This window comes from Mycobacterium sp. 5-140-3-2 (genome assembly GCF_035666375.1).
In the GTDB taxonomy this organism is placed as follows: Bacteria; Actinomycetota; Actinomycetes; order Mycobacteriales; family Mycobacteriaceae; genus Mycobacterium; species Mycobacterium intracellulare.
This window is the reverse complement of sequence record NZ_CP142025.1, coordinates 3,610,036-3,831,243: the sequence shown is the minus strand read 5'-3', so window position 1 is coordinate 3,831,243 and position 221,208 is coordinate 3,610,036. Positions and strand designations below refer to the sequence as shown.

Annotated in this window: 240 protein-coding genes, 4 tRNA genes and 2 pseudogenes (2 of these 246 cut by a window edge); 144 read left to right on the top strand and 102 right to left on the bottom strand. The window is 69.4% G+C overall.

All coding sequences use genetic code 11. The features are described 5' to 3' along the window. Positions 1-645 carry the 3' portion of a phage shock protein PspA gene (gene pspA, locus P6281_RS17660; RefSeq protein ID WP_008258608.1) on the top strand. Its footprint begins 183 nt before the window's first position, so only the last 645 of its 828 coding nucleotides appear in the window; its start codon lies off the left edge, out of view; it ends in the stop codon at positions 643-645. 9 nt (positions 646-654) lie between these two features. After that, on the top strand, positions 655-1,464 hold the full coding sequence (gene pspM / locus P6281_RS17655) for a phage shock envelope stress response protein PspM (RefSeq protein ID WP_014380614.1): 810 nt from the start codon (positions 655-657) through the stop codon (positions 1,462-1,464). Positions 1,465-1,496: 32 nt separating this feature from the next. Here pspM and P6281_RS17650 read toward each other — a convergent pair whose 3' ends face one another. Together P6281_RS17650 and P6281_RS17645 are read right to left on the bottom strand one after the other, a co-directional pair. Continuing rightward, the gene (locus tag P6281_RS17650; RefSeq protein WP_008258606.1) at positions 1,497-1,898 is read right to left on the bottom strand and encodes a DUF5313 domain-containing protein; all 402 of its coding nucleotides are present in this window, start codon (positions 1,896-1,898) and stop codon (positions 1,497-1,499) included. Between the two features lie 10 nt (positions 1,899-1,908). Further along, a complete protein-coding gene (locus tag P6281_RS17645) occupies positions 1,909-2,340 on the bottom strand; it encodes a limonene-1,2-epoxide hydrolase family protein (RefSeq protein WP_202377498.1) in 432 nt (143 codons plus the stop codon). Between the two features lie 52 nt (positions 2,341-2,392). On the opposite strand from P6281_RS17645, the gene P6281_RS17640 reads away from it, so the two are divergent. The 3 genes from P6281_RS17640 to P6281_RS17630 are packed head-to-tail and all read left to right on the top strand — an operon-like array spanning position 2,393 to position 4,119. Then, positions 2,393-3,559, top strand: coding sequence for a glycosyltransferase (locus P6281_RS17640; RefSeq protein ID WP_324738458.1), 1,167 nt, complete (start codon positions 2,393-2,395; stop codon positions 3,557-3,559). 40 nt (positions 3,560-3,599) lie between these two features. Further along, positions 3,600-3,872, top strand: coding sequence for a hypothetical protein (locus P6281_RS17635; RefSeq protein WP_026071291.1), 273 nt, complete (start codon positions 3,600-3,602; stop codon positions 3,870-3,872). A gap of 52 nt (positions 3,873-3,924) precedes the next feature. Then, entirely contained in the window at positions 3,925-4,119 is a 195-nt protein-coding gene (locus tag P6281_RS17630) for a DUF3046 domain-containing protein (protein ID WP_407558019.1), read from the top strand. A gap of 10 nt (positions 4,120-4,129) precedes the next feature. On the opposite strand, the gene P6281_RS17625 is transcribed toward P6281_RS17630, so the two are convergent. Further along, positions 4,130-4,768 carry a flavodoxin family protein gene (locus tag P6281_RS17625; protein WP_201408064.1) on the bottom strand — a complete coding sequence of 213 codons (639 nt, stop codon included), beginning with the start codon at positions 4,766-4,768 and terminating at the stop codon, positions 4,130-4,132. A 34-nt stretch (positions 4,769-4,802) separates the two neighbouring features. Further along, on the bottom strand, positions 4,803-5,462 hold the full coding sequence (locus P6281_RS17620) for a (2Fe-2S)-binding protein (RefSeq protein ID WP_014385388.1): 660 nt from the start codon (positions 5,460-5,462) through the stop codon (positions 4,803-4,805). Between the two features lie 229 nt (positions 5,463-5,691). On the opposite strand from P6281_RS17620, the gene recA reads away from it, so the two are divergent. From recA to P6281_RS17600, 4 genes are read left to right on the top strand one after another with little or no spacing between them, the layout of a single operon-like run. Further along, positions 5,692-6,744 carry a recombinase RecA gene (recA, locus tag P6281_RS17615; protein WP_008258595.1) on the top strand — a complete coding sequence of 351 codons (1,053 nt, stop codon included), beginning with the start codon at positions 5,692-5,694 and terminating at the stop codon, positions 6,742-6,744. Next, positions 6,710-7,231, top strand: coding sequence for a recombination regulator RecX (recX, locus tag P6281_RS17610; RefSeq protein WP_008258586.1), 522 nt, complete (start codon positions 6,710-6,712; stop codon positions 7,229-7,231). The genes recA and recX overlap by 35 nt, the downstream gene beginning before the upstream one ends. A gap of 51 nt (positions 7,232-7,282) precedes the next feature. Next, positions 7,283-8,821 (top strand): tRNA (N6-isopentenyl adenosine(37)-C2)-methylthiotransferase MiaB, encoded by a 1,539-nt coding sequence (gene miaB, locus P6281_RS17605; protein ID WP_324738457.1) that lies wholly within the window; start codon positions 7,283-7,285, stop codon positions 8,819-8,821. Then, positions 8,809-9,426: an Rv2732c family membrane protein gene (locus tag P6281_RS17600; RefSeq protein WP_050989391.1), complete on the top strand. Its 618-nt coding sequence runs from the start codon at positions 8,809-8,811 to the stop codon at positions 9,424-9,426. Before miaB ends, P6281_RS17600 begins: the two co-directional genes overlap by 13 nt. On the opposite strand, the gene P6281_RS17595 is transcribed toward P6281_RS17600, so the two are convergent. Further along, on the bottom strand, positions 9,423-10,760 hold the full coding sequence (locus P6281_RS17595) for a DUF349 domain-containing protein (protein ID WP_008258580.1): 1,338 nt from the start codon (positions 10,758-10,760) through the stop codon (positions 9,423-9,425). The two genes, P6281_RS17600 and P6281_RS17595, sit on opposite strands and share 4 nt — an antisense overlap. Before the next feature lie 403 nt (positions 10,761-11,163). Here P6281_RS17595 and P6281_RS17590 point away from each other — a divergent pair, with 403 nt between their 5' ends. From P6281_RS17590 to P6281_RS17560, 7 genes are all read left to right on the top strand, one after another. Further along, complete coding sequence (locus P6281_RS17590) at positions 11,164-12,138, top strand: DMT family transporter (RefSeq protein ID WP_014380607.1); 975 nt, start codon at positions 11,164-11,166, stop codon at positions 12,136-12,138. A 41-nt stretch (positions 12,139-12,179) separates the two neighbouring features. Further along, the gene (locus tag P6281_RS17585; protein WP_014382926.1) at positions 12,180-12,872 is read left to right on the top strand and encodes a hypothetical protein; all 693 of its coding nucleotides are present in this window, start codon (positions 12,180-12,182) and stop codon (positions 12,870-12,872) included. An 8-nt stretch (positions 12,873-12,880) separates the two neighbouring features. Further along, positions 12,881-13,798 carry a tRNA (adenosine(37)-N6)-dimethylallyltransferase MiaA gene (miaA, locus tag P6281_RS17580; protein ID WP_008258573.1) on the top strand — a complete coding sequence of 306 codons (918 nt, stop codon included), beginning with the start codon at positions 12,881-12,883 and terminating at the stop codon, positions 13,796-13,798. Positions 13,799-13,802: 4 nt separating this feature from the next. Further along, on the top strand, positions 13,803-14,669 hold the full coding sequence (dapF, locus tag P6281_RS17575) for a diaminopimelate epimerase (protein WP_008258572.1): 867 nt from the start codon (positions 13,803-13,805) through the stop codon (positions 14,667-14,669). 52 nt (positions 14,670-14,721) lie between these two features. Further along, a complete protein-coding gene (gene hflX / locus P6281_RS17570) occupies positions 14,722-16,143 on the top strand; it encodes a GTPase HflX (RefSeq protein WP_014380603.1) in 1,422 nt (473 codons plus the stop codon). Between the two features lie 121 nt (positions 16,144-16,264). Continuing rightward, complete coding sequence (locus P6281_RS17565; protein ID WP_036453333.1) at positions 16,265-17,425, top strand: acyl-CoA dehydrogenase family protein; 1,161 nt, start codon at positions 16,265-16,267, stop codon at positions 17,423-17,425. Positions 17,426-17,794: 369 nt separating this feature from the next. Beyond that, a complete protein-coding gene (locus tag P6281_RS17560; protein WP_095763515.1) occupies positions 17,795-20,011 on the top strand; it encodes an LGFP repeat-containing protein in 2,217 nt (738 codons plus the stop codon). A 15-nt stretch (positions 20,012-20,026) separates the two neighbouring features. Here the strand turns inward: P6281_RS17560 and lexA are convergent, their stop codons facing one another. After that, a complete protein-coding gene (gene lexA / locus P6281_RS17555) occupies positions 20,027-20,737 on the bottom strand; it encodes a transcriptional repressor LexA (protein ID WP_008258568.1) in 711 nt (236 codons plus the stop codon). 292 nt (positions 20,738-21,029) lie between these two features. Here lexA and P6281_RS17550 point away from each other — a divergent pair, with 292 nt between their 5' ends. The 3 genes from P6281_RS17550 (at position 21,030) to P6281_RS17540 (ending at position 22,661) form a co-directional block, all read left to right on the top strand. Next, positions 21,030-21,524 carry a LysM peptidoglycan-binding domain-containing protein gene (locus P6281_RS17550; RefSeq protein ID WP_008258566.1) on the top strand — a complete coding sequence of 165 codons (495 nt, stop codon included), beginning with the start codon at positions 21,030-21,032 and terminating at the stop codon, positions 21,522-21,524. 152 nt (positions 21,525-21,676) lie between these two features. Continuing rightward, positions 21,677-22,141 carry a transcriptional regulator NrdR gene (gene nrdR, locus P6281_RS17545; RefSeq protein ID WP_008258565.1) on the top strand — a complete coding sequence of 155 codons (465 nt, stop codon included), beginning with the start codon at positions 21,677-21,679 and terminating at the stop codon, positions 22,139-22,141. Positions 22,142-22,175: 34 nt separating this feature from the next. Continuing rightward, positions 22,176-22,661 (top strand): peroxynitrite isomerase, encoded by a 486-nt coding sequence (locus P6281_RS17540; RefSeq protein WP_009955003.1) that lies wholly within the window; start codon positions 22,176-22,178, stop codon positions 22,659-22,661. A 24-nt stretch (positions 22,662-22,685) separates the two neighbouring features. Here P6281_RS17540 and P6281_RS17535 read toward each other — a convergent pair whose 3' ends face one another. From P6281_RS17535 to P6281_RS17525, 3 genes are read right to left on the bottom strand one after another with little or no spacing between them, the layout of a single operon-like run. Next, positions 22,686-23,372 carry a PhzF family phenazine biosynthesis protein gene (locus P6281_RS17535; RefSeq protein ID WP_009955002.1) on the bottom strand — a complete coding sequence of 229 codons (687 nt, stop codon included), beginning with the start codon at positions 23,370-23,372 and terminating at the stop codon, positions 22,686-22,688. Between the two features lie 47 nt (positions 23,373-23,419). Then, the gene (locus tag P6281_RS17530) at positions 23,420-24,451 is read right to left on the bottom strand and encodes an alpha/beta fold hydrolase (protein WP_008258562.1); all 1,032 of its coding nucleotides are present in this window, start codon (positions 24,449-24,451) and stop codon (positions 23,420-23,422) included. Between the two features lie 60 nt (positions 24,452-24,511). Continuing rightward, on the bottom strand, positions 24,512-25,483 hold the full coding sequence (locus tag P6281_RS17525) for a proteasome assembly chaperone family protein (RefSeq protein ID WP_008258561.1): 972 nt from the start codon (positions 25,481-25,483) through the stop codon (positions 24,512-24,514). 230 nt (positions 25,484-25,713) lie between these two features. On the opposite strand from P6281_RS17525, the gene P6281_RS17520 reads away from it, so the two are divergent. Further along, positions 25,714-26,550: a trypsin-like serine peptidase gene (locus P6281_RS17520; RefSeq protein ID WP_014382918.1), complete on the top strand. Its 837-nt coding sequence runs from the start codon at positions 25,714-25,716 to the stop codon at positions 26,548-26,550. 85 nt (positions 26,551-26,635) lie between these two features. On the opposite strand, the gene sthA is transcribed toward P6281_RS17520, so the two are convergent. Beyond that, the gene (gene sthA / locus P6281_RS17515; protein ID WP_202284430.1) at positions 26,636-28,051 is read right to left on the bottom strand and encodes a Si-specific NAD(P)(+) transhydrogenase; all 1,416 of its coding nucleotides are present in this window, start codon (positions 28,049-28,051) and stop codon (positions 26,636-26,638) included. 113 nt (positions 28,052-28,164) lie between these two features. Between sthA and P6281_RS17510 the strand changes: the two genes are divergently transcribed. Continuing rightward, positions 28,165-29,226, top strand: coding sequence for a DUF4192 domain-containing protein (locus tag P6281_RS17510; RefSeq protein ID WP_201359078.1), 1,062 nt, complete (start codon positions 28,165-28,167; stop codon positions 29,224-29,226). A gap of 22 nt (positions 29,227-29,248) precedes the next feature. On the opposite strand, the gene P6281_RS17505 is transcribed toward P6281_RS17510, so the two are convergent. The 3 genes from P6281_RS17505 to P6281_RS17495 all read right to left on the bottom strand — a co-directional run bounded on the left by P6281_RS17505 (position 29,249) and on the right by P6281_RS17495 (position 31,639). Next, complete coding sequence (locus tag P6281_RS17505) at positions 29,249-29,938, bottom strand: metal-dependent transcriptional regulator (protein ID WP_008258556.1); 690 nt, start codon at positions 29,936-29,938, stop codon at positions 29,249-29,251. 129 nt (positions 29,939-30,067) lie between these two features. Further along, entirely contained in the window at positions 30,068-31,057 is a 990-nt protein-coding gene (gene sigB / locus P6281_RS17500; RefSeq protein WP_050782802.1) for a sigma-70 family RNA polymerase sigma factor SigB, read from the bottom strand. 135 nt (positions 31,058-31,192) lie between these two features. Beyond that, entirely contained in the window at positions 31,193-31,639 is a 447-nt protein-coding gene (locus tag P6281_RS17495) for a DUF3099 domain-containing protein (protein WP_008258554.1), read from the bottom strand. A 70-nt stretch (positions 31,640-31,709) separates the two neighbouring features. On the opposite strand from P6281_RS17495, the gene P6281_RS17490 reads away from it, so the two are divergent. Next, positions 31,710-31,949 carry a DUF3039 domain-containing protein gene (locus P6281_RS17490; RefSeq protein ID WP_008258553.1) on the top strand — a complete coding sequence of 80 codons (240 nt, stop codon included), beginning with the start codon at positions 31,710-31,712 and terminating at the stop codon, positions 31,947-31,949. Here P6281_RS17490 and P6281_RS17485 read toward each other — a convergent pair whose 3' ends face one another. Both P6281_RS17485 and P6281_RS17480 read right to left on the bottom strand, forming a co-directional pair. Continuing rightward, positions 31,950-32,951 carry a YihY/virulence factor BrkB family protein gene (locus P6281_RS17485; protein ID WP_009955740.1) on the bottom strand — a complete coding sequence of 334 codons (1,002 nt, stop codon included), beginning with the start codon at positions 32,949-32,951 and terminating at the stop codon, positions 31,950-31,952. Between the two features lie 64 nt (positions 32,952-33,015). Beyond that, complete coding sequence (locus P6281_RS17480) at positions 33,016-33,201, bottom strand: DUF7455 domain-containing protein (RefSeq protein WP_008258551.1); 186 nt, start codon at positions 33,199-33,201, stop codon at positions 33,016-33,018. A gap of 123 nt (positions 33,202-33,324) precedes the next feature. Here P6281_RS17480 and P6281_RS17475 point away from each other — a divergent pair, with 123 nt between their 5' ends. Further along, entirely contained in the window at positions 33,325-33,696 is a 372-nt protein-coding gene (locus tag P6281_RS17475) for a DUF952 domain-containing protein (protein ID WP_038536870.1), read from the top strand. On the opposite strand, the gene P6281_RS17470 is transcribed toward P6281_RS17475, so the two are convergent. From P6281_RS17470 to ppgK, 3 genes are all read right to left on the bottom strand, one after another. Then, positions 33,642-34,058, bottom strand: a complete 417-nt coding sequence (locus P6281_RS17470) for a RidA family protein (RefSeq protein ID WP_041785112.1) — start codon at positions 34,056-34,058, stop codon at positions 33,642-33,644. The two genes, P6281_RS17475 and P6281_RS17470, sit on opposite strands and share 55 nt — an antisense overlap. Positions 34,059-34,193: 135 nt before the next feature. Further along, the gene (locus P6281_RS17465; RefSeq protein ID WP_026071295.1) at positions 34,194-35,699 is read right to left on the bottom strand and encodes an RNA polymerase sigma factor; all 1,506 of its coding nucleotides are present in this window, start codon (positions 35,697-35,699) and stop codon (positions 34,194-34,196) included. Positions 35,700-35,876: 177 nt separating this feature from the next. Beyond that, positions 35,877-36,686, bottom strand: a complete 810-nt coding sequence (ppgK, locus tag P6281_RS17460; protein WP_008258547.1) for a polyphosphate--glucose phosphotransferase — start codon at positions 36,684-36,686, stop codon at positions 35,877-35,879. A gap of 102 nt (positions 36,687-36,788) precedes the next feature. On the opposite strand from ppgK, the gene P6281_RS17455 reads away from it, so the two are divergent. After that, a complete protein-coding gene (locus tag P6281_RS17455) occupies positions 36,789-37,667 on the top strand; it encodes an inositol monophosphatase family protein (RefSeq protein ID WP_014385377.1) in 879 nt (292 codons plus the stop codon). A gap of 5 nt (positions 37,668-37,672) precedes the next feature. On the opposite strand, the gene cei is transcribed toward P6281_RS17455, so the two are convergent. After that, positions 37,673-38,323 (bottom strand): envelope integrity protein Cei, encoded by a 651-nt coding sequence (gene cei, locus P6281_RS17450; protein WP_008258545.1) that lies wholly within the window; start codon positions 38,321-38,323, stop codon positions 37,673-37,675. A gap of 205 nt (positions 38,324-38,528) precedes the next feature. Here cei and P6281_RS17445 point away from each other — a divergent pair, with 205 nt between their 5' ends. Then, positions 38,529-38,831, top strand: a complete 303-nt coding sequence (locus P6281_RS17445; RefSeq protein ID WP_008258544.1) for a DUF4193 domain-containing protein — start codon at positions 38,529-38,531, stop codon at positions 38,829-38,831. Between the two features lie 9 nt (positions 38,832-38,840). Here P6281_RS17445 and P6281_RS17440 read toward each other — a convergent pair whose 3' ends face one another. Then, on the bottom strand, positions 38,841-39,326 hold the full coding sequence (locus tag P6281_RS17440; RefSeq protein WP_009955729.1) for a DUF3093 domain-containing protein: 486 nt from the start codon (positions 39,324-39,326) through the stop codon (positions 38,841-38,843). A gap of 25 nt (positions 39,327-39,351) precedes the next feature. Here P6281_RS17440 and dut point away from each other — a divergent pair, with 25 nt between their 5' ends. Continuing rightward, entirely contained in the window at positions 39,352-39,816 is a 465-nt protein-coding gene (dut, locus tag P6281_RS17435; protein WP_014385376.1) for a dUTP diphosphatase, read from the top strand. Positions 39,817-39,859: 43 nt separating this feature from the next. Continuing rightward, a complete protein-coding gene (locus P6281_RS17430) occupies positions 39,860-40,633 on the top strand; it encodes a DUF3710 domain-containing protein (RefSeq protein WP_008258541.1) in 774 nt (257 codons plus the stop codon). 8 nt (positions 40,634-40,641) lie between these two features. Here P6281_RS17430 and P6281_RS17425 read toward each other — a convergent pair whose 3' ends face one another. Further along, positions 40,642-41,343, bottom strand: coding sequence for a hypothetical protein (locus P6281_RS17425; RefSeq protein ID WP_014385375.1), 702 nt, complete (start codon positions 41,341-41,343; stop codon positions 40,642-40,644). Positions 41,344-41,475: 132 nt separating this feature from the next. Between P6281_RS17425 and P6281_RS17420 the strand changes: the two genes are divergently transcribed. Then, the gene (locus P6281_RS17420; protein ID WP_003875251.1) at positions 41,476-41,844 is read left to right on the top strand and encodes an OB-fold nucleic acid binding domain-containing protein; all 369 of its coding nucleotides are present in this window, start codon (positions 41,476-41,478) and stop codon (positions 41,842-41,844) included. Between the two features lie 14 nt (positions 41,845-41,858). Then, a complete protein-coding gene (locus P6281_RS17415; protein ID WP_043955794.1) occupies positions 41,859-42,548 on the top strand; it encodes a DUF3159 domain-containing protein in 690 nt (229 codons plus the stop codon). Here P6281_RS17415 and P6281_RS17410 read toward each other — a convergent pair. Both P6281_RS17410 and P6281_RS17405 read right to left on the bottom strand, forming a co-directional pair. Then, on the bottom strand, positions 42,545-43,201 hold the full coding sequence (locus P6281_RS17410) for a potassium channel family protein (RefSeq protein WP_008258524.1): 657 nt from the start codon (positions 43,199-43,201) through the stop codon (positions 42,545-42,547). The genes P6281_RS17415 and P6281_RS17410 overlap by 4 nt on opposite strands. 34 nt (positions 43,202-43,235) lie before the next feature. Then, the gene (locus P6281_RS17405) at positions 43,236-43,901 is read right to left on the bottom strand and encodes a potassium channel family protein (protein WP_008258523.1); all 666 of its coding nucleotides are present in this window, start codon (positions 43,899-43,901) and stop codon (positions 43,236-43,238) included. 127 nt (positions 43,902-44,028) lie between these two features. On the opposite strand from P6281_RS17405, the gene P6281_RS17400 reads away from it, so the two are divergent. Together P6281_RS17400 and P6281_RS17395 are read left to right on the top strand one after the other, a co-directional pair. Then, a complete protein-coding gene (locus P6281_RS17400; protein WP_009955810.1) occupies positions 44,029-46,023 on the top strand; it encodes an APC family permease in 1,995 nt (664 codons plus the stop codon). Between the two features lie 29 nt (positions 46,024-46,052). Further along, positions 46,053-47,255 carry a class I SAM-dependent RNA methyltransferase gene (locus tag P6281_RS17395; protein WP_008258521.1) on the top strand — a complete coding sequence of 401 codons (1,203 nt, stop codon included), beginning with the start codon at positions 46,053-46,055 and terminating at the stop codon, positions 47,253-47,255. 8 nt (positions 47,256-47,263) lie between these two features. Here P6281_RS17395 and P6281_RS17390 read toward each other — a convergent pair whose 3' ends face one another. Together P6281_RS17390 and P6281_RS17385 are read right to left on the bottom strand one after the other, a co-directional pair. Further along, a complete protein-coding gene (locus P6281_RS17390) occupies positions 47,264-48,553 on the bottom strand; it encodes an SLC13 family permease (RefSeq protein ID WP_014385373.1) in 1,290 nt (429 codons plus the stop codon). Positions 48,554-48,569: 16 nt separating this feature from the next. Continuing rightward, a complete protein-coding gene (locus P6281_RS17385) occupies positions 48,570-49,013 on the bottom strand; it encodes a CBS domain-containing protein (protein WP_008258518.1) in 444 nt (147 codons plus the stop codon). 154 nt (positions 49,014-49,167) lie between these two features. Between P6281_RS17385 and dxs the strand changes: the two genes are divergently transcribed. Continuing rightward, positions 49,168-51,093 carry a 1-deoxy-D-xylulose-5-phosphate synthase gene (gene dxs / locus P6281_RS17380; RefSeq protein WP_008258517.1) on the top strand — a complete coding sequence of 642 codons (1,926 nt, stop codon included), beginning with the start codon at positions 49,168-49,170 and terminating at the stop codon, positions 51,091-51,093. Here the strand turns inward: dxs and P6281_RS17375 are convergent. The 3 genes and pseudogenes from P6281_RS17375 to P6281_RS17365 all read right to left on the bottom strand — a co-directional run bounded on the left by P6281_RS17375 (position 51,090) and on the right by P6281_RS17365 (position 53,950). Beyond that, positions 51,090-52,382, bottom strand: a complete 1,293-nt coding sequence (locus P6281_RS17375) for a ribonuclease D (protein ID WP_008258516.1) — start codon at positions 52,380-52,382, stop codon at positions 51,090-51,092. The two genes, dxs and P6281_RS17375, sit on opposite strands and share 4 nt — an antisense overlap. A 1-nt stretch (position 52,383) precedes the next feature. Then, positions 52,384-53,050: pseudogene (locus P6281_RS17370) on the bottom strand (DUF3000 domain-containing protein). A gap of 78 nt (positions 53,051-53,128) precedes the next feature. Next, positions 53,129-53,950 (bottom strand): enoyl-CoA hydratase/isomerase family protein, encoded by an 822-nt coding sequence (locus P6281_RS17365; RefSeq protein WP_008258514.1) that lies wholly within the window; start codon positions 53,948-53,950, stop codon positions 53,129-53,131. A gap of 85 nt (positions 53,951-54,035) precedes the next feature. Between P6281_RS17365 and hemE the strand changes: the two genes are divergently transcribed. From hemE to P6281_RS17345, 4 genes are read left to right on the top strand one after another with little or no spacing between them, the layout of a single operon-like run. Beyond that, positions 54,036-55,109 (top strand): uroporphyrinogen decarboxylase, encoded by a 1,074-nt coding sequence (hemE, locus tag P6281_RS17360; protein ID WP_008258513.1) that lies wholly within the window; start codon positions 54,036-54,038, stop codon positions 55,107-55,109. After that, a complete protein-coding gene (locus P6281_RS17355; RefSeq protein WP_008258512.1) occupies positions 55,106-56,482 on the top strand; it encodes a protoporphyrinogen oxidase in 1,377 nt (458 codons plus the stop codon). The genes hemE and P6281_RS17355 overlap by 4 nt, the downstream gene beginning before the upstream one ends. Positions 56,483-56,487: 5 nt before the next feature. Then, positions 56,488-57,183 (top strand): hydrogen peroxide-dependent heme synthase, encoded by a 696-nt coding sequence (gene hemQ, locus P6281_RS17350; protein ID WP_008258510.1) that lies wholly within the window; start codon positions 56,488-56,490, stop codon positions 57,181-57,183. Further along, entirely contained in the window at positions 57,180-57,932 is a 753-nt protein-coding gene (locus tag P6281_RS17345; RefSeq protein ID WP_008258508.1) for a class I SAM-dependent methyltransferase, read from the top strand. Before hemQ ends, P6281_RS17345 begins: the two co-directional genes overlap by 4 nt. A gap of 163 nt (positions 57,933-58,095) precedes the next feature. Here the strand turns inward: P6281_RS17345 and msrB are convergent, their stop codons facing one another. Genes msrB through P6281_RS17325 form a run of 4 tightly spaced genes read right to left on the bottom strand, consistent with a single transcriptional unit; the run spans position 58,096 to position 62,186 of the window. After that, positions 58,096-58,521, bottom strand: coding sequence for a peptide-methionine (R)-S-oxide reductase MsrB (gene msrB / locus P6281_RS17340; RefSeq protein WP_008258507.1), 426 nt, complete (start codon positions 58,519-58,521; stop codon positions 58,096-58,098). After that, positions 58,518-59,828 (bottom strand): arabinofuranan 3-O-arabinosyltransferase, encoded by a 1,311-nt coding sequence (aftC, locus tag P6281_RS17335; RefSeq protein WP_008258505.1) that lies wholly within the window; start codon positions 59,826-59,828, stop codon positions 58,518-58,520. The genes msrB and aftC overlap by 4 nt, the downstream gene beginning before the upstream one ends. 28 nt (positions 59,829-59,856) lie before the next feature. After that, the gene (locus P6281_RS17330; protein WP_008258500.1) at positions 59,857-61,416 is read right to left on the bottom strand and encodes an alpha/beta hydrolase; all 1,560 of its coding nucleotides are present in this window, start codon (positions 61,414-61,416) and stop codon (positions 59,857-59,859) included. A 14-nt stretch (positions 61,417-61,430) separates the two neighbouring features. Continuing rightward, the gene (locus tag P6281_RS17325) at positions 61,431-62,186 is read right to left on the bottom strand and encodes a pyrimidine reductase family protein (RefSeq protein WP_008258498.1); all 756 of its coding nucleotides are present in this window, start codon (positions 62,184-62,186) and stop codon (positions 61,431-61,433) included. Between P6281_RS17325 and zapE the strand changes: the two genes are divergently transcribed. Continuing rightward, the gene (zapE, locus tag P6281_RS17320; RefSeq protein WP_324738456.1) at positions 62,185-63,318 is read left to right on the top strand and encodes a cell division protein ZapE; all 1,134 of its coding nucleotides are present in this window, start codon (positions 62,185-62,187) and stop codon (positions 63,316-63,318) included. The two genes, P6281_RS17325 and zapE, sit on opposite strands and share 2 nt — an antisense overlap. Here the strand turns inward: zapE and P6281_RS17315 are convergent. The 3 genes from P6281_RS17315 to P6281_RS17305 all read right to left on the bottom strand — a co-directional run bounded on the left by P6281_RS17315 (position 63,296) and on the right by P6281_RS17305 (position 65,174). After that, positions 63,296-63,805 (bottom strand): GNAT family N-acetyltransferase, encoded by a 510-nt coding sequence (locus P6281_RS17315; RefSeq protein WP_201358603.1) that lies wholly within the window; start codon positions 63,803-63,805, stop codon positions 63,296-63,298. The genes zapE and P6281_RS17315 overlap by 23 nt on opposite strands. Beyond that, positions 63,793-64,311, bottom strand: a complete 519-nt coding sequence (locus tag P6281_RS17310) for a DUF1942 domain-containing protein (protein ID WP_026071301.1) — start codon at positions 64,309-64,311, stop codon at positions 63,793-63,795. Before P6281_RS17310 ends, P6281_RS17315 begins: the two co-directional genes overlap by 13 nt. Positions 64,312-64,403: 92 nt before the next feature. After that, positions 64,404-65,174, bottom strand: coding sequence for a Clp protease N-terminal domain-containing protein (locus tag P6281_RS17305; protein ID WP_201358602.1), 771 nt, complete (start codon positions 65,172-65,174; stop codon positions 64,404-64,406). A gap of 104 nt (positions 65,175-65,278) precedes the next feature. Here P6281_RS17305 and P6281_RS17300 point away from each other — a divergent pair, with 104 nt between their 5' ends. Together P6281_RS17300 and P6281_RS17295 are read left to right on the top strand one after the other, a co-directional pair. After that, positions 65,279-65,614, top strand: coding sequence for a DUF732 domain-containing protein (locus tag P6281_RS17300; protein ID WP_009952067.1), 336 nt, complete (start codon positions 65,279-65,281; stop codon positions 65,612-65,614). Positions 65,615-65,662: 48 nt separating this feature from the next. Next, positions 65,663-66,007 (top strand): DUF732 domain-containing protein, encoded by a 345-nt coding sequence (locus P6281_RS17295; RefSeq protein ID WP_324738455.1) that lies wholly within the window; start codon positions 65,663-65,665, stop codon positions 66,005-66,007. Positions 66,008-66,016: 9 nt separating this feature from the next. Here P6281_RS17295 and P6281_RS17290 read toward each other — a convergent pair whose 3' ends face one another. The 6 genes from P6281_RS17290 to P6281_RS17265 all read right to left on the bottom strand — a co-directional run bounded on the left by P6281_RS17290 (position 66,017) and on the right by P6281_RS17265 (position 71,234). Beyond that, the gene (locus tag P6281_RS17290) at positions 66,017-66,937 is read right to left on the bottom strand and encodes a cation diffusion facilitator family transporter (protein ID WP_009952063.1); all 921 of its coding nucleotides are present in this window, start codon (positions 66,935-66,937) and stop codon (positions 66,017-66,019) included. Between the two features lie 62 nt (positions 66,938-66,999). Next, complete coding sequence (locus P6281_RS17285) at positions 67,000-67,212, bottom strand: hypothetical protein (RefSeq protein WP_009952062.1); 213 nt, start codon at positions 67,210-67,212, stop codon at positions 67,000-67,002. 63 nt (positions 67,213-67,275) lie between these two features. Beyond that, positions 67,276-68,739, bottom strand: a complete 1,464-nt coding sequence (locus P6281_RS17280) for an aldehyde dehydrogenase family protein (RefSeq protein ID WP_324738454.1) — start codon at positions 68,737-68,739, stop codon at positions 67,276-67,278. Positions 68,740-68,761: 22 nt separating this feature from the next. Beyond that, positions 68,762-69,517 (bottom strand): carboxymuconolactone decarboxylase family protein, encoded by a 756-nt coding sequence (locus tag P6281_RS17275; RefSeq protein WP_442757126.1) that lies wholly within the window; start codon positions 69,515-69,517, stop codon positions 68,762-68,764. Between the two features lie 58 nt (positions 69,518-69,575). After that, positions 69,576-70,397 (bottom strand): mycofactocin-coupled SDR family oxidoreductase, encoded by an 822-nt coding sequence (locus tag P6281_RS17270; RefSeq protein WP_324738452.1) that lies wholly within the window; start codon positions 70,395-70,397, stop codon positions 69,576-69,578. A gap of 6 nt (positions 70,398-70,403) precedes the next feature. Next, complete coding sequence (locus P6281_RS17265; RefSeq protein ID WP_008258475.1) at positions 70,404-71,234, bottom strand: mycofactocin-coupled SDR family oxidoreductase; 831 nt, start codon at positions 71,232-71,234, stop codon at positions 70,404-70,406. 115 nt (positions 71,235-71,349) lie between these two features. Between P6281_RS17265 and P6281_RS17260 the strand changes: the two genes are divergently transcribed. After that, positions 71,350-71,916: a TetR/AcrR family transcriptional regulator gene (locus P6281_RS17260; RefSeq protein ID WP_014385361.1), complete on the top strand. Its 567-nt coding sequence runs from the start codon at positions 71,350-71,352 to the stop codon at positions 71,914-71,916. A 16-nt stretch (positions 71,917-71,932) separates the two neighbouring features. Here the strand turns inward: P6281_RS17260 and P6281_RS17255 are convergent, their stop codons facing one another. The 3 genes from P6281_RS17255 to P6281_RS17245 form a co-directional block, all read right to left on the bottom strand. Beyond that, positions 71,933-72,307: a DUF732 domain-containing protein gene (locus P6281_RS17255; protein ID WP_038536832.1), complete on the bottom strand. Its 375-nt coding sequence runs from the start codon at positions 72,305-72,307 to the stop codon at positions 71,933-71,935. 112 nt (positions 72,308-72,419) lie between these two features. Beyond that, a complete protein-coding gene (locus P6281_RS17250) occupies positions 72,420-72,785 on the bottom strand; it encodes a DUF4189 domain-containing protein (protein ID WP_014942546.1) in 366 nt (121 codons plus the stop codon). A gap of 86 nt (positions 72,786-72,871) precedes the next feature. Further along, a complete protein-coding gene (locus P6281_RS17245) occupies positions 72,872-73,090 on the bottom strand; it encodes a hypothetical protein (protein WP_009952053.1) in 219 nt (72 codons plus the stop codon). A gap of 94 nt (positions 73,091-73,184) precedes the next feature. On the opposite strand from P6281_RS17245, the gene P6281_RS17240 reads away from it, so the two are divergent. Then, on the top strand, positions 73,185-74,459 hold the full coding sequence (locus P6281_RS17240) for an amidohydrolase family protein (protein ID WP_014942545.1): 1,275 nt from the start codon (positions 73,185-73,187) through the stop codon (positions 74,457-74,459). Here P6281_RS17240 and P6281_RS17235 read toward each other — a convergent pair. Beyond that, the gene (locus tag P6281_RS17235; protein ID WP_008258464.1) at positions 74,456-75,343 is read right to left on the bottom strand and encodes an IclR family transcriptional regulator; all 888 of its coding nucleotides are present in this window, start codon (positions 75,341-75,343) and stop codon (positions 74,456-74,458) included. The genes P6281_RS17240 and P6281_RS17235 overlap by 4 nt on opposite strands. A 65-nt stretch (positions 75,344-75,408) precedes the next feature. Here P6281_RS17235 and P6281_RS17230 point away from each other — a divergent pair, with 65 nt between their 5' ends. The 5 genes from P6281_RS17230 (at position 75,409) to P6281_RS17210 (ending at position 80,037) form a co-directional block, all read left to right on the top strand. Further along, positions 75,409-76,338 carry an SDR family NAD(P)-dependent oxidoreductase gene (locus P6281_RS17230; RefSeq protein ID WP_008258457.1) on the top strand — a complete coding sequence of 310 codons (930 nt, stop codon included), beginning with the start codon at positions 75,409-75,411 and terminating at the stop codon, positions 76,336-76,338. Beyond that, positions 76,335-77,138 carry an acetoacetate decarboxylase family protein gene (locus P6281_RS17225; RefSeq protein ID WP_014385355.1) on the top strand — a complete coding sequence of 268 codons (804 nt, stop codon included), beginning with the start codon at positions 76,335-76,337 and terminating at the stop codon, positions 77,136-77,138. The genes P6281_RS17230 and P6281_RS17225 overlap by 4 nt, the downstream gene beginning before the upstream one ends. Positions 77,139-77,141: 3 nt before the next feature. Further along, positions 77,142-78,356: an amidohydrolase family protein gene (locus P6281_RS17220; protein ID WP_014942542.1), complete on the top strand. Its 1,215-nt coding sequence runs from the start codon at positions 77,142-77,144 to the stop codon at positions 78,354-78,356. Between the two features lie 13 nt (positions 78,357-78,369). After that, positions 78,370-79,638, top strand: a complete 1,269-nt coding sequence (locus P6281_RS17215) for an amidohydrolase family protein (RefSeq protein WP_008258454.1) — start codon at positions 78,370-78,372, stop codon at positions 79,636-79,638. A 255-nt stretch (positions 79,639-79,893) separates the two neighbouring features. Beyond that, entirely contained in the window at positions 79,894-80,037 is a 144-nt protein-coding gene (locus tag P6281_RS17210; RefSeq protein ID WP_014942541.1) for a hypothetical protein, read from the top strand. A gap of 81 nt (positions 80,038-80,118) precedes the next feature. On the opposite strand, the gene P6281_RS17205 is transcribed toward P6281_RS17210, so the two are convergent. Beyond that, complete coding sequence (locus tag P6281_RS17205) at positions 80,119-80,403, bottom strand: hypothetical protein (protein ID WP_193375509.1); 285 nt, start codon at positions 80,401-80,403, stop codon at positions 80,119-80,121. Positions 80,404-80,627: 224 nt separating this feature from the next. On the opposite strand from P6281_RS17205, the gene P6281_RS17200 reads away from it, so the two are divergent. The 3 genes from P6281_RS17200 (at position 80,628) to P6281_RS17190 (ending at position 83,715) form a co-directional block, all read left to right on the top strand. After that, positions 80,628-82,559 carry a putative alpha/beta hydrolase gene (locus P6281_RS17200; protein ID WP_201408108.1) on the top strand — a complete coding sequence of 644 codons (1,932 nt, stop codon included), beginning with the start codon at positions 80,628-80,630 and terminating at the stop codon, positions 82,557-82,559. Then, positions 82,540-83,112 (top strand): hypothetical protein, encoded by a 573-nt coding sequence (locus tag P6281_RS17195; protein WP_043955130.1) that lies wholly within the window; start codon positions 82,540-82,542, stop codon positions 83,110-83,112. The genes P6281_RS17200 and P6281_RS17195 overlap by 20 nt, the downstream gene beginning before the upstream one ends. 309 nt (positions 83,113-83,421) lie before the next feature. Continuing rightward, on the top strand, positions 83,422-83,715 hold the full coding sequence (locus tag P6281_RS17190) for a hypothetical protein (RefSeq protein ID WP_192579397.1): 294 nt from the start codon (positions 83,422-83,424) through the stop codon (positions 83,713-83,715). A 222-nt stretch (positions 83,716-83,937) separates the two neighbouring features. Here the strand turns inward: P6281_RS17190 and P6281_RS17185 are convergent, their stop codons facing one another. Beyond that, entirely contained in the window at positions 83,938-84,231 is a 294-nt protein-coding gene (locus P6281_RS17185) for a superinfection immunity protein (RefSeq protein ID WP_201408107.1), read from the bottom strand. A gap of 619 nt (positions 84,232-84,850) precedes the next feature. On the opposite strand from P6281_RS17185, the gene P6281_RS17180 reads away from it, so the two are divergent. Next, positions 84,851-85,279 carry a hypothetical protein gene (locus P6281_RS17180; RefSeq protein ID WP_201408106.1) on the top strand — a complete coding sequence of 143 codons (429 nt, stop codon included), beginning with the start codon at positions 84,851-84,853 and terminating at the stop codon, positions 85,277-85,279. Positions 85,280-85,403: 124 nt separating this feature from the next. Here P6281_RS17180 and P6281_RS17175 read toward each other — a convergent pair whose 3' ends face one another. Further along, positions 85,404-85,817: an SHOCT domain-containing protein gene (locus P6281_RS17175; RefSeq protein WP_236591170.1), complete on the bottom strand. Its 414-nt coding sequence runs from the start codon at positions 85,815-85,817 to the stop codon at positions 85,404-85,406. Positions 85,818-86,119: 302 nt separating this feature from the next. On the opposite strand from P6281_RS17175, the gene P6281_RS17170 reads away from it, so the two are divergent. Continuing rightward, complete coding sequence (locus P6281_RS17170; protein ID WP_201408105.1) at positions 86,120-87,034, top strand: hypothetical protein; 915 nt, start codon at positions 86,120-86,122, stop codon at positions 87,032-87,034. 230 nt (positions 87,035-87,264) lie between these two features. Here the strand turns inward: P6281_RS17170 and P6281_RS17165 are convergent, their stop codons facing one another. Next, positions 87,265-87,555, bottom strand: coding sequence for a hypothetical protein (locus P6281_RS17165; protein WP_201408104.1), 291 nt, complete (start codon positions 87,553-87,555; stop codon positions 87,265-87,267). Positions 87,556-87,564: 9 nt separating this feature from the next. On the opposite strand from P6281_RS17165, the gene P6281_RS17160 reads away from it, so the two are divergent. Further along, positions 87,565-87,774, top strand: a complete 210-nt coding sequence (locus tag P6281_RS17160; protein ID WP_201408103.1) for a ribosome modulation factor — start codon at positions 87,565-87,567, stop codon at positions 87,772-87,774. Positions 87,775-87,861: 87 nt separating this feature from the next. Here the strand turns inward: P6281_RS17160 and P6281_RS17155 are convergent, their stop codons facing one another. The 8 genes from P6281_RS17155 to P6281_RS17120 all read right to left on the bottom strand — a co-directional run bounded on the left by P6281_RS17155 (position 87,862) and on the right by P6281_RS17120 (position 91,317). Further along, positions 87,862-88,530, bottom strand: coding sequence for an NYN domain-containing protein (locus P6281_RS17155; RefSeq protein WP_324738451.1), 669 nt, complete (start codon positions 88,528-88,530; stop codon positions 87,862-87,864). A 21-nt stretch (positions 88,531-88,551) separates the two neighbouring features. Continuing rightward, positions 88,552-89,355: a hypothetical protein gene (locus P6281_RS17150; protein ID WP_324738450.1), complete on the bottom strand. Its 804-nt coding sequence runs from the start codon at positions 89,353-89,355 to the stop codon at positions 88,552-88,554. A gap of 354 nt (positions 89,356-89,709) precedes the next feature. Beyond that, entirely contained in the window at positions 89,710-90,123 is a 414-nt protein-coding gene (locus tag P6281_RS17145; protein ID WP_236591168.1) for a tyrosine-type recombinase/integrase, read from the bottom strand. After that, positions 90,123-90,491, bottom strand: a complete 369-nt coding sequence (locus P6281_RS17140) for a hypothetical protein (protein ID WP_236591167.1) — start codon at positions 90,489-90,491, stop codon at positions 90,123-90,125. Before P6281_RS17140 ends, P6281_RS17145 begins: the two co-directional genes overlap by 1 nt. Next, positions 90,488-90,652 carry a hypothetical protein gene (locus P6281_RS17135; RefSeq protein ID WP_201408101.1) on the bottom strand — a complete coding sequence of 55 codons (165 nt, stop codon included), beginning with the start codon at positions 90,650-90,652 and terminating at the stop codon, positions 90,488-90,490. Before P6281_RS17135 ends, P6281_RS17140 begins: the two co-directional genes overlap by 4 nt. 398 nt (positions 90,653-91,050) lie before the next feature. Further along, positions 91,051-91,125 (bottom strand) — tRNA-Val (locus P6281_RS17130). A gap of 17 nt (positions 91,126-91,142) precedes the next feature. Further along, a tRNA-Cys gene (locus P6281_RS17125) sits at positions 91,143-91,216 on the bottom strand. A gap of 28 nt (positions 91,217-91,244) precedes the next feature. Further along, a tRNA-Gly gene (locus P6281_RS17120) sits at positions 91,245-91,317 on the bottom strand. A 182-nt stretch (positions 91,318-91,499) separates the two neighbouring features. Here P6281_RS17120 and P6281_RS17115 point away from each other — a divergent pair. The 3 genes from P6281_RS17115 (at position 91,500) to P6281_RS17105 (ending at position 93,406) form a co-directional block, all read left to right on the top strand. Beyond that, positions 91,500-91,571 (top strand) — tRNA-Val (locus tag P6281_RS17115). A 214-nt stretch (positions 91,572-91,785) separates the two neighbouring features. Beyond that, positions 91,786-92,232, top strand: a complete 447-nt coding sequence (locus P6281_RS17110; RefSeq protein WP_014385339.1) for a hypothetical protein — start codon at positions 91,786-91,788, stop codon at positions 92,230-92,232. Between the two features lie 334 nt (positions 92,233-92,566). Beyond that, positions 92,567-93,406, top strand: a complete 840-nt coding sequence (locus P6281_RS17105) for an enoyl-CoA hydratase/isomerase family protein (protein ID WP_009952039.1) — start codon at positions 92,567-92,569, stop codon at positions 93,404-93,406. On the opposite strand, the gene P6281_RS17100 is transcribed toward P6281_RS17105, so the two are convergent. The 3 genes from P6281_RS17100 to P6281_RS17090 all read right to left on the bottom strand — a co-directional run bounded on the left by P6281_RS17100 (position 93,401) and on the right by P6281_RS17090 (position 96,397). Next, entirely contained in the window at positions 93,401-94,186 is a 786-nt protein-coding gene (locus tag P6281_RS17100; RefSeq protein ID WP_014942530.1) for an MBL fold metallo-hydrolase, read from the bottom strand. The genes P6281_RS17105 and P6281_RS17100 overlap by 6 nt on opposite strands. 8 nt (positions 94,187-94,194) lie before the next feature. After that, positions 94,195-95,742: an AMP-binding protein gene (locus P6281_RS17095; protein ID WP_201408088.1), complete on the bottom strand. Its 1,548-nt coding sequence runs from the start codon at positions 95,740-95,742 to the stop codon at positions 94,195-94,197. Positions 95,743-95,812: 70 nt separating this feature from the next. Beyond that, complete coding sequence (locus P6281_RS17090) at positions 95,813-96,397, bottom strand: hypothetical protein (protein ID WP_009952650.1); 585 nt, start codon at positions 96,395-96,397, stop codon at positions 95,813-95,815. 195 nt (positions 96,398-96,592) lie between these two features. Here P6281_RS17090 and P6281_RS17085 point away from each other — a divergent pair, with 195 nt between their 5' ends. From P6281_RS17085 to P6281_RS17075, 3 genes are all read left to right on the top strand, one after another. Beyond that, the gene (locus P6281_RS17085) at positions 96,593-97,384 is read left to right on the top strand and encodes an SDR family NAD(P)-dependent oxidoreductase (RefSeq protein WP_014380549.1); all 792 of its coding nucleotides are present in this window, start codon (positions 96,593-96,595) and stop codon (positions 97,382-97,384) included. A 35-nt stretch (positions 97,385-97,419) separates the two neighbouring features. Further along, positions 97,420-98,361: a catalase family peroxidase gene (locus tag P6281_RS17080; RefSeq protein ID WP_014385334.1), complete on the top strand. Its 942-nt coding sequence runs from the start codon at positions 97,420-97,422 to the stop codon at positions 98,359-98,361. A gap of 71 nt (positions 98,362-98,432) precedes the next feature. Next, positions 98,433-99,203 carry a sulfite exporter TauE/SafE family protein gene (locus P6281_RS17075; protein WP_014385333.1) on the top strand — a complete coding sequence of 257 codons (771 nt, stop codon included), beginning with the start codon at positions 98,433-98,435 and terminating at the stop codon, positions 99,201-99,203. 26 nt (positions 99,204-99,229) lie between these two features. Here the strand turns inward: P6281_RS17075 and P6281_RS17070 are convergent, their stop codons facing one another. Both P6281_RS17070 and P6281_RS17065 read right to left on the bottom strand, forming a co-directional pair. Then, on the bottom strand, positions 99,230-100,315 hold the full coding sequence (locus P6281_RS17070; protein WP_014385332.1) for a glutamate--cysteine ligase: 1,086 nt from the start codon (positions 100,313-100,315) through the stop codon (positions 99,230-99,232). Between the two features lie 32 nt (positions 100,316-100,347). Beyond that, entirely contained in the window at positions 100,348-100,785 is a 438-nt protein-coding gene (locus P6281_RS17065; protein WP_009952641.1) for an anti-sigma factor antagonist, read from the bottom strand. 153 nt (positions 100,786-100,938) lie between these two features. Here P6281_RS17065 and P6281_RS17060 point away from each other — a divergent pair, with 153 nt between their 5' ends. After that, positions 100,939-101,556 (top strand): TetR/AcrR family transcriptional regulator, encoded by a 618-nt coding sequence (locus tag P6281_RS17060; RefSeq protein WP_041785104.1) that lies wholly within the window; start codon positions 100,939-100,941, stop codon positions 101,554-101,556. Here the strand turns inward: P6281_RS17060 and P6281_RS17055 are convergent, their stop codons facing one another. Continuing rightward, entirely contained in the window at positions 101,557-102,228 is a 672-nt protein-coding gene (locus tag P6281_RS17055) for a DedA family protein (protein WP_014380543.1), read from the bottom strand. A 125-nt stretch (positions 102,229-102,353) separates the two neighbouring features. On the opposite strand from P6281_RS17055, the gene P6281_RS17050 reads away from it, so the two are divergent. After that, positions 102,354-103,169 carry an IclR family transcriptional regulator gene (locus tag P6281_RS17050; RefSeq protein WP_324738449.1) on the top strand — a complete coding sequence of 272 codons (816 nt, stop codon included), beginning with the start codon at positions 102,354-102,356 and terminating at the stop codon, positions 103,167-103,169. Here the strand turns inward: P6281_RS17050 and P6281_RS17045 are convergent, their stop codons facing one another. From P6281_RS17045 to P6281_RS17025, 5 genes are read right to left on the bottom strand one after another with little or no spacing between them, the layout of a single operon-like run. Next, positions 103,170-103,913 carry a class II aldolase/adducin family protein gene (locus P6281_RS17045; protein WP_014385329.1) on the bottom strand — a complete coding sequence of 248 codons (744 nt, stop codon included), beginning with the start codon at positions 103,911-103,913 and terminating at the stop codon, positions 103,170-103,172. Next, the gene (gene hcaB / locus P6281_RS17040; protein ID WP_014385328.1) at positions 103,910-104,728 is read right to left on the bottom strand and encodes a 3-(cis-5,6-dihydroxycyclohexa-1,3-dien-1-yl)propanoate dehydrogenase; all 819 of its coding nucleotides are present in this window, start codon (positions 104,726-104,728) and stop codon (positions 103,910-103,912) included. Before hcaB ends, P6281_RS17045 begins: the two co-directional genes overlap by 4 nt. Further along, positions 104,712-104,957 carry a hypothetical protein gene (locus tag P6281_RS17035; protein WP_008258372.1) on the bottom strand — a complete coding sequence of 82 codons (246 nt, stop codon included), beginning with the start codon at positions 104,955-104,957 and terminating at the stop codon, positions 104,712-104,714. The genes hcaB and P6281_RS17035 overlap by 17 nt, the downstream gene beginning before the upstream one ends. Then, positions 104,954-105,484, bottom strand: coding sequence for a 3-phenylpropionate/cinnamic acid dioxygenase subunit beta (locus P6281_RS17030; protein WP_009952632.1), 531 nt, complete (start codon positions 105,482-105,484; stop codon positions 104,954-104,956). The genes P6281_RS17035 and P6281_RS17030 overlap by 4 nt, the downstream gene beginning before the upstream one ends. Continuing rightward, positions 105,481-106,827: an aromatic-ring-hydroxylating dioxygenase subunit alpha gene (locus P6281_RS17025; RefSeq protein WP_014385327.1), complete on the bottom strand. Its 1,347-nt coding sequence runs from the start codon at positions 106,825-106,827 to the stop codon at positions 105,481-105,483. Before P6281_RS17025 ends, P6281_RS17030 begins: the two co-directional genes overlap by 4 nt. Before the next feature lie 273 nt (positions 106,828-107,100). Here P6281_RS17025 and P6281_RS17020 point away from each other — a divergent pair, with 273 nt between their 5' ends. Genes P6281_RS17020 through P6281_RS17000 form a run of 5 tightly spaced genes read left to right on the top strand, consistent with a single transcriptional unit; the run spans position 107,101 to position 111,192 of the window. Next, a complete protein-coding gene (locus tag P6281_RS17020; RefSeq protein ID WP_041785101.1) occupies positions 107,101-108,072 on the top strand; it encodes a Rieske 2Fe-2S domain-containing protein in 972 nt (323 codons plus the stop codon). Beyond that, positions 108,069-108,554 carry a hemerythrin domain-containing protein gene (locus P6281_RS17015; protein WP_008258355.1) on the top strand — a complete coding sequence of 162 codons (486 nt, stop codon included), beginning with the start codon at positions 108,069-108,071 and terminating at the stop codon, positions 108,552-108,554. Before P6281_RS17020 ends, P6281_RS17015 begins: the two co-directional genes overlap by 4 nt. 28 nt (positions 108,555-108,582) lie before the next feature. Beyond that, positions 108,583-109,356, top strand: a complete 774-nt coding sequence (gene pcaH / locus P6281_RS17010) for a protocatechuate 3,4-dioxygenase subunit beta (protein WP_014385325.1) — start codon at positions 108,583-108,585, stop codon at positions 109,354-109,356. After that, a complete protein-coding gene (gene pcaG / locus P6281_RS17005; RefSeq protein WP_051019744.1) occupies positions 109,349-109,969 on the top strand; it encodes a protocatechuate 3,4-dioxygenase subunit alpha in 621 nt (206 codons plus the stop codon). The genes pcaH and pcaG overlap by 8 nt, the downstream gene beginning before the upstream one ends. Then, positions 109,966-111,192: a lyase family protein gene (locus P6281_RS17000; RefSeq protein ID WP_014385323.1), complete on the top strand. Its 1,227-nt coding sequence runs from the start codon at positions 109,966-109,968 to the stop codon at positions 111,190-111,192. Before pcaG ends, P6281_RS17000 begins: the two co-directional genes overlap by 4 nt. Before the next feature lie 10 nt (positions 111,193-111,202). Here the strand turns inward: P6281_RS17000 and P6281_RS16995 are convergent, their stop codons facing one another. The 3 genes from P6281_RS16995 to P6281_RS16985 all read right to left on the bottom strand — a co-directional run bounded on the left by P6281_RS16995 (position 111,203) and on the right by P6281_RS16985 (position 112,891). Continuing rightward, positions 111,203-111,466: a hypothetical protein gene (locus P6281_RS16995; protein ID WP_009952620.1), complete on the bottom strand. Its 264-nt coding sequence runs from the start codon at positions 111,464-111,466 to the stop codon at positions 111,203-111,205. Positions 111,467-111,647: 181 nt separating this feature from the next. After that, a complete protein-coding gene (locus P6281_RS16990) occupies positions 111,648-111,860 on the bottom strand; it encodes a hypothetical protein (protein WP_026071309.1) in 213 nt (70 codons plus the stop codon). A 191-nt stretch (positions 111,861-112,051) separates the two neighbouring features. Then, positions 112,052-112,891, bottom strand: coding sequence for a class I SAM-dependent methyltransferase (locus P6281_RS16985; protein ID WP_014385322.1), 840 nt, complete (start codon positions 112,889-112,891; stop codon positions 112,052-112,054). 159 nt (positions 112,892-113,050) lie between these two features. Here P6281_RS16985 and fdxA point away from each other — a divergent pair, with 159 nt between their 5' ends. Genes fdxA through P6281_RS16960 form a run of 5 tightly spaced genes read left to right on the top strand, consistent with a single transcriptional unit; the run spans position 113,051 to position 115,956 of the window. Further along, positions 113,051-113,407 carry a ferredoxin gene (gene fdxA, locus P6281_RS16980; RefSeq protein WP_008258347.1) on the top strand — a complete coding sequence of 119 codons (357 nt, stop codon included), beginning with the start codon at positions 113,051-113,053 and terminating at the stop codon, positions 113,405-113,407. Positions 113,408-113,431: 24 nt separating this feature from the next. Continuing rightward, on the top strand, positions 113,432-114,175 hold the full coding sequence (locus P6281_RS16975) for a helix-turn-helix transcriptional regulator (protein ID WP_014385321.1): 744 nt from the start codon (positions 113,432-113,434) through the stop codon (positions 114,173-114,175). Continuing rightward, positions 114,172-114,597: a hypothetical protein gene (locus P6281_RS16970; protein ID WP_014382866.1), complete on the top strand. Its 426-nt coding sequence runs from the start codon at positions 114,172-114,174 to the stop codon at positions 114,595-114,597. Before P6281_RS16975 ends, P6281_RS16970 begins: the two co-directional genes overlap by 4 nt. A gap of 54 nt (positions 114,598-114,651) precedes the next feature. Continuing rightward, entirely contained in the window at positions 114,652-114,996 is a 345-nt protein-coding gene (locus tag P6281_RS16965) for a cupin domain-containing protein (RefSeq protein ID WP_009952612.1), read from the top strand. Between the two features lie 6 nt (positions 114,997-115,002). Continuing rightward, a complete protein-coding gene (locus P6281_RS16960) occupies positions 115,003-115,956 on the top strand; it encodes an NAD(P)H-dependent flavin oxidoreductase (RefSeq protein ID WP_014382865.1) in 954 nt (317 codons plus the stop codon). A 14-nt stretch (positions 115,957-115,970) separates the two neighbouring features. On the opposite strand, the gene P6281_RS16955 is transcribed toward P6281_RS16960, so the two are convergent. Next, positions 115,971-116,675, bottom strand: a complete 705-nt coding sequence (locus P6281_RS16955; RefSeq protein ID WP_014385320.1) for a helix-turn-helix transcriptional regulator — start codon at positions 116,673-116,675, stop codon at positions 115,971-115,973. A 92-nt stretch (positions 116,676-116,767) separates the two neighbouring features. On the opposite strand from P6281_RS16955, the gene P6281_RS16950 reads away from it, so the two are divergent. Continuing rightward, positions 116,768-117,223: a DoxX family membrane protein gene (locus P6281_RS16950; RefSeq protein WP_009953638.1), complete on the top strand. Its 456-nt coding sequence runs from the start codon at positions 116,768-116,770 to the stop codon at positions 117,221-117,223. A 7-nt stretch (positions 117,224-117,230) separates the two neighbouring features. On the opposite strand, the gene P6281_RS16945 is transcribed toward P6281_RS16950, so the two are convergent. After that, complete coding sequence (locus P6281_RS16945) at positions 117,231-117,731, bottom strand: DUF1990 family protein (RefSeq protein WP_009953636.1); 501 nt, start codon at positions 117,729-117,731, stop codon at positions 117,231-117,233. A 58-nt stretch (positions 117,732-117,789) separates the two neighbouring features. Between P6281_RS16945 and P6281_RS16940 the strand changes: the two genes are divergently transcribed. Beyond that, positions 117,790-118,674, top strand: a complete 885-nt coding sequence (locus P6281_RS16940; protein ID WP_324738448.1) for an aldo/keto reductase — start codon at positions 117,790-117,792, stop codon at positions 118,672-118,674. Between the two features lie 11 nt (positions 118,675-118,685). Next, the gene (locus P6281_RS16935; RefSeq protein WP_014385319.1) at positions 118,686-119,339 is read left to right on the top strand and encodes a PaaI family thioesterase; all 654 of its coding nucleotides are present in this window, start codon (positions 118,686-118,688) and stop codon (positions 119,337-119,339) included. A gap of 72 nt (positions 119,340-119,411) precedes the next feature. On the opposite strand, the gene P6281_RS16930 is transcribed toward P6281_RS16935, so the two are convergent. Then, the gene (locus tag P6281_RS16930; protein ID WP_192579495.1) at positions 119,412-121,178 is read right to left on the bottom strand and encodes a cation:proton antiporter; all 1,767 of its coding nucleotides are present in this window, start codon (positions 121,176-121,178) and stop codon (positions 119,412-119,414) included. Positions 121,179-121,276: 98 nt separating this feature from the next. On the opposite strand from P6281_RS16930, the gene thrS reads away from it, so the two are divergent. From thrS to P6281_RS16880, 10 genes are all read left to right on the top strand, one after another. Continuing rightward, positions 121,277-123,352: a threonine--tRNA ligase gene (gene thrS / locus P6281_RS16925; RefSeq protein ID WP_008258335.1), complete on the top strand. Its 2,076-nt coding sequence runs from the start codon at positions 121,277-121,279 to the stop codon at positions 123,350-123,352. Next, positions 123,345-123,920, top strand: coding sequence for an HIT family protein (locus P6281_RS16920; RefSeq protein ID WP_008258334.1), 576 nt, complete (start codon positions 123,345-123,347; stop codon positions 123,918-123,920). The genes thrS and P6281_RS16920 overlap by 8 nt, the downstream gene beginning before the upstream one ends. A gap of 13 nt (positions 123,921-123,933) precedes the next feature. Further along, positions 123,934-124,575: a phosphatidylinositol phosphate synthase gene (gene pgsA / locus P6281_RS16915; protein ID WP_008258333.1), complete on the top strand. Its 642-nt coding sequence runs from the start codon at positions 123,934-123,936 to the stop codon at positions 124,573-124,575. Positions 124,576-124,592: 17 nt separating this feature from the next. After that, the gene (locus P6281_RS16910) at positions 124,593-125,543 is read left to right on the top strand and encodes a phosphatidylinositol mannoside acyltransferase (protein ID WP_008258332.1); all 951 of its coding nucleotides are present in this window, start codon (positions 124,593-124,595) and stop codon (positions 125,541-125,543) included. Beyond that, positions 125,543-126,667 (top strand): glycosyltransferase family 4 protein, encoded by a 1,125-nt coding sequence (locus P6281_RS16905; RefSeq protein WP_008258331.1) that lies wholly within the window; start codon positions 125,543-125,545, stop codon positions 126,665-126,667. Before P6281_RS16910 ends, P6281_RS16905 begins: the two co-directional genes overlap by 1 nt. After that, complete coding sequence (locus P6281_RS16900) at positions 126,667-127,689, top strand: NUDIX hydrolase (protein WP_008258330.1); 1,023 nt, start codon at positions 126,667-126,669, stop codon at positions 127,687-127,689. Before P6281_RS16905 ends, P6281_RS16900 begins: the two co-directional genes overlap by 1 nt. Positions 127,690-127,758: 69 nt before the next feature. Further along, positions 127,759-128,670: a pyridoxal 5'-phosphate synthase lyase subunit PdxS gene (gene pdxS, locus P6281_RS16895; RefSeq protein WP_009955054.1), complete on the top strand. Its 912-nt coding sequence runs from the start codon at positions 127,759-127,761 to the stop codon at positions 128,668-128,670. 14 nt (positions 128,671-128,684) lie between these two features. After that, a complete protein-coding gene (gene tesB, locus P6281_RS16890; protein ID WP_014380522.1) occupies positions 128,685-129,521 on the top strand; it encodes an acyl-CoA thioesterase II in 837 nt (278 codons plus the stop codon). Further along, positions 129,518-130,108, top strand: a complete 591-nt coding sequence (pdxT, locus tag P6281_RS16885) for a pyridoxal 5'-phosphate synthase glutaminase subunit PdxT (RefSeq protein WP_009955058.1) — start codon at positions 129,518-129,520, stop codon at positions 130,106-130,108. The genes tesB and pdxT overlap by 4 nt, the downstream gene beginning before the upstream one ends. Positions 130,109-130,369: 261 nt before the next feature. Continuing rightward, entirely contained in the window at positions 130,370-131,125 is a 756-nt protein-coding gene (locus P6281_RS16880) for a YebC/PmpR family DNA-binding transcriptional regulator (RefSeq protein WP_009955059.1), read from the top strand. Positions 131,126-131,223: 98 nt separating this feature from the next. Here the strand turns inward: P6281_RS16880 and P6281_RS16875 are convergent, their stop codons facing one another. The 5 genes from P6281_RS16875 to P6281_RS16855 are packed head-to-tail and all read right to left on the bottom strand — an operon-like array spanning position 131,224 to position 134,853. Then, the gene (locus P6281_RS16875; RefSeq protein WP_324738447.1) at positions 131,224-132,801 is read right to left on the bottom strand and encodes a polyamine aminopropyltransferase; all 1,578 of its coding nucleotides are present in this window, start codon (positions 132,799-132,801) and stop codon (positions 131,224-131,226) included. Further along, on the bottom strand, positions 132,798-133,253 hold the full coding sequence (locus tag P6281_RS16870; RefSeq protein WP_009955061.1) for a DUF350 domain-containing protein: 456 nt from the start codon (positions 133,251-133,253) through the stop codon (positions 132,798-132,800). The genes P6281_RS16875 and P6281_RS16870 overlap by 4 nt, the downstream gene beginning before the upstream one ends. A gap of 25 nt (positions 133,254-133,278) precedes the next feature. Continuing rightward, on the bottom strand, positions 133,279-133,710 hold the full coding sequence (locus P6281_RS16865) for a DUF4247 domain-containing protein (RefSeq protein WP_009955062.1): 432 nt from the start codon (positions 133,708-133,710) through the stop codon (positions 133,279-133,281). Next, complete coding sequence (locus P6281_RS16860; RefSeq protein WP_095795671.1) at positions 133,707-134,222, bottom strand: DUF2617 family protein; 516 nt, start codon at positions 134,220-134,222, stop codon at positions 133,707-133,709. The genes P6281_RS16865 and P6281_RS16860 overlap by 4 nt, the downstream gene beginning before the upstream one ends. A 19-nt stretch (positions 134,223-134,241) precedes the next feature. Continuing rightward, positions 134,242-134,853 carry a DUF4178 domain-containing protein gene (locus P6281_RS16855; protein ID WP_202376575.1) on the bottom strand — a complete coding sequence of 204 codons (612 nt, stop codon included), beginning with the start codon at positions 134,851-134,853 and terminating at the stop codon, positions 134,242-134,244. Positions 134,854-135,046: 193 nt separating this feature from the next. Here P6281_RS16855 and ruvC point away from each other — a divergent pair, with 193 nt between their 5' ends. The 6 genes from ruvC (at position 135,047) to P6281_RS16825 (ending at position 139,335) form a co-directional block, all read left to right on the top strand. Beyond that, entirely contained in the window at positions 135,047-135,601 is a 555-nt protein-coding gene (ruvC, locus tag P6281_RS16850) for a crossover junction endodeoxyribonuclease RuvC (protein ID WP_225331656.1), read from the top strand. After that, positions 135,598-136,197: a Holliday junction branch migration protein RuvA gene (gene ruvA, locus P6281_RS16845; RefSeq protein WP_036459242.1), complete on the top strand. Its 600-nt coding sequence runs from the start codon at positions 135,598-135,600 to the stop codon at positions 136,195-136,197. The genes ruvC and ruvA overlap by 4 nt, the downstream gene beginning before the upstream one ends. Beyond that, positions 136,194-137,249, top strand: coding sequence for a Holliday junction branch migration DNA helicase RuvB (ruvB, locus tag P6281_RS16840; protein WP_009956162.1), 1,056 nt, complete (start codon positions 136,194-136,196; stop codon positions 137,247-137,249). Before ruvA ends, ruvB begins: the two co-directional genes overlap by 4 nt. A gap of 92 nt (positions 137,250-137,341) precedes the next feature. Continuing rightward, positions 137,342-138,028 (top strand): hypothetical protein, encoded by a 687-nt coding sequence (locus P6281_RS16835; RefSeq protein ID WP_036459436.1) that lies wholly within the window; start codon positions 137,342-137,344, stop codon positions 138,026-138,028. A 98-nt stretch (positions 138,029-138,126) separates the two neighbouring features. After that, positions 138,127-138,513, top strand: a complete 387-nt coding sequence (locus tag P6281_RS16830; protein WP_008258316.1) for a DUF1304 domain-containing protein — start codon at positions 138,127-138,129, stop codon at positions 138,511-138,513. A 129-nt stretch (positions 138,514-138,642) separates the two neighbouring features. Continuing rightward, on the top strand, positions 138,643-139,335 hold the full coding sequence (locus P6281_RS16825; protein WP_008258315.1) for a hypothetical protein: 693 nt from the start codon (positions 138,643-138,645) through the stop codon (positions 139,333-139,335). A 63-nt stretch (positions 139,336-139,398) separates the two neighbouring features. On the opposite strand, the gene car is transcribed toward P6281_RS16825, so the two are convergent. Beyond that, positions 139,399-142,923, bottom strand: a complete 3,525-nt coding sequence (gene car / locus P6281_RS16820; protein WP_324738446.1) for a carboxylic acid reductase — start codon at positions 142,921-142,923, stop codon at positions 139,399-139,401. A gap of 139 nt (positions 142,924-143,062) precedes the next feature. Then, entirely contained in the window at positions 143,063-144,403 is a 1,341-nt protein-coding gene (gene gabT, locus P6281_RS16815) for a 4-aminobutyrate--2-oxoglutarate transaminase (RefSeq protein WP_324738445.1), read from the bottom strand. Positions 144,404-144,614: 211 nt separating this feature from the next. Here gabT and yajC point away from each other — a divergent pair, with 211 nt between their 5' ends. The 6 genes from yajC (at position 144,615) to P6281_RS16785 (ending at position 152,914) form a co-directional block, all read left to right on the top strand. Next, a complete protein-coding gene (gene yajC, locus P6281_RS16810; protein ID WP_008258310.1) occupies positions 144,615-144,941 on the top strand; it encodes a preprotein translocase subunit YajC in 327 nt (108 codons plus the stop codon). A gap of 112 nt (positions 144,942-145,053) precedes the next feature. After that, positions 145,054-146,850: a protein translocase subunit SecD gene (gene secD, locus P6281_RS16805; RefSeq protein ID WP_324738444.1), complete on the top strand. Its 1,797-nt coding sequence runs from the start codon at positions 145,054-145,056 to the stop codon at positions 146,848-146,850. Between the two features lie 4 nt (positions 146,851-146,854). Next, positions 146,855-148,153 carry a protein translocase subunit SecF gene (gene secF / locus P6281_RS16800; protein WP_038538709.1) on the top strand — a complete coding sequence of 433 codons (1,299 nt, stop codon included), beginning with the start codon at positions 146,855-146,857 and terminating at the stop codon, positions 148,151-148,153. A 5-nt stretch (positions 148,154-148,158) separates the two neighbouring features. Next, on the top strand, positions 148,159-149,850 hold the full coding sequence (locus P6281_RS16795) for an ABC transporter substrate-binding protein (RefSeq protein ID WP_038536759.1): 1,692 nt from the start codon (positions 148,159-148,161) through the stop codon (positions 149,848-149,850). A gap of 7 nt (positions 149,851-149,857) precedes the next feature. After that, positions 149,858-150,400, top strand: coding sequence for an adenine phosphoribosyltransferase (locus P6281_RS16790; RefSeq protein ID WP_020188558.1), 543 nt, complete (start codon positions 149,858-149,860; stop codon positions 150,398-150,400). Between the two features lie 201 nt (positions 150,401-150,601). Further along, on the top strand, positions 150,602-152,914 hold the full coding sequence (locus P6281_RS16785; RefSeq protein WP_369751752.1) for a RelA/SpoT family protein: 2,313 nt from the start codon (positions 150,602-150,604) through the stop codon (positions 152,912-152,914). A gap of 13 nt (positions 152,915-152,927) precedes the next feature. Here the strand turns inward: P6281_RS16785 and P6281_RS16780 are convergent, their stop codons facing one another. Then, on the bottom strand, positions 152,928-153,818 hold the full coding sequence (locus tag P6281_RS16780) for a peptidylprolyl isomerase (RefSeq protein ID WP_009954372.1): 891 nt from the start codon (positions 153,816-153,818) through the stop codon (positions 152,928-152,930). A 115-nt stretch (positions 153,819-153,933) separates the two neighbouring features. Here P6281_RS16780 and P6281_RS16775 point away from each other — a divergent pair, with 115 nt between their 5' ends. Genes P6281_RS16775 through P6281_RS16765 form a run of 3 tightly spaced genes read left to right on the top strand, consistent with a single transcriptional unit; the run spans position 153,934 to position 157,419 of the window. Next, entirely contained in the window at positions 153,934-154,590 is a 657-nt protein-coding gene (locus tag P6281_RS16775) for an MBL fold metallo-hydrolase (protein ID WP_009954373.1), read from the top strand. A gap of 3 nt (positions 154,591-154,593) precedes the next feature. After that, positions 154,594-155,856 (top strand): histidine--tRNA ligase, encoded by a 1,263-nt coding sequence (gene hisS / locus P6281_RS16770; RefSeq protein WP_008258300.1) that lies wholly within the window; start codon positions 154,594-154,596, stop codon positions 155,854-155,856. 54 nt (positions 155,857-155,910) lie between these two features. Beyond that, entirely contained in the window at positions 155,911-157,419 is a 1,509-nt protein-coding gene (locus tag P6281_RS16765) for an HNH endonuclease signature motif containing protein (RefSeq protein ID WP_324738443.1), read from the top strand. 28 nt (positions 157,420-157,447) lie between these two features. Here P6281_RS16765 and P6281_RS16760 read toward each other — a convergent pair whose 3' ends face one another. The 3 genes from P6281_RS16760 to P6281_RS16750 form a co-directional block, all read right to left on the bottom strand. Continuing rightward, positions 157,448-157,672, bottom strand: coding sequence for a hypothetical protein (locus P6281_RS16760; protein WP_008258295.1), 225 nt, complete (start codon positions 157,670-157,672; stop codon positions 157,448-157,450). Between the two features lie 23 nt (positions 157,673-157,695). Further along, complete coding sequence (locus P6281_RS16755; RefSeq protein ID WP_008258294.1) at positions 157,696-158,190, bottom strand: SRPBCC family protein; 495 nt, start codon at positions 158,188-158,190, stop codon at positions 157,696-157,698. A gap of 70 nt (positions 158,191-158,260) precedes the next feature. Beyond that, positions 158,261-158,560, bottom strand: a complete 300-nt coding sequence (locus tag P6281_RS16750) for a hypothetical protein (protein ID WP_008258293.1) — start codon at positions 158,558-158,560, stop codon at positions 158,261-158,263. Between the two features lie 141 nt (positions 158,561-158,701). Here P6281_RS16750 and P6281_RS16745 point away from each other — a divergent pair, with 141 nt between their 5' ends. Continuing rightward, positions 158,702-159,727, top strand: a complete 1,026-nt coding sequence (locus P6281_RS16745; protein ID WP_008258292.1) for an Rv2578c family radical SAM protein — start codon at positions 158,702-158,704, stop codon at positions 159,725-159,727. 1 nt (position 159,728) lies between these two features. Here P6281_RS16745 and P6281_RS16740 read toward each other — a convergent pair whose 3' ends face one another. Next, positions 159,729-161,327, bottom strand: coding sequence for a purple acid phosphatase family protein (locus P6281_RS16740; protein ID WP_324738976.1), 1,599 nt, complete (start codon positions 161,325-161,327; stop codon positions 159,729-159,731). 83 nt (positions 161,328-161,410) lie between these two features. Between P6281_RS16740 and P6281_RS16735 the strand changes: the two genes are divergently transcribed. Next, positions 161,411-161,854, top strand: a complete 444-nt coding sequence (locus P6281_RS16735; RefSeq protein ID WP_008258290.1) for a hypothetical protein — start codon at positions 161,411-161,413, stop codon at positions 161,852-161,854. Here P6281_RS16735 and P6281_RS16730 read toward each other — a convergent pair. After that, entirely contained in the window at positions 161,829-162,353 is a 525-nt protein-coding gene (locus P6281_RS16730) for a helix-turn-helix domain-containing protein (protein ID WP_008258289.1), read from the bottom strand. The genes P6281_RS16735 and P6281_RS16730 overlap by 26 nt on opposite strands. 71 nt (positions 162,354-162,424) lie before the next feature. Between P6281_RS16730 and P6281_RS16725 the strand changes: the two genes are divergently transcribed. Both P6281_RS16725 and P6281_RS16720 read left to right on the top strand, forming a co-directional pair. After that, on the top strand, positions 162,425-163,222 hold the full coding sequence (locus P6281_RS16725; protein ID WP_008258286.1) for an aldolase: 798 nt from the start codon (positions 162,425-162,427) through the stop codon (positions 163,220-163,222). Positions 163,223-163,258: 36 nt separating this feature from the next. Next, complete coding sequence (locus P6281_RS16720; protein ID WP_324738442.1) at positions 163,259-164,140, top strand: dihydrodipicolinate synthase family protein; 882 nt, start codon at positions 163,259-163,261, stop codon at positions 164,138-164,140. Positions 164,141-164,193: 53 nt separating this feature from the next. On the opposite strand, the gene ypfJ is transcribed toward P6281_RS16720, so the two are convergent. From ypfJ to P6281_RS16705, 3 genes are read right to left on the bottom strand one after another with little or no spacing between them, the layout of a single operon-like run. Beyond that, entirely contained in the window at positions 164,194-165,072 is an 879-nt protein-coding gene (gene ypfJ, locus P6281_RS16715; protein ID WP_324738441.1) for a KPN_02809 family neutral zinc metallopeptidase, read from the bottom strand. 9 nt (positions 165,073-165,081) lie between these two features. Beyond that, on the bottom strand, positions 165,082-165,579 hold the full coding sequence (locus P6281_RS16710) for an SRPBCC family protein (RefSeq protein WP_008258281.1): 498 nt from the start codon (positions 165,577-165,579) through the stop codon (positions 165,082-165,084). Between the two features lie 9 nt (positions 165,580-165,588). Further along, complete coding sequence (locus P6281_RS16705; RefSeq protein WP_179300178.1) at positions 165,589-166,476, bottom strand: oxidoreductase; 888 nt, start codon at positions 166,474-166,476, stop codon at positions 165,589-165,591. A 62-nt stretch (positions 166,477-166,538) separates the two neighbouring features. Here P6281_RS16705 and aspS point away from each other — a divergent pair, with 62 nt between their 5' ends. The 3 genes and pseudogenes from aspS (at position 166,539) to P6281_RS16690 (ending at position 169,816) form a co-directional block, all read left to right on the top strand. Then, positions 166,539-168,314, top strand: coding sequence for an aspartate--tRNA ligase (gene aspS, locus P6281_RS16700; protein ID WP_014385293.1), 1,776 nt, complete (start codon positions 166,539-166,541; stop codon positions 168,312-168,314). Then, the gene (locus P6281_RS16695) at positions 168,311-168,745 is read left to right on the top strand and encodes a nitroreductase family deazaflavin-dependent oxidoreductase (protein ID WP_014385292.1); all 435 of its coding nucleotides are present in this window, start codon (positions 168,311-168,313) and stop codon (positions 168,743-168,745) included. The genes aspS and P6281_RS16695 overlap by 4 nt, the downstream gene beginning before the upstream one ends. Before the next feature lie 3 nt (positions 168,746-168,748). Further along, positions 168,749-169,816, top strand: a pseudogene (locus P6281_RS16690) (FUSC family protein). Positions 169,817-169,819: 3 nt separating this feature from the next. On the opposite strand, the gene P6281_RS16685 reads toward P6281_RS16690, so the two are convergent. Next, complete coding sequence (locus P6281_RS16685) at positions 169,820-170,209, bottom strand: MmcQ/YjbR family DNA-binding protein (RefSeq protein WP_008258269.1); 390 nt, start codon at positions 170,207-170,209, stop codon at positions 169,820-169,822. Positions 170,210-170,307: 98 nt separating this feature from the next. On the opposite strand from P6281_RS16685, the gene P6281_RS16680 reads away from it, so the two are divergent. Genes P6281_RS16680 through P6281_RS16670 form a run of 3 tightly spaced genes read left to right on the top strand, consistent with a single transcriptional unit; the run spans position 170,308 to position 172,984 of the window. Continuing rightward, positions 170,308-171,249: a transglutaminase family protein gene (locus P6281_RS16680; RefSeq protein WP_014380505.1), complete on the top strand. Its 942-nt coding sequence runs from the start codon at positions 170,308-170,310 to the stop codon at positions 171,247-171,249. Next, positions 171,242-172,297, top strand: coding sequence for a zinc-binding metallopeptidase family protein (locus tag P6281_RS16675; protein ID WP_009955931.1), 1,056 nt, complete (start codon positions 171,242-171,244; stop codon positions 172,295-172,297). The genes P6281_RS16680 and P6281_RS16675 overlap by 8 nt, the downstream gene beginning before the upstream one ends. A gap of 15 nt (positions 172,298-172,312) precedes the next feature. After that, positions 172,313-172,984, top strand: coding sequence for a DUF6629 family protein (locus P6281_RS16670; protein ID WP_008258266.1), 672 nt, complete (start codon positions 172,313-172,315; stop codon positions 172,982-172,984). Here P6281_RS16670 and P6281_RS16665 read toward each other — a convergent pair. Then, the gene (locus P6281_RS16665) at positions 172,981-175,632 is read right to left on the bottom strand and encodes a circularly permuted type 2 ATP-grasp protein (protein ID WP_014385288.1); all 2,652 of its coding nucleotides are present in this window, start codon (positions 175,630-175,632) and stop codon (positions 172,981-172,983) included. The genes P6281_RS16670 and P6281_RS16665 overlap by 4 nt on opposite strands. Positions 175,633-175,698: 66 nt before the next feature. Continuing rightward, entirely contained in the window at positions 175,699-176,658 is a 960-nt protein-coding gene (locus P6281_RS16660; RefSeq protein ID WP_014382845.1) for a membrane protein, read from the bottom strand. Positions 176,659-176,776: 118 nt separating this feature from the next. Between P6281_RS16660 and P6281_RS16655 the strand changes: the two genes are divergently transcribed. Further along, complete coding sequence (locus tag P6281_RS16655; protein ID WP_038536736.1) at positions 176,777-178,141, top strand: replication-associated recombination protein A; 1,365 nt, start codon at positions 176,777-176,779, stop codon at positions 178,139-178,141. Then, on the top strand, positions 178,138-178,473 hold the full coding sequence (locus P6281_RS16650) for a hypothetical protein (RefSeq protein WP_009955916.1): 336 nt from the start codon (positions 178,138-178,140) through the stop codon (positions 178,471-178,473). The genes P6281_RS16655 and P6281_RS16650 overlap by 4 nt, the downstream gene beginning before the upstream one ends. Before the next feature lie 13 nt (positions 178,474-178,486). Here the strand turns inward: P6281_RS16650 and P6281_RS16645 are convergent, their stop codons facing one another. Together P6281_RS16645 and P6281_RS16640 are read right to left on the bottom strand one after the other, a co-directional pair. Then, the gene (locus tag P6281_RS16645) at positions 178,487-179,110 is read right to left on the bottom strand and encodes a hypothetical protein (RefSeq protein WP_008258260.1); all 624 of its coding nucleotides are present in this window, start codon (positions 179,108-179,110) and stop codon (positions 178,487-178,489) included. A 153-nt stretch (positions 179,111-179,263) separates the two neighbouring features. Then, positions 179,264-179,884, bottom strand: coding sequence for a putative quinol monooxygenase (locus P6281_RS16640; RefSeq protein WP_014385287.1), 621 nt, complete (start codon positions 179,882-179,884; stop codon positions 179,264-179,266). A gap of 164 nt (positions 179,885-180,048) precedes the next feature. On the opposite strand from P6281_RS16640, the gene P6281_RS16635 reads away from it, so the two are divergent. The 6 genes from P6281_RS16635 to P6281_RS16610 all read left to right on the top strand — a co-directional run bounded on the left by P6281_RS16635 (position 180,049) and on the right by P6281_RS16610 (position 186,335). Next, the gene (locus P6281_RS16635; protein WP_008258256.1) at positions 180,049-180,438 is read left to right on the top strand and encodes a secondary thiamine-phosphate synthase enzyme YjbQ; all 390 of its coding nucleotides are present in this window, start codon (positions 180,049-180,051) and stop codon (positions 180,436-180,438) included. Between the two features lie 131 nt (positions 180,439-180,569). Further along, a complete protein-coding gene (alaS, locus tag P6281_RS16630; protein ID WP_324738440.1) occupies positions 180,570-183,272 on the top strand; it encodes an alanine--tRNA ligase in 2,703 nt (900 codons plus the stop codon). Beyond that, entirely contained in the window at positions 183,273-183,785 is a 513-nt protein-coding gene (gene ruvX, locus P6281_RS16625; protein ID WP_008258252.1) for a Holliday junction resolvase RuvX, read from the top strand. Next, positions 183,778-185,022 (top strand): endolytic transglycosylase MltG, encoded by a 1,245-nt coding sequence (mltG, locus tag P6281_RS16620; RefSeq protein ID WP_324738439.1) that lies wholly within the window; start codon positions 183,778-183,780, stop codon positions 185,020-185,022. Before ruvX ends, mltG begins: the two co-directional genes overlap by 8 nt. A gap of 79 nt (positions 185,023-185,101) precedes the next feature. After that, complete coding sequence (locus P6281_RS16615) at positions 185,102-185,887, top strand: shikimate dehydrogenase (RefSeq protein WP_029385085.1); 786 nt, start codon at positions 185,102-185,104, stop codon at positions 185,885-185,887. 10 nt (positions 185,888-185,897) lie between these two features. After that, a complete protein-coding gene (locus P6281_RS16610; RefSeq protein ID WP_008258242.1) occupies positions 185,898-186,335 on the top strand; it encodes a prepilin peptidase in 438 nt (145 codons plus the stop codon). Between the two features lie 5 nt (positions 186,336-186,340). Here P6281_RS16610 and P6281_RS16605 read toward each other — a convergent pair whose 3' ends face one another. Then, positions 186,341-187,414 carry an LLM class flavin-dependent oxidoreductase gene (locus tag P6281_RS16605; RefSeq protein WP_324738438.1) on the bottom strand — a complete coding sequence of 358 codons (1,074 nt, stop codon included), beginning with the start codon at positions 187,412-187,414 and terminating at the stop codon, positions 186,341-186,343. A gap of 163 nt (positions 187,415-187,577) precedes the next feature. Between P6281_RS16605 and aroC the strand changes: the two genes are divergently transcribed. The 4 genes from aroC to aroQ are packed head-to-tail and all read left to right on the top strand — an operon-like array spanning position 187,578 to position 190,829. Beyond that, entirely contained in the window at positions 187,578-188,783 is a 1,206-nt protein-coding gene (gene aroC / locus P6281_RS16600; RefSeq protein ID WP_008258240.1) for a chorismate synthase, read from the top strand. Further along, positions 188,783-189,307 carry a shikimate kinase gene (locus P6281_RS16595; protein WP_008258238.1) on the top strand — a complete coding sequence of 175 codons (525 nt, stop codon included), beginning with the start codon at positions 188,783-188,785 and terminating at the stop codon, positions 189,305-189,307. Before aroC ends, P6281_RS16595 begins: the two co-directional genes overlap by 1 nt. Further along, positions 189,304-190,398 (top strand): 3-dehydroquinate synthase, encoded by a 1,095-nt coding sequence (gene aroB / locus P6281_RS16590; protein ID WP_014385285.1) that lies wholly within the window; start codon positions 189,304-189,306, stop codon positions 190,396-190,398. Before P6281_RS16595 ends, aroB begins: the two co-directional genes overlap by 4 nt. Further along, entirely contained in the window at positions 190,395-190,829 is a 435-nt protein-coding gene (gene aroQ, locus P6281_RS16585; RefSeq protein WP_008258236.1) for a type II 3-dehydroquinate dehydratase, read from the top strand. Before aroB ends, aroQ begins: the two co-directional genes overlap by 4 nt. On the opposite strand, the gene P6281_RS16580 is transcribed toward aroQ, so the two are convergent. Then, entirely contained in the window at positions 190,826-191,512 is a 687-nt protein-coding gene (locus P6281_RS16580) for a B-4DMT family transporter (protein ID WP_009955904.1), read from the bottom strand. The two genes, aroQ and P6281_RS16580, sit on opposite strands and share 4 nt — an antisense overlap. A 33-nt stretch (positions 191,513-191,545) precedes the next feature. Here P6281_RS16580 and P6281_RS16575 point away from each other — a divergent pair, with 33 nt between their 5' ends. The 12 genes from P6281_RS16575 (at position 191,546) to P6281_RS16520 (ending at position 204,349) form a co-directional block, all read left to right on the top strand. Beyond that, complete coding sequence (locus tag P6281_RS16575; protein ID WP_008258234.1) at positions 191,546-192,655, top strand: M24 family metallopeptidase; 1,110 nt, start codon at positions 191,546-191,548, stop codon at positions 192,653-192,655. A gap of 36 nt (positions 192,656-192,691) precedes the next feature. Continuing rightward, entirely contained in the window at positions 192,692-192,916 is a 225-nt protein-coding gene (locus tag P6281_RS16570; protein ID WP_324738437.1) for a hypothetical protein, read from the top strand. 126 nt (positions 192,917-193,042) lie between these two features. Further along, the gene (gene efp / locus P6281_RS16565) at positions 193,043-193,606 is read left to right on the top strand and encodes an elongation factor P (RefSeq protein WP_324738436.1); all 564 of its coding nucleotides are present in this window, start codon (positions 193,043-193,045) and stop codon (positions 193,604-193,606) included. Next, positions 193,603-194,112 (top strand): transcription antitermination factor NusB, encoded by a 510-nt coding sequence (nusB, locus tag P6281_RS16560; RefSeq protein WP_008258232.1) that lies wholly within the window; start codon positions 193,603-193,605, stop codon positions 194,110-194,112. Before efp ends, nusB begins: the two co-directional genes overlap by 4 nt. Then, entirely contained in the window at positions 194,109-194,492 is a 384-nt protein-coding gene (locus P6281_RS16555; RefSeq protein ID WP_014385282.1) for a hypothetical protein, read from the top strand. The genes nusB and P6281_RS16555 overlap by 4 nt, the downstream gene beginning before the upstream one ends. Before the next feature lie 95 nt (positions 194,493-194,587). Then, a complete protein-coding gene (locus P6281_RS16550; RefSeq protein WP_008258230.1) occupies positions 194,588-197,449 on the top strand; it encodes an aminotransferase class I/II-fold pyridoxal phosphate-dependent enzyme in 2,862 nt (953 codons plus the stop codon). Between the two features lie 188 nt (positions 197,450-197,637). Then, positions 197,638-198,396 carry a GntR family transcriptional regulator gene (locus P6281_RS16545; protein WP_014385280.1) on the top strand — a complete coding sequence of 253 codons (759 nt, stop codon included), beginning with the start codon at positions 197,638-197,640 and terminating at the stop codon, positions 198,394-198,396. Then, a complete protein-coding gene (locus P6281_RS16540; protein WP_008258228.1) occupies positions 198,393-198,623 on the top strand; it encodes a 4Fe-4S dicluster domain-containing protein in 231 nt (76 codons plus the stop codon). Before P6281_RS16545 ends, P6281_RS16540 begins: the two co-directional genes overlap by 4 nt. 26 nt (positions 198,624-198,649) lie before the next feature. Further along, positions 198,650-200,038 carry an ABC transporter substrate-binding protein gene (locus P6281_RS16535; protein WP_324738435.1) on the top strand — a complete coding sequence of 463 codons (1,389 nt, stop codon included), beginning with the start codon at positions 198,650-198,652 and terminating at the stop codon, positions 200,036-200,038. Next, positions 200,035-200,892 (top strand): ABC transporter permease, encoded by an 858-nt coding sequence (locus P6281_RS16530; RefSeq protein ID WP_020822982.1) that lies wholly within the window; start codon positions 200,035-200,037, stop codon positions 200,890-200,892. Before P6281_RS16535 ends, P6281_RS16530 begins: the two co-directional genes overlap by 4 nt. Beyond that, positions 200,889-201,638, top strand: a complete 750-nt coding sequence (locus P6281_RS16525) for an ABC transporter ATP-binding protein (RefSeq protein ID WP_008258209.1) — start codon at positions 200,889-200,891, stop codon at positions 201,636-201,638. The genes P6281_RS16530 and P6281_RS16525 overlap by 4 nt, the downstream gene beginning before the upstream one ends. Next, entirely contained in the window at positions 201,635-204,349 is a 2,715-nt protein-coding gene (locus P6281_RS16520) for a fumarate reductase/succinate dehydrogenase flavoprotein subunit (protein WP_324738434.1), read from the top strand. The genes P6281_RS16525 and P6281_RS16520 overlap by 4 nt, the downstream gene beginning before the upstream one ends. On the opposite strand, the gene P6281_RS16515 is transcribed toward P6281_RS16520, so the two are convergent. Continuing rightward, on the bottom strand, positions 204,350-204,889 hold the full coding sequence (locus P6281_RS16515; RefSeq protein WP_008258207.1) for a GNAT family N-acetyltransferase: 540 nt from the start codon (positions 204,887-204,889) through the stop codon (positions 204,350-204,352). It lies immediately after the preceding gene. A gap of 13 nt (positions 204,890-204,902) precedes the next feature. Continuing rightward, on the bottom strand, positions 204,903-206,117 hold the full coding sequence (locus P6281_RS16510) for a serine hydrolase domain-containing protein (protein WP_036429020.1): 1,215 nt from the start codon (positions 206,115-206,117) through the stop codon (positions 204,903-204,905). 433 nt (positions 206,118-206,550) lie between these two features. On the opposite strand from P6281_RS16510, the gene pyrR reads away from it, so the two are divergent. From pyrR to pyrF, 7 genes are read left to right on the top strand one after another with little or no spacing between them, the layout of a single operon-like run. After that, the gene (pyrR, locus tag P6281_RS16505; RefSeq protein WP_009951738.1) at positions 206,551-207,123 is read left to right on the top strand and encodes a bifunctional pyr operon transcriptional regulator/uracil phosphoribosyltransferase PyrR; all 573 of its coding nucleotides are present in this window, start codon (positions 206,551-206,553) and stop codon (positions 207,121-207,123) included. Next, complete coding sequence (locus P6281_RS16500) at positions 207,120-208,079, top strand: aspartate carbamoyltransferase catalytic subunit (RefSeq protein ID WP_008258204.1); 960 nt, start codon at positions 207,120-207,122, stop codon at positions 208,077-208,079. Before pyrR ends, P6281_RS16500 begins: the two co-directional genes overlap by 4 nt. Continuing rightward, positions 208,076-209,368 carry a dihydroorotase gene (locus P6281_RS16495; protein ID WP_008258203.1) on the top strand — a complete coding sequence of 431 codons (1,293 nt, stop codon included), beginning with the start codon at positions 208,076-208,078 and terminating at the stop codon, positions 209,366-209,368. The genes P6281_RS16500 and P6281_RS16495 overlap by 4 nt, the downstream gene beginning before the upstream one ends. Then, a complete protein-coding gene (locus P6281_RS16490) occupies positions 209,365-209,880 on the top strand; it encodes a PH-like domain-containing protein (protein ID WP_036429018.1) in 516 nt (171 codons plus the stop codon). The genes P6281_RS16495 and P6281_RS16490 overlap by 4 nt, the downstream gene beginning before the upstream one ends. Continuing rightward, complete coding sequence (gene carA, locus P6281_RS16485; protein ID WP_008258201.1) at positions 209,877-211,013, top strand: glutamine-hydrolyzing carbamoyl-phosphate synthase small subunit; 1,137 nt, start codon at positions 209,877-209,879, stop codon at positions 211,011-211,013. The genes P6281_RS16490 and carA overlap by 4 nt, the downstream gene beginning before the upstream one ends. Then, the gene (gene carB / locus P6281_RS16480) at positions 211,013-214,378 is read left to right on the top strand and encodes a carbamoyl-phosphate synthase large subunit (protein ID WP_009951745.1); all 3,366 of its coding nucleotides are present in this window, start codon (positions 211,013-211,015) and stop codon (positions 214,376-214,378) included. The genes carA and carB overlap by 1 nt, the downstream gene beginning before the upstream one ends. Continuing rightward, positions 214,375-215,199, top strand: a complete 825-nt coding sequence (gene pyrF / locus P6281_RS16475; RefSeq protein ID WP_324738433.1) for an orotidine-5'-phosphate decarboxylase — start codon at positions 214,375-214,377, stop codon at positions 215,197-215,199. The genes carB and pyrF overlap by 4 nt, the downstream gene beginning before the upstream one ends. A gap of 56 nt (positions 215,200-215,255) precedes the next feature. Here pyrF and P6281_RS16470 read toward each other — a convergent pair whose 3' ends face one another. After that, positions 215,256-215,678, bottom strand: a complete 423-nt coding sequence (locus tag P6281_RS16470; RefSeq protein WP_008258197.1) for a TOBE domain-containing protein — start codon at positions 215,676-215,678, stop codon at positions 215,256-215,258. A 634-nt stretch (positions 215,679-216,312) separates the two neighbouring features. Here P6281_RS16470 and mihF point away from each other — a divergent pair. The 5 genes from mihF to metK all read left to right on the top strand — a co-directional run bounded on the left by mihF (position 216,313) and on the right by metK (position 220,377). After that, positions 216,313-216,627, top strand: a complete 315-nt coding sequence (gene mihF, locus P6281_RS16465; protein ID WP_324738432.1) for an integration host factor, actinobacterial type — start codon at positions 216,313-216,315, stop codon at positions 216,625-216,627. Between the two features lie 88 nt (positions 216,628-216,715). Then, positions 216,716-217,387 carry a guanylate kinase gene (gmk, locus tag P6281_RS16460; RefSeq protein ID WP_085976452.1) on the top strand — a complete coding sequence of 224 codons (672 nt, stop codon included), beginning with the start codon at positions 216,716-216,718 and terminating at the stop codon, positions 217,385-217,387. A 73-nt stretch (positions 217,388-217,460) separates the two neighbouring features. Next, positions 217,461-217,787, top strand: a complete 327-nt coding sequence (gene rpoZ, locus P6281_RS16455) for a DNA-directed RNA polymerase subunit omega (protein ID WP_008258195.1) — start codon at positions 217,461-217,463, stop codon at positions 217,785-217,787. 21 nt (positions 217,788-217,808) lie between these two features. Continuing rightward, positions 217,809-219,071: a bifunctional phosphopantothenoylcysteine decarboxylase/phosphopantothenate--cysteine ligase CoaBC gene (coaBC, locus tag P6281_RS16450; protein ID WP_202348877.1), complete on the top strand. Its 1,263-nt coding sequence runs from the start codon at positions 217,809-217,811 to the stop codon at positions 219,069-219,071. A gap of 94 nt (positions 219,072-219,165) precedes the next feature. Beyond that, positions 219,166-220,377 carry a methionine adenosyltransferase gene (gene metK / locus P6281_RS16445; RefSeq protein ID WP_008258192.1) on the top strand — a complete coding sequence of 404 codons (1,212 nt, stop codon included), beginning with the start codon at positions 219,166-219,168 and terminating at the stop codon, positions 220,375-220,377. A gap of 75 nt (positions 220,378-220,452) precedes the next feature. Here the strand turns inward: metK and P6281_RS16440 are convergent, their stop codons facing one another. Continuing rightward, positions 220,453-221,019: a pyridoxamine 5'-phosphate oxidase family protein gene (locus P6281_RS16440; protein WP_008258191.1), complete on the bottom strand. Its 567-nt coding sequence runs from the start codon at positions 221,017-221,019 to the stop codon at positions 220,453-220,455. Between the two features lie 20 nt (positions 221,020-221,039). After that, on the bottom strand, positions 221,040-221,208 hold the end of the coding sequence (locus P6281_RS16435) for a flavin-containing monooxygenase (protein WP_324738975.1). The gene runs 1,319 nt beyond the window's last position; the window shows 169 of its 1,488 coding nt (coding positions 1,320-1,488); its start codon lies off the right edge, out of view; its stop codon occupies positions 221,040-221,042.

Genomic DNA, 221,208 nt, shown 5'->3' with positions numbered 1-221,208 from the left:
CTCAACCGTCAGCTGGCGGACGTGGAAAAACTTCAGGTCAACGTGCGTCAGGCCCTGACGCTGGCCGACCAGGCCACCGCCGCCGGGGACGCCGCCAAGGCCACCGAATACAACAACGCCGCGGAGGCGTTCGCCGCCCAGCTGGTCACCGCCGAGCAAAGCGTCGAAGACCTCAAAACGCTGCACGATCAGGCGCTGAACGCGGCCGGACAGGCCAAGAAGGCGGTCGAACAGAACGCCATGGTGCTGCAGCAGAAGATCGCCGAGCGCACCAAGCTGCTCAGCCAGCTCGAGCAGGCCAAGATGCAGGAACAGGTCAGCGCCTCGCTGCAGTCGATGAGCGATCTGGCCGCCCCGGGCAACGTCCCCAGCCTCGACGAGGTGCGCGACAAGATCGAGCGCCGCTACGCCAACGCGATCGGGGCCGCCGAGCTGGCGCAGGGCTCGGTGCAGGGCCGGATGCTCGAGGTCGAGCAGGCCGGCGTGCAGATGGCCGGCCATTCCCGCCTCGAGCAGATCCGCGCCTCCATGCGCGGCGAGGCGCTGCCGACCGGGGGGACGCCCGCGGCGGGGACCACGCCCGCCACTCCGGCGCCGGCGGAGAGCGCCGGCGGTGCGGTCAGCGAGAAGCCACTTGGCCAGTAGTCCGGTCTCATGGCGGTGAACGCGCCGCGGCCCCGCCTGTGGCGCGCGCTGCTGCACCGCGGATTGGCCACCGCCGCCGACGTTTCCGACCTGGTGGCCCGCAAGATCAGCGCGGCCGCGGATCCGCGCGCACGCCAGCTGCGCCGTCGCCGCCGCGCGCTGCGGTGGGGCCTGATCTTCGCCGCCGGGTGCGCGTTCTGGGCGGTGGTGACGATCTTGCTCGCGGCCTGGGGATGGTTCGCGTTGCTGCTGGAGATCACCGGCGGGGTCGCGGTCGTCATGGCCATTCCGGCCACCTTGCTGCTGCTGCGCTACCGCTGGCTGCGGTCCGAGCCGCTGCCGGTACCGCGGACCACGACCGCGCGCCGGCTGCCGCCGCCGGGTTCGGCGGCGCGCCCCGCCATGTACGCGCTGGGCGCCTCCGAGCGCGGATTCTTCTCGCTGGTGGCCGTGCTGGAGCGGGGCGCGATGTTGCCGACCGCCGAGATCCGCGACCTGACCGCGGCCGCCACCAAGACCTCGGCGGCCATGGCGTCCACGGCCGCGCAGGTGGTGTCGATGGAGCGGGCGGCGCAGGCCAGCGAACAGTCGCGGTCGTATCTGGTGCCCACCATCAACGCGTTCACCGCGCAACTGAGCGCCGGCGTTCGCCAATACAACGAAATGGTCACCGCCGCAGCGCAATTGGTGTCCTCGGCCAACGGTGACGGGCTCACCGAGTCGCAGCGCTACCGCGCGGAGCTGGCCGGGGCGACCGACCGCCTGCTCGGTTGGGCGCAGGCGTTCGACGAACTCGGCGGACTGCGCGGCGCCGGCTAGTCTTCCGGGCTCAGCGGGTCGTCACCGTCGGGCTAGTCTTCCGGGCGCGGGCCGTAGCGCTCGATGTACGACTGGTGCATGCGGGCGTCGCGCTTGCGGGCCAGCTCGTCGACCAACTCGGGATCCAGATCGTGCACGGCCAGCATGTGGCGCCGCCACACCTTGTTCAGCGCGTGCGAAAAGTACACGAACGGAATGAGAATCGGCAGCGTCATGCTCAGATGCACGTCGAGCGTCGTCGGGATCAACCAGAACGGCGCCAGCACCACCACAGCCGGCACCGCCACGCGGCGCATCATCCGTGCGCTCGCGCCCTTGCCAGCCAGGTCGTTGCGCACCCAGTCGCGCATCGAGTCCGGTAGGCGGCCACCGCAGCAATAGCGGACGAACTGCCAGAAATTCGGCCGCGTGCGGGCGGCGTCCCGGTTTATCATCGTGCCCCGCTCAGAACGCCGCTTTCAGCGACGGCACCACCAGCGCCGCCAGGCCGCGCGCGGTGGCCTTGAGCATGTCGAAAAAGTCAAAGTAGTCCCGCCACAGCGTGATTCGCCCGTTGTGCACCTCGAACACACCGCACACCCAGAACTGCAGCCGCAGGGGGCCGAAGATCAGCGCGTCGGTGCGTTCGGTGAGCACCGCGCCGCCGTCGGCCGCGATGCGGTGGATCTTCACCTCGAAGGCCGCGCGGCCGTCCATCTGGCGAAACAGCTTCATGGCCCTGGCGCGGCCATGGATGGTGGGCAGGCCGACGTTTTCGTAGACGAGGTCGTCGGCCAAAGCGGCGTCGGCGGCCTCGTAATCGGCGTCCTGCAGCGCGTTCAGGAATCCCTCGACCGTGCGGGTGTTCGCCACGGTTGTCCCAGTCAGCTCGGTCATCTTGCCAGCGTAGGCGAGCGTGGCGGCCGTGCGCTGTGGCAGGGTGAACCCGATGCGTGTCGCCGTGGTCGCCGGGCCCGATCCCGGGCATTCGTTCCCGGCGATCGCGCTGTGCCGGCGCTTCGCCGAGGCGGGCGACGAGCCCACGCTGTTCACCGGCGCCGAATGGATCGACACCGCCCGCGGCGCCGGCATTGACGCCGTCGCGCTGGACGGGCTGGTGGCCACCGACGACGACGTCGACGCCGGGGCCAGGATCCACCGGCGCGCCGCGCGGATGGCCGTGCTCAATGTGCCCGCGCTGCGCGACCTGGCGCCCGACCTGGTGGTCTCCGACGTCATCACCGCGGGCGGCGGGATGGCCGCCGAGCTGTTGGGGATCCCGTGGATCGAGCTCAATCCGCATCCGCTGTACCTGCCGTCGAAGGGCCTGCCCCCGATCGGCAGCGGGCTGGCGCCGGGGACCGGCATCCGGGGCCGGTTGCGCGACGCCGCGATGCGCGCGCTCACCGCGCGCTCCTGGCGGGCGGGCCTGCGGCAGCGCGCGGCGGTGCGCACCGAGATCGGCTTGCCGGCCGCCGACCCCGGTCCGCTGCGACGGCTGATCGCCACGCTGCCCGCGTGCGAGGTGCCCCGCCCGGACTGGCCGCCGGAGGCGGTGCTGGTGGGCCCGCTGCACTTCGAGCCGACCGACCGGGCGCTGGACATCCCCGCGGGGTCCGGGCCCGTGGTCGTGGTCGCGCCGTCGACCGCGTCGACCGGCACCGAAGGCCTGGCCGAGGTGGGGCTGGCCTGCCTGATACCGGGGGACACCCTGCCGCCGGGGGCGCGGGTGGTGGTCTCGCGGCTGGGCGGGGCGGAGCTGACGGTGCCGCCGTGGGCGGTGGCCGGGCTGGGCAGCCAGGCCGAGTTGCTGACGCACGCCGACGTGGTGATCTGCGGCGGCGGGCACGGCATGGTGGCCAAGACGCTGCTGGCGGGGGTGCCGCTGGTCGCGGTGCCCGGCGGCGGCGACCAGTGGGAGATCGCCAACCGGATCGTCCGCCAGGGCAGCGCGCGGCTGGTTCGTCCGCTGAGCGCCGACGCGCTGGTGGCCGCGGTCAACGACGTGCTGGCAGCGCCGGGCTACCGGGCCGCGGCGCGGCGGGCCGCCGCTAGCACCGCCGACGTCGCCGACCCGGTCGCAGTGTGCCACGACGCGCTGGCGGTGGCCGGATGACCCGCCCCGCACGGCCTTATGCTTCGGCGGGAGGCACGCAATGAGGATGATCACGGCGGTCACGGCCGGCGCCCTGCTGGCGGGGCCGGTGTTCGGGGCGGGCGTCGCGCGCGCCGACAGCCCCGAGGAACAGCAGGCCTGTCAATTGATGGACGATCCCGCCGCCGCCGAGCAGGGACTCGCGCCGGCCGAATACGCCTTCATGCGACTGCGCGCCACGATGTCGGCGCAACACGCCCGCGACACCATGTCCCTCGCGGTCCAGGAGGACTGCCCGAATCACATCATCGACCTGCCGGCCAGCTGGCGATGACCGGCGTCGCGCCCCGGTGTCCGATCCATGCCCGCTGGGTATGTTCACTGGCGTGCGGCTAACGGAGTTTCACGAGCGGGTGGTGCTGCGCTTCGGTTCCACCTACGGGTCATCGGTCTTGGTCGATCACGTGCTGACCGGTTTCGACGGCCGGACGGCCGCCCAGGCCATCGAGGAGGGCATCGAGCCCCGCGACGTCTGGCGGGCGTTGTGCGTCGACTTCGACGTGCCCCACGAGCAGTGGTGACTCGCGCGCGTTATTCGTATGCCGGATAAGGGTTTTGCCGCAGCACCGTGGCCAGGTGCACGGCATTGCGGGCCGCGTTGGCGGTGGCGGACGCGACCGCGTCCGGGACGTCGTCGAGGTCGGTGTAGTCCGTGCCCTGCATCGCCTCGCCGTTCCAGTAGGTGCAGCCCTGCGCGGCGATCGAGAACCCGATGTCGTTGAGCGCCTGAAAGAGGTCGGCCACGATCTTGTGCGCGCCGTCCTCGTTGCCGACGACCGCGGCCAGGGCCACCTTGCCCACCATTGCCGGCCGTCCCGTGTCGTCGGTGTCGGACAGCTCGGCATCCAGGCGCTCCAGGACGCGCTGCGCGACGCTGGACATGTGCCCGACCCAGGTGGGCGTCGACACGATGACGATGTCGGCCGCCTTGATCTTGGTCAGCACCGCCGGCCACTCGTCGCCCGGGCCCATGTCGGCCTCGACACCCGGCAGCAGCGCCAGGTCCACGCATCGCACCTTCTCGCCCTGGACGCCCGCGCCGCGCAGCTGATCGAGCAACTGGTCGGCGAGCAGGTCGCTGCTGGACGGCGCGGGGCTCTTCTTCAACGAGCAGACCAGCGCGAGGGCGCGCAGGGACGGTGCTGAGGTCGGGGCCATGGTGGGCCACATACCCCGGCGCGGCGGCACCAAACGGCGCCCGGCCCTACCGCGGCGTCCGGTGCAGCACGCAGTCGCCGCACAACGAGCCGTCGGGCAGGCGATAGAACAGGCAGCAGCTGCGGCGCCGGAAGCCCAGCCGCGGGCCGGTGATCACGCCGGATCCGGCCAGCACGCCGGTGTCCAGCAGGGACCGGGTGGTCTCGGTGATCGCGCGGCGCAGGTCGGGCCGCGCCGTCAGCAGCGCCCGCGCGGCGCCCACCAGCGCGGAGGCGATGTTGCCCGCGAGCAGCGCCGGCGCCAGCTTGACCCGCAGGCCGGCGGCGAGCGGGCGCATGTGCTCGCTCACCACGGCGCGATACAGCGCGTCCGGTGAATCGGCGGGCATCCCAACGGGTCGGGGCAGTCGTAGCTGCGCGCCGTCGTCGGCGCGTTGCAGGTCGTCGAGCCGGGGGAGGACGCCGTGGCCGATCGCGCACGCGAGCACCGGCGACCACAGCCGGGTGGCGTGGCCGAGGTGAACCAGCGAGGCGCCGATCCGCAGGTCGGTCGTGCGGTAGCGCCGGGCGGTGGCGTCGATCAGGTCGGCGCAGCCGTCGGTGTAGGACTGGGTGACCGGATGCCATCCCGCCGCGTCGCCGCCGACGGTCAGGGCGAAAAAGCCTCCATAGGAAGCCGTTTCGGCCAGCTCGGTGGAGATGTCCATCGCGTCGCGCCCGCCTCTTGAGGAAATCCGCCGCGAAGCCCCGTCGACGCCTTTCGGTGGCCGATGTTGCCACACGCGATGGCGATGAACGGCGTGTCAGACTTGAATCGAACACCTGTTCGGCTAGTGTGGGGAGCGTTCGGCCAGTCAACTTGTCGGTGGGCTTCTCTAGTGTCACCGCCAACCGACCGATACCGGTCAGACGAACACCGACTATAGGAGAGACACCATGGCGCAAGCCCCCGATCGCGAGAAGGCTCTCGAACTGGCGATGGCCCAGATCGAAAAGAGCTACGGCAAAGGCTCGGTAATGCGTCTCGGCGACGAGATGCGCCAGCCGATCTCGGTCATCCCGACCGGATCCATCGCACTGGACGTGGCCCTGGGCATCGGCGGCCTGCCCCGCGGCCGGGTCGTGGAGATCTACGGCCCGGAATCCTCGGGTAAGACCACCGTCGCCCTGCACGCCGTGGCCAACGCCCAGGCCGCCGGCGGCGTCGCGGCCTTCATCGACGCCGAGCACGCCCTGGACCCGGAGTACGCCAAGAAGCTCGGCGTGGACACCGATTCCCTGCTGGTCAGCCAGCCCGACACGGGGGAGCAGGCCCTCGAGATCGCCGACATGCTGATCCGCTCCGGCGCCCTGGACATCCTGGTCATCGACTCGGTGGCGGCGCTGGTGCCGCGCGCGGAGCTCGAAGGCGAGATGGGGGACAGCCACGTCGGCCTGCAGGCCCGGCTGATGAGCCAGGCGCTGCGGAAAATGACTGGCGCGCTGAACAATTCGGGCACCACCGCGATCTTCATCAACCAGCTGCGCGAGAAGATCGGCGTGATGTTCGGCAGCCCCGAGACCACCACGGGCGGAAAGGCGCTGAAGTTCTACGCCTCGGTGCGCATGGACGTTCGCCGGATCGAGACCCTCAAGGACGGCACCAACGCGGTGGGTAACCGCACCCGGGTCAAGATCGTCAAGAACAAGGTGTCGCCGCCGTTCAAGCAGGCCGAGTTCGACATCCTCTACGGCCGGGGCATCAGCCGGGAAGGCTCGCTGATCGACATGGGGGTGGATCAGGGCTTCATCCGCAAGTCCGGTTCCTGGTTCACCTATGAGGGCGAGCAGCTCGGCCAGGGCAAGGAGAACGCCCGCACCTTCTTGATGGAGAACGACGAAGTGGCCAACGAGATCGAGAAGAAGATCAAGGAAAAGCTCGGCATTGGCGCGGTCGTGACCGATGACTTGTCCGATGACAGCGTCCTGCCCGCCCCCGTCGATTTCTGATCCCTCCCGCGAGGAGCAGGCGCGGGCGCTGTGCCTGCGCCTGCTCACCGCGAGAGCGCGCACCCGGGCCGAGCTGCGCGGCCGGCTGGCCAAGCGGGGCTATCCCGACGACGTCAGCGAGCGGGTGCTCGACCGGTTGGCCTCCGTCGGCCTGATCGATGACACCGACTTCGCCCAGCAGTGGGTGCGGTCCCGCCGCGCGCACGCCGGAAAGAGCAAGCGCGCCTTGGCCGCCGAGTTGCACACCAAGGGCGTCGACAACGAGGTGATCACCACCGTGCTGGCCGGCATCGACGCCGGCGCCGAGCGGGACCGGGCCGAACAGCTGGTCCGGTCCAAGCTGCGCCGCGAGACGCTCAGCGACGACGACGCGCGGGTGACGCGGCGGCTGGTGGGGATGCTGGCGCGCCGCGGCTACAGCCAGAACCTGGCGTGCGAGGTGGTGTTCGCCGAGCTGGCCGCCGAGCGGGAGCGCCGCCGCGTCTAGGCGGTGACGTGCGGTTTCACCCGCGCCGACCGCCCGCCGTACCATGGCCCCGTGACTTCGACGGTGCGAGAGGCGGTGGCGCGGGGCGCCGCACCGGCGCGCACCTACCAGGTCCGCACCTACGGCTGCCAGATGAACGTCCACGATTCCGAGCGGCTGGCGGGCCTGCTGGAGGCGGCCGGATACCAGCGGGCGGCCGAGGACGCCGACGCCGACGTGGTGGTGTTCAACACCTGCGCGGTTCGCGAGAACGCCGACAACAAGCTGTACGGCAACCTCAGCCACCTGGCGCCGCGCAAGCGGGGTAATCCCGAGATGCAGATCGCGGTCGGGGGCTGCCTGGCGCAAAAGGACCGGGACGCGTTGCTGCGCAAGGCGCCGTGGGTCGACGTCGTCTTCGGCACCCACAACATCGGGTCGCTGCCCACGCTGCTCGAGCGGGCCCGGCACAACAAGGTCGCCCAGGTCGAGATCGCCGAGGCGCTGCAGGAGTTCCCGTCGTCGCTGCCCAGCGCCCGCGAATCCGCTTACGCCGCTTGGGTTTCCATCTCGGTCGGGTGCAACAACAGCTGCACGTTCTGCATCGTGCCGTCGCTGCGGGGCAAGGAGGTCGACCGCAGCCCCGACGACATCCTGGCCGAGGTCGCCTCGCTGGTGGACGACGGCGTGCTCGAGGTCACGCTGCTGGGCCAGAACGTCAACGCCTACGGGGTGTCCTTCGCCGATCCCGCGCTGCCGCGCGACCGCGGGGCCTTCGCCCGCCTGCTGCGCGCCTGCGGCGAGATCGACGGGCTGGAGCGGGTGCGGTTCACCTCGCCGCACCCGGCCGAATTCACCGACGACGTCATCGAGGCCATGGCGCAGACGCCGAACGTGTGCCCCGCCCTGCACATGCCGCTGCAATCCGGGTCCGACCGGGTGCTGCGCGCGATGCGGCGCTCGTATCGCGCCGAGCGCTACCTCGGCATCATCGACCGCGTCCGGGCGGCGATGCCGCACGCCGCCATCACCACCGATCTGATCGTCGGGTTCCCGGGTGAGACCGAGGACGATTTCGCCGCCACGCTGGACGTCGTGCGCCGGGCCCGGTTCTCGGCCGCCTTCACCTTCCAGTACTCCAAGCGGCCCGGCACCCCCGCCGCCGACCTCGACGGTCAGCTACCGAAAGCCGTTGTGCAGGAACGCTATGAGCGGCTGGTCGCGCTGCAGGAGGAGATCTCGCTGCAGGGCAACCAGGCCCTGGTCGGCCAAACCGTCGAACTGCTCGTCGCCACCGGCGAGGGGCGCAAGGACACCGCCACCGCCCGGATGAGCGGGCGGGCGCGCGACGGCCGGCTGGTTCACTTCGCCGTCGGCGACGCGGCCCGCGGGTCCGCCGACACCCGGCCGCGCCCCGGCGACGTCATCACCACGATGGTCACCGGGGCCGCACCCCACCACCTCATCGCCGACGCGGGCATCCTGACCCACCGCCGCACCCGGGCGGGTGACGCGCACGCCGCAGGGCGGCGCCCGCGCGGCATCGGCCTGGGCATGCCCGCCGTCGGTCCGCCCGTCGGCCCGGCCCAACCCCTGGGATGTGCACGATGAAAAAAGACGACACACAACTTGGCGCCCTGCGCACCGAGATCGAGGCCGCCGAACGCCGGGTGGCGCGCGGGATCGACCCCGGCCCACGGGGCTTCTTCGTGTCGATCCTGGTGTTCGTGCTGCTCGGGTCGTTCATCCTGCCGCACACCGGCGATGTGCGCGGCTGGGACGTGCTGTTCGGGAGCCACGGCGCCGGCGCGGCCGCGGTCGCGCTGCCGTCGCGGGTGTTCGCCTGGCTGGCGCTGGTCTTCGGCGTGGGCTTTTCGATGCTGGCGCTGGTGACCCGGCGCTGGGCGCTGGCCTGGGTTGCGCTCGCCGGCTCGGCGATCGCGGGCGCGGCGGGCATGCTGGCGATCTGGTCGCGTCAGACCGTGGCCGCGGGGCACCCGGGGCCGGGGTGGGGCCTGATCGTCGCCTGGATCACCGTGCTGCTGCTCATCTATCACTGGGCGCGCGTGGTGTGGCAGCGGACCATCGTGCAGCTCGCCGCCGAGGAGCAGCGCCGCCGCGCCGCCTCCCAGCAGCAGTCGACCTCGCTGCTGGACGACCTGGACCGCCCGCGTGACGATCCCGGAAGCGGTACCGGATCGGGCGGCGGCAGCTAGGACTTGCGGCTCAGGGCCTCCACGGCCGCCTGCGCCCACTGCCGCCACTGTTCGGCGTTGGCTTTGGCCTCTTCGGCCTCTTTGGCCCGGCCCGCCGCCGCGGCCTTCTGGGCCTGCTGTTCGTATTGCTCGGCGCGCGCCTGGAATTGCTCGGCCCGGGCCTGCGCCTGGGGATCCGACCAATCCGCCTCGCCGGCGTCGCGCACCTTCTTCTCGACCGCGCGCAGCCGGCGCTCCAGCTCGGCGGTGCGCTCCCGCGGGACCTTGCCGATCGCGTCCCACTTCTCGACGATCGAGCGCAGCGCCGCCCGAGCGGCGTCGTGATTGCTGGTGTCCAGCTTTTCGGCCTCCGCCAGCAGCGCCTCTTTGGCCGTCGCGTTGGCGCGGAACTCCGCGTCCTTTTCCGCGGTCGCCGCGTTGCGGGCGGTGAAGAACACGTCCTGGGCGGCCTTGAAGCGCCGCCACAGCGCGTCGTCGACCTCCCGGGTCGCCCGCCCGGCCGCCTTCCATTCGGTGAGCAACTTGCGAAACTCCGCGCTGGTGGCGGTCCAGTCGGTCGAATCGGAGAGTTCCTCGGCCCGCTCGCACAGCCGTTCCTTGGCCTGGCGGATTCCCGAGCGTTCCCGATCCAACTCGGCGAAATGCGCTCCCCGCCGCCGGTTGAAGGCCTCGCGGGCCGCGGAATAGCGCTTCCACAACGCGTCGTCCACCTTGCGGTCCAGGCCGGTGATGGTCTTCCACTCGTCGAGGATCGCGCGCAGCCGGTCGCCGGCGGCCTTCCATTGCGTCGAGGTGGCGGCCAACTCCTCGGCCTCGGCGGCCAGCGCCTCCTTGCGGGCGGTCTGGGCGGCCCGATGTTCCTCGCGCCGGGAGCGGTCCGCGGCGACGGTCGCCTCGGCGTGTTCGGCGATGCTGGCCAGCCGGGTGGCCAAAGCGTCGATATCGCCCAGCACGGCGGCCGTCGGCAGCGTCTCGGCCAGCTCGGACGCGTGCGCCTTGATCTTGCGCGCGTCCCCGGTGCCCGAGGCCAGCCGCTCCTCCATCAGCGTGACCTCGGTGGCGAGGTCGTCGAATCGCCGGCCGAAGTGGGCGAACGCCGCTTCGCGGTCACCGGCCTGCCAGGAGCCCACGATCCGCTCGCCGGCGGCGCTGATCAGCCACACCGTGCCGTCGTCGTCCACGCGCCCGAACTGGTGCGGATCGCTGGGTGGGGGCGGCACCACGACCGGGTGAGCGGCCGGCCGCGACCCCGAGCCCGCGGGCCGCGGACCGGGACGCGGCCCCGGACGCGGCACCGGCCGGGCCGATTCGTCGCGAGGCTGGTCAGCCGTCATGCGCTCGTCACTACCCTTTCGCAAACCTTCCGCGCGGTTGGCGTACCGCGCGCCTGCCGCGCGTAGCGGCACCGTTCTTGCATCTGCGGACGTCCCACCCGGGTTTTCCCAGCAGGCGCCTAACAGTATTCAAGCAGCTTGCGCGACCACACGCCGCCACCTTGGTATTCGGGGCGGGGAACCGGGGCGGCCGCCTCGGCTCGCGCTACCTGTGATGTTCTCTTAGAGTTATCCAAGCGGTCACATAGATTGCTGAAGTAATAATCGAAGGATCGCCCGCGGCGCGGCCGGACGTGTGAAACGTCATAGATTTGTATCTGAACTGAACGCGAAATGTGCGTGTATTTGCTTGCGCCCCGGGGAAAGCTGGGTCGGACGGTCGTGAGCTCTGGGGGTCGGGGATATGTCGAAAGTTGATGTCGCAGCGTTGATTGCCTTGTGCGCGGCGCTGGCATCGGCGATCGGCGACGTGATCCGTCAGCGCTCCGCGCACGAGATCACCGACAAGCAGGTCGGGCACCTCGAACTGTTCCGCATGTCGCTGCGCGACGCGCGATGGTGGCTCGGCGGCATGGCCGCGGTCACCAATTACAGCCTGCAGGCCGCCGCCCTGGCGTGGGGCTCGGTGGTCATGGTGACCGCCCTGCAGGTGACCGCGCTGCTGTTCGCGCTCCCGATCTACGCGCGGCTCGCCCATCATCGGGTCAAGCCGCGGGAATGGATCTGGGCGCTGGTCCTGGCGGCCGGGCTGGCGGTGGTCATCATCGTCGGCGACCCGGAGTCCGGCCACCAGCGCGCGCCGCTGCAGACCTGGATCATCGTGGCCCTGGTCATGGCGCCGCTGCTGGTGGGCTGCGTGGTGGCCGCACGAATCTGGTCCGGCAGCCCGTTCGCGGCGGTGCTGCTCGCGGTGGTGGCGGGGTCCTCGCTGGCGCTGTTCGCGGTGTTGACCAAGGGCATCGTCGAGATGTCCGAGCACGGCGTCGCGCGCGTGCTGACCTCGCCGGAGTTCGTGCCCTGGCTGCTGGTGGCGCTGGCCGGGATGATCTTCCAGCAATCGGCATTCCGCGCCGGCACGCTGACCGCGTCGCTGCCGACGATGACGGTCGCCAAGCCGGTGGTCGCGGGGCTGCTCGGAGTGCTGGTGCTGGGCGAGACGGTCAACGCCAGCGGGGCCGAGTCGTTCGTGCTGGTCGCCGCGGTGTCGGTGGTGATCGTCGCGACCATCGCGCTGGCGCGCGGCGAGGCCGCCGCCGTCGACCGGACCGAATCCGGTGGGGGCGCACCGCGAAGAAAGCGGGCCCGGGACGCATCCGCCGAAGAGAGCCTCGGTCCCTACGGCGAGTGCCTGGTGGTCGCCGACGGCCCACGCTGCTGACTGGTTCGCTGGTGGCGGCCCGATCACGTTAGTTTGGTGGCGTGCTGAGCGCCATTGCCATCGTCCCGTCGGCGCCGGTGCTTGTTCCCGAACTTGCCGGGGCGGCCGCCGCCGAGGTGGCCGATCTGGTCGCGGCGACGCTCGCGGCGGCCGCGTTGCTGCCCGAACGCTGGGTGATCATCGGGACCGGCCCCGCCGACGAGGAATTCGGTCCCGACGCCGCGGGCACGTTCGCGGGTTTCGGAGTTGACGTGCGTGTCCGGTTGTCACCGCAGGACGGCGACGAGCCCGAGCCACTGGCACTCCCGGTGTGCGCGCTGCTGGGCGGCTGGGTGCGCGGCCGGGCGCAGCCGCAGGCCAGCGCGCGGGTCCGCGTCTACCGCGGCGACCACGGCGCCACCGCGGCGCTTCGCCGCGGCCGCGAACTGCGAACCGAGATCGACCGGCTGCCCGAGCCGATCGGGGTGCTGGTCGTCGCCGACGGCGCCAACACCTTGACCCCGTCCGCCCCCGGCGGACACCACCCGGACAACGCGCCCGCGCAAGAGGCCCTCAACGACGCGCTCGCCGACGGCGACGTGGCGGCGCTGACCCGCCTGCCGCCCCAGATCCTGGGGCGGGTCGCCTTTCAGGTGCTGGCCGGCCTGGCCGAGCCGGGGCCCCGATCCGCCAAGGAGCTGTACCGGGGGGCGCCCTACGGGGTGGGATACTTCGCCGGCGCCTGGCAGCTGTGACGGTGGCCGTGCGACCACTGGCCATCATCGGTCCCACCGGAACGGGCAAGTCGCAGCTGGCCCTCGACATCGCGGAGCGGCTGGGCGCACAGATCGTGAACGCCGACGCGATGCAGCTGTATCGGGGCATGGACATCGGCACCGCCAAGCTGCCCGTCGACGCGCGCCGCGGCATTCCGCATCACCAGCTCGACGTCCTCGACGTCACCGAGACCGCGACCGTCGCCCGCTATCAGCAAGCCGCCGCCGCGGACATCGAGGCGATCGCGGCCGCCGGCGCGGTGCCCATCATCGTGGGCGGCTCCATGCTCTACATCCAGTCACTCCTCGACGACTGGTCGTTTCCCGCCACCGATCCCGCCGTGCGCGCACGCTGGGAGCGGCGGCTGGGCGAGGTCGGGGTGGGGGAGCTGCACGCGGAGCTGGCCCGTCGCGACCCCGCCGCGGCCGCATCGATCCTGCCCACCGACGCGCGCCGCACGGTGCGGGCCCTGGAAGTGGTGGAACTGACCGGCCGGCCGTTCGCCGCCTCCGCGCCCCGGATCGGCGCCCCGCGATGGGACACCGCCATCATCGGATTGGACTGTGACACAACGATTCTCGATGACCGGCTGGCCAAGCGGACCGACGCCATGTTCGACCAGGGCCTGGTCGGGGAGGTCACCGCCCTGCTCGAGCACGGCCTGCGCGACGGGGTCACCGCCTCGCGAGCCCTGGGCTACGCGCAGGTGATCGCGGCGCTCGACGACGGTGGCGGCCCGGATCGACTCCGCGAGGCCAGGGAGCAGACGTTCGTGGGCACCCGCCGCTACGTGCGACGGCAGCGCTCGTGGTTCCGGCGCGACCACCGGGTGCAGTGGCTCAACGCCGACGATCGCGCCGGGCTCGTCGACGGCGCGGTACGCGCGTGGCGGCACGTATCCTGAACTGGTGAAATTCGCAAAGGGCCACGGCACCCAGAACGACTTCGTGGTGCTGCCCGACCCGGCGGCCGAGCTGAGCCTGACCGGGTCCCGGGTGGCCGCCCTCTGCGACCGGCGACGCGGGCTGGGCGCCGACGGGGTGCTGAGGGTCACCACGGCCGGCGCCGCCGCCGCGGCCGGCGTGCTGGACCGGTTGCCCGACGGCGTGGCCGCCGACGACTGGTACATGGACTACCGCAACGCCGACGGGTCCATCGCCCAAATGTGCGGCAACGGCGTGCGGGTCTTCGCCCACTACCTGCGCGCGAGCGGGCTGGAGGACCGCGACGATTTCGTCGTCGGGTCGCTGGCCGGCCCCCGGCCGGTCAGCGTGCATCGCGTCGACGGGACCACCGCCGACATCAGCGTCGACATGGGCAAGGCCAACACGCTCGGCCCGGGCGACGCCGTCCTGGGCGGGCGGCGATTTTCCGGCGTGGCGATCGATGTGGGCAATCCCCACTTGGCCTGCGTCGACCCCGACCTGACCGTCGACGCGCTGGCCGCGCTGGACGTGGCCGCGCCGGTCAGTTTCGACCCCGCCCAATTCCCGGACGGGGTGAACGTCGAGATCCTCACCGCACCGGACGCCGGGGCGGTGCACATGCGCGTCCACGAGCGGGGGGTCGGCGAAACACGCTCGTGTGGCACCGGAACGGTCGCGGCCGCGGTCGCCGCGCTGGCCGGCACCGGGGCGGACACCGGCACGCTGACCGTCCGGGTGCCGGGCGGCGAGGTCGTCGTCACCATCACCGACGCCACCAGCTACCTGCGCGGGCCGTCGGTACTGGTGGCCCACGGAGAAATCAGCGAGGAATGGTGGCGCGCACAGTAGCGTTAATTCAGATGCACGCCACCGACTTTGCGTGCATCATCTCTTATTGCCTATGACACATCCCGAATTTCGCGATCACGCGGTCACGGAGCCCAGCACGGGCGAACTCGCCCTCGAGGATCGGTCGGCGCTGCGCCGCGTCGCCGGCCTGTCCACCGAGCTCGCCGACGTCACCGAGGTCGAATACCGCCAGCTTCGACTGGAGCGGGTCGTCCTGGTGGGCGTGTGGACCGACGGCACCGCCGCCGACAGCCAGGCCAGCATGGCCGAGCTGGCCGCCCTCGCCGAAACGGCCGGCTCCCAGGTGCTCGAAGGGCTCATCCAGCGCCGCGACAAGCCCGACCCGTCGACCTACATCGGCTCGGGTAAGGCCGCCGAACTGCGCGAGGTGGTGCTGGCGACCGGCGCCGACACCGTCATCTGCGACGGTGAACTGTCCCCGGCTCAGCTGACCGCGCTGGAGAAGGCGGTGAAGGTCAAGGTCATCGACCGCACCGCGCTGATCCTGGACATCTTCGCCCAGCACGCCACGAGCCGGGAGGGCAAGGCGCAGGTGTCGCTGGCCCAGATGGAATACATGCTGCCGCGGCTGCGCGGTTGGGGTGAGTCGATGTCGCGGCAGGCCGGTGGCCGCGCCGGCGGCAGCGGGGGAGGCGTGGGCCTGCGCGGTCCCGGTGAGACCAAGATCGAGACCGACCGGCGGCGCATCCGCGAGCGGATGGCGAAGCTGCGCCGCGAGATCAAGGACATGAAGCAGGTCCGCGACACCCAGCGCAGCCGGCGGTTGCACAGCGACGTGCCGTCGATCGCCATCGTCGGCTACACCAACGCCGGCAAGTCCAGCCTGCTCAACGCGCTGACGGGCGCCGGGGTGCTGGTGCAGGACGCGCTGTTCGCCACCCTGGAGCCCACCACGCGGCGCGCCGAGTTCGACGAAGGACGTTCGTTCGTGCTCACCGACACCGTCGGGTTCGTCCGGCACCTGCCCACCCAGCTCGTCGAGGCCTTCCGCTCCACCCTGGAGGAGGTCGTCGACGCCGACCTGCTGGTGCACGTCGTCGACGGCTCCGACGTCAACCCGCTGGCGCAGATCAATGCGGTCCGACAGGTGGTCACCGACGTCATCGCCGACCATGACGGCGCGCCCCCGCCCGAGCTGCTGGTGGTGAACAAGGTCGACGCCGCAAGCGATTTGGCGTTGGCCAAGCTCCGCCACGCGCTGCCGGGCGCGGTGTTCGTCTCCGCGCGCACCGGCGAGGGCATCGACGCCCTGCGCCGCCGCATCGCCGAGCTGGCCGTGCCCGCCGACACGGCCGTGGACGTGGTGATCCCGTATCACCGCGGGGACCTGGTGGCCCGCCTGCACGCCGACGGGCGCGTCCAGCACGAGGAGCACGACGCCGAGGGCACCCGGATCAAGGCCCGGGTCCCGGTCGCCCTGGCCGGCCGGCTGCGCGAGTTCGCCGCCCGCTGAGCCGTCGGGCGTAGCGGCCGATTCCCCAGCGCACCGCCGGCGCCGACCCGCCAGCTGCCGACCAACCGTCCGGTTGGTATATGTTGGGCTGCAGAAATCACCGTCGCCGGAGGTCTATTCCATGAGCAGCGCCATCAAATACCAGCGCACTCTTTTCGAGTCAGAGCACGACCTGTTCCGCGAGTCCTACCGGGCCTTCCTCGAGCGCCACGTCGCGCCGTACCACGACGAGTGGGAGAAGGCGAAGATCGTCGACCGCGGCGTGTGGCTCGAGGCCGGCAAGCAGGGCTTCCTGGGCATGGCGGTGCCCGAGGAGTACGGCGGCGGGGGTAACCCGGATTTCCGGTACAACACGATCATCACCGAGGAGACCACCGCCGGTCGCTACAGCGGCATCGGTTTCGGCCTGCACAACGACATCGTGGCGCCGTACCTGTTGGCGCTGGCGACCGAGGAGCAAAAGCAGCGCTGGTTGCCGAAATTCTGCACCGGAGAACTGATTACGGCGATCGCGATGACCGAGCCGGGCACCGGCAGCGACCTGCAGGGCATCAAGACCCGCGCGGTCAAGCAGGGCGACCACTACGTGCTCAACGGTTCAAAGACGTTCATCACCAACGGGATCAACTCCGACCTGGTCATCGTCGTCGCGCAGACCGATCCGGACAAGGGCGCCCAGGGCTTCTCCCTGCTCGCCGTCGAGCGTGGGATGGAAGGCTTCGAGCGCGGACGGCACCTGGACAAGATCGGGCTCGACGCGCAGGACACGGCCGAGCTGTCGTTCACCGACGTGAAGGTGCCGGCCGAGAACCTGCTGGGCCAAGAGGGCATGGGGTTCATCTACCTCATGCAGAACCTGCCCCAGGAGCGGATCTCGATCGCCATCATGGCCGCCGCGGCGATGGAGCAGGTGCTGGAGCAGACGCTGCAATACACCAAGGAGCGCAAGGCTTTTGGCAAGCCGATCGGCAGCTTCCAGAACAGCCGCTTCGTGCTCGCCGAGCTGGCGACCGAGGCCACCGTGGTGCGCATGATGGTCGACGAATTCGTTCGCCTGCACCTGGACCACAAGCTGACCGCCGAGCAGGCCGCAATGGCCAAGTGGTACTGCACCGAGAAGCAGGTGCACCTGATCGACCGCTGCCTGCAGCTGCACGGCGGCTACGGTTACATGCGCGAATACCCGGTCGCCCGTGCCTATCTGGACGCCCGGGTGCAAACCATCTACGGCGGCACGACCGAAATCATGAAGGAAATCATCGGCCGCAGCCTCGGCGTATAGCTTTTCGTTTAACGGATCGTCGTCCAGTCGGCGAACGCCCCGCGGGCCGCGGTGGCCGCGCTCGATTGATGAAATCCCGGCCGGCTTTGGGCGCGATATGCGCCGACGCATGGATGGTCGCGATTCGGCCGTGGCCCGGCATCATTTCGACATCGGTGTGGTATCCCTTTTTGTAAAATTCGTGATTTGACTTCGCATTTCTTGTTGGCTGGAGCAAAGTTATGCGAGCCCGGCGATAAGGCGGATCGTGAGCGGGTCCATTCCCCGCGGAAGAACGGCCCGTTTCGCCGGTTATGCAGGTAAGGGCATAGCCGCAGATAGAGCCGTATCCGGAGGCTGGAAGGCTTGGTGAAGGTGCATAGAGGTCACATGCGCAAGCTGATCGGAAGCGCGCTGGTCAGCCTGACGACCACAGCACTAGCCGCCGTATTGCTGGCGCCCGTCGCCACCGCGAGCCCGATAGGTGACGCCGAAGCGGCGATGATGGCCGCGTGGGAGAAGGCCGGCGGCGACACGTCCCCGCTCGGCCCCCGCAAGGGTGACGTGTACCCCGCCGGGGAGGGGTTCGCCCTGGACTTCGACGGCGGCAAAATGTTCTTCACCCCGGCCACCGGGGCCAAATTCGCCTACGGGCCCATCCTGGAGAAATACGAGATGCTGGGCGGGCCGGCCGGTAGCGATCTGGGTTTCCCGGCCATCAGCGAAGTGCCGGGCCTGGCGGGCCCCGACAGCCGGGTGATCACCTTCTCGGCCACCGACAAGCCGGTGATTTTCTGGACGCCCGAGCACGGCCCGTACGTGGTGCGCGGCGCCATCAACTCCGCCTGGGACAAGCTGGGCAGCTCGGGCGGGGTGCTCGGTGTTCCGGTCGGCGACGAGACCTACAACGGCGAGGTGTCCTCGCAGAAGTTCAGCGGCGGCCAGGTTTCGTGGAACCGGCAGACCAAGCAGTTCACCACCGAACCGCCGGGGCTGGCCGACCAGTTGAAGGGCCTGCAGGTGGCGATCGATCCCACCGCGGCCATCAACATGGCGTGGCGGGCGGCCGGGGGACCCAACGGACCGCTGGGTGCCAAGCAGGGCGGGCAGACCCCGATCGGCGGTGACGGCATCGTCCAGAACTTCGCCGGCGGCAAGGTGTTCTTCACCCCGGCGACCGGCGCGAACGCGCTCGAGACCGACATCCTGGCCAAATACGAGTCGCTCGGCGGGCCCGTCGGCAGCGGCCTCGGATTCCCGGTCACCAACGAAACCGAGGGCGGCATCGGCCCGTCCAGCCGGATCTGCACCTTCTCGGCCGCCGACAAACCGGTGATCTTCCGTACCGCCGAGCACGGCGCGTTCGTCGTGCGCGGGGCGATGAAGGCCGCCTGGGACAAACTGCGCGGTCCGGCCGGCAAACTGGGGGCGCCCGTCGGCGACCAGGCCGTGGACGGTGACGTGATCTCGCAGCAGTTCACCGGCGGCAAGATTTCGTGGAACCGGGCGAAGAACACGTTCAGCACCGACCCGGCCAACCTGGCGCCGTTGTTGAGCGGCCTTCAGGTCTCGGGCCAGAACCAGCCGAGCAGTTCGGCCATGCCGTCACACGCCAACAAGTTCGGCTGGCATTCGTGGTGGTGGCTGGCCGCCATTCCGGTCCTGGTGCTGCTGGTGGTGGTGGCGTGGGCGCTGTTCGGATGGCGCCGGCGCCGCTCCGGCGCCGACGGTGCCGCCGGGTATGCGCCCGACCAGGGGTATGACGCGCCCTGGGGTCCGGAGGACCCCGACCTCGCGACCGAGCATTTCGCGCCGGGCGGGCCGCGCGAACCCGAGCGGCCGACCGATGCCGCGGCCACCGCGCGGGTCAGCTGGCAGCGTCAGGCGCCGTCGGAGAGCGACTACGGCGTCGAGCAGGAAGACCCCGACGCGATCGACACCGACTCCATTCCCGTCGTCTCGGAGGAGATGCTGGCGGAGGCCGACTATCCCGATGCCGAGGCCGATTACACCGACTACACCGACGCCGTTCCCGAGGTCGCCGAGGCCGAGACCGCCGACGATGCCGCCTACGTCGACGCCGACTACGCCGACGCCGGCTATCCGGAGGACGAGTACGCCGACGACGAGTATCCCGACGTCGCCGTTGCGCACACGCCGCCGGATGCCGACGCCGTCACCGGTGCCCTGGAAACCGCCGCGCCCGAGGATGAGTATCCCGACGTCGCGGTCCCTGAGGCGGAAGTCGAACCCGAGGACGATGTCGCCGCGGAGCCCGACGTGTCCGGGGCCGCCGAGGCCGGGGCGGTCGGCGCAGGGGCGGCCGGGGCCTTCGTCGCCGCGCAGCGATCCGGCGGTCGGCACGCCGCCGCGGACGACGCCGAGGACGGCTCGGAGAACGGGCTGGCGGGCCCGGACGGGCGCCCGACCATCCACCTGCCACTCGACGACCCGTACCAGGCGCCGGACGGCTACCCGATCAAGGCGAGCGCCCGGTACGGCCTGTATTACACGCCCGGCAGCGACCTGTACCAGGACACGCTGCCCGAGATCTGGTTGTCCAGCGAAGAGGTCGCGCTGGCCAACGGCTTCACCCGGGCCGACTAGCGGGGCCGCCGGCCGCTAGACCTTGCGGATCACCGTGACGACCTTGCCCAGCACGGTCGCGTCGTTTCCCGGGATGGGGTCGAACGCCGGGTTGTGCGGCATCAGCCACACCTGACCGCCGGCGCGTTTGAACGTCTTGACGGTGGCCTCGCCGTCCAGCATCGCCGCGACGATGTCGCCGTTGTCGGCGACGTTCTGCTGGCGCACGACGACCCAGTCGCCGTCGCAGATCGCGGCCTCCACCATCGAGTCGCCCACCACTTTGAGCAGGAACAGCGTGCCCTCGCCGACCAGCTCGCGCGGCAGCGGGAACACGTCTTCGACGGCTTCCTCGGCCAGGATGGGTCCACCGGCCGCGATCCGCCCGAGAACCGGGACGAACGTGGGTTCCGGCAACGCATCCGACCCGGCCACCTCGGTGGCGGGCGCGGCCACGTCGTCGTCGGCGCCGCGGACATCGACCGCCCGGGGCCGGTTGGGGTCGCGGCGCAAATACCCCTTGCGTTCCAGCGTGCGCAGCTGGTGCGCCACCGAGGACGTCGACGTCAGCCCGACGGCGTCGCCGATCTCCCGGATGCTCGGGGGATAGCCGCGGCTGGTCACCGAGGCGCGAATGACATTCAAAATGGTGCGCTGCCGCTCGGTCAGCGCGGAGTCCACGGAGTGCAGCCGGCCGTCCGCCGCGGCCGGGCCGGTGTTCGGGGAAGTGTCGTTGCTGTCGCCCATGGCACTGAATGTAGCCGCACCGCCGACAAGAATCAAACATGTGTTCGACTGGCGTGTCGCCCGGGCGTCCCGGGCCGGAAAAGCGCCGCCATCGGCCGAATCACAAATGTGTAACTCTTGCCGAGACCGGGTATTTGTGCCTCGTGACAGTGGTAGAGGCCGACGGAGTTGCCGGTGGTGTGATCTAGCGTTTTGCTCGTGCGACACGCTTCGCTCAAATGTTCGGGTTTCGAACACACAAGCGATTAGAGTCGAACACACGAGCGAGAGCTAGTTGACCGGAGGAACGCAGATGACAGTCATCCACACGCTTGCGCCGCGCACCAGCAGTCTTCGGCGCCCGGTCAACGGACCGGTTCAGGGCGTTCGGTACGGCAGGGACGGCCTGGCCCGCTCGCGGCGCCCCGCGCCGTCGCGGCCCGCGGGCGCCCCGACGCGCTACTACGGCACCGGGGTCGCGATGTCTGTCGCTCCGCACCGCAGGCGCGCCGTCACCTGGGCGACGACGGTTGGTCTGGCACTCGCCGCCGGGGCGATCACGCTGTGGCTGGGCCTCGTCGCGAACGTGGGGCAGGCGCTCAACGGCGACTCGACGAATTCGGCCGCCCCCGTCCCGAACCGGCTCGCCGTCGTGCGGGTCGACGCGGGGGAGTCACTGCAGGATGTCGCTCACCGCGTGGCCCCCGACGCGCCGGCCGCCGCGGTGGCCGATCGCATCCGTGAGCTCAACGACCTGAACTCGCCGACGCTGGTTGCCGGCCAAACGCTGATCGCCCCGATCGGCTGACGGTCGTTGTGTCCCAACGGTTCCGGCCCGTGAGGTGCGCGGCCCGCGTGGCGCCGCCCCAGGGAGGGCGGCTCCGTTAGCCGTGCAGGTCAGCGCACGGGTACGCTCAAAGTTCTGCGGTACCCGGTTGTCGGCACGGTGAAGGAGCGGTCATGCACTGTCCCTTCTGCCGCCATCCGGATTCCCGGGTGATCGACTCGCGCGAAACCGACGAGGGGCAGGCCATCCGGCGTCGCCGATCGTGCCCCGAATGCGGAAAGCGTTTCACCACCGTGGAAACCGCGGTCCTGGCGGTGGTCAAGCGCAGCGGCGTCACCGAGCCCTTCAGCCGGGAAAAGGTCATCAGCGGAGTCCGCCGGGCCTGCCAGGGCCGCCAGGTGGACGACGACGCGCTGAATCTGCTGGCCCAGCAGGTCGAAGACACCGTGCGCGCCGTGGCCTCCCCGGAGGTCCCCAGCCACGAGGTCGGCCTGGCCATCCTCGGGCCGCTGCGCGATCTCGACGAGGTGGCGTACTTGCGGTTCGCGTCCGTGTACCGCTCCTTCGAGTCCGCCGACGACTTCGAGCGCGAGATCCAGGCGCTGCGCGAGCACCGCGGAGTGGCCACGCCGGGCTGACGGATCCCGCCGGGGGGCCCGCTAGGCTCGGTGCATGCCCCCTGAGTTGCATCCCGACCTGGCGGCCCTGGCCCCGCTCCTCGGCACGTGGGTCGGCCAGGGCGCGGGCAAGTACCCGACGATCCCGCCGTTCGACTACCTCGAAGAAGTCACGTTCGCCCATGTGGGCAAACCCTTTTTGGCCTACGCCCAGAAAACCAAGGCGGTGGCCGACGGCAAGCCGCTACACGCCGAGACGGGATACCTTCGCGTGCCGCAGCCGGGCCACGTCGAGCTGGTGCTGGCCCACCCGAGCGGCATCACCGAGATCGAGGTCGGCACCTATTCGGTCACCGGCGACCTCATCGACATGCAGATGTCCACCACGACGGTCGGCCTCACGCCTACGGCCAAAGAGGTGACGGGACTGGGGCGTTGCTTCCGCATCGACGGCGATGAGCTGTCCTACACGGTGCAGATGGGTGCGGTCGGCCAGCCGCTGCAGGACCACCTGGCCGCGGTGTTGCACCGGCAGCGCTGAGCGTGCGACCGCCGGCGGCCCCGGTCAGTCCAGCTGTCGCACACCGTCGTTGACCACCCGCCCGGCCACCGCGACCCAGCCCTCGGCGCTCCAGGTGGTTTCGATGACCGAGCCGTTGCCCTGGGTGATCCGCAGGTTTTGGCTCAGGTAGTCGGTGATGCGCATCGCGGCCGAACCGGTCGCCTCGTCTTCGGCCACACCGAGGTTGGCGGCGAACATGCGCACCCGCAGCGCCCCGGCGGCCCGGTCGGTCCAGGCCCACAGGTAGTGCGCCGTGTCGTCGGGGAAGTCCGTCGGGTCGGCGGCGAGAACATCGTCGGCCGAAGCGAATTCGTGCAACGCGAACTCGGGCGCCCATTCCGCGCGGGCGCTGATGCGGGTGTGGTGTTCGTCGTAGCCCACCTGCACGATTCCCGCCGGTATCTGCAACGTGTTGATCGGCCGACCGTTCTCCCGCAGCCACCACGAGGCGCCGACCGTCGGGTGCCCGGCGAACGGCAGCTCGGTCCGGGGCGTGTAAATGGTGGCGTGCGCGGTCGCGGAGCCCGCGGCCGGACGGTCGACGAAAACCGTTTCGCTGTAGCCCAATTGGGTCGCCACCCGTTGCCGGTCCGCGACCCCGACCTCAGCGGCATCCACCACGCCGAGCGGATTGCCGAAATTGCCGTCCGCGTCGGTGAACACCCGCAACACCGTGACGTCGATACCCATGGCCCGACTGTACGACCCCGAACCGCGCCGCCTCGATCAAGGTGGAATCAGGTGGCGCTGCGTTCGTCGGACCCCATGGCGTTCAGCACGGCGACGCGCGTGGGCGCCGGGCCGCTCACGGCCCGCTCGCCACCACCGGTGCGCAGCAACCCGCGCAGCGCGGCCTGATCGTATTCGGCGGGCGCGGTCGAATCCATGAAGCGCTCGACGACCTCGATGAAGCGGGCGGGGTCGTCGTGAAAGGGAAAGTGGCCGGAGCCCTCGAAGATCTCGAGCCGCGAACCGGGCATCGCGGCATGGGCCATCCACGCGTGCCGGACCGGGACCACCACATCCTTGGTGCCCCAGACGATCTGCACCGGGATGGCTTCGGTCAAATAACATCGGTCGAGCATGGTGACGATCTGCCCGCGCCAGTCCACCACCGCCCGCAGGGTTCGGCTGAATGCCGCCGACGCCGTCGGTTCCGGCAGATCGTCGAGGATCCGCAGGACGTTGGGCAGGTCACGGCCCAGGCCGGTGCTGCCCAGCGCGGCGCCCAGGACCCGGCCCACGACCTGAACCGCCGGCAGCACCAGGGGCAATCGCAGCAGGGCGATGGCTTCGCTGCCCATCGGCAGCGAAGCCCACCGCAGGACGAAGTTGACGTCCTTGGTCACGCCGCCGGCGCCCACCAGGATCAGCCGCTCCACCAAATGCGGGAACTGGTAGGCGAATTGCATGGCCACACCGCCGCCCAAGGAATGACCGACGATGGTGGCCCGTTCGATGTCGAGCACGCTGAGCAGGTCCCGCATCCCGTTGGCGTATGCGGCGATCGAGTAGTCGGCGCGCGGCTTGTCGGATCGGCCGTGACCCAGCAGGTCCGGGGCGATGACCGTGAAGCGCTGGGCGAGCTTGGCCTGCACGGCATTCCACGTGGTGGAGTTGTCGCCGATGCCGTGGATCAGCAGGATCGCCGGCCCGGAGCCCGCGATGCGGTAGGCGCGCCGGTAACCGTGGATGGTGCGGAACTCGAGTGTGGGTGCGGTCACTTCGCGCACCGGGCGGAGCCTGTTCTTGCGCTTCCGCTCGGTCATAGGGCCAACCTTGCTGTCGGGCCGGGCTAAGGGCGGTGTGGCTGGGTGTTCGGCAGAGGGTCAGGCCTGATCGTCGTCGTCGAACTTCTTCTCCGCCTGCTGGGCGAGAAATCGCTCGAACTCCGCGCCCAGCTCGTCGCCGCTCGGCAGATCCTCGTCGCGCGACAGTAACGATCTGTTCTCCTGAGCGTCGATGAAGGCATCGTACTGGCGCTCCAGCGCCGCCACCACCTGAGCGACCTCTGCGCTCGCCTCGACCTGCTCGTCGATCTTGGCCCGGATCACCTCCGCGGCTTCGGTCAACGCGGTCAGCGGCAGCTCCAGCGACGCGGTCTTGGCGACCTGCTCGAGCAACGCCTGAGCTGCGGCCGGGTAATCGGTCTGGGTGAGGTAGTGGGGGACGTGCACGGTGAAGCCGACCACCTCATGGCCGTGCTGGGCCATCCGGTACTCGAGCAGGTTGGACGCGCTGCCCGGGACCTGGATCTCGGCGATCCACGGCTGGAAATTGGCGATCAGCTCCGGGTTGTTGGAGTGCGCGGTCATCGTGGTCGGCCGCGTGTGCGGAACGGCCATCGGGACGGTGCCCAGGCCGATGGTCTGGCGCACGTTGAGCCGCTCGGCCAGCAGGCGGACTGCGGTGATGAAGCGCTCCCACTTGAGATCGGGCTCCATGCCGGCCAGCAACAGGAACGGGGTGCCGACGGTGTCGCGCAACGCGTAGAGGCTCAGCTCCGGGTCGTCATAGTTGGTGAAGTGATCGGTCTTGAAGGTCATCAGCGGCCGCCGTGAGCGGTAGTCCAGCAATTCGTCGATCGCGAAGGACGCGACCAGCTCGGTGTCCAGCACGGCCTTGAGATGCGAGGCCGCCAGCCGGATGGCGTGACCGGCGTCGGAAAAGCCCTCCAGGGCGTGCACCAGTACGGGGCCGCGGCCGTCGGACGTCGACAACTGCGGCGCGGGCAGCTCCAGCTCGTACATGCCGGGCTGGCCCTGCTGGTACTGGTCACCTGGGTCTCGATGGTGATCCATCTTCGATCGCCTCCTCTCGGGGGTCCCTTCAGGGTGCCCTACCAAGTGTCCCCTGAATCAGGCGGCACCCGGATAGAACAGCGAACTCGGTTCCGGCGTTCGCACCGTGGAACGCGATAATTCTCAGGCGTAATCCGGTGAGACCCTATCGGGGGTCCCCTCCGCGGCGTCAGCAAACCCCGTGGCGCACGGCGTCGCGCGGAAGTCGGCTCGCCGCCGCGGCGTCGGGCATGATGAAGGCGATGCGCATACCGATCCTGGTGCTCTGCTCGGTGGTGGGGGTGGCGACGTCGCTGACGTCGTGTCATCGGCCCGTCGAGCAGGTGTCGGGCGCCCCGGTGTCGGCGCCGCGGACCGGCGGCCCCGTGCAGCGGCTCAGCCAGCCCGAGCAGAAGGCGGTCGCGGGTCCGGTGGAGCCGGACCGGCGGATCGGGGCGATCTTCATCGACGGTGGGCCGCTCCACGTTTGCACCGGTTCGGTGGTGCATTCCAAGGGCGGGGACCTGATCATGACCGCGGCGCATTGTCTGGCCGGGGCGTCGCTGATCACCTTCGTTCCCGGTTTCGCCGGCGACGCCGCGCCCGCTCCCACCGACGTGTGGAAGGCCGACGCGGTCTACCTCGATCCGCGCTGGGTCGCCAGCAAGGATCCGCATGCCGACTACGCGATCGCGCGAGTCAGCAACGACACCGGCGCCAGCGTCGAGTCCCGCGCGGGTCTGGCGCTGACGCTGGGCGTGACGCCCCCACCGGGCAGTCGCGTCACCGTGCTGGGTTATCCGGTCGGCGTGGGCGGCGAGCCCATCGGGTGCCAGGGCAGCACCTCGGTCGGCGACAGCGGGTTCCCCGCGCTCGCGTGCGAAGGTCTGGTGGACGGCACCAGCGGCGCTCCGTGGGTCAGCGGCACCACGCTCACCGGGCTGATCGGCGGTCTCGAGCGCGGCGGGTGCGCGCCGGACATCTCGTATTCGGCGCCGTTCGACGCCCAGACCGCGGAGCTGCTGGCCCGCGCCGAAGTCGGTGGGCCGGGCGACCCCGTCCCCGGCGACCTGCAGGACGCCTGTTAGCCGTGGCGATCGCAAGCGCGGCCGTGGCCGCAGCGGGTCGCCACCATATGTCGGAGCCGGGCGCAGCGGGTCGCCACCATCTGGCCTAGCGGCGGAACCGGTTGAGCGCGCGCACCTTGTTCATCACGTCGAGCGCGGCCACCTTGTAGGCCTCGGAAAACGTGGGGTAGTTGAACACGGCGTCCACCAGGTAGTCCACCGTGCCCCCGCACCCCATCACCGCCTGCCCGATGTGCACCATCTCGGTGGCGCTGGTGCCGAAGATGTGCACGCCGAGCAGTTTCAGGTCCTCGGTGGACACCAGCAGCTTGAGCATCCCGTAGGAGTCCCCGGCGATCTGGCCGCGGGCCAGCTCCCGGTACCGGGCCACCCCGACCTCGTAGGGGACCGCGTCCTTGGTCAGCTCCACCTCGGTGGCCCCGACGTAGGAGACCTCGGGGATCGAGTAGATGCCGATCGGCTGCAGCTCGGTGATGCCGTCGCACGCTTCCCCGAACGCGTGGTAGGCGGCCAGCCGTCCCTGCTCCATCGAGGTCGCGGCCAGCGCGGGGAAACCGATTACGTCCCCGACGGCGTAGATGTGCGGCACCTTCGTCTGGAAATAGTCGTCAACGAAGATCCGGCCGCGGTTGTCGGCCTCCAGCTCGGCGTGGTGCAGGTCGAGATGGTCGGTCTGGCCCTGCCGACCGGCCGAGTACATCACCGTCTCGGCGGGGATCTGCTTGCCGCTGGCCAAGGTGGTGACGGTGCCCGCCGAGCCGACGTCGACCGCGGTCACCTCCTCGCCGAACCGGAACGTCACCGCCAGGTCGCGCAGGTGGAACTTCAGGGCCTCGACCACCTCGGGGTCGCAGAAGTCCAGCATGTCACCGCGCTTTTCCACCACGGTGACCTTGGTGCCCAGCGCGGCGAACATCGAGGCGTACTCGATGCCGATGACCCCGGCGCCGACGACCACCATCGAGGCCGGCAGCGTCTTGAGGTCGAGGATGCCGTCGGAGTCGAGCACGCGCTCCTCGTCGAACTCGACGCCGGACGGCCGCGCCGGCCGCGTTCCGGTGGCGATGACGATGTATTTGCCACTGATGGTTACCTTTTCGCGCCGCGACGGGTCTTCGACCTCGATGGTGTGCGGGTCGACGAACCGCCCGTGGCCGATCAGCAGGTCGATGCGGTTGCGCATCAGCTGGTTGCGCACCACGTCGACTTCCTTGCCGATCACGTGCTGGGTGCGGGCCAGCAGATCAGCCGGGGTGATCTTCTCCTTGACCCGATAGCTCGCGCCGTAGAGTTCGCGCTGGCTCATCCCGGTGAGGTAAAGGACCGCCTCGCGCAACGTCTTTGACGGGATGGTGCCGGTCTGGACGCAGACGCCGCCGATCATCTGGCCGCGTTCGACGATGGCGACCGACTTGCCCAGCTTGGCCGAGGCGATGGCGGCCTTCTGCCCGCCGGGCCCCGAACCGATGACCACCATGTCGTACTCTTGCGCCGAGCCCATGGGCTAAACAGTAGAGCAGCACAACTCACAGTGCCGGGTTCATCCACAGCTGGGTTGCCGCGCCGGCGCGCGCGAGCACCGGCCGACGGTGGCGGCCGTCAGCGTTGGTGCTCATGACCACGCATGCACAACCCGACTTCGAGCTTTCCCGCCCCGGCGCGCTCATCGCCGCGCTGCCCGCCGTTCTCGGCTTCATTCCCGAAAATTCATTGGTATTAGTGTCTTTGGAGGATCGGCACCTCGGGTCGGTGATGCGCGTCGACCTCTCCGAGGAGTTGTTCGGACGGGTCGGTCATCTGGCCGAGGTCGCCGCGGCGGCCCGGCCCGAGGCCGTCATCGCGGTGATCGTCGACGCCGACGGCGCGCACTGTCCCAGCTGCAACGACGAGTACCGGCAGTTGTGTGAGGCCCTCGCAGAGTCCTTGTCGCAGCACGACATTGAGCTCTGGGCCACCCACGTGGTCGACCGGGTCGCCCTCGGCGGACGCTGGCATTGTGTCGAGGGCTGCGGGTCGAGCGGCCTCGTCGAGGACCCCTCGGCCTCGCCGCTGGCCGCGGCGGCGGTGCTGGAGGGCAGGCGGCTCTACCCGCGCCGCGCCGACCTGCAGGCGGTCATCGCGCCCGACGACCCGGCCCGCAGCGCCGCATTGGCCGGCGCGGTCGGCCGGCACGCCGCCCGGCGCCGCGCCGCGCATCGCGCGCATCCGGTCCGCTGCACCCGCGGCGACGTGGAGGGCGCGATGGCGGCCGCCGCCCGGGTCGCCTCGGGCGAATCGCTGTCCGACGCCGAACTGGCGGCGCTGGGCTGCGCGCTGAGCGACCCGCAGGTCCGCGACATCCTGTACGCGCTGGCCGTCGGCGAGGGCGCCGACGACGTCGAGTCGCTGTGGGCGGTGCTGGCGCGCACCCTGCCGCCGCCGTGGCGGGTCGAGGCGCTGGTCCTGCTCGCGTTCAGCGCGTACGCGCGCGGCGACGGCCCGCTGGCCGGGGTGTCGCTGCAGGAGGCGCTGCGCTGTGAGCCCGAGCACCGGATGGCGGGCATGCTGGACACCGCGTTGTCCTCGGGCCTGCGGCCCGAGGACATCCGGGATCTCGCGCTCACCGGGTACCGGCTGGCCAAGCAGTTCGGGGTGCGGCTCCCGCCGCGTCGGCCGTTCGGCCGCAGGGCGGGCTAGCCGGGGGGCCAGGGGTGGTGGGTCAGACCTTTTCGACCTTGACCGCGTGGGCCATCTCGTGGGGCAGGGTGACGTTTTCGTGGCCGGGGATGACGATGGTCACGCCGGCGGGGCCGGTCTCGACGGTCACGCGCGCGTTGGGGACCACGCCGGCGTCCTTGAGGCGGGTGATCAGGTCGGTGTCGCCCTGGACGTGTTCGGTCAGCTGCCGGACCACCACCGCCACCGGGGAGCCGGGCGGCAACTCGGTCAGCCGGACGAGGATGGCCTCCTCGGCGCCGGACTCAGGGCCCACGCCCAGGTCCAGAAGCCCGGGGATCGGGTTGCCGAACGGCGAGGTGGTCGGGTGGTTGAGCACCTTGACCAACCGCCGCTCGACCTCCTCGCTCATCACGTGCTCCCAGCGGCACGCCTCGGCGTGCACTTCCTCCCAGGGCACACCGATGACGTCGACCAGCAGTCGCTCGGCGAGGCGGTGCTTGCGCATGACGGCCACGGCCAGCGCCCGGCCCTTGTCGGTGAGCTCGAGGTGGCGGTCACCGGCCACGTGGAGCAGCCCGTCGCGCTCCATCCTGGACACGGTTTGGCTGACAGTCGGCCCGCTCTGATCGAGGCGTTCGGCGATTCGGGCACGTAGCGGCGTTACGCCCTCTTCTTCGAGGTCGTAGATGGTCCGCAGGTACATCTCGGTGGTGTCAACCAGGTCGTTCATTCAGCACCTTCCATCGACGCTGAGTCTACTTGGCCAGCTGCATGAATGGGTGTAACGCCTCCCAGGCAAGCAGTATGCCCGCCGCTGACGCGGCGGGCATACTGTCTGCTACCTAGCTTGAGTGAGTTGTCAGCTCGCGTACGACCGTAGCCTGTCGGCGCGCTCCCCGTTGCGGAGTTTGGACATTACGTCCCGCTCGATTTGGCGAACCCGCTCGCGGGACAGCCCGAACAGCTTGCCGATCTGGTCCAGCGTGCGGGGCTGGCCGTCGTCGAGGCCGAACCGCAACCGGATCACCTGGTGCTCGCGCTCGTCGAGCGTGGCCAGCACGCTGCGGATGTCGGTGTGCAGCAACTCGGCGATCACCGCGTTCTCGGCCGACATCGCCTCGGCGTCCTCGATGAAGTCGCCCAGCGGGGCTTCCTCCTCGGAGCCGACCGGCATGTCCAGGCTCACCGGGTCGCGGCTGTGCTCGAGCAGGTCGTTGATCTTGTCGACCGGGATGCCGGATTCGGCGGCCAGTTCCTCGTCGGTGGCCTCGCGGCCGAGGTTCTGGTGCATCTCACGCTTGATCCGCGCCAGCTTGTTGACCTGCTCCACCAGGTGGACGGGCAGCCGGATGGTGCGGCTCTGGTCGGCCATGCCGCGGGTGATGGCCTGACGAATCCACCACGTGGCGTAGGTCGAGAACTTGAATCCCTTTGTGTAGTCGAACTTTTCCATCGCGCGGATCAGCCCGAGGTTGCCCTCCTGGATCAGGTCCAGCAGCGGCATGCCACGACCCGTGTACCGCTTGGCCAGCGACACCACCAGGCGCAGGTTCGCCTCCAGCAGGTGACGGCGCGCGGCCTTACCATCGCGCACCACGGCCTCTAGATCGCGTTTACGGTTCTCCCCGAGGCGCTTACGCGTTTCGAGCAGGTGCTCGGCGTAGAGCCCGGCTTCGATCCGCTTCGCGAGTTCAACTTCCCCCGCCGCATTGAGCAACGCCGTCTTGCCGATTCCGTTCAGATATACGCGCACTAGATCCGCCGCGGGGCTTTGAGCATCCAGATCGCCGTCAAATCTGCTCGTGCTGGCGTTCGCCATAGCGACCTCCCGTTCGGCTTGTACTGTCATCGAGTTCAACGACCGATTAGGGTTCAGAGTTCCCAGCGGTTCCCCATCTCACACGTCTTGACGTGCACAAATGTCCCGAAGACCTGAGAATGTCCTGAGAAGTGCGCCGCGACGGCACCGAAGACGGAACGAGCGCTAGCCGTCGTCGATTCCGCCCCGCGGGTCGGGAGGCCACCCCGGCTGCGGGTGTCGCGGAGCCTCGAGCGCCGGGCGTTCGGCGCGGGGGAACAGGGGGGTGCGCCGGCGCGCGTTGTCGAACCGGCGGGGCTCGTCGGGGCGGCGCGGCGGGCGGTCGTTGGCGATCAGCACGGCCATCCAGGGCAGGGGGATGGACACCGCCACGATCGCCAGCGAGATCAGGCCGTTGTGCCACGCGCCGTAGGCGAGCGCGGCGAGGATGAGGGCCGGAATCCGGAATGCCATCAGGGTCAGGTATTTACGGACCCGCGCGCGATGCTGCTCCTCATAGGAGGGCTCGGCGGCGGTGATGAGCACCGGGCGGCCCTTGTGGCCGGCGAAGTCATCGAAGCTGCCGTCGAACCCCGCGTCGGAGCCGTGCTTCATTTCTCCACTGTCCCACACCTGGACGATTCCGGCGTGGCCGGTTTCGGGGCGGCCCGGCAGCGCACCGGGCAGTGCAAGAATGTCAGGTATGCAGACCCAGACGATCGAGCGCACCGAGACCGACGAACGCGTCGACGACGGGACCGGCAGCGACACACCCAAGTATTTTCACTACGTCAAGAAGGACAAGATCGCCGAGAGCGCGGTGCTGGGCAACCACGTCGTCGCGTTGTGCGGCGAGGTGTTCCCCGTCACCAAGGCGGCCAAGCCGGGCTCACCCGTCTGCCCGGAGTGCAAGCAGATCTACGACCGGCTCAAGAAGGGCTGATCACCCGGGCGGCTTCGCCGGCGCGGTATCGCGTTGTTGCGTGGCGGGATTCGCGATCGGGCTGGCCAGCGTCTCCACCGTCTTCTTCAGGGCGGGCGAGCGGGAGAACAACCAGGTGCGCACCCGGTGGGCGTGCGTGGTGGGCGCGGGAAACTCCTCCTGGACCGCGGCGTTGAGTTCGGCCCCGAGCATGATCGCGAACCCGCCGAAGAACGCGAACAGCAGGAATGCGATCGGGGTGGAGAGCGCGCCGTAGGTGTAGCCGGTGCTGGTGATCCACCTCAGGTAGAACCGCAGGCCCAGGGTGGCGGTGACGAACACCGTGGTCGCCAGCATCGCACCGAGGATCAGCCGGTGTGACGGCAGCGGTTCGGGCAGTGCGACCCGGTACAGGATCATCACCCCGAGCGTCAGGCCGATGATCAGCGCCGGGTAGTAGCCGTAGCGCAGCACGTTGGACAGGCCGAGCGGGATGTGTTCTTCCACCTTGCGCGGGCCCACCACGACCAGCGGCGCGGTCGCCACCACGACCACAAGCATCACGACGTAGAGGAACAGCGCGAAGAAGCGCTGCCGCACCGGATGGCGCAGCGGCGTCTGGTCATGCGCCTCGACGACGGAATCGACGAACGCCGAGATCGCCGACGACCCCGCCCACAGCGAGATGATGAATCCCAGCGACACCACCTCTCCGCGGGCGTTGCTGGCGATGTCGCGGACCGTCGGCTCGATGATCTCGTTCACCACGCTGGGGGAGAACACGCTGTGCGCCGTCGAAAGCAGCTGCCGCAGGATGTTGGGCAGCATGTCCGGCCCGAACAGCGGCGCCACGTAGGCCATCGTGCCCAGCATCCCGAGCAGCAACGGCGGCAGGGACAACGCCGACCAGAAACCAGCCTGAGCCGACTCGGAAAAGATTGAGTCGTCCCAGCTCTTGGACAGAGCCCTCAGGGTGATTCGCCAGATGTGGTGGCGCGACGGTTTTGCGACCTGATCGCTCATACCAGTCCAGCATTACCGAAGATCGCCCGCGCTGCCCACATTGGGGACGGGCGAGTTCGGTTGGCTAGCTTCCGCTGACCTCCAGCACGGCGTCCAGCTCGGTCAGCTTGGCCTCGTGCTCGTTGGCGTGGTGCTGGCAGAAGAGAAGCTCGAGGCCGGAAGGCAGCTTGGCGCGCACACGGGCCGCGGCACCGCAGCGGTCGCAGCGGTCGGCCCGTGTCAGTTCTGGACTCGTCAGAGTTGCATTCATGGCTTCTCCGTTCTCGTACATTCACTTTCTCAGACGTATGGCGTTTTCGCCTTGTTCCCCGATCGTTATCGGGTGTGTCGTTTCTCACGGCCTGGTCAGATTTGGTGTGGACGGTTCTCTAGGGTGACCGTCGTGACCTTCGCTGCCGACGTGCTGGTGCACCTGTGCGGGGCCGAGCAGTGGGCGCAGGCCCGCCGTGACGGCGCCATCCGCCCCGCGGACGGCGCCGAATTCATCCACCTGTCGACGCCCGAGCAGGTCCACCTGCCCGCCAACCGGCTCTACCGGGGCCGGCGTGACCTGGTGCTGTTGCGCATCGACCCGGCTCGCCTCGACGCACCGGTGCGCTGGGAGCCGGGAGTGCCAACCGATCCGGCGTCGATGTTGTTCCCGCACCTGTACGGCACCCTGCCGGTCGCCGCGGTGACCCGCGTCACCCCTTACCCCCCGGGGGCCGACGGCGCCTTCCCTCCGGTCACCGGCGAGTCGACGTAGGCGTCGGCCTCGATCTCCACCAGCAACTCGGGCGCGATGAGCGCCGAGACCTCGACCATGGTGGCCACGGGGCGGATCGCGCCGAACACCTCCTCGTGCACGGCGCCCACCTCGCGCCAGCGCGAGATGTCGGTGACGTAGAGGCGCGTGCGTATCACGTCGGTGAGTGACGCGCCGGCTTGTTGCAGTGCAATGTCGATGCGGCGCAGGGCATCTCGCGTCTGGGCGGCGATGTCACCGGCGGGCCCGGTGCCGGTCGTACCGGCCACCGCCACATGCGGACCGACCCGCACCGCGCGCGAGTAACCGACCACCGATTCGAATTCCGAACCGGACGAGACCACTGTGCGGTGTGCTGACATGCGCCTCACCGTACGACGGCGGCGCCGCCAGCGCAGCCGAATTTCCCCGCGGCATGGGTTGTTTGGCTCGGTCGGGGTGCCGCGAGCCGCGAACAGCTTGTGCGCCAACCGTTCTCACGGAAGGCCGGACCGGGCTCAGTCCAGGTAGTCGCGCAGCACCTGCGAGCGGCTGGGGTGGCGCAGCTTCGACATGGTCTTGGACTCGATCTGGCGGATGCGCTCGCGGGTCACCCCGTACACCTGCCCGATCTCGTCCAGGGTGCGGGGCTGGCCGTCGGTGAGGCCGAAGCGCAGCCGCACCACGCCGGCCTCGCGCTCCGAGAGCGTCTCGAGCACCGACTGCAACTGGTCCTGCAGCAGCGTGAACGACACCGCGTCGACGGCCACCACGGCCTCGCTGTCCTCGATGAAATCGCCCAGCTGGCTGTCGCCCTCGTCGCCGATGGTCTGGTCCAGCGAGATCGGCTCGCGCGCGTATTGCTGGATCTCCAGCACCTTTTCCGGCGTGATGTCCATTTCCTTGGCCAGCTCTTCGGGCGTGGGCTCGCGGCCCAGGTCCTGCAGCAGCTCGCGCTGGATGCGGCCCAGCTTGTTGATCACCTCGACCATGTGCACGGGGATGCGGATGGTGCGGGCCTGGTCGGCCATGGCCCGGGTGATGGCCTGGCGGATCCACCAGGTGGCGTACGTGGAGAACTTGTAGCCCTTGGTGTAGTCGAACTTCTCGACCGCGCGGATCAGACCCAGGTTGCCTTCCTGGATGAGGTCGAGGAACGCCATGCCGCGGCCCGTGTAGCGCTTGGCCAGCGACACCACCAGCCGCAGGTTGGCCTCCAGCAGATGGTTTTTGGCGCGGTCGCCGTCGCGGCAGATCCACTGCATGTCGCGGCGCTGGGCGGCCGGCAGTTTGTCGCCGCGCTCGGTCATCTCGGTCATCAGCTGCGTGGCGTACAGGCCGGCCTCGATCCGCTTGGCCAGCTCGACCTCTTCCTCGGCGTTGAGCAGCGCGACCTTACCGATCTGCTTGAGGTACGCGCGAACCGAGTCGGCGGAGGCGGTGAGCTCGGCGTCCTTGCGGGCCTGGCGCAGCGCCTCGGATTCGTCCTCGTCCCAGACGAAATCGCCGGAGGCCTTGTCCTTTTCGGTGGGCTCGGCGATCTCGTCGTCCTCGTCGGCGGCGGGCTCGGCGGCCGCCGCGGGGGCGGGCGCCTCCTCGTCGTCACCCACCTCGGAATCGCCCGATTCGACCTCGGCGTCTTCGGACGCCACGTCTTCCTCGAGGTCGTCGAGGGACAGGTCGCTGTCGATGTCGAGGTCCTCGCCGGGCTCAGCCTCGAGGTCTGGTTCGTTGTCGAGATCCTCGACGGCGCCGTCGGAATCGAGGGCGTCGGGATCCGCCGGGCCGCCCTTGGCCGCTTTGGTGCCGCGGCCCTTGGCCTCGGCGCCCTTGGCGCGGGTCTTCTTGGCGGGCTCGGCGGCGTCGGACTTGGTGGACCGCGCGGTCGTCTTGGCGGCCCGTTTGGCGGGCGCGGAGCCATTGGCGGCCTTGGCCGCCGGACGCTTGGCGGGGGACGACGCAGACTTCGTGGCGGTGCGTTTCACCGGCCCATCGGTTGCCGGGCTTGCCTTGGTCGCTGCCACTTACACCCCTTCGTTTGGGCTCACCTTCGGTGGGTATTGGGCATGGTTAACCGAAAGTGTCTGCTATGTCGATGTCGGCGTTGGTATCAGCGTGCGTAGTCGCACGCTATCGGTTGGGCGTTCGCCGAAGACCATTGTAACGACAGTGCGCGGTACTACAGCTGTGCCGGGCGAAATTCAGTGGGTCACGTCCGAGGTGGCGGCCATCGCCGCGCCGACGATCCCGGCCGTGTTGAGCAGGGCCGCGGCCACCACCGGGGTGCGGTTTTCGAGCAGCGGCAGCCACTTGTCGGCCTTGCGGCTGATCCCGCCCCCGGCGATGAACAGGTCCGGCCACATCGCGTTCTCGATGCTCACCAGCACCTCGGTGACGTGTTTGGTCCATTTTTCGTAGGACCAGCCCTTCTTTTCCTTCACCGAGGAGGCGGCTTGTTTCTCGGCTTCCTTGCCGCCGACCTCCAAGTGCCCGAATTCGGTGTTGGGGATCAGCGTGCCGTTGTGGATGACCGCCGAGCCGATACCGGTGCCGAACGTCAAGAGAATCACCAGGCCCGTCTGATTCCTGCCCGCCCCGTAGTGCTCCTCGGCCAGCCCGGCCGCGTCGGCATCGTTGAGGACCGTCACGTCCTGACCGTCCAGCTCGGCGCTGATGATGTCGCGGGCGTTGACCCCGATCCAGGACTTGTCCACGTTGGCGGCGGTTTGCACCACACCGTGCGTGACCACCCCGGGGTAGGTCACGCCGAGGGGCCCGGTCCACCCGAATTCGTTGACGACCGCGGCGATGGTCTTGGCGACCGCCGACGGCGTCGCGGGTTGCGGGGTCAGCAGTTTGACCCGTTCGCCGATCAACAACCCCGTGTCCATGTCGACGATGCCGCCCTTGATGCCGCTGCCGCCGACGTCGATGCCGAAGCCGCGGCGTTCATGTGTGCCGTCGGCCGGTGCTGCGCCGGGCGTGTCCGTGGTCGAGTCGGTGCTGGTCATCGAATCTCCTCGGCGTGACGGGGCTGTCCGCTCACCTTAACGCCGCGACGCCGGCAGCCCGCGGTGTCTGCGCGCCCGCGCCGACTGTGATGCGATAGACCGGTGATCCAATCCGATGACGAGCTCGTGCGGCTGCGTTCAGTGGCCGAAACCGTGGCCACGGAGGCCGCCGCGTTCGTGCGGCGCCGGCGCGCCGAGGTATTCGGCGCCGAGCCGGCCGGCGTGACAGGCCCCGACAGCGGCGCGGTGCGGACCAAGAGCACCCCGACCGATCCGGTGACGGTGGTCGACACCGAGACCGAGCGCCTGTTGCGGGACCGGCTGGCCGAATTGCGGCCTGGGGACCCCATTCTCGGCGAGGAGGGCGGCGGACCGACCGACCCGGCGGGCACCCCGCCCGGATCGGTGACCTGGGTGCTCGATCCCATCGACGGCACAGTGAATTTCGTTTACGGCGTTCCCGCCTACGCGGTGTCGGTCGCCGCGCAGGTCAACGGCGAGTCGGTGGCCGGGGCGGTCGCCGACGTCGTCGCCGACCGGGTGTACTCGGCGGCCAGCGGCCTCGGCGCGCACGTCAGCGACGGCCAAGGGACTCAGCCCTTGCAGTGCGCGGCGGTCGAGGACGTGTCAATGGCGTTGCTGGGCACCGGTTTCGGCTATTCGCGGCAGCGCCGCGCGGCGCAGGCGGCGTTGTTGGCGCGCATGCTGCCGGTGGTCCGCGACGTTCGCCGCATCGGCTCGGCGGCGCTGGATCTGTGCATGGTGGCCTCGGGCCGGCTGGACGCCTACTACGAGCACGGCCTGAAGGTGTGGGACCGCGCCGCGGGCGCGCTGATCGCCACCGAGGCGGGGGCCCGGGTGGTGCTGCCGGCGCACGACGCCACCGGGGCGGGATTGGTGCTGGCCGCCGCCCCCGGGATCGCCGACGAGCTGCTGGCCGTCCTGGAGCGGTTCAACGGCCTGGATCCGATCCTGGATTGAGCGCCTCAGCAGCTGCTGGCGTGAATCTTGGCCAGCAGCGTGGGATCTGACGGCTCGGTCGCGCCGGGCCGCAGGGTGGCGAGCACGGCGTCGATGTCGTCGTTGTGGGCCAACGCGCTGAAGTCGGTTCCCAAGGCGAGGTCGACGGAGTCGTCGGCGCGGCTGTCGTTGAACAGTTCGGTGCACGGCGCCACCAGCCACACCGCCGCGGCGGTGGCCTGTCCGGCGGTGCCGAAACGGATTTGGCCTTGGCAGGCGAGCCGGGTGCCGGCGTAGAGCGGGTCGTTGGCGGCGGTCGGCTGCGCGAAGCCGAGGTCTTTCATCGCCCCGGCGACGTCGCCGGCCTGCCCGCCCCGGCCGCTGGCGTTGAGGACGCGGACCTTGGTGTCGGCGAGTTTGGCGGGCGCGACGTCCATCATGGCGCTGCGCGACACCTGCTCACCGAGCTGCGCCGACGCCGAACCGGTCGCCTGCGGCGGGGGATTGCACACCACCGCCTCGTGCACCTTGGCGGGCCGGGTCAGCGCCACGGTCCAGACGACCGCGGTGGCCACTGCGAGCAAAATCACCACGACGATCGCGGGCTTGGGGTTGCGCCGCCGGAAGGGCCGACCATGCTTGTCAAAAGCTGTACCCTCGGTGATTTGCGTGACCACAGCTGCACTCTAGTCGCACCCCAAACCCACTGTTCAGAAGCGAGCGCAAGGGTGAAAATGGGTGTGTGAGGTAAATCACACCTTAATGGGCCGCGATACGGGCACGAATCATTTGGTGGATGCGTTCGACGCTGGTACAAAGCGATGCTTGAGATTTACGAGGGCATGCAGAGGCAAGCAGAGGCAATAGGGCAGGGGAATAGATATGCCTACCGATTATGACGCTCCACGGCGCACCGAGACGGACGACGTTTCGGAGGACTCGCTGGAGGAGCTCAAAGCGCGACGGAACGAGGCGGCTTCGGCCGTCGTCGATGTCGACGAATCTGAATCCGCTGAGAATTTCGAACTGCCCGGCGCCGACCTGTCCGGTGAAGAACTTTCGGTCCGTGTCGTTCCGAAGCAGGCTGACGAGTTCACCTGCTCGAGTTGCTTTCTGGTGCAACACCGCAGTCGGCTGGCCAGCGAGAAGAACGGCGTGATGATCTGTACCGACTGCGCGGCCTGATAGCTGCCGCTACGTTGTCAGGGCCGACAGCACCCGTTCCGGGTGACGGCAACTCACCAGCCAGTACGGCGTCGGGTCGTCCGGGTCGTCGAGGACGATCAGGATCATCGGCGCCACCCACGCCCTGTGCAGCACGTAGGCCGCCGGGTCGAGCTGGCGGCCCAACGCGGCGGATTTGGCCGAGGGCGCTACCTGTGCGGACCGGGCGATCGCGGTGACCGGCAGGTGCGCGGGGCCCGCCCACAGTTCCACTTCCCCCGGCGCGGACGGGTTGGCGGTGACCCGGATCTCGACGCGCCCCAGCCACAACAGTGCCGCGGCCGCCACCGCGAACAGTGCCGCGTACGGCCACCACGAGGAGTGGCGGGTGACGCCCATGTTGAACTCGAACGCGAGGATGCCGGCGAGCGCGAGGGCCGGTGGCCACCACCACCACGGAACCCACAATCGTTCGCGATACCGCACGTTGTGCGGCGCGACGCGGGTATCGGACACGCAGTCAAGGGTAGTCTGTGGCCCCGTGTCGACCAGTCTGGCCATCGTCCGCCTTGACCCCGAGCTTCCGCTGCCCGCCCGCGCCCACGAAGGCGACGCCGGGATCGATCTCTACAGCGCCGAGGACGTCAAGCTCGAGCCCGGGCGGCGCGCCCTGGTGCGCACGGGCGTGGCGGTCGCCATCCCGTTCGGCATGGTCGGGCTGGTCCATCCTCGGTCGGGATTGGCTGCGCGCGTTGGGCTTTCGATCGTCAACAGTCCCGGCACCATCGACGCGGGCTACCGCGGCGAGATCAAGGTCGCGCTGATCAACCTCGATCCGACCGAGCCGATCGTGGTGCATCGCGGCGACCGCATCGCCCAGCTGCTGGTGCAGCGGGTCGAGTTGGTGGAGCTGGTCGAGGTGTCGTCGTTCGACGAGGCCGGGCTGGCCGAAACGTCCCGTGGCGACGGTGGTCACGGTTCCTCCGGCGGACACGCGAGTCTGTGATGCGCCGGCGAGCAGGGCGAAGCGATGAAAAGGAGCGGCGCTGATGGCTGCATTCGGTAAACGCTCACGCAAGGACGACAGCGCTTCGGCCGCGGACGCCCGGGCGGACGAGGCCGTGACGCCGGGCGCCGACGAGCCCGCTGCCGAGGAACTCGAGGGCCCGTTCGACATCGAGGACTTCGACGATCCCGCCGTCGCCGAGCTGGCCCGGCTCGACCTGGGCTCGGTGCTGATCCCCATGCCCGAGGCCGGCCAGCTGCAGGTCGAGTTGACCGAAACCGGTGTCCCGAGCGCGGTCTGGGTCGTCACGCCCAACGGTCGTTTCACCATCGCCGCCTACGCGGCGCCCAAGACGGGTGGGCTGTGGCGTGAGGTGGCCGGCGAGCTCGCCGAGTCGCTGCGCAACGACTCCGCCCAGGTCAGCATCAAGGACGGGCCGTGGGGGCGCGAGGTGGTCGGCACCGCCACCGGCGTGGTGCGCTTCATCGGCGTCGACGGCTACCGCTGGATGATCCGCTGCGTCATCAACGGCGCCCACGAGACGATGGAGGCGCTCGAGCAGGAGGCGCGAGCGGCGTTGGCCGACACCGTGGTTCGGCGCGGCGACACGCCCCTGCCGGTGCGCACACCGCTGGCCGTGCAGCTGCCCGAGCCGATGGCGCAACAGCTGCGCGAAGCCGCCGCGGCGCAACAGGCCGCCCAACAAGCGGATGCGCAGCAATCCGAGGACCAGCAGGCCCCCGCCGACCAGCCGGCCGCGCGCCGCAGCGCCGACGGGTCGGCGATGCAACAGCTGCGCACCACCACCGGCGGCTGAGACCCCGGCTAGCCCAGCTCGGCCAGCGCCGCCAGGCAGGCCGCGCCCAGGGCGGCGGGATCCGCGCCGATCTGATCCAGCGTCACCGTGCGCAGCGCCGCGCGCGGCGCCGCGGCGACCCAGTCGAGGCCGGCCTGCAGCGGATGGATCGGATCGTCGACCGCGGCCGCCACCGCCAGCGGCGCGGCCAGCCCGGCCAGCTCGTCGCAGCTCGGCGCGACGTAGTCGGCCGCCTCCTCCATGGCGTCCGGAAGGTGCGGCCACTGGGCGCCCCACGAGCGGGTCAGCTCGTCGGCCAGCCACGGGGGGCTGGACGCCCGCATCTGGGTCGTCGTCGCCGCCAGGCCGTCGGCGCGCAGCCGGGAGGCCGAGTACCGCGCCGCGAGGGCGGCCGGCGCCTCACCGGGCGCCCCCGCCCACGCCGGCAGCGCGGCCAGCACCGCGACCGTCCGGTCCGGATGGGCCAGCGCCCAGGCCGCCGCGACCGCCGCGCCGATCGACACGCCGCCGACGGCGATCGGACCTTCGCACGCCGCGGCATCCAGCGCCGCCAGGTAGCCGTCGATCAGCCGGTCGGGACGCGGCGGCGGGTTCATCAATACCGCGCCGACGTGGGCCAGCGGGCCCGAAAACGCCCGCTGAACGTAGTCGTCGTCGGAGCCGGTTCCGGGCAATAACACCGTCGTCACACCGTTCAGATCGACCACCACCCCTCGATAGTGCACGGCGTTGACCTGCGGTCCAACATCACGTTTGAGTCGGTTGGCGCTGGGGAACCAAGAGGTCTACGGTGTCCGTTGGCATAGAGGGAAGCATCGAAGCTTTTATCGTCAGGAGTGGCCATGGGGGCCCAAGGGTATCTGCGCCGGCTGACCCGTCGGTTGACGGAGGATCCGGAGCAACGCGACTCTGAGGAACTGTCCGACGAAGTCGCCAGCACCGGCGCGCAACGGGCTATCGATTGCGAGCGTGGCCAGGAGGTCACGATGGTCGGCACGCTACGCAGCGTGGAATGCAACGGCAGGGCCTGCGCCGGCGGGGTTCGCGCGGAATTGTTCGACGGCAGCGACACCGTCACGCTCGTGTGGCTGGGCCAGCGCCGCATCCCGGGCATCGACTCGGGCCGCACCCTGCGCGTGCGGGGCCGCCTCGGCAAGCTCGAGAACGGAACCAAGGCGATCTACAACCCGCACTACGAAATTCAACGGTGACCGTCCCGGAAGGATTGGGCGGGGCCACCCCGCCCGCCCGGGAGCCGGGCTCATCGGAACAAACCACTAGTCGCATCAGCCCCGAGCGCCTGCTGGCGCAGGCGGGCGGCGTCAGTGGCGTCATCTACTCGTCGCTCCCGGTGGTCGTCTTCGTGATCGTCTCGAGCGTGTCGGGACTGGTCCCGGCGATCGCGGCCGCGCTGGGGGTGGCCGCGCTGGTCTTGCTGTGGCGGCTGATCCGGCGGGATTCCCCACAACCGGCGTTGTCCGGGTTCTTCGGCGTGGCGCTGTGCGCGCTGATCGCCTACGTGCTGGGGGAGTCCAAGGGCTATTTCCTGCTGGGCATCTGGATGTCGCTGGTGTGGGCGGTGGTGGTCGCGGCGTCGGTGGCGATCCGCCGGCCGCTGGTGGGCTACGCGTGGAGCTGGGCCACCGGCCGCGGGGACGGCTGGCGCAGCGTTCCAAAGGCCGTCCTTGCGTTCGACATCGCCTCACTGGGCTGGGTGCTGGTGTTCACCTCCCGCTTCGTGGTCCAGGGGCTGCTCTACGACGCCGATCGGACCGGGTGGCTGGCGGCCGCGCGGATCGGGATGGGCTGGCCACTGACCGTGCTGGCCGCGCTGGCGACCTACGCGGCGATCAAGTCGGCGCAACGGGCCATCGCGGCGGGCGCCGAGCTGGCACCCCGTAGCGTCGGCGACTAGCCCAACAGCAGCTTCTGCAGGTCCTCTTCGGCCTCGGCGACGGCGACGAACAGCAGCTCGTCGCCGCCTTCGAGCGGCTCGTCCTCCTCGGGCACGATGACCCGCGGGCCGCGCAGGATCGTCACCAGCGAGGTGTCGCGCGGCAGCTGCAGTTTGCGCACCGGCTTGCCGCCCCAGGGCGTGTCATCGGGCAGCGTGATCTCGACGAGGTTGGCCTGCCCCTTGCGGAACTCCATCAGCCGCACCAGATCGCCGACGGCGACGGCCTCCTCGATGAGCGACGCCAGCATGCGCGGTGTCGACACCGCGACGTCGACGCCCCAGGCGTCGGTGAACAGCCACTCGTTGCGCGGGTCATTGACCCGGGCCACCACCCGGGGCACCGCGAATTCGGTTTTGGCCAAGAGGCTTAGCACGACGTTGGCCTTGTCATCGCCGGTCGCGGCCACCACCACGTCGAACTCCTGCATGTGCACCGATTCCAGCAGCGTCAGCTCGCACGCATCGCCCAGGCGCCAGTGCGCGGCCGGGATGGCGTCGACGTCGACGTGGTCGGGGTTGCGCTCGATCAACGTCACGTCGTGGCCGTTGCCAATGAGTTCCCGCGTGACCGAGCGACCGACCGCACCGGCACCGGCAACCGCTACCTTCATATGCGCCGTCCCCTCACAGCCGGTCCCGTATTCATCACAGGTCTTCGCTCGGCGGTAGCGCGGCGATGGCGACCGCCTCGGCGGCGCGCCCGGATATCGCCGCGACATAGACCTGGTCGCCGGCCTGGATCACCGACTTCGGCTCGGGCAGGACGCCGGCCCCGAACCTGATCAGGAAGGCGACCCGCGCGCCGGTGGCCTGCTCGAGATCGGTGACCCGGTGGCCGATCCAGTCCTCGTGCAGGACGACCTCGGAGACGGCGACCGTGCCGGTCGGGTCGCGCCACTTGGCCGTCTCGGTCTCCCGCAGCAGGGCATTGAGCAGGCGGTCGGTGGTCCAGGGCACGGTCGCGATGGTCGGGATGCCCAGGCGCTCGTAGACCTCGGCGCGCTTGGCGTCGTAGATGCGGGCCACGACCCGCTTGACGCCGAACGTCTCCCGTGCCAGGCGCGCGGAGATGATGTTGGAGTTGTCACCGGAGGACACCGCGGCGAACGCGTCCGCCTCTTCGATACCGGCCCTCAGGAGTACATCTCGGTCGAATCCCTGCCCCAGGACCCGCTCGCCGGCGTATTCGGGGCTGAGCCGGTTGAAGGCCGTGCTGTCGCGGTCGATGACGGCCACGTCGTGACCGATGCGGGACAGCCCGTCGGCGACCGAGGAGCCGACACGGCCGCAGCCCATCACTACTACTCGCACTTGTGGTCCTCTCGGCCGCGTCCTGCGCCCTTCGTCGGCAACGCACGTGGGCAAGCCGTTTCGGTCGGCGAACATTCTCGTCCACGAACGCTACCGTCAGAGGCGTCTGGGCTTACTCTTGGCTCTCGTGTCCAAACTTTCAACCGCCACTCGTCGGTTGCTTATCGGCCGGCCGTTTCGCAGCGACCGGCTCAGCCACACCCTGTTGCCCAAGCGGATCGCCTTGCCGGTGTTCGCCTCCGACGCGTTGTCCTCGGTGGCGTATGCGCCCGAGGAGGTCTTCCTCATGCTCTCGGTGGCGGGGGTCTCGGCGTACGCGCTGACGCCGTGGATCGGGCTCGCCGTGGCGGCGGTCATGTTGGTGGTGGTGGCCAGCTACCGGCAGAACGTCCACGCCTACCCCTCCGGTGGCGGCGACTACGAGGTGGTCACCACCAACCTGGGCGAGACGGCGGGCCTCGTCGTGGCGAGCGCGCTGATGGTGGATTACGTTCTGACCGTGGCGGTTTCGACGGCGTCGGCGATGGCGAACATCGGCTCGGCCATCCCGATCGTGGCCGAACACAAGGTGTTCTTCTGTGTGGCCTCCATTCTGCTGGTGATGGCGCTGAACCTGCGCGGGGTGCGCGAATCCGGGGTGGCGTTCGCCATCCCGACGTATGCGTTCATCATCGGGGTCCTCGTCATGATCGGCTGGGGCCTGTTCCGGATCTTCGTGCTGGGTGATCCCTTGCGGGCAGAGTCCGCCGGTTTCCAGATGCACGCCGAACACGGCCAGGTCGTCGGTTTCGCGTTGGCGTTCTTGGTGGCGCGGTCGTTCTCCTCGGGGTGTGCGGCGCTTACGGGTGTCGAGGCGATCAGCAACGGGGTGCCGGCGTTTCAGAAACCCAAGTCGCGCAACGCGGCCACGACCCTGCTGATGTTGGGCGCAATCGCGGTGACGCTACTGATGGGCATCATCGTGCTGGCGCAGAAGATCGGCGTTCAGCTCGTCGAGGATCCCGCGACCCAGCTGAGCGGAACCCCGAAGGGGTACTACCAAAAGACCCTGGTCACCCAACTGGCGCAGGCGGTGTTCGGCGGCTTTCACCTCGGGTTCCTGCTGATCGCCACGGTGACCGCCCTCATCCTGGTGCTCGCGGCCAACACCGCGTTCAACGGATTCCCGGTGCTCGGTTCGATCCTGGCCCAGCACAGCTACCTTCCGCGCCAATTGCACACCCGCGGAGACCGGTTGGCGTTCTCCAACGGAATCCTGTTCCTGTCCGGGGTGGCCGTGCTGGCGATCGTGGCGTTCCGCGGCGAGGTCACCGCGTTGATTCAGCTGTACATCGTGGGCGTGTTCATTTCGTTCACGCTGAGCCAGATCGGCATGGTGCGGCACTGGACCCGGTTGCTGCGCACCGAGACCGATCCCGGGGTACGGCGCAAGATGATGCGCTCGCGGGTGGTCAACACGGTCGGATTGCTTTCCACCGGTGCGGTTTTGCTGGTGGTGCTGGTCACCAAGTTCGTCGCCGGGGCGTGGATCGCGCTGTTCGCGATGAGCCTGCTGTTCGGCATGATGAAGATGATCCACCGGCACTACAACACCGTGAACCGCGAATTGGCGCAGCAGGCCGAGGACGAGGAGGACGCGGTGTTGCCCAGCCGCAACCACGCCGTGGTGCTGGTGTCGAAGCTGCACCTGCCGACGCGGCGCGCGCTGGCCTACGCGAGGGCCACCCGCCCCGACGTTCTCGAGGCGGTGACGGTCAGCGTCGACGACGCGGAAACCCGCGAGCTGGTGCGCAAGTGGGAGGCGAGCGATATCAGCGTTCCGCTCAAGGTCATCGCCTCGCCGTATCGCGAAATCACCCGCCCCGTACTGGAATACGTCAAGCGGGCCCGGGAGGAGTCGCCCCGCACCGTGGTCACGGTGTTCATCCCGGAGTATGTGGTGGGGCACTGGTGGGAGCAGGTGCTGCACAATCAGAGCGCGCTGCGGCTCAAGGGGCGGCTGCTGTTCATGCCCGGCGTCATGGTGACTTCGGTTCCGTGGCAACTGAGTTCGTCCGAACGGCGCAAGACGTTGCAGCCGCACGTGGCGCCGGGCGACGCTCGTCGGGGTATTTTCGATTGACCCGCGAATCGACCCGCCCACCGCGCGGGGTGTCGCCCGCGGTGGGGGAGCTGACGTTGACCACCGGCGCCCCGGCCAACGGCGGCAGCTGCGTGGCGCACCACGAAGGCCGGGTGGTGTTCGTCCGGTACGCGCTGCCCGGTGAGCGGGTGCGGGTGCGGGTGACCGCGGACCGCGGATCCTATTGGCACGCGGAGGTTGTCGAGGTCGTCGAGCCGGCGGACGGCCGCACGGCGTCGCTGTGCCCGATCGCCGGGGTCGGCGGCGCCGGCTGCTGCGACCTGGCGTTCGCCGCCCCCGAGGTGGCGCGCGCGCTCAAGGCCGAGGTGGTGGCCAATCAGCTGGAGCGCCTCGGTGGGCATCGCTGGAGCGGGGAGGCCGAACCGCTGTCGTCGCGACCCACGGGCTGGCGCACCCGCGTCCGCCTCGACGTGGGCGCCGACCATCGACCGGGCTTTCACCGTTACCACAGCGACGATTTGGTGACCGACCTGCGTTGCGCGCAGCTGCCCGACGGCATGCTAGACGGGATCGCCGAGACCGAGTGGCCGCCGGCCGCCCAGCTGCACGTGGCCGTCGACGACGACGGCGCGCGCCACGTGGTGCGCACCCTGCGGCAGGGCAGACGCACGGCGACCAAGGTGATGGAGGGCCGCTACGAGGCGGTGCAGCGGGTGGCGGGGCGCACCTGGCAGGTGCCGGTGACCGCCTTTTGGCAGGCGCACCGCGACGCCGCAGCGACCTACAGCGCCCTGGTCGCCGACTGGGCGGCCGCCGGCACCGGCATGAGCGCCTGGGATCTTTACGGTGGCGCAGGCGTTTTCGCCGCCGCGCTCGGCGAGGCCGTGGGGGCCTCGGGGCGGGTGCTCAGCGTGGACACCTCGCGCGGGTCGACGCGGGCCGCCCGGAGCGCGCTGGCCGATCTGAGCCAGGTGCAGATCGTCACCGACTCGGTGCGCCGCGCGCTGGCGGCGCAGCGAGAAGGCGCCTCAACAGCAGATGTGGCGGTGCTTGACCCACCGCGGGCGGGCGCCGGGCGCGAGATCATCGATCTGCTCGCCGCGGCCGGTGTCCCGCGTGTGGTGCACATCGGTTGTGAGGCAGCGTCTTTCGCGCGCGATATCGGTATCTATCTCGGCCACGGCTACGCCGTCGAGAAGATCAAGGTGTTCGACGCGTTCCCGTTGACCCACCACGTCGAATGCGTCGCGCTGCTGACACGTGGCGATTAGTCCGGCGCCTAGGCCATCACGAAATACCGCAGCCACACATACAGCGCGGCCAGCGCGATGGAGACGGCGGTGACGAGCGCGCCCTTGCGGGTGAATTCCCAGAAGGAGATGGGGTTGTCGGAGCGGTGGGCGATCCCGAGCATGACGATGTTGGCGCTGGCGCCGATGGCGGTCAGGTTGCCGCCGAAGTCCGTGCCCAGCGCGAGTGACCACCACAGGGCGCCGGGGTTGGCGTGATCGGTCAGGGCGGGCACCAGGTCGGCCACCACCGGCGCCATCGTCGCGGCGTAGGGGACGTTGTCCACGACCCCGCTGATGACGGCCGACGCGACCAGGATGATCATCGTCGCGGCCAGGGTGTTTCCTCCGCTGGCGGAGATCAGCACGCGGGCAAGCTCTTTGACGACTCCCGTCTTCACCAGCGCGCCGACCATGATGAACAGGCCGGCGAAGAACAGCAGCGTGTCCCACTCCACGCTGGACAGGTAATCGGACGGCTTGAGTCGTGACGCCACGACCAGGATCCCGGCGCCCAGCAGCGCCACCATGGAGGGTTCCATATGCAGCGGCGAGTGCGCGATGAACGCGGTGAACACCGCCAGCAAGACGATCCCGCACGTGACGAGCAGCCGGGGGTCGCGGATGGCCTCCTTTTCCTCCAGCGACATCACGTCGGCAACCCGATCGGGGTCGACGCTGAACGCCCCGGGAAAAAGGCGCGGCAACAACACCATCAGGACGCCGAGGACGATGACCACGATCGGCGCCAGATGAACGAGAAAGTCGTTGAACGTCAGACCGGCCCTGCTGGCGATGATGATGTTGGGCGGATCGCCCACCAACGTTGCCGCGCCGCCGACATTCGATGCGAACACCTCGGCCATCAAAAAGGGCGCCGCGTTGATCGCCAGTCGTTCGCACACCAACAGCGTCACCGGGGCGACCAGCAACACGGTGGTGACGTTGTCGAGCAGGGCTGAGGCGATCGCGGTCACCAGGGCCAGCAGGATCATGACGCGCAACGGCGAGCCGCGGGCGCGTTTGGCCGACCAGATCGCCACGTACTCGAACACGCCGGTCTGCCGCAGCACGCTGACGATGATCATCATGCCGAGCAGCAAAAAGATGACGTCCCAATCGATTCCGGTTTCGTGTGAGTAGAAGACGTCGTCGGATCGGATGATCGGCAGGGTGACCACGATCGCGGCGCCGGCGAGGGCCACGAATGTCTTGTTGACGCGGTCGCTGGCGATCAGGACATAGGCGACCACGAAGACCAGGATCGCGATGAAGCTCATCGATGTGCCTGGGGCATCAGGTTTTCAGCGCGGCGGCGAGCACCCGCGATGCCGTGATCACCCCGACCAGTCCGCCGTCTTTGACCACCGCGACGAGCGGGCTGCGCAGTCGCGCCATGAGCGCGGCCACTTCGATGATGGTGTCGTCGGCGTGGGCCGGGGGCACGTCGACCAGGTGGTCGGGCAACACGTCGCGCACCTTCTTGCCGCTCAATTTTTCCGCGCAGCGGTCGGCGGTCGATTCGTTGAGCACGCCGGCCAGCGACGGGTCGTCCTGCACGTATCGCGGCACGATGAAGCGGACGACCTGGGAGGCGGGCAGCACCGCGTAGGGGCGCCCCGAACCGTCGGTGACCAACAGCCCGGGCAGCCGGTGCTCGGCCAGCATCCGGGCGGCTTCCAGCGCGTCCGCGTCGATGCTGACGACGGGGAAGTCCTCGGCGATCTGCTCGGCACGCACACTGCGACGATACGTCCGCGGGGAGTGGATGGTGCGGCGGCCTCGATGCTCATGGCGTGCTCCTGGGTCGGAAGTAGAAGTGCCGACCAGGCTTCCCGGCTCACCGCGCATTGACGCTACCAAACCTGCGCGTGTGGCTGCGTAGACTGACGGGATGCTGGAACAGATCCGCGGGCCCGCTGATCTGCAGCACCTTTCTGCGCATCAGCTCCGCGAATTGGCCGCCGAGATTCGCGAGTTCCTGATTCACAAGGTCGCTGCCACCGGGGGACACCTCGGGCCCAATCTCGGCGTGGTCGAACTGACCCTCGCGCTGCATCGGGTGTTCGACTCGCCGCACGATCCGATCATCTTCGACACCGGCCATCAGGCCTACGTCCACAAGATGCTGACGGGACGTTCCCACGAGTTCCAAACCCTGCGCAAAAAGGGTGGGCTGTCCGGGTATCCGTCGCGCGCCGAGAGCGAGCACGACTGGGTGGAGTCCAGCCATGCCAGCGCCGCGCTGTCCTACGCCGACGGGTTGGCCAAGGCCTTCGAGCTGAGCGGGCACCGCAACCGGCACGTGGTCGCGGTGGTCGGCGACGGGGCGCTGACCGGTGGCATGTGCTGGGAGGCGCTGAACAACATCGCCGCGTCGGGCCGCCCGGTGATCATCGTCGTCAACGACAACGGGCGCAGCTACGCCCCGACGATCGGCGGCGTGGCCGACCATCTCGCCACGCTGCGGCTGCAACCGGTCTACGAGCAGGCCCTGGAAAGGGGCCGCGACGCGCTGCGGGCGCTGCCGCTGGTCGGCCGGCTCGCCTACCGGGTGATGCACAGCGTCAAGGCCGGCATCAAGGACTCGTTGTCACCGCAGCTGCTGTTCACCGACCTGGGGCTGAAGTACGTGGGCCCCGTCGACGGCCACGACGAACGCGCGGTGGAGGCCGCGCTGCGCCACGCCCGCGGCTTCGGGCGCCCGGTGATCGTGCACGTGGTGACCCGCAAGGGGATGGGCTACGCGCCCGCCGAGGACGACGAAGCCGAGCAGATGCATTCCTGCGGGGTGATCGATCCCCTTACCGGCCAGGCGACCAGCGTCCCCGGCCCGGGCTGGACGGCGACCTTCTCCGATGCGCTCATCGGCTACGCCCGCAAGCGCCGCGACATCGTCGCCATCACCGCGGCCATGCCCGGCCCCACCGGGCTGACGCCGTTCGGGCAGCAGTTTCCCGATCGCCTGTTCGACGTCGGCATCGCCGAGCAGCACGCCATGACGTCGGCGGCCGGCCTGGCCATGGGCGGGATGCACCCGGTGGTGGCCATCTATTCGACGTTCCTCAACCGCGCCTTCGACCAGATCATGATGGACGTGGCGCTGCACCGGCTGCCCGTCACCATGGTGCTGGACCGGGCCGGGATCACCGGATCCGACGGCGCCAGCCACAACGGCATGTGGGACCTGTCGATGCTGGGCATCGTGCCCGGCATGCGGGCGGCCGCCCCCCGCGACGCCACCCGGTTGCGCGAGGAACTCGGTGAGGCGCTCGAGGTCGACGACGGGCCGACGGCGCTGCGCTTCCCCAAAGGTGATGTGGGCGAGGACATCCCGGCGATCGAGCGCCGTGGTTCCGGCATCTCGGGTGTCGACGTGCTCGCGGTCCCGGCCGGCGGATGCAACCACGACGTGCTGCTGGTGGGCGTCGGCGCGTTCGCGCGGATGGCGCTGGCGGTGGCCAAGCGACTGCAGGATCAGGGGATCGGCGTCACGGTCATCGACCCGCGCTGGGTGCTGCCGGTCTCGGACAACCTGCTCGACCTGGCGGCGCGGCACAAACTGGTCGTCACCTGCGAGGACAACGGGGTCAACGGCGGCGTGGGCTCGGCGGTGTCGGCCGCCCTGCGCCGCGCCGAGATCGACGTTCCGTGCCGCGACGTCGGGCTGCCGCAGCGGTTCTACGAGCACGCCTCCCGGGGCGAGCTGCTGGCGGACCTGGCCCTGACGGATCAGGACGTGGCACGCCGCATCACCGGGTGGGTCGCCGCCCTGGGCAGCAGCGAGGCGGAAGCCGAGATCCGGGAGCACCTCGACTAACCGGCGCTTTCGGTGCCTTCCGCCTGCAGCGCCCGGGCCAGCACGGGATCCACCAACTCCCGCTGCCAGGGCCGGGCCTGCCCGGCCCGCAGAAACGCCTCGACGGCCTCGAACGGATCCGGCGCGGCCTCCCAGTCCCAGCACAGCCGTCGCACCAGGTCCGGCGAGACCAGGTTCTCGGTGGGGACGTGCACCCGCTCGGACACCTCCGACAGCGCCGCCCGCGCGGCCTCGAGCCGCGCGGCGGCCTCCGGTTTGCGCCGGCTCCACCGCGCGGGGGGCGGCGGCCCGTTCGGCGGTTCGGCGTCCACGGGCGGATTCTTGTTCTGGCGCGCGGCCTCCAGCGCCGCCAGCCACGTCGCGGCGCTGCGGCGTTGATTGCGCCCCCCGAACACGGGCAGGGCGACCAGTTCCTCGACGGTCGTCGGGTTGGCCAGCGCGGCGTCGATGATGGCCGAGTCCGGAAGGATGCGCCGCGGCGCGATGTCGCGGCGCTGCGCGATCTGGTCGCGCGTCAACCACAATTCGCGCACCGCGGCCAGGCCGCGCTTGTCGCGCACCCGATGGATTCCCGACGTTCGTCGCCACCGGTCCCGTCGCGCCGCGGCACCCGGATCTTTCGAACCCGTGTCCCGCAGGTAGTCGAATTCCTGTGCGGCCCAATCGGTTTTGCCCTGCCCGGCGAGGACCTCCGCGATCGCCGCGCGCAGCTCGATGAGCAGTTCCACGTCCAGCGCGGCGTAGTTGAGCCATTCGGCGGGCAGGGGGCGCTTGGACCAGTCCGCCGCGCCGTGGCCCTTGGCCAGCCCGAAACCCAGCAGCCGCTCGACCATGGTGGCCAGGTTCACGCGCTCGAACCCGGCCAGGCGGCCCGCGAGCTCGGTGTCATACAGCGCGGGCGGCCGCATGCCCACCTCCGCCAAACAGGGCAGGTCCTGATCGGCCGAGTGCAGGATCCATTCGTCGGTGCCCAGCACCTCGGCCACCGGCCGCAGCGCCTCCAGCGGGTCGCGGCCGTGGCTCACCGGGTCGATCAGCACGGTGCCGGAGCCCGCCCGGCGGATCTGGATCAGGTAGGCCCGGTTGGAGTAGCGGAAACCCGACGCCCGCTCGGCGTCCACCGCGAACGGCCCGCGCCCACGGTCCAGGCGCTCTGCCGCGGCCTCGATTTCGTACACGCTCACCGAGATGGGCGGGACGCCTTCGGTCGGGCGTGGAAGTGGGGTGGGGGCGGGTTCGGTGCCGCCGGGCGCGCTGCTGCCCGGCCCGTCGGGCGACGGTTCGCCCATGCTAGGCGCGTGACCGCGAGCTCAGGTCGGTGACTCCGGCGGGCGGCAGGCCCGCGGCGTGCTCCAGCACCTCGCAGAACGCCTCGACGTGCGCGCCGACCGCGGGCGACGTGGCGGTCCAGGACGCCCGCAGCTCGAGCTGGTGGGCGCGCGGCGGCCCCGAGATGTCGCCGTAGCGCACCGAGGTGGTGGCGGTGACGGTGCCGCCCAGCGCGACGACGTGTTCCATGCGTGACTCCAGTGCCTCGACCAGCCAGCTCCACGCTACTTCGGGCAGCAGGGGATCGACGGCCTCGCTGGGGTCGAGGTCGGCCTGGATGTAGGCGACCATGCGGATGGTGCCGTCCCACGCGTCGGCCCCTTCGGGGTCGTACAGCAGGATCAGCCGGCCGAAGGCGTCGCCGTCGGACCGTTCGGGGATGATCTCGCGGTCGGGATGCTTGACCTCGGCGCCCAGCGCGTAGCTGTGGGGAGCGAGGCGTTGCGGCGGCCGGATCGGACCCAGCTCGATCTCCGGCCGCACGGCCACGGCGTTCATCGCCGCCACCGCCTCGCGGAAGGGGGCCGGTTCGGATGAGGTCACTTGGCACCGCTCCTCTTCATCCCGACCGCTCTGTATCGTCACGGCAGGGGTCACAGGGATCGACGGTAGACCCATCGGCTGACACGCTGCGACAGGCGCGCCGGGTTTCAAACCCGCCGCGACCAACCCGTTACCAGCCCTCCACCAAACGTATATGTCCTGCTCAGGTGGCAGATCCGCCGGTAAACCGGGCGGGGCGCTTCTCGCGGTGGGCGGCCAGGCCTTCCTGCACGTCGGGGCCGCTGAAGCTGAGGAATTCCAGGCCCACCGAGGTCTCGAAGGTGGGGCCCATCATGCGGTACCAGTGGTTGAGGCTGCGCTTGGTCCACTGGATGGCGTTCTGCGCGCCCTGCGCCAGGTTCTCGGCGATCCGGGTGGCGGTGGACAGGACGTCATCGTCGTCGACGCAGGTGGAGACCAGGCCGATCCGCTCGGCCTCCTCGCCGAGCAGGGTTTCGCAGGTCAGCAGGTAGTACTTGGCCTTGGCCATGCCGACCAGCAGCGGCCAGCAGATCGCGGCGTGGTCGCCGGCGGCCACGCCGAGCTTCGTGTGCCCGTCGATCAGCTTCGCGGTCCGGCCCGCCACCGAGATGTCGGCCAGCAGCGCCACCACCAGGCCCGCACCCACCGCCGGCCCCCGGATCGCCGACACGACCGGGGTGTCGCAGTTGATCATGTTGTGCACCAGGTCGCGGGCTTCGCGCATGATGCGGATCCGGCCCTCGTACTCGCCGATGGTCTCGGCGATCAGGTCGAAGCTGCCGCCGGAGGAAAAGGCCTTGCCCTCGCCGCGGACCAGGACGACGCGCACGGCCGGGTCGCGATCGATCACCGGCCAGATGTCGGCGAGGTCGCGATGCATCTGCGGGCCCACCGAATTCAGCCCCGGGGAGTCGAGAACCAGCGTCAGCACGCCGTTCTCACCGAGCTCGCACCGCAGGCTGGGGAACTCGTCGTAATTGGCTGGGGGCTGGCTGACCGGCATCCGGGCTCCTGACGTTCAAACGGTTGCGGTCGCGATAGTACGCAGCGGGGTTTGGCGTTCTGCGGTCATGGCAGCATTGAGGCCGATGAACAGGCCCACGCACACCAGTGCGGACACTCGCCGCGACCTTCCCGAGTCGCCGTATCTGGCCGCGGCGGGCGGCCGAAAGCCCCGCCGGATCCCGGTGTGGTTCATGCGGCAGGCCGGCCGGTCGCTGCCCGAATACCGGGCGCTGCGGGCCCAGCACGACATGCTGTCGGCGTGTTTCGACGCCGAGCTGGTCTGCGAGATCACCCTGCAACCGGTGCGCCGGCACGACGTCGACGCGGCGATCCTGTTCTCCGACATCGTGGTGCCGCTGCTCGGCGCCGGCATCGACCTGGACATCGTCGCCGGGGTCGGACCGGTGATCGAGTCGCCGGTGCGCACCGCGGCCGACGTCGCCGCGATCAAACCGCTTGAGCGGCAACGGGTTCAACCGATTTCCAACGCCGTGTCGCTGCTGGTGTCCGCGCTCGGCGATGTTCCGCTGATCGGTTTCGCCGGCGCGCCGTTCACCCTGGCGTCCTACCTGATCGAGGGCGGGCCCAGCCGCCACCACGCGCGCACGAAGGCGATGATGCTGGCCGATCCCGACAGCTGGCATGCGTTGATGGAGAAGCTGACCGACATCACCGTCGGCTTCTTGCGGGTGCAACTGGATGCCGGGGTGGACGCGATCCAGGTGTTCGACTCGTGGGCCGGGACGCTGTCGTTGGCCAACTACCGCGCCTACGTGCAGCCGCACAGCGCCCGGATCTTCGCCGCCCTGGCCGAGTACGGCGTGCCGATGACGCACTTCGGCGTCGGCACGGCCGAACTGCTGGGCGCGATGTCGGAGGTCGGCGCGACGGTGGTGGGCGTGGATTGGCGAACCTCGCTCGCCGACGCGGCGGCCCGGGTGGAGCCCGGCACGGCGCTGCAGGGCAACCTCGATCCGGTGGTCCTGCTGGCGGGCTGGCCGGTGGTCGAACGCGCGGCGCGCGCCGTCGTCGACGACGGTCGGCGCGCGGTCGACGCCGGCGCCGCCGGTCACGTCTTCAACCTCGGCCACGGCGTGCTGCCCGAGACCGACCCCGCAGTGCTGACCGACCTGGTGTCGCTGGTCCATTCGCTATGACGTCCCGCTCATATTGCGTTGTCGGGGGCGGAATTTCGGGGCTGACGGCGGCCTACCGGCTGCGCATGTCCCTCGGCGACGACGCGGCCATCACGCTGTTCGACCCGGGGGAGCGGCTCGGCGGGATCCTGCGCACGGAGCTGGTCGGCGGGGCGCCGATGGATCTGGGCGCCGAGGCGTTCGTGCTGCGCCGACCCGAGCTGCCGGCGCTGCTGGACGAGCTGAATCTGACTGGGCACCAACTGGTTTCGACCGGTGCTCGCCCGCTGATCTACAGCGGGCAACGGCTGCGCCCGCTCCCCACCGGCACGATCGTGGGCATCCCGTCGTCGGCGGCGTCGGTGGCCGGATTGGTCGACGAGGCGACCGTCGCCCGCATCGACGCCGAACCCTCCCGCCCGTTGGAGTGGGTCGCCGGCAGCGATCCCGCGGTGGCCGACCTGGTGGGCGACCGGTTCGGCGACCAGGTGGTCGCGCGGTCGGTGGACCCGCTGCTGAGCGGGGTCTACGCGGGCTCGGCGGCCACCATCGGCCTGCGTGCGGCCGCCCCGACCGTGGCCGCGGCGCTGGACCGTGGCGCCGCCAGCCTGACCGACGCCGTCGGGCGGGTCGTGCCGCCGGCCACCGGCGCGCCGGTGTTCGGCGCGCTCGACGGCGGGTACCGGGTGCTGGTCGAGGAGCTCGCCGCGCGCGCCCGGCCGCGCTGGGTGCGCGCCGCCGCGTCGCGGCTCGAGCGCGCCGACGCGGGCTGGGCGGTGTTCGACGACACCGGCGCCCGCTGGGGCGCCGACGCGGTGATCCTGGCCGTGCCCGTGCACGAATCGTGCCGCCTGCTCGGCGGCATCGCGCCCCGCAGCGTCGCCGCGGCCGGGCGCATCGCGAGCGCATCGTCGGTGGTGCTGGCGCTGGCCGTGCCGGCTGACACCGCGTTCCCCGACTGCTCGGGCGTGCTGGTGGCCACCGGGGAGCGGTTGCGGGCCAAGGCCATCACGCTGTCGTCCCGCAAGTGGGGCGCCCGGGCCGACGTGCAGCTGTTGCGGTTGTCGTTCGGGCGGTTCGGCGACCACGTGGCGGCCAGCACCTCCGACGACGAGCTGCTGGCCTGGGCGCTGGGGGATGTGGCCGCCGTGTTCGGGCTCGACATCGACCCCGTCGACGTCCGGGTGCAGCGCTGGATCGACGCCATGCCGCAGTACGGCCCCGGCCATGCCGACCTGGTCGCCGAGGTGCGCGCCGGACTGCCGCCGACGCTCGCGGTGGCGGGGAGCTACCTCGACGGCATCGGCGTGCCCGCCTGCGTCGGCGCGGCCGGGCGTGCGGCCGAGGATGTGATCAGGGCCATCGGAGGTCCGGACGCGCAAGTGGCACGATAGGTTTCATGGCCAAGCTCGACTACGACTCGCTCAACTCCCAGATTCGCTACCTGATGTTCTCGGTTTTCTCGGTGGAGCCGGGTGAGCTGGGCGAGGAGCGCGACGACGTCATCGACGAGGCGTCGACGTTCCTCAAGCAACAGGAGGAGCGCGGCGTCGTGGTGCGCGGCCTCTACGACGTGGCGGGCATGCGGGCCGACGCGGACTTCATGATCTGGACGCACGCCGAACGCGTCGAGGCGCTGCAGGCCACCTACGCCGATTTCCGCCGCACCACCGCGCTGGGACGGGCCAGCTCGCCCGTGTGGAGCAGCGTCGCCCTGCATCGGCCGGCCGAGTTCAACAAGAGCCACATCCCGGCGTTCCTGGCCGGCGAGGAGCCCGGCAACTACATCTGCGTGTATCCCTTTGTGCGGTCCTATGAGTGGTATCTGCTGCCCGACGAGGAACGCCGCCGCATGCTCGCCGAGCACGGCATGGCCGCCCGCGAATACAAGGATGTCCGCGCCAACACGGTCCCGGCGTTCGCGCTCGGCGACTACGAGTGGATCCTGGCGTTCGAGGCTCCCGAGCTGCACCGCATCGTCGACCTGATGCGCGAACTGCGCGCCACCGACGCCCGCCGGCACACCCGCGAGGAGACGCCGTTCTTCACCGGCCCCCGGGTGGCCGTCGAGCAGTTGGTGAAAGCCCTGCCATGACAGCGCCGTTCGATCCGACCGACCCCACCCGTTTCGAGCAGATGTACCGTGACGACCGGACGTCGCACGGCCTGCCCACCGCCACGCCGTGGGACATCGGCGGCCCGCAACCGGTGGTCCAGCAGCTCGTGGCGTTGGGCGCGATCAAAGGCGAGGTGCTCGATCCGGGCACCGGCCCCGGCCACCACGCCATCTACTACGCCTCGAAGGGCTATTCGGCGACCGGCATCGACGGCTCGCCCGGCGCCATCGAGCGCGCCCGGGCGAACGCCGAAAAAGCCGGGGTGTCAGTCAATTTCGAGGTGGCCGACGCCACAAAGCTGGACGGGTTCGACGGCCACTTCGACACCGTGGTCGACTGCGCTTTCTATCACACGTTCAGCACCGAGCCCGAGCTGCGACGGTCCTACGCCGAGGCGCTGCGGCGCGCCACCAGGCCGGGCGCGCGGCTGTACATGTTCGAGTTCGGCGAACACAACATCAACGGCTTCAAGATGCTGCGGTCGTTGTCCGAGAGCGACTTTCGCGACGTGCTGCCCGACGCCGGGTGGGACATCACCTATCTGGGCACGACCACCTACCAGGTCAACATCAGCGCCGAGTCCATCGAGTTGATGGCCGCGCGCAACCCCGACATGGCCGACGAGGCGGCGAAGTTGCTGGAACGGTTCCGCGCCATGGAACCCTGGCTCGACGGCAGCCGGGTGTACGCGCCGTTCTGGGAAGTGCACGCCACGCGCGCCGACTGAGGGCCTGGGCGTCACACCCGTCGCGTCTGTCACTGGGGAAGGGAAGGGGGCTTTTGCCCACCTCCCAGCGACAACGTGTTTGCCCTGGTCACACCCGTTAACGACGTTGTCGCTGGGAGGTGGGCACAACGCATGCCCCCCGGATTCTTGTGACTGCTGGGACTCAAGCCCCCGACGGCACCAGTCGCAGGCAGACCGAGTTGATGCAGTACCGCTGGTCGGTCGGCGTCGGATAGCCCTCACCAGCGAACACGTGGCCCAGGTGGCTGTGGCAGTTCGCGCACAGCACCTCGGTGCGCGTCGTCCCCATCGAATGGTCGGGCCGCAGGATCACCGCATCGGATTTCGCCGGGTCGAAGAACGACGGCCAGCCGCAGTGCGACTCGAATTTCTCTGTGCTGCGGAACAATTCGGCACCGCAGGCACGGCACTGGTACACGCCTTCGGTCTTGGTGTCGGTGTATTCACCCGTGAAGGGTCGCTCGGTGCCGGCTTGGCGCAGCACGTGAAACTCTTCCGGGGTGAGCTTCTGGCGCCACTCGTCGTCGGTCAGCTGCAGCTTCGGACGCGATACGTCGGGGGAGGTCATGCATCCACGGTAGCGCGCTGCCGCTCGGTCATCAGCCACGCCGGATCGATCCCGTCATCCAGCCGGTTCTCAGCCTTGGCATCGAGGTACCGGAAGTACAGCACGGTGAACACCACGATCAGCAGCAGCGACCAGCCGTAGGTGATCTTGAGGTACTCCAGCGCCCGGCCCCAGCGCATCCAGTTGAACAGCAGCCAGCGGTCCAGGGTCATGAAGCCGTAGATCCCCAGCCACGCCGGCCAGTTGCGGATCAACGAGTTGGGCAGCACGACCGTCATCAAAAACGGGAACAGCATCATCGAGTAGTAGCCCTGGGCCAGCGACGACACCAGGAACGACCACAGCAGCAGCACACCCGCGGAGTTGGTCAACCAGAACCGCGGGTCCCGGGTGCGGTAGTGGCGGTACAACAGCCACAGGGCCCCAATGGCCAACAGCGTGAACAGGATTCGCAGGAACACGATCAGCCAGGTGGGCAGGCCGAAGTACACGCCGTTGCCCTCGATCGAGCTGTTGAAATAGTCGCGGGTGCCCAAAAAGTAGGGCACCGTGCGGGTCACGAAGTCCATCGGATCACTGACCAACGGCCACGCGGCGGCGTTGACGACGACGGGAATCACGAAGGCCGGCACCAGCGCTCGCCACTGGCGGTTCAGCACCGGCAGCAACAGCAACGGCAACAGCACCGGTTTGAGCGTCAGCGTCAGGCCGATCGCCACGCCGGCCCACCATTGCCGGCCGATCCGGCCGTCGAGCAGCCACCGCAAGAACAGCATCTCGGCGAGCAGCACGCAGCCGTTGATGTTGGTGAACACCAGCGTGTTGGTCACCGTCTCGGTGCAGAACATGGCCAGCAGCAGCGCGGGCGCGGCCACCGAGGACAGCGTGTAGTTGAACATCCGCAGCAGCAGATACCACGCGGCCAGGATGGCCACGGTGTTGATCAGGATGAACAGGTAGCGCGACGGATACTCGGGCAGGTACCCGAACGGTGCCATCAGCAGCGTGCCGCCGGGCGGATACAGGTAGTGCGGGTCGACGTAGTCGAAGTGCTCGTTGTAGATGTCCCAGCCGCGCCGGAAGTTCACCACCGCCCGGTAGACGGGTTTGAAGTCGTCGGTGATGTTGCCGTTGGTGGTGATGACGATGCTGCGGTGCAGCACCGAGAGGATGGCGATCGGCCACAGCGCGGACCGCAAGATGCTCGCCACGCTCGGCGCGCCGGTGCGGGGACGAAAGGCGGTCAGGAGCCGCTCGCGCGAGCCGGTTCGGATCGATTCAGCTGCCGTCACCAGCGCACCGTACACCGGCGCGCCGGCGCCGCTGAAGGCAGCATCAGGCCGGGCAGTAGGTGTCGGTGTTGGGCAATTTGCCGCTGCTGAGGTAGCCGTTCAGCGGCGCAACCGCGCAGCCCGAATAGATGCTGGCGCCGTGCCCGATGCCCTGCCACATCACCCGCTTGCTGGCCGCGTTGGCGTTGATGATGCTGGCCGCGGTCGCCGCGACCCCGTCGGTCCCCACGATCGGGTCGTTCTGCACGCCGAGCAGCAGCACGTCGACCTTCAGGGTCTTCGGGGAGGGCGGCGGGGAACCGGTGGGCCAGTGCACGCACTTGACCATGTTGAGCGCGGCGACGGTACCGAATTGGGGGTAGAGCTTGCCCCAGGCGACGAACAGCTCACGCACCCGGTCCGGGGTCGGGCGATTGACGGCGTCACTGCAGACATTGACGAACTGGCCGTCGGAGTCCTGCACGGTGTTGGCGTGGTTGATCAGGTTGTTCAGCCCGTTGGTGTCACCGGAGCGGGCGGCCGCGAGCGCGTTGGCCAGGTCGGTTGTGGCGTTGACGCGACCGCCGGACGGGAAGCCCAGCGCGACGGTGATGGCGTTGGCGACCTGTGCCACCGACGCGCCGCCGGGGCCCCTGCCGGCGCGGGCGTCGGCCAGCAGGGCGCTGACGGCGCCCTTGGGGTCGGGACCGAGCGCGCAGTTCACCGCGATGCACTGGGCGGCGAAGGCGTCGAGCGCGGCCTGCTGCCCCTTGACCTGTTGCTCGGCGGCGGCTTCGGCGTTGGTGCCCAACGCGACCGGTGAGTCGAGGACGAGGCGGGCGACCTTGTCGGGCCGCGATCCGGCGTAGGCCAGCGCCACCTGGGCGCCGTTGCCGATGCCGATCAGCGCCAGGGCGGGCACGTCCCAGGTGCTGCGCAACCGCTCGATGTCGGAGGCGGCGTGCGCGTCGTCGTAGGCGGAGGCACCAGGCGCGATGGCGTCGGTGCAGTTGGTGGTCGCGGTGTTGGCGACCTCGGACAGGTTGGCCACCGGGTCGTCGCCGGTCTGGAACTGCGACTGGTCGCGCATCTCCTGGCGGTCGAACTTGTCCCGGCAGTCGATGGGGCTCGACATGCCGATGCCGCGACGGTCGACGGCGACGATCGGGTGGGCGGCGAGCACGTCGGCGCCGGCGCGGGACAGCCAGACCGGCAGCTGCGCCGACGACGGCAGATCCGAGCCGGTGGTGAAGACCAGCGGCCCGGCGTCGTGGGGCGTCTTGTTCGTGCGGGCGCGCACCACGCCGATGCTCAGGCTGCCGCCCCCGCCGTTGACCGGGTCCAGGTCGGAGTCGTAGGTGGCGCAGTCGAGCTGCACACCCGCGGCGGCGGGAACCGCCGCGTCGGCGAACACCCGCGAGGTGCAGTCGTGCCACGCCAGGTCGTTCTTGGGCGCGGCGATCGGGGGCGGGCCGGTGGGCGCCGGCTTGGAGGTCGCCGCTCCCTGCGGCCGCGCACCGGAATTCGTGGCGAAGCGCGGGTTGGCGGCCAGGCCCGGGACGCAGCCGGCCAGCAGCGCGGTCACCGCAACGAGGATCGTGGCGCACGTGTACGGCCGACTCATGCCGACCACAGTAGCTAGGCCCTGACGTAGCGGGTGTAAAGGTAGCCGGCGTCGTCGGTCAGGACGTGGGCGCACCGCATCCCGGTGAGCAGCTGGCCCGGGCCGGCCGCGATGCGTCGCGCCTGGCCCCCGACGATGTAGGGCGCGATCGTCAGGCACAGCTCGTCGAGCATGTCGCGGTCGATCAGCGAGCCCAGCAGCATCGGGCCGCCCTCGGTGAGGATGCGGCGCAGCCCGCGCGCGCCCAGGGCCGCCAGCAGGGCGGCCTCGTCGACCTTCTCGGGATCGCCGGCGGAGCAGTCGACGACCTCGCACACGCCGCTGAGCAGCCGTCGCGTCTGGGCGGTCGCCGCGGCGCAGGTGAGCACCAGCGGGGGCACCTCGGTGCGGGTGAACACGGCCATGTCCCGGTTGAGGTGGCCCGATTTGGTCACGATCGCCAGGGGCGGGACCTCGCTTTGTCCGCGGGCCTGCCGGTGCTGACGCTGGGCGGCGCTCAGCTGCGCCCCGGAGTAGCCCTCGATCCGCACGGTGCCCGCGCCGACCACGATGACGTCGGCGAGCTCACGCAGCAGGTTGAAGATGAACCGGTCGCCCGGCCCGCCCATCGCCCCGCTGCTGCCGCCCGAGGTGGCGCCGCCGTCGACGCTGGTGATGAAGTTCGCCCGCACCCAGGTCGCGTCCTGCTCGGGATAGCCGTAGAGCCGGGGGAGTTCGCCGTCCTCGAGGTCGCGCACCGAGCCCAGCAGCGACAGCGGCGTCTCGGGCATGGGTCTGATTGCAGCACGCCGCTACAGTTCCTGCATGCACGGGTCCACCTCCGCGGGCGTTTCGGGCGCCGTCGCGCGCCTGGTGGATCGGCATCCGACCGTCTCGCCGGAGCGCCTGATCGCCCAATTGAGGCCGCCCCCGACGTTCGCCGACGTGAGCTTTGCGACGTACCAGCCCGATCCGGCCGAGCCGACGCAGGCCGCCGCGGTGCTGGCATGCCAGGACTTCTGCCGGCAGGCCACGCAGCGCCGCGCGGGCCGCCGAAAGTTGTTGGGACGACGGCAGGTTCTGCCCGGTGTCGGGCTGTACCTCGACGGCGGGTTCGGGGTGGGCAAGACGCACCTACTGGCGTCGGCCTACTACGAACTGCCCGGTGACGGGCCGGGCGGGTCGAAGGGCGGGACGCCGGATGGGCCGCCCCCCAAGGCTTTCGCGACCTTCGGGGAGCTCACCCAGCTCGCCGGGGTGTTCGGCTTCGCCGAATGCGTCGACCTGCTGGGCGCCTACACGGCGGTCAGCATCGACGAGTTCGAGCTCGACGACCCGGGCAACACCACGCTGATCGCGCGGCTGCTCTCGTCGCTGGTCGAGCGCGGGGTGTCGGTGGCCGCCACCTCCAACACGCTGCCCGAGCAGCTCGGCGAGGGCCGCTTCGCGGCGCAGGATTTCCTGCGCGAGATCAACACGCTGGCAAGCATTTTCACCACCGTGCGCATCGAGGGGCCCGACTATCGGCACCGCGGCCTGCCGCCGGCCCCGCAGCCGCTGTCCGACGAACAGGTGGCGGCGCGCGCGGCGCGCGTCGACGGGGCCACGCTCGACGACTTCGACGCGCTGTGCGCGCACCTGGCCACCATGCACCCGTCGCGGTACCTGACGTTGATCGAGGGCGTGCGCGCGGTGTTTGTGACCGGCGTGCACGGGATCGACGACCAGAACGTCGCGCTGCGGCTGGTTTCGCTTACCGACCGGCTCTACGACGCCGGAATTCCCGTGGTGGCGTCGGGGGCCAAACTGGACACCATCTTCAGCGAGGAGATGCTGGCCGGCGGATACCGAAAGAAGTACTTACGGGCCACATCCCGGCTGCTGGCGTTGACGGCGGCGGCTAGCCCAGCTCGCGAACCATGACATAGTCGTGCTCGAGGCCGGCGCCGAGACGAAACGTCCTGGTGCCGCTGATCCTGAAGCCGCTCTTGGCGTAAAAGCGTTGCGCGCGTTGGTTTGCCTGGTTCACCCCCAGCCACACGCGCCGCGCGCCCCACTCGTCGGCCGTGGCCAGCGCGCGGTCCATCAGGGCCGTCGACACCCCGCCGCCGTGGTACGCGGGCAGCACGTAGATCTTGGACAGCTCGGCGGCGCCGGGCTCGCGAATCAGCATGGCGTAGCCGATGATCCGGCCGTCGTGCGCCGCGGTGAGGACGGCGCGGTGCGGATCGGCGAGGTAGTCCGCGAAGCGCTCGGCCGACAGGTTGGCGGCCACGAAGGCCGCGATGTTCTCCGGGGCCGCCGTGGGCGGGCACGCGAGCGGAAAGGTAAGCGCCGCAACGGCGGCCAGCTCGGCGGCAGCACCGGAATCCGCCGCCGCGACGTGGACGGTTCGGATCAAAGATTCCACTGGGCGAGGTGATAGCCCGTCTTCTTGTCCAGCAGGACGACGGTGGAGACGGGGTCGCGGTAGGCGTCCCAATACACCTCACCGCGCACGATCGCCCCGTTGGGCGCGTTGACGATCACGTTGTCCAGCGCGTCGGGCGCATCGGAGGCCCGCGGCTTGTAGGCGTCGGCGTTCGGGGTCACCCCGTTGAAACTGAAGATGGTCGCCATGATGTACGGATTGGGCACGCGGATCGCGCGAATCGTCACGTCGGCGCGCTCGACGGTGCTGCCGGGGAAGCCCTTGTAGGTGCCCTCGCGCGTGTAGCCGAAGCCGGGCGGCGGGTCGCAGGGCGCCACGCCGCTCACCGTCACGTCCGCGATGAACGTGCCGTTGTCCACGCGCAGCGTGTCCCCGATGTGGCCGATCGGCGCGTCGCCGGCACCCGCGGGCGGCGCCGGAACGACGGCGGTCACGCTCGCCGCGGCAACCAGCGCGGCCGACACCGATACCAGCCAGCGGCGCATCTTCGCCATGTCTTGCCTCCTTGGCACCGTTGCGGGGACCCTCGCATGATCGCACACGCGGTAGCGCCCGAGGCAGGGGTCGGCCGCAGCCGTCAGGCGTCACCGCCGCCGTCCGGGGCAACGGATTTCCCGCCACCGAGCGAGTCCAGCGCCGCGATCAGATCGGCCTCGACCCGGTCCTTGTCGACGCCGCACCGGTGCAGCGGCCCCGGGGTGGAGGAGGCGGCCTCCAGTTCGAGCAACGCAAGCAGCTGGTGTTCGGTGCCGACGTAGTTGTGGCCGAGCCGAAGGGCCTCGCGCACGGTCAATTCGAGGGCCTTGCGCGCCGGCCCGCTGAACGGGATGAGTTCGGGCCGTTGGTCTTCCACGCGCAGCGCGGCGATCGACGCGGCCGCGGCGTCGCGTAGCGCCTCGGTGTCGATCTTTTGCAGGCGCAGCAACACCGTGGCGAGCGCGGCCGCATCGGCGAGCACCCCGATCAGCAGGTGGTCGGGGGTGATCTCGCCGTTGCCGGCCTCGTGCGCGGCGTTCTGGGCCGCCACCACCGCGCCGCGCGCCCGCGGGGTGAACCGCGCGAAGCCTTGCTCCGGCCCCAGGGTGGTGGCCTCGGCGCGGGGGACGAATCGTTTCTGGGCGGCTTGTTTGGTGACGCCCATGCTCTTGCCGATGTCGGTCCAGGACGCTCCGGAGCGGCGGGCCTGGTCCACGAAGTGGCCGATCAGGTGGTCGGCGATCTCGCCCAGGTGCTCGGCGGCCAGCACGGCGTCGGTCAGCTGGTCCAGCACGTCGGGGTGGGTCGTCTTGATCGCGGTGATCAACTCGTCGAGGCGGATCGGATACGCGATGCGGATGGGCTCGGACATGTCGTCAACGCTAGGTTGACGGATGCCGAGTGTCAACCGCGAGTTGACGATGCCTGTCGCTAGCGGGTGCGGGTGGGCGACATCTCTGGGAGAATCACTGAGCCATGAAGCTCATGCTCGCCCTGTCCGGCCTGGCCGTCACGATCGGCCTCGCGGTGCCGGCGCACGCCGACCCGGTTGACGGCGTCGACGGCACCGACGAAGCGTTCATCGCGTCACTGCGCGCGGCCGGCATCACCTTCGCCGATTCCGACAAGGCGGTGGGCGCGGGCAAATGGGTGTGCGACACGGTCGGCCAGGGCACGCAGATGCCCGACGTGGTCAAGACGCTGCTGTCCAAGAACTCCGCGCTGAGCGAGGGCAAGGCCAACCAGTTCGCGGCCATCGCCGCGAGCACGTACTGCCCGGGCGCGATCACCTCCACCACGAACACCCCGTAACGGCGCCGAGGTGCCGATTGCCGCGGGGTTTGAAACAATCATGGCGTTATGCGATTTCTCCTCGGGCTCTGTAGTGCCGCCGCCGCGCTCGGCCTGGCCGTCCCGGCCCACGCGGACGTCGACAACGATCAGGATTTCCTCAAGGACCTGCGCGACGCCGGCATCACCTACCAGGACGCCGGCAACGCGATCACCATCGGCAAGTCGGTGTGTGAGCTGCTCGACGACGGCCAGTCGGACGCGAAGATCGTGACGGACCTGCGCAACCAGAACCCGGCATTCCAGGGCGCCAGCGCGGCCAAGTTCACGTTCCTCTCGGCCGCCCACTACTGCCCGAAGTACATCACCGGCGAGGACCGCGGGCCCAAGCCCGATGGCGACGCCGGCAACTGAGCCGACCGGTCAGGCCGCCCGCGCCGTCCACGTGAAGCTCTGCATCTCCGGGATCCGCGGCGCCAGGGCCGCGGCGACGCTGCGACCGATCTGATCGGACGCGGCCAGCGACGTGTCCGCGTTCAGGAACCCTTCCACTTCCACGCGCAGGGTCCGGCCGGTCCATCGGGCCCGGGCGTGCGCGTGCGTCACGCCGGGCACCGAGGCGGCGACGGCCTCGGCGGTGGTGATGATGTCGGGGTCGACGCCGTCGAGCAGGCGATGCGCGATGTCGGCGGTGACCTCCCAGCCGACGTGGCAGATGAATCCGGTGACGACGATTCCGGCGACCGCGTCGGCCCAGCCCCAGCCGAGTGCCACGCCGATCAGCCCCAGCACCGCCCCGGCCGACGATAATGCGTCGAGCCAGGAGTGCTTGGCGTCGGCCACCATGGTGGCCGACCGAATTCGCTTGCCTACCACCAGTTTGTAGCGGGCCACCAGCTGGTTGCCCGCGACGCCCACGACGGCCGCGGCGATGCCCCAGCCCACGTAGCCGGTGCCGCCGTGACGGAGCAACTTGGTGACGCTCTCGAAACCGGCGACCACGGCGCTGCCCCAGATCACCAGGGCCACCCCGATGCCGGCGAGGTCCTCGGCGCGTTCGTAGCCATAGGGGTACCGCTCGGTGGGGACCTTGCGCGAGGCGCGGAAGCCGACGAACACCAGGGCGCTGGTGGAGACGTCGGACAGGTTGTGCAGCGCATCGCCGAGCAGCGCCACCGAACCGGACAACAGCGCGATGACCAGTTCCACCAGGCCGGTCAGCGCCAGCCCGGCCGCGCTGACGGCGACCGCACGGTTGGCCTGCCGGCGCTCGCCGGCGTCGTCGGCCGCGGTGTCGAGGGGAAAGCCTGCCGCCGGGTCACGGACCCCGTTGATCGCATGCATACCGTCAGCATGCCCGATGCGGCGGCGGCCCCCAAGGGTTTACGGCAGACGACGGCCGCGCCCTACTTGTCCTGCTCCGGCTTGGACGGTTGATCACGCCACGGGCGGACGGTCTTCGGCAGGAGCATGAACGCCACGGGCACGCGCACCAGCGCGTCGCGGGCGGAGACCTCGAGGAACACGATCTCCATCTCGAGGCTGTTCAGGGGCCGCGTTTCCATCATGAAGCGTGTCCGCAAGTAGCGGGGGGTCCGCAGCCACTCGACCAAACTCATGAAGGCGACTGTACGCCACTAGCGGAAATACCTGATGGACACCGTGTTTCGGAACTCTGTCCGTCAGCTCATGCCGATGCGAATGTTCTTCACCTGCAGAAAGTCATACAGGCCCTCCACGCCGCCGGTGCGGCCGAACCCGCTCTGTTTGTATCCGCCGTAGGGGCCTTGGGGCGCGATGTCGCTGTGCCTGTTCACCCACACCGAACCCGCTTCCAGCCGGCGCGCCACCCGATGCGCCCGCTCCAGGTCGGAGGTGGCCACGAATGCGTTGAGGCCGTAGCGCGAATCGTTGGCGATCCTGACCGCCTCGTCCTCGTCGCCGAACGGCATGACGGAAGCCACCGGCCCGAATGTCTCGGTTTGCGCCAGCGCCGAGCGGTTGTCGACGTTCGCGAAGATCGTCGGCTCGATGAAATAGCCGGACGTGAGTTCACCTCCCAGCCGGCGCCCGCCGGTGATCAGGTCACCGGCCTTCTCGCTGACCGCCTGGTCGATGACACCGAGGACGCGCTCGGCTGCGGCCTCGCTGACGACGGGCCCGAGCATGACGTCGGGCTGCAGCGGATCCCCGACCTTCGCGGCCCGCACGGTCGCCACGAGCTTCTCCACGAACGCCGTGTACACCGACGCATGGACGAGGATCCGCGAGGCGCAGGCGCAACTTTGGCCGGCCTGGGTGATGGGCCCCTGGTGGGCCGCGATGACGGCGGCCATGTCGAGGTCGGCGTCGGCGAACACGAGATACGCCGACTTGCCGCCCAATTCGGCCGTCACGGGTGTGAGGTTGTGCGATGCGGCCTGCAGCACCTTCTGCGCGGTCGCCTGTCCGCCGGTGAAGTGGATCTTGCGGACCCCCGGGTGACGCACCAGCGCGTCGCCGCCCTTCGGGCCGGCCGGCAGCACGTTCACCAACCCCGGCGGCAGGCCCGCTTCCAGGCAGAGTTCGCCAAAGCGCAAGGGCGCCAACGACGCAACCTCCGAGGGTTTGAGGATGACGGCGTTTCCCGCCGCCAGCGCGGGGGCCACGGCCGCGCCGACCACGACCAGCGGCCCGTTCCACGGGGCCAGGACGCCGACGACGCCGTACGGTTCGCGCTCGACGATGTTGACGTCGAACGCGCCGGCGACGGGAGTGCTTGCGCCGTGCGACTTGTCGACGTAGCCGGCGTAGTAGCGCAGGAACCGCTCCGTCAGTACGGAGTTGCCGGCGACCGCGATCGGGACGCCGTAGTCGTGCACGTTGAGCTCGCTCAGCTCGGCGAAGTGGTCGCGCACCACGTCGGCCAGCGCGAACAACAGGTCGCGGCGGCGATCGACGGGGTAGGACATCCATTCCCGGTGCGCGTCCCACGCGCTGTCGACGGCCCGATCGACCTCGCTTCGGCCGGCCAGGGGTATGGACGCGTTGGGCAGGCCGGTGCCCGGGTAGACGTGGCGGTAGGTTCCGCCGGATGCCGCGGTAATGCGTTCTCCGCCAATGAGTAACGCACCCGAGAGCGTCGGTGACGACGCGGTTGCCGTCATGGCAGTGTCCTCCGTTGTCGTGTCAGCCGACGGTCGCGGGATCGGCCCGGTTTTCGGCCGTCACCCGCTGCTTCTGCTCCGCGGTCACCTGGTTGAGGTAGTCGGCCTTGGCGCAGCCGTAGTACGCCGCGAACTGCAGCGCCAATTCGTCCATCTCCTCGAACGAGACGTCGCCGCTCTTCAGCGCCGCGTACACGTGGGAGATGATCGGGATTTCGGCGTCCTGGAAGGCGACGCAGGCCACCGTGATGAGGCGGCGTTCCTTCATGCCCAAGCCGGGCCGCAGCCACATCTCGCCGAAGACGAAGTTCAGAATGCCCGCGCCCGAGTAGGGGTTGTCGCGCATCGGCGCGAACGGCAGGCAGTTGATCTCCTTGAACGATGATTCGCCGCCCTGCAGCCGCTGCTCGGGGTCGCTGGCGGTGACCAGCGGCAGCAACGGTTCCGGGGGAGGGGGTGCCTCGCCGCGTTCCTCGGCGATCCTGGCCCACTCCTGGTCCACGGCGATGTTGAACCGCGAGGCCTTCGGCCAGCCGGCGTAGACGGCGAAATGCAGGACCGTTTCCCGCATTTCGGTGATGGTGAGGTCACCGCTGTTCAACGCCGCATAGACGTGCTGCTCGAGCGGGGCCAGCGCGTCGGCGGCCGCGACGCAGGCCAGCGTCACGAACCGTCGATCGCGGCGGCTGAGCCCGGGCCGCGACCACACCTCGCCGAAGACGAAGTCGATCAGCCCTGCGGTGAAGGGTCCCCGATCGCCGGGCGGGTCGACCGTCATCACCTCGGCGAAGGTGCGCGCCCCCCGTTCATGTCGCGCACCGTCGTCCGTCAAAGCACTATCTGATGGTGACACCGGCGTCCACTTTCAGTTCAAGCCCCGTGACATAACGGGATTCATCGGAGAGGAGGTAGAGCACCGCGTTGCTCACATCGGCCGCCTCGATCAGCGGCACGGGCAGCGCGTTGAGGAAGATGGGCACCAGGTCGGGCCGCTGCTCGGCGATCAACGTGTGCATCGTCGGGGGCGCCATGCCGGTCGCCACGCCGGTGGGGTGCACGGTGTTGACCCGAATGTTCTGTGCGGCAAGCTCGTTGGCCAGCGCGAGCGTCATCCCCACGATGCCGTGCTTGGACGCCGTGTAGGGCACATGCAGCGGGGTCCCCTTGATGCCGGCCGAGGAACTGATGTTGACCAGGCTCCCGCCGCCGCGCGCGACGAGGTGGGGCAGCGCGGCCGCGCAGGTGTTCCAGGCCCCGATGAGGTTGACATCGACGACCAGCCGCCACTGCTCGGCGGTGGTGGTGTCCCAGGTGCCGACGGTGAGCACGCCGGCGTTGGCGACCGCGCCGTCGAGCCCGCCGAGTTCGCCGGCGGCCGCGTCGACCGCCGCTTTCATGGCGGCCTCGTCGCGCACGTCGACGACCGCGGTGATCGCCCGGCGGCCGTGTTTCCCGACCAGGTTCGCGGTCTCGTTCAGGTCGTCCTCGGTGGCCAGCGGGTATTCCAAACCCGCTGGGGTGGAACAGATGTCGACGAGGACGCAGTCGGCACCCTCCTCGGCCAGCCGCACCGCGTGCGAGCGTCCCATGCCGCGTGCGGCCCCGGTGATCAGGATCCGTTTGCCGGCGACCCGGCCCGTTGCGTCGTTCGTTGTCACGGGCTATCAGACCTTGTTGCAGAAGCCGGCATCGACGGGGAAGGTCACGCCGGTCACGTACTTCGCCTCGTCGGAGACCAGGTAGGCGATCGCGGCGCTGACGTCTTCGGGTTCCAGCATGCCGACGGGCATCGGGTTTTGCAGATGGGGGCCGGCGCCGGGATTCTTCTCCAGGAAGTCGGTCATGTCATCATTGGTCGCCATCATGGTGTTGACCGCGGTCGGGTGCACGGTGTTCACCCGAATGTTCAGCGGCGCAAGCGCATTGGCGAGCGTACGCATCAGGCCGACGATGCCGTGTTTGGACGCCGCGTAGCCCAGGCCGCCGCCTTGCAGGCCGCCGAAACCTTTGATGCCCGCCGTCGAGCTGGTGAAGATGATCACCCCGCCGCGATTGCCGGACAGCAGGTGCGGAACGGCCGCCCACGCCGTGTGGTAGGCGCCGTCGAGGTTGACGCCGGTGACCGCGCGCCACTGCGCCAGTTCCTCCTCAATGCTCAACTCGCGGAACGCCAATGGCGCGATCCCGGCGTTGGCCAACACGATGTCGAGGCGGCCGAAGTGCTCGACGCCGCTATCCATCGCGGTCTTGACCTGCTCGAAGTCGCGCACATCGGCGACGGTGCCCAGCATCTTTCCGCCGGCCTCTTCGACGAGGGCGACGGTCTCGTCCAGTTCCTGCCGGGAGGCCATCGGATATCCGTTGGCGGGGATGTCGGCGCAGATGTCGATCCCGATGATGTTGGCGCCCTCACGGGCGAGCCGCACCGCGTGGCTGCGGCCCTGGCCGCGCGCCACCCCGGTGATGAAGGCGACTTTGCCATCTAACGAACCCACGGCGCGTTTCCTCTTTTCTTGGTCATCGGCCCAGATCAGGCCGGAGTAACGCCGTTACTCACGTGCGCACAGTAACATGGTTACTGTGAAGACGACAGGGTCCCGAGTACAGACCGTGGACAGCGCGTCCGGGCCCCGGGTCGATCCGATCCTGGACATCGTGGTCGAAATGCTCGACACCGAGGGCTACGAGGCCGTGCAGCTGCGCGAGGTGGCGCGACGGGCCCGCGTTTCGTTGGCGACCATCTACAAGCGGTATCCGACGCGCGACGAGCTCATCGTCGCCGCGCTGGAAGGCTGGATGGACGCCAACCGCTACGCGCGATTGCCGTCGCTGATCGAGGACCTACCCGGCGATTCGATCTATGTGGACCTGATGCACGTGATGAGGACCATCTTCGAGCCGTGGGAAAGCCACCCGTTGATGCTGCGCTCCTACTTCCAGGCGCGATCGGGGCCCGGGGGAAAACGCCTCATCCAGCGCGGTGTCGATGCCGTCGTCCCTGTCGCCAAAGCCATTCTGGCCCAAGCCGATCCGGGGTTCGCCAAAGACCTCGAGCTCATCCTGCCCGGCGTCGTGTACGGGTTTCTCACGCGATTCGCTCAGGGCGAGATCGACGTCACCGAGATCGTGCCCGGCATCGAGCGCACGGTGTTCTGGCTGACCGCGGCGCAGGGCTGAGCGGGATTCTGCGCTCTCACAGGATCGGGGGTGGTATCAGCCACCCCATCGACGGATCGACGTCGTCTTTGTATTCCGGGCAGTAGCTGGCCACCGAAAGGCCGATGAAGTATCCGGATTGCTTCGCCGACATCGGCGTTTGCTTGGTCAGTTTGATCGCCAGCATCGATACGTTCGGGTTCGTTTCGATGCTGCTGCACACCGCATGGGCCGTCGCGATCGCATCGTCGTCGTCGAACATCGTGATCCCGCCCCTGTCGAGGCCGGCGAGAAACGCATCGTCGGCGTCGTCATCGGCCGCCGCCGGTGCCGCGCCGGCCAGCGCGCCCGTGGCCAGCGCAATCGCGCAGGCGGCCGACCACGTGGCAAAACCGGCCTTCGGATGAGCCATGGCCTCCCCTCTATGCGCGGGCCAATCGGCGGCAAGTCAAGGACGACTTAAGTGAACGATAGCCGAAATCGCGGTGTCCATCTCGGCATCGCGCGAGGCGTCGTCCCGGATTTCACGACGAGCAGTGGGAGGCCTTGATTCGTCCGTTGGGGGCGCCCAGCTTGGCCAGGGCGTCCGCATCGGATGCCGTTGTGTCCGGGCCGGATCCGCCCTGGAACCGGCCGGAACGGTCGAACGCCACCGATGCGCAGCCGTTGCGCGTGCCGGCCACGACTTCGCACACGTCGCCGGCCTCGGCGGTGCAGTGGGCGAGCGCGATCTGGTTTGCCTGGTCCTGGCTGCCCCCGGTGCCCCACCCGGCGGCACGTCCGCTCCCGACGGACACCGCCAGGGCGACGAAGTCGTCGTCGGCCGCGGCCGCCGGCGCCGAGATGAGCGCGCAACCGAACGCGACGACGACGGCAATGATTGACCGCACCGGCCGACTCCTTCGCAACGCTCAGGACAGGAATCTAGCGCCGCGGTCGGCGTGCGCGCGGGAAAACGGGCCGCGGTGTCTCGCGGCTACGCGGTGTCCTCCGGGTCTTCGGCCAAGTAGGTGACCTCATACCAGCGCTTCCGGGATTCGGCGTCGAACGGCTCGCTCGCGGTCGCGCGCTCCAGTCGCACGTCCGTCAGATGCGGATTGTCAACGCGGATATAGTCTTCGAGCTCGGCGTGCAGCGCCTCGCCATCCAGGCTGACATCCGCGAGCGCCCTGCCGTCGTACCTCGTCCAACTCACGGGTGACATCTTGCTCCGGTCGCGGCCCGGACTTTCGTTGGCCCTTCGCGAGCCGACCCGTTTCTCCTATACTCGACGTACCTTTGGAGGTGCGATGGCTACAAGCTGGGACACGCTGGATCGCTACGTCGTCATTTCGACGGATACCCACGCCGGGGCGGATCTTTACGACTACAAACCGTATCTGCCGGCCAGTCTGCACGAGGAGTTCGATGCGTGGGCCAAGGCCTACGCCAGCCCGTTCGACGATCTGATCGTCGCCACAGCCAACCGGAACTGGGACCACGAGCTTCGGATCGCCGAGATGGACGCCGACGGGGTGGCCGCCGAGGTCCTGCTGCCCAACACCGTTCCGCCGTTCTTCCCGACGACCCCCAACATCACCATCAGCTTGCCGCGCACGCGTGAGGAGTTCGAGCAACGTTGGGCTGGCGTGCAGGCCCACAACCGGTGGCAGGTCGACTTCTGTTCGCTGGCGCCCGCCCGGCGGCGCGGGCTGATCCAGATCTTTCCCAACGATGTCGAGTTGGCGCTGGAGGAGATCCGCTGGGGCGCGGAGCAGGATTGCTTTGGCGGCGTGCTCATTCCGCCGGTGTCGCCCGGCGATTCGCAGGTGGCCCCGCTGTTTCACACCCGCTACGAACCACTTTGGGCGCTGTGCGCGGAATTGGACCTCACGGTGGTGCAGCACGCGGGCGCCGGCAGCCCCGAGATGCCGATGGACCAGCCGGCCTCCAACGCGGTGTTGATCACCGAAATGGCGTTGTGGGCCCAGCGGACCCTGGGTCACCTGATCCTGGCCGGGGTGTTCGAGCGCTACCCGACGCTGCGCTTCGTGCCGACCGAGCAGGGCACGCTCTGGGTGCCCGGGCAGCTCGCCGTCCTCGACGCCATGGTGCCGACCATGAAGTCGGACGCGGGCAACCGCACCTATGGAATGTTCGGCGGATCGTCGGTCGACGAGCTGTCCCTGACTCCGAGCGAATACGTCCAGCGGAACTGCTATTTGGCCACCGAGCTGATGCCGTACGACTCCTCGATGATCGACTTCATGGGGCCCGATCACATCATGTGGGGCAGCGACTATCCCCACGAGGAGGGCTTTGCGCCCCACTCCACGTTGGCCATTCGTTGGGCCCTGCACGACAGGCCGGAGGACGTCTGCCGAAAGATCTTGGGCGGCAACGCCGGTCGCCTGTACCGATTCGATCTAGAAGCGCTGGCGCCGATCGCCGGCAAGATCGGGCCCACCGTCGCCGAGGTGCGGACTCCCCTCGAGGACACGGGATATCGCGCCCCGGCCGCCTTCGGCTACCGACCATTCGAAGGGGGCCTGGCCCTCAAGCGGCTGGCTCCGCAGCGGCACTAACCGGATTCGTCGCTCAGGGCGGCGCTCAGCCGGCGGGTCGCCGAAGCGAGTTGCGCCCCAAGGCCGGTGACCGCCGCGCCGCTCATCGGCTCGGCGCTGGGGACCAGGCTGAGCATCAGGGCGATGCGCGACCCGGGGCCCAGGATCGGGGAGTCGATGTGGCTCACCTCGTAGGTGCGGTCCGCGTCGAGGTCGATCGGGAACCACTCCTCCTGGTGGATCAGCTCGTCGGTCAATTCCTGCGCCAGCCGGCTCAGTCGGGTGGACCGCACCTCGGCACTGCGCACGATCAGGGCCAGTTCCTGCAGGCGCAGATCGGGCAAAAGATGCAGGCCGACCGCGTACCCACGCCGCCGGGCATTGGTGATGGCCTCGCGGTAGCGATCGCGCACGTCGTCCGGCAGCGCGGCCAGCCAGCGCTCCCGGACCTCGGGACCGGCCCAGGCAACGGTCGACGCCCCGTACGGCGGACGGTGCGGGAACTGGGTGCCGATCGGCATCGGGTGACCGCCGCCGCGACGGCTCCGGACCTGATCGACGACGGTGGAGTAGTCCTCGCTCACCGAGAAGGCCACGCAGTGCGCGCCCGTCGCGGCCGACAGCTCGGCCATCGCGGAGCGGGCCAACACCAGCGCCGGGTAGCGGCCCGCGGCCTCGCGGCCGAGCCGGACCAGAGCGGGACCGAGGTGGTAGGTCTTGCGCACCGGGTCGCGCAGCAGCCAGCCGGCCCGCAGTAGCTCGGACAACATCGAGTGGCAGCTGGCCTTGTGCACGCTCAAGTGGCGCGACACCTCGGCCAATGTCATCCCGCGGCTCCCGTCGCCCGCCAGCTGCTCGAACAGGTTCACCACCCGTTCGGTCTGCGGGGAGGGGCGCGGGGCCATGGCCCCAATGGTCGCATAATGCGACTGCTTGCGGTGATATAAGCGACCATGTGACCATGACCACAATGGAAGACCTGCGGGGCAAGGTGGCGGTCGTGACCGGCGGGGCCGGGGGCATCGGCCGGGCCATGGGCCGCCGTTTCGGCCGCGAGGGCATGAGGGTGGTGCTGGCCGACGTCCTCGCCGAACCCCTCGAGGAGGCGACCCGGGCGCTCGCGGACGAGGGCATCGAGGCCGCCGGGGTTCTCACCGACGTCACCGACTATTCCTCGGTCGAGTCGCTGGCCAAGGAGGCGGTCTCGCGCTTCGGCGCGGTCCACGTGGTGTGCAACAACGCCGGCACCGGCGGCGTCTCCGAGGGCTACATGTGGGAGCACGACCTGGCCGACTGGCGCTGGGGGATCGACGTCAACGTGCTCGGCGTCATCCACGGCATCAAGGCGTTCGTGCCGCTCCTGCTCGAGCAGGGCGAGGGACACGTGGTCAACACCTGTTCGGGCAACGGCGGGTTCGCCCCGATCGCCCGGGGCGCCATGGGCGGACCGGCCACCGCGGTCTACCCGATGACCAAGGCGGCAGTGCTCTGCCTCACCGAGAGCCTCTACACCCACCTGGAGATGGCGGGGAAGGGCGTCCGGGCGCACGTCCTGTTCCCCGGCGGCTTTTTGAACACCGGCATCTGGGAGTCGTGGCGGCATCGCCCGGAGCGCTACGCCGCGACCCAGCAACGTCACACGCCCGAGCAGACACTGGACAAGGTCGTGGCCCGCTTCGAGGCCGCCGGCGCGCACGTCGAGTTCACCCCGCTCGAGACCGTCGCCGACCAGGTGGTGGAGGGGATTCGCGCGGACCGCTTCTGGATGATGGGCCCGCCCACCCCGGCCGATCAGGTGGTGAGCGCCAAGGCGGCCTCGATCCTTTCCCGCGGCGCGCCCGACTACCTCGTCGACGTCCTCGGGCGGCACGCCGAAAACAGTGAAGGAGGAAAGCGTTGAACACCAACGTCATTCGCTACGGTCCTCGCCCGCCCGAGGCGCAGGTGGACCACGAGATCGATGCCACCAAGGCGCCCATCGCCACCGAGGCGGTGACCGTCACCTACCTCACCGATCCGGAGATCGTCGCGGCCGTGCTGCCCCGCCCGCTGCAGCCCGCGGCCGAACCACTGGTGCGCATCCAGCTGCAGCGGGTGCGGATCGAGGGCATGGCGCCCTTCGGTTCGGCGGTGTTCTCGGTGACCGCCCGGCACGGCGAGGTCGAGGGCGACTACCCGCTCTTCATGCCCCAGTCCACCGAGCAGTCGGTCACCGGCGGGCGCGAAACGTTCGGCGAGCCAAAGAAATTGGCCCGCATCGAGGTGGAGCGCGACGGCGATCGCGTCACCGCCACCGTGGACCGGCTGGGCTATGCGCTCATCAGGCTGAGCGGACAGATCACCGGCCCGGCGGAGTTGCCCCCCGACCAGGTGAACACCGAGTTCTACTTCAAGTTCCTGCGGGCCCCCGACGGCAGCGGCATCACGGACCCCCACCTGGTTTATGGCGAGTACCACCGCCACTACGAGCTGCTGGAGAACATCGACGGAACCCTCGAGCTGGGGGAGTCGCCGTTGGATCCGGTGGCCGACATCGTCGTTCGTCAGGTCAGGTCGATCACCTGGTGTCGGCGGCGCACCGTCCAGGTGGGCCGGATCGCGGCGCGGGTGCCGCAGGAGTGGCTGCTGCCCTACGTGCACCAGCGCTACGACGACGTCGCCCTGCTCGCCGCCCCGAGGCCCGAGCCGGCGCGGGCGTAGCGCATGGACCGCTACACCGTCATTTCGGCCGACTGCCACGCCGGCGCCGACCTGCTCGCCTACCGCGAGTACCTCGATCCGCAGTACCGGGACGAATTCGACGGCTGGGCAAAGACATACGTCAACCCGTTCGGTGATCTCACCGAGCCCGAGGCCGAGCGCAACTGGAACAGCGATCGGCGCAACGCCGACCTGGATTCCGAAGGCATTGCGGGGGAAGTCATTTACCCCAACACCGTGCCACCGTTCTTTCCCCAGGCGAGCCTGGCCGCCCCGCCACCCGAGACGGCCCGCGAGCTCGAGCTGCGCTGGGCCGGCCTGCGCGCGCACAATCGCTGGCTCGCCGACTTCTGCTCCCTGTCGCCCGAGCGGCGCGCCGGGGTGGGCCAGATCCTGCTGCCGGACATCGACGAGGCCATCGCCGAGGTGGCGCAGATCGCCAAGCTGGGCCTGCGCGGCGGGGTGCTGCTGCCCGGGATCGCCCCGGGCACGGGCATTCCCGCGCTCTACGCCGAGCACTGGGAGCCGCTCTGGGCGGCGTGCGCGGAGGCCGGCGTGGTGGTCAACCACCACGGCGGCAACGCCGGGCCGAGCCCGACGGACGGGTGGGGCAGCTCGTTCGCGGTGTGGGTGTACGAGACGCACTGGTGGGCGCATCGTGCGTTGTGGCACTTGATCTTCAGCGGCGCGCTGGATCGCCATCCGGACCTCACCGTGGTCTTCACCGAGCAGGGCGCGGGGTGGATCCCGGCGACCCTCGACTCGCTCGACGTGGCGGCGGCCCGCTACGGGCGGGAGAACTCGGCGATCGCCCGGTTCGCCGGGCCCACCGCCGGCTCGCTGAGCCTCAAGCCGAGCCAATTCTGGGCCCGCCAGTGTTACGTCGGCGCCAGTTTCATGCGTCCCGTCGAGTGCGCCGAGCGGCACCGCATCGGCGTCGACCGCATCATGTGGGGAAGCGACTACCCGCACTACGAGGGCACCGCCCCCTACACGCGGGAAGCGTTGCGCCACACCTTCTCCCGCGTTCCGGCCGAGGAGGTGGCGGCCATTTTGGGCGGGAACGCGGCCGCCGTGTACGGCTTCGACCTCCAGGTTCTCGCGCCGCTCGTCGAGCGGATCGGCCCGACCGTGGCCGAGGTCGCCGAGCCGCTGGACACCGTGCCCGCCGACGCGCGCAGCACCGTCTTCGAACCCGACCCCATCCGTGCCTGGTAAGGAAGGACCGCCCGTGAACCCCTACATCATCATCTCCGCCGACACCCACGCCGAACTCCCGACCGAGCGGTACCGCGAATACGTCGACCCCGAGTACCGCGAGGACTTCGAGGCCTACCTGGCCGAGAAGACCGCCGCGGCGCAGGCCGGCGGATTCATCGACGAGGAGTTCGCGCAGGAGTGGTTCTCCGAGCACGGCGACGGCATCGCCGGGGGATGGGACGTCGGCCTGCGCGACAGGGAACTCGACGGCGATGGGGTGGTCGGCGAGGTCATCTTCCCCGACGCCGACGCCGTGACCGGCGTGGCCGGCGCCCCGTTCGGCGCCGGACTGGGCCAGTCGGGCGACCTCGACCCGGGGCGCGCCATGGCCGGGGCGCGGGCCCACAACCGCTGGCTGGCCGAACTGTGCAGCCACAGCCCCGAGCGGCGCGCAGGGGTGGCGGTGGTGCCGATACTGGCCGACGTCGACGCGGCGGTCGCCGAGATCACCCGAGCGGCGGAATCCGGACTGCGCGGCGGGATCCTGATTCCCGCGCGCTGGGTCGGCTACCCGCCGTATCACGATCGTCGCTACGACAAGGTCTGGGCCGCCTGTCAGGACCTGCAGATGCCGATCCACACCCATTCCGGTCCCGCCCCGCAGGAGGAGTACGGCGGGCACCTGGGCATCTACGTGACCGAGGTGCGCTGGTGGGGCGCCCGGCCCCTGTGGTTCGCGCTGTGGTCGGGCGTGTTCGAGCGCTTCCCCGGGCTGCGCTGGGGGGTCACCGAGTGCGGCGCGTTCTGGGCCAACGATCTGCTCTGGCTGATGGACACGCGGTATCTGCGTGAGCACTCGGCCAAGAAGATGAGCCATCTGATGGAGGGCGACCTGACGATGCCGCCGTCGGCCTACTTCGACCGGAACTGCTTCATCGGGGCCACCACCACCGAGCGCCGGGAGCTGGCGCGCCGCTACGAGATCGGCGTATCGAACATTTTGTGGGGCAACGACTTTCCCCATCCGGAGGGTACCTGGCCGCACACCCGCGACTGGCTGCGCCGCTCCTTCTGGGACATTCCCGTCGAGGAGACCCGCCAGATGCTGGGGCTGGCGGCGGCCGAGGTCTACAACTTCGACCTCGGGGCCCTCGCCTCGCTGGCCGAGCGCATCGGCCCGACCCCCGAGGACCTCGGCCAGGACGATGCGGTCAGCATCCCCAAGTGGGAGGCGGCACGACAGGTCGGACGCCACTGGCTGACGGACGCGGAGCCGATTCCCGATCTCGTGCAGAACTGAATAGTTCCAGGGTCTCGGCGCGTTACTCCGGCGCGCCGCGTGGGCGGTATTCCGTTGCGGCGCAGCGTATCTGATCGGCGCGTGAGGCCGCCGCATCCGCGAATGCGCTTGCGTGGCCGCCGAAGGCATTGCCAGCCGTGAAAGGATGGCGATGATGACCACGGTATCTGCGGAATTACCCGTTGCACCGGTGCTGATGGGTTGAGCGTGCCCCTGAAACGCGTTGACGAACTGAAGCCCGGAGACAGGATCCGCATGAAGGTCGGGCACGCCACCGTCGTCGCGACGGAACCCCTCGACGACGACCGCACTATGCTCACCTTTACCTACGGGACCAAAGCCCCCGCCGACAGCAGCCTCACCGTGGACGTCCTCGACGATGACGACTGGGGTTGGTAAGCGAGAAGCCCATGCCGCGTGGGGTTTTCGCGGGGCCGAGGCGCCAGTGGCGGTTGGCCCCTCAGCCGCCCCGCAACTCGCTCACGGCTCGGGTGGCGGTGCCGGTGGGTTGTCCCAGCTTCCCGGCGTGCCGGCGGGCACCTGCATTCCGAGCCAGTTGCACGGCATCATCGATCGCCACGCGATGAACGCGCACTGCTGTTCGGGTGTCAACGGGCTAGGCCCCGCGCAGGGCGGCGTTCCCGCCGTCCCGCATATCGGGTCGGCCGCGGCGGGTGGTGACGCGGCGAATGTGGCGACGGCGATCATCGGCGCGATGGCCGTGATGAATGTGGTGACGAAACGTCGGGTGCGATGCATGGCCACCTCGAATCTGTAGCTCCGTGCGCAGATCGTAACCCCAGGCTCCGGCGCCGGGTGGCCGTTTGAGTGCACCCGGGCGAGCCCGGGAATCGGAGGGCATCGGCCACGGCGGAGCACGGCGGTGACTTGCGGCGCGTCGCCGGATGTAGCTAACTTGGACGACCCCCGGTTGGGGGTAGCGTCATAGCTGGTGTGGAGAATTATCAGCTAGGTTTTCGGGCGGAGCGATGCAGCTGAAGTGGCTCAGCGTGGCCGATCTGATCGCCCGGGCCGGTGGAGACCCCTGGGCGATCAACCAGAGCCTGCAGGCGGGCAGCCCGGCTCAGATTTCGAGCCTGGCGGAAGCCTTCCACGGCGCGGGTCGGCACACGGCCGAAGCCGACCACGCCTTTGAGCAAGCCCGGAAGCGCTTTGATGCGGCCTGGAACCACCAGAATGGCGATCACCCGATCAACGACTCCGCTGAAGTGCAGCGGGTCATCAAATCCCTGGGTGCGCAATCCGAGCAGTTACCCAAGATCGGTAGCGATCTGGAGAACATCGCCGCCGCGTTGGCCGAGGCGCAGAACGCCGGAGCTCAACGAATCTCCACGCTCGAACACGCGCTGCAGGGACTCGACCACATCATCGACGCGGCCCAGCACGATCTGCAATACGGCCACCCCGACGCGAAAACCCAGGCCTTTCTGAAGAAGCTGATCGACGACGCGAGGGCCGACGCGGCCGATGATGTCCGGGATGCTCTTGGCGACCTGGAGTCGACTCGTGACGGCTACTCGGCCACGCTGCAGAACTGTCTGGGCAATCTGCGCACCGATGGCTACGACCCGAACATCCTGGCGCCAGTTGACGCCGACATCCAGGTCCCGCCGCCGAACGCCAGTCCCGAGGACGTCAATCGCTGGTGGACATCCCTGACCCCCCAGCAGCGGCAGCGATTCATGGCCGAGCACCCCGACCAAATCGGCAACCTCAACGGCGTCCCCATTCTGGCGCGCAATGACGCCAACCTCACGGTGATGAACCAAGACCTCGACCGCGTGCGGGGCATCGCCAGCCGCAACGGTGTCTCGGTGGATGACGTGCTTCGCGACCCCGCGAAATTCGGTTTGTCGGCCACGGATGTGACCCGCTACCAGAACGCCAACGAGACCAAGCTAGGCCTCGACCACGACGCGGGAGACCCGCTTCACCCGAAACCGGTCTACCTATTCGCTTATGACCCAACGGCATTCGGCGGCAAGGGCCGTGCGGCGATCGCGATCGGCAACCCCGACACCGCCAAGAACACCGCGGTGATCGTGCCCGGTACCAGCAGCAGCGTGAAAGGCGGCTGGCTACACGACGGCCACAACGACGCGATCAACCTGTTCGAACAGGCTAACGCCGCCGACCCCCATAACCCGACGGCGGTCATCGCGTGGATGGGCTACGACGCCCCCAACGGATTCGACGACGTCCAGCGCATCTCCACACCGGCGCTGGCTCGCGTGGGCAGTGCGTCGCTGGCCCAAGACGTCAACGGTCTGTGGGCGACGCACCTCGGGGCGGGCCAACATGTCACCGTCTTGGGCCACTCGTATGGTTCGACCACCGTCGCCGACGCCTTCGCCATGCACAACATGCACGCCAACGACGCCGTGCTACTGGGCTGCCCCGGAACCGACATGGCCCGCAGCGCCGAACAATTCCACCTCGACGGTGGACACGTCTTCGTGGGAGATGCCTCCACCGATCCGGTCGGCATGCTCGGACATCTCGACGGCGCGAGCAAGAAACTCTTCGGCGAGAACTTCTTCGGCACTAACCCCAGCCTGGGTACCGACCCCGCGGTCGACGGGTTCGGGTCGGTGCGCTTCCGCGCCGAGGTCCCCGGCTCCGATGGCATCAATCCCCATGACCACTCGTACTACTACCACCGGGGCAGCGAAGCCCTCTATGGCATGTCCGACATCGTCTCCGGCCATGGTGACCAACTACAAGCCGACGGCATGACCGCCGATCACCGCCATTCGTTGGGTGGCGTACAGGTCAGGATCCCCGGCCTACCCCCGGTCACCATCGGCCCGCACACGCCTGCCGTCATCGACCCGGAGTGGGAGCGGTCGCCAGGATCTATTACCGACAACCATGTTTTCGATGCTCAACACCACCATTGAGGAACAACGTATGCCGTTGCGCCAAGCGCTGATCAGTTCGCTAGTGGTCGTCGCCGTGTTGTTAGGAGGATGCGCGCCAGTGCTACACAAACCACATGCCGCGGGATCGACGAATCCGTACGAGGATACGGCCCATCCCATGAGCGACGATCAGACCAAGGCGCAGGTGATCGAGCCGGCCAAGCAGATCGTCGCCGCCGCGAAGCTGGAGGGAGTCAGCGGGGCATTCTCCTTCGCCTCGTGCAACGACCAAGGGGATCCGCCGTTTCAGGGCACCGTCACGCTGAGCTTCCTGATCTACGGGGATCCCGATACGTATTTCCAGCAAGTACGCGCGGCGATGATCGCGCAGGGCTGGAACGAGGGGGCGCCACCGGGACAGCACTACCACGGCGCCTCGCTGAACAAAGACGGCGTGGCCGCCAGCATCAGCTACATGCCGTCCGACCACGCCTACGGGCAGATCATCCTCGATGGTCAGTGCCGAAACATGGGCAACCACAAGGGCGAAGGCCAATGGACCAACATCAACGATCAGTTGGCCGCGCGATAGCCTTCTTTGCCGAACGGCTGGTCAGGACCCGATAGGTGCCAGCACTGTGGGGCGCAACCTTGAATCCCTGCACCGATCACGCATAACGGGCAAATCTGTTGTGGGACAACACGAGAGGGGCTGCCAACCGCCAGAAATTCCTGGCCCTTCCGACCCTTCGGACCATTCGGCACGCTTGGTGGCGTCATTAACGAGGCGCGACAAGACACCTCGAGGGTGTGCCGGGAATCTCGGGGTAAGGGTTGGCCTGGCCAGTTGGCTGCCGCTGACGGATAATACGAGGTTATCCCGCATGAAAGGTAAGGAGTGATGACCGACACCGCTTCCACCACATCACGTACTCCCACCGGCCCGACGTGGACTCGCTGGCTTTACCGAATCCTCGCCATCGTCGGCATCGCCGTCGGCATCGTTGTCATCATCGCCGTCGTCTATCTCCTCTTCGCTAAGTCGGACTGCTGCTCCATGATGAAAGCGGACCCGCCGGCTGCCCAGTCGAAGGATTGCTGTGCCTCCATGATGAAAGACATGAAAATGCCGATGGAGAACAGGCCGAGCATGTCGCCGATGCCGAACATGCCCATGCCCGCTCGCGGCCGGTGAATGCCCTGGGGCCGGAGTCAGTCGGAACCTGAGCCGCCCACGATTTACGCGACTCGGCGGATATAACCCCCGCTGAAATGGCGGCACATATTCGACCGTCGCACGCTCAAGGCGGTTTCGTCGCGAGGTTGACTCGCTACGCAATTGCCCTCGGCGTCAAGGGGTCTTACGTGGTCGAGGTTCTTCAACATCTTTCAAACGGGGCACACCTTTCGTGGGTAGTCAGCCGGTTCTTGTGTTGCCGGCAACCGCCATCGCCAGGGAAATCACCCATCCGATGAACGTCCACCCGAGAAAGACGTTGATCACAGCTATCGAGCCAGTATTGGGGGAGCTCCTATATGCGGCGACGATTGTCGGCAAAAAGTAGAAGCCGAGGGTCAGAGCGGTGAGTGCCACGAACACCAAAACTTGAGGAACCGAAATGTCGCCGCTATCGCTAAAGAATATCCCCTTGAATAGGAAGACGGCCCACGCGGCGGCGATTGCGACAATCACCCACCCGGCGATGGCCACGGCTCTCTCCATACGCATCCTTGATCACTCCTTATCTCGCTTCTTTCGCGAGGCGCGGCGGTAAATCGCTCCACTGATGACCGTTAACCAGCCCGCACACTCCGGTGGCGATTCGGATGCACACTATCCCCGAACCGCCTCTCGCAGCGGGGATTTTTCACAATTTGCGGTGTGAGGATCGGCCCGAGCCCCTACGCTCACAAACCATGCACCGGATGAACACTATTGGCCGGAGAGTATCACCCATAATCATGATCGTTGCGGCGGCCAGCGGCGCGCTGGCCGCGCCCGCCAACGCAGCACCACAAGTGGGTACGCCGTGCCCCCGCCCCGCAGAAATCCAGTTAGTCCAGCGTGGCGGCCCATACCTTATCTGCGCCGTAAGCACCGCACCCGGTTCACCGCCACCAGCCTGGCAGACCTACAACGACCCGAACGTGATCGCCGCAGGACTAAAAGGCGACCTCGGCGACCCATGCACCCCAACACCAGACGGACCGGTCGCGTTTGCGTTTGACCACACACCCGGCCGGGACGGGATGTATTTGGCGATCTGCCACGGCAATTGGGTTCCATTCCGGCCATGAACGGGCCAGACCGAACAGGAGCAAGCAAGACCATGACATTTCGTCAGCCCTTGACAACCGTGAGCGTCGCGGTGGCTGTAGTCGCACTCAGTGCCTGTGTACCGACACCCGACAAGAATTACCACGGGTCAGTGAGTGGCAATGATATGCCCGGGAGCACCATTTCCACCCCTTCGGTGCAGGCTTACCCGGTCACCCTTTCCGGCACCGGCGAACAGGTCAAGACAGCCGACTTGGTAGCTCACGGTTACACCGTCGCCTATCAGGCATCCAGTTGGACAATGATCGTGCAACCGGTGCAAGCCGACGGCAGCGATGGCCCCCTCGTGCTAAACGCCATAGGGCAGGACTCATCCAGTGGTGTTTCCGGCACCACCACCTACCGCGCTACTGGGCGGACCACGTTTCACATATCCAACACCCAGGGGCCGTGGACCCTGACGTTCACGCCGCTGGGATGAGCGGCATCTCGCGTTGTAGCCGAGCCCGCAGAACGCCGGGCCGACTCTCAACTCAGTCACCAACGGGTGCAGTGACGCATCACCTTCGCCTGACCTGAGACCAGCACGGCAGATATTTGGTTCGCTACCGTCTGGAATTAAGAAGGCGAGCCTTCAGATCCTGAAATTCGGCGTTTGTTAGGACGCCACTCGCGCGCAAGTCAGCCAGTTTCTTCAGCTCATCCGCGACGGACGCCGTACCCCCGCGGGCGCTGGATTGCCCAAACATCGGATTGTCCCGAAAGATCTTTTCGCTATCTTCAACTTGATTGACGCCTAAGTCGGTGAGAATCGCCAAAGTGGTTTCATGGCCCAGGATTTGGAGATTTCGGTCATACCACCTCTTGCCTTTGCTGACAGTGAACCCAGTGACGTCTTGTACGCGGAGCTTGAAGATGGTGCTGAGACCCTTGATGTACTCGACAGTTCCGTCACTATGCACATATATCGAGCCGAACCCGAGCCCAAGGTTGTGCCGCACGCGGTCCGGACCGGTCAACCTGCGACTCCTTCGAACAGTTTGTGATAGCGACCAACTTCTATCAAAGCACGCCAATGCTGGGATGCTTTTGGATGGCTAGGGTCTCGACCAGGCAGACGCTAGCGGTGTCGCAGTCAGGCAAATTTCGCGCGTGACCGATTGGCGCTCCTTGCTGTGCGGCAACTCATCCAAGCGATATTTGACCGGGGCTGAGGTAGTCCGACCTGCTGGTCGATCTGCCACTGGGGCGGCTTGGTGCCGGGCATTCGATGGCCGCTTGTCGTGCTGGCTAGCTGCGCCCATCGCTTTAAGCTGGACGGATGGAGCACCGGCCTCAGTACACCTCAGCTCGCGCGTGGGCCGACAAGGGGCCGCCGACGAAATGGGAAGACCTCGACGAGGAAACGCGTACTCGGATTACGCAAGAGCTGACTGTGATCAACCAGCAGCTGACCGAGATGGTAGAGCCTGTAATTGAGTCGATTACAACTACGGTCTTACCGTTAATTCGGAACTACGCAGACTTCATGCCATCGGTGGCGAAGATCGCCGAAAGCATTGCGGGCGTCGGCGGTTTCGTTCGCCGATGGGTGCCGAATTGGTCGCCCGAGGTTGACCCTGAGAAGGCCTGGGCTATTACGCAGGAGGGCATCCCCTTGGCGTTTGTACCTCGCCGCCAGATCGTCGATGAATTAGTTGCTGCTGACGACCGCGACGAACGTCGTGAGATCGTGCTTCGGTCGAAAGAACTGATCCTCGATGATTGTCGGGCGGCGCTTGTGCTGGACGAGGGCGACCGGATACCGGAGTCGATAGCAATGCTGCTGCCGCTGCTCGTCGAGGTCTTCGACGTATTGGAGGCTGGGTACACGGCTTCCGCTTGTGCGCTCGGAAGCAGTGTCATCGACTCCGCATTGCGCAGGACCAACAAGGGTAAGAAGTTTGATTACAACAGGACGCGCGAGATGTCGATCGCGACGAAACTACAGGAAGCCATCGCCAAGAACGACTTTCGCGTCTGTTTGGCCTTTCAGCCATTGCACTCCCTGTTGGAACCCTGGGAACCGGGCAGGCCCTTACCGTCGATGCCATCGCGACACGTCATGGCTCACTGGTTGGAACTGCAGCACGCATCGGAGACGGATGCGATTATCGTCGCAATGGCGGCCACAAGCTTGTTCCTAGGGCTGGTCGAGCGTGGGGTTATTGCTGAACTGATCAACGAAGCGTCCTGACGCCATTGAGTGGACTGCAGCCAAGCGCGACTGCTGCGTTCGGCCCCGGTTTAGGCGCAGTAATCGAGGTGCCTACGCCGACCTGCACCCAGCGCACTAGCGGCTCTGCCCCTCCACGCTTGGAGACGACACCAGTCCCCTCGGAAAAACAACGGATCTGTGGCGCCTGAGCCGAGACGGGCGGTGCCGGCCGGCTGGTCGACGTCGTGGTCTGGTCCAGCTGTCGGCGCTCATGCGACACTGCCAACGTGGATGAACAACAAGCTGAAGCAATCAGGTAGGCGTGTAGCGCAATCGCTACCGGGAAGCCGATCGCCGAAGGCGACCTGCGGCTCTACGGCGTCGACGACGCCCGTGGCCCGGTCAGGTTCATCAACTGGTTGATCGCCGTTGCGGGCGCCCTCCTCGACAAAATGGGTGGTGACCGAGTAGCGAATATTAACGCCGCGCAGCAATCCTTGCGCGGCTAGCACTCCGGCGCCGCGGTGTGTAAGCACGGGAATGTCGCGGGCAAGTGCCATGCTTGGCGGGTGACGCGTCGCCCCGAGTTCATCCAAGCCGTGTGTGAGGACTCGTTGGCAGATCCCGGCGACCGCAACCCGTACGCCGGCCGTTCGCTGGTCCTCGCGAAACTCTGGATGCGCGGCTACCGCCGAATGCTGCAGGTTCGGATCCAGACCGGGCCGGCTATGAGGAAGTACCTCGCCGTGCGGGCCCCGGTGGAACAGTCGTCGAATTGACTACGGCACCAACCGGGCCGGACGTGTTGTTGGCGCCCACCGACCGGCGTCATCACTGTGCGATATGGCCCTCGGTGGCGGTCGGCCCTAGGTCCACTTGGTGGGCCGCGTGAACTGCTTACTTGTGGCGGCGTCGACCACGATCGGCGGGAGTTGGCTGTTTCGGATCTTGCCCATGCCGACGTGAAATGAGCGGGGCATCAAGGTCTTGAGCTCATTGCAGACCCGCTTCGGAGGGAACGCAGCGGCAACGAACGGGTTCGGGTTGAGTTGCCGCGCCAGCCGAACCCCGGGAGCGAGGTCGCTGTCGGCCGAAATGATCAGCGCTGCGTCGGTCAGCTTGTTGGCGGCGTCGGCGACCAGGTTGATGGCGATGTTGACGTCAGTCTCTTTTTCCTCGTAGGCCCGCCATGTGTTGCCGCACTTGAGGCACTTCTTGTTCTTCTGCTGGTATCGGCCTTGGACGACCTCAAGCACGCCGGGGTTCTGCGCCGTGAGCGCGGCAAGGTAACGCTGCTGCCTCGCCAGACCACGGGGATCGTTGAGGACCGGTGCGGTGAAGTACATCACCTTAATCAGTGTGCTCTGCGGCCTGAGACTCTGCGCGAGAGCGACTACATCAAGCCACAGATGTTTACAACCGGACGCCTCGTGCAGCCCGTGGTACAAATTGAAGCCGTCGACGTAGACGGCCAGCGTGTCAGCCACGGCAACCACCACGCCCATCGCCACGCCCCAGGTGGGGAATGACTTCACCTTGTAGATCGGTTATAGTGTTCACGTAACCCCGCCACCGTCCTCGGACGGTTGGCCCGACGGCCCTTCTTCGGAAGGGCCGTTTTTGTTGGTATTGCCGTCCAGCTCGTTGATCTGGTGTTTCTCTGCGTAATCGGCGAGCTTGTCGACGATCTCGTAGAAGAAGTTGCGGTCCTCACCGCGCAGGTTGAGCGGGTTGACGTTGACCGTCAACGACATGGTGCCGCCTGTTTGCAGCTTGACGCTCGTCTCGTACTCGGACTTGAGCGGCGCCGAGGTATTGCGGGGCTCGGCCGCGTTCCCGACGCTGCTGCTGGTGGTCCATTTCTTTGGGGTTTTGCGCTTCTGACCTGGCGAGCCCGACCCTGCGCGGGTGCTCGGGAAGTGCGGGCTGAGCGGGATTTCGGCACGCCGTGCTGCATGCAGAAAGAACGTCACGGCCTTCCGTCGGGTGTCGGCGCCGTCGACTCCATAGGTGTCGCGGAAGCATTCATGCAGCTGCTGCTCGGTGCCGTTTTGGGAGGAGACGTTGAGCGCGTCGGCGTAGTACTTCTCGACCAGCACACGCAGGTACTCCTTGCGGGCTACCTCGTCAGCGGTAGCGAATTCCACAAACTCTGGCTGGACCTTGCGGTCGTCGTCGATCAGACCGAAGGTGCGCAGCGTGGCCATCAGATTAACCTGATCAGAGCCGGATTTCGTGCCCATAAGAGACCGGTCAATCGCTGGCGGCAGCGGATGTGCAGCCAGCTCGCCGACGAAGTTCCAGAGCGTGGCGAACGGCAGGTAGGGCGGCTTGAAGCCGCCGCGGCCTTCCTCGGTCATGTCGCAAATCCTTCCCTGCGCCCGGATTGGCAGAGAGTCACTTTACATGCCACAAGCGCATGCCACAAGACATGCCGCAACAGATTTTTCTTTACCAGCGCGCTGGCATGCGTCACGCTCTGCACTATGAGCATTCACGCAGGTATGAGGGTGCAGGTCACGACCGCAAGCGGCGAACAGGTGTCGATGATCTCGGTGAGCGACGTGGTGCCTGGCAGAGATATGCCAGTGGTGTGGGTGTCTTCGGTCGACGAGTACCGGGTGTCTCGCGACGCCGCATACCGAACGCCCTGGCCATCGCAGTACGTAAAGCCTGATGAGGCGGGCTCCTGAGCTATTGCGTCAGCGCCGACATCATCGCGGCTCGTAGCTCGTCGTCAACAGCGGTGTACCGCTCGGGTGGTCGCGACGCTGGAATGTCCGAGCAGTTTGCACGGCGCGGAGGTTGCGGGATCCGCGGTAGGCCCTGGTGGCGAACCGGTTGCGCAGAGAGTGCGCCGACCAGTGGCCGGAAAGTGCGCCGGCCATCAGCTTGCCGACCCACCGCGGCGACAGGTGCCCGCCGTCGTCGCCGGGAAACAGGTAGGCGGCGTCACCGTCGCCGGTGATCGCTGCGGCCAGGTCGTCGCCGAGCGGCACAACGCGGAGCTTGCCGCCCTTGTCGTGAACGAGAAGCTCGGCGCCGGCCGGCCCATGAATGAGGTCGCGGCGATGCACGCGCGCTGTCTCGGCCCGGCGAAGACCAGCTTCGGCCGCAAGCCTGAGCATCAGGCGCACCCGCGGATCCACACCAGGCCCGGGGCGGGCCCCGGCGCCGGCGCAGCCGCACGTATCACCGGAAGGTCCGCGGCCGGGTTCCTCGACAGGTCGCCGGCGCGGTGCACCCACCCGAAGAACGACACGGCCGTGTTGCGGTGACTGCGGCGCGTCTCGATGCTCCACGATTGCCGGCCGAACCACGCGAGGTTGGCGGCCGTTGTGACCCGCGCCGGCGGGCACCTGAGCCCGCGCGCCATGGAAACCAGATGCCCGCGGCGGGTGGCGATCGTGGCCGGCGACCGGCCCGCGCCCGCCAGGTACTCCACGACCAGGCCCGCCCACGCCGGCGAAAATGGGCGCGGCGGAGGGCCGCTCATCGCGACTCGATCAGCGTTGCGGCGATATCGAGAGCGCGAGCCACGCCGGCGCGGTCCTCGCACGGCCAGCGGCCAGCACGCACGGCCGACGCGCGGGACCGCATCGAGCCGGCCGGAATGCCCCGCAGGCAGGCATCGAAGCTCAGCGCGGCGACCAACATCTCGCCGTCGTCGATGGCAGGGCGGCGAATACTCCCGCGGCTTCGAGGTCCGCAAGGATTGCATCGGTGTGCGTTATGCGGTGAAGCTAACAGCATAGAAATCGAATTGCCAAGGGCTGCACGGGGAGTCGTACATATGTCGCTATCAGCGCAAATGTCGAAATCGGGCGTATGTCTGGGTTGGTGCAAATGTCGCGTTCGGCCCGCGCTCAACCGAGGATGCTGCGAGCCCCCGAGTCCGCGCGTCGAAGGAGTTTCGTCGACCACGACGGTCGAGGCAGCATCGGGCGGGGTTCGAAATCGGCTCTGCGCGACCACTTCTGCATGAAGCCGCGCGGCGTTCAGATCATATCTAGGTCACGCGGCGCGGATTTCAGCACAAAACCGCAGGTAGAACATGGTGCGCGATACTGGGATTGAACCAGTGACCTCTTCCGTGTCAGGGAAGCGCTCTCCCGCTGAGCTAATCGCGCCGGGGAAACCAAAAGCTTGGAGGTGGAGACGGGAATCGAACCCGTGTGCACGGCTTTGCAGGCCGTTGCCTCACCACTCGGCCACTCCACCGTTGGGGTCCACGCCACTTGCACCTTCGAGCGGATGACGGGATTCGAACCCGCGACCCTCACCTTGGCAAGGTGATGCGCTACCAACTGCGCTACATCCGCGCGCCTCGGACGAGATCGTCGCCCGGTGCGAAGCACGACGATAGTCCACGTGAGCGGGCACATACAAATTTCTTGGTACGAGCCGTGTCTAGGCTATCGCGTCGCGCCCGGCATGCCGATGCGGCCGGTATCGTCGGGGTCTGCACGTGCTAGTCTTCGACGTCGTTCGCCATCTCGGCGCCGGTCCCGTGGCTCAGTGGGAGAGCGTCCGCTTCACACGCGGAAGGTCGCTGGTTCGATCCCAGCCGGGACCACACATCGACCCAGGTCACTGAGCAGTTGGCCCCCTGATCCACCTGCGCTTCCTCGCCTTCTCGCGGGATAGCGTCCTGACCCCAACGATGTTTCCTGGTCCTGATAGCGGCCCGCTTGGTGCGCCGCGTCGGGTTAACCGCTCGGCGAGACGAAGTCGCCGCCAGAAGCCCCGAGGCCACGCTGCCCTTGCCGGAATGCGCCCGCTGGGCCACCATGAACCGCGTGAGTAAGGTAACCCTAACTACCGAGCTGCCGATCCCCGCCGAGACCGCGGCCGCCCTGGCGCGCAAGCCCGAGCTGATGCGCCATGTGCTGAGCCCCGTGCTGCGGATCTACCGCCTCGACGTCCCCGAGCGCATCGAGGTCGGCACCCAGGGATCGGCGCGGTTCTGGTGGTTCGGCGTGATCCCCGCCTGGACCCACCACCTCACCATCAAGCGCCTGGAGCCGACCGAGATCTACACCAACGAGCACGGGGGACCGGTCCGCACGTGGAACCACCGCCTGACGTTTGAACCCATCGACGAGCGCAGCTGCCGCTACACCGACGAGATCGAAACCGACGACGGCCTGAATGGCGTACTGACCCGCGCCTTCGTCCGGCTCATGTTTCGCCACCGGCATCGGCGATGGCGAAAGCTCGCGCACATCCTGCGATAACGCGAGCGGCTTCGCGAAAAGCCGGCATCCATCAACGAATAGCGCTTCCGGTCCGAACGACTACTACCCGCCCGCGCGACGGGTACAGCTGTAGAGGACGACTCACAGCAACAGAGGAAGGGATCATGGGAGACACGGCTCGAGATCCGCTCGAGCATCAACGGTCCAGCCGCCCACGGGTTGGCCAAGCCCTGAAAAATCCCGCCAAAGCCCCGGGTTTGCTTCTGGTGGGCACCGAGAGCCGCGGCCGGCCCTGAAACCGCATTCGGGGTGGCGCCCGGCCCCGCGGATACTGTAAGAGCTACAGTAGCGGCGCCGACCCGAGAGGAGCCCCGTGGCGCAGAACCCTTCGACTCCGCCGAACACCCCCCGCCCTCCCGAGGGAGACTGGCTGGGCACGCCCTATCTGCGCTTCGAGCGCCAGGGACCGATCGCGGTGTGCACCATCGACCGCCCCGACGCGCGCAACGCCCTGAGCCCCGCGATGTACTTCGGAATCCGTTATGCCGTCGGACGTCTCAACGAGGACCCGGACCTGGCCGGGCTGGTGCTCACCGGAACCGGCGATGTCTTCGCGCCCGGCGGCGACATGGGTGGCGGGGGAGGCGAGGACAACTGGATCACGTTCGGCTCGGCACTGGGCATGGACGTGACGCCGTTCGACGCGGTGCGCACCTCGGCCAAGCCCATCGTGTCCGCGGTCAACGGGCTGTGCCAGGGCGGCGGATTCCAGATCGCGCTGTGCAGCGACCTGTCGGTGGTGAGCGATCGGGCGACCTTCCGGGTGCCCGAGTTGTTCCGCGGCTACGCAGACACCTACTACAGCCAGATGCTCACCCGCGTCATCGGCCCGGTGCGCACCCGCGACCTCATGTTCACCGGACGAGTGCTGACCGCGGTCGAAGCCCTCGACTGGGGCCTGGTCAGCCGGGTGGTGCCGCACGAGGGCCTGCTGGACGCGGCGAAAGACCTACTCGCGCAATGCTGTCGGACCGCGCCGCGCGCCCGCGGCGTCATCAAGTCCAGCATCGACAGTTACCTGGGCCTGTATGACCGGATCGGCATGACCTCCAGCCTGTCCGACGCCGAGGCCATCGAGGGCTTCCGCTCGTTCAAGGAACGCCGCTCGCCCGACTGGGTGCATCCGGAACTGCGCGTCGAGGGACGCCTATAACTCGATCCAGTCCCCGTGGGGCGCAACCTTGAGCAGGCTGCTGATGCCGGCCTGATCGAACGCGGCGACGAATTCGTCGACGCCCTCGCTGAAGTGGGCCCAGCCGTCGACGTGGGCTGGGATCACCGCCTTGGCGCCGAGCACCTCGGCGGCGGCCGCCGCGCGCGCCGCGGTCAGCGTCAACGGCCGCCCGCGCTCCTTGGTGGGCACGCTCGCCGCGCCGGCGAACAGCACCGCGATGTCGACCTGCCCGACCCGGTCGGCGACGTCCTTGACCGCGCTCATCGAGGCGTTGTCGCCGCTGAGGTACACCGTCGGCAACCCGGGCCCCGACAGCACAAAGCCGGTCACCTCGCAGTTGATGTGGCCGCCGTCGTCCCGTTGCCCGTCGGCGGGGCCGTGCACGGCCGGAACCGCTTGCGCGGTAAGCGATCCGGTCCCACCGCCAAGCTCATGGGATTCCCAGGGCGCCAACCCGACCGCGGGCGGGCCCAGCCGGCCGGCCGCCCCGGGATGGGTGAGCAGCAGCGGCGCGGCCAGCGCCATGCGCCGGCCGTCGTCGTCGAAGTTGTCGGGATGCTGGTCGTGGCTGACCAACACCGCATCCACCGGGCCCAGGGCTTCGGCGCTCACCGCGGGACCGGTCAGCTTGGTCAGGTAGGCGTACACCCCGGGCGGGTCGAAGGTCGGGTCCATCACGATCCTGCGGCCCGCGATGTCGATCACCGTCGTCGGGCCGCCCAGCACACTGATCGCGCAGTCACGCCGCCGCGCGTCCACACGGCCGCTCATATTCCGCGGGACCGGTCTCGCCAAAACGGTTCCCGCAGCTGCGTTTTGAGGATCTTCCCGCTCGCGTTGCGGGGGAGCTCCGACACGAAATCCACGGTGCGTGGGCATTTGAAGCCCGCCAGATGCTGGCGACAGAATTCGATGATGCCGGCGGGATCGGCCTCGCCGTCGGCCACCACGATCGCCTTGACCGACTCTCCCCAGAAGTCGTCGGGCACCCCGATCACCGCGGCATCGGCCACGGCGGGATGCTCGATGAGCACGCTTTCCACCTCGGGGCCGTACACGTTCTCACCGCCGGTGATGATCATGTCCTTCAGCCGGTCCTCGATGTAGACGTACTCGTCGGCGTCGAGGCGCCCGACGTCGCCGGTGCGCACCCAGTCGTCGGCGGTGATCGTCTCGGCGGTCGCCTCCGGGCGGTTGAGGTACCCGGTCATGTTCTGGTTGCTGCGCACCCACACCTCACCGGACTGTCCGGGCGGCAACGAGGCGCCCGTCTCGGGGTCGACGATGCGAATCTCGCAGCCCAGCACCGCCTTTCCGGCCGAGAGTTGCAATTCGGGTCGCGCCGAATCGCGGTGGTCGGCGTCGGACAGGGCCGTCACCGCGCCGCACAGCTCGGTCTGCCCGTACACCTGCACGAATTTCGTGTCCGGCCACGTCGCCAGCGCCCGATGCAGCAACGGCAGCGGCATCGGCGCCGCGCCGTAGACGATGTAGCGCAGGCCGGCGATGGCGGCGGTCGCCGCCTCACCCGCCTGCAGGAACCGGGCGATCACCGGCGGCACGAAGAACGCGTGGGTGGCGCCGGCGCGCACCGCGCCGATCAGCGTCGCGGCATCGGGTTCGCGGGTCAGGAAAGTCGGTGCGCCCGAACGGATCCCGAACAGCGCGTAGCCGATCCCGCCCACATGGAACAGCGGCATGGCGACCAGGTTCGCGTCCCCGTCGGCGAACGGGAACGCCGGCGCGAGGTTCGCCGCGTGATTGACCAGCGCGCGCTGGCTGAGCAGCACGCCCTTGGGCCGTCCGGTGGTGCCCGAGCTGTAGATCACCAGCGCGGTCTCGTTCGGGTCGAGCCCCGCGTCGGCCTCGGCCGGTGACGCCGCGGCGAGCAACGATTCGTACTCCTCGCCGACCTCGATGATGCGTTCCAGGCCGGGTACCCGCTCGGCGGCCGCCTCGGCGGCGGCGCGCAGCTCGGCGCCGGCCAGCAGCACGCGGGCCCCGCTGTCGGCGAGCACGTGGACGAGCTCGTCGCCGATCACCCGCCAGTTGACGACGGTGGTGACCACGCCGATGGAGGCGCCGGCGATCAGCACCTCGAGGCAGGCGGGATGGTTCTTGTCCAGGAACGCCACGCACTGGCCCCGCTCGATCCCGGCGTCGCGCAGCACCCCCGCGGCGCGACGGATCCGCGAGCTCCAGTCGGCCCACGACCACTGGCGCTCGCCGTAGCGGATCGCGATCGCCTCGGGCCGCTGCAGGGCGTGTCGTTCGACGATCCCGGCGAGCGTCTCCGCCGTGTCGGTTTGTGGCATGAACCCCTCCGCGTTCGATGTGTTCCACTCGGTAATACGGGATCGCTGTGCCGTGCCCGACGGCGGGGCGTCATTCCATGGAGCCGACCATCATTCCGCCGTCGCCCGCGGCTTGGGTGGTCGCGCCGCTGCCTTGGCGGAAGTCGATGAATGCCGAGCGCCCGTTCGACGTGTTCAGCAGCTCGGTGAACGTGCCGATCACCGGAATTGTGCCCTGCGGGTTCACTACGCCGGCCGTGTAGTTGAGGGACGCTTGCTGCTGAAAGTTGGGCCCCTGCAGCGGCGTGACGTCGGGAGCCGTCAATCGATTCACACCGGTCAAGATGGCCGATGCGCCGCTCACGTACTGGTCGATGTCGGCTTGCAGAACCGCCGCGGCGTCGGTGCCGCCGGCGTGTTTGACGGTGATCCGCATCTGCGCGCTGGTGTCGGCGTTGTTCAGCGCCACCCAGTTCGGGCCGCGGTTTCCCAGCGTCCAGCCGGGCGCGGGGGTGACCGATACGCCCTGCGCGATGGCGATCGCCTCGTCGGAGGCCAGCGCTATCCCGACGGATGCGTGGGGGCCGGCGAGGACGACCGCCGCGGCGGCGACCGCTCTCAGCGCCCGCCGGCCGGTTGCACGCGGGGAGGGCGCCTGCGGCTGAGTCGATGACATCGTTGTTCCTCACTCTCTGGGCGGCGCGGATTCGAGCGCGGTCCTATCGTCCTCCGGCGCCAGGGCCGATGTCCAAGATGGGCTCGCTATGAGTCGATCCAGCGCGGCTATCGCAAATCCGGTATCCGCGAACTGATCCCGGGCCGATGTGTCACCATGACGGGGCCGCCCGACCCGCCCCGAGGAGGATCCGACATGGTGAACCCCGATCGCGCCCGCTCCCGCACCTTCGTCGTGACCGGCGCCGCCTCCGGAATCGGGCTGGCCACCGCGCGACGGTTATTGGCCGAGGGCGGCACCGTCGTCGGCGCCGACCTGGCGGCACCGCCCGATGATCTGGGCCCGCGGTTCACCTTCGTGCCCGCCGACGTGACCGACGAGGCCGCGATCGCGGCGGTCCTGGACGCGGTGCCGGGCCGCCTCGACGGCCTCTTCCACGCCGCCGGTGTCGCCGGGGGAGGCCCGGTGCACCTGCTCGACCGCGCCGAATGGGACCGCGTGATCGGGATCAACCTCACCGGCACCTTCCTGGTCGCCAAGGCGGCCCTGGCCAGGATGATCGACCAACCCCGCGCCGAGGGTGAGCGGGGCTCGATCGTGACCGTCGCCAGCGTCGAGGGCCTGGAGGGCACCGCCGGCGGCAGCTCCTACAACGCGGCCAAGGGCGGCGTCGTGCTGCTCACCAAGAACATCGCCCTCGACTACGGGCCGAGCGGCATCCGGGCGAACGTCATCTGTCCCGGCTTCATCGAAACACCGATGGCGCACAGCGTGTTCAGCATTCCCGGGATGGAGGGCCCGCTCGCCTCCATCACCAAGGAGCACGCGCTGCAACGGCTGGGACAGCCCGAGGAGATCGCGGCCATGGCCGCCTTCCTGCTGTCGCCCGACGCCTCCTTCGTCAGCGGTCAGGCCCTCGCCGTCGACGGCGGCTACACGGCCGGTCGCGACCACGGGGTCGTCGAACTCTTCGGCTTTCCCAGCTGATACCACTGCGATTCAAATGCCACTAAGATTCGTCCATGAGCGGTGGATTAACCCCTGACCAAGCGATCGAGGCGATCCGGGGCGCCGGCGGCGCTCGGCCGGGCTGCCGCGCGCTGCATGCGAAGGGCACCCTGTACCGGGGCACGTTCACCGCGGCCCGCGACGCGGTAATGCTCTCGCGCGCAAGCCATCTCGACGGCTCGCCGGTCCCGGCGCTGATCCGGTTCTCCAACGGATCGGGCAACCCCAAGCAGCGCGACGGCCGGCCCGGCGTGCGTGGGATGGCGGTGAAGTTCACCCTGCCCGACGGCTCCACCACCGACGTCTCCACGCAGACCGCCCGGCTCTTCGTCTCCAGCACGCCGGACGGCTTCATCGATCTGCTCAAGGCGATGCGGCCCGGCCTGACGACGCCGCTGCGCATGGGCAAGCACCTGCTCACCCACCCGGGGCTACTCGGCAGGTTGCCCATCCTGCGGGAGGCCAACCGGATCCCGGCCAGCTACGCCACCACCGAATACCACGGCCTGCACGCCTTCCGCTGGATCGCCGCCGACAGCAGCGCCAGATTCGTTCGCTACCACCTGGTTCCGATCGCGGCCGAGGAGTACCTGTCGGTGTCGGACGCCCACGGCAAGGATCCGGACTTCCTCACCGACGAGCTGGCGACGCGGCTGGACGGTGGACCGGTGCGGTTCGACTTCCGGGTGCAGATCGCCGGGCCCACCGACTCCACGGTGGACCCGTCGTCGGCCTGGCAGAGCACCCAGATCGTCACCGTCGGCTCCCTGCAGATCACCGGTCTGGACACCGAGCGCGAACACGGCGGCGACATCGTGGTGTTCGACCCGATGCGGGTGACCGACGGCATCGAGCCCTCCGACGATCCGGTCCTGCATTTCCGGACGCTGGCGTATTCGGCGTCGGTCAAGCTGCGCACCGGGGTCGAGCGCGGTGCCGAAGCCCCGCCCGCCTGAGCGGAGTAGTGGTTGCCCTCGGGACGAAATCGGCGGCAGGCTAAGGTTTTTCTTCGGTGTCGCCATTTCAGATGTTCCTCATATGCCTGGCCGGACTGGCGGCCGGGGCGATCAACGCGCTGGTCGGCTCCGGCACCCTGATCACCTTCCCAACGCTGGTTGCGCTCGGCTTTCCGCCCGTGACGGCCACCATGTCGAACGCGACGGGCCTGGTCGCCGGCAGCGTGTCGGCCACCTGGGGCTATCGCGCCGAGTTGCGCGGTCAGTGGGATCGGTTGCGCTGGCAGCTGCCGGCCTCGCTGGCCGGCGCGACGCTGGGCGCCTATCTGCTGTTGCATCTGCCCGAGAAGGTGTTCGCCGAGATCGTGCCGGTGCTGCTGGTGCTGGCGCTGGCGCTGGTGGTGATCGGGCCGCGGATCCAGGCGTGGACCGCCCGGCGCGCCGCGCAGGCGGGCCGCTCACCCGAGCACGTCCCGCCGGGGCGGATGGCGACGCTGGTGCTGGGCACCTTCGCCGTCGGCGTCTACGGCGGCTATTTCACCGCCGCCCAGGGCATTTTGCTAGTCGGGCTGATGGGGGCGTTGCTGCCGGAGTCGGTGCAACGCATGAACGCCGCCAAAAACCTCCTGGCCCTGGTGGTGAATGTGGTTGCCGCCGTTGCCTATACGGCTGCGGCGTTCGACCGGATCAGCTGGCCGGCCGCGGGGCTGATCGCGGCGGGCTCGCTGGTCGGTGGCCTGCTCGGGGCGCGTTACGGGCGCCGGCTGTCGGGCAGCGCGCTGCGCGCCATCATCGTGGTCGTCGGCCTGATCGGGCTGTATCGGCTCCTCGCGGTGGCCTGACGAGAACGGTTGTGCGGCAATGAGGCTCAACTCAGCGTGGCCGCGGCGGCTTCGGCGATGACGTCCGCCACCTCGCCGCGCTGGCGCCACGCCCGCAGCTGCCGCATCGCCCCATTGCCCCGCGTCGCGACGCGGTCGAGTTCGCGGACGACGTGCCCGTATTCCCCCAGCGACTCGAGCGCCGGGCGGACCCGTTGCACGAGCGCTCCCAGTTGCTCACGCGCCGGCACCGCCCCGCGGCCGTGGATCAAATCGAGTGTGCGCCCGGACAACCCGTCGTGCGCGGCCTTCCAATACGCCGCGCGCAGCGCGCCGGGCGGCAGGCGGCGGGCGTCGTCGGGTGAGTCGAGCGCCGTCATCACGGCGGCCCTGATCAACGTGGCCAGCAGCACGGTCTCGTCCACCGTGGCGGGCACGTCGGCCACGCGGACCTCCACCGTCGGGAACTCCACCGAAGGGCGCACGTCCCAATAGACCATGTCCTTGTCGAGGATCACCCCGGTGTCGACCAGCATGCGTACCGCGTCGTCGTATTCGCCGGGCGAGGCGAAGAACGGCGGCGCTCCCGCGGCGGGCCAGCGCCGCCACAGCACGCTGCGCCAGCTCGCGTAGCCGCTGTCGGCGTTGCGGTACACCCGCGAATTGGCCGACAGCGCAAGCAATGACGGCAGCCACGGCCGCAGCCAGTTGCTGACATGGATGGCCGCGGCACGGTCGGGCACCTGCACGTGCACGTGGCAGCCGCAGATGCCCTGCTCGTGGGCGATCATCCCGAACTCGTCGCCGATTCGGCGGTAGCGCGGGGTGTCGGTGACCGGGAACGCGTGCGGGGTGGCCGGCGGAAGCCCGCAGGCCAGCAGCTGGACGCCGACGGCCTGCGCGGCTTGCGCCGCGGTGCGCCGCAGCCGGCGCAGTTCCGCACCGAGCTCGGCGGCGCTCGCCGCCACGTCGGAACTGGTTTCCACCTGGCAGCTGCTCAGTTCCAGCTGCAGCGCGACGCCGCGGCGCTCGGCCTCGGCCGCCACGTCGGCGTTGCGCGGGGACGGCTCACCGGTTCGCGGGTCGACGAGGAGAAACTCTTCCTCCGCGCCGACGGTGGGATGGCCGCTCATTCAGCCGATTACGGCCGAGGAGTGCCGTGTGGTTACCAGCGCGCGGCCGCGGACAACGCGGAGTCGACGGTGGGGTAGATGGGCAGCACGCCGCCGAGCCCGCACGCGTCGATGATGCGGGCGACGATCGGCTCGCAGCTCACCAGCCGCAGATCGATGCCGCGTTTCTGGCAGCGCTTCGCCTCGTCGGCGAGCACCGCGAACGCGCAGCAGCCCATGAACTCGAGCCCGGTGACGTCGACGACGAACGGGCCGGGCGCGGTGACGACGCCGGCCGCCTCGCTGACCAGGTGGCGCCAGGTGTGCTCGTTGCACGCGTCGATCTCGCCCCCCGCGTAGATCAGCACCGCCGGGCCGCAACGATCGGCGGTCGCCCGTAGCGTGCTGTGCGGATCGCCCAGCTCATACACCAGCTTGGTGCTCAGCATGAGGTGAGTGGTGGGCAATTGTTCCGCAATGGCTGAGTTCATGATGGACCCCCTGATCGGCCGGCGTCCGAGACGCCGCGAGGATGCCCGTCCTAGTGTCTGAAGACCGACTGTTCGCGGATGCGAATCTCATTTGTATAACGAGACAGGGCGGTCTGTCTATGGGTCCGGGGCTAAGAGTACGGTAAGGCCCGTATGACAACCTCCGATGTCGGGACGCCTGCCGCGTCGGCGCGTGAGCGCGTGCTGACCGCGGCATATGAGCTGTTCAGCCGCCGCGGCATCCGCGCCGTGGGCACCGACGAGGTTATCGCGCGGGCCGGTGTCGCCAGGGCGACGCTGTACCGCCATTTCGCCACCAAGAACGACCTGGTGCTGGCCGTGCTGCAGCGCCGCGAAGAGCTCTGGACGCACGGTTTGATCGAGGAGCAGTCGCGGCAGCGCGGTACCACCCCGGAGGAACAGTTGCTGGCGATCTTCGACGTCATGCACGACTGGTTCCAGCTCCGCGACGGATACGAGGGCTGCTCGTTCATCAACGTGCTGCTCGAAGTCGGGCCGGACCATCCGGCCGGACAGGCCTGCATCACCCACATCGACCACGTCCGCGACATCGTGCGCGGCCGCGCGATCGCAGCGGGGTTGACCGACATCGAAGACTTCGCGTCGTCGTGGCACATCCTGATGAAGGGCGCCATCATCCTCGCCGCCGTCGGGGACCTCGACGCGGCGAAACGCGCCCGCCGGATGGCCCGCGCCCTGATCGACGAACACCGGCCGCCGCTGGTGGCGGACACCAGCGAGGCCGTTTAGTCAGACCGTGTCGGCTTGCGTGGCGGCCTCCGCGGTCTTGCTGTGATGCTCGGCCTCCAATTCCGCAATCGCCCGTGATGTGCGCTCGCGCAACAGGATTGCCGCGGTGAGACCGGCCACCACGGCGACCACCAGCCCGATCCAGGAGAACCGCTCCAGCCAGCGTTCGGCCGCGATGCCGGCGAAGTACACCAGCGCGGTCGTGCCGCCCGCCCAGCAGATGGCGCCCGAGACGTTGGCCGCCAGGAACCGCGGATAGTGCATCTTCAACGCACCCGCCAGCGGCCCGGCCAGAATCCGCAACAGCGCGATGAACCGGCCCAGGAAGACTGCCCGCGCGCCCCACCGGTTGAACAGTTTCTCGGCGAGCGCGACGTGTCCGGGACCGAAATGCTTGGGGAATCGCCGGCCGAGCCGGTCGAAGAGCGGCATGCCGAAGCGGCGCCCGATCGCGTACCCGATCGAATCTCCGATCACCGCGCCGATCACCGCGGCGGCGCCGACCCCGATCGGATTGACGGCCAGGTCGTGATGCGACGACATCAGGGCCGCGGTCACCAACACGATCTCGCCCGGCAGCGGGATGCCCAGGCTCTCGATCCCGACCACACCGCCGACCACCACGTAGACGGCGAGCGGCGGGATCGAGTGCAGCAAGGGCTCCACATTCATGCGTCAAGGATGCCTGACCGGCCCACGATCCGCGCCCCAAGGTGCGCGTTTCAATTCGCTTGGGGCGCCCAGACCCACGGGACGAAACCCTCCTGCGTCCGGCGCCCACTGGTTACCGTTGAGCCATGCCACCCAAGCGCGAGCGCGCCGCACGGGATGTCGCCGCGGCGGCGCCCGCCGATTCGCTTGCGCCGCAGTATCCGATCGAGTCGGTCGACAATGCGCTGCGACTGCTGTTGCTGCTGGGCGAACAACCCCAGATCCGGTTGAGCGAGGCGACCCGCTATCTGGGTGTGGCGTCGTCGACCGCGCACCGGTTGCTGGCGATGCTGGCCTACCGCGGGTTCGTCCGGCAGGACCCGGTGTCCAAGGCGTACCTGCCCGGCCCGTCATTGACCGGGGTGGCGTTCGCGATCTTCGGCCGCGTCGACATCGCGCGGTCGGCCGCACCCGTCCTTCGCGGCCTCAGCGAACAGCTGCGCGAGACCGTGCACGTCGGAATGCTGGACGGCGCCAGCGTCCGCTTCGTGGCCGCCGTCGAGGGGCCGGCCGCGGTGCGGGTGGCGTCCCGGCTGGGCCGCACGATGCCCGCGCACTGCACCTCGACGGGCAAGGTGATGCTGGCCCAGTTGTCGCCACCGGAATTGCGTGCGCTGCTGCCGCGCGAGCGGCTCGAGCGCATCACCGCGCATTCGATCGCCAGCCGCGCCGAGCTGGAAGCCGAGCTGTCGGACATCCGCGAACGCGGCTACGCCACGAACCGGGAGGAGAGCGAGGAGGGCGTCGCCTCGGTCGCCGTGCCCATCCCGGCCCGGGCGCCCGGCCTGCGGCTCGCGCTTAACGCCGCCGCGCCGCAACACCGGCTGGACCCCTCCCGGTATCCCGCGGTGGCCGCCGCACTTGTCAACGCCGCCAAGGAGATTGGCGATCTGCTCGGCTAGCTAGGCCGGCGACGACGCGGGCCCCGACGGGAGCCGCGCCACTTCGTGGCGCCAGGCCGCCTCGGCGGTGAGCGCGGGCCCCAGATCCGGCAGGTCCTCCCAGTCCGCGTCGTCGATGTCGCGCAGCGCGCCGCCCGCGGCGCGCACTCGCAACGCCATGCGGGCCAGCGCGTCGAGGCTGATCGCCTGCAGCACCGCCTGCGGCACCGTGGCCGCGGCGCTGGTGATTCCGTGTCCGCGGCAGATCACCACGGGCGCACCGCGCATGGCCGCCACCATCTCCTTGCCCAGCCGCGAATCCCGGATCAGCACGGCGCGTTCGTAGACGGGGACACCGCCGCGCGCCAGCCAGGCGCCGGGAATGTCGTAGGCGCCGTAGATGGGCCGGATCGTGATGCCGGCCAAATCGGCGGCGACCACCGCCGGCGGGTGCAGGTGCGCGACGGCCGTGTGGCGCGGGTCGGCGAGCATGGTCTCGACGTGGATGGGCAGTTCGTTGGGCACCCGGTACCCGTCGAGTTCGCCTGGGGCGCCGGCGCTGCCGTCGAATCGGACCAGCCGGATGTCGCTGGGCCGGGTGAACGCCACCCCGTCGTCGGCGTCGCTGCGGCAGCGCACCAGCAGGCGCTCGTCGTCGACCCGCTGGCTCAGGTGGCCGAGGATGCCGTCGACCAGGCCGCGGGCGGCCGCGACGCGGCATCCCTGCGCGACCAGGGTCCGCTGCCGCTCCAGCCGGTCGGTCATGGTTCGGTCCCTTTCGGGTCGGGTTTCGTTGCGCCGAGGCCGAATCCGCCGTCGGGACGCACGGTCTCGCCGGTGATCCCGCGGGAGCGGTCGGACGCCAGGAACACATAACTGAACGCGTGGTCTTCGCCGGTGAGCGCGACGTGCAGGGGAGTGCGGTCCGCCACCTCGCGGGCCCGGCCGGGTCTGTCGTCGAGCCGGGTGTCGCCCAGCCCCAGGCTGGCGAGGCCGCGCAGATCGGTGTTCAGCGTGCCGCCGGGCGCCACCCCGTTGACCCGGATCCCGGGCGCCAACTCGTGGGCCAGCGCCGAAACCAGGCCGCGCACCGCGAATTTCGAGGCGACGTAGAGTGCGCCGCCGCGCCCCGGGTAGAACGACGAGGCGGACTCGGTCAGCACGATCGAGGCCCCTTTCGCGTGCCGCAGCGCCGGGATCGCCGCCTTGACCGACTGCATGTGGCTGAGCACGTTGGTGCGAAACATCTCGTCGAACGCGCCGGGCAGGTCGGGCGGGTCGATGTCGCCGATGCCCCTGTAGAAGTCGAAGATTCCGACGCAGTTGACCAGCGTGTCCAGCCCGCCGAAGGCGTCCACCGCGGCGGTGACGGCCCGTTCGTTGGCGTCGTAGGCGGTCGCGTCGCCCTCGGTCACCGGTACGTCGGGCAGCTGCGCGCGCAGCGCGGCGCACTTCTCCGGAACGCGTTCCAGCGCGGCGACTTTCGCGCCCTCGCTGCGAAACGCGTCGAGGATGGCGCGCCCGATTCCCGAACCCGCGCCGACGACCAGTGCGCGCTTGCCCTCAAGCCAGCCCGTCATCGCGCTCCTCGGGATCGTCGGGCAGCAGCGGCGCGTGGGAATTGCCGACCATGGCGGCCAGAGTACGGGGGTTCTGCCAGGTCAAGGCCTCGACCTCGAGCGCGTCCAGCGTGATCGACTCCCCGGACCTGGGGGCGCTGATCAGCAGGCGTGACCCGTTGCGGGTGTCGATCCGGCGCACCACGACCTCGGTGAATTCGTTGGCGATCGTGATGGGTTCGTCGCTCATAGGAACACCGCCAGGTTCTGCATCCGTAGCACCGACTCGTCGGCGAGGATGGTGCGCCGCGCCAGCTTGAAGCGATCGCCACACCGGCGCAGGAGGTCCTCGCGCCCGCAGGACAGCAGGGCGGCCTCGTTGACGTCGCCGCGGCTGCGGAACAGCAGCTCGGCCGATTCGACGACCACGTCCTCGGAATCGTCGCACTCGAAGGTGCGCACGTTGGTGATGAAGTGCCGCAGCCGCGACGGCGGGTCCTCGGCCCACACGTGCTCGGTGCCCATCCGCGCGACCCGCTGGGTCAGGGAGTACTTGTCCTCATCGAAATGGGCCATTCCGGGCTCGGGAAAGGGCGACGCGTCGAATCCCGCGCCGCGCGCGGCGGTGACCCGCACCGGCATGGTGTAGCGGACGTCGTCGGTCAGCGTGTCCAGCCACGCCTCATACCGTTGGGCGTCGAGCAGGTAGGCCTCGTCCACCAGGAACTGGTGCGCCTCGAGGTGTCGAGTGTCGCTGAAGGGCAGGGGCTTTCTCACGCGCCGGCCCCCTGCAGGTAGTCGGCCCACATGGTCAAAAGCGCCCGCTGGTTGTGCTCGTTGTAGCCGACCTGGGCGCGTCCGGGGCCGTGAAAAGCGTTGGGCGCCAACGGCTCGACGACGGGGCGGTCGTCGGCGAGCAGGCCCATGCGGCTGTTCAGCAGCAGCCGCCGCGCCATCGAACCGCCCGCGGTGGTGGTCAGCGACACCCAGTTCTCCACATCGTCCTGTTCGAACATGCCCGTCGACCCGAAGCACATCAGATACGCCTTGTACGAATCCTGTTTGTACTGCGGGGGAGCGGCGGAGTCCACGGCGAACCACGAACACACTTCGGTCTCGTTCTCGCTGATGGGTTGCCACAACCGGATCGAGATGAACGGCAGCACCTCGTCATCGCGATCGCGCACCTTGGGCCAGTTGTGCACGAAACTCAGGTTCGGAAAGCAGGTCGCCGCGGAGATCATGAACCCGTCCTCGCCGACGACCCGCTGCTGTTGCGGGGTCCACACGCCCTTGATGCGGCCGATCATCTCGGCGGGGTAGCCGACGTAGCGCATCCGCTCCTCGAAGCCACCGGGGGGCAGTTTGTAGGTGGTGCCCCCGCCGCGGTGCGCCCAGTAGGTGGCGCCGTCCTTGCGCTTCTGGGCTTTCGGCTCGCGGAACAGGCCGATCTCGACGATCGACGCGTGGGTGTGTGGGGTGTGGTACATGTCGCCGGCGAAGTTCTCCGCGCCGATCTTCCAGTTCGCCTTGATCCGCCAGCGCTGCGGCCCCCGCACCTCGACGCCGCCGGCGCTCTGCTTGGTGTAGTAGTCCAGGTAGAACTTGAAGTCGCCCAGGAAGTCTTCCAGCGGTTCGGCATTCGGATCAAGGCTGATGAACAGCAGGCCGTTGTAGCTCGCGAAATTCGGTGCGGGCAACAGGGTTTGGTCCTTGGCGAACCCCTCGTCGCCGCCGTAGGCCTCCCGGTGGAACGGCAGCCCGGTGAGCCGTCCGTCGTTGCGGTAGGTCCAGCCGTGGTAGGGGCAGCGGAAGTTGGAGGCGTTTCCCATCTCCGCGCGACAGACCTGCATCCCGCGATGCAGGCACATATTGAACAGGGCCCGCACCTCGCCGGCGGAATCCCGGGTGATGATGAACGAGTCGTCGAGCACCCGGCGCACCACGTAGTCGCCGTCGTGCGGGATTTCGGACTCATGCCCCACGAAGGTCCACGCCCGGCCGAACAGCCGTTCTTTCTCCAGCGCGAACAGTTCCTTGTCGTTGTAGATGTGTGCGGGGATCATCCCGCGGCGCACGTTCTCGAAGACTTCGAGTAATCCGCCGTCCCGGTGCGCCATGACTCCCTCTGATCTACAGAAATACTCTCCGCTCAGAAGAATCCCGCAGTCTTCGGCGCCGGTCAACCGCCGGGCGCCCGCGTCGCCAGGTTGTCCGCAGAATCCTTGGGGCCGATTCACAGGCGGCGCGCAATTACAAGCCGGAAGCCCCCGGCTACCGTGGGTCACGGCGGCGGTTCGGCGTATGTGAGCGCGGAGTAAACTGCCGGTAATCGTTCGGTTTTGCGGTTATTAACCGCTTATTTCCACTGATTTGAGGAAAGGCAGGGTGCGATGGTGGGTCGGCCACGCGGGGGTCGATTGCAGCAGGTCGGATCCAAGGTTCTGGCCGCTATCGGGCGCCAGGAGTGGATGGATCGGCCGAGCTATCGGTTCGAACACCTGCTCAGCTTCGCCTACAACGGGCTCGGCGGCGCCCGCAACACCGTTACCAACGCGCTCAACGGGGTCTGGCTCGGGCACCCGGTGCACCCGCCGTTGGCGTCGCTGACCAGCGGCGCGCTCGGCACGACGGTGGCGCTGGACGTCCTCAGCGTGCTGCCGGGCCAGCCCGCATCCGAGGTCGTCGACGCCTCACGATTCGCCTCCCGCGCCCTCGGGGTCGGCATCCTGGCGAGCCTGGGCTCGGCCGTCACCGGCGTCACCGACTGGCAGCACACCCACGAGGAGGACCGCCGCGTCGGCGCGGTGCACGGCCTGCTGAACGTCGCCGCCACCGCGCTGTACATGCAGTCGTGGTGGGACCGTCGCAAGGGACGCCACGGGCGAGGCATCGTGCTCACCGCGCTGGGCTACGGCATCACCGTCGCCGGCAGCTACCTCGGTGGGGCGCTGGTCTTCGACTCCGGCATCGGCATCGACCAGTCCGGTCCGCGGCTGCGCACCTCCACGTGGACGCCGGTGCTGCCCGCGAGCTCGCTCAACGGCAAACCGGTGCGCGTCGAGGTCGACGGTGTGGGCCTGGTGGTCTGTCAGACCACGCCCGGTGAAGTCGCGGCGTACGGAGAATTCTGCCCCCACCTGGCCGCCCCGATGGCCGACGGCTGGATGGACCGCGGCCGGTTGGTGTGCCCCTGGCACGGCTCGTGGTTCGCCGCCGAATCCGGCGAAGTGGTGCGCGGTCCGGCGGCAGCGCCGCTGCCGTGCTACGAGGCCCGGTTGGTCGACGGAGTGGTCGAAGTCCGCGGTGAGCAGCAGCCCGCTCCCGGCGGCGCGGTCGGAATCGCTAAAGGAGGAGCCAATTGAACGCCTACGACGTTCTCAAAGAACACCACATCGTGCTCAAGGGCCTCGGCCGCAAGGTCAGCGAGGCACCGCTGAATTCCGAAGAGCGCCATGCCCTTTTCGACGACATGCTGATCGAGCTCGACATCCACTTCCGGATCGAGGACGACCTGTACTACCCGGCGCTGCGCGCGGCCACCAAGCTGATCGCGGTCGCCCACGCCGAACACCGCCAGGTCGTCGACCAGCTTTCCGTGTTGCTCAAGACGCCGCAGAGTGCGCCGGGGTATGAGGACGAGTGGAATTCGTTCAAGACCGTGCTGGAGGCGCACGCGGACGAAGAGGAACGCGACATGATCCCGGCCCCTCCGCAGGTGAAGATCACCGACGCGGAGCTCGAGGAGTTGGGCAACAAGATGGCCGCCACGATCGAGCAATACCGCGGCTCGGCCGTGCACCGCCTGCGGACCAAGGGGCGCGCGGCGTTGATCCGCGCCCTGTAGGGGAGCATCGAGAGTAGCGTCACGGCTCATGGACGCCGGGTGTGTCGCTTCTCAGGCTGACATCACGGCGGAGATCGCCCGCATCGCAGCGCAATACCCGGGCGGCGCCGGGGCAGGCCCGGCGCACGATCAGCCGCTCCTGGACTATCCGCCGTACAGCAGCACGACGCTGCGCCATCCCAAGCATCCCCTGGTCGCGGTCGATCCCGAGGGGATCGAGCTCTGGGCGCCGTGCTTCGGCCACCAGGACGTCGACCCGCTCGACGCCGACCTGACGGCCGGGCATCCGGGCGAGCCGATCGGGGAGCGCGTCGCGGTGACCGGACGCGTCGTCGACGAAGGCGGCCGGCCGGTGGCCGGTCAGCTGGTCGAGATCTGGCAAGCCAATGCCGCCGGGCGCTACCGCCACCAGCGCGACCAGCACCCGGCCCCGCTCGACCCCAACTTCACCGGCGCCGGCCGCTGCCTGACCGGGCCGGACGGCTCCTATCGGTTCCTGACCGTCAAGCCCGGCCCCTACCCGTGGCGCAACCATCGCAACGCCTGGCGCCCGGCGCACATCCATTTCTCCGTTTTCGGAACGGCTTTCACCCAGCGCCTGGTCACCCAGATGTACTTCCCGGGCGACCCCCTGTTCGAGCTGGATCCGATCTTCCAGTCGATCCTCGATCCCGCCGCGCGGCAACGGCTGATCGCCCGCTACGACCACGACCTGACCCAGCCCGAGTACGCGACCGGGTACCGGTGGGACATCGTCCTGACCGGCGGCGCGCCGACACCCACCGAGGGCGCGCATGACTGAAACAGCCTGCACCCCAGGGCAAACGGTCGGACCCTTCCTCGACCTGGGATTGCCGTACCCCGGTGACAGCGAGCTGGTCGACGACGGCCACCCGCAGGCCATCCGGCTGCACGGCACGGTGTACGACGGCGGCGACGCCGCGGTCCCCGATGCCCTGGTCGAACTCTGGCAGCCCGATACCGCGGGGCGCATTGCGCGGCAGGCCGGTTCGCTGCGCCGATCCCACGCGTCGATCGCAAGCGCGGCGCTTGCGCCGGGCGCAGCGGGTCGGCGCCATCGAGACCCGTCGTTCACCGGCTGGGGGCGCTGCGCGACCGACGACGCCGGACGCTACGCGTTCACCACCCTGACCCCGGGTTCGGTGATCGACGGGCGCCCGCCGTTCTTCGCGCTCACCGTGTTCGCGCGGGGGCTGTTGAACCGGTTGTTCACCCGCGCCTACCTGCCCGGAGCCGACCCGGACGCCGATCCGCTGTTGGCCGCCGTCCCCGCCGAGCGTCTGGAAACGTTGCTCTGCGTGGCCGAAAATGACGGCGCCGCATACCGTTTCGACATCCACCTGCAGGGGCTGGCCGAGACCGTGTTCCTGGCGTACCGGGCGGACGCGCGATGACGAATCTGCTGTGGCCCGGAGACCATCGAGCCGGCGAGCACATGACCGACGGGGCGCTGCTGGGTTCGATGGTCGCGGTGGAATCCGCGTGGCTGAGCGCGCTGGCGGGCGCCGGCCTGACAGCCGCCGAGTGTGTCGGTGTGGAGCTGCGGAATCTGGTGACGCACGACGACTGCGAGGCGCTCGCGGCCTCCGCCGAAGACGGCGGCAACCCGGTGATCCCGTTGGTGAACCTGCTGCGCGAGCGCGCGGAGCCGGCCGTCGCGCCGTGGATCCACCGCGGACTCACCAGCCAGGACGTCCTGGACACCGGCCTGATGCTGGCCACGCGCGCGGTCGCCGACGACCTGATCACGCAGCTGAGAGAGCAGATCTCGGCGCTGTCCGAACTCGTCACGCGGCACCGGGCCACGCCGATGGTGGCCCGCACCCTTACCCAGCACGCCGCACCCACCACCTTCGGCGCCAAGGCCGCCGCTTGGCTGAACGGGGTCGTCGACGCCTTCGACCGGATGGCCGCGCTGACCACGCCCGTCCAAATCGGCGGCGCCGCGGGCACATTGGCCGCCACCACGGAGTTGGCGGCGCTGCTCACCGGCGGCTCCGACCCGGCCGGGGTGGCGGCCGGCGTCGCCGCCGACACGGCAACCGCATTGGGCCTGGCGCCGCGGGCGCCCTGGCACACGGCCCGCGCGCCGATCACCGGCGCCGCCGACGCGTTCGTCGGCTGCACCGACTGCTGGGGCCGCATCGCCTCCGACATCGTCACACTGGCCCGCCCCGAGATCGCCGAACTCAGCGAGCCGACGGCCGACAACCGGGGCGGCTCGTCGTCCATGCCGCACAAGCGTAACCCCGTGTTGTCCATCCTGATTCGCCGCGCCGCGCTGTCGGCGCCGCCGTTGGCCGCCACCTTGCACACCGCCGCGGCGCTGGCCGACGACGAACGGCCCGACGGGGCGTGGCACGCCGAATGGGACACCCTGCGCACGCTGGGCCGGCGCACCGTGGTCGCGGGATCCCAAACCGCGGAGTTGCTGACCGGCCTGACCGTGCACACGCAGCGCATGGCCGAAAACCTCGATGCCGCAGATGTTTTGGGTGAGCAGCAAGCGATCGCCGAGCTGGTGGGTAAAGACCCGTCACCGACCTACTTCGGCGCCGCCGACCGGCTGATCGACGACAGCCTAGGCCGTGCCGCGCGGGCACTCGCTCAGCGCTGAGTCGCGATTCTCAGTCGGCCACCGCGATCTCGATGGACAAGCACTCACTCAGGGCGTGCGCCGCCGCCCAGTCGCCGCCGCACACGGCGCGCTCGAGTTCGTCGACCAGCGGGCTGTCGGCTCCCAGGTCCGCCAGCCACGCCGACACCGTCGCCGTGATCTGATGGGCGGGCACCCGGGCGACGTGCCCGCGGTGGAGTCGGTCGGTCAACTGGTAGATCGTGGCCGTCGGCCTGCGCTGCGGCCAATGAACCATCCATTTCGGTGAATTCATCGTCCCCTCCCCGCTAGCCTCAACGACTCATCCATCCCCGGCGGCACGTCCAGCGTTAGAGCGCAATAGTACGTCCGTACCAATGCGTGGGTTGTCATTTCGGCCGTCAAAACTCGAACTTTTTCGCGGTTTTTGTTCATCGCGGTCGCCTACCTGGTTCTGCAGCAGAAGAGCAGGCCGATCAATGCCGCGCCAATGAGGCACGGCCCGCCCGGGACATGATGCGTTGCAAGACGTTGTGGGACAGGTCGCCGTCGTTGGCCACCCTGGCGAGGCCGCGCCGCCTCAGGAACATGTCGAGCCGCCGATCGGGTGACCAATCGGCGTAGATGGCACCGAGGTAATGCGACTGCAGGAAATCCGACGCCAACGCGTCGAGGTCGGAATCCGTCAGCGACGGTGGGCTAGCACCCATGCTCGGCAAGCTCCTTCGTTCTCCCCACAACTGCCGCAGCCAAGTTACGTCAGGGGGCGTCACTAAACCGTCACGCGGAGATTGCGGAACGGGCCCAAACTCGGGACCCGATATCGGAAGCGGCGCAAGGCCGAACGGCGCAGGCCGTCCCGAAAGCCTTCCGGGGCCGGTCAGCCGGTGGCCGATGCCGCCGGCTTGTGGGCGACGATCGCGACGGCGGCCAGTTGCTTGCGGTGCTTGCGGAACGTGCGGCGCATCGCCAGGACCCGTTTGCGGGCATCGCGGTGCAGGAGCACGTTCCTGGCGAACCGCAGGGCCCCGAACAGGCCCTCGTCGGAGACCAGCCGGCGGGGCTGTAGCAGGGCCATCGGTGCGGTGGCGACGTTGTCGACCACCAGTCCGTGCTCGGCGAGCAGTTTCGACCACTCCGCGATCGTCAGCGGCCGCGCGTTCACCTTGATCGAACGCGCGAGCCCCTGCCGGATCTCGGTGCTGACCTCCTCCGACACTGTGTCCGGGATGAGGGCGAGTTCGTGGATCGCGTAGCGGCCCCCCGGCCGCAGCACGCGGGCCGCCTCGGCGACGATGGCCTGTTTGGCCGCGTCGCCCTGCATGGTCAGCATCGCCTCTCCGACGACGACATCGCTGCTGGCGTCCGGCAACCCGGTCTCCGCCGCGTCCGCCACCCGCACGGCGGCATTCTGCGCACCGAGATCGGAAAGCACGCCGCGGACCATGTTGGCCGCGTCCGGGTCGCCCTCGGCGCCGACGTAGGACCGCGGACCGCGGGCCACGATCTCGGTGGCGGTGCGGCCCAGGCCCGGCGCCAGCTCGACCACATCGGCGCCGCCCAGCTCCGCGCGCGACAGCAGGGTGCGGGTCAGCTCGACCCCGCCGGGGCGCAACACTCGCTTGCCGAGCCGGGCCAACAGCCAATGGCCGGCGACCGCGCTGTCGTCACGGCGCGATGCCGGCAGCGGAAGTTCGGAACCTGCTCGTTGTCCTGGCATCAGATCTCCTGTCGCGCAGCGCCTTGCGGTGAGGCCAGGGCCAACTCGTGGTACCCATGGCGCACCGGGGGCGGGGTGTCGATGAGCCTACCGTCGGCCTTCACCGTTCTTAGGCCTCGAACCCAATTTTTACAAGACATGTTGTGTAAACTGTAGCCCATGACTTACGCGATCGGGAAGCCATGCGTCGATGTGATGGATCGCGCCTGCGTCGACGAGTGTCCCGTGGATTGCATTTACGAGGGCGGCCGCGCGCTCTACATTCATCCAGACGAGTGTGTCGACTGCGGCGCGTGCGAGCCGGTTTGTCCGGTGGAGGCGATTTACTACGAAGATGACCTGCCCGAGGATCTCCAGCCGCACCTGGCCGACAATGCAGCATTCTTCGCCGAGACGCTGCCGGGCCGCGACGAACCCCTGGGGTCCCCGGGCGGGGCGGCCAAGGTCGGCCCGCTCGGCGTCGACACACCGCTGGTGGCGGGTCAGCCCAGTGCCGCCCATTCGGACGGGGCTTGAAGGACGAGCAGCGTGAGGGACCCGGTGAAGACCCAGAGAACCCAGAAGACGCAGAAAGCCCAGAAGGCCCGGCAGTTGGAGAAACTCCCGGAGGTTCAGGGTTCGGTCGCGGGCGAATCGGCCGGTCGGCGCCGCGCGGTGATGCGGTTGCTGCGGGCTTCCCCGGAACCGATGAGCATCGCCGGGATCGCCGACGAGCTGGGCGTCCACCCCAACACCGTCCGCTTCCACCTCGACAGCCTGGTCACCGACGGGCAGGTGGAACACGTCGAGCTGGACCGCAAAGGCCCGGGCCGCCCACCGCTGATGTTCCGGGCGGTCCGGCAGATGGATCGCGGCGGGACGCGGCATTACCGGCTGCTCGCCGAGATCTTGACCATGGCCTTCGCCACCGAGCGCGACCCGGGGCCCAAGGCGCTGGCCGCGGGACGGGCGTGGGGGCGGAAGGTGGACGCCGAGCTGCATCCGCGGCCCGACGCCCCCGCCAACGCCGAGGAGGTCATCGCCCGTTTGATCGAGGTGCTCGACGAACTCGGCTTCGCGCCCGAGCGCCGGGTGGTCGACGGGGAGCAACAAGTCGGACTGCGGCACTGCCCATTCCTGGAGCTGGCCGAAAACCGGTCGAGCGTCGTGTGTCCGGTGCACCTCGGCCTCATGCAGGGAGCGGTGGAAACCTGGGGCGCACCGGTCTCGGTGGACCGGCTCGACTCGTTCGTGGAGCCGGACCTGTGTCTGGCTCACCTGACGCTGCAGGGGGCGGCCAAATGACGACCGGAACCGCGATCGCCGTCGCGCTCACCTTCGTCTGGCTCGGCATGGTGCTGGCCATCTCGTTTTTGGAAGCCCCGCTGAAGTTCCGGGCGCCCAACGTGACGTTGCAGATCGGGCTCGGCATCGGCCGGCTGGTCTTCCGCGCCCTCAACACCGTCGAGGTGGCCTTCGCGCTCGTCATCGGGGCGATCGTGATCGCGGGCCCCACCCCGGCGGGCGTCATCGCGGCGGTCGGCGTCGCCGTCGCCGCGTTGGCCGTGCAGCTGGTCGCCGTGCGGCCCGCGCTGACCCGCCGTACCGACCGGGTGCTGTCCGGATCGGACGGGCCGCGCTCCCGGGCCCACTACGGCTACGTCGCCCTCGAGGCGGTCAAGGTGGCCGGCCTGATCGCGGCGGGGATACTCCTACTGAGCGGTTAACTGCCCACCCTCAAGGCCGTCGGTGAAAGGCCTTGCAACTACGAAGGACTCACAATGGATTCCGTTTCGTTGACCGACCTCGCGTCCGAAAAGCTCGCCGAGGCCAAACAGTCCCACAGCGGACGGGCCGCGCACACGATCCACGGCGGACACAGCCACGAGCTTCGGCAGACCGTGCTGGCCCTGCTGGCCGACCACGACCTCTCCGAACACGACAGCCCCGGCGAGGCCACCCTGCAGGTGCTGCGCGGCCGCGTGCGCCTGACCACCGGCGGCGACGCCTGGGAGGGTAAGGCCGGCGAATACCTTGCGATCCCGCCCGAACGCCATGCCCTGCACGCGATCGAGGATTCGGTGGTCCTGCTGACCGTGCTGAAGACCATCCCCTCGGCGCACTAGCCGCCGATGCTCTCGACGCCCTGGGCAACGAGTTTCGGTCTGCGGGCGCCCATCGTCAACGCTCCGATGGGCGGGGTCGCCGGCGGCCGCCTGGCCGCCGCGGTCACGGCGGCCGGTGGTCTGGGCATGGTCGGCATGGGCAGCGTCGCGACCCGGGAGCTGCTGGCCGAGCAGCTGCGGGGCGTCGACGGCCAGTTCGGCATCGGCCTGGTCGATTGGGTGATGCGCAACGAGGCCGGGCTGCTCGAGGATGCGCTGGCCGCACGGCCCGCCCTGTTGTCGGTCAGCTTCGGAACCGACTGGTCCTGGGTCGCCAAGGCGCATGACGCCGGAATCCCCACCGTCACACAGGTTTACGACAGCGACGGGGCGCGCAGGGCCGTCGACGCCGGCGTCGACATCCTGGTCGCCCGCGGGTCGGAGGGCGGCGGGCACGGCGAGGTCAAGCTGGGGCTGCTGCCGCTGCTGGACGCCGTCCTGGACGCGGTCACGGTGCCGGTGCTGGCCGCGGGCGGTGTCGCCTCGGCGCGCAGCCTGGCCGCCGTGCTGGCCGCCGGCGCCAGCGGCGCGTGGGTGGGGACCCGCCTGTCGGCCTGTCCGGAGGCGCTGACCGGCGACGCCGGCCGCCGGGCCCTGGTGGCCGCCACCGAAACCGACACCGCGGTCACCCGGGTCTTCGACGTCGCCAAGGGGCTGCCCTGGCCGGCGCGATTCCCGTCGCGGGTGCTGGCCAACGAGTTCGTCGAGCACTGGACCGGTCACGAAGAGGCGCTGGACCCGGCCGCCTGCGAGGAGCTGGCCACAGCGATCGCCGCCGGGGACTGCCGGATCGCGCCCGTCGACGCCGGTCAGGGCGTCGGGATGATCCGCGACGACGCGTCGGTGCGCGAGGTCATCGACGAGATGTGCACGGGCGCGGCACGGTTGCTGTCCGGCTGGGGGACATCAGAGCGGGCATAGGGCTCGCTCGCGGCCTACGCGCGGCCGGGCGCCAGCACGACGCAGCACCGGTCGGGCCCCGGGCAGAGCCGGGCGTTCGGGCCGTGTGGCGCCAGCGCATCGGCCACGCCGCTGATCAGCGCGTGGTTCATGGTGCAGGCCAGCTCCGTCTGCTCCTGCGCCAGGGCGTGGAACGGGCAGTTGGCGAGCTCGACCTCGCCGTCGCCGTAGCGGGGCTCGTAGCCGTGCCGGCTCAGCAGCTCCACCGCGCGCCGAAGCGCGCCCGCGGCGTCGGCGGGCGCTCGCGCGCCGGCCCGCGCCCCGATGGCGCGACCGTAGTCGTGGGCCACCCGGTTCAGGACGCTGGTGACCGGTTCGCCGGTGCCCGCCGACCGGGCGATCGCCGTAGCCATCAAGCGGCCCGCCAGCTCGTACTCCCGCTGCGGAAGGCTGACCGCGATGTCGCGGCCCGCCCGGCGATACAGCTTGGCGGTACGCCCGGCGCCGGGGCCCGAGCGCCCGGTCACGCGCGCGAAACCGGTTTCCAGCAGGCCCTCGGCGGTGAGCCGGTCCAGGTGGAACTTGGCCTGGTGGTGGGGGATCCCGACGGCGTCGGCCGCCTGGTCGCGGGTCACGGGCGCGGGCTGGTCGCACACGAACTGATACAGGCGGTGGCGCACCGGATCGGCGAGCGCCCCGATGCCGGCGGCGTCGCGCTGCAGGTGCTTCCGGTCGTCCATTCCCGCGCCATTTCTAACAGACAAAATGCTTGACGCTACAGTCTACACGTTCTACCGTTCGATTTATTATCCGTTAGAAATGGAGGCACCCGATGAGCACCAATCAAGTCAGCGCGACGCCCACCCTCGCCGAGCAGCTACGGGACCCGGCCTATTCGGCCTACCTCGCGCTTCGCACCGTGTTCACGATCGCGCCGATCGTGTTCGGGTTGGACAAGTTCTTCAACCTGCTGACCCACCCGCATCACTGGAGCATGTATCTGGCCGGCTGGATCGACGACCTGGTGCCCGGAACGGCCGATCAGTGCATGTACCTCGTCGGGATCATCGAGATCGTGGCCGGGGTGGTGGTGGCGGTGGCCCCACGGCTGGGCGCCTGGGTCGTCGCGGCCTGGCTCGCCGGGATCATCATCGACCTGGTCACCGGGCCCGGGTTCTACGACGTCGCGCTGCGCGACTTCGGGTTGTTCGTGGGCGCCATCGCGCTGGCCCGGTTGGCGCAGGGCGTGCACAGCGGCAGCATCGGGCGCGGCATCGCGGCCCGGTAGCCGCGCGTCAGACGGCCCTGAGGTAACGCTTGGCGATGAGCCGCTGCGCTACCCGCACCACCGGGCCGCCGGCCTTGCTCCACCAGGTCGCCGGACGGGAGAACGCCGACACCTCCGCGTGGACCGCGGAGGTGATCGGGTCGTAGCGCACCACGAAACGTTCCTCGCCGGATTCCGGGTGGCCCGGCAGGGTGCCGTAACCGAAGCCGCGAATGTCGGGTTCGTCGACGACGTACACGACGCGGCAGGGCGCCGGCAGAAAACCCATCCGCACCACCACCACCGCGTCGACGACGGCGATCTCCGAGCTGGCCTGCACGCGCAGCCCCGAGCCACGCTGCATGCCCCAGCGCAGCACGGCGTCGGCGGCCTGCTCGAAACGCTGCCGGCCCGTGCCGATTTGGCGCTCGGCGTGTTGATGGTCGTATCCCGCGGGCAGGTCACCGGCCGCCGTCGCACCCACTTCCCGATAGGTCAGCGGAAGTTCCTCGAGCGCTCGTAGGTCCACGCGTTCAGCTTGCCACGCCACGGTGCGCGGCGGTGTTTTGCGAGTACGGTCTGAAGATGTGACCGCACAAAACTCGAAAACCGTTGCCGGGGCGTCGGGAACGTTCACCCTCGGCGGAGATCTGACCATCAACCGACTCGGCTTCGGGGCGATGCGCCTTACCGCGAAGGGCGTGTGGGGCCCGCCCGACGACCACGACGAATGCGTCCGGGTGCTGCGCCGCGCCGTCGAGCTCGGGGTGAATTTCATCGACACCGCCGACTCCTACGGCCCGTACTTCTCCGAGGAGATCATCCACGAGGCGCTGCATCCCTACGACGGCCTGGTGATCGCGACCAAGGCGGGCCTGCTGCGCACCGGGCCGGACATCTGGATCCCGTTGGGCAACCCCAGTTATCTGCGGCAGGAATGCGAGCTGAGCCTGCGCCGGCTGGGCGTGGACACCATCGACCTGTTCCAGCTGCACCGCATCGACAAGAACTTCCCGCTCGAGGACCAGGTCGGCGAGCTGCTGACCCTGAAGAACGAGGGCAAGATCCGCCACATCGGCCTGTCCGAGATCAACGTCGACCAGCTCGGCGCGGCGCAAAAGATCACCGAGATCGTGTCGGTGCAGAACATGTACAACCTGTCGGCCCGTGACGCCGAGCCGCTGCTGGACGCGGTGACCGAACAGGGCATCGGTTTCATCCCCTGGTTCCCGCTGGCCGCCGGACCGCTGGCCGCCCCTGACGGACCGCTGCAGCGCATCGCCGCCGAGCACGACGCGACGCCGTCACAGCTGGCGCTGGCGTGGTTGCTGAAGCGGTCACCGGTGATGCTGCCGATTCCGGGGACGTCGAAGGTGGCGCACCTGGAGGAGAACGTCGCCGCGGCCCAGATCACGCTGTCGGACGACGAGTTCGAGACCCTGTCGGCCGCCGGGGCCCGGCAGACCGGGTAGCCACCACGCGAATGCGCGCGCCCGTCGGGCAATACGGTGTGGTGGTGGCCGAACATCAGCGACACCCCGGCGGGGGATTCAACCCGCCCGAACCCACCACCAAGGGCGGGCCCGACTACGGCAGGTTCATCGACGCCGTGCGCGCGTTGCAGGATCACGCCCGCGCCGCCGACGCCCCCGACGAGGTGATCACCGAGGCGGCCGACCTGCTGGAGAAGGTGTCGGCGTTGCTGGCGCCGTACGACGCCGACGAGTGGGCCTCCCCGTCGGGCCGCCGGATGGACCTGCCGATGCGCGGCAACATCCTGACGATCCCCATGGCGGCCCGCAAAGGCGCAGACGGCCGCGTCCATGGCGAGGCCCGCTTCGCCCGGTTCCATCTCGGCCGTAACGGCGCCGTGCACGGCGGCGCGCTGGGGATGCTGTTCGATTCCATTCTGGGGCTGAGCGCCGCGGTGCTCACCGGCAACCCGCGGCAGCGCACCGCCTACCTCAAGATCGACTACCGCCACATCGTGCCGGTGGAGAAGGAACTACAGTTCGACGCCGGCGTCGACCGGGTGGACGGGCGCAAGATCTTCGTCTCGGGCCGGTTGACCGACGGCGATCGCCTGCTCACCGAAGCCGACGCGCTGTTCGTGCGGCTCAAACCCGGCCAGCCCTGAGAGTCGTTCGCCCGCAAGGGGTTTCATGGAGCGTCGTCGCAACAGGGTAGGCCGCACCAAACAGGTTGAAAATCAAGTCCTTTGCGTGCGCCGGCGGGCCCGGCGCGTCCGCATCGGCAGCGTGCTCTCTTCGTGGTCGAGTTCGCGTTCAATCGCGCGCAGGCTCTGGTCGGGCAGCATGCCCGCGTCCCGCCAGCGCACCAGCTCGTCGCGCTGGGCGTCGATGGCGATGCGGCGGATGGCGACCGCGGCCTCGTAGCGGGGAGCGGCGGGCGCCTCGGCGGCGTCCGACAACAGGTTGAGCCGGTGCTGATACCGCTCGAGCCGTGCCGACAACTGTTGGCGCACACCGTCGATCACCCGAGGGTCCACGTCCACGTCGTCCTGTTGGTCCAGCGAGTCGAGCCTGTCCAGCGCGGCCTGCACGGCGGCGGCGCGAGCCCGGTTGCGCAGCCGCAGTTCGTCGGTGGCATCCGCGCGCAGGCCCAGGGCGCGCACCAGCGGGCCGAACGTGATGCCCTGTCCTATCAGCGTCACCAGCACGACGACCAGGGTGCAGAACAGCAGCAGGTCCCGGTCGGGAAACGGCGCGCGGCTGTCGGTCACGAACGGAACCGCGAAAATCGCCGCGAGACTGACCACCCCGCGGGTGCCGGCCCAGCTCAGCACCAAGACTTCACGGCCGCTGAGGCGCTCGGAGGTTCGGTTGCGCCGGCGCCCGGTGTCGGACTCGCCGGGTCCGTCGGGTCCGTCGGGTTCGTCGGCGTCGTTTGCGTCGTTTGCGTCGTCGGCGTCGGCGGCGTCGGCGGAACCCGAGACGTTGCCGAGCCGGGTGCGCAGCGGCCGGGGAAGCGACTGGGTGAGCAGCAACCACAGCGGCCGCACCACGAGAACCACGGCGACGGTGACGGAGACCGCCACGATGATCGTCGACAGGTCGTAGCCGCCCAAGTCGTCGAGGATGGCCGGCAGCTGATGGCCGATCAGCAAGAACACCAGGCCCTCGAGTAGAAAGTTGACCAGCCGCCAGACGGCCCGCGTCTGCAATCGGCTCGCCCCCGATTCGAGCCGGGGCGAGTCGTGGCCGACGATCAACCCGCACACCACGACCGCCAGGACACCGGAGGCGGACAGCTCCTCGGCCACCAGGTAGGTCACGAACGGGGTGGCGAGCGAGATCGCGTTGGCCGTCAGCACGTCGTGCCTCCACCGGCGCAGCAGCCGCCGGAAGTAGGCGAACACCATTCCCACCGCCAGGCCGCCCAGGGCCGCCAGCGCGAACTCCCGGATCGCCGACGGCACGGAGAACGCGGCGCCGCGCGCCACCGTGATGGCCACCGACAGCGTGGTCAGGGCGGTCGCGTCGTTGAGCAGCCCCTCGCCCTCGATCAGGGTGACGATGTTGAGCGGGAGGCCTTCCTTGCGGGCCACGGCCAGCGCGGCCACCGGGTCGGTCGGCGCGACCGCGGCGCCCAGCACCATGCCCACCGCGAGCGTCGCACCGCTGACGAGCAGCCCGAACGCGATGCCGACCGACGCCGCGGTCAACAGGACGAGGACCACCGACAGGCTGATGACCGTGCGCAGATTGCGGCGGATACCGACCAGCGACGACTCCAGCGCCGCGTTGAAGAGCAGCGGCGGCAGGATGCAGGTCATCACGACGTCGGGCTCGAGGCTGATATTCGGCCCCGGCACCAGCGCATAGCCGATGCCGACGAGAACCAGCAGCGGCGCGCTGGGCAGCCCGGTGCGCTCGCTGATCCAGTTGACCAGCACGATGACCGCGACGGCGCCGAGCAGCAGCGTCAAACCGGTCTGCGCCCCCATCGGGTCCATCTTGCCGGACTTGTGGGCGGCTGCTCGACGGCCCTGCTCGGCGCCGAACCGCCCCGATAGCATGGTCGTCGACCCATCGAGCCTTGGAGACCGCCACAATGACCGTCCCCGCACACGCCGCCTCGGGAGCCGACGGCGGCGACCCGCAAGCCCCGATCCGGGTGCCTGCCGGGACCACCGCGGCCGCCGCGGTGCGGGATGCGGGGCTGCCGGGCCGCGGGGCGCCCGACGGCGTCGTGGTGGTGCGCGACGCGGAGGGGAAGCTGCGCGACCTCAGCTGGGCGCCCGCCGCCGACGCCGAGGTGATCCCGGTGGCGGCCAACACCGACGACGGCCGCAGCGTGATCCGGCACTCGGCCGCGCACGTGTTGGCCCAGGCCGTCCAGGAGCTGTTCCCGCAAGCCAAGCTGGGCATTGGCCCGCCGATCGCCGACGGCTTCTACTACGACTTCGACGTACCGGAGCCGTTCACGCCCGAGGATCTGGCGGCGCTGGAGAAGCGGATGCGCCAGATCGTCAAAGAGGGCCAGCTGTTCGAGCGCCGGGTCTACGAGTCCAAGGACCAGGCGCGCGCCGAGCTGGCGGGGGAGCCCTACAAGCTCGAACTCGTCGACGACAAGTCCGGTGATCCTTCGGTGATGGAGGTCGGGGGCGATGAGCTCACGGCCTACGACAACCTCAATCCCCGTACCCGCGAACGGGTTTGGGGCGACCTGTGCCGGGGACCGCACATCCCGACCACCAGGCACATCCCCGCGTTCAAGCTGACCCGCAGCTCGGCGGCCTACTGGCGCGGCGACCAGAACAACGCCAGCCTGCAACGGATCTACGGCACGGCCTGGGAGTCGCAGGAAGCGCTGGAGCGCCACCTGACGCTGATCGAGGAGGCCCAGCGCCGCGATCACCGCAAGCTGGGCACCGAGCTCGACCTGTTCAGCTTTCCCGACGAAATCGGTTCCGGCTTGGCCGTTTTCCATCCCAAGGGCGGCATCGTGCGCCGGGAGCTGGAAGAGTACTCGCGGCGCAAGCACATCGCCGCCGGCTACGAGTTCGTCAACACCCCGCACATCACCAAGGCGGACCTGTTCCACACGTCTGGCCATCTGGACTGGTACGCCGAAGGCATGTACCCGCCGATGCATCTCGACGCCGAATACGACGACGACGGGACCGTGCGCAAGCCGGGGCAGGACTATTACCTCAAGCCGATGAACTGCCCGATGCACACGTTGATCTTCCGGTCGCGCGGGCGCTCGTATCGCGAACTTCCCTTGCGGCTCTTCGAATTCGGCACCGTTTACCGCTACGAGAAGTCCGGCGTGGTGCACGGGTTGACCCGGGCGCGCGGTTTCACCATGGACGACGCGCACATCTTCTGTGCCCGCGAGCAGCTGCACGCCGAGCTGGCGTCGCTCCTGCGGTTCATCCTCGAGCTGCTCGGCGATTACGGGCTGGAGGACTTTTATCTGGAGCTGTCCACCAAGGACCCGGAGAAGTTCGTGGGCTCCGATGCCATGTGGGAGGAATCCACCAAAGCCCTGGCCGATGTGGCCGCCGAATCCGGCCTGCAGCTGGTGCCGGATCCGGGCGGCGCGGCGTTCTACGGACCCAAGATCTCCGTGCAGGCCCGCGACGCCCTGGGGCGCAGTTGGCAGATGTCGACCATCCAGGTGGACTTCAACTTCCCGGAGCGGTTCGAGCTGGAGTACACCGCCGCCGACGGCAGCCGGCAGCGGCCGGTGATGATCCACCGCGCGCTGTTCGGGTCCATCGAGCGGTTCTTCGGCATCCTGACCGAGCACTACGCCGGCGCCTTCCCGGCGTGGCTGGCGCCGGTGCAGGTGGTCGGCATCCCGGTGGCCGACGACCACGTCGACTATCTGAACGACGTTGCGGCGCAACTGCGTTCGCACGGGGTTCGGGTCGACGTCGACGCCAGCGACGACCGGATGGCCAAGAAGATCGTCAACCACACCAACCAGCGGGTGCCGTTCATGTTGCTCGCCGGCGACCGTGACGTTGCGGCGGGCGCGGTCAGTTTCCGCTTCGGTGACCGCACCCAGATCAACGGCGTGCCCCGCGACGGCGCGGTCGACGCCATCGTGAAGTGGATCGCCGATCGCGAGAATGCCGCTCCCACCGCCGAACTCGTGAAGGTGGCGGCCGGTGAGTGAGCGCGAACGCGCCGAGCCGCGCACCGACGACACCATCCTCGACCGGGGCGTCGGCGAGGAAGATCATCTGCAGCGGTTGTGGACGCCGTACCGGATGACCTATCTGGCCGAGGCGCCGATGAAGCGCGACAACGGCAAAACCGAGCAGCCGTTCACCGACATCCCGCAGCTGACCGACGAAGACGGCCTAGTCGTCGCGCGCGGTGAACTCGTCTACGCCGTGCTCAACCTCTACCCGTACAACCCCGGGCACCTGATGGTGGTGCCCTACCGGCGCGTCTCGGAGCTGGAGGACCTCACCGATCCGGAGAGCGCGGAGCTGATGTCCTTCATCCAGAAGGCGATTCGCGTCATCAAGAACGTGTCGCGGCCGCATGGTTTCAACGTCGGCCTCAACCTGGGGACCTCGGCCGGCGGGTCGCTGGCCGAGCACCTGCACGTGCACGTCGTCCCGCGCTGGGGCGGCGACGCCAACTTCATCACCATCATCGGCGGGTCGAAGGTGATCCCGCAGTTGCTGCGCGAAACCCGCCAGTTGCTGGCGACGGAGTGGACGAAGCAGCGATGAGCGCAACGCGATCATGAGTAAGGTGCCGTTCCTGTCCCGGGCGGCGTTCGCGCGGCTGACCACTCCGACCGCGAAAGCGTGCCTGCGGTTGGGTTTGACCCCCGACGTCGTCACGATCCTGGGCACCGTCGTGGCCGTGGCGGGGGCGCTGATCTTCTTCCCGATTGGCAAGCTGTTCATCGGCACGCTGGTGGTCTGGTTCTTCGTCCTCTTCGACATGCTCGACGGGGCGATGGCGCGGGAACAAGGCGGCGGCACCCGGTTCGGCGCGGTGCTGGACGCCACCTGTGACCGCGTCAGCGACGGTGCGGTGTTCTGCGGGCTGCTGTGGTGGATCGCCTTCGGACTGCACGACAAGCTGCTGGCGGCGGCCACCCTGATCTGCCTGGTCACCTCGCAGGTGATCTCCTACATCAAGGCCCGGGCCGAGGCCAGCGGCCTGCGCGGCGACGGCGGCATCATCGAACGGCCCGAGCGGCTGATCATCGTGCTGGTCGGCGCCGGCATCTCGGACTTTCCGTTCGTCGCGTGGCCGCCCGCGTTGCCGGTGGCGATGTGGCTGTTGGCGGCGGCCAGCCTGGTCACCTGCGCGCAGCGGTTGCGCACGGTGCGCACCTCGCCGGGTGCGACCGACCGCGGATCGGTCGCGCCGTGATTCCCACTCCGCCGGGCATGAACGCGATCACGGCACCGAGCCGCCTGGCGAGCCGCGTCGCGGGCCGGTTGAGCGGCGTCGGGGCCGACTGGGCGTACGCGTCAGGCTGGTTGGCCGTGCGGGCGATGCCGGAGTTCGCCGCGCGCAACGCATTTGGCGCCGCGGCGCGCTACGCGGCCCGCGGCGGCGGCCCAGATCAGTTGCGCAAGAACCTGGCCCGCGTCTTGCGGGTGCCGCCCTCAGACGTTCCGGATTCACTGATGCGGGCGTCCGTGGCCTCCTACGCCCGTTATTGGCGCGAGGCGTTCCGCCTGCCGGGCATGGACCTCGCCGCGGTCGGCCGCCAGCTGCACGACTCTGTTCAGGGCCGCGACCATATCGAAGCGGCACTGTCCGGCGGCCGCGGCGCAGTGATCGCGTTGCCGCACAGCGGCAATTGGGACATGGCAGGGGTGTGGCTGGCGCAGACACACGGCACCTTCACCACCGTCGCGGAGCGACTCAAACCCGAGTCGCTCTACCGGCGGTTCATCGCCTACCGCGAAGGCCTCGGCTTCGAGGTGCTGCCCTTGTCCGGGGGCGAGCGGCCACCCTTCGACGTGTTGTGCGACCGGCTGCGGGACAACCGGGTGGTGTGCCTGATGGCCGAGCGCGACCTCACCCGCACCGGCGTGCAGGTCGACTTCTTCGGCGAACCCACCCGGATGCCGGCCGGGCCGGCGAAGCTCGCGATCGCGACGGGGGCGGCCCTGCTAGCGGCCCACTGCTGGTTCGAGGGCCAGGGCTGGGGCGTCGCCATCCACCCGGCGCTGGACTGCACCGGCGGCGACGTCGGCGCGATCACCCAGCTGTTGGCCGATCACTTCGAGAAGAACATTGCCGCCCGCCCCGAGGATTGGCACATGATGCAGCCGCAGTGGCTGGCCGACCTCTCCGAGAACAAGCAGGCCCGGCTAAGGGACGCCTGATGCGCATCGGGATGATCTGTCCCTACTCGTTCGACGTTCCGGGCGGGGTGCAGTCGCACGTCCTGCAGCTTGCCGAGGTGGTGCGGGCCCGCGGGCATGACGTCAGCGTGCTCGCGCCGGCCTCGCCGCACGCCGTGTTGCCCGACTACGTCGTCTCGGCGGGCAAGGCCGTCCCGATTCCCTACAACGGGTCGGTGGCCCGGCTGCGGTTCGGCCCGGCCACCCACCGCAGGGTCAAAAAGTGGCTCGCCGAAGGCGATTTCGACGTGCTGCACCTGCACGAGCCCAACGCGCCGAGCCTGTCCATGCTGGCCCTCAACATCGCCGAGGGTCCGATCGTGGCGACGTTTCACACGTCGACCACCAAATCGCTGACGCTGACGGTCTTTCAGGGCATCCTGCGCCCGATGCACGAAAAGATCGTCGGCCGGATCGCGGTCTCCGACCTGGCGCGGCGCTGGCAGATGGAGGCGCTGGGAACCGACGCGGTGGAGATCCCCAACGGCGTCGACGTCGGCTCGTTCGCCACCGCGCCGCTGCTGGACGGTTACCCGCGGCCCGGCAAGACGGTGCTGTTCCTCGGGCGCTACGACGAGCCGCGCAAGGGCGTGGGGGTGTTGCTCGACGCGCTGCCGCGGCTGGTTGAGCGGTTCGCGGACGTGCAGCTGCTCATCGTCGGACGCGGTGACGAAGACGAATTACGCGCGCAGGCAGGCGAATTCGTGAACAACATTCGCTTCCTCGGCCAGGTCGACGATGCCGGCAAGGCGTCGGCCATGCGCAGCGCCGACGTCTACTGCGCACCCAACCTCGGCGGGGAAAGCTTCGGCATCGTCTTGGTCGAGGCCATGGCCGCCGGGACTCCGGTGGTGGCCAGCGACCTCGACGCCTTCCGGCGCGTGCTGGCCGGCGGGGACGTGGGCCGCCTGGTGCCCGTCGGCGACGGCGCCGCGCTCGCCGATGCGCTGGTCGCGGTGCTGGAGGATGATGGGCTGGCCGAACGCTACGTGGCGGCCGGTTCGGCCGCCGTCCAGCGCTACGACTGGTCGGTGGTGGCCAGCCAGATCCTGAGGGTTTACGAGACGGTCGCCGCGACAGGCGCCAAGGTTGAGGTGGCCGGTTGATGACATGGCTGATCGTCGCCATCGCGGTGTTGGTCGCGGTGCTGGGCGTCTTCGGCGCCTGGGCGTACCGGACGGCCAACCGGCTGGACCGGTTGCACGTCCGCTACGACCTGTCGTGGCAGGCGCTCGACGGCGCGCTGGCGCGCCGCGCGGTGGTGGCGCGCGCCGTGGCAATCGACGCCTACGGCGGCGCATCCGAGGGCCGGCGGTTGGCGGCGCTGGCCGACGCCGCCGAGGGCGCGCCCCGGCCCGCGCGGGAGACGTGCGAAAACGAGCTGTCGGCCGCGCTGGCCGCCGTCAACCCGGCGTCCCTGCCGGCCGGGTTGATCGCCGAGCTGGCCGACGCCGAGGCCCGGGTGCTGCTGGCCCGCCGCTTCCACAACGACGCGGTGCGCGACACGCTGGCGCTGGCCGAGCGGCCCCTGGTGCGGCTGTTCCACCTGGGCGGGACCGCCGGGCTGCCCAGCTATTTCGAGATCGTGGAGCGGCCGCACGCGTTGGCCCACGGCGATCACGGCGTGCTCAACCACCGCACCTCGGCCCGCGTCGTGCTGCTCGACGAGAGCGGGGCGGTGCTGCTGCTGCGCGGGTCGGATCCGGCGCTGGGCGAGCCCGCCCCGAAGTGGTGGTTCACCGTGGGAGGCGAAGTGCAGCAGGGGGAGCGGCTGGCCGAGGCGGCCGCGCGAGAGCTCGCCGAAGAAACCGGCCTGCGGGTCGCGCCCGCCGACATGGTCGGGCCCGTGTGGCGGCGCGACCAGGTCTTCGAGTTCAACGGCTCGCTGATCGACAGCGAGGAGTTCTACTTCGTCTACCGCACCCGCCGGTTCGAGCCGTCGCGCACGGGCCGCACCGAACTGGAACGCAGCTACATCCACGGCCACCGCTGGTGTGATGCTGCCGACATCGCCCAGCTCGTCGCCGCGGGGGAGACGGTGTACCCCATGCAACTATCCGGACTGCTCACCGACGCGGCCGCGCTCGCCGGCGGCCGCGCCCCCGGCCCGCTGCTGTCGATCCGCTGACTCCGTCGGTCAACGCGGGCCAAAGCGCCTCATTAGACTGGGTCGACAACGGTTGAAGGAGATCAAGCAGTGACTAGCGCCCACCCACCGGACGGCAACGGGCGAACCGGAACCGCACGCGTCAAGCGCGGCATGGCCGAGATGCTCAAGGGCGGCGTCATCATGGACGTCGTCACCCCCGAGCAGGCCAAGATCGCCGAGGGCGCCGGCGCCGTCGCCGTGATGGCGCTGGAGCGAGTGCCCGCCGACATCCGCGCCCAGGGCGGGGTGTCGCGGATGAGCGACCCGGACATGATCGAGGGCATCATCTCGGCGGTGACCATCCCGGTCATGGCCAAGGCGCGCATCGGGCACTTCGTCGAGGCGCAGATCCTGCAGAGCCTCGGGGTGGATTACGTAGACGAGTCGGAGGTGCTCACCCCCGCCGACTACACCCACCACATCGACAAGTGGAAGTTCACCGTGCCGTTCGTGTGCGGCGCCACCAACCTCGGCGAGGCTTTGCGACGGATCAACGAGGGCGCGGCCATGATCCGCTCCAAGGGCGAGGCCGGCACCGGGGACGTCTCCAACGCGACCACGCACATGCGGGCGATCGGCGGCGAGATCCGCCGCCTGACGTCGCTGTCCGAAGACGAATTGTACGTTGCCGCAAAGGAATTGCAGGCGCCCTACGAACTCGTCGTCGAGGTGGCCCGGGCGGGCAAGCTGCCGGTCACCATGTTCACGGCCGGCGGCATCGCCACCCCCGCCGACGCGGCGATGATGATGCAGCTCGGCGCCGAGGGCGTCTTCGTGGGCTCGGGCATCTTCAAGTCCGGCGACCCCGCCCAGCGCGCGGCGGCCATCGTCAAGGCCACCACCTTCTACGACGATCCCGACGTGCTGGCCAAGGTCTCGCGTGGGCTGGGGGAGGCGATGGTCGGCATCAACGTCGAGCAGATCGCGCAGCCCCATCGGCTGGCCGAACGCGGCTGGTAAGCCGAGGGCTATTGGTGGCGATCGAAGAGATCCTTGATCTCGAGCAGCTCGAGGTCAACATCTACCGGGGCAGCATCTTCAGCCCGGAATCGGGATTCCTGCAGCGCACCTTCGGCGGTCATGTCGCCGGGCAGTCGCTGGTGTCGGCGGTGCGCACCGTCGACCCGCGCTACCAGGTCCACTCGTTGCACGGCTACTTTTTGCGGCCCGGGGACGCCAAGGAGCGCACGGTGTTCATCGTGGAGCGCACCCGCGACGGCGGCTCGTTCGCGACCCGGCGCGTCAACGCCATTCAGCACGGCGAGATCATCTTCAGCATGGGCGCGTCCTTCCAGACCGACCAGGAAGGCATCCACCACCAGGACCCCATGCCGCCCGCGCCGCCGCCGGACGGCCTGCCGGGGCTGGACTCGGTCAAGGTGTTCGACGACGCCGGGTTCAAGCAGTTCGCGGAGTGGGACGTGTGCATCGTGCCGCGCGAGCGCCTGCAGCTCACGCCGGGAAAGGCCGCCCAGCAGCAGGTCTGGTTCCGCCACCGTGACCCGCTGCCCGACGACCCGGTGCTGCACATCTGTGCGCTGGCCTACATGAGCGACCTGACGCTGCTGGGGTCGGCGCAGGTCACCCACCTCGATGTGCGCGAGCACCTGCAGGTGGCGTCGCTGGACCACGCGATGTGGTTCATGCGGGCGTTCCGGGCCGACGAGTGGCTGCTGTACGACCAGTCCTCCCCGTCGGCCAACGGCGGCCGCGCGCTGTGCCAGGGCAAGATCTTCACCCAATCCGGCGAGATGGTCGCGGCGGTCATGCAGGAGGGGCTGACCCGCTTCAAGCGGGGATATCACCAGTGAGCGCCCCCCGGATCGGGGTCCTCGCGCTGCAGGGCGATACCCGCGAGCACCTGGCGGCCCTGCGCGAAGCCGGGGCCGAGTCGATGCCTGTGCGCCGGCGCGGTGAGCTGGAGGCGGTCGACGGGCTGGTCATCCCCGGTGGGGAATCGACGACCATGAGCCACCTGCTGGGAGACCTCGGCCTGCTTGAGCCGTTGCGCGGGCTGCTGGCCGACGGGCTGCCCGCCTACGGCGCGTGCGCCGGGATGATCCTGCTGGCCAGCGAGATTCTCGACGCCGGGGCGGGCGGGAGGGAGGCGCTGCCCCTGCGCGCGATCGATATGACCGTGCGGCGCAACGCCTTTGGACGACAGGTTGACTCGTTCGAAGGGGACATCGACTTCGCGGGCCTCGACGATCCGGTGCGGGCGGTGTTCATCCGCGCGCCGTGGGTCGAGCGGGTCGGTGACGGCGTGGAGGTGCTGGCCAGCGCCGCCGGTCACGTCGTCGCGGTGCGCCAGGGCCGCAAGCTGGCGACGGCGTTTCACCCCGAGGTGACCGGCGATCGGCGGATCCACCACATGTTCGTCGACATGGTGACCGGCTGACGGCCGAGGCTGTCAGGGCGTTCGGTGTGCAGTCCGGGTTTTCAGTGTGCGTCCAGGGCGGCGCTCCCCGGGCGGGTCGCCGCCGCCAGCGCACACTCAACGCCGTCACCGCACAGCCAAAGCCCTCAGGCGCATGCTCTCGCCGGAAGTCGCGACTGCGGGAACCCTGCGACCGGAGTGAAGCGCCCGGTAGTCGGCCGCAGACGTCCACGTAGACTCGACTGGCGAACTTTCCAGACATAGAAGAGGTAAGAGACACCGATGAGCGGCCATTCCAAGTGGGCCACCACCAAGCACCAAAAGGCCGTCAAAGACGCGCGCCGCGGCAAGGAATTCGCCCGGCTGATCAAGAACATCGAGGTCGCCGCCCGCACCGGCGGCGGTGACCCCGCCGGCAACCCGACGCTGTATGACGCCATCCAGAAGGCGAAGAAGACCTCGGTGCCCAACGACAACATCGAGCGGGCCCGCAAGCGCGGCGCGGGCGAGGAAGCCGGTGGCGCCGACTACCAGACGATCATGTACGAGGGCTACGGGCCCAACGGCGTCGCGGTCCTGATCGAATGCCTGACCGACAACCGCAACCGGGCGGCGGGCGAGGTCCGGGTGGCCGTCACCCGCAACGGCGGCAACATGGCCGACCCCGGGTCGGTGTCCTACCTGTTCACCCGCAAGGGCGTCGTCACGCTGGAGAAGAACGGCCTGACCGAGGACGACGTGCTGACGGCGGTGCTCGACGCCGGCGCCGAGGATGTCAACGACCTCGGCGAGAGCTTCGAGATCATCTCCGAGCCGACCGACCTGGTCGCGGTGCGCACCGCGCTGCAGGACGCCGGCATCGACTACGAGTCCGCCGAGGCGAGCTTCCAGCCGTCGGTCAGCGTGCCGGTCGACGTCGAGGGCGCGCGCAAGGTGTTCAAGCTGGTCGACGCGCTGGAGGACAGCGACGACGTGCAGAACGTGTGGACCAACGTGGACCTGTCCGACGAGGTGCTCGCCGCCCTCGAGCAGGAGTAATTCGCCTCCTTCGCCTCGCCGAGCGTGCACTCAGGGCGAGATTTCGGCCGATTTTTCGCCCTCACTGCACGCTCGGCGCAAGGGATTACGCAACGGATCTAGTCATACCCGTGCCGCATGTCCTCGACGATGCGCGGATTGTCCAGCGTCGACGGCTCCACGGGCCGCGGCGCGACGTCGCCGGAGAACACGCACGCGGCCTGAAGCACCTGCTGGTTGAGGAAACGCAGCGGGGGAGCGTCGGGCGGCACCGTCGGCGTGGGCGCGGTATCGGCGCGCTGCGCCAGGGCGAATCCCCAATCGCCGAACGTCGGCACGTGCACGTGATACGGCGTGACCGCGTAGCCCGCCGCCCGGATCGTCGACACCGTGCGCCAGTAGGCCGTCGGCGTGGAAAAGGGGCTGCCCGCCTGCACCGCCATCAGCCCGCCGGGCGCCAGCGCCCGCGCGGCCAGCGCGTAGAACTCGGCCGAATACAGCCGGCCCAGCACGGGTGTGTCGGGATCGGGAAGGTCGACGATGATCGCGTCGAACCGGTCGAGGTCGGGTCCGCGCAACCAGTTCATCGCGTCCTGCGTCACCACGGCCACCCGCGGGTTGTCCAACGAACCGCCGTTGGCGCCACGCAGCGTGGTGCGCGCGATGTCGATCACCGCGGGGTCGAGCTCGACCTGCACGATCTTGGAAACGCCTGGCAGGCGCAGCAACTCGCGGGCCACCAGGCCGTCGCCCCCGCCGAGCACCAGCACCGAACGCGCGCCCTTGCCGACGGCGGGGTACACCAGGCTTTCGGTGTAGCGGTATTCGTCCCGGGTGGAGAATTGCAGCCCGCCGTCGAGGTACAGGCGGGTGTCGTTGCCGCGGCGGGTCACCACGATCTCCTGGTAGGGCGTGTGCCGGTAGGCGACGATCGGGTCGGCGTAAAGCCGTTGCCGGCTTGTGGTTTCGACGTCGGCCGAACGCAGCAGCAGGGTGGCCAGCAGCCCCAGCGCGGCGGCCAGCGCGCACAGCGCCAGCAGCAGCTGGCGCGTCGAAACCACGCGGCGCAGCAGGAAAAGCGCGACGACGGCCGCCGCCGCCAGGTTGATAATGCCGGTGGCCGCCGCGCCGCGGATCATCCCCAGCTGCGGCAGCAGCAGGAACGGCCAGACCAGCCCGCCCAGCAGCGCGCCGAGGTAGTCGGCGGCGTTGAGGTTGGCGAGCGTGCGCCCGGCGTCGGCGGCACCGGTCACCCGCCCGCTCTGCAGCAGCGTCATCAACAGCGGCACCTCGGCACCGACCAGGCCGCCGATCAGGGCCGTGCTCACCGCCAGCACCCACGTCGACCCGACGGAGCCGTCCAGGAACGCGAACACCATGTACAGCGCCGCCGCGGACAGCCCGCCGATGACGCCGAGCAGCGCCTCCACGGCGATGAAGATGATCGCCGCGTGCGCCAGCAGGGGTTTGACCAGCAGCGCGCCCACGCCCAGCGCGGCGATGTAGCCCGCCACGATCAGCGAGGTGGCGACGATGCCGCCGCCGTCGAGGCTGGCCGACAGCGTCAGCAGCGCGAGTTCGTAGATGATGCCGCAGGCCGCGCACGCCGCCACGGCGGCCAACAGCAGCGCCCGCCACCGCCCCGACGCTGCCGCGGACGGCGCCGCCGGGGCCGTGGCCACGTCGACGGAGCTCATGACACCGCCGCGGCGGTCACCCCTCCCACGGCGAGCAGTATCAGCGCCACCGCGAACGAGCCGGGATGCAGCACCTGCTCGTCGATGTGCTCGTGGAAACTCCCCGGGATCAGCAGATGCATTGTGAGCAGCGCTATCCCGAGCAAAATCACCCCCATCAATCCGTACACCGCCACGCCGAGGAGCCCCTGGCCCAACTGGCTGTAGCTGTTGGCGATCGCGGTGATGATGACGACGGTCAGCGCGATGTACATCGCGCCCGCGACGATCACGGCGTTGGGGCGGCGGTCGATGAACACCAGGTGGCGCAGCTTTCCCGGGGTCAGCACGTCGACCACGTAGAACCCGACGAGCAGGACGGCCATGCCGACGACGAAGTACAGGATCGTCGCGACCGCGCCCTTCAGGACGGGATTGATGTCGACGGTTCCGATCTCGACGGCGAGGTACATGGTTGTCTCCTTTGCGGTGGTGCCATCACTTGGTTCCGCCCGGGCCGCCGGGGCTGCCTCCGGAACCGCCCGACGGGGAGCCGGGGGTGAATCCGGGACCGAGGAAGATGAACGCGCCGTGGCTGTAGCCGGCGCTCAGCGACTCGACGCGGATGCTGCACGGGTAGGTCCCGTCGGGCCCGACGATCACGATGTTGTTGGCGTACCGCAGGTATTCGGTGTTGCCGTTGTCGGCGCGCGCCTCGGGGTGCGCGTACGCGGCGAGCGTGTCGGCCGCCTGCCGTGGCGACCCGCTGCACTGGTAGCGCCTGCCGTTCACGTCGTGGGCGTACTCGTGATAGTGGCCCGCCACGTACGACGCGATGTTCTTCTGCAACAGGATGATTCCGGTGATCAGGCACACCACCGCGCCGGCCGCCAGCAGGCCGGAGATCACGAACAGGCGGGTCCGGCTCACGGTTGCCACCGGCTCGCCGTGTGAACCACGGTCCCGCCGGAGCCCGCGGGACGCCCCGGGTACAGATGCCATGTCCGCCAACGCCATCCGGCGCCGTCGGGCTCGGCGGCCAGCACGGTCAGCGCGGCGTCGTCGCCCGGGAACGTGCCGCCGAGCCAGCCCGCCTGGCGGGCGCAGCGGCCGCGCAGGTCGTGCGCGAGGCGGCGGAAGTCCGCCTCGTCGCGGGCGCCGGTGCGCGATTGCAGGCGGTAGCCGGGCGCGTCGGTGCGCTCGGGCAGGTCGGCCCCGAGATTGCGTGCCGTGCAAGAGATTTCCTCGGAGAACCGGCCCGCGGCGTGCTCGACCGCGACGACGTGCGACGCGCCGAGCACCCCGAGCAGCAGCGCCCCGGCGCCGCAGGGATGGTCCAGCCGGCAGGTGGCCAGCGGCGCGGGGACCGGCGCGTTGAGCGCGAGCCCCAGCCGCTGCCCGGATACGTCCGCCGGGGTCACGGCGAGCTGATGAAGGGGCACCGGCCTGACCTCGCGCGCGCTAGGCGGGGCTGGGCGGGGGCGCCGCGTACACGGTGAGTTCGCCGGGCGACACGGCCTTGCCCGTCGACACCTCCCAGGGCATGTCCGGGGCCCAGCGCTCGAAGGAGAGCAGGATCGTCTCGTCCTCGTTGGTGCAGTCGACGAATTCCATCTCGCCGCCGGCCGGCAGCCCGGTGGTGCCTTCGGTCGTGTACGAGGCGCGGCCGCGTTCGGTCTCGTGAAACATCGCGCCGTCGACGACGTACGGGTCGCCGGGCCGCAGCGGGACGTCCTTGCGGGTGATCCACATCGCCAGTTCCAGCCGTCCGTCGTCCTCCTCGACGCTGAACCAGATCGGCTGGTCGCCGCCCTCGAGCAGGTGTTCCCACCAGACGAACGGTCCCTCGCGGAAGGTGACCGACCCGCGCACGATGTAGTCGGTGCCGCCGTAGCTGACGATGGCGCCGGGGCCCAGTTGGCGCGGCCCGAACTGCGGCATCGCGTCCGACGCGAGCGGATCCGGCCGCCCGGCGCGCTCGGCCGGCCGCTTGGGGCGGCGCAAAGCGATGACGAGCACCACGATGGACGCGATGAACAGCACGATGGCGAGCACGACCAGCAGAGATCCCACGCGCACCCTCCGTTGCCACGATGCTTGAGCGAACGTGGGCTAAAGCTAACAGCTTTTTCGCGGCACCGGCGCGGTAACCTCGCGGCCCGGGAATCGGCCCAGAATCGGTGGCGCCGCCGCGTGTCGCAGCCGCGGCGCGTCGGTGCCGGCCGCTAGGGTATCGAACAGCTGTTCTACTAGGTGGGAGCGGGTAATGCGGGTGATGGGCGTCGACCCCGGCCTGACCCGGTGCGGGCTGTCGGTCGTCGAGAGCGGGCGCGGGCGCACCGTGGTCGCGCTCGACGTCGACGTGGTGCGCACGCCGTCGGACGCGCCGCTCGCCGAGCGGCTGCTGACGATCAGTGACGCCGTCGAGCATTGGCTGGCCACGCATGAGCCCGACGTCGTGGCGGTCGAGCGGGTCTTCTCCCAGCTGAACGTGTCGACGGTGATGGGCACGGCCCAGGCCGGTGGGGTGGTCGCGCTGGCGGCGGCCAGGCGCGGCATCGACGTGCACTTCCACACCCCGAGCGAGGTCAAGGCCGCGGTCACCGGCAACGGCGCGGCCGACAAGGCGCAGGTCACCGCGATGGTCACCAGAATCCTTGCGCTGCAAGCCAAACCGACGCCGGCGGACGCCGCCGACGCGCTCGCGCTGGCGATCTGTCATTGCTGGCGGGCGCCGATGATCGCCCGGATGGCCGCCGCCGAGGCGCTGGCCGCCCAGCAGCGGCAGAAATACAAGGCCAAGCTCAAGGCCGCCCGATGATCGCCGCGGTGCGCGGCGAGGTGCTCGAGGTGGCGCTCGACCATGCGGTGATCGAGGCCGCCGGCGTCGGCTACCGGGTGAACGCGACGCCGTCGACGCTGTCCGCGCTGCGGACCGGGACCGAGGCGCGGCTGATCACCGCGATGATCGTCCGCGAGGATTCGATGACGCTGTACGGCTTCACCGACACCGACACCCGCGACCTGTTTTTGACCCTGCTGTCGGTGTCGGGGGTCGGGCCCCGGCTGGCGATGGCGACCCTGGCCGTGCACGACGCCGGCGCGCTGCGCCAGGCGCTGCACGACGGTGACGTCGCCGCGCTGACCCGGGTCCCCGGGATCGGCAAACGCAGTGCCGAACGGATGGTCCTGGAGCTGCGGGACAAGGTGGGCGCCGCCGGTGCGGGCGCGGCCGCCGCGGGCGCCGCGCTCAACGGCCACGCGATCCGCGGGCCGGTGGTGGAGGCCCTGGTGGGCCTCGGGTTCGCCGTCAAGCAGGCCGAGGAAGCCACCGACAAGGTGCTGGCCGCCGAGCAGGACGCGACCACCTCCGGTGCGCTGCGCGCCGCCCTGTCGCTGCTGGGCAAGTCCCGATGACCCCCGCTGAGGAAGACTGGTCGGACCGCGACGTCTCCGGCGCGCTGGCGCCCGGCGAGGGCGACATCGACGTCAGCCTGCGGCCGCGCTCGCTGCGGGAGTTCATCGGCCAGCCGCGGGTGCGCGAACAGCTGCAGCTCGTCATCGAGGGCGCCAAAAACCGCGGCGGCACACCGGATCACATCCTGCTGTCCGGGCCGCCGGGGCTGGGCAAGACGTCGCTGGCCATGATCATCGCGGCCGAGCTCGGCTCCTCGCTGCGGCTGACGTCCGGCCCCGCGCTGGAACGCGCCGGCGACCTGGCGGCCATGCTGTCCAACCTGGTCGAGCACGACGTGTTGTTCATCGACGAGATCCACCGCATCGCGCGGCCCGCCGAGGAAATGCTCTACCTGGCCATGGAGGACTTCCGGGTCGACGTGGTCGTCGGCAAGGGCCCGGGCGCGACGTCGATCCCGCTGGAGGTGGCGCCGTTCACCCTGGTTGGCGCCACCACCCGGTCCGGCGCGCTGACCGGCCCGCTGCGCGATCGCTTCGGCTTCACCGCCCACATGGACTTCTACGAGCCCGCCGAGCTGGAACGGGTGCTGGCCCGCTCCGCCGGGATCCTGGGCATCGAACTCGGCGGCGACGCGGCCGAGGAGATCGCCCGCCGCTCGCGGGGCACGCCGCGGATCGCCAACCGGCTGTTGCGCCGGGTGCGGGACTTCGCCGAGGTGCGCGCCGACGGTGTGATCACCCGCGACGTCGCCAAGTCCGCGCTGGCGGTCTACGACGTCGACGAACTGGGACTGGACCGGCTGGACCGGGCCGTGCTCTCGGCGCTGACCCGCAGCTTCGGCGGCGGCCCGGTCGGGGTGTCGACGCTGGCGGTGGCGGTCGGCGAGGAGGCGACCACCGTCGAGGAGGTGTGCGAGCCGTTCCTGGTGCGCGCCGGCATGGTCGCCCGGACCCCGCGCGGCCGGGTGGCCACCGCCCAGGCGTGGACGCACCTGGGCATGGCGCCGCCGGCCGGGGCGGCCGGTCTCGGGCAGCCCGGCCTGTTCGAGTAGCCAGCAAACGATCGCGCGGGCCCCATCCGGTTACTTCGCGGCGCCGTGGGTAACCAACCTCACAACAATCACGCCTCGTGAAGGAGATTGAGATGAGGAACAGGCGCCACGACTACGAACGCCCTCGCGCGCTGTACATGCCGCGTACCCGCGGCGCGCTGACCGGGCTACTCCTGATTCTGTTGGGAGCTTGGGGTGCGCTGGTTCCGTTCTTCGGGCCCAACATCGACTGGGCCTACGCCACCGACCCGGCCTGGACCTGGACCGCGGCCAAAGGCTGGCTCGAGGTGCTTCCCGGGGTCGCCGCGGCGGTGGGTGGCCTGCTGGTGCTGCTCTCCGGCAACCGCGCGAACGCCGTGTTCGGCGGCTGGCTGGCGGTGCTGGGCGGCGCCTGGTTCGTCGTCGGCCGCGCGTTCGCGCCGACGCTGGGCATCGGGGACGTCGGCCAACCGGCGGCCGCGGCGGACCTGAAACGGGCCCTGCTCGAGGTCACCTACTTCACCGGCCTCGGCGCCCTGATCGTGTTCCTGGGTGGGGCGGCCGTGGCACGCCTGGCCGTTCGGCACGCGCGCGACGTCGTGGTGACCCAACCGGCGCCCGCGGCGGGCGATGCCGCCGTGCCGGCGGCCCAACCGGCCATGTACGACGAGACGGGCGGCATGGCGCCCGCACGGACGGACGCGGTGCCGGCCGACGCGGCACCCCGTGAGCGCGGCGGGCATGGCCTGTTCCACCGCCGCCCCGGCGGCCTGTTCCACCGCCACCACGCCGGCGTCTAGGACGGTAGCCGGCAACACGAACGGCACCGGCAGCCCTTGGCTGCCGGTGCCGCTTTGCGCGAAGGTAGTGCGAGCGACCGCGAGACGAGGAGGACGCGATGATCACGACCGCGCTGCTGTTCGCCGCGCTGGCGGCGTTACTGCACGTCTACATCTTCGTGATGGAATCGTTGACCTGGACCTCGCCGCGCACCCGCGCCACCTTCGGCACCACCCCCGCGGAAGCCGAAACCACGAAGCTGCTCGCCTTCAACCAAGGCTTCTACAACTTGTTCCTCGCGATCGTCACCGGCATCGGCATCGCCGTAATTGCGTTGGGGCACACCACCGTTGGCGCGGCGCTCGTTTTTGCCGGCATCGGATCGATGGCCGCGGCCGCGGTGGTGCTGCTGGTGTCCGCGCCCGACAAGGCCCGCGCCGCGCTCGCCCAGGGCACCTTTCCGGCGATGGCGATCGTGCTGCTGTTGCTCGGCCTTCAACAGTAACACCAGTCCCACCAGCCTCAACAACCACGGCGCTCGGTTGGCTTTCGTTTGCCGCGTGGGTTACTAGTGGAAGTCGCCGGGTACCCATCTCGAGCCGGAAACAGGCCCGGTATTCAACGAGGGGATGTCATGAAATACGCAGAAGACGGCCGAACCAGCGCGCTGAGCATGCCGCGCTCGCGAGGCGCGGTCAGCGGATTGCTCCTGGTCATTCTGGGAGCCTGGGGGGCGTTAATACCGTTTGTCGGTCCACACTTCAACTTCGCCTACACGCCGGACCGAAACTGGGCGTGGAGCACGGCCCGGGGCTGGCTGGAAGTCGCGCCGGGCGCGGCCACCGCGCTGGGCGGCCTGCTGCTGATCGTTGCCGGCAACCGCGTCGCCGCGATGTTGGGCGGCTGGCTGGCCGTGCTGGCCGGCGCCTGGTTCGTGGTGGGCGGCGACGTCGCCCCGCTGCTGGGAATCGGCTCCGCCGGTGACCCGATCGCCGCGACCGACCGCAAGCGCGCGGTGCTCGAGGTCACCTACTTCTCGGGCCTGGGCGCGCTGATCATCTTCATCGGAGGTGTTGTGTTGGCGCGCACCGCCGTGCGCCTGGCGCGCGACGTGCAGCCGCTGGCGCCGGCCACCACGGGCACACCGGCCGTTGAGCCGTATCGGGATTCGGTTTACGAGCAGCCGGCCGAGGTCTCCTCGGGTGCGCTGACCAAGCCGCGCGCGTCGTCTGACCCCGAACCAAAGCGGGGATGGCGCCGCCACCGGGCGGGCGCGGGATCAGGGGGCAACGCCGCATATCTGCGTTGGCCGCACCCGCAGCAGTAGTCGGCACACCGAAACAGGTCGCCCAGCCCCAAAAGGGCTGGGCGACTTGCTGTTTGGCTCACCTCAGAGGAGTCCGAGCAACTCCAGGTCGGTGATGTACTTGACGATCACCGGCGCCGAGACGTGCGGGATGTCTTTGTCGGGGCCGATTTTCGCTTCCTGCACCGCCGCACGGAACACGTCGGTGGGCGCCATCGAGCCGTTGATCGGCTTTTCCGGCTTCTGGTAGTTGTGCAGCAGCGGCAGCAGCGAGTACTGACGCTGCCGATCGGGCAGGGCCCGCAGCGAGGTCTCGAAGCGCCGCAGCCACTCGGAGTAATCGGCGATCCGCTCGATCGAATACCCGGCCTCGATCAGCCAATCGATGTACTCGTCCAGCCCGATGCCGTCGTCGTAGGGGTTCATCACGTGGTAGGTCTGAAAGCCCGTGTCGCTGTCGGTGATTTGGGTCCCCAGCGTCGAGATCGCCGCGGCGATGAACTCGACCGGCAAACCGTCGTAGTGTGCCCGCTGGCGGTTGCCGTCGGTGTCCAGTTCGTAGAACGACCCGGGCGCGATACCGGTGGCGACCAGGCTCAGCATCAGCCGGGTGAACATGTCGGGCAGGTTGAGCTGCCCGGCATAGGTGGTGTCGGCCAGGATCATGTCGCAGCGGAACACCGTGACGGGCAGGCCGCACAGGTCGTGCGCCTCGCGCAGCAGCACCTCGCCGGCCCACTTGCTGTTGCCGTAGCCGTTGGCGTAGCCGTCGTTGATCTCGCGGGTGGCGCTGATCTGGCGGATGTCGGCGTTCTCGACGAACTCACCCGGCTGGATCTGATCGCCCACCCCGATCGTCGACACGTAGGTGTAGGGCTTTTGCTTGGACGTCAACGCGATCCGGATCAGTTCCGCGGTGCCCAGGGCGTTGGGGCCGAACAGCTCGCTGTAGGGCAGCACGTGGTTGACCAGCGCGGCGGGGTCGACGATGACGTCGACCTCCTCGGCCAGTCGCTGCCAGGTCTGGGGGTCCAGGCCGAGGTTGGCCTCACCCTTGTCGCCGGCGATGACCTCGAGGTGGTCGGCGGCCAGCCGCTGGTAGTGCGCCAGCAGTTTGGGGTCGCCGCTGTCGAAGGTCTTGTCCAGCCGGGCGCGCGCCTCCTCATCGGTGCGGGCCCGCACCAGGGCGATGACCTTGCCGTCGACCATGTCCATCCGCTCGAGCCAGTCCAGCGCCAGGTAGCGGCCCAAAAAGCCGGTCGCGCCGGTCAACAGCACGGTGCGCACCTCGGTGGCCGGCTTGGGCAGGCTGGGCGCGGCGGCCAGGGTCGCCTCGTCGAGGAACTTGTCCAGCGTGAGGTCACTGGCGTGCACCATGGTCGCACCGCGACCGTGCACGGCGGCGAACGTCGGGCGCTTGGAGCCCTGCCGCTCGGCCTCGATGTAGGCGGCGATCCCCGCCAGGTCGTTGGCCGGGCTGACGATCACCCCCACCGGCACGTCGACATCGAAGATCTCGCGCAGCAGATTGCCGAAGGTCAACGCCGACAACGAGTCTCCACCAAGATCGGTGAAGTGGGCATCTGCGGACAGATCCCCGGCCGTCGCACCCAGCAGGGCGGCCGCGGCCCGGCTCACGGTCTGGGCCACCGGCGCCGCCGCGCCGCTGCGGCGCAGTTCGGCCAACTCGTTGGCCTGTCCCGCGGCCAGCTCGGCATACATCTGCTCGAGCCGATCCCCGTAGTGTGCCTTGAGCTTCGGCCACGCCAGCTTGCGGATCCCGGTCAGCAGGCCGTTTTCCAGGGTGAACGGCGTGGTCTCGATGATGAAGTCGCGCGGCACCTCGTAGGACTGCAGGCCGGTCTCCTTGGCGACCTTCTGCAGCGAGTCGGCGATCTTCGGCTTGAGCGACTCAAGATCGTTGTCCGCCAACGCTTCCTCGGTCGGCACCACCACGGCCAGCAGGTAGGGCTGGGCGCTGTTGCCGTAAACGTAGATCTGGCGGATCAGCGGGCTGTTGCCGAACACCGCCTCCAGCTTGGCCAACGTGACGAACTCGCCCTGGGCCAACTTGAGCACGTTGTTGCGGCGGTCGACATACACCAGCCGGTCCGGCGCGATCTCGGCGAACACGTCACCGGTGCGGTAATAACCGTCCTCGTCGAACACGTTCGCGGTGGTCTCGGCCCGCTTGTAATAACCCGGGAACATGTTCTCGGTCCGCAGCAACAACTCACCGCGCGGATGCGGACGGTCGGTGCTGAAATAGCCCAGATCCGGAACGTCGACCAGCTTGTAGTCGATGACCGGCGGACGCTGAATCTCCCCGTCGAACAACACCATTCCGGCCTCGGTGGAGCCGTAGCCGTCCATCAGGTGCATCTGCAGCAGCGACTCGGCCCACGCCTTGAGCTCCGGCGAGGTGGGTGCCGAGCCCGTCATCGCGAAGATGAACCGCCCGCCCAGCAGGTACTGGCGCTGTTCTTCCAACACCGCAGCCTCGACAGTCTCGCGGGCCTCTGGGCCCGCATCGCCGTCGGCCAGCCGCCGCTCGACCTGGCGCTGGAATTCGCCATACAGCGTCTCCCAGATGCGGGGGACGAAGTTCATCTCGGTGGGCCGCACCAACTCGAGGTCCTCGAGCAGGGTGGACAGGTCGCTGCGGGCGGCGAAGTACGCGGTGCCGCCGTTGCCCAGCGTGCCGTAGAGGATTCCGCGCCCCATGACGTGGCTCATCGGCATGAAGTTGAGGGTGATCGACGCGGCGCTTTCCCCGAACCAGTTCTTGCTCCCGCGCCGCCACATCTTGCCGACGTTGCTCTGCGGGTACATCGCGCCCTTGGGCGCGCCGGTGCTGCCGGAGGTGTAGATCAGCAGGGCCAGCGAGTCCTCGTCGCTCGCCGGCAGCTCGACGGCCGGCAGGTCCTTGCCGCGCCGCAGCACGTCGGCGAGAGCCTCGACCGCGACGCCGGAGTCGGCCAACCGCGCGGCGGCGGCCTCCACGGCCTCGCGCTGGTCGTCGACCTGGGGCTGGTAGTCGAACACGACGAGCTTGCCGGGCACGTGGTCGCCGGCCAGGATCAGCTCCACCGCGTCGGGCAGCTGGTTGACGCTCGAGGCGATCAGGCTGGGCTCGGTCTCGGCGACGATCGGCTGCAACGAGGAGATCGCCGCGCTGGTCTGCAGCGGCACCGACACGGCCCCGATGGTGCCCAGCGCGATGTCGATGGTGGCGTAGTCAACGCTGTTGAAGCCGAGCACGCAGACGCGGTCGCCGGGGCGCACCGCGTCGCCGGCCCAGGCACGGCCGAGGGCCGAAACCCGTTCGCCGAGTTCGCCATACGTGATGGTCTCGAAACGGGGGAGCAGCTCGGCCGTCGTCCGCCCGGTCTTGGCGTCGGTGACGAACTCCACGACGCGCTGCGCCAGGGCAGGCCGGTCGGCGTAGCCGTCGAGCACGGTCCGGATGATCTGCGGCAGCCGCAGCCCGGGCGCTTCGGTGGCGGCGGTGATCGCCGGGTCCGGTCGGGCGGCGGCGAACTGGGGGTCGTTGGCGATGAGTTCCTCGATGCGACGGTCGAGGTTTTCGTCATGAATGGCAGTCGACATAAACAGATCCCTTGCGAATGAAAGATAGCGAGTCAATAAGCGCGTCGGCGCTGACACATAGAACGTTAGCTAAAGTAACGGTATTCCACCATGATACGGCCTATGGCGTGGTTGTGAGATTGCCCACGGGGGCGGGGCCTTACAGGTCGCGCAACAACCCGCTCAGGATCTCGATTCCCTCGGCCAGCAGCTCGTCGCCGATGGTCAGCGGCGGCAGCAGCCGGATGATGTTGCCGAACATGCCGCAGGTCAGGACGATGACGCCGGCGGCCTGGGCGGCGACGGTCAGCTTTTGGGTCAGCTCCCTGTCGGGCTCGGCGGTCCCCGACTTCACCAACTCGATCGCGATCATCGCGCCGCGGCCGCGGACGTCGCCGATCCGGTCGTCGCCGGCCTGCAGCCGCAGCAGCGGTTCGGTGATGAGCCGCTCCAGCTGCTGGGCCCGCTCGACCAGCCCGTCGCTCTCGATCGTCTCGATCGTGGCCAACGCCGCCGCGCAGGCCAGGGGGTTGCCGCCGAAGGTGCCGCCGAGGCCGCCGACGTGCGGCGCGTCCATGATGTTGGCCCGGCCGGTGACCGCCGACAGGGGAAGCCCGTCGGCGATCGCCTTGGCGGTGCAGATCAGGTCGGGCTCGATGCCCTCGTGTTCGCAGGCGAACATGGCGCCCGAGCGCGCGAAACCGGTCTGCACCTCGTCGGCGATGAACACCACGTCGTTCCTGCGGCACCACTCCAGCAGGGTGGGCAGGAATCCCTCGGCCGGCACGATGAACCCGCCTTCGCCCTGGATCGGCTCGATCAGGAGGGCGGCCAGGTTGTCGGCGCCGATCTGGCTGTCGATGACCCGGATGGCCCGCGCGGCGGCCTTCTCCCCGTCGGTGGCCAGCTCCTTGTCGATCAGGCCGTCCCGATAGGGGTAGGACAGCGGCGCCCGGTAGACCTCCGGCGCGAACGGGCCGAAGCCGGCCTTGTAGGGCATGGACTTCGCGGTCAGCGCCATCGTCAGGTTGGTGCGGCCGTGGTAGGCGTGGTTGAACGCGACCACCGCCGACTTGCGCGTGTAGGCGCGCGCGACCTTGACGGCGTTCTCGACGGCCTCGGCGCCGGAATTGAACAGCACCGAGCGCTTCTCGCCGGAGCCCGGGGTGATCCGGTTGAGCGTCTCGGCCACCGCGACGTACGACTCGTACGGCGTCACCATGAAGCAGGTGTGGGTGAACTCGGCGACCTGCGCGCGCACGGCGTCGACCACCCGGGGCGCCGAGTTGCCGATGGTCGTCACCGCGATGCCGGAGCCGAGGTCGATGAGCCGGTTGCCGTCGACGTCCTCGATGATGCCGCCGCCGGCGCGCGCCACGAAGACGGGGACGGAGACGTTGACCGCGTGCGACACCGCCGCCGCCCGGCGCTTGCTCAGTTCCAGCGAGAGCGGGCCGGGGATCTCGGTGACCAGTTGGCGAGTCTGCTCGAGGCCGGCCACCACGTACTCCCTCCCGCGGCGCGCGTGTCACGCCACGTTGAAAGCCTATCGAGCTTGCCTCCGGCGGGCACCGGTCGCACCGCGGCGGCCGGTGACGGGCCGCGGCCTGCCAGACTGAACGGGCACACTGGACCGTGATGAGGTGCGCGGCGTCCGCGTCGCACCGGCACCCACCCCCGAAATCCGAAGAAAGAAAGACACAGGCGCGCCCATGGAGAGTTTGATCCTGTTCCTGCCGTTCCTGCTCATCATGGGCGGGTTCATGTATTTCGCGTCGCGGCGCCAGAAGCGCGCGATGCAGGCCACCATCGACCTGCACGAGTCGTTGAGCCCGGGCGACCGGGTGCACACCACGTCGGGCCTGCAGGCCACCGTCGTCGCGATCACCGATGACACCGTCGACCTCGAGATCTCCCCCGGCGTGGTGACCACCTGGATGAAGCTGGCGATCCGCGACCGCATCCTGCCCGACGACGACGAGGATCTGGTCGACGGGGACGAGCCCGCCGACGAGGGCTCGGTCGCCAAGGATTCCTGACGCCTAATACTTCGGGGGAGGGCGGCTTGCGCGACGGGCTCCTCGGGGCCACGTAGGCTTTTCTAGGCTCTGTCCGGGGTAAGTAACCGATTCTCGAGGAGATAGAAGGAACGTGGCATCGTCTTCGGCGCCGGTGCACCCTGCCCGCTACCTGTCGGTCTTCTTGGTGTTGCTCATCGGCGTCTACCTGCTGGTGTTCCTCACCGGCGACAAGCGCGCCGCCCCCAAGCTCGGGATCGACCTGCAGGGCGGCACCCGCGTCACGCTGACCGCGCGCACCCCGGACGGCTCGCGCCCCAGCCGCGAGGCGCTGGCGCAGGCGCAGCAGATCATCGGCGCCCGCGTCAACGGGCTCGGCGTGTCCGGCTCGGAGGTCGTCGTCGACGGCGACAACCTGATCATCACGGTCCCCGGCAACGACGGCAACGAGGCCCGCAACCTGGGCCAGACGGCCCGGCTGTACATCCGTCCGGTGCTCAACTCGATGCCGGCCCAAAGCGCCGAGCCCAAGCCCCCGGCGCACCAGCCCGCACCCGGCCAGCCCGCGCCCGCAGAACCCGGGCCCAGCGGCCAACCCGCACCGGGCCAACCGGCCCCGCCCCCGGCCGGACAGCCCGCGCCGGGAGGCAAGCCGGGCGCCCAGCCCCGCCCCTACCCGCAGGATCCGCCGCCGGCGCCCACCCCCGCGCCTCCCGCTCCGGCTCCCGGGGCCCCGGCGCCCGCCCCGGCCACCCCGGCCCCCGGGGCGCCGCCGGCCGAGCAGCCCGCGTCGCCGGATCCGCGCAAGGACCTCGCCGAGCGCATCGCCGACGAGAAGAAGTGGCGGCAGAGCACCCGGCAGGGCATCCAGTTCCTGGCCCTGCAGTTCCAGGCGACGCGCTGCGACAAAGAAGACATCCTGGCCGGCAACGACGATCCCACCCAGCCGCTGATCACCTGCTCGACCGACCACAAGGTCGCGTATCTGCTGGGGCCCTCGATCATCAGCGGTGACCAGATCCAGGACGCCACCTCGAGCCAGAACCAGCGCGGCATCGGCTACGTCGTCGACCTTCAGTTCAAGTCCGCGGCGGCGAACACCTGGGCGGACTTCACCGCCGCCCATATCGGCACCCAGACCGCGTTCACGCTTGACTCGCAGGTCGTCAGCGCCCCGATGATCCAAGAAGCCATCCCCGGCGGCCGCACCCAGATCAGCGGCGGCGACCCGCCGTTCACCGCGGCGACCGCCAAGCAGCTGGCCAACGTCCTGAAATACGGTTCGTTGCCGCTGTCGTTCGAATCGTCGGAGGCCCAAACCGTCTCGGCGACACTGGGTTTGACGTCGCTGCGCGCGGGGTTGATCGCCGGCGCGATCGGCTTGGTCCTGGTGCTGCTGTATTCGCTGCTCTACTACCGGGTGCTGGGACTGCTCACGGCGCTGTCGCTGGCCGCTTCCGGCGCAATGGTTTTCGCGATCCTGGTGATCCTGGGTCGCCAGATCAACTACACCCTCGACCTGGCGGGCATCGCCGGTCTGATCATCGGTATCGGGACCACCGCGGACTCGTTCGTCGTCTTCTTCGAACGCATCAAAGACGAGATCCGCGAAGGGCGTTCGTTCCGGTCGGCGGTCCCGCGAGGGTGGACGCGGGCGCGCAAGACGATCGTGTCGGGCAACGCGGTCACCTTCCTGGCCGCCGCGGTGCTCTACGCGCTGGCGATCGGCCAGGTGAAGGGCTTCGCATTCACGTTGGGCCTCACCACGATCCTGGACCTGGTGGTGGTGTTCCTGGTGACGTGGCCGCTGGTCTACCTGGCCTCCAAGTCACCGACGTTGGCGAAGCCCGCATATAACGGCCTGGGCGCAATCCAGCAGGTCGCCCGCGAACGCCGGGGTTCGTCGCAGGTCACGACGGGACGGGGATGACGTGATGGCCTCCAATGACGCGACCGAGATCACCGAAACCTCGGCAGGCACAACCGAATTGACCGCCAGCGCCGCCGGCACCGCCGGGGCGCCGCACCACAGCTTCCTGTCGCGCCTCTACACCGGCACCGGCGCGTTCGAGGTGGTCGGACGGCGGCGGCTGTGGTTCGGCATCAGCGGCGCGATCGTCGCGGTCGCGCTGCTGTCCATCGTGTTGCGGGGCTTCAGCTTCGGCATCGACTTCAACGGCGGTACCACGGTGTCGATGCCCGCCAACGGGACGCACGGCACGGTGCACACCTCCCAGGTCCAGGACGTGTTCCGCAAGACCCTCGGCAACGATGCGGAATCGGTGGTCGTCGTCGGCAACGGCGCGGCGGCGACCGTGCAGATTCGCTCCGAGACGCTGTCCAACGACCAGACGACCAAGCTGCGCAACGCGTTGTTCGACGCGTTCGGGCCCAAGGGACCCGACGGCAAGCCCAGCAAGCAGGCCATCAGCGACTCGGCGGTCTCCGAGACCTGGGGCGACCAGATCACCATGAAGGCGCTGTTCGCGTTGGTGGTGTTCCTGGCGCTGGTCGGCGTGTACATCACGGTCCGCTACGAGCGGTACATGACGCTGGCCGCGATCGCGGCGATGTTCTTCGACCTGGCCGTGACGGCCGGCGTGTACTCGCTGGTGGGTTTCGAGGTCACCCCGGCCACCGTCATCGGCCTGCTGACGATCCTCGGATTCTCCCTCTACGACACCGTCATCGTGTTCGACAAGGTCGAGGAGAACACCCACGGCTTCCAGCACAAACCCAAGCGCACCTTCGCCGAAGAGGCCAACCTGGCGATCAACCAGACGTTCATGCGGTCCATCAACACCAGCCTGATCGGCGTGCTGCCGGTGCTGGCGCTGATGGTGGTGGCGGTGTGGCTGCTGGGTGTCGGCACCCTGAAGGACCTGGCGCTGGTGCAGTTGATCGGCATCATCGTCGGCACCTACTCCTCGATCTTCTTCGCCACGCCGCTGCTGGTCAGCATGCGGGAACGCACCGAGTTGGTGCGCACCCACACCCGCCGCGTCCTGCGGCGGCGCGCCGGCGGTGCGCGCGCGGGTGCCGAGAACGCGCCGGACGCCGACGACGTCGCCGACGTCCCCGACGAGGATGCCAAGGCCGACGCCGCCGAATCGGCGTCGAGGCCGTCGGGGCCGTCCAAGCCCGCACCGAGCAAGCCTGCGCCGGGGGCCCGTCCCGTGCGGCCGACCGGGACTCGTCGTCCCACCGGCAAGCGGAACGTCGGCCGGCGGTAGACGCGATGGCCACCAGGTACCGGGGAACTGGGGCCGATGGCGCGCTAACCGGCCGGCACAATATCGCGCTGTGGATCAGCGCCGGGCTGGCGGTGGCGCTGGTCGCGGGTTTCGTGGTGACCGCGTGCGCCGGTAGCGCCGCCTCCGAGCTCGACTACGTGGTCGACGGCCCGCTGAGCACCTACAACACCAACACCGTCGCCGGCGCCGCCTCGGCCGGCGCGCAGGCCTTCGCCCGCACGCTCACCGGGTTCAGCTACCACGGGCCGGGCGGGCAGATCGTCGCCGACCGCGACTTCGGCACCGTTTCGGTGGTCGGCGGCACGCCGCTGGTGCTGGACTACCAGATCGCCGACAACGCCGTCTACTCCGACGGCAAGCCGTTGACCTGCGACGATATCGTGCTCGCGTGGGCGGCCCAGTCCGGCCGCTTCCCGGAATTCGATGCGGCCACTCAGGGCGGCTATATCGACATCGCCAACGTCGAGTGCATCCCCGGGCAGAAGAAGGCGCGGGTGTCGTTCGTCCCGGACCGCGGCGTCGTCGACTACAACCAGCTGTTCACCGCGACCTCGCTGATGCCCTCGCACGTCATCGCCGACCAGCTCAACGTCGACGTGACCGCGGCGTTGCTCAGCCACAACGCGCCGCTGGTGCAGCAGATCGCGAAGCTGTGGAACACGATCTGGGACCTCAAACCCGGTGTCGACCTCAAGCGCTTTCCGTCGTCGGGGCCCTACAAAATCGGGTCCGTCCTGGAGGGCGGGGCGGTCGTGCTCGTCGCCAACGACCGCTGGTGGGGGCCGCGGGCCATCACCAAGCGGATCACGGTGTGGCCGCAGGGGCCCGACATCCAGGACCGGGTCAACAACCGCACCGTCGACGTGGTCGACGTCGCCGCGGGCTCGTCGGGAACGCTGGCCACGCCCGACAACTACGAGCGCTCGGATGCCCCGTCCGACGGCATCGAGCAGTTGTTCTTCGCCCCGCAGGGGCCGCTGGCGGCGCCCAAGGCGCGCCGGGCCGTCGCGCTGTGCACGCCGCGCGACGCGCTGGCCCACGACGCGGGGACGCCGATCGCCAATTCACGCCTCAGCCCGGCCGGTGACGACGCCGTCACCGCGGCCGACGGGGCCGCCGAGGCCGGCCCGTTCGGCAAGGCGGATCCGGTCGCCGCGCGCAACGCGCTGGGCGGTGCGCCTCTGGCGTTGCGGATCGGCTACCAGGGGCCCAACGCGCGGCTCGCGGTCAACGTGGGCGTCATCACCAAATCGTGCGCCGCGGCCGGGATCACGGTCACCGGCGTCACGCTGGACAGCTCGGGCCCGCGGGCGTTGCGGGACGGGAAGATCGACGCGTTGCTGGCCAGCACCGGCGGCGCGACCGGCAGCGGTTCGACGGGGTCCTCGGCGCTGGACGCGTACGCCCTGCACACCGGCAACGGCAACAACCTGTGCGGATACAGCAATCCCCAGGTCGACAGCGCGATCGGGGCGCTGGCGGTGTCCGCCGACGCCGCCGAGCGCGTCAGGCTGCTGGCCGAAACCGCGCCGATACTGTGGGGCGACATGCCCACCCTGCCGCTGTACCGGCAGCAGCGCACGTTGCTGATGTCCAAGAAGATGTACGCCGTGAGCAACAACCCGACCCGGTGGGGCGTGGGCTGGAACATGGACCGATGGGCCCTGGTGCAGTGAGGTTGCCGTGACGGACGTCGGCGGGCGGACGCCCGTGGCGGAGCTCATCGCGTCGCTGACGCGCAAGGTGGCCGACTTCCCCAAGCCCGGGATCCAGTTCAAGGACCTCACCCCGGTGTTCGCCGACGCGACGGCGATGACGGCGATCACCGGAGCGGTGGCCGAGCTTGCGTCCGGCGCCGATCTGGTGGCCGGCATCGAGGCCCGGGGGTTTTTGGTGGCCGCGGCCGTCGCCGACCGGCTGGGCACGGGCGTGTTGGCCATCCGCAAGGCCGGGAAGTTGCCGCCGCCGGTGCACGCCGAGCGGTACGACCTGGAATACGGCACCGCCACGCTGGAGATCCCCGGCGAGGGCATTGACCTGCGCGGACGCAACATCGTGATCGTCGACGACGTGCTGGCCACCGGCGGCACCCTGGCGGCGTCGGGCCGGCTGCTCGAGCGGGCCGGGGCGAACGTGGTGGCGGCGGCGGTGCTGTTCGAACTCGGTGGGCTGGGCGGCCGCGACGCGGTCGCGCCGCTGCCGGTGCACAGCCTGATGTGCGAGTAGCGCTCCCGCCGCCGGCGGCGGTGCGCGCCGCGACGGGGGTACCTCCCGGCCGCGGAGCGGCGACGGGGACGGCGCGAGAAGGAGCCGGGTCATCGGATCGAGAGGACGTATCCTCGAATTCGGAGGTGACCACACGTGGCGGATGACAACAGCGCGTCCCAGGCGCTCGACGCGCCCACCAAAGTCACGGAGCCGCCGGCCATCACGCAGCCCATGGAGGCGCCGGAGCCGCCGACCGAGTCCCTGAAGACGTCCAGCAGCGCGTCGCGGCGGGTCCGGGCGCGGCTGGCCCGGCGGATGACCGCGCAGCGCAGCACGCTCAACCCGGTGCTCGAACCGCTGGTGGCGGTGCACCGGGAGATCTACCCGAAGGCGAACGTGTCGATGCTGCAGCGCGCCTTCGAGGTCGCCGACCAGCGCCACGCCACCCAGTTGCGCCACTCGGGCGACCCGTACATCACCCACCCGCTGGCCGTCGCCACCATCCTGGCCGAATTGGGCATGGACACCACGACTTTGGTGGCCGCGCTGCTGCACGACACCGTCGAGGACACCGGCTACACCCTGGACGCCTTGAGCGAAGAATTCGGCGAAGAGGTCGGCCATCTCGTCGACGGTGTGACCAAGCTGGATCGGGTGGTGCTGGGCAGCGCCGCCGAGGGCGAGACGATCCGCAAGATGATCACCGCGATGGCGCGCGATCCCCGCGTGCTGGTGATCAAGGTGGCCGACCGGCTGCACAACATGCGCACCATGCGGTTCCTGCCGCCGGAGAAGCAGGCCCGCAAGGCCCGCGAGACGCTGGAAGTCATTGCGCCCCTTGCGCATCGGCTGGGTATGGCCAGCGTCAAGTGGGAGTTGGAAGACCTGTCGTTCGCGATCCTGCATCCCAAGAAGTACGAGGAGATCGTCCGGCTGGTCGCCGGGCGCGCGCCGTCGCGCGACACCTACCTGGCCAAGGTCCGCGCCGAGATCGTCAGCACGCTGGGCGCCTCGAAGATCAAGGCGACGGTGGAGGGCCGGCCCAAGCACTACTGGTCGATCTACCAGAAGATGATCGTCAAGGGCCGCGACTTCGACGACATCCACGACCTGGTCGGCATCCGCATCCTGTGCGACGAGATCCGGGACTGCTATGCCGCTGTGGGCGTGGTGCATTCGCTGTGGCAGCCGATGGCCGGCCGGTTCAAGGACTACATCGCCCAGCCCCGCTACGGCGTGTACCAGTCACTGCACACCACGGTCGTCGGCCCCGAGGGCAAGCCGCTGGAGGTGCAGATACGGACCCGCGACATGCACCGCACCGCCGAATACGGCATCGCCGCGCACTGGCGCTACAAGGAGGCCAAGGGGCGCAACGGCGTTCCGCATCCGCACGCCGCCGCCGAGATCGACGACATGGCGTGGATGCGCCAGCTGCTCGACTGGCAACGGGAGGCCGCCGACCCCGGCGAATTCCTCGAATCGTTGCGGTATGACCTTGCGGTACAAGAGATCTTCGTCTTCACCCCCAAGGGCGACGTCATCACCCTGCCGACCGGCTCCACGCCGGTGGACTTCGCCTACGCCGTGCACACCGAGGTCGGCCACCGCTGCATCGGCGCCCGGGTCAACGGACGGCTGGTGGCGCTGGAACGCAAGCTGGAAAACGGGGAAGTCGTCGAGGTTTTCACCTCGAAGGCGGCCAACGCCGGGCCGTCGCGGGACTGGCAGCAGTTCGTGGTGTCACCGCGCGCCAAGGCCAAGATCCGGCAGTGGTTCGCCAAGGAGCGCCGCGAGGAGGCACTGGAGGCCGGTAAGGACGCGATGGCACGCGAGGTGCGTCGCGGGGGACTTCCGTTGCAGCGCTTGGTCAATGGCGAGACCCTGTCGGCGGTGGCCCGCGAGCTGCACTACCTCGACGTGTCCGCCCTCTACACGGCGATCGGTGAGGGGCACGTGTCGGCCCGGCACGTCGTGCAGCGGCTGCTGGCCGAACTCGGCGGCATCGACCAGGCCGAAGAAGACCTCGCCGAACGGTCCACCCCGACGACCATGCTGCGGCGCCCGCGCAGCAGCGACGACGTCGGGGTCTCGGTCCCGGGTGCCCCGGGCGTGCTGACCAAGCTGGCGAAGTGCTGCACGCCGGTGCCCGGCGACCAGATCATGGGGTTCGTCACCCGCGGCGGCGGGGTCAGCGTGCACCGCACCGACTGCACCAACGCCGCCTCGCTGCAGCAGCAGTCCGAGCGCATCATCGAGGTGCACTGGGCGCCGTCGCCGTCGTCGGTGTTCCTGGTGGCCATTCAGGTCGAGGCGCTCGACCGGCACCGGCTGCTGTCGGACGTCACGCGCGTGCTGGCCGATGAGAAGGTCAACATCCTGTCCGCGTCTGTGACCACGTCCGGTGATCGAGTTGCCATCAGCCGGTTCACCTTTGAGATGGGTGACCCCAAGCACCTCGGCCACCTGCTGAACGTGGTGCGCAACGTCGAGGGCGTGTACGACGTCTACCGGGTGACGTCGGCGGCCTGAGCCCCGCTCGGACTCAGTCGAGCAGCACCGAGGTGATGGTGACCTCGGTCGCGGGTGCCCCGTCCTCGCCGCCGCCGGCGACGCCGGCCTTGGCGATCTTGTCCAGGGTGGCGAGCCCGTCGGGCTGGATGGTGCCGAACACGGTGTATTGCGGCGGCAGCTGGGAGTCCTTGTAGACCATGAAGAATTGGCTGCCGTTGGTGCCGGGCCCGGCGTTGGCCATGGCCAGGGTGCCGCGCGGGTAGAGGACGGGCTCCTGCGCCTTGGGGTCGTTCGGCGGGTACTGGTCGGTGGGGTATTCGTTGGCGAATTGGTAGCCCGGGCCGCCCGTGCCTTCGCCCTTGGGGTCGCCGCACTGCAAGACGCCCAGCCCCGGTGAGGTGGTCAGCCGGTGGCATTTGGTGTTGTCGAAGTATTTCTGCCCGACCAGGCTCGCGAAACTGTTGACGGTGCAAGGCGATTCGTTGTTGGCCAGCATCAGGCCGATGTGGCCCTGGTTGGTCACCATGCTGACGCTCACCTGCGCCGGATCGGTCGGCACCTTGCCGGTGCGCGGCGGCTTGACCTGCTTGGCCGCGGGCTCCGGCGTTGCCGGGTATTGACAATTGGCGCCGACCTCGGCCGACGGCTTGAACGCCGGCAACGGCGGGGCGGACGGCGCGGGCCCGGCGGGCGTCGTGCTCTCCGGCGAGCTGCTGCTGGTCGTCGTCGCCGCGGTGTTGCTCTTGTGTTCGTGCTTGGTGTTGACGATCGTCAGGACCACCGCCACGACCACGGCCACGGCCACGATCGAGCCGGCCGCGATCAACACGATCCGGCGCGTCTTGGCTTGCTTCGCGCGCCGCTCCAGCTGGCGTTCGAGCTTGCGCTTGGCGTTGGCACGTCGTTGTTCGTTGGTCGGCACGGCCGCTATGCCTCCATGATTGGATCGGAGCCCCATAAACCCGTGAGGTGGCCAGCTCAGGCTAATGTGGGCGCCGCGACTCGTGTCAAGTGGGCCCCATGGGAAAATGGGATCCGTGTTGATCACCGGATTTCCCGCCGGCATGTTGCAGTGCAACTGCTACGTGCTGGCTGAGCGGCCGGGAACGGACGCCGTCATCGTGGATCCGGGTCAGCGGGCGATGGCCCCGCTGCGGCGCATCCTGGACGAGAACCGGCTGACGCCGGCGGCGGTGCTGCTGACCCATGGGCACATCGACCACATGTGGTCGGCGCAGAAGGTTTCCGACACCTACGGGTGCCCGACCTACATCCATCCCGAGGACAGGTTCATGCTCAAAGACCCGATCTACGGCCTGGGCCCACGGCTGGCGCAGCTGGTGGCGGGCGCCTTCTGGCGGGAGCCCAAGCAGGTCGTCGAGCTCGACCGCGACGGCGACAAGCTCGACCTGGGCAGCGTGACGGTCAACGTCGACCACACCCCCGGGCACACGCGCGGATCGGTGGTGTTCCGGGTGACCGGGGACAAGGACTTGGTGTTCACCGGCGACACGCTGTTCGAGCGGTCGGTCGGGCGCACCGATCTGTTCGGCGGCAGCGGACGCGACCTGCTGACCTCGATCGTCGACAAACTCCTGGTGCTCGACGACGCGACGGTGGTGCTGCCGGGGCACGGCAACGCCACCACCATCGGCGCCGAGCGGCGCCTCAACCCCTTCCTCGAAGGCCTGTAACCGGTGGCGGAATTCTCTGCGCCCAAGGGCGTGCCCGACTACGTCCCGCCGGACTCGGCCCAGTTCGTCGCGGTGCGCGACGGACTGCTCGGGGCCGCCCGCCGCGCCGGTTACGGCGATATCGAGCTGCCCATCTTCGAGGACACCGCGCTGTTCGCGCGCGGCGTGGGCGAGTCCACCGACGTGGTGTCCAAGGAGATGTACACGTTCGCCGACCGCGGCGATCGTTCGGTGACGCTGCGGCCCGAGGGGACCGCCGGCGTGGTCCGCGCCGTCATCGAACACGGATTGGACCGCGGCGCGTTGCCCGTCAAACTTTGTTACGCGGGACCGTTTTTCCGCTACGAACGCCCGCAGGCCGGCCGCTATCGCCAGCTGCAACAGGTCGGCGTGGAGGCGATCGGCGTCGACGACCCGGCCCTGGACGCCGAGGTCATCGCCGTGGCCGACGCGGGTTTTCGCTCCCTGGGGCTCGACGGCTTCCGGCTGGAGATCACCTCGCTCGGCGACGACAGCTGCCGACCGGCGTATCGAGAACTGTTGCAGGAGTTCCTGTTTGGGCTCTCGCTTGACGACGAGACGCGCCGGCGCGCCGAGATCAACCCGCTGCGCGTCCTCGACGACAAGCGACCCGAGGTGCGGGCCATGACGGCCGATGCGCCGGTGCTGCTCGACCACCTGTCCGATGCGGCCAAGCAGCACTTCGACACCGTCCTGGCGCATCTGGACGCGCTCGGGGTGCCCTACGTCATCAACCCGCGCATGGTGCGCGGGCTGGACTACTACACCAAGACCACGTTCGAGTTCGTGCACGACGGGCTGGGCGCGCAGTCGGGCATCGGCGGCGGGGGCCGCTACGACGGCCTGATGCGCGAGCTCGGCGGACAAGACCTGTCCGGCATCGGATTTGGGCTCGGCGTGGACCGCACGCTGCTGGCGCTGCGGGCCGAGGGCAAGAGCGTGGGGACGGCGGCGCGCTGCGAGGTCTTCGGGGTGCCGTTGAGCGAGCAGGCCAAGCTGCGGCTGGCGGTGCTGGCCGGTCAACTGCGGTCCGCCGGGGTGCGCGTCGACCTGGCCTACGGCGACCGCGGGCTCAAGGGCGCGATGCGCGCGGCCGACCGGTCGGGCGCCCGGGTCGCCCTGGTGCTGGGCGACCGCGATATCGAGGCCGGCACGGTCGGGGTGAAGGACCTCGGGACGGGGGAGCAGTCGGCCGTCGCTTCGGAGACCGTTGTCGCCGACGTGCTTGCGCGGCTGGGCCGGTAGCCCGTTTCGGGCCTGGTAGGCGGTTTGTCGGTTGCCTGTGGCATAGTCGAACGTATGTTCGATGAGGTGCGGCGGCGTGCGGTGATCGCGGAGCTTGATGAGCTCGTTGAGCGTTGTCATCCGTCGTCGACGCGGGAGTCGGCGGCGTTGTTGGAGCACCTCGGGGTTGTGGCGCGGGTGGAGAATCGGGCGGCGGCGGCGCAGTTGGTGGCGATCGGGGAGTTGTTTGCCTATCGGCTCTCGCGCTGTGCGGAGAGCGAGGAGTGGGCGGTGGACACCGAGGCGGCGGTGGCCGCGGAGGTGGGCGCGCAGTTGCGGATCGGCCAGGGGTTGGCCGCGAGCCGGGTGCGCTATGCCCGCGCGATGCGCGAACGCCTGCCGAAAGTGGGGGCGGTGTTTGGCGCCGGGGATATCGATTATCGGATGTTTCAGACCATCGTGTTCCGCACCGATTTGATCGTCGATCCCGAGGTTCTGGGGGCGGTGGACGCGGTGTTGGCGGCCAATGTGGGCCGGTGGCCGTCGTTGAGTCAGGGCCGGTTGGCGGCCCAGGTCGACAAGGTCGTGGCCAAGGCTGATGTGGATGCGGTGCGGCGGCGCCAGGAGCGCGCGGCCGGCCGGCAGGTGTGGATGGCCGACATGGGCGATGGGCTGGCGCATCTGGAGGCCACCCTGTATGCCCCGGATGCTCACGCGCTGGATCGGCGCCTGGATGGGTTGGCGGCCACGGTGTGTGCGCATGACCCACGGACTCGGGAGCAGCGCCGCGCTGATGCATTGGGGGCGTTGGCCGCCGACGCCGATCGGCTGGGGTGTCGCTGCGGGCGCGCGGATTGCGCGGCCGGGGGGCGGGCCGCGGGCCCGGTGACTGTCCATGTGATCGGCGAACACGCGGTGCTGGAGGGTCGCGCATCCACCCCGGGTGCCGAGGTCGGCGCCGAGGGATTGATCCCCCCGGAGGTGCTCGCCGAGCTGGCGGCCTCGGCCACACTGGTGCCGTTGACCCATCCCGGCGACGCCGCCTTGGAGCCGGGGTATGTGCCCTCGCGGGCGCTGGCCGATTTTGTGCGGTGTCGGGATCTGACGTGTCGCTGGCCCGGCTGTGATCGCCCGGCCACCGCCTGCGATGTGGACCACACCATCCCCTACGCCGCCGGTGGCCCCACACACGCGTCGAACCTCAAGGCGCTGTGCCGTACGCATCATTTGGTGAAAACGTTTTGGGGCTGGCAGGAAAAGCAGCTGCCCGATGGCACGCTGATCTTCACCTCCCCGGCCGGGCACACCTATGTGACCACCCCGGGCAGCGCGCTGCTGTTTCCCAGCTTGTGCGCGGCCACCGGCGCGATCGCGGCCCCCGAAGCCGACCCGCCCCCGAACCACTGCGCCCAGCGCACCGCGATGATGCCCCAACGCCGCCGCACCCGCACCCAAGACCGCGCCACCCGCATCGCAGCAGAACGCAAACACAACCGAACGGCTCGCCTGGCTGAAAGGCCTTCGTACGCTTGGTATTCCGAATCGACTCACGCCGTGGGGGACGGGGAGCCGCCGCCCTTCTAGCGCGCCGGCGCGGGCCGGCGCGGCCCGGTCATTTCTTGCTGGGAATGACGATCACCACGATCAGGGTGAGGATGGAGAAGAACAGTCCAAGGATTCCCCATCCCAGCGGATTGCGGCCCTTCATCATGGCGATGACGCCGCAGACTATTGCGGCGATGATGCTGCCGATCGCGACGAAAATCCCTTTGATGCCACGCAGAATGAAGCCGGCGGCGACGGGGTCCGAACTCGCCAGAACCATCGAATGCAACATGTCGGTCCCTCCTGCCGCCGGGCTTACAGCACGATTCCCCGCGGATAACCGCGGCGGACGGTGCGGTCGAGAATTCCCAGGGTCGCCCGCAGCGCGCCCTCGGACAGGATCGGGAAAATCCCGGCTTCCCGCCACTTGGGGTCGATGTCCGACCAGTCGTAGAACGAGGTGACCACGGTGGCCGAGGCGTCTTCGGTCGGCGCGAGCGCGTAGCCGTACACATGGCCGATCGGTGGCTGGATCTGACCGAGCACCGTCCACGCGATCAGGCGGTCCTGCTCGAACTGCTTGATCTCGACGGTGACGTCGTACTTGCCCAGTTGCGGAAAGTCGTTCAACGACTCGCGATCCATGTGCACGACGAAGCGGTCACCGACGCCGCGCACCGGATCGCCGTCGGCATCCTGGAGCATCCCGGACGAATCGATCGCCACGTGGCCCTGCGGGTCGCACAGCACGGCGAATATGTCCGACGCCGGTGCGGCGATGGTGCGGGAAGTCTCGATGCGTTCGGTCATAACTCCTCGCGGCTGACGTCCGGGGCGACGATCCGCAGCTTAGCCCCGCGCGGTAGGCGGCAGAAGCGGGCTAATGCGGTGAGTTGACCAGATAACACTGCACGCGGCGAACGGCGTCGTCCCGGTTGACGCCCATGTTCACCAGCCTCTCAACCACTTCGGCGGCCGGCACACCCGAAATGATGTCGTGGTCGATCACATGGACGCTGGGGAACCACACGTCTGCACTCACGCCCGGCGGCGGGGGCTTGGTGTCGCCTCCGACGCATTGGGCATAACCGACGGCGCCGGTTTCCGCGCCGGCCGGCGACGCCCCAATCAGCACAACGACGGGAATGCCAACCGCCGCCGCGACATGGATCAAACGCATGCGTGCAACACCCCGCCTTCGGTTCGGTCACCCGAAAATAATCTGGTTTGCTACCGCGCACAAGGCCGGGCTTCGGCGGCGCAGCGGGGCGGATGGGCCATGGCACTTGACTGTATCTCGAACTGATGTTCGAATAGCGGGATGCGGTGGGCAAGCCAGGCCGTCGCGGTCAACGGGAAACCGGTCGAGGACGGGGCGCTGCCGGGGCTGCAACGCATCGGCTTCGTCCGCAGCGTGCGCTCGCCGCAGTTCGACGGCATCACCTTTCACGAGGTGCTGTGCAAGTCCGCGCTGAACAAGGTGCCCAACGCGTCGGCCCTGCCGTTCCGCTATACGGTCAACGGCTACCGCGGCTGCTCGCACGCCTGCCGGTACTGCTTCGCCCGGCCCACCCACGAATACCTGGAGTTGGACTGCGGCAACGACTTTGACACCCAGGTCGTCGTCAAGACCAACGTGGCCGAGGTGCTGCGTCGCGAGCTGCGCAGGCCGTCGTGGCAGCGCGAGACCGTCGCCCTGGGCACCAACACCGATCCCTACCAGCGGGCCGAGGGGCGCTACGCGTTGATGCCCGGCATCATCGGCGCCCTGGCCGAATCGGGCACCCCGCTCTCGATCCTGACCAAGGGCACCCTGCTGCGCCGCGACCTGCCGCTGATCGCCGACGCCGCGGCGCAGGTCCCGGTGTCGGTCGCGGTGTCGCTGGCGGTCGGGGATGCCGAGCTGCACCGCGACGTCGAGCCCGGCACGCCCACGCCACAGGCGCGGCTCGGCCTGATCGGCGCGATCACCGCCGCCGGGCTGAACTGCCACGTGATGGTCGCGCCGGTGCTGCCGTATCTCACCGATTCCGCCGAGCATCTCGACGCGCTGCTCGGCCAGATCGCGGCCGCCGGCGCCGGCAGCGTGACGGTTTTCGGCCTGCACCTGCGCAGCTCGACCCGCGGATGGTTCATGTCGTGGCTGGCGCGCTCGCATCCCGAACTGGTCGGCCGCTATCGCGAGCTGTACCGGCGGGGCGCCTACCTGCCGCAGGGTTATCGCGACATGCTACGCGAGCGCGCCGCCCCGCTGATCGCCAAGTACCGGCTCGCCGGCGATCATCGCCCGTTCTCCCAAGCGGTTTCGGCCGAAACGCCGCAACCCGTTCAGGAGACGTTGTTTTGAGCTAGCTTTTGTCGCGGCGCGGCTTGGTCAGGGTGAATTCGTCGATCACGACCATGTCGCCCAGCGGGCCCCGCAACGCGTAATGCGTCGCCTTGATCGAGGTATTGCCGCCGGGGCGGCCCGGGTCGACGTCGAAAGCCGCGAAGCCGTAAGGGTTGTCGCGGTCGCGGAACGCCGACCACGGCGCGTCCTCGAGGACGTAGATCGGCGCCTTGCGCCGCAGCCCGGGGTCGAACGCCCCCACGCCGGTGACCACCCGGCACCGGGGTTCGGGAAAGAACATTGCGTTGCTCGGCGCCGAGGTGCCGCCGCCGCCGATGACCAGATGCACCGTGCCCCGGGTGGAGTCGATGAGATCGCTTCGGGTGTCGACGGGGATCGGCGTGCGGGTGTCGGTCCCCAGCGCGCCCCGCACGGGATGCGAGCGTTCGTAGTGGTGCTCGTGGCCGCACAACACCAGGTCCACCTGGTACTGGTCGAACAGCGGCAGCCATTCCTCCCGGATGCCCAGGTCGGCCCCGTTGGTCTTGTCGGCGGTGGAGATCGCCGTCTGGTGCATGCACACGACCACCCAGTCGATATTCGGGTCGCTCCGGGACGCGGCGAGTTCGCTTGCCAGCCAGCGCCTTTGCTCTCCGCCGGAGTAGCCGTGCACGTAGGAGTTGCCACCGTCCTGGTAGGCCACATCGTCGTTGGCCAGGCTGATCACCCGCACCGATCCGGCGGTGAACGAGTACCACAGGCCGCGGGTCTGGGGGCTGGACCCGGAATCGGGCACCGCGAAGTAGGTCTGATAAGCGCCGTAACCGATCGGCCCGTTGCCCAATTCGTTCTCGTGGTTGCCGGCCGCCGGCATCCAGGGCCGGTGGCGGGCCGAGCGGGTGTTGTTGTCGAACCAGTTCGACCAGGTCCGGATCCGGTTCTGGGCCTGGTTGGCGTAGCACAGGTCGCCGTTGACCAGGTTGAACAGCGGGCCGAGGCGCTCGATGGCGATGGTGGTGTCGGCGGCCGCCGGCGAGCCGATGTTGTCGGTCGCATAGCGGCCGTCGGGCATCTTGGCCAGAGCCGGCGTGGACTGGTCGCCGAAGCTGGTGAACCGCAAGGGCTTTCGGCCCGACGGCGCCGTTCGTACGGTGCCCTGTTCCGGTTCGGCTCCGTCGTGCACCGCGGCGTACACGTAGTCGGTGTCCGGGGTCAGGTCGGTCAGCCGGGCGTGGTTGACTCGAACTTCGGTGCCCGACTTGGCGTCCCGGTACGTGCGGGTCTCGGCGGCCACGGTGCGGCCGAAGCCGGATGTCGGCGTACCGAGCAGGACGCGCGGATTGCGGACGGCGTCGGTGGTGTGCCAGGACACCACCACCTCGGTGGCGGCGTCCCTGCCGAATTGCAGGTGCAGCCCGCCGATCGGTGGCGCGCCGTTGCGGTCGGACTGCAGCCAGGCCGCGGGCCCGCGGGGGCCGGCGGGCTGCGACCACAGCAGCGCGGCGCCGCCCACCCCGACGCCGCCGAGAACCGCGGAGGCCGCACTCGATGTGAGTAACCGGCGGCGGCTGATGCCGGCATGTTCCGAATCGTCGCTCACTCCTGCTTCATACCGCAGCCGCGCGACCTGAAGGTGAACGCCCCGCGTGGTAGAGGCCGTTTCCCGGATACGGCGGTAACGGATTCGGTAGCGTTTGAGATATGACGAACGTGCGAATAGCGACCACGGGGATCGCGGCGGCGACGTTTGCCGCGGCCGCTGCGATGATTGCGACGCCCGCCACCTCCCACGCGGATCCCGCCGGCCACCAGGTGACGTACACGATCACCGCCACCGGCAACCTGACCGGCAACGTCAGGTACATGAACAGCGATCCGCCCAGCCAGGCGGCCTTCAACTCGAACTCGTCGCAGTTCCTGAACACCGTGCAGACGGCGTTCACCGCCGGGCAGCCGCTCGTCTACAACGCCACCCTGGCCGACCCCAACCAGTGGGCGTTCGTCAACGCCAGCGGTGGATGCCACTGGCCGGACTGCGACTCGTCGAACATGCCGCAGATTCAGTGCCAGATCGCGGTGGACGGCCAGGTCGTGGTGACCCAGAGCGCCACCACCGGAGTCACCTGCTCGACGCGTCCCTGGTAGCCACGACGACGACCTCGGCGGGTTCGGCGCCGACGGCCCGGACCTGGTGGCCGATCGAGGCGTCGAAATAGGCGCTGTCGCCGGGCCCGAGGGTGAACGTCTGATCCCCGTAGTCGAGCTCGACGGTCCCGGCGTGCACGAACAGGAATTCCTGACCCGTGTGCTCGGGATGGGGGTCGTCGGCCGGCCTCTCGGTCGGGCGAACCACGAACGGCGACATCGACTTTCCCAGCACCGACGAGGCCAGCACCCGGTAGCGCTCACCCTCCGCACTGGCGGCCCGTTCGACGGTGATCTTCTCGTGGGCCGCCTCCTCGGAGAACAGCCGCCCGACGTCGACGTCCAGCGCCTTGGCGACCTTGAGGGCGACCGCGATCGACGGCGTGCTGCGCCGGCGTTCGATCTTGGACAGGTAGCTCTTGGTCAGCCCGGTCTGCTGGGCGAGGGCCTCGAGAGTGAGGCCGCGTTGCTTGCGGACCGCGCGCAGCAGTGCCGTCACCGGCCGCCCCTCTCATGACACAAGGTTTCCTATAGTGATACTATCGTGTCATATCGCCGAGGGAGCCCGTTATGGCCAGCACGTTCACCGATTCGAAATCCGACTTGATGCGCCGCGCGGCCGAGCAGTTGACGGCCCTTCAATCCAAGGACGCCGCCGATGCGCCGCTGACCACCCGCCAGAAGCTCGCCCTGACGTGCCGCGCCCTGTTCGACGCCGGGCACGATTCCGGGTTGGCCGGGCAGATCACCGCCCGCGCCGAGCGGGACGGCACCTACTACACCCAGCGGCTCGGTCTGGGCTTCGACGAGATCACCGACGCCAACCTGCTTTTGGTCGACGAGGACCTCAACGTCCTTGAGGGAGACGGAATCGCCAACCCCGCCAACCGCTTTCACAGCTGGATCTATCGCGCCCGCCCCGATGTGCAATGCATCGTGCACACGCACGCGTTCCACGTGGCCGCGCTGTCGATGCTGGAAGTTCCGCTGATCGTGTCCCACATGGACACCACGCCGCTCTACGGCGACTGCGCGTTCCTGGAGAAATGGCCCGGCGTGCCGGTCGGCAACGAGGAGGGGGAGATCATCTCCGCCGCGCTGGGGGACAAGAAGGCGGTCCTGCTGGCCCACCACGGCCACGTCATCGCCGGCGCCAGCGTCGAGGAGGCGTGCTCGTTGGGCATCCTCATCGAGCGCGCCGCGAAACTGCAGCTGGCCGCGATGGCCGCCGGCACCGTCAAAGAGCTACCCGAGGAGCTGGCCCGCGAGGCCCACGACTGGACACTGTCGCCGCAGCGCAGCCGCGCCAACTTCGCCTACTACGCCCGCCGGGCCCTGGCCCGGCACCCGGACGCGCTGACCAGCTAACCCGTTATCCGCCAACCGAATCCGAGGAGCCCGCCTGTGGCGCAAACGTCCGAGCCCAAGATCCACGGCATCATCGCCTACCCGGTAACGCCGTTCTCTGGGGACGGCATCGACACGAAACTCCTTGCGGCGCTGGTCGATCGGCTGGTGTCGGCCGGCGTTCATGCGATCGCACCGCTGGGCAGCACCGGCGAACTCGCCTATCTCGACGAACCCGAATTCGACACCGTGGTCGACACCACCATCGCCACCGTCGCGGGCCGGGTGCCGGTGGTGGTCGGTGTGTCGGATGTGACCACCGCCAAGACCATTCGGCGCGCCACCTACGCGCAGCAGGCCGGGGCCGACGCCGTGATGATCCTGCCGGTGTCCTACTGGAAGCTGACCGAGCGGGAGATCTTCCAGCACTACCGCAGCATCAGCGATGCCATCTCGATCCCGATCATGGCCTACAACAACCCGGCCACCAGCGGCGTCGACATGCCGCCCGAGTTGCTGGTGCGCATGTTCGAATCCATCGACAACGTGACCATGGTCAAGGAGTCCACCGGCGACCTGACCCGCATGCAGCGCATCGCCGAACTGTCCGGCAATCGGCTGCCCTTCTACAACGGCAGCAACCCGCTGGTGCTCGACGCGCTGAAGGCCGGGGCGTCCGGATGGTGCACGGCCGCACCGTGTTTGCGGCCGCAGCCCTGCATCGACCTCTACGAGGCGGTGCGCGCGAACGACCTCGACACGGCGCAGAAGCTCTATGACGACCTCAAGCCGCTGCTCACCTTCATCGTCGCGGGCGGGCTGGCCACCACCGTCAAGGCCGGCCTGGAGCTGCTCGACTTCCCGGTCGGGGATCCGCGCGCGCCACTGTTGCCGCTCGACGAGGCCGGCCGGGGCGAACTGAAAGGCCTACTGGCTTAGCCCGATTGGGCTACTCCTCCTCACCCCGCTGCGCGGGCTGCATCGTCGTAGGGCTAGCCCAAGTCGGGTGCGGAGAAGGTGTCGCACTGCTTCGGATCACCGGTCTGATAGCCGACGGTGAACCAATGCTGCCGCTGCTCGGCCGAGCCGTGGGTCCAGCTTTCGCGGTTGACGCGCCCGGTCGCCTGTTTCTGGATGCGGTCGTCGCCGACCGATGCGGCGGCCGATAGCGCGTCGCGAATGTCCTCGTCGGTCAACGGATTCAGGAACGGCGTGCCGTCCTTCTGGTTGACCGTCGCTGCGTAGTACGCCCAGATGCCGGCGTAGCAGTCGGCCTGCAGCTCGGTGCGCACGCCGTTGCCGCCGGCGCCCTTGGCCCCCTGCTGGGCGCGGCCCAGGTCGCCCTGCAGCTGCTGCACGTGATGACCGTATTCGTGGGCGACGACGTATTCCTGCGCGAAAGCGCCGTTGCTGGAATGCAGCTGCTTGACGAGCACATCCTGAAAGAAGCTGGTGTCGAAGTACGCCGTCTGGTCGGCCGGGCAGTAGAACGGCCCGACGTCGGTGGTGGCCGGTCCGCAACCGGTGCTCACCTGGTCGCTGAACAGGCGCACATGGGGGCGGGTGTAACCCGGCATCAGCTGATGCCACACCGCGTCCACGGAATTGCCGGTGGCGACCACGCGGCATTGCACGTACTTGTTGGCGTCGGCGCCGGTCTTGCACTGGCTCAGGTCGAAACCGGGCGCGGAATAGCCGCCGGTGTTGGTCTGCGGCTGGTTCATCACGCGACCGGGGTCGACGCCCAGAAACAGCGCCCCGAGCAGGATGATCAGCCCGAGGCCGCCGCCCCCGACGGCCATCCCCATCCCGCCACCGCCGGACGACGATGCTGCGCTGGTGTCGATCTGCATGCCCTCGTTGAAGGTCATGACACGCTCCTAAGGTTGCCGGGTCGCAAGGGAGTCGGTGTAGCTACGCAGGTTGCGCAGGTATCGGCGCAGGGCCAGGTTCAGCAGCGGCCCGACCACGACCATCGCCAGCTTCGCCGGGCCGGCCGGCTTCTGGGCCATGGTCCACGTCAGCCGGCAGCCGCCCGGGATGGCCTCGACGCGGTAGTCCTCGGCGAAGGCCGCCACGGACTTGGTCGAGCATTCATTGAAACGAAAAGCCATGTGCGTGAAGGGTTCCCACGCGAGGAATTCCTCGTTGCCGACGATGCCGCCGCGCATCTCCACGACGCGGGTGGTGCCGACGCCGCGGGGCTCGGGGCTGGTCCAGGTCACCTTCGTGATCACCTTCGCCCAGCGCGGCCAGGATGCCGCGTCGGAGAGCACCTCGAACAGCTGCTCGGGGGTGATGGCCAGGTCGACGCTGTTGCGGAACGCAAATGGCGCCGATTCGATGAAGTTCACGTCGACGCGCTCGCAGGGGAACATGAAATTAATCTAGCCGGGCCCGTCGCTCGCCGCGGCCAACAACGGCACCACGACGTCGCTGATCGGTGTGGCCAGGCCGTGGGCCCGGGCTTTGCGGATGATCACGCCGTTGCGGACGTCCCATTCCATCGGCCGGTGGTTTTCCGCGTCCGTCAGGATCGACGTGCCCATGTCCTCTGGGGCGTTGCGGAACAGGTCGGTCAGCTCGTCGGCGATGCCGTCGGGAAGCCGGGCGCCCTCGGCCCGCGCGACGGCCAGGCATTCGGCGAGGTAGCGGCGCGACAGCGCGGCCACGTCGTCGCGGCGAAACATCCCCGACCGCCGGCGCGACAGCGCCATGAACCCGGCCAGCGCGTTGGTGAGTAGCTTGCGCCAGCCCGCGGTGATGATGTCGGGGTCGCAGTCCACCCGGCAGCCGGCGCCGCGCAGCAGTTCGGCGACCGTCTCCGCCGAGGGCCCGCTGGGCAGCACCAGGGCCGCCTCGCCGCGCAACCGCACCCAGCCGTCGGGCTGGGTTTCCGCGGAATACCAGACGATGCCGGGGATGACGGGGGATCGCGGGCAGTGCGGCTGCACCTGCTCGACCTGCTCCACACCGTTTTGCAGCACGACGACGATGGTGTGGACGTCGCAGAGCCGGGCCAGCCAGCCAGCCGCCTGGTCGTTCTGGGTGGCCTTGACGGCCAGCAGCACCACGTCGACCGGGCCGGAAACCTCGCCGGGATCGGTGTGCACCGGGCCGGGGACGACGATCGGGTCGGCGCCGTCGGGCCGCAGTTCGATGCTCTCGCGCGGGGTGCGGCCGCACACTACGACCGAATGTCCGGCCCGCGACAGCAGCGCGGCAACCGTCGTACCGACGGCGCCCGGACCGACGAGTGCGATGTTTGTGGCGATACGAGCGAAACTACACCGCCCCTTAGACTGATCTGTCGTCCAACGTAAAGGGGAGTGTTTTTGTGCTGCGCAGCCACGCCGCCGGGTCGCTGAGGAGTAGCGACGCCGGGCAGCAGGTGACGCTAGCGGGCTGGGTGGCCCGCCGCCGCGACCACGGCGGCGTCATCTTCATCGACCTGCGCGACGCCTCCGGGATCACCCAGGTGGTGTTCCGCGCCGAAGACGTGCTGGCCCAGGCGCACCGGCTGCGCGCCGAGTTCTGCGTCGCCGTCTCCGGCGTGGTCGAGATCCGCCCGGAGGGCAACGCCAACCCCGAGATCGCGACCGGTGAGATCGAGGTCAACGCGACCGCGCTGACCGTGCTGGGGGAGAGCGCGCCGCTGCCCTTCCAGCTCGACGAGCCCGCCGGCGAGGAACTGCGGCTGAAGTACCGCTACCTCGATCTGCGGCGCGACGGTCCGGCGGAGGCAATTCGGTTGCGCTCCAAGGTGAATGCGGCCGCGCGTGCGGTGCTGGCGCAGCACGATTTCGTCGAGATCGAAACGCCGACGATCACCCGCTCGACCCCCGAGGGCGCGCGCGACTTTTTGGTGCCGGCCCGGCTGCACCCCGGCTCGTTCTACGCCCTGCCGCAGAGCCCCCAGCTGTTCAAGCAGCTGCTGATGGTGGCCGGGATGGAGCGCTACTACCAGATCGCCCGCTGCTACCGCGACGAGGACTTCCGCGCCGACCGCCAGCCGGAGTTCACCCAGCTCGACATGGAGATGAGCTTCGTGGACGCCGAGGACATCCTCGCCATCTCCGAGGAGATCCTCTCGGCGCTGTGGGCGCTGATCGGGTACCAGATCCCGACGCCCATCCCGCGGATCAGCTACGCCGAGGCGATGCGCCGGTTCGGCTCCGACAAGCCCGACATGCGATTCGGACTCGAGCTCGTCGACTGCACAGAGTTCTTCAAAGACACCACATTTCGCGTCTTCCAGGCACCCTACGTCGGTGCGGTGGTGATGCCGGGCGGCGCGTCGCAGCCCCGCCGGACGCTGGACGGCTGGCAGGAATGGGCCAAGCAGCGCGGCCACCGCGGGCTGGCCTACGTGCTGATCGCCGACGACGGCACGCTGGGCGGCCCGGTCGCCAAGAACCTGTCCGACGCCGAGCGCGGCGGCCTGGCCGCGCACGTGGGGGCCGAGCCGGGGGACTGTGTCTTCTTCTCGGCGGGCCCGCCGAAGCCGTCGCGGGCCCTGCTGGGGGCGGCGCGCGGTGAGATCGCGCACCGGCTGGGCATGATCGATCCGGACGCCTGGGCGTTCGTCTGGGTGGTCGACCCGCCGCTGTTCGAACCCGCCGACGACGCGACCGCGGCAGGCGACGTGGCCGTCGGCTCCGGGGCGTGGACCGCCGTGCATCACGCGTTCACCTCGCCGAAGCCCGGGCATGAGGACGCGATCGACACCGATCCGGGCAACGTGCTCGCCGACGCCTACGACATCGTCTGCAACGGCAACGAGATCGGCGGCGGCTCGATCCGTATCCACCGCCGCGACATCCAGGAGCGGGTGTTCGCGGTGATGGGACTGGACCACGCCGAGGCCGAGGAGAAGTTCGGATTCCTGTTGGAGGCGTTCACCTTTGGCGCGCCCCCGCACGGCGGGATCGCGTTCGGCTGGGACCGGATCAACGCCCTGCTGTCGGGGGTCGACTCCATCCGCGAGGTGATCGCGTTCCCGAAGACCGGCGGCGGCGTCGACCCGCTCACCGATGCGCCGGCGCCGATCACCGCCCAGCAGCGCAAGGAGTCCGGAATAGACGCCAAGCCCGAAAAGGTTGACCGGGCATGACCGAACACCTGCCGGACACCGACACTATTAATGCCTTCAACCGGGCCATCGTCGACGAATTCCGCGCCAACGGCGGCAAGGTCGGCGGCCAGTTCGAGGGCGCCAACCTGCTGCTGCTGCACACGACCGGCGCCAAGTCCGGCCAGCCCCGGGTGTCCCCCCTGGCGTACTTCGACATCGACGGCAAGCTCATCGTCATCGGCTCCTTCGCCGGGGCCCCGGTCAGCCCGGCCTGGGTGCACAATCTGCGGGCCAACCCGAGCGCCCGCGTCGAGGTCGGAACGGACGCGTTCGACGTGACCGCGCGCGAGCTGCCGACCGACGAGCGCGACGATCTCTTCGACAAGGTCACCGCCGCGGCGCCCGGGTTCGCCGAGTACCAGGCCAAGACCAGCAGGGTGATTCCGCTGTTCGAGTTAATCCGGACCTAGCCGGTGGGCGCTTCGCGGCCGGCGGTGCCCTCGAGGGTCCTCGCCGCCGCGCGCGCGGGCGGCAAGCGGTTGCGCGCGGTCTGGTTCAACCTGGTGCAGACGTCGGCGGCCGCGGGCGTGTCCTGGTACCTGACCCACGATGTCCTCGGTCACCCGCAACCGTTCTTCGCGCCGATCGCCGCCGCGGTGTAGTTGTCGACCAGCAACGTGCTCCGCGCACAGCGCGCCATCCAGATGATGATCGGGGTGACCCTCGGCATCGGGCTGGGCTCGGCGGTTCAGGGCCTGCTCGGGCCCGGCGCGGTGCCCATCGCGATCGCCGCGTTCATCGCGCTCGGCGCCGCGGTGTTCATCGGGGGCGGCTTCATCGGGCACGGGATGATGTTCGCGAACCAGACCATCGTGTCGGCGATCCTGGTGCTGGCCCTCTACCACGGCGGCGTCGGGCTGGAACGCATATTCGACGCGCTGATCGGCGGCGCGGTGGCCATCGTCTTCGCCGTGCTGCTGTTTCCCGCCGACCCGCTGGCACTGCTGCGCGGCGCGCGCGTCGGCGTGCTGGCGGTGCTGCACGACGTCTTGGCGCGCGCCGCCGACGTCGCCGCCGGGCGCAAAGCCGCCGCGCCCGACTGGCCGCTGACGGCCGTCGACCGGGTGCACGAACAGCTCAGCGGCCTGCTCGAGGCGCGCACCACCGCCCGCCACGTCGTCGCCATCGCCCCGCGCCGATGGGGCCTGCGCGACGCCGTGCACGCCGCCGATCACCAGGCCGTGCACGTGGCCCTGCTGGCCGGCTCGGTGCTGCAGCTGGCCCGCGCCGTCGCCCCCGCCCCCGACGTCGGCCCCGAGCCCCCGGCCCCGCACGTGCACACGGTGCTGGTCGTGCTCGCCGCCGCGACCGCACTCGCCGACCGCGACGCCGCCGGCGCCTGCGCATACACGGCGTCGGCCCGCCATCACGCGTCGCAGTTGCCGTCGGGCGCCGGCGCGAAAACCCAGGCGATCCTCGCCGACGCCGTCGGCGCCTGCATCGACGACCTGCAACGGGTCATCGACCTCCGGCCCGTGTGAGCCTCACCGCGAGTCGGCCAAGAACTCCTGCACCAACTTCCGCGGCGCCTGCGTCAGCCACGCCTCGGTGATCAGCTCCTGGAGGTCGCGCACCGAGATCTCGGCCAGGTTGACCAGCACGGCGGGGTAGCCGTCGAAATGCGGAGTGGTGAAGTAGGTTTGCGGCTCGTCGTCGATCAGCGCGAACTTGACTCCCTCGTCGGACACCCGAACGCCGAGGATGTCGCCGCGCGGCGGCTCCGGGCCGTTGCGGGCCAGGGCCTCGCGTTCCGAGGGCCGCAGCGGCCGCTCCCAGGCCAGCAATTTCTTGCCGACCCGCCAGTCGTGCGGCGACGGCTCGGAGGTGAGGGCCAGCTCGCCGACGATGCGGGCGACCTCGTCCCAGGTGGCCACTCCTCGATTGTGCTCCCGTTTCCGGCCCGTTGCCGTCATATCGGCAAACCGCCGCCGCCGGCAGTCCGTAGCGGCCCGGTGTGTGATGTGATCAGCCTGTGTCTGAAGCAGACGCCGGGTCCGCCCGCCGGCATCGAGTCACCCACCGCACCGAATACCGCTACTCCGACGTCGTGACCAGCTCGTACGGCCGCGGGTTTTTGACCCCGCGCGACTCGCTGCGGCAACGCCGCGTCGCCCATCGGCTGATCATCGAGCCCGCCCCCGCCGACAGCTCCACCAGCACGGACACCTACGGGAACATCAGCTCCTACTTCCACGTGACCGAGCCGCACAGCGTCTTGAAGGTGGTCAGCGATTCGGTCGTCGACGTCTATCCGCCGGCGCCGGGCCTGTACGCCGCCGGGGCGGCCGTGCAGCCGTGGGAGGACGCCCGGCCGGCGGGACGGATCGGGGCGCTGGCCGCCGAGTTCACCCTGGACCTGGATCCGCCCGAGATCACCGACGAGGTCCGCGAGTACGCGGCGCCCAGCTTCACGCCCGGACGCCCGCTGATCGAGGTGCTGCGGGATCTGGCGTCCCGGATCTTCACCGACTTCACCTACCGGTCGGGGTCGACGACGATTTCGACCGGCGTCGCCGAGGTTCTGGCGGCCCGGGAGGGGGTATGTCAAGACTTTGCCAGGCTGGCGATCGCCTGCCTGCGCGCCAACGGTTTGGCGGCCAGTTACGTGTCCGGCTACCTGGCCACCGACCCGCCGCCCGGAAAGGATCGGATGATCGGCATCGACGCCACGCACGCCTGGGCCGCGGTGTGGACTCCGCAGGACCCCGGCCAATTCGAGTGGCTGGGGCTCGATCCCACCAACGACCAGATGATCGACGAGCGCTACATCGTGGTGGGCCGCGGCCGCGACTACGCGGATGTCCCGCCGCTGCGCGGCATCATCTACACCGACTCCGAGCACAGCGTGATCGACGTCGCCGTCGACGTGGTGCCCTATTCAGACCCCATCGAAGGCGACTTCTCGCATGCGTGACTTCACCTGCCCCAACTGTGGCCAGCGCCTGACGTTCGAGAACTCGACGTGCCTGAATTGCGGTAGCGCGCTGGGCTTTTCGCTCGAACAGATGGCGTTGCTGGTGATCTCCGACGGCGAGGCCACCGAGCACGCCGGCGTCGTGCCCGCCAGCGAGTACCAGCTGTGCGCGAATCTTCAGGTGGCCGAATGCAATTGGCTGGTGCCGGTCAACACCCCGCGATTGTTGTGCGCGTCGTGCGCGCTGACCGCCGAGCGGCCCAACGACGCCGACGCGGTCGGCCTGGCCGAGTTCGCCCGGGCCGAGGCGGCCAAACGACGGCTGATCGCCGAGCTGCACGAGCTGAAGCTGCCGATCGTCGGGCGGGACAAGGATCCCGACTACGGGCTGGCCTTCCGGCTGCTGTCCAGCGCACACGAAAACGTGATGACCGGGCACCAGAACGGGGTCATCACAATCGATTTGGCCGAGGGTGACGACGTGCACCGCGAGCAGCTGCGGGTCGAGATGGACGAACCGTACCGGACCCTGCTGGGCCACTTCCGCCACGAGATCGGGCATTACTACTACTACCGGTTGATCGCCCCGTACCGCGACCGCCTGGAGCGGTTCAACGAGCTCTTCGGCGACCCCGACGCCGACTACCAGGCGGCGCTCGACCGCCACTACAGCGAGGGCGCGCCCGACGGCTGGCAGGACCACTTCGTGTCGTCCTACGCCACCATGCATGCGAGCGAGGACTGGGCCGAGACGTTCGCCCACTACCTGCACATCCGGGACGCGCTGGACACCTCGGCGTGGTGCGGGCTGGCGGCGGCGTCGGCCACCTTCGACCGCCCCGCGTTGGGGCCCAGCGCATTTCAGACGATCATCGACATGTGGCTGCCGTTGTCGTGGTCACTGAACATGGTGAACCGGTCGATGGGGCACGACGACCTGTACCCGTTCGTGTTGCCGGCCGCGGTGCTGGAGAAGATGAAGTTCATCCACACCGTCGTCGACGAGGCAACGTCGGAGTCCCGGGGACCCGCGTCCGTGGCGGGTTAGCCGATGTGCTTCTCGATGACGGCGGATCTGGTGGTGGGCGCCGCCCTCGTGCCCGTCGCCGTGGCGACCCTGCGCGAGGTGAAGCACTGGCGCGAAGTGCCCTTCGCCCTGCTGCCGACGGTGTTCTCGGTCCATCAGTTCATCGAGGCGGCGGTGTGGCCCAACGACGTCGTCTCCCCGGGGATGAAACACCTGGCGATGCTCGCCTACGTCTTCATCGCGCTGCCGCTGCTTCCCGCGCTGGTTCCGTGGGCGATCCTGGCGCTGGAACCGAGCGGCGCCCGGCTCCGGGTGGCGCCGTTTGCGGTGCTGGGCACCGTCGTGTCGGTCTATCTCGCCGTCGTCGTGCTCACCGACCCGGTCACGGTGACGATGGGTCCCCATGCGCTGCAGTACCAGACCGGCGTTCGGGGCGGCTACGTGTGGGCGGCGCTCTACGTCATCGCCGTCATCGGGCCCGCGGTGATGTCGGGCTATCGCTCCATCGTGGTGTTCGGGATAGCGAACCTGGTGGGGCTGAGCGTGGTTGCCGTCCTCTACGTGCACGCGTTCGCGTCGCTGTGGTGCATCTACGCCGCGACGCTCTCGGTCCTGGCGCTGGTGCACATGGTGCGGCGCCGGCGCCTGCCCGACCCGCACCGCTACCACGGCGTCGCCGCGGAGCGGGAGGCATCGCCGACCGGCTAGGCGGGCATCACCCGGCGCACGTCGGGACCCCAAAGTGGTTGCATCCCACCGGGTAAGGCCAGCTGCGTGGTGGTGATGACGTCGGCCAGGTTGCGCAGCTCGGCGTGGACCGCGCCGAGCAGGTCCGCCAACTCGGCGCGCCGCCCGTCGTCGCCGACCCGTTCCAGCGCCGCGGGATGGGATCGGCGCAGCAGGGTGCCTATCTCGTCCACCAGACGTTCCGGGCGCGACGACCCCGACGAGCCGGGCAGGTCCCCGAGATCGGTGCGCAGCCGGTCCAATTGGTACAGCAGCGATCTCGGGTTCTGCGCGTCGAACAGCATCAGCTCGACCATGGCGGAGACGCTGACCTTGCCCGCGGTGCGGCGCCGGTAGATGACCGAAGACTCGCACGCCACCAGGGTGGATTCGATGACGGTCTGTTCGGCGGCGGCCCCGCGCATCACGGTCAGCGTCGCCCGCAGCAACGCGGTCAGCCACAGGCCGCGTTCGATGCGCTTGCCGATGTCCATCATCGTCCAGCCCACGTCGCGCACCATGGACTCGGCGGCCACCCCCGACAGGGTCAGCATCCCGGCCAGGGTCTGGGCCTGCGCCCGGGTCAGCGCGGCGTCGGCCTCGGCGAGCGAGTCCGGCGGCTCGCTGTCGAGCGCCAGCGCGCGCTCCACCGCGGCCAGCACCATCCACGTGTCGTTGGACATCTGGTCGCGCACCGCGCGGGCGGCCAGCGCCAGGCCTTCCACTGACTGCACCAGGGAGCCGGGGCGGTGCGGGTCGACGGTGAGCGACCACAGCGTCGAGGGGGCGACGGCGATCATCTCGGCGTGGTCGCCGCCGCCGTCGGCCGCGGTGTCGGTTCCGGTGATGCGGCCCAGCGCGGCCATCAGCACCGGCACGCACTCGCTTTCCTCGCTGTGCTGGTGGTGCCGGTACACGTGGAACCTGTCGCGGGCGACGATGAGCAACCGCGCCATGCTTTCGGCGCGCTCGCCGTAGCGGCCGATCCAGAAGAGGTCGGACAACACGCGCGGGGAACTGACGGCCCAGGTGCCCGCGGCCGTCTTCGCCGGCGGTTCCACGCTCGGCGGGCTGACCGCCTCGGCCCGCGCCCGCTCGGTGGGCCGGATCCAGACATCCTTTGCCGCAACGGTTTTCAACGCGTAGGCGGCGTCCCCGGGCGCCAGCACGTAGCCGATGCCGCCGATCATCGGCGCGTAACCGCCCCGCTGGGCGACGGTGAACAAGCGGATGCCGACGCCCGCCGAGGACAACGCTCCGGCGTGATCGGTGGGTGCTGACGAGAACTGCGGCAGCTCCTGGCCGACCCACTGCCACGGCGCCGCCTCGACCTGGGCCGCCAACCGCGCCAGCTGCGGCGACGACAGCGCCGGTCCGACAAGGGTTTTCGCGCCGACCGTCGACCTCACCAGCAGGGACCCCAGGTTCGCCAGCAAGTGCGAACGCTCGGAGGCGATGCCGCCCCAGTAGGCCGGCGGGCTGGGCAGCAGCAGGGTCTCCGACAGCAGGTGCTCGGCCATGGCGGGCAGGAAACGCTGCAGCCCAGGGTTTTCCAGGACCCCGCTGCCCAGCGTGTTGACGACGGTCACCGTGCCGCGGTGTTGTGCCTCCACCAGACCGGCCACCCCGAGGCGCGAATCGGCGCGCAGATCCAGCGGGTCCGTGTAGTCGGCGTCGACCCGGCGCAGTACCACGTCGACGCGCTTCAGGGTGCCCAGCGAGCGCATCCACAACATGCCCTCGCGCACCACCAGGTCCGCGCTCTCGACCAGGGGGAAGCCCAGCAGGGTGGCCAGATAGGCCTGATCGAAAGCGGTTTCGGAGTAGATGCCCGGGGACAGGACCACCACCACCGGGTCCTGGGCATCGTCGGGTGCCGCGTCGATCAGCGCCAGCCGCAGCGCCTGGGCGAACGGCGTGGTCGGCCGCGGCGCGATGCGTTCGTAGAGGTCGGGAACCGCGTGCGCGACCACGCGCCGGTCGGCCAGCGCGTAGCCGGCCCCCGAGGGCGCCTGGGTCCGGTCGCCGTTGACGACGAAGGCGCCGTCGGGACGCCGGCTGACGTCACAGGCGTGCATGAAAAGCTGATGGCGGCCGGGTATCTCGATGCCGTTGGCGGCACGCACGTAGCCGGGGTGGGCGAACAGCAGCTCAGGCGGCAGGACACCGTCGGTGAGCAGGCTGCGCGGCCCGTACAGGTCGGCGAGCACGGCGTCGAGCACCCGGGACCGCTGCAGCAGCCCCGCCTCGAGCACCTCCCAGTCGGCCGCGGACAGCACGAGCGGCAGCGTGTCCAGCTGCCAGGGCCTCGGCTCCTGGCCACGGCCGCCGGGCGCGACGTCGGTGTAGGTGATGCCGTCGTTGTCGATCAGCCCGCGCACCACCGAGCGCAGCCGGTCCAGCCCCGCGCGGCCGCGCTCCGCGATCGCGTCGGCCACCTCGGCCCACGCCGGGCGCACGTTGCCGTCGGGGTCGACGAATTCGTCGTAGCCGCTCGCCGGGCCGCGCCGCAGATCGAAGAGCGCTTGCTGAGCGCGGGCGGCCCGGTAGGCGGCCAGCAACCGGTCCGCGTCGTAGCGGCCGCCGGCCGGGGCCGCACCGGTGCCGAATGTCATGTCCGCAAACGCCATTACTGCTGCACGGTACGCACGCGGCGCAAGCCTCCGATGCCCGGCGCGCCGAATTCGCGCCGAGTGTTACGCCGGCGCCGGACCCGGCGGAGGCCCGGGCTGGTAACCCGCCTGCTGCGGCGCGACCACCTGCCCGCCGGAGAACTTGCGGTAGGCGTAGATCCCGATCAGGGAGGCGACCGGGGCCGCCACCAACAGCCCGACCCCGCACGCGAGCGCGCCCACCACGAACAGCGCCACCTCGACCAGCCACACCAGCAGCGCGTTGCCGAAGTTTGCGGTGACGGTGGAGAAGCTGGAGGTCAGCGCCTTGATGGGCTGCTCCGATCGATCGATGGCGAACGGGATCGTGAACTGGGCGAAAATGCCCAGGATCAGGCCCGGCAAGAAGCACAGCGCCGAGGCGATCGAGGTGAGGATGCCGACCAGCAGCGCGGCCAGGAACACCATGCCGAAGTTGCGCGGCTTGAAGAACGAACCGACGGTCACCGGGCGCCCGTCGGCCAGATCCAGGCAGCCGGACAGGAAGGCGGCTTGGGCGAACGCGCCCACCAGGTAGGCGACGAGGTAGCCGAGGATGAGCAGCGTCATCCCGCCGCCGTTGAGGTTCGCCGTGAAGGTGAAGTAGTCGTCGTCGGAGCCGGTCGTCGTCGTGCCCACGCTTTGGCTCAGGCCGACCAGGGCCGAGGCGACGCCGATCAGGATCCCGTACACCAAGGCCGGAACGATCAGTGCCACAGGGTTTTTGGAGAAGGCGTTCCAGGCCCAGCCGAACGCGTCACCGATGCTGAAGGCCGGCGCGGGTGGGCCGCCGTACCCGGGCGGCGGGGCGCCGTACCCGGGCGGGGGGCCGTAGCCGGGCGGCGGCCCGTAACCCGGGGGAGGCGCGCCATATCCGGGGGGCGGGCCGTAACCCGGGGGCGGCGGGGGAGGCGTGCCGTAACCGGGCGGTGGCGGGTAGCCGGGGGGATCCTGGCCCCCGCCCTGAGGGTCCGGCGGGCCTGGATATTCGGGGGGTTGGCTCATGTCCGTCCTTGCTGTCCTGGGAGGAACGCGCGCTGAACTTGGCAAACCGGAACTTAGCAAAGATGCGGCCGGTGCGCGCGGATCGCCGGGGCCGCAGCGGACGTCCGTCCCTCGTGGTATGCCTGAATCCGTGTCCGACGGTCTGTTTGACCTGCCCGGCGCGCCGCTGCCAGACGATCACGGCTTGGGCGCGTCGAGCGGCTCACCGCTGGCCGTCCGCATGCGCCCGGCGTCGCTGGACGAGGTGGTCGGGCAGGACCACCTGCTGGCGCCCGGCTCGCCCCTGCGCCGCCTCGTCGAGGGCTCCGGCGTGGCGTCGGCCATCCTGTACGGGCCGCCGGGCAGCGGCAAGACCACGCTGGCCGCGCTGATCTCACAGGCGACCGGGCGCCGGTTCGAGGCGCTGTCGGCGTTGTCGGCCGGTGTGAAAGACGTTCGGGCGGTGATAGAAAAGGCCCGAACCGCGCTCCTCCATGGCGAGCAGACGGTGCTGTTCATCGACGAGGTGCACCGGTTCTCCAAGACCCAGCAGGACGCGCTGCTGTCGGCCGTGGAGAACCGGGTGGTGCTGCTGGTGGCGGCGACCACGGAGAACCCGTCCTTCTCGGTGGTGGCGCCGCTGCTGTCCCGCTCGCTGATCCTGCAGTTGCGGGCGCTGAGCGCCGACGACATCCGCACCGTCGTGCAGCGCGCGATCGACGACCCACGCGGCCTGGGCGGGCAGGTCGCGGTCGCGCCCGACGCCGTCGACCTCCTGGTGCGGCTGGCCGCCGGTGACGCCCGCCGCGCGCTGACGGCGCTGGAGGTCGCCGCCGAGGCGGTGCCGCCCGACGGCGAGCTGACCGTCACCGCCATCGAGCAGTCCCTCGACGAAGCCGCCGTGCGTTACGACCGCGACGGCGACCAGCACTACGACGTCATCAGCGCGTTCATCAAGTCGGTGCGCGGCTCGGACGTCGACGCCGCGCTGCACTACCTGGCCCGCATGCTCGTCGCCGGGGAGGACCCTCGGTTCGTCGCGCGCCGGCTGATGATCCTGGCCAGCGAGGACATCGGCATGGCCGACCCGACCGCGCTGCAGGTCGCGGTCGCGGCCGCGCAGACGGTCGCGCTGATCGGCATGCCCGAGGCGCAACTCACCTTGGCGCACTGCACGATTCACCTGGCCACCGCGCCGAAATCCAACGCCGTCACCACCGCGCTGGGCGCGGCGATGGCCGACATCAGGGCCGGCAAGGCCGGCCGCGTGCCGCCCCACCTGCGCGACGGACACTATTCGGGGGCTGAGGCCTTGGGCCATGCGCAGGGCTACAAATACTCCCACGACCAGCCGGATGGTGTTGCGGCGCAACAATACCCACCCGACGAGCTGGTGGGCGTCGACTACTACCGGCCCACCGCCCGAGGCTTCGAGCGCGACATGGCGGGCCGACTGGAGCGGCTGCGCGCGATCATCCGCCGGAAGCGGGGTGACAAGGGATGAAAACCTTCAGCGACGAGGAGATGGGCCAACTGCTGCCCACCGCCAAGCAATACAGCGTCGTCATCCTCAAGCGCGGCCCGAGGTTCGGGGACGAGTCGTCGGCGCAGATCATCTGGGAGCACGGCCGGCGCAACTTCGGACTGCGTGACGACGGCGTGCTCGCGGTGGTGCTGCCGGTCACCGACGAGTCCGACGTCTGCGGCATCGGCGTTTTCGCCGCGACCGTCGACGAGACCGCTGCCATCATGGCCGACGACCCGGGGGTGGCGGCGGGGGTGTTCGTCTACCAGGTGCACGCCTGCCGCGGATTCCCCGGCGACGCGCTGCCCTGACCCGCGTGCGCTCTCAGACCAGCTCGGGCACCCGAAGGTGGGCGATCGCCAGCTCGAATTCCCCGACGTCGATCACCTCGGCCCCCAGTTCGCGCACCCGCCGGCTGCGCAGCTCGGTGGCGCGGTCGCGGTTGCGGGCCATCGCGTCCATCGAGTCGAACGTCGAGCAGGTCACCGCCCGGCGGCAGCTGGGGTGGTCGACCAGCAGGCTGGCGCTGCAGAACCCGTCCAGGTTCTCCATCTCGGGTAGCACCGCCATCCGGTAGAAGTCCAGGGATCTGCTCAGCTGGTCCGGCACCACCTTGAGCCAGGTGGCGCGCACGCACGCGCCCTGGCGGGAGGGGTGGTCGCGGTGCAGCAGGGCGATGTCCCATTCCTCCACCCGCGCGCTGCCGTCGAACATCAGCGCGGCCCGGTCACGGATGGGCGCGACCCGCTCGGCGCTGCCGCGCATGGCCTCCACCGTCTCCCACGAACTGGTGGCGATGCAGGTGCCGGACTGCCGGTCGACCAACAGCGACAACCCCAACCACCCGTCGATCTCCTTGAGGGCGGGCATGACGACGTCACGAACATGCGCAATTCCGATGTCGACCGAAAGGGGTTGCGCCTGGATGGTGGTAGAGCGTGCGTACACGGTCGACCCCTTCTCTGTCGGGGCGGCACCCCGGTGGCGCCACCGGTCCCACCAGTTACCTTCCTCCTGCGGGCAACTCGCCGCAATGCTTTCGGGACGCGGATCGGCGACCGGCCGAATGCCTGGTTCGGCCGGTCCACCACCCCCTCTAGATCAGACCAGCTCGGGCACCCGCAGGTGCGCCAGCGCCAGCTCGAACTCGCATTCATCGAGTTCCTCGGCGCGCGCCTCTTGCATCGAGGAGCTCTTCAGCGCGGTTGCCTGCTCCCTGTTCCGCTCCATCTCGTCGATGCTGTCGAACGTCGCCGAGGACACGCCACGCCCGGAGGCACGGTCGATCAGCAGGCTCGCACTGCAGAACCCGTCGAGGCCCTCGAGCTGGGGCAGGACGGACGACTTGTAGTACTCGATGCCTTGGTCCATGGTCTCCGGCGGCACCATGACCCACGTCGCACGCACGCCCGCACCGTCGGGCGCGTGGTGGTCGCGATGCAGCACCGCGATCTCCCACTGCTCGACGTCCGTCGTGCCCCCGAACATTTCCGCCGCCCGATCGCGGATTCCGGTCACGGCTTCACCGCTGGCGCGCATGGCTTCGTCGCTCTCCCAGGCGCTGGTGGCGATGCACCGGCCGGAGCGACGGTCGACCAAAAGGGATACTCCGATGCAGCCCGGCATGCCTTGCAGCGCGGGCATGACCTCATCGCGAACATGCGCTATCCCGGCGTCGATCGACGAGGGTTGCGCCTGAATTGTGGTAGAGCGTGCGTACACGATCCACCCCCTCTTTGTTCGGGGCAGCGCCCCGGTGGCGCCACCGGTCATGAACCACCTTCCTCCTGCGGGTTACGCGCCGCAATGCCCAAATGTGGTCGCGCTCACAAACGATTGGCTGGTCGCGACGCGCGCGCCGTAGGCTGGTTCGGATGCATACCGATGTGCTGGACGTGGACACCTCCCGCCGCCGCATCGTCGACCTCACCGAGGCGGTGCGCGGCTTCTGCTGGTCGCGCGGGGACGGTCTGTGCAACGTGTTCATCCCGCACGCCACGGCGGGGGTGGCCATCATCGAGACGGGCGCCGGCTCCGACGACGACCTGGTCGACACGCTGGAACGGCTGCTGCCGCGCGACGACCGTTACCGGCACGCGCACGGCTCCGAGGGGCACGGCGCCGACCACGTGATGCCCGCGCTCGTCGCACCGTCGGTGACGGTTCCGGTCTCCGGCGGGGAGCCGATGCTGGGCACCTGGCAGAGCATCGTGCTGGTCGACCTGAACCGCGACAACCCGCAACGCTCGGTCCGGCTGAGCTTTTTGGAGGGTTAGCGGCCCGATAGCCGACGCCACCGAGCAGGTACTGTGAGCGGTCGAAATGCGTCGTTAGACGGGCTTCCCATACCCCGGCGAATAGGCTGGGAACAAGACGTCGAAGTAAGAGAAAGAAGCGGACTGAAAAAGTGCAGACACACGAGATCAGGAAACGGTTTCTTGATCATTTCGTGAAGGCGGGTCACACCGAGGTGCCGAGCGCATCGGTGATCCTCGACGACCCCAACCTGCTGTTCGTCAACGCGGGCATGGTCCAGTTCGTGCCCTACTTCCTGGGCGCGCGCACACCGGAATACCCGACCGCCACCAGCATCCAGAAGTGCATCCGCACTCCCGACATCGACGAGGTCGGGATCACCACCCGGCACAACACGTTCTTCCAGATGGCCGGGAATTTCTCGTTCGGCGACTACTTCAAGCGCCGCGCCATCGAATTGGCGTGGACCCTGCTGACCAACAGCGTCGAGCAGGGCGGCTACGGCCTGGATCCCCAACGCATCTGGGCGACGGTCTATTTCGACGACGACGAGGCCGTGCAGCTGTGGAAGGAGATCGCCGGGCTGCCCGACGAGCGCATCCAGCGCCGCGGCATGGCCGACAACTACTGGTCGATGGGCATCCCCGGGCCGTGCGGCCCGTCCTCGGAGATCTATTACGACCGGGGACCCGAATTCGGGGTCGAGGGCGGCCCGATCGCCAACGAGGACCGCTACATCGAGATCTGGAACCTCGTGTTCATGCAGAACGAGCGCGGGGAGGGGACCGGCAAGGAGGACTTCGAGATCCTCGGGCCGTTGCCCCGCAAGAACATTGACACCGGCATGGGTGTGGAGCGGGTCGCGTTCATCCTGCAGGGCGTGCACAACGTCTACGAGACCGACCTGTTGCGCCCGGTCATCGACGCCGTGGCCGCGCGGGCCCCGCGCGGATACGACGCCGGCAACCACGACGACGACGTGCGCTACCGGGTCATCGCCGACCACAGCCGCACCGCGGCCATCCTGATCGGCGACGGCGTCACGCCGGGCAACGACGGCCGCGGCTATGTGCTGCGCCGGCTGCTGCGCCGGGTGATCCGCTCGGCCAAGCTGCTCGACATCGAGGGCCCCATCGTCGGCGACCTGATGGCCACCGTGCGCGACGCGATGGGCCCGTCGTATCCCGAACTCGTCGCCGATTTCGACCGGATCAGGCGCATCGCCGTCGCCGAGGAAACCGCGTTCAACCGCACGCTGGCGGCGGGATCGAAACTGTTCGACGAGGTCGCCGGCACCACCAAAGCCTCAGGCGCGAAGGCGATTTCGGGATCGGACGCCTTCACCCTGCACGACACCTACGGGTTCCCGATCGAGCTCACGCTGGAGATGGCGTCCGAGGCCGGCCTGCAGGTGGACGAGGTCGGGTTCCGGGAGCTGATGGCCGAACAGCGCCGCCGCGCCAAGGCCGACGCCGCCGCCCGCAAGCACGCGCACGCGGACCTGAGCGCGTACCGCGAACTGGTCGACGCCGGCCCCACCGAATTCACCGGCTTCGACGAATTGACGTCCGAGGCAAAGCTTTTGGGAATCTTCGTCGACGGCAAGCGGGTGCCGGTGGTCACGCACGGCACCGAGGGGGTCGACCGCGTCGAACTCGTGCTGGACCGCACCCCGCTCTACGCCGAGGCCGGCGGCCAGATCGCCGACGAGGGCACCATCAGCGGGACGGGCGCCAGCGGGAGCGCCCGCGCCGCGGTCACCGACGTGCAGAAGATCGCCAAAACCCTGTGGGTGCACCGGGTCAACGTCGAGTCCGGGGAATTCGTGGAGGGCGACACCGTCATCGCGGCCGTCGACCCGCAATGGCGGCGGGGCGCCACCCAGGGCCACTCGGGAACCCACATGGTGCACGCGGCGCTGCGACAAGTGTTGGGCCCCAACGCCGTTCAGGCCGGATCGCTGAACCGGCCGGGCTACCTGCGCTTCGACTTCAACTGGCAGGGCGCCCTGTCCGACGAACAGCGCACCCAGATCGAAGAGGTGACCAACCAGGCCGTGCAGGCCGACTTCGAGGTGCACACGTTCACCGAGCAACTCGAAAAGGCCAAGGCCATGGGGGCGATCGCGATGTTCGGCGAACGCTATCCCGACGAGGTGCGGGTGGTGGAGATCGGCGGGCCCTTCTCGCTGGAGCTGTGCGGCGGGACCCACGTGCACAACTCCGCGCAGATCGGGCCGGTCACGATCCTGGGCGAATCCTCGGTCGGCTCCGGGGTGCGCCGGGTCGAGGCCTACGTCGGGCTGGAGTCCTTCCGGCACCTGGCCAAGGAACGCGCGCTGATGGCCGGGCTGGCGTCGTCGCTCAAGGTGCCGTCCGACGAGGTGCCCGCCCGGGTGGCCAACCTGGTGGAGCGGCTCAAGGCGGCGGAGAAGGAGCTCGAACGCGCCCGGTTGGCCGGCGCGAAGGCCGCCGCCACCGACGCCGCGGCCGGCGCGGAGCGCATCGGTAACGTCCGGGTGGTGGCGCAACGGATGACCGGCGGGATGACGGCGGGCGATCTGCGCTCCCTGGTCGGTGACATCCGCGGCAAGCTGGGCGGCGATCCCGCGGTGGTCGCGCTGATCGCCGACGGCGAGGGCGGAAGCGTGCCGTATGCGGTCGCGGCCAATCCGGCCGCCCAGGACCTCGGGCTTCGCGCCAACGACCTGGTCAAGAAGCTGGCCGCGGCGGTCGACGGCCGCGGCGGCGGAAAGGCCGACCTGGCGCAGGGCTCCGGCAAGGACCCGACCGGCATCGACGCCGCCCTCGCCGCAATCCGCTCGGAGATCACCGCGATAGCGCGGGTCGGTTGAGTGGTTTCCGCACAGCACCGCGCGCCCGACCGGCCCGGCGATCCTGACCAGGACCCCGGGCGGGGCCGGCGGCTCGGCGTCGACGTGGGCAGCGTCCGCATCGGCGTGGCCTGCAGCGACCCCGACGCCATCCTGGCCACCCCGGTGGAAACCGTGCGCCGCGACCGCTCCGGCAAACACCTGCGCCGCCTGGCGGCGCTGGCCGCCGAACTCGAGGCCGTCGAGGTGGTCGTCGGGCTGCCGCGCACGCTGGCCGACCGCACCGGTCCCTCGGCGATCGACGCGATCGAGCTGGCGGACGCGCTGGCCGACCGCGTCGCACCCACGCCGGTGCGGCTGGCCGACGAGCGACTGACCACGGTGAGCGCGCAGCGATCGCTGCGCGCGGCCGGGGTGCGGGCCAAAGAGCAGCGTGCGGTGATCGACCAGGCGGCGGCGGTGGCCATCCTGCAGAGTTGGCTGGATCAGCGCCGCGCGACCCTGACCGGGCCCGGGGAGCGTGCCGATGGTTGACAGCGCACGGCGTGAACGCGCCGAACCCGAGGCCGTGGGTCCGCCCCGGCGCAGGTCGAGCCGCACCGCCCGCAATCGGGCGGAGCGGGGCCGCCGGCGCCGGCGCACCGCCCTGCGCACCGCGCTGGCGCTGGTGGCGGTCATCGTGGTGGCGGGTGTTTTCGCCGGCGGCAAGCTGTGGCACGCCGTGTTCGGTCCCGGTGACGACTACACCGGAAACGGCAAGCACGACATCGTGATTCAGATCAAGGACGGCGACTCGACCACCATGGTCGGGGAGACGCTGCAGAACGAGCACGTGATCAAGACCGTCCGCGCGTTCGTCAACGCCGCGCACGGCAACAGCAAGATCTCCTCGATCCAGCCCGGTTTCTACCGGATGCGCACCGAGATCCCGGCCGCCAACGCCGTCACGCGGCTAGCCGACCCCGACAGCCGGGTGGGCCGGCTGGTCATCCCGGAGGGCCGGCAGCTCGACGACACCACCGACATGAAGACCAACGTGGTCAACCCCGGCATCTTCACCCTGATCTCGCGGGCCACCTGCGTGGATTTCGACGGGAGTAAGCGGTGCGTCTCCGTGGAGGACCTGCGCGCGGCCGCCACCAACAGTTCTCCCTTGGCGTTGGCGGTGCCGCCCTGGGCCACCGAACCCGTCGGTGAGCTGGGCAAGGACCACCGCCGCATCGAGGGGCTGATCGCGCCGGGGACCTTCAACGTCGATCCGTCCGCGCCGCCCGAGACCATCCTGTCGAACCTGATCGGCGCCGGGGCGGTGGAGTACATGAAGTCCGGGCTGGTCGACACCGCCCAGGCCATGGGCCTGTCGCCCTACGACATCCTGGTGGTGGCGTCGCTGGTGCAGCAGGAGGCCAGGTCGCAGGACTTCGCGAAGGTTGCCCGCGTCATCTACAACCGGCTGCACGCCCACCACACGCTGGAGTTCGACTCGACCGTCAACTACCCGCTGGACCGCCGGGAGGTGGCCACCACCGACGGCGACCGGGCCCAGAAGACGCCGTGGAACACCTACGTGTCCCAGGGCCTGCCGGCCACCGCGATCTGTTCGCCCGGTGTCGACGCGCTCAACGCCGCCGAGCACCCCGAACCCGGCGACTGGTTGTACTTCGTCACCATCGACGGTCAGGGGACGACGCTGTTCACCAAGGATTATCAGCAGCACCTGGCCAACATCGAGCTGGCTAAGCACAACGGTGTCCTCGATTCCGCCCGCTGACGGCGATCGCAAGCGCGGCGAAGCCGGGCGCAGCGGGTCGCCGCTCGGTCAAGCCAGCGGCGCACCCCGGAAGGCGGCGGTGCTCGGCAAACCCATCGCCCACTCGAAATCCCCGCAGCTGCACCTGGCGGCCTACCGCGCGCTGGGCCTGACCGGCTGGACCTACGACCGCATCGAATGCGACGCCGACCAGCTGCCCGGGGTGGTCGGCGGGCTCGGCCCCGAATGGGTCGGGGTGTCGGTGACCATGCCGGGCAAGTTCGCCGCCCTGGCGTTCGCCGACGAGCGCACCGAGCGTGCCGAGCGGGTGGGGTCGGCCAACACCCTGGTGCGCACCCCGGCGGGCTGGCGGGCCGACAACACCGACATCGACGGGGTGGCGGGCGCGCTCGGGTCGACGGCCTCTGGATGGGCGCTGGTCTGTGGATCGGGCGGCACCGCGCCGGCGGCCGTCGCCGGCCTGGCGCAACTGGGCGTCGGCGGCATCACCGTCGTGGCCCGCAATCCCGGCAAGGCGGCCCGGCTGGTGGAGCTGGGACACGCGATGGGCGTCGCGACGCGGTTCTGCGACCTCGACGGCGGCGGGCTGGCCGACGAGGTCGCTTCCGCCGACGTGCTGGTCAGCACCATTCCCGCGGACGTGGCCGCCCGCTATGCCGGCACGTTCGCCGGCATCGGTGTGCTGCTCGACGCCGTCTACGACCCGTGGCCGACGCCGCTGGCCGCCGCGGTGAGCGCCGCGGGGGGCCGGGTGATCAGCGGCGTGCAGATGCTGTTGCACCAGGCCTTCGCGCAGGTCGAACAGTTCACCGGGCTGCCGGCGCCCCGCGAGGCCATGGCTTGCGCCCTGGAGGCATCGGATTAGCCTGCCGCGCATGCGGATTGCGGCGGGGTGCCTGGTGCTGGCCTGGTTGGCGGCGTTGAGCTGCTACGACATCCACCAACGGCGCTTGCCCAACGCGCTGACCCTGACCGGCGCCGCGGCGATCCTGGCGGTGGCCGGGGTGGCCGGGCGCGGGTGGTCGGCGCTGGCCGGAGCCGCGGCGTTGACCGCGATCTATCTGCTGGTCCACTGGGTGGCGCCGGGCGGGATGGGGGCCGGCGACGTCAAGCTGGCCATCGGCGTGGGCGCGCTGACCGGTTGTTGTGGCGCCGGCGTGTGGTTCCTGGCGGCGTTCGGTGCGCCGCTGCTGACCGTGCTGGTCGGGATGGTCGCCCGGATTCGCGGCGGCGCTCGGGGCGGCCGCACGGTGCCGCACGGGCCGTCGATGTGCTTGGCCAGCGCGGCGGGCATCGGCCTGTCGCTGCTCTGACGCCTTCAGTTGCCGACGACGGCGGGGCGCAGCAGCGGCAACAGCTCGTCGCCGAGCCGGACCGTCTCCGAGTTGTACGGGGTGTCCGACAGCACGAAATGGCTGACCCCCAGGTCGGCGTATTTGCGCAGCGCGGCGGCGACTTCGGCGGCCGACCCGACCAGCCACGTCGTCCCGGCGCCTTCGCCGCCGTACTTGCTCGGCGTCGTATACAGACAGGAATCGAGCACCTCGCCGCGCGCGGCGAGGTCGGACAGCCGCCGCTGGCCCGCGGATCCCTTCGGGTCGTGCAGCAGCTGCATGGTGGGCGTTCCGGCCAGGGTGGCGACCTTGGCCTCGGCGTCGCGCCAGGCCTGCTCGGAGGTGTCGCGCACCAGCGTGGTGACCCGCAGGCCGAACTCCAGCGGCGCGTGCTCGCGACCGAGCTTGGCGGACAACGACTTCAGCCGGTCGATGCGTTCGGCGATCCCGTCCAGGGGCTCCCCCCAGAACAGTTGGACGTCGGCGTCGGTCGCGGCGACCTGCTCGGCGGCCGCCGATGCCCCACCGAAGTACAGCGTCGGGTGCCGGCCCTCGGCCGCGCCGAGCGGGCGGGGCTGCAGGCTCGAGTGTTCGACGGTGTAGAACTCGCCGCGGTGGGTGACGTCGTCCTCGCGCCACAACCGGCGCAGCAACCGGATGAATTCCCGCGTGCGGTCGTAGCGGCGTGACTTGTCGACCTCGGCGTCGCCGTAGGCGGCCGGATCGTCGGCGCCGCTGACGATGTTGACCAGCAGCCGGCCGTCGTTGAGCCGGTCGAGGGTGGCCGCCGCGCTGGCGAAATGCGCCGGATGCCAGTACCCGGGACGGACCGCCACCAGCGGCGCGAAGCGGTTGGTGCGCGCGGCGATTGCGGTCGCGACCGTGAAGGTGTCCGGACGTCCCCAGCCGGTGCCGATCAGCGCGCCGTCCCAGCCGTGTTGCTCGGCGCGCTGCGCCAGTTCGACGGAATAGTCGAGGCTTCCCCAGCCGTCGACGGTGTCGTCGCCGCGATGGCCGGGCTCGACGGTATTCGGTATGTACCAGAGAAATTGACCCACCAGACAAGATGCTGGCACACGACCGCGGCGGCCCGGCCCGGCCGCCGACCGAATCGCGTGGTCACCCCTGGAATCAGGGAGGATGAAAGTCCCCGCATCGGTTCCCCGCAGCCGCGGGCTGCGCGAATCGGCTTTCGGAAGCCGCCATGGGAAGATGGGACGCGTGTTGCGTTGGATCACCGCCGGGGAGTCGCATGGCCGTGCGCTGGTGGCCGTGCTCGAAGGCATGGTCGCCGGCGTGGAGGTCACCTCCCTGGACATTTCGGAGCAGTTGGCCCGCCGCCGGCTCGGTTACGGCCGCGGCGCCCGGATGGCGTTCGAGCGGGACGCGGTGAGCGTGCTGTCCGGGGTGCGCCACGGCGTCACCCTGGGCGGGCCCATCGCCGTCGAGATCGGCAATACCGAATGGCCGAAGTGGGAGACCGTGATGGCTCCCGACCCGGTCGACCCCGGCGAGCTGGCCGACAGCGCGCGCAACGCCCCGCTGACCCGGCCGCGGCCCGGCCACGCCGACTACGCGGGCATGCTCAAGTACGGCTTCGACGACGCCCGGCCGGTCCTGGAGCGGGCCAGCGCCCGGGAGACCGCGGCCCGCGTCGCCGCGGCGACCGTCGCCCGGTCGTTCCTGCGCCAGGCGCTGGGCGTCGAGGTGCTCTCGCACGTGATCGCGATCGGCCCGTCGGCGCCCTACGAGGGCCCGCCGCCGGGCCCGGGGGACCTGGCCGCGATCGACGCCAGCCCGGTCCGCGCGTACGACGAGGCGGCCGAAAAGGCGATGATCGCCGAGATCGAAGCGGCCAAGAAGGACGGCGACACCCTCGGCGGTGTGGTCGAGGTGGTCGCCCTGGGCCTGCCCGTCGGGCTGGGCTCGTTCACCAGCGGCGACAACCGGCTCGACAGCCAGCTCGCCGCCGCCGTCATGGGCATCCAGGCGATCAAGGGCGTCGAGATCGGCGACGGATTCGAGACCGCGCGCCGCCGCGGCAGCCGTGCCCACGACGAGATGTACCCGGGCCCCGACGGCGTGGTCCGCTCGACCAACCGCGCCGGCGGGCTCGAAGGCGGCATGACCAACGGCCAGCCGCTGCGCGTGCGCGCGGCGATGAAGCCGATTTCCACCGTCCCGCGCGCGCTGGCCACCGTCGACATGGCGACCGGCGACGAAGCCGTCGCGATCCACCAGCGCTCGGACGTGTGCGCGGTGCCCGCCGCCGGCGTGGTGGTCGAGGCCATGGTTGCGCTGGTGCTGGCCCGCGCCGCGCTGCAGAAATTCGGCGGCGATTCGCTGGCCGAAACCCGCCGCAACGTCGAGGCCTATCGCAGGGCGGTCGCCGAGCGGGAATCGCCGGCCGCCCGGGGCACGGCGTGATGGCGCCCAAAGCGGTCCTGATCGGGTTGCCGGGGTCGGGCAAGTCCACCATCGGGCGCCGGCTCGCCAAGGCGCTCGACGTCGGCTTCCTCGACACCGACGCGGCGATCGAGCAGCGGACCGGGCGGCGCATCGACGAGATCTTCGCCACCGACGGCGAACGGGAATTCCGGCGCATCGAAGAGGACGTGGTCCGCGCCGCGCTGGCCGACCACGACGGCGTGCTGTCGTTGGGCGGCGGCGCCGTCACCAGCCCCGGCGTCCGCGAGGCGCTCGCCGGCCACACCGTCGTCTACCTGGAGATCAGCGCCACCGAAGGCGTCCGGCGCACCGGCGGCAACACGGTGCGCCCGCTGCTGGCCGGGCCCGACCGCGCCGACAAATACCGCGCGCTGATGGCCGAACGCAGTCCGCTGTATCGCCGGGCGGCGACCATCCGCGTCGACACCAACCGCCGCAACCCCGGCGCGGTGGTCCGCTACATCGTCTCGCGGTTGCAGGCACCGGCGGGGGCGGCCACGTGAGGGCACATGATGACCCGGTCACCATCGAGGTGGCCGTCGACCCGCCGTACCCGGTGATCATCGGCACCGGCCTGCTGACGGAGCTCGAGGAGCTGCTCGGCGACCGGCACAAGGTGGCCATCGTGCACCAACCGGTCCTGGCCGAGACCGCCGAGCTGATCCGAAGCCGGTTGGCGGACAAGGGCGTTGACGCCCACCGCATCGAGATCCCGGACGCCGAGGACGGCAAGGATCTGCCGGTCGTGGGCTTTTTGTGGGAAGTGTTGGGCCGCATCGGGATCGGGCGCAAGGACGCGTTGGTCAGCCTCGGGGGCGGCGCGGCCACCGACGTCGCCGGTTTCGCGGCGGCCACCTGGTTGCGCGGCGTCGACATCGTGCACGTGCCCACGACGCTGCTGGGCATGGTCGACGCGGCCGTCGGCGGCAAGACCGGCATCAACACCGACGCGGGGAAGAACCTGGTCGGGTCGTTCCACCAGCCGCGCGCGGTCCTCGTCGATCTGGCGACGCTGCAAACGTTGCCGCACAACGAACTCGTCGCCGGGATGGCCGAAATCGTCAAGGCGGGCTTCATCGCCGATCCGGTGATCCTCGACCTCATCGAGGCCGACCCGAAAGCCGCCGTGGACCCTTCCGGTGAGGTGCTCGCGGAGCTGATCCGCCGCGCGATCGCGGTCAAGGCGGAGGTCGTCGCCGCCGACGAGAAGGAGTCCGAGCTGCGCGAGATCCTCAACTACGGGCACACATTGGGGCACGCGATCGAACGCCGGGAGCGCTACGAGTGGCGGCACGGCGCGGCGGTATCGGTGGGGCTGGTCTTCGCCGCGGAACTGGCCCGCCTCGCCGGGCGCCTCGACGACGCCACCACGCAGCGCCACCGCACCATCCTGTCCGCGCTCGGCCTGCCGGTCAGCTACGACGCCGACGCGTTGCCTCAGTTGCTGGAATACATGGCGGGGGACAAGAAGTCGCGCGCCGGTGTGCTGCGGTTCGTCGTCCTCGACGGGCTGGCGAAGCCCGGCCGGCTGGCCGGGCCCGACCCGTCGCTGTTGGCGGCGGCGTACGCCGGACTCGCGGAGGCGCAATCATGACCACCACGGTGAACGTGATCAACGGTCCCAACCTCGGCCGGCTCGGCCGGCGCGAGCCCGACGTGTACGGCGACACCACGCACGAGCAGCTGGCGGCGCTGATTGAGCGCGAAGCCGCCGGGCTCGGCCTCAAAGCCGTTGTGCGACAAAGCGACAACGAGGCGCAGCTACTGGACTGGATCCACGCGGCGGCCGACGCGAGCGAACCGGTGATCCTCAACGCCGGCGGGCTCACCCACACCTCGGTGGCGCTGCGCGACGCGTGCGCGGAATTGAGCGCGCCGCTGATCGAGGTGCACATCTCGAATGTGCATGCGCGCGAAGAGTTTCGGCGGCACTCCTACCTCAGCCCGGTCGCGACCGGAGTGATCGTGGGGCTGGGCGTGCAGGGCTATCTGCTCGCCCTGCGTTACCTGGCCGCCGCCGGCTAGTCCTTTTTCGGCTCCTCGCGGGCCGACGGGATGACCTCGGTCTTCGGGTCGTCCTCGGTCTTGGCGATCGTCTCGGTGGGGGATTCCTCCGTGGGCATCGTCTCCGTGGGCCCCTCGCGCTCGGCGGTGGCGACAGCGGAGGTCCGCTCTTCGGTCTGGGCGCCGGCCGCGGGAATCTCACCGGTGGGCGCGTCGTCGGCGCGCACCGCGGAGAACACGTCGGTGTCGGCGCGTTCCTCGTCAGTGCCGGGGCGGCGCGGCGGGGGATTGCGGTCCACCCGCCAGCGGCCGATGGTCACGCCGATGATGCCGGGCAGGAAGACGCACAGCGCGGTGAACGCCGCGAACGTCGTCACCTCGTTGATCAGCCCACCGGTGTACAGGCCGGTGTACACCAGCGCGATCAGCCAGGAGACGGCGCCACTGAGCAGGCCCGCGACCAGGCCGGCCAGCAGCCAGGTCATCGCCAGGTCGCCGCGGCGGTCCGGATCGGGGTTGGCGATGGCGTCGGCCCGGCCGTCCAGAACCCCCCACACGGCGACCCCGATGACGAACAGCAGCAGCAGCACCACGCTGAACAAACCCGCCTGGGTCTGCCACGCGTTGATCAGCGCACCTTGGAACAATCGAACGACGACCATCGCCGCGGCGTACACCAATCCGCGCAGCATCCAGTTACTCATGGCCCAAAAGCGTAGCGAGTACCGTCAAGACCCGTGACACATTCACAGCGTCGAGACAGGCTCAGAGCACGGCTGCAGACCAGCGGATTGGATGCGCTGCTGGTCACGGACCTGGTCAACGTCCGTTATCTCTCCGGATTCACCGGGTCCAACGGCGCGTTGCTGGTGTTCGCCGACGATCGAAGCCCCCTGCTGGCGACCGACGGCCGGTACCGCACCCAGGCCGCCGAGCAGGCGCCGGACTTGGAGGTCGCCATCGAGCGCGTGCTGGGGCGCTACCTGGTCGGGCAGGCCGCCGCGGCGGGCGCGCGAAAGCTGGGTTTCGAGAGCAACGTGGTGACCGTCGACGGATTCGACGCCCTGACCGGCGAGCTGAACGACCGGAAGGCGCCCACCGAACTGGTGAAGGCCGCCGGAACCGTCGAGGCGTTGCGCGAGGTCAAGGACGCCGGTGAGGTCGCCCTGCTGCGCCTGGCCTGCGAGGCGGCCGACGCCGCGCTCACCGACCTGGTGGCGCGCGGCGGGCTGCGGCCCGGCCGCACCGAACGCGAGGTCAGCAGGGAGCTCGAGGCCCTGATGCTCGACCACGGCGCCGACGCGATCTCGTTCGAGACCATCGTGGCCGCGGGGCCGAACTCGGCGATCCCGCATCATCGCCCCACCGACGCCGCGCTGGCGGCCGGTGATTTCGTCAAGATCGACTTCGGCGCGCTGGTCGGCGGCTACCACTCCGACATGACCCGCACGTTCGTGCTTGGCAAGGCCGCCGACTGGCAGCTGGAGATCTACCAATTGGTCGCCGACTCCCAGCGGGCCGGCCGGGAGGCGCTGCGCGCCGGCGCCGACCTGCGCGGGGTGGACGCCGCGGCCCGCCAGGTGATCGCCGACGCCGGCTACGGCGAGCAGTTCAGCCACAGCCTGGGCCATGGCGTGGGTCTGGAGATCCACGAGGCGCCGGGCATCGGCGCCACGTCCACCGGCACCTTGCTGGGCGAGTCCGTGGTGACCGTGGAACCCGGCGTCTACCTGCCCGGCCGCGGGGGCGTCCGCATCGAGGACACCCTGGTGGTGCCGGAAGAGGGCCGCGCGCAGGCCCCGGAACTGCTGACCAAATTCCCCAAGGAGCTGGCCGTTCTCTCCTAGCTCGGGGGGGTTGCGCGCCCGAGTAAGGTCGGGGGCGTGAACGGGGTGGCACGGGGGCTGGCGCGCCTGCGGGATTTCCGGTGGGACATGTACGCCCAGCCCCTACGCGAGACACGGCTGGAGATGGACATCGTCTATTTCGCCGTGCGGCTGCCGTTCGCCAGCGGGGTGACGCTGCGCGTCCCGCTGTTGACGATGATCAAGCCGTTGCCCTCGCCCGAGGAACCATCCCGGGTCGACCGCGAACAGGCCCACCGCTAGCGGCGTTCCGTCCGTCGCCGTCCGACCCCGGCCGGCCGGCCTCGATCGGCGAGCACTCTAAACTGGCCGACAAGTTACAGACAGTTCCGTAGACGACTGTCCATCCTCGAGGAGACATACCGAACCGTGGCAAGCACTGCCGATTTCAAGAATGGACTGGTGCTGGTGATCGACGGCCAGCTGTGGCAGATCGTCGAGTTCCAGCACGTCAAACCGGGCAAGGGCCCGGCGTTCGTACGGACCAAGCTGAAGAACGTGCTCTCGGGCAAGGTCGTCGACAAGACCTACAACGCCGGGGTGAAGGTGGAGACCGCCACCGTGGACCGGCGCGACACCACGTATCTGTACCGCGACGGCTCGGACTTCGTATTCATGGACAGCCAGGACTACGAGCAGCACCCGCTGCCGGAGTCGCTGGTCTCCGACGCCGCCCGCTTCCTGCTGGAGGGCCTGCCCGTGCAGGTGGCGTTCCACAACGGGGTGCCGCTCTACATCGAGCTGCCGGTGTCGGTCGAGATGGAGGTCACCCACACCGAGCCCGGCCTGCAGGGCGACCGGTCCAGCGCCGGCACCAAACCCGCCACCGTGGAAACCGGGGCCGAGATTCAGGTGCCGCTGTTCATCAACACCGGGGACAAGCTGAAGGTGGACACCCGCGACGGCAGCTACCTGGGACGTGTCAACGCGTGAGCCGGCCCGTTAAAGGGCGACATCAGGCTCGCAAGCGCGCCGTCGACCTGTTGTTCGAAGCCGAGGCGCGCGGATTGAGCCCCGCGGAGGTGGTCGACGTCCGCACCGGGCTCGCCGAGGCGAACCCCGAAATCGCGCCCCTGCAGCCGTATACGGCGGCGGTGGCGCGGGGCGTCGGCGAACACGCCGCACACGTCGACGACCTGATCAGCTCGCATCTGCAGGGCTGGACGCTGGACCGGCTGCCCGCCGTGGACCGCGCCATCCTGCGGGTCGCGGTGTGGGAGCTCCTCTACGCCGACGACGTGCCGGAGCCGGTCGCCGTCGACGAGGCCGTCCAGCTGGCCAAGGAGCTGTCCACCGACGACTCGCCGGGCTTCGTCAACGGGGTCCTCGGCCACGTCATGCTGGTCACCCCGCAGATCAGGGCGGCCGCCCAGGCCGTTCGCGGCGCGGCGGGTTCCGACGCCCCCGGCACAGCGGAGGACCACGGACCGCAGCCATGACCCGGTTGGAGCTGCGCCTGGTCGTTGCGGCCGTGCTGGCCGCGGCGGTGGTGGTGGGTGCCGTGGTGTGCGCCGCCTACGGGTGGACCATCGTCGCCTCGGTGCTCTCGATCTTCGCGCTGGGGGTGGGCGCCTGGCTGTATCACTGCGTTGAACGGGTGGCCGTCGCCCGCCGCATCAGCACGGTGCGTTCGGCGGCCCGGCCGCTGCAGGCGCTGCTGCCGGTGATGGCCGCGATCATGGGCCTGACGCAGGGCGTGGTGCGAGCGCTCAGCGACGTCACCGACCTGCCGGCCCGTAGCCGGGAGCTGCCCGTGCTGCGGTGGGCGGACGCCCGGGCAAACCGGCGGATGATCGAAGGTGACGAGCCGGATCGCTGATCAAGCTCAGGTGAAACGGCCACGGTCGGGGCGCGGCGGGTTGACAATACGAGTTGGACTGCAGCGGCGGCGATCCGAGAAGAACAGGTGAGGTCATGATCCGATACAGCACCCAGCCGCGACGACTTCGAGTCTCCGCGCTGGCGGCGGTGGCCAACCCGTCCTACGCCCGGGTCGACACCTGGAACCTGCTCGACGACGCGTGCCGCCACCTCGCCGAGGTGGATCTGGCCGGCTTGGACAAAACCCACGACGTGGCCCGGGTGAAGCGTTTGATGGACCGGATCGCCGCCTACGAGCGCTACTGGCTGTACCCGGGCGCGGAAAACCTGGCGGTCTTCCGCGCGCACCTGGAGAGCCTGTCCACGGTGCGGCTCACCGAAGAGGTCTCCCTGGCCGTGCGGCTGCTGAGCGAATACGGCGACCGCGCAGGCCTTTTCGACACCTCGGCGCCGCTGGATGACCAGGAGCTGGTGGCGCAGGCCAAACAGCAGCACTTCTACACCGTGTTGCTCGCCGACGACGCCCCCAGCACGGCGCCGGACAGCCTGGCCGAATGCCTGCGGGCGCTGCGTTGCCCGTCCGACGATGTGCAGTTCGAGATCCTGGTCGTCCCCAGCGTCGAGGACGCGATCACCGCCGTCGCTTTGAACGGGGAGATCCAGGCCGCGATCATCCGCGACGACCTGCCGCTGCGCTCGCGTGACCGGCTGCCGCTGATGAACACGCTGCTCGGGCCCAACGAGGACGCGGACGGCGTCATCCCCGACCGCGCCAACGACTGGGTCGAGTGCGGCGAATGGATCAGGGAGCTGCGGCCCCACATCGACCTGTACCTGCTCACCGACGAGTCGATCGCGGCGGGCGACGACAGCGAGCCCGACGTCTACGACCGGACGTTCTACCGGCTCAACGACGTCACCGATCTGCACAGCACAGTGCTCGCCGGGCTGCGGAACCGTTATGCCACACCGTTTTTCGACGCGCTGCGGGCGTATGCGGCGGCGCCGGTCGGCCAGTTCCACGCGCTGCCCGTCGCGCGCGGCGCCAGCATCTTCAACTCCAGGTCTCTGCAGGACATGGGGGAGTTCTACGGCCGCAACATCTTCATGGCCGAAACCTCCACCACCTCCGGCGGTCTGGACTCGCTGCTCGACCCGCACGGCAACATCAAGAAGGCGATGGACAAGGCCGCGAAAACGTGGAACGCCGACCACACCTACTTCGTCACCAACGGGACGTCGACCGCCAACAAGATCGTCGTGCAGTCGCTGACCCGGCCCGGCGACATCGTGCTGATCGACCGCAACTGCCACAAGTCGCACCACTACGGGCTGGTGCTGGCCGGCGCCTACCCGCTCTACCTGGACGCCTATCCGTTGCCGCAGTTCGCGATCTACGGGGCGGTGTCGCTGCGCACCATCAAGCAGACGCTGCTGGACCTGGAGGCGGCGGGACAACTGGACCGCGTGCGGATGCTGCTGCTGACCAACTGCACGTTCGACGGCGTCGTCTACAACCCGCTGCAGGTCATGCAGGAGGTGCTGGCGATCAAGCCGGACATCTGCTTTCTGTGGGACGAGGCGTGGTACGCCTTCGCGACGGCGGTGCCGTGGGCGCGGCAGCGGACCGCGATGGTGGCCGCCGAACGCCTCGAGCACATGCTGGCATCGCCGGAATACGTTGAGGAATACCGGAAATGGGCCGCGTCGATGGACGGGGTCGACCGGTCGGAGTGGATCGAGCGTGAGCTGATGCCCGATCCGGCGAGCGCGCGGGTCCGCGTCTACGCGACGCACTCCACGCACAAATCGCTGTCGGCGCTGCGGCAGGCGTCGATGATCCACGTCCGTGACCAGGATTTCAACGCACTCACCCGCGACGCGTTCGGGGAGGCGTTTTTGACCCACACGTCGACCTCACCGAACCAGCAGCTGCTCGCGTCGCTGGACCTGGCCCGCCGCCAGGTCGACATCGAGGGTTTCCAACTCGTCCGGCAGGTCTACGACATGGCGCTGGTCTTCCGGCACCGGGTCCGCAAGGACCGGCTGATCAGCAAGTGGTTCCGCATCCTCGACGAATCCGATTTGGTGCCCGAGGAATTCCGGGAGTCGTCGGTCAGTTCGTACCGCGAGGTCAGGCAGGGCGCGCTGGCCGAATGGAACGAGGCGTGGCGCTCCGACCAGTTCGTGCTGGACGCGACGCGCGTAACCCTGTTCGTCGGCGCGACCGGGATGAACGGTTACGACTTCCGCGAGAAGATCCTGATGGAGCGGTTCGGCATCCAGATCAACAAGACGTCGATCAACAGCGTGTTGTTGATCTTCACGATCGGCGTCACCTGGTCGAGCGTGCACTACCTGCTCGACGTGTTGCGGAGGGTGGCAATCGATTTCGACCGCACCGAAAAGGCGGCGAGCGTGGCGGACCGGGCGCTGCAGCAGCGCCACGTCGAGGAGATCACCGAGGACCTGCCGCACCTGCCCGACTTCAGCGAGTTCGACGTCGCGTTCCGGCCCGTCGACGAATGCAACTTCGGTGACATGCGGTCGGCGTTCTACGCCGGATACGAAGAGGCCGATCGCGAGCACGTGCTGATCGGCATGGCGGGCCGGCGGCTGGCCGAGGGCAAGACGCTGGTGTCGACGACGTTCGTGGTGCCCTACCCGCCGGGCTTCCCGGTGCTGGTGCCCGGCCAGGTGGTCTCCAAGGAGATCGTCTACTTCCTGGCCCAGCTCGACGTCAAGGAAATCCACGGCTACAACCCCGATTTGGGGCTGTCGGTCTTCACCGAGACGGCGCTGGCGCGCATGGAAGCGCAACGCAACGCCGCGGCGGCCGCGGTGGGCTCGGTGACCGCGGCGTTCGAGCTGCCCGCAGACGCCTCCGTCGCCTCCGGCATGAACGGGGCGCGCAACGGCGCGCCGGCGGTGCCGTCGGTCGCCGACAACACCTGACGCGCGCGTCGGGTTCTGCTCATCCAGATCGCAACACCGGCGGATCGCCGCAGGTGGCGCAATGGCGCGTCGGTCCGAGGTTTCCGCTGGTCGGGCGCGAACGGGACCCGGCGCAATGCGGCTGGGCGCCGTCGCCGACGCTGCCCGGCGGCCCGGAAAGGGCCCCTGAGCTGCGTTAGCGTGGCGGCGTGGCGCAACCAGTACCCGTCGGGGATGTTCAAGGCTCGCGGGCCAGCCGCGCCCGCCGGGTCGCCGACGTGTTGCGCCAGCAGATCCACGCCGACGCCTACCCGGACGGCCTGCCGGCCGAACTCGATCTGGCCGCCGAGTTCTCGGTCTCGCGCAACACCGTTCGCGAAGCGCTGACCGTCCTCAAGCACGAGGGGCTGATCGACCGCGGGCCCAGGGTCGGCACCCACGTCGCGCAGCGCAAGTACGACCACGGGCTCGACGCGCTGCTGGGCCTGAAGGAAACGTTCAAGGATCTCGGCGAGGTGCGCAACGAGGTGCGGGCGGCCATGCCGGTCACCGCGCCGCCGTCGGTGGCCCGCCGGTTGCGGCTGAAACCGGGGGAGCGGGCGGTGTTCGTCGAGCGGCTGCGCTACCTCGGGGACCTGCCGCTCAGCCTGGACCTCACCTACCTCGCCCCGGACATCGGCAGGCAGGTCCTGAACCATCCCCTGGAAACCGACGACCTGTTCGCGCTCATCGAGGAGGTCAGCGGGCAGCGGCTGGGCTCGGCGGCGCTGGCGCTCGAGGCCATCCCCGCCGACGCGCACTCGGCGGCCACGCTGCAGGTGCCCGACGGCGCGGCGCTGCTGATGCTGGAGCGCCTCACCAGCCTCGCCGACGGCACCCCCGTCGACCTCGAGTACATCCGGATGCGCGGCGACCGAATCACCATGCGCGGCAATCTTGTCCGAGCCGAAACGAGGAGCAACCCATGACGCTGATCAACAACACGCGCGCGGACGTGCCGGTGACGATCGACGAGTCGCTGTGCATCGACGGCTGCACGCTGTGCGTGGAGGTCTGCCCGCTCGACGCGCTGGCCATCAACCCCGACACCGGCAAGGCCTTCATGCATGTCGACGAATGCTGGTACTGCGGCCCCTGCGCGGCCCGCTGTCCGACCGGCGCCGTCACCGTCAACATGCCCTATCTCCTTCGCTGAAAAGCGTTTATCCCCAGGATTCTTCGATGAGACGACACGCCGTCTGGCCGGCGTCGGTGATGATCGCGATCGCCGCGTTCACCTCCGGGTGCTCGCTGGAATCCCTGTCGCAGTCATCCGGCGTGGTCAACGTGGTGGTGGGATACCAGTCCAAGACCATCAACACCGTCACCGCGGGCACGCTGCTGCGCGCACAGGGCTACCTCGAACACCGCCTTGCCGACATCACCACCCGCACCGGCACCAAATACGCGGTGCGGTGGCAGGATTACGACACCGGCGCCCCGATCACCGCGCAGATGCTCGCCGAGAAGATCGACATCGGCTCGATGGGCGACTATCCGATGCTGATCAACGGCTCCAAGACGCAGGCCAACCCGCTGGCCCGCACCGAGATCGTCTCCATCACCGGCTACAACCCCAAGGGCGCCCTCAACATGGTGGTGGTGACCCCGGATTCGCGCGCCAAGGGCCTGGCCGACCTCGCCGGCACCAAGGTCTCCGCCAGCGTCGGGTCGGCCGGCCACGGCACCCTGGTGCGCGCGCTGGGCAGGGCCGGCGTCACCGGCGTCGAGGTGCTCAACCAGCAACCGCAGGTCGGGGCATCGGCGCTGGAATCCGGTCAGGTACAGGCGCTTTCGCAATTCGTCGCCTGGCCGGGGCTGCTGGTCTATCAGGGCAAGGCCAAGCTGCTCTACGACGGGGCCGAGCTGAACCTGCCCACCCTGCACGGTGTGGTGGTGCGCCGCTCCTACGCGTCGGCGCACCCGGAGGTGCTGGGCGCCTTCCTGCAGGCGCAGTTGGACGCCATTGATTTCCTCAACGACAAGCCGCTGCAGGCCGCCCGCATCGTGGCCAAGGAAAGCGGGCTGCCCCAGGAGGTCGTCTACCTCTACAACGGTCCCGGGGGCACGTCGTTCGACACCACGCTGAAGCCCTCGCTGGTCGAGGCGCTGAAAAGCGATGTGCCGTACCTGAAGTCGATCGGTGACTTCGCCGATCTCGATGTGGCGAAGTTCGTCGTGGACGAACCGCTGCGCGCGGTGTTCACCGCCCGCGGCCTCGACTATGCGGCGTCGCGGGCGCGCACCGCCAACCCGTCGGCGCTGCGCGGCGACCCCGCGCTGGCCAGCGAGCTGTGGCTGGACGGGGCCGACGCCACGCAGACGGTCGCGACCCCGACCGCGCTGCTGCAGGCCGTGCGGGACGCGGTCAGCCACGGAGCCAAGGTCCGCGCCGCCTACGTTCCCGACGCCGAGCTCGGCACCCGCTGGTTCGCCGACAAGGCGTTCTGGGTCAAAGACGGGCAGAACTACCTGCCGTTCGGCACCCCGGCCGGGGCGAACCGGTACCTCGCCGGTCACCCGCGCGGTGTCGCCATGGATTACCAAGAGGCACTGGGAGGTTCGGTATGACTGCCCACGTGGTGGCCGATCAAGTCCTCGGCGTCGTCTCGACGCCCGCGGTGGCGCGGCCGCGGCGGATCGCGGCACGGTGGCAGTCTCGGCTGCTGCGGCTGGCGTCGGTGGCCGCCGCGATCGGGGTGTGGCAATTGCTCACCGCGGACAAGGTGCGGCTGTTGCTGCGATTCGACACGCTGCCCACCGTCACCGAGATCGTCAACGCGCTGCACCGCCGGCTCGGCACCGGCGAGTACTGGCTCGACCTGGCGCAGTCGCTGATCCGCATCCTGACCGGGTTCGGGCTGGCCGCCGTCGTCGGCGTCGCGACCGGTGTGCTGCTGGGCCGCTCGCGGTTGTTCGCCGACGTGTTCGGGCCGCTGGTGGAGCTGGCCCGGCCCATCCCGGCGATCGCCATGGTGCCGGTGGCCATCCTGCTGTTCCCGACCGACGAGGCCGGCATCGTGTTCATCACGTTCCTGGCGGCCTACTTCCCGATCATGGTCTCCACCCGGCACGCGGTGCGCGCGCTGCCCACCCTGTGGGAGGACTCGGTGCGCACGCTCGGCGGCGGCCGCTGGCAGGTGCTCACCCAGGTGGTGCTGCCCGGCATCCTGCCGGGTGTGTTCGGCGGGTTGTCCGTCGGCATGGGCGTGGCCTGGATCTGCGTGATCTCCGCCGAGATGATCTCCGGGCGCCTGGGCGTCGGCTACCGCACCTGGCAGGACTACACCGTGCTGGCCTACCCGCGGGTGTTCGTCGGCATCATCACCATCGGGGTGCTGGGATTCGTGACGTCGGCGGCCGTCGAGTTGGTGGGCCGCCGCGTGACCCGCTGGCTGCCGCGCGCCCAGGAGGGCGCACGATGACCGCGACCAAGACCGGGATGGGCCTCGAGCTGGACCGGGTTCGCTTGTCCTACAACGGTCCTGCGGTGATCGACGACCTGAGCCTGGTGGTGCGGCCGGGCGAGATCCTGGTGCTGACCGGGCCGTCGGGCTGCGGCAAGTCGACCGTGCTGCGCGCCCTGGCCGGCCTGCTCTTACCCGACGGCGGCCGCGTGCTGGCCGACGGCGACCCCGTCGAAACCACCTCGGGCGACCGGGGAATGGTGTTCCAGGACAACGCATTACTGCCCTGGCGCACCGTGCGGTCCAACATCGAATTGGCGCTGCGCCTGCGCGGCGCACCCCGGGCCGGCCGGCGCGCCGCCGCCGAACGCTGGATCGACGAACTCGGGCTCACCGGATTCGGCAACTATTTGCCCAAGAGCCTGTCCGGCGGGATGCGCCAGCGCGTCCAGCTCGCGCGGGGCCTGGCCGGGGCGCCCCGGGCGGTCATGATGGACGAGCCGTTCGGCGCGCTGGACACCCAGACGCGCGCCGCCATGCAGCGGCTGCTGATCGACACCTGGCGCACCCACCCGACCACGATCGTGTTCGTCACCCACGACGTCGACGAGGCGCTGGCGCTGGGGGACCGCATCGTGGTGCTGGGCCGCGCCGGTGAGCCGGTGCGTGCCTCGATCGAGGTGCCGGAGCCGCGCAGCGACCGGCCACAGCAGGAGTTGCGCGCGCAGATCATCGCCGCGCTGAACCACGCGGAGGTTCCATGATGCAGATTCCCGACCCGGCGGCACCGGTCCGGCTCGACTGTGACGTCCTGGTCATCGGCGGCGGCACCGCCGGCACCATGGCGGCACTGTCCGCCGCCGAGAACGGCGCGCAGGTGCTGTTGCTGGAGAAGGCCCACGTGCGGCACTCGGGCGCCCTGGCGATGGGCATGGACGGCGTCAACAACGCGGTGATCCCCGGCAAGGCCGAACCCGAGGACTACGTCGCCGAGATCACCCGCGCCAACGACGGAATCGTCAACCAGCGCACCATCTATCAGACCGCCACCCGCGGGTTCGCGATGGTGCAGCGTCTCGAGCGCTATGGGGTGAAGTTCGAGAAGAACGAGCACGGTGAATACGCCGTGCGCCGGGTGCACCGCTCGGGCTCGTACGTGCTGCCGATGCCCGAGGGCAAGGACGTGAAAAAGGCGCTGTACCGGGTGCTGCGGCAACGGTCGATGCGCGAGAAGATCCGGATCGAGAACCGGCTGATGCCGGTGCGGGTGCTGGTGGATGGCGGCCGCGCGGTGGGCGCCGCGGCGCTGAACACGCGCAGCGGCGAGTTCGTCACCGTCGGCGCCAAGGCGGTCATCCTGGCGACCGGGGCGTGCGGCCGGCTCGGGCTGCCCGCCTCGGGCTACCTGTACGGCACGTACGAGAACCCGACCAACGCTGGCGACGGCTACTCGATGGCCTACCACGCGGGCGCCGAGCTGTCGGGCATCGAATGCTTCCAGGTCAACCCGCTGATCAAGGACTACAACGGGCCGGCGTGCGCGTACGTGGCCAATCCCTTTGGCGGATACCAGGTCAACGCGCACGGCGAGCGGTTCGTGGACTCCGACTACTGGTCGGGGCAGATGATGGCCGAGGTCAAAAGCGAGATCGACTCCGCGCGCGGGCCCATCTATCTCAAGGTGACGCATCTGTCCGACGAGACGCTGACGGCGCTGGAAAACATCCTGCACACCACCGAACGGCCCACCCGGGGCACATTCCACGCCAACCGGGGCCACGACTACCGCACCCACGACATCGAGATGCATATCTCCGAGATCGGTTTGTGCAGTGGGCATTCCGCGTCCGGCGTGTGGGTCGACGAGCAGGCCCGCACCACGGTGCCCGGCCTGTACGCCGCCGGGGACATGGCCTGCGTCCCGCACAACTACATGATCGGGGCGTTCGTGTTCGGCGACCTCGCCGGCACGCACGCCGCGTCCACCCTGGCCGATGTCGCCGCGCCGCAACGGCTTCCGCAGGACCAGGTGCGCGAGGCGCACGAGCTGATCTACCGGCCGCTGCGCCACCCCGACGGGCCGCCGCAGCCGCAGGTCGAATACAAGCTGCGCCGCTTCGTCAACGACTATGTCGCCCCGCCCAAGACGGCGGCCAAACTGTCGCTCGCGATCCGCACCTTCGAGCGGATGAGCGAGGAGATCGCCGAGATGGGCGCCCGCAACCCGCACGAGCTGATGCGCGCGGTGGAGGTGTCGTTCATCCGGGACTGCGCCGAGATGGCCGCCCGATCCTCGCACACCCGCACCGAATCGCGGTGGGGCCTCTATCACGACCGCGCCGATCTGCCCGGCCGCGACGACGCCCAGTGGGGCTACCACCTCAACCTTCGCAAAGACGCCGGCGGGGAGATGGTGTTCCTCAAGCGGCCGGTGGCGCCGTACTTCGTGCCGGTCCCGGAGCTGGACGGCCTGCCGCCCACCGACCGGACCGTGTACCCGGTGGAGGAGCCGCCGCTGATCGGCGGCCAGGCCCCGGCCACGGCGGTGTCCCGAATCGCCTCGGCGACAACGGCTTTCGAGCCGCCCTCGCCTCGCATCGCCGAAGTGCTGGCGCTCGAGGAGCCGACGGTCGCCGACCTGGCGCGCTACCTGGCCGACTTCGATCCCGGCGTGCGCCGCACCGCGGTGGCCACGCTGACCGAGCACATCCCCGACGGGTACGCCCCCGCGCTGTTGGCGGTGCTGGGCGACGACGACGCGGCCGTGCGCCGCACCGGCGCCGACGGGATCCGCGAACTGGTCGAGGTGCTGCCCGAGCCCGAAAAGGCCCGGGAATACCTGGATTCGGCCGACCGCGTGGTGCGGGCGGCGGCGCTGTACGTGCTGGCGGCACGCCGCGCCGGTGACAGCGCCCACTACCGCCGCGCCCTCGCCGATGCCGATCATCGGGTGCGCATCGAGGCGGTGCGCGCGCTGGTGTCCGTCGACGACGTGCAGGGCGTCGTCGACGCCGCCGACGACGAGAACCGGGAGGTCCGGATCGCCGCGGCCGCCGGTCTGGCGACGCTAGCGGCGGTGGCAGCCCCAGCTAGCCGGGCGGTGCGCGGGCTGGTCGCCGACACCGACCCGTTGGTCCGTGCCGCCGGCCTCGCCGCGCTGGGTGAGATCGGTTGCGGCCAAGACGATTACGCCGCCGTCAAGCAGGCGCTACGGGCCCCGGCCTGGCAGGTGCGCGAAGGCGCGGCGCGCGCGCTGGCCGGCGCGGCTGCGGATTTCGCGGTTCCCCAGCTGTCCGAGGCGCTCAGCGACGCGCACCTGGACGTGCGCAAGGCGGCGGTGCTCAGCCTGACGCGCTGGGCGGCCGAACCCGACGCCCGCGACGCGCTTGGGATCGCGCTCAAGGACAGCGACGCCGACGTGCGGGCCTACGCCCGCCGGGCGCTCGAGCACGACGGCTCGCTGCAGAACGGCTAGTCAGCGCAGGATCTTGGCGTAGAGGAGGCTGTCCTGCGGCTCGGGTCCCATCGTGGGGTAGACGGCGTGCCGGGCCAGCCGGCCCTCCAGGAAGAAGCCGGCGTGCTCGAGCAGACGCGCCGAGCGTTCGTTGTCGACGCTGCAGGTGGCCCAGACCCGATACACGTCGCGATCGGCGTCGAGCGCGGTTAGCAGCATGCCGAGCACCTCCGACATCAGGCCCTTGCCCCACCACCGCCGGCCCAGGCAGTAGCCGATCTCGACCGAGTGCGCCGCCGTGCGTCGGCAGCTGGCCAGCCCGACGACCTCGCCGCGGTGCCGCAGTTCGATCACCCAGGTCTTCTCGTCGGCGGCCGCGTTGAGCTTTTCGGTGATCACCCGCCGCGTCGCCGCGACGTCGGGATGCGGTGCCCACAGCAGATACTTGGTGACCTGCGGATCGCGCGCGACCCGCTGGTACAGCGGTCCGGCGTCGTCGAGCGTGGGTAGGCGCAGGGTCAGCCGCGGCCCGTTGATGCGGTCGGGTGGGTAGTCGGGCATGGCGATGCGCCCTTTAGAGGCCGAGCGCGCGGTAGGTGTTGCGGACGAATCTCGGTTGGGCCGTGCGGAGTTTGGCCAGCGACGTGTTGCCCGCGACAGCCGTGGCCGCGTCGACGGTCAGGTCCGGCAGATTCTGGATGAGGTAGATCAGGACCAGATCCGCGGTGGGATCGGCCTGCCACCAGGTCCCGTAGGCGCCGGGCCAGCTGAACGTGCCGACGCCGCCGGGTCCGAACAGCGGTGTGCTTTTTGCCGGATCGGTCACCACCGACAGGTTCAGCCCGAAGCCGCGGCCGACCCAATACGGCGCGCCCAGGAAGTTGTGCCGCTTCTGCTCGTCGGTCAGCCGGTCGGTGCGCATCAGCCGCACGGACTCCTCCGAGAGCACCCGCGCCCCGTCGATCGTTCCGCCGCCGAGCAGCATTCGCACGAAGCGCAGGTAATCGTCGGCGCTCGACCACAACCCGCCGCCGGCATTGCAGAACGACGGCGGCGTGAGGTGCGGCGGGCCCATCACCCCGTGCTGCAGCTGGTGCTCGTTGGTGAGCCGGTACATGGTCGCCGCGCGCCGCCGCGCCTCGGCGGTGACGAAGAACCCGGTGTCGGTCATGCCCGCCGGCCCCAGGATCCGTTCGTCGAGAACCTGATGGAACGGCTTGCCGTCGATGCGGGAAGCGATGACGCCCAGCAGGTCGATGGAGTGGCTGTAGGTGACCCGCTCGCCGGGTTGGTGCACCAGCGGCAGCTTGGCCAGTTCGGCCAGCCACGCGTCCGGGCCTTGGTTGAACGGCAGCCGCATGTAGGCCTTGGCGATCGGGCCGGACACCGAGAATCCGTACGCCAGGCCGCTGGTATGGGTGAGTAGGTCCTCGATGAGGATGGCGCGGTTCACCGGGTGGGTGCGGTCCAACGGGCCATGCGAATCGTCGAGCACCCGCACGCCGGCCAGCTCCGGCGCCCAGCGCACGACCGGATCCTTGAGCGTCAGCTTGCCCTCGTCGACCAGGCTCATGATCGTCGCGACCGTCACCGGCTTGGTCATCGACGCGATGCGAAACAGCGTGTCCCGCTGCATCGGCAGGCCCGCGTCCACGTCGCGGTAGCCGATCTCGTTGACCTGCAGCAGTTCTCCGCGCTGCCATACCACCGTCACCGCGCCGGCGAGCAGGCCGGCGTCGCACACCTCGCGGACGGAGGCCGCGTTGCCGTCAAGGGTCGAGCGATTCACCCGGTCAGGTTAGCGGGCCGGCGCCGCCGCGCGACCGGCGCCGCCGCGCACGGACGCGGCGCAACGCGCGCGAACGCGGCGCAACGCGCGCCGACGGACCGTCCGATTCTCCTCCCACGCGACACTGGGCGAAGCGATGGGTGTTTTGCCCGCCTCCGAGCGACAACGGGCCGGGACGCGGGCCGTGGCGGGTGCCGCCCGTAGCGGTGCCGCTCGTGGCGGGTGCCGCTCGGCAACTTGTCGCTGGGAGGTGGGCACACATCGTGTGCCTCCCCGGAGAGACTCGTGGGACGCGTGTGACGAGCGCGACCGGGGAGCGATGCGCGCCACACGCGGCCGGCGCCGCCGCCCCCGAAATAAGTGCTACGCTGCCGTGCAGTCGACATCCTTTAACGATCCGTCCGGTGAGGCGGAGAAGGAGGTCAAGTTTCGTATGGGTGCTGCGGGCGACACGCGCTCAGGCAGTGATTCCCGGGAATTGATGTCGGCGGCCGACGTGGGCCGCACCATTTCCCGTATCGCACACCAGATCATCGAAAAGACGGCCCTCGACGGCCCCGACGCTCCGCGGGTCGTGCTGCTGGGCATCCCCACTCGCGGCGTGATCCTGGCCGAACGCCTGGCCGGCAACATCGGCGAATACAGCGGCGTCGAGGTCGGCCACGGCGCGCTGGACATCACCCTGTACCGCGACGACCTGATGCAAAAACCACCCCGGCCGCTGGAAGCCACCTCGATCCCGGCCGGCGGCATCGACGACGCCTTGGTGATCCTGGTCGACGACGTGCTCTACTCCGGCCGCTCGGTGCGCTCCGCCCTGGACGCGCTGCGCGACGTCGGCCGCCCCCGGGTGGTGCAGCTGGCGGTGCTGGTCGACCGGGGCCACCGCGAACTGCCGCTGCGCGCCGACTATGTGGGCAAGAACGTCCCCACCTCACGCACCGAGAGCGTGCACGTGTTGTTGCGGGAGAGCGACGGTGACGACGGGGTGGTGATCTCGCGATGACCCGACACCTGCTTGCCGCCGGGGACCTGAGCCTCGACGACGCCACCGCCATCCTCGACGACGCCGACCGCTTCGCCCAGGCGCTGGTCGGCCGCGAGATCAAGAAACTGCCGACGCTGCGCGGCCGCACCATCGTGACGATGTTCTACGAGAACTCGACCCGCACCCGGGTGTCCTTCGAGGTGGCCGGCAAGTGGATGAGCGCCGACGTGATCAACGTCAGCGCCGCCGGATCGTCGGTGGGCAAGGGCGAGTCGCTGCGCGACACCGCGCTGACGCTGCGGGCCGCCGGGGCCGATGCGCTGATCATCCGGCACCCGGCGTCGGGGGCCGCGCACCTGCTTGCCGAATGGACACGCGCCGGCGGCGATTCCGGCCCCTCGGTGATCAACGCCGGCGACGGCACCCATGAGCACCCGACGCAGGCGCTGCTGGACGCGCTCACCATCCGCCAGCGGCTCGGCGGCATCGAGGGCCGGCGGGTCGTGATCGTCGGCGACGTCCTGCACAGCCGGGTCGCCCGCTCCAACGTCATGCTGCTGCACACCCTGGGCGCCGAAGTGGTGCTGGTGGCACCGCCGACGCTGCTGCCGGTCGGCGTCGACGGCTGGCCGGTGACGGTGTCGAACGACTTCGACGCCGAGCTACCCGCCGCCGACGCGGTGCTGATGCTGCGCGTGCAGGCCGAGCGGATGAACGGCGGCTTCTTCCCGTCGGTGCGCGAATACTCGTCCCTGTACGGGCTTTCCGATCGCCGCCAGGCGATGCTGCCCGGGCACGCCGTGGTGCTGCACCCCGGGCCGATGCTGCGCGGCATGGAGATCGCGTCATCGGTGGCCGATTCGTCGCAATCGGCCGTGCTGCAACAGGTTTCCAATGGTGTGCACGTGCGGATGGCGGTGCTGTTTCACGTGCTGGTGGGTGCCGAGTCGGCCGGAAGCGAGGGGGCCGCATGAGCGTGTTGCTGCGCGGGGTTCGGCTGTACGGCGAAGGCGACCGCGTCGACGTCCTGGCCGAGGACGGTCAGATCGCCGAGATCGGCCCGGGCCTGAAGATCCCCGACACCGCCGACGTCATCGACGCGACGGGCCAGGTGCTGCTGCCTGGGTTCGTCGACCTGCACACCCACCTGCGCGAACCGGGCCGCGAATATGCCGAAGACATCGAAACCGGTTCGGCCGCCGCGGCTTTGGGCGGCTACACCGCGGTGTTCGCGATGGCCAACACCAACCCGGTCGCCGACAGCCCGGTGGTCACCGACCACGTCTGGCATCGGGGCCAGGAGGTCGGCCTGGTGGACGTGCACCCGGTGGGCGCCGTCACCGTCGGGCTGGCCGGCAAGGAGCTCACCGAGATGGGCATGATGGCCGCCGGGGCCGCGCAGGTGCGGATGTTCTCCGACGACGGCATCTGCGTGCACGATCCGCTGGTGATGCGCCGCGCCCTCGAGTACGCCACCGGGCTGGGCGTGCTCGTCGCCCAGCACGCCGAGGAGCCGCGGCTGACCGTCGGCGCCGTCGCCCACGAGGGACCCACCGCCGCCCGGCTGGGCCTGTCCGGATGGCCACGGGCCGCCGAGGAATCCATCGTCGCCCGCGACGCGCTGCTGGCGCGCGACGCCGGCGCCCGGGTGCACATCTGCCACGCCTCCACCGCCGGCACCGTCGAGATCGTGAAATGGGCTAAGGATCAAGGGATTTCGATCACCGCCGAGGTCACCCCGCACCACTTGATGCTCGACGACAGCCGGCTGTCCAGCTACGACGGGCGTAACCGCGTCAACCCGCCGCTGCGCGAGGCGGCCGACGCGGTTGCGCTGCGCCAGGCGCTGGCCGACGGCGTCATCGACTGCGTGGCCACCGATCACGCCCCGCACGCCGAGCACGAGAAGTGCGTGGAGTTCTCCGCGGCGCGGCCCGGCATGCTGGGACTGCAGACGGCGCTGTCGATCGTCGTGCAGACGATGGTCATCCCGGGGCTGCTGACCTGGCGTGGCCTCGCCCGGGTGATGAGCGAGAACCCCGCGCGCATCGTGGGCCTGCCCGATCACGGCCGGCCGCTGGAAGTGGGGGAGCCGGCCAACCTGACCGTGGTGGACCCCGACGCCTCCTGGACCGTCGCCGGGCCCGACCTGGCCAGCCGGTCGGCCAACACGCCCTACGAAGCGATGACCCTGCCCGCCACCGTGACCGCGACCCTGCTGCGCGGCAAGGTCACCTGCCGAGACGGGAAGTGCCCGGCATGAATTCGGGCACGCTGGCGGGGTCGCTGATCTTCGCGGCCGTGCTGGTGGTGGTGATCACGGTGGTGATCCAGCTGATGATGCGCAGCTGGCAGCGCCGCGCGCAGCGGCAGGCGGAGCTGATCGGCGACCTGCCGCAGATCCCGGACCAGGTCGGTGCGGCGAGCATCACCACCCGCGGCCACTATTGCGGGTCCATGATGGCGCCGGGCTGGAACGAGCGGATCGCGGCGGGCGATCTCGGTTACCGCAGCAAAGCGGTGCTGACCCGCTACGCCGGGGGCATCATGGTGGAACGCCTGCGGGCCCACCCGATTTGGATTCCACGGGACTCGATCACGGCCATCCGCATGGAGCGCGGAATGGCGGTCAGGCCGGCCCGGATCGGCATTCTGGCGATCCGCTGGCGGCTGCCGTCGGGCGTCGAGATCGACACCGGTTTCCGGGCGGATCACCGCCATGACTACGACCCGTGGCTGGAGGAACGGGATGGCCAGGAGAATGAGGTCGCGTGAGCAGTAAGGCCCTATTGGTACTCGAAGACGGCCGCGTCTTCACCGGCACCCCGTTCGGCAAGATCGGCCAAACACTGGGCGAGGCCGTGTTTTCCACCGGCATGTCCGGTTACCAGGAGACGCTGACCGATCCCAGTTACCACCGGCAGATCGTGGTGGCCACCGCGCCGCAGATCGGCAACACCGGCTGGAACGACGAGGACGCCGAGAGCCGCGGCGACAAGATCTGGGTCGCCGGCTACGCGGTGCGCGATCCCTCGCCGCGCCCGTCCAACTGGCGGGCCACCGGCACCCTGGAGGACGAACTGATCCGCCAGCACGTCGTCGGGATCGCCGGCATCGACACCCGGGCGGTGGTGCGGCACCTGCGCACCCGCGGCTCGATGAAGGCGGGCGTGTTCTCCGGGGACGCGCTCGCCGACCCCGACGAGCTGTTGCAGCGGGTGCGGGGCCAGCAGTCCATGCTGGGCGCCGACCTGGCCGGCGAGGTCAGCACGCCGGACACCTACATCGTGGAACCCGAAGGGGAGCCCCGGTTTACGGTGGCCGCGCTGGACCTGGGCATCAAGACCAACACGCCGCGCAACTTCGCCCGCCGCGGCATCCGCACCCACGTGCTGGCGTCCTCGGCGACCTACCGGCAGATCGCCGACATCAATCCGGACGGCGTGTTCCTGTCCAACGGCCCGGGCGACCCGGCCACCGCCGACCACATCGTGGCGGTGACCCGCGAGGTGCTGGGCGCCGGAATCCCGCTGTTCGGCATCTGTTTCGGCAACCAGATCCTGGGCCGCGCGCTGGGCCTGTCCACCTACAAGATGGTGTTCGGTCACCGCGGCATCAACATCCCGGTGATCGACCACGCCACCGGGCGGGTGGCGGTGACCGCACAGAATCACGGCTTCGCACTCGAGGGGGAGGCCGGACAGTCCTTCGACACGCCGTTCGGCCAGGCGATCGTCAGCCACACGTGCGCCAACGACGGGGTGGTCGAGGGTGTCAAACTCGCCGACGGACGGGCCTTTTCGGTTCAATACCATCCCGAGGCCGCCGCCGGGCCGCACGACGCGAATTATCTGTTCGACCAATTCATCGAGTTGATGGCGGCCCCAAACCGCGGAAAGGGGCGGTAGTGCCGCGTCGCGCCGATTTGCGTCACGTCCTGGTGATCGGCTCCGGGCCGATCGTCATCGGTCAGGCCTGCGAGTTCGACTACTCGGGCACCCAGGCCTGCCGGGTGCTGCGGGCCGAGGGCCTGGAGGTCAGCCTGGTCAACTCCAACCCGGCGACCATCATGACCGACCCGGAGTACGCCGACCACACCTACGTCGAGCCGATCACCGCCGCATTCGTCGAGAAGGTGATCGCCCAGCAGGCCGAGCGCGGCAACAAGATCGACGCCCTGCTGGCCACCCTGGGCGGGCAGACCGCGCTCAACACCGCGGTCGCGCTCTACGAGAACGGCGCGCTGGAGCGCCACGGCGTCGAGCTCATCGGGGCCGACTTCGACGCCATCCAGCGCGGCGAGGACCGGCAGATGTTCAAGGACATCGTCGCCAAGGTGGGCGGTGAATCCGCCCGCAGCCGAGTGTGTTTCACCATGGAAGAGGTCCGCGAGACGGTCGAGGAGCTGGGCCTGCCGGTGGTGGTGCGGCCCAGCTTCACCATGGGCGGTCTGGGTTCGGGGATGGCGCGATCCGTCGAGGAGGTCGACCGGATGGCCGGCGCCGGGCTGGCCGAAAGCCCCAGCGCCAACGTGCTCATCGAGGAATCGATCTACGGCTGGAAAGAATTCGAGCTCGAGTTGATGCGCGACGGCAACGACAACGTCGTCGTGGTGTGCTCGATCGAGAACTTCGACCCGATGGGCGTGCACACCGGTGATTCGGTCACCGTCGCGCCGGCCATGACGCTGACCGACCGCGAATACCAGCGGATGCGGGACCTGGGCATCGCGATCCTGCGCGAGGTGGGCGTGGACACCGGGGGCTGCAACATCCAGTTCGCGATCAACCCGGCCGACGGCCGGCTGATCGTCATCGAGATGAACCCCCGGGTGTCGCGGTCAAGCGCCTTGGCGTCCAAGGCCACCGGCTTCCCGATCGCCAAGATCGCCGCCAAGCTGGCCATCGGCTACACCCTCGACGAGATCGTCAACGACATCACCAAGGAGACCCCGGCCTGCTTCGAGCCCACCCTGGACTACGTGGTGGTCAAGGCCCCGCGGTTCGCCTTCGAGAAGTTCCCGGGCGCCGACCCCACCCTGACCACCACGATGAAATCCGTCGGCGAGGCAATGTCGTTGGGCCGCAACTTCATTGAGGCGCTGGGCAAGGTGATGCGCTCGCTGGAGACCAGCCGCACGGGCTTTTGGACCAAGCCGGACCCCGACGGCGACGTCGAGGAGGTGCTGACCCGGCTGCGCACCCCGACCGAGGGCCGCCTCTACGACATCGAACTCGCGCTGCGCCTGGGCGCTTCGGTGGAACGCGTCGCCGAGGCCAGCGGCGTCGACCCGTGGTTCGTCGCGCAGATCGGCGAGCTGATCACGCTGCGCGCCGAACTGATCGCCGCCCCGGTCCTCGACGCCGACCTGCTGCGGCGCGGCAAGCACAACGGGCTTTCGGACCGCCAGATCGCCGCGCTGCGACCGGAATTGGCCGGCGAGAACGGGGTGCGCTCGCTACGCGAGCGCCTCGGCGTGCACCCGGTGTACAAGACCGTCGACACCTGCGCGGCCGAGTTCGAGGCCAAGACGCCGTATCACTACAGCAGCTACGAGCTCGACCCCGCCGCCGAGACCGAGGTGGCCCCGCAGACCCAGAAACCCAAGGTGCTGATCCTGGGTTCGGGCCCCAACCGGATCGGGCAGGGCATCGAATTCGACTACAGTTGCGTGCACGCGGCAACGACGTTGAGCCAGGCCGGTTTCGAGACCGTGATGGTCAACTGCAACCCCGAGACCGTGTCGACCGACTACGACACCGCCGACCGGCTGTACTTCGAACCGCTCACCTTCGAGGACGTCCTGGAGGTGTTTCGCGCCGAGCAACAATCGGCCGGGGACGGGCCGGGGGTGGTCGGGGTGATCGTGCAACTCGGCGGTCAAACCCCGCTGGGGCTGGCGCAACGCCTCGCCGACGCCGGCGTGCCGATCGTCGGCACCCCGCCGGAAGCCATCGACCTGGCCGAGGACCGCGGCGCGTTCGGCGACGTGCTCACCGCGGCCGGCCTGCCGGCCCCGAAGTACGGCACTGCAACCACTTTCGACCAGGCCCGCCGGATCGCCGAAGACATCGGATACCCGGTGCTGGTGCGCCCGTCCTACGTGCTGGGCGGTCGCGGCATGGAGATCGTCTACGACGAGGAGACGCTGCGGGGCTACATCACCCGCGCGACCGAGCTCTCGCCCGAACACCCGGTGCTGGTCGACCGCTTCCTCGAAGACGCCGTGGAGATCGACGTCGACGCGCTCTGCGACGGCACCGAGGTGTACATCGGCGGCATCATGGAGCACATCGAGGAGGCCGGCATCCACTCCGGCGACTCGGCCTGCGCGCTGCCGCCGGTCACGCTGGGCCGCAGCGACATCGAGAAGGTGCGCCGCGCGACCGAGTCCATCGCGCACGGCATCGGTGTGGTGGGGCTGCTGAACGTGCAATACGCGCTCAAGGACGACGTGCTCTACGTCCTCGAGGCCAACCCGCGGGCCAGCCGTACGGTGCCGTTCGTGTCCAAGGCCACCGCGATCCCGCTCGCCAAGGCGTGCGCCCGGGTCATGTTGGGCGCCAGCATCTCCCAGCTTCGCGAGGAGGGGCTGCTGGCGGCTTCCGGGGACGGGGCACACGCGGCGCTGGACGCCCCGATCGCCGTCAAGGAGGCGGTGTTGCCCTTCCACCGCTTCCGCCGCATCGACGGCGCCGCCATCGATTCGCTGCTCGGCCCGGAGATGAAGTCCACCGGCGAGGTGATGGGAATCGACCGCGACTTCGGCAGCGCGTTCGCCAAGAGCCAGACCGCCGCCTACGGGTCGCTGCCGGCGCGGGGCACGATCTTCGTGTCGGTCGCCAACCGCGACAAGCGCTCGCTGGTGTTTCCCGTCAAGCGCCTGGCCGACCTGGGATTCCGCGTCCTCGCCACCGAGGGCACCGCGGAGATGTTGCGCCGCAACGGGATTCCGTGCGACGAGGTGCGCAAGCACTTCGAGGACCCGCAGCCGGGGCGGCCCGCGCAGTCGGCGGTGGACGTGATCAAGGCCGGTGAGGTCGACATGGTGATCAACACCCCCTACGGCAATTCCGGTCCGCGCATCGACGGCTACGAAATCCGTTCGGCCGCGGTGTCGGTCAACATCCCCTGCGTCACCACGGTGCAGGGCGCGTCGGCCGCGGTGCAGGGCATCGAAGCGGGCATCCGCGGCGACATCGGGGTGCGCAGCCTGCAGGAGCTGCACAGCCAGATCGGCCAGGGCGGCCTGCCCGGAAACGGGGCCCGGTGACCGGCTTCGGGGTCCGGCTGAGCGACGCGAAGGCCGAACGCGGACCGCTGTGCATGGGCATCGACCCGCACCCCGAGCTGCTGCGGGCCTGGGGGCTGCCCACCACCGCCGACGGGCTGGCCGCGTTCTGCGACATCTGCATCGAGGCGTTCTCCGGCTTCGCCGTCGTCAAGCCGCAGGTGGCGTTCTTCGAGGCGTACGGCGCGGCCGGATTCGCGGTGCTGGAACGCACCATCGCGGCCCTGCGGTCGGCCGGCGTGCTGGTGCTGGCCGACGCCAAGCGCGGCGACATCGGAACGACGATGGCCGCCTATGCCGCCGCCTGGGCGGGGGATTCGCCGCTGGCCGCCGACGCGGTGACGGCCACGCCGTACCTGGGGTTCGGGTCGTTGCGGCCGCTGCTGGAAGCCGCCGCCGCGCACGACCGGGGGGTGTTCGTGCTCGCCGCGACCTCCAACCCGGAGGGCGCGACCGTGCAGCGGGCCGCCTTCGACGGCCGCACGGTGGCCCAGCTGGTCGTCGACCAGGCGGCCGTGGTGAATCGGTCCGCGACCCCGTCCGGGCCCGGATACGTCGGCGTCGTCGTGGGCGCGACGGTGCTGCAGGCGCCCGATCTCAGCGCCCTGGGTGGGCCCGTGCTGGTGCCGGGCCTCGGGGTGCAGGGCGGGCGCCCCGAGGCGCTCGCCGGGCTGGGCGGCGCCGAGCCGGGGCAGCTGCTGCCCGCGGTCGCGCGCGAGGTGCTGCGGGCCGGGCCGGGGGTGGCGGAGCTGCGCGGGGCGGCCGAACGGATGCTGGACGCTGTCGCCTACCTGGCGGTGTGAGCTAGTCCGATGGCGGCGACCCGCTGCGCCCGGCTACGCCGCGCTTGCGATCGCCGCTAGTCCGACGCCAGCGCCGTGCTGGGCTGGGCCGTTTCGACGATGACCGTGGTGGCCTTGACGACGGCCACCGCCACGCTGCCGGGACGCAGCTGCAACTCCTCGGCGGCCTCGGTGCTCATCAGCGAGACGACGGTGAACGGGCCGCACTGCATCTCCACCTGGGTCATCACCTTGTCGCTGACCACCGCGGTGACCAGCCCGACGAAGCGGTTGCGGGCCGAGCTGCCGATGCTGAGCGGGTCGGCCGGCGGCGCGGGCGCGTTGCTGCGGGAGAAGCGGGCGAGGTCCTCGCTGGCGATCACTTTGCGACCGGCCGCGTCGTGACTGACCTCCAACGCCCCCTGGTTGATCCAGCGCCGCACAGTGTCATCACTGACGCCGAGCAGCTCAGCCGCCTGGCGAATTCGCAGGTTGGACACGCCCCGATGGTATCCGATCCGCGACCGCGGATTAGCTGATACGCGGCCCGGGGCCGCCGCCTTCCCGCGGGTACGGAACGCTCTCAGGCCACGATCCCGTTCCTGCGGTGACACGTCCCTCGCCGACGCGAATCCGCGGAAGTGACACGCCCGCCGCCGTGGGGCCCGGGCGGCACACACGACCCCGCGGGACCCCCGCGGCCCGCGCGGCCGCGGGGCGGCGCCGCTGGCCTGCCCTTTGACCGGCCGAACGCGACACGCGCGACACGCCGCGACGAATGCGTGATCCCTCGCACCGCCCCGCCCGGGTGCGCGCCGGCGCGTTTCCGGACGGCCACGTCGTCGCACCCCACGACGGCCCCTTCGGATAAAGTCGCTGGTAGATGGCTTGGCGACGGCCCAAAACGGGCCGCGCCGGGCCCCTCGGCACGGCGTCGCGGCGGGCGCCGTCGACGTCGCGCGGCGGGCCGCTTTGGGGGGACACGCGCCGTTGCATGCTGGGAGTTTGCCCCGTTAAGCAGGGGGGCGGGTTAGATTTCGTCAGGAGGCCTGAGTACGGTCGTCTCCGCTGGCAGAAGAACCGGCGAGACAAAATGAGATCGATTGAAATTGATTGATCAGATACGGAGGAATCGTGGCCCTTCCCCAGTTGACCGACGAGCAGCGCGCGGCCGCGTTGGAGAAGGCGGCTGCCGCACGTCGTGCACGAGCAGAGCTCAAGGACCGGCTGAAGCGTGGCGGCACCAACCTCACCCAGGTGCTCAAGGACGCCGAGACCGACGACGTCCTGGGCAAGATGAAGGTTTCGGCGCTTCTCGAGGCGTTGCCCAAGGTGGGCAAGGTCAAGGCGCAGGAAATCATGACTGAGCTGGAGATCGCCCCCACCCGCCGCCTGCGCGGCCTCGGCGACCGTCAGCGCAAGGCCCTGCTGGAAAAGTTCGGCTCCTAACCCGGCCGCCGACGATGCAGGCCGAACGGCCTGAGGAGAAGGCGGGCAAACCGACCCGAGCCGTGGGCGCACCTGCCCGGGAGCGCCGATGAACGGCGGCGGGGGACCGGACATCCAGCACGGGGCACGTCCCGAACCATCGCGTGCGGGGCGTGTGGTCGTGCTGTCCGGTCCCTCCGCGGTCGGCAAGTCGACCGTGGTCCGATGCCTGCGCGAGCGGGTCCCGGACCTGCATTTCAGCGTCTCGGCCACCACGCGGGCGCCCCGGCCCGGCGAGGTCGACGGCGTCGACTACCACTTCGTCAGCCCCGCCCGCTTCCAGCAGCTCATCGACGAGGGCGCCCTGCTGGAGTGGGCCGAAATTCACGCGGGCCTGCACCGCTCGGGCACCCTGGCCGAGCCGGTTCGCGACGCCACGGCCCGCGGATTCCCGGTTTTGATCGAGGTGGACCTGGCCGGGGCCAGGGCCGTGAAGAGGGCGATGCCCGAGGCCCTGACGGTGTTTTTGGCGCCGCCCAGCTGGGAGGACTTGGAGGCCAGGCTCGTCGGCCGCGGCACCGAGACCCCGGAGGTCATGCGGCGGCGCCTCGAGACGGCCCGCATCGAAATGGCGGCCCGTGACGACTTCGACCGGGTGGTCGTCAACCGTCGATTGGAGTCTGCGTGCGCCGAATTGGTATCCTTGCTGGTGGGAACTGCCCCGGACCGGCACGACCCGGCTGGCCACACCGAAAGCCAGACCACATCCAATCAAGATTGAGCACCGACTTTTCGCCGGCGATCAGCCGTTTTGGGCTCTGGCCCGCCTTCGAACGTAGAGGAGATTGACCTCAGTGACTATTCCGCAGTCCGACGCCGCGCTGGCCGCCGTCCCCGACCGGTTCGACCTGTCCGCCGGGGCGCCGGGCGCCTACGACACCCCGCTGGGCATCACCAACCCGCCCATCGACGAGCTGCTGGACCGGGTCTCGAGCAAGTACGCCCTGGTCATCTACGCGGCCAAGCGGGCCCGTCAGATCAACGATTACTACAACCAGCTCGGCGAGGGCATCCTCGAGTACGTGGGGCCGCTGGTCGAGCCGGGGCTGCAGGAGAAGCCGCTCTCGATCGCGCTCCGCGAGATCCACGGCGACCTGCTCGAGCACACCGAGGGCGAGTAACAGGGCCGGGCCGGGCGCGCTGTGGACCGCACGCGGATCCCCAAACGAGTCGTAGTCGGTGTCTCCGGCGGCATCGCCGCCTACAAGGCGTGCACCGTCGTCCGCCAGCTGTCCGAGGCCGGCCATTCCGTCCGGGTCATCCCGACCGAGTCCGCGCTGCGTTTCGTCGGCGCGGCCACCTTTGAGGCGCTCTCCGGTCAGTCGGTGCACACCGGCGTCTTCAACGACGTTCCCGAGGTCCCGCACGTCCAGCTCGGCAAGCAGGCCGACCTGGTCGTGGTGGCCCCGGCCACGGCGGATCTGCTGGCGCGCGCGGTGCACGGCCGCGCCGACGATCTGCTGACCGCCACGCTGCTCACCGCCCGGTGCCCGGTGCTGTTCGCGCCGGCCATGCACACGGAGATGTGGTTGCACCCGGCCACCGTCGACAACGTGGCGACGTTGCGCCGGCGGGGCGCGGTGGTGCTCGAGCCCGCCGCCGGGCGCCTCACCGGGACGGACAGCGGGTCGGGTCGGCTGCCCGAAGCCGAGGAGATCACCACCCTGGCCCACCTGCTGCTGGAACGCCACGACGCGCTGCCCTACGACCTCGCCGGCTGCAAGATGCTGGTCACCGCCGGCGGCACCCGCGAACCGGTCGACCCCGTGCGCTTCATCGGCAACCGCAGCTCCGGCAAGCAGGGCTATGCGGTGGCGCGGGTGGCGGCCCAGCGCGGCGCCGAGGTCACCCTGATCGCCGGGCACACCGCCCGGCTGATCGATCCCGCCGGTGTCGAGGTCGTCCACGTCAGCTCCGCGGCCCAGCTGGGCGACGCGGTGTCCAAGCGCGCCCCGGAGGCCGACGTGCTGGTGATGGCCGCCGCGGTCGCCGACTTCCGGCCCGCGCACGTTGCCGCCGCCAAGATCAAAAAGAGCGCCTCGAATGAGACGGCGCCCCCGACGATCGAGCTGGTGCGCAACGACGACGTCCTCGCCGGGGCGGTGCGGGCCCGCGCCCACGGGCAGTTGCCCAACATGCGGGCCATCGTCGGCTTTGCCGCCGAGACCGGCGACGCCAGCGGCGACGTGCTGTTTCACGCCCGGGCCAAGCTGCAGCGCAAGGGCTGCGATCTGCTGGTGGTCAACGCCGTCGGTGAGGGACGCGCGTTCGAGGTGGACAGCAACGATGGCTGGCTGCTGGCCTCCGACGGCACCGAGTCCGCACTGCAGCACGGCTCCAAGACATTGATGGCCAGTCGTATCGTGGATGCGATCGCCGCGTTCCTGCACGGGGACAGCGGGTAAAGCGGTCGAGTTCTTCCCGGCTCCGGGACGGGGTGCCGGCCGGGCTGATGCGGGCCGATATAATTCGGTTGACTAACTATTTGGAAGGATTGGCATGAGCGAAAAGGGTCGCCTGTTTACCAGTGAGTCGGTGACTGAGGGACATCCCGACAAGATCTGTGACGCGATCAGCGACTCGGTCCTCGACGCCCTGCTGGCGCAGGACCCCCGCTCACGTGTCGCGGTCGAGACGCTGGTGACCACCGGGCAGGTGCACGTGGTCGGCGAGGTGACGACGACGGCCAAGGAGGCCTTCGCCGACATCACCAACACGGTCCGCGAGCGCATCCTCGACATCGGCTACGACTCGTCGGACAAGGGCTTCGACGGGGCGTCCTGCGGGGTCAACATCGGCATCGGCGCGCAGTCGCCCGACATCGCCCAGGGCGTCGACACCGCCCACGAGACGCGCGTCGAGGGCGCCGCCGACCCGCTGGACGCGCAGGGCGCCGGCGACCAGGGCCTGATGTTCGGCTACGCGATCAACGACACCCCCGAGCGGATGCCGCTGCCCATCGCGCTGGCCCACCGCCTGTCGCGCCGGCTGACCGAGGTCCGCAAGAACGGCGTGCTGCCCTACCTGCGCCCCGACGGCAAGACGCAGGTCACCATCGAATTCGAGGACGACGTCCCGGTCCGGCTGGACACCGTGGTCATCTCCACCCAGCACGCGGCCGACATCGACCTGGAGAACACCCTGACCCCCGACATCCGGGAAAAGGTGCTCAACACCGTGCTCAACGACCTGGCGCACGACACGCTGGACACCTCCTCGACGCGGCTGCTGGTCAACCCGACCGGCAAGTTCGTCGTCGGCGGCCCGATGGGCGACGCCGGGCTGACCGGCCGCAAGATCATCGTCGACACCTACGGCGGCTGGGCGCGGCACGGCGGCGGGGCGTTCTCCGGCAAGGACCCGTCCAAGGTGGACCGCTCGGCGGCGTACGCGATGCGCTGGGTGGCCAAGAACATCGTCGCCGCCGGGCTCGCGGAGCGGGTCGAGGTGCAGGTGGCCTACGCCATCGGCAAGGCGGCGCCGGTCGGGCTGTTCATCGAGACCTTCGGGACCGCGACCGTCGACCCGGTCAAGATCGAGAAGATCGTCCCGGAGGTGTTCGACCTGCGTCCCGGCGCGATCATCCGCGACCTGGACCTGCTGCGCCCGATCTACGCGCAGACCGCCGCCTACGGGCACTTCGGCCGCACCGACGTCGAACTGCCCTGGGAGCAGCTGAACAAGGTCGACGACCTCAAGCGCGCCATCTAGGTTGCCCGCCGCCTCGAATGTGACGTCGCAGTCACGTTCGGCGCCGAGCGTGACCACAGTGTCACGTTCGACGGGTCACCGCGGTGGACCCGGGTGGTCGGAATCGAGCGCGGGCAGCCCGTCGATGCTGCGCCGGTTGCGGTTGATCAGCCGGGTGTAGGCCTCGTCGGGCGCCTTGTGGTGATACGCGTTGAGGACCGGTCGCTCGTCGACCAGCTCGTAGTAGGGCACCGCGAATCCGCACGCGTCGGCGATCCGCTCCACATCGACCACGATGATGGCGCGGATCCCCGCATGCCGGTCACCGAAATGCGTGATGAGATCGGTGAATTCGGCGTCGTCGGGCCGGATCACCCGCCCAGTGCCGAACAGCCGCAGGATCCGCGAGTTGCGGGTGAACGAGCAGAACATGACAGTGATGCGGCCGTTGTCGCGCAGATGGGCGATGGTCTCCACGCCGCTGCCGAACAGGTCCAGGTAGGCCACGGTGCGCTCGTCGAGCACCGCGAACGTGTCGCAATATCCCTTGGGGGACATGTTGATTCGTCCTCCCTCGGAGGGCGCGGTGGCGACGAAGAACACGGCCTGTTCGCGGATGAAGTCGCGCAGCGACTCGTCGATGCTGTCAAATTCCTTCGCCACCCGTGCAGCGTAACCGCTAGCTAGCCGGTGAAGCGGTAGTCGTCCAGATCGAATCGCCGGCTGCGCCAGTACACCTCCGGGGTGGTGCCCGGCCGCAGCGGCACGTCGCCGTTCTTGTCGAAGTAATAGCTGTTGGCCAGCCGGCAACTGTCCTGCCAGAAGATCTGCCGGTGCCGCCGGCGCATCATC

Coding starts and splice junctions, on each gene's coding strand:
- pspM (WP_014380614.1), top strand. CDS start 655: ATGGCGGTGAACGCGCCGCGGCCCCGCCTGTGGCGCGCGCTGCTGCAC.
- P6281_RS17650 (WP_008258606.1), bottom strand. CDS start 1,898: ATGATAAACCGGGACGCCGCCCGCACGCGGCCGAATTTCTGGCAGTTC.
- P6281_RS17645 (WP_202377498.1), bottom strand. CDS start 2,340: ATGACCGAGCTGACTGGGACAACCGTGGCGAACACCCGCACGGTCGAG.
- P6281_RS17640 (WP_324738458.1), top strand. CDS start 2,393: ATGCGTGTCGCCGTGGTCGCCGGGCCCGATCCCGGGCATTCGTTCCCG.
- P6281_RS17635 (WP_026071291.1), top strand. CDS start 3,600: ATGAGGATGATCACGGCGGTCACGGCCGGCGCCCTGCTGGCGGGGCCG.
- P6281_RS17625 (WP_201408064.1), bottom strand. CDS start 4,768: ATGTGGCCCACCATGGCCCCGACCTCAGCACCGTCCCTGCGCGCCCTC.
- P6281_RS17620 (WP_014385388.1), bottom strand. CDS start 5,462: ATGGACATCTCCACCGAGCTGGCCGAAACGGCTTCCTATGGAGGCTTT.
- recA (WP_008258595.1), top strand. CDS start 5,692: ATGGCGCAAGCCCCCGATCGCGAGAAGGCTCTCGAACTGGCGATGGCC.
- recX (WP_008258586.1), top strand. CDS start 6,710: ATGACAGCGTCCTGCCCGCCCCCGTCGATTTCTGATCCCTCCCGCGAG.
- P6281_RS17600 (WP_050989391.1), top strand. CDS start 8,809: ATGTGCACGATGAAAAAAGACGACACACAACTTGGCGCCCTGCGCACC.
- P6281_RS17595 (WP_008258580.1), bottom strand. CDS start 10,760: ATGACGGCTGACCAGCCTCGCGACGAATCGGCCCGGCCGGTGCCGCGT.
- P6281_RS17590 (WP_014380607.1), top strand. CDS start 11,164: ATGTCGAAAGTTGATGTCGCAGCGTTGATTGCCTTGTGCGCGGCGCTG.
- hflX (WP_014380603.1), top strand. CDS start 14,722: ATGACACATCCCGAATTTCGCGATCACGCGGTCACGGAGCCCAGCACG.
- P6281_RS17565 (WP_036453333.1), top strand. CDS start 16,265: ATGAGCAGCGCCATCAAATACCAGCGCACTCTTTTCGAGTCAGAGCAC.
- P6281_RS17560 (WP_095763515.1), top strand. CDS start 17,795: ATGCGCAAGCTGATCGGAAGCGCGCTGGTCAGCCTGACGACCACAGCA.
- lexA (WP_008258568.1), bottom strand. CDS start 20,737: ATGGGCGACAGCAACGACACTTCCCCGAACACCGGCCCGGCCGCGGCG.
- P6281_RS17550 (WP_008258566.1), top strand. CDS start 21,030: ATGACAGTCATCCACACGCTTGCGCCGCGCACCAGCAGTCTTCGGCGC.
- nrdR (WP_008258565.1), top strand. CDS start 21,677: ATGCACTGTCCCTTCTGCCGCCATCCGGATTCCCGGGTGATCGACTCG.
- P6281_RS17540 (WP_009955003.1), top strand. CDS start 22,176: ATGCCCCCTGAGTTGCATCCCGACCTGGCGGCCCTGGCCCCGCTCCTC.
- P6281_RS17535 (WP_009955002.1), bottom strand. CDS start 23,372: ATGGGTATCGACGTCACGGTGTTGCGGGTGTTCACCGACGCGGACGGC.
- P6281_RS17530 (WP_008258562.1), bottom strand. CDS start 24,451: ATGACCGAGCGGAAGCGCAAGAACAGGCTCCGCCCGGTGCGCGAAGTG.
- P6281_RS17525 (WP_008258561.1), bottom strand. CDS start 25,483: ATGGATCACCATCGAGACCCAGGTGACCAGTACCAGCAGGGCCAGCCC.
- P6281_RS17520 (WP_014382918.1), top strand. CDS start 25,714: ATGATGAAGGCGATGCGCATACCGATCCTGGTGCTCTGCTCGGTGGTG.
- sthA (WP_202284430.1), bottom strand. CDS start 28,051: ATGGGCTCGGCGCAAGAGTACGACATGGTGGTCATCGGTTCGGGGCCC.
- P6281_RS17510 (WP_201359078.1), top strand. CDS start 28,165: ATGACCACGCATGCACAACCCGACTTCGAGCTTTCCCGCCCCGGCGCG.
- P6281_RS17505 (WP_008258556.1), bottom strand. CDS start 29,938: ATGAACGACCTGGTTGACACCACCGAGATGTACCTGCGGACCATCTAC.
- sigB (WP_050782802.1), bottom strand. CDS start 31,057: ATGACAGTACAAGCCGAACGGGAGGTCGCTATGGCGAACGCCAGCACG.
- P6281_RS17490 (WP_008258553.1), top strand. CDS start 31,710: ATGCAGACCCAGACGATCGAGCGCACCGAGACCGACGAACGCGTCGAC.
- P6281_RS17485 (WP_009955740.1), bottom strand. CDS start 32,951: ATGAGCGATCAGGTCGCAAAACCGTCGCGCCACCACATCTGGCGAATC.
- P6281_RS17480 (WP_008258551.1), bottom strand. CDS start 33,201: ATGAATGCAACTCTGACGAGTCCAGAACTGACACGGGCCGACCGCTGC.
- P6281_RS17470 (WP_041785112.1), bottom strand. CDS start 34,058: ATGTCAGCACACCGCACAGTGGTCTCGTCCGGTTCGGAATTCGAATCG.
- ppgK (WP_008258547.1), bottom strand. CDS start 36,686: ATGACCAGCACCGACTCGACCACGGACACGCCCGGCGCAGCACCGGCC.
- P6281_RS17445 (WP_008258544.1), top strand. CDS start 38,529: ATGCCTACCGATTATGACGCTCCACGGCGCACCGAGACGGACGACGTT.
- P6281_RS17430 (WP_008258541.1), top strand. CDS start 39,860: ATGGCTGCATTCGGTAAACGCTCACGCAAGGACGACAGCGCTTCGGCC.
- P6281_RS17420 (WP_003875251.1), top strand. CDS start 41,476: ATGGGGGCCCAAGGGTATCTGCGCCGGCTGACCCGTCGGTTGACGGAG.
- P6281_RS17410 (WP_008258524.1), bottom strand. CDS start 43,201: ATGAAGGTAGCGGTTGCCGGTGCCGGTGCGGTCGGTCGCTCGGTCACG.
- P6281_RS17390 (WP_014385373.1), bottom strand. CDS start 48,553: ATGAGCTTCATCGCGATCCTGGTCTTCGTGGTCGCCTATGTCCTGATC.
- dxs (WP_008258517.1), top strand. CDS start 49,168: ATGCTGGAACAGATCCGCGGGCCCGCTGATCTGCAGCACCTTTCTGCG.
- P6281_RS17375 (WP_008258516.1), bottom strand. CDS start 52,382: ATGGGCGAACCGTCGCCCGACGGGCCGGGCAGCAGCGCGCCCGGCGGC.
- P6281_RS17365 (WP_008258514.1), bottom strand. CDS start 53,950: ATGCCGGTCAGCCAGCCCCCAGCCAATTACGACGAGTTCCCCAGCCTG.
- hemE (WP_008258513.1), top strand. CDS start 54,036: ATGAACAGGCCCACGCACACCAGTGCGGACACTCGCCGCGACCTTCCC.
- P6281_RS17355 (WP_008258512.1), top strand. CDS start 55,106: ATGACGTCCCGCTCATATTGCGTTGTCGGGGGCGGAATTTCGGGGCTG.
- hemQ (WP_008258510.1), top strand. CDS start 56,488: ATGGCCAAGCTCGACTACGACTCGCTCAACTCCCAGATTCGCTACCTG.
- P6281_RS17345 (WP_008258508.1), top strand. CDS start 57,180: ATGACAGCGCCGTTCGATCCGACCGACCCCACCCGTTTCGAGCAGATG.
- msrB (WP_008258507.1), bottom strand. CDS start 58,521: ATGACCTCCCCCGACGTATCGCGTCCGAAGCTGCAGCTGACCGACGAC.
- P6281_RS17330 (WP_008258500.1), bottom strand. CDS start 61,416: ATGAGTCGGCCGTACACGTGCGCCACGATCCTCGTTGCGGTGACCGCG.
- zapE (WP_324738456.1), top strand. CDS start 62,185: ATGGGTCTGATTGCAGCACGCCGCTACAGTTCCTGCATGCACGGGTCC.
- P6281_RS17325 (WP_008258498.1), bottom strand. CDS start 62,186: ATGCCCGAGACGCCGCTGTCGCTGCTGGGCTCGGTGCGCGACCTCGAG.
- P6281_RS17310 (WP_026071301.1), bottom strand. CDS start 64,311: ATGCGCCGCTGGCTGGTATCGGTGTCGGCCGCGCTGGTTGCCGCGGCG.
- P6281_RS17305 (WP_201358602.1), bottom strand. CDS start 65,174: ATGTCCGAGCCCATCCGCATCGCGTATCCGATCCGCCTCGACGAGTTG.
- P6281_RS17300 (WP_009952067.1), top strand. CDS start 65,279: ATGAAGCTCATGCTCGCCCTGTCCGGCCTGGCCGTCACGATCGGCCTC.
- P6281_RS17295 (WP_324738455.1), top strand. CDS start 65,663: ATGCGATTTCTCCTCGGGCTCTGTAGTGCCGCCGCCGCGCTCGGCCTG.
- P6281_RS17290 (WP_009952063.1), bottom strand. CDS start 66,937: ATGCATGCGATCAACGGGGTCCGTGACCCGGCGGCAGGCTTTCCCCTC.
- P6281_RS17285 (WP_009952062.1), bottom strand. CDS start 67,212: ATGAGTTTGGTCGAGTGGCTGCGGACCCCCCGCTACTTGCGGACACGC.
- P6281_RS17280 (WP_324738454.1), bottom strand. CDS start 68,739: ATGACGGCAACCGCGTCGTCACCGACGCTCTCGGGTGCGTTACTCATT.
- P6281_RS17275 (WP_442757126.1), bottom strand. CDS start 69,517: ATGACGGTCGACCCGCCCGGCGATCGGGGACCCTTCACCGCAGGGCTG.
- P6281_RS17255 (WP_038536832.1), bottom strand. CDS start 72,307: ATGGCTCATCCGAAGGCCGGTTTTGCCACGTGGTCGGCCGCCTGCGCG.
- P6281_RS17240 (WP_014942545.1), top strand. CDS start 73,185: ATGGCTACAAGCTGGGACACGCTGGATCGCTACGTCGTCATTTCGACG.
- P6281_RS17235 (WP_008258464.1), bottom strand. CDS start 75,343: ATGGCCCCGCGCCCCTCCCCGCAGACCGAACGGGTGGTGAACCTGTTC.
- P6281_RS17230 (WP_008258457.1), top strand. CDS start 75,409: ATGGAAGACCTGCGGGGCAAGGTGGCGGTCGTGACCGGCGGGGCCGGG.
- P6281_RS17220 (WP_014942542.1), top strand. CDS start 77,142: ATGGACCGCTACACCGTCATTTCGGCCGACTGCCACGCCGGCGCCGAC.
- P6281_RS17210 (WP_014942541.1), top strand. CDS start 79,894: ATGAAGGTCGGGCACGCCACCGTCGTCGCGACGGAACCCCTCGACGAC.
- P6281_RS17200 (WP_201408108.1), top strand. CDS start 80,628: ATGCAGCTGAAGTGGCTCAGCGTGGCCGATCTGATCGCCCGGGCCGGT.
- P6281_RS17195 (WP_043955130.1), top strand. CDS start 82,540: ATGCTCAACACCACCATTGAGGAACAACGTATGCCGTTGCGCCAAGCG.
- P6281_RS17190 (WP_192579397.1), top strand. CDS start 83,422: ATGACCGACACCGCTTCCACCACATCACGTACTCCCACCGGCCCGACG.
- P6281_RS17180 (WP_201408106.1), top strand. CDS start 84,851: ATGACATTTCGTCAGCCCTTGACAACCGTGAGCGTCGCGGTGGCTGTA.
- P6281_RS17170 (WP_201408105.1), top strand. CDS start 86,120: ATGGAGCACCGGCCTCAGTACACCTCAGCTCGCGCGTGGGCCGACAAG.
- P6281_RS17165 (WP_201408104.1), bottom strand. CDS start 87,555: ATGGCACTTGCCCGCGACATTCCCGTGCTTACACACCGCGGCGCCGGA.
- P6281_RS17150 (WP_324738450.1), bottom strand. CDS start 89,355: ATGACCGAGGAAGGCCGCGGCGGCTTCAAGCCGCCCTACCTGCCGTTC.
- P6281_RS17145 (WP_236591168.1), bottom strand. CDS start 90,123: ATGCTCAGGCTTGCGGCCGAAGCTGGTCTTCGCCGGGCCGAGACAGCG.
- P6281_RS17140 (WP_236591167.1), bottom strand. CDS start 90,491: ATGAGCGGCCCTCCGCCGCGCCCATTTTCGCCGGCGTGGGCGGGCCTG.
- P6281_RS17135 (WP_201408101.1), bottom strand. CDS start 90,652: ATGTTGGTCGCCGCGCTGAGCTTCGATGCCTGCCTGCGGGGCATTCCG.
- P6281_RS17110 (WP_014385339.1), top strand. CDS start 91,786: ATGAACCGCGTGAGTAAGGTAACCCTAACTACCGAGCTGCCGATCCCC.
- P6281_RS17095 (WP_201408088.1), bottom strand. CDS start 95,742: ATGCCACAAACCGACACGGCGGAGACGCTCGCCGGGATCGTCGAACGA.
- P6281_RS17090 (WP_009952650.1), bottom strand. CDS start 96,397: ATGTCATCGACTCAGCCGCAGGCGCCCTCCCCGCGTGCAACCGGCCGG.
- P6281_RS17085 (WP_014380549.1), top strand. CDS start 96,593: ATGGTGAACCCCGATCGCGCCCGCTCCCGCACCTTCGTCGTGACCGGC.
- P6281_RS17080 (WP_014385334.1), top strand. CDS start 97,420: ATGAGCGGTGGATTAACCCCTGACCAAGCGATCGAGGCGATCCGGGGC.
- P6281_RS17075 (WP_014385333.1), top strand. CDS start 98,433: ATGTTCCTCATATGCCTGGCCGGACTGGCGGCCGGGGCGATCAACGCG.
- P6281_RS17070 (WP_014385332.1), bottom strand. CDS start 100,315: ATGAGCGGCCATCCCACCGTCGGCGCGGAGGAAGAGTTTCTCCTCGTC.
- P6281_RS17065 (WP_009952641.1), bottom strand. CDS start 100,785: ATGAACTCAGCCATTGCGGAACAATTGCCCACCACTCACCTCATGCTG.
- P6281_RS17060 (WP_041785104.1), top strand. CDS start 100,939: ATGACAACCTCCGATGTCGGGACGCCTGCCGCGTCGGCGCGTGAGCGC.
- P6281_RS17055 (WP_014380543.1), bottom strand. CDS start 102,228: ATGAATGTGGAGCCCTTGCTGCACTCGATCCCGCCGCTCGCCGTCTAC.
- P6281_RS17050 (WP_324738449.1), top strand. CDS start 102,354: ATGCCACCCAAGCGCGAGCGCGCCGCACGGGATGTCGCCGCGGCGGCG.
- P6281_RS17045 (WP_014385329.1), bottom strand. CDS start 103,913: ATGACCGACCGGCTGGAGCGGCAGCGGACCCTGGTCGCGCAGGGATGC.
- hcaB (WP_014385328.1), bottom strand. CDS start 104,728: ATGACGGGCTGGCTTGAGGGCAAGCGCGCACTGGTCGTCGGCGCGGGT.
- P6281_RS17035 (WP_008258372.1), bottom strand. CDS start 104,957: ATGAGCGACGAACCCATCACGATCGCCAACGAATTCACCGAGGTCGTG.
- P6281_RS17025 (WP_014385327.1), bottom strand. CDS start 106,827: ATGGCGCACCGGGACGGCGGATTACTCGAAGTCTTCGAGAACGTGCGC.
- P6281_RS17020 (WP_041785101.1), top strand. CDS start 107,101: ATGGTGGGTCGGCCACGCGGGGGTCGATTGCAGCAGGTCGGATCCAAG.
- pcaH (WP_014385325.1), top strand. CDS start 108,583: ATGGACGCCGGGTGTGTCGCTTCTCAGGCTGACATCACGGCGGAGATC.
- pcaG (WP_051019744.1), top strand. CDS start 109,349: ATGACTGAAACAGCCTGCACCCCAGGGCAAACGGTCGGACCCTTCCTC.
- P6281_RS17000 (WP_014385323.1), top strand. CDS start 109,966: ATGACGAATCTGCTGTGGCCCGGAGACCATCGAGCCGGCGAGCACATG.
- P6281_RS16995 (WP_009952620.1), bottom strand. CDS start 111,466: ATGAATTCACCGAAATGGATGGTTCATTGGCCGCAGCGCAGGCCGACG.
- P6281_RS16985 (WP_014385322.1), bottom strand. CDS start 112,891: ATGCCAGGACAACGAGCAGGTTCCGAACTTCCGCTGCCGGCATCGCGC.
- fdxA (WP_008258347.1), top strand. CDS start 113,051: ATGACTTACGCGATCGGGAAGCCATGCGTCGATGTGATGGATCGCGCC.
- P6281_RS16970 (WP_014382866.1), top strand. CDS start 114,172: ATGACGACCGGAACCGCGATCGCCGTCGCGCTCACCTTCGTCTGGCTC.
- P6281_RS16965 (WP_009952612.1), top strand. CDS start 114,652: ATGGATTCCGTTTCGTTGACCGACCTCGCGTCCGAAAAGCTCGCCGAG.
- P6281_RS16960 (WP_014382865.1), top strand. CDS start 115,003: ATGCTCTCGACGCCCTGGGCAACGAGTTTCGGTCTGCGGGCGCCCATC.
- P6281_RS16955 (WP_014385320.1), bottom strand. CDS start 116,675: ATGGACGACCGGAAGCACCTGCAGCGCGACGCCGCCGGCATCGGGGCG.
- P6281_RS16950 (WP_009953638.1), top strand. CDS start 116,768: ATGAGCACCAATCAAGTCAGCGCGACGCCCACCCTCGCCGAGCAGCTA.
- P6281_RS16935 (WP_014385319.1), top strand. CDS start 118,686: ATGCGCGCGCCCGTCGGGCAATACGGTGTGGTGGTGGCCGAACATCAG.
- P6281_RS16930 (WP_192579495.1), bottom strand. CDS start 121,178: ATGGACCCGATGGGGGCGCAGACCGGTTTGACGCTGCTGCTCGGCGCC.
- thrS (WP_008258335.1), top strand. CDS start 121,277: ATGACCGTCCCCGCACACGCCGCCTCGGGAGCCGACGGCGGCGACCCG.
- pgsA (WP_008258333.1), top strand. CDS start 123,934: ATGAGTAAGGTGCCGTTCCTGTCCCGGGCGGCGTTCGCGCGGCTGACC.
- P6281_RS16910 (WP_008258332.1), top strand. CDS start 124,593: ATGAACGCGATCACGGCACCGAGCCGCCTGGCGAGCCGCGTCGCGGGC.
- P6281_RS16905 (WP_008258331.1), top strand. CDS start 125,543: ATGCGCATCGGGATGATCTGTCCCTACTCGTTCGACGTTCCGGGCGGG.
- P6281_RS16900 (WP_008258330.1), top strand. CDS start 126,667: ATGACATGGCTGATCGTCGCCATCGCGGTGTTGGTCGCGGTGCTGGGC.
- P6281_RS16880 (WP_009955059.1), top strand. CDS start 130,370: ATGAGCGGCCATTCCAAGTGGGCCACCACCAAGCACCAAAAGGCCGTC.
- P6281_RS16875 (WP_324738447.1), bottom strand. CDS start 132,801: ATGAGCTCCGTCGACGTGGCCACGGCCCCGGCGGCGCCGTCCGCGGCA.
- P6281_RS16870 (WP_009955061.1), bottom strand. CDS start 133,253: ATGTACCTCGCCGTCGAGATCGGAACCGTCGACATCAATCCCGTCCTG.
- ruvC (WP_225331656.1), top strand. CDS start 135,047: ATGCGGGTGATGGGCGTCGACCCCGGCCTGACCCGGTGCGGGCTGTCG.
- ruvA (WP_036459242.1), top strand. CDS start 135,598: ATGATCGCCGCGGTGCGCGGCGAGGTGCTCGAGGTGGCGCTCGACCAT.
- ruvB (WP_009956162.1), top strand. CDS start 136,194: ATGACCCCCGCTGAGGAAGACTGGTCGGACCGCGACGTCTCCGGCGCG.
- P6281_RS16835 (WP_036459436.1), top strand. CDS start 137,342: ATGAGGAACAGGCGCCACGACTACGAACGCCCTCGCGCGCTGTACATG.
- P6281_RS16830 (WP_008258316.1), top strand. CDS start 138,127: ATGATCACGACCGCGCTGCTGTTCGCCGCGCTGGCGGCGTTACTGCAC.
- P6281_RS16825 (WP_008258315.1), top strand. CDS start 138,643: ATGAAATACGCAGAAGACGGCCGAACCAGCGCGCTGAGCATGCCGCGC.
- car (WP_324738446.1), bottom strand. CDS start 142,923: ATGTCGACTGCCATTCATGACGAAAACCTCGACCGTCGCATCGAGGAA.
- yajC (WP_008258310.1), top strand. CDS start 144,615: ATGGAGAGTTTGATCCTGTTCCTGCCGTTCCTGCTCATCATGGGCGGG.
- secF (WP_038538709.1), top strand. CDS start 146,855: ATGGCCTCCAATGACGCGACCGAGATCACCGAAACCTCGGCAGGCACA.
- P6281_RS16795 (WP_038536759.1), top strand. CDS start 148,159: ATGGCCACCAGGTACCGGGGAACTGGGGCCGATGGCGCGCTAACCGGC.
- P6281_RS16765 (WP_324738443.1), top strand. CDS start 155,911: ATGTTCGATGAGGTGCGGCGGCGTGCGGTGATCGCGGAGCTTGATGAG.
- P6281_RS16760 (WP_008258295.1), bottom strand. CDS start 157,672: ATGTTGCATTCGATGGTTCTGGCGAGTTCGGACCCCGTCGCCGCCGGC.
- P6281_RS16755 (WP_008258294.1), bottom strand. CDS start 158,190: ATGACCGAACGCATCGAGACTTCCCGCACCATCGCCGCACCGGCGTCG.
- P6281_RS16750 (WP_008258293.1), bottom strand. CDS start 158,560: ATGCGTTTGATCCATGTCGCGGCGGCGGTTGGCATTCCCGTCGTTGTG.
- P6281_RS16745 (WP_008258292.1), top strand. CDS start 158,702: ATGCGGTGGGCAAGCCAGGCCGTCGCGGTCAACGGGAAACCGGTCGAG.
- P6281_RS16735 (WP_008258290.1), top strand. CDS start 161,411: ATGACGAACGTGCGAATAGCGACCACGGGGATCGCGGCGGCGACGTTT.
- P6281_RS16725 (WP_008258286.1), top strand. CDS start 162,425: ATGGCCAGCACGTTCACCGATTCGAAATCCGACTTGATGCGCCGCGCG.
- ypfJ (WP_324738441.1), bottom strand. CDS start 165,072: ATGACCTTCAACGAGGGCATGCAGATCGACACCAGCGCAGCATCGTCG.
- P6281_RS16710 (WP_008258281.1), bottom strand. CDS start 165,579: ATGTTCCCCTGCGAGCGCGTCGACGTGAACTTCATCGAATCGGCGCCA.
- P6281_RS16695 (WP_014385292.1), top strand. CDS start 168,311: ATGACCGAACACCTGCCGGACACCGACACTATTAATGCCTTCAACCGG.
- P6281_RS16675 (WP_009955931.1), top strand. CDS start 171,242: ATGCGTGACTTCACCTGCCCCAACTGTGGCCAGCGCCTGACGTTCGAG.
- P6281_RS16670 (WP_008258266.1), top strand. CDS start 172,313: ATGACGGCGGATCTGGTGGTGGGCGCCGCCCTCGTGCCCGTCGCCGTG.
- P6281_RS16665 (WP_014385288.1), bottom strand. CDS start 175,632: ATGGCGTTTGCGGACATGACATTCGGCACCGGTGCGGCCCCGGCCGGC.
- P6281_RS16660 (WP_014382845.1), bottom strand. CDS start 176,658: ATGAGCCAACCCCCCGAATATCCAGGCCCGCCGGACCCTCAGGGCGGG.
- P6281_RS16655 (WP_038536736.1), top strand. CDS start 176,777: ATGCCTGAATCCGTGTCCGACGGTCTGTTTGACCTGCCCGGCGCGCCG.
- P6281_RS16650 (WP_009955916.1), top strand. CDS start 178,138: ATGAAAACCTTCAGCGACGAGGAGATGGGCCAACTGCTGCCCACCGCC.
- mltG (WP_324738439.1), top strand. CDS start 183,778: ATGGTTGACAGCGCACGGCGTGAACGCGCCGAACCCGAGGCCGTGGGT.
- P6281_RS16610 (WP_008258242.1), top strand. CDS start 185,898: ATGCGGATTGCGGCGGGGTGCCTGGTGCTGGCCTGGTTGGCGGCGTTG.
- P6281_RS16595 (WP_008258238.1), top strand. CDS start 188,783: ATGGCGCCCAAAGCGGTCCTGATCGGGTTGCCGGGGTCGGGCAAGTCC.
- aroQ (WP_008258236.1), top strand. CDS start 190,395: ATGACCACCACGGTGAACGTGATCAACGGTCCCAACCTCGGCCGGCTC.
- P6281_RS16580 (WP_009955904.1), bottom strand. CDS start 191,512: ATGAGTAACTGGATGCTGCGCGGATTGGTGTACGCCGCGGCGATGGTC.
- P6281_RS16555 (WP_014385282.1), top strand. CDS start 194,109: ATGACCCGGTTGGAGCTGCGCCTGGTCGTTGCGGCCGTGCTGGCCGCG.
- P6281_RS16550 (WP_008258230.1), top strand. CDS start 194,588: ATGATCCGATACAGCACCCAGCCGCGACGACTTCGAGTCTCCGCGCTG.
- P6281_RS16540 (WP_008258228.1), top strand. CDS start 198,393: ATGACGCTGATCAACAACACGCGCGCGGACGTGCCGGTGACGATCGAC.
- P6281_RS16535 (WP_324738435.1), top strand. CDS start 198,650: ATGAGACGACACGCCGTCTGGCCGGCGTCGGTGATGATCGCGATCGCC.
- P6281_RS16530 (WP_020822982.1), top strand. CDS start 200,035: ATGACTGCCCACGTGGTGGCCGATCAAGTCCTCGGCGTCGTCTCGACG.
- P6281_RS16525 (WP_008258209.1), top strand. CDS start 200,889: ATGACCGCGACCAAGACCGGGATGGGCCTCGAGCTGGACCGGGTTCGC.
- P6281_RS16520 (WP_324738434.1), top strand. CDS start 201,635: ATGATGCAGATTCCCGACCCGGCGGCACCGGTCCGGCTCGACTGTGAC.
- P6281_RS16515 (WP_008258207.1), bottom strand. CDS start 204,889: ATGCCCGACTACCCACCCGACCGCATCAACGGGCCGCGGCTGACCCTG.
- pyrR (WP_009951738.1), top strand. CDS start 206,551: ATGGGTGCTGCGGGCGACACGCGCTCAGGCAGTGATTCCCGGGAATTG.
- P6281_RS16500 (WP_008258204.1), top strand. CDS start 207,120: ATGACCCGACACCTGCTTGCCGCCGGGGACCTGAGCCTCGACGACGCC.
- P6281_RS16495 (WP_008258203.1), top strand. CDS start 208,076: ATGAGCGTGTTGCTGCGCGGGGTTCGGCTGTACGGCGAAGGCGACCGC.
- P6281_RS16490 (WP_036429018.1), top strand. CDS start 209,365: ATGAATTCGGGCACGCTGGCGGGGTCGCTGATCTTCGCGGCCGTGCTG.
- gmk (WP_085976452.1), top strand. CDS start 216,716: ATGAACGGCGGCGGGGGACCGGACATCCAGCACGGGGCACGTCCCGAA.
- metK (WP_008258192.1), top strand. CDS start 219,166: ATGAGCGAAAAGGGTCGCCTGTTTACCAGTGAGTCGGTGACTGAGGGA.